Genomic DNA, 225,240 nt, shown 5'->3' with positions numbered 1-225,240 from the left:
GCAGCCGGGCGCGGCGGCGGACCATGTCGAGGAACAGGTTCGTGGTGATGCGGTGCAGCCAGCCCTCGAAGGTGCCCGGCTTGTAGGACGCCAGGGACCGGAACACCCGGATGAAGGTCTCCTGGGTGAGGTCCTCCGCGTCGTGCTGGTTGCCGGACAGGCGGTAGGCGAGTCGGTAGACGCGGTCGGCGTGCTCCCGGACGACCTCGTCCCAGGTGGGCGGGGTCCAGTCGGCACCCTCACCGGGGCGGGTACCGGCGGCGGCGTCCCGGAACGGGGCGTCGTCGGTTGCGCGAGGGGCGGACATCGGGGCGGGGCACCTCCGTGGAGTCGCGACCGTGTCGTGGTGTCGATCGGCCGCGCGGCTTCGTTCGTTGCACCACAGACTGCCCGCCACCCATGAGGAGGATGTGAAACCCGTCTGAGAGAAGTCTGTGAAACCGACGACGGATCATGCGGCGATAATCTTGCGCCATGAGCACACCCGCGGGGGCGGCCGCGTACGCCGAGGGCTACCTCGCCGAGGACGACGCGTGCGGCGAGGCCCGCGCACTGGGCACGGCGGCGGGCGCGCACCCCATCTCCGCGGCGGGCGGGGCGGCGCTGTCGGTGCTCGCCGCGACGGTCTCCGCGCGGGCCGTCGTCGAGATCGGGACCGGAGCCGGGGTGAGCGGGCTGTACCTGCTGCGCGGCATGGCCGGCGACGGGACGCTGACCACCATCGACGTCGACCCGGAGCTGCAGCGCTCGGCCCGGCGCACCTTCCTCGCCGCCGGGTACGGGCCAGGGCGCGCGCGGCTGATCAACGGGATGGCGCTGGAGGTGCTGCCGCGGCTGACCGACGGCGGCTACGACCTCGTCGTCGCCGACGCCGTCCCCGCCGAGTACCCCGGCTACCTGGCCGAGGCGATCCGGCTGCTGCGGCCGGGCGGGGTGCTGGTGCTGGAGGGTGTGCTCGACGGCGGCCGGGTCGCCGAGCCCGGTGCCGCGCACGGCCCGGGTACGGCCGCACTGCGCGAGACCGCCGCGCTGGTCCGCGACGACGAGCGCCTGCTGTCGGCGCTGCTCCCGGTCGCGGACGGGATGCTCTGCGCCGTCCGCAGGTGAGCGGAGCGAACGCGGCACCGGCACCGGCAGGTGAGCGCTACTGTGCCGTGACGCCCTTGCCCAGGACGACGACGCCGCCGTTGGAGACGGTGTAGCGGCTGCGGTCGAGGTTCAGGTCGACGCCGATCAGGGCGCCGTCGGGGACCACGACGTTCTTGTCGAGGATCGCCCGGCGCACGACCGCGCCCCGGCCGATCCGGGCGCCCGGCAGCACGACCGAGTCCGAGACCTCCGCGCCGCCCGACACCGACACGTTCGGGCTGATGACCGACCGGCGCACGATCGCCCCGGAGATGATCGTGCCCGCGCCGACGATCGAGTCCTGCGCGATGCCGCCCTCGACGAACTTCGCCGGCGGCAGCGCGGGCACCGCGGTGCGGATGGGCCAGCGCTGGTTGTAGAGGTTGAAGATCGGGTGCACCGAGACGAGGTCGGTGTGCGCGTCGTAGTAGGCGTCGATGGTCCCGACGTCGCGCCAGTAGCCGGCGTCGCGCTCGGTGGCGCCGGGGACGACGTTGTCGGCGAAGTCGTAGACGTGCGCGTCACCCTTGGCGACGAGCGCCGGGATGATGTCCCCGCCCATGTCGTGGTCGGAGTCGGCGTTCGCCGCGTCGGCCTTCAGCGCGTCGAGCAGTGCCTCGGTGGTGAACACGTAGTTGCCCATCGAGGCGAAGGTCACCTCGGGATCGTCCGGCACGTGCGGCGGGTCGGACGGCTTCTCGAGGAACTCGGTGATGCGGCCGGTCTCGTCGGAGGCGATGCAGCCGAACGCCTTGGCCTCGGCCCGCGGCACCCGGATCCCCGCGACGGTGACGCCCGCGCCGGACTCGGCGTGCTGGGCGATCATCTGCGCCGGGTCCATCCGGTAGACGTGGTCGGCGCCGAACACGGCGATGTACTCGGGCTGGTCGTCGTAGACCAGGTTGAGGCTCTGGAAGATCGCGTCCGCCGAGCCGGTGTACCAGCGCCTGCCGAGCCGCTGCTGGGCCGGGACGGTGGTGATGTACTGGTCGAGCACCGACGACAGCCGCCACGTCGTCGAGATGTGCCGGTCCAGCGAGTGCGACTTGTACTGGGTCAGCACGCACAGCCGGTCCATCCCGCAGTTCACGAGGTTGGACAGCACGAAGTCGATGAGCCGGTAGTTGCCACCGAACGGGACGGCGGGCTTGGCACGGTCCGCGGTGAGCGGCCAGAGCCGCTTCCCCTCGCCACCGGCCAGCACGATGCCGAGAACCCTTCCGGGAAGACGTCCGGACGCGGTCGGTCGCATGGCGTGAACACTAGTGGGCGCCCGGTGGCGGGGCCATACGTCCGGGCCCGCCGGGCAGGGTCGGACCGGATCGGACGCAGCGATCGCCCGGCGGACTCCTCGCGCCGCGTCCGCCCGCCCCGGTAGCGTCCCGGCCCGTGCGCGTCGGCCTTCTCACCCGTGAATACCCGCCCGCCGTCTACGGCGGCGCCGGAGTCCACGTGGGACATCTCGTCCCCGCCCTGCGGGAGCTCGTCGACGTCGACGTGCACTGCTTCGCCGAACCGGGCAGCGACGCCCCGGCCGACGCGCGCGCGCACTCCGCGCCGCCGCTGCCGGACGGGGCGAACGCGGCGCTGACCACGCTCGGGGTGGACCTGTCGATGGCCGCCGAGCTGGAGCGCTGCGACGTGCTGCACTCCCACACCTGGTACGCCAACATGGCGGGCCACATCGGCGGCCTGCTGCACGGGCGCCCGCACGTGGTCACGGCCCACTCGCTGGAGCCGCTGCGGCCGTGGAAGGCCGAGCAGCTCGGCGGCGGGTACCGGCTGTCGTCGTGGGTGGAGCGGACCGCCTACGAGGCGGCGGACGCCGTCATCGCGGTCTCCCACGGCATGCGCCGCGACGTGCTGAACGCCTACCCCGCGATCGACCCGGACCTGGTGCACGTGGTGCACAACGGCATCGACACGCAGTTCTACGCGCCCGACCCGGCCCGCGACGCGCTGCTGGCGCACGGCGTCGACCCGGACCGGCCGCTCGTGGTGTTCGTCGGCCGGATCACCCGGCAGAAGGGCCTCGGGCACCTGGTCGCGGCGGCACACCGGTTCGACCCGTCGGCGCAGGTCGTGCTGTGCGCGGGTGCCCCGGACACGAAGGAGATCGCGGCCGAGACCGAGCGGGCGGTGGCGGAGCTGTCCGCCTCGCGCGACGGCGTCGTGTGGATCCAGCGGATGCTCGCCACCGCCGAGGTCCGCCAGCTGCTGTCGGCGGCGACGGTGTTCGTGTGCCCCTCGGTCTACGAGCCGCTGGGCATCGTGAACCTGGAGGCGATGGCCTGCGGTACGGCCGTGGTCGCCTCCGACGTCGGCGGGATCCCGGAGGTCGTCGACGACGGCGTGACCGGCCTCCTCGCGCACTACGACCCGGCCGACACCGCCGCGTTCGAGGCGGCACTGGCCGAGGCGGTCAACGCGCTGGTCGCGGACCCGCGACGGGCCGCGACGATGGGTGAGCGGGGCCGGGAGCGTGCGGTCGCCGAGTTCGCCTGGGCCGAGATGGCCCGGCGGACGCTGGAGGTCTACGAGTCGGTGTCCTGAGGCCCGTCACCGGGCCCCGGGTACGACGACGGCGGGACCGGTTCCCCGGTCCCGCCGCGTCGTGTCCGTTCCGTCGGCCGTCAGCCGACGGTCGACTTCAGCGCCTCACTGAGGTCGGTGGCCTCGTCCGGGGTCATCTCGACGACGAGACGCCCGCCACCCTCGAGCGGGACGCGCATCACGATGCCCCGGCCCTCCTTGGTGACTTCCATGGGCCCGTCGCCGGTGCGGGGCTTCATCGCGGCCATTCGTCCGTCCTCCGTCAACATCCACAACTGTCGTTCCCCGGTGCGCGCTCGGGGCACGCGCCGACCGTGGGACCACATTGTCCCCCATCACCGGCGCCGAGGTGCAACCGAGGCGATCACGGCTCGGCAGCGATACCCGCGGCGTTCACGCAGCGCAACGGCCCGGCGACGCTACGGCGATCCCGGTGCGGTCCCCCGCGGGCCCTCCGGGGCGGCCCCGGCACGCCAGCAGTACGCGACGTGGTCGTCGACCAGACCGGTCGCCTGCATGAGTGCGTAGCAGGTGGTGGGACCGACGAACCGGAAGCCGCGCTTCTTGAGCGCCTTCGACAGCGCCGTCGACGCGGGTGTGGAGCCGGGGACGTCGGACAGCCGTGCCGGGCGCGGGTGGTCGGCCGGGTCGGGTGCGTAGGAGGCGAGGAACGCGCCGAGGTCGTCGCCGGCGTCGAGGAGGTCGAGCACGGCGCGGGCGTTGGAGATCGTGCCCTCGATCTTCATCCGGTTGCGCACGATCCGGGCGTCGCCGAGGAGGCGGGCCACGTCGTCGTCGCCGAAGCGGGCGACCGTGTCCGGGTCGAAGCCGGCGAAGACCTCGCGGAACGCCGGGCGCTTGCGCAGTACGACGATCCAGGACAGCCCGGACTGGAACGCCTCCAGGCTCATGCGCTCGAACCAGGCCGCGGTGCCGTGGACGGGGCGGCCCCACTCGTCGTCGTGGTAGGCGACGTAGTCCGGTGCCGAGAGCGCCCAGTCGCAGCGGGGGCGGTCGTCGTGGGCCGAGGGGCCGGGCGATGTCACCGGCCGGCCCGGTAGCGGTCCTCGGTCCGCTCGGCCATCCCGCGCAGCGAGTGCGCGACCCCGGCCCGGAACGCGGGGCGCACCAGCGGCCAGCCGAACCGGCCGAGCGCGCCGAGCGGCAGGTCGAGCAGCTCGGTCCACAGGAACCGCGACCGCGCCGGGCCCAGCTCCACGACGACGAACACGCCGTCGCCGCGGATCACGGTGCCGGTGTGGGTGACGACGATCCGCCGCTCCCCCGTCGCACCGGCGGGCGGCTCGGTCCACTCGGTGACCCGCATTGTGTCGGCGACGCCGAGCGGCCCGACCCCGGTGACCGCGCGCAGCTCGGTGCCGACCGAGCGGCCGTCGCCCGCGGTGATCTCGACGGTCGTGCCGAGCATCCAGTCCGACTGGCCCTCGAGGTCGGAGACGACCTCCCACAGGACGTCGGCGGGCACGTTGACGTCGACCGGGACCGTCAGCTCCACCCGGCCGCCACCGGCCGGCCGCACGCCCGGGGTGCGGTCGCCGACCCCGCCGTCGCGGCCGTCCCCGCTCCTGCCTGCGGTACCGCCGTCACCACTGCCGTCGTTGCTCGTCACCCGGGTCCTCCTCGGCGCGCATCCGCGCGATCGTCGCCTCCAACCGGGCCACCCGGTCGGCCAGCTCGTGCCGGTCGGTCCGGACCCGGTCCAGCTCGCCGGCCAGCCGGTCGAGTGCCCAGTCCACCTCAGCCATCCGGTATCCGCGCAGCACCTGCTGGAAACGCAGGTCACGGACGTCGGTTCCGGAGACCTCGCGGGCGGGCAGCCGGGTGGGTGTCGCGTCCGGGGCGAGCGGGGCGAGCTCCTCCCCGCGGCCGAAGACCGCGGCCGCCAACACGAACACCAGCGCGGCGACGCCGGCCAGGACGATCACGTACGCGAGGGCGGTCCCCATGCCGCCATCTCATCACGCCGGTCCGACGACGGGTCTCACCCCACGCGGGCGGCGGGTGCGACCACCGGCTCGGCGGACCCCCCGTCGCGCACCCGGCCTGGTGGGGGCCGGTCCACCTGGCGCAACGGACGGGTCTCGGTGCGCCATCCCGTCTCCGTACCGTGGCCGGTGCGCACGTGGCCGGGGAGGGCGTCGTCGGGGAGGAACGCGGTGAGTCCGGCGCCGGAGTCCTCGACCCCGCAGCGGGCCAGGGCCGTGGCGAGGACCTCGCGGGAGGTGCGGCCGAGCTCGTGCAGCGGGCGGTTGCGGTGCCGGCGCACGCCGAGGTCGGCCTGCGCGATGGCCGCGGTCCCGCCGACGACGGTGTCGGCGTCGGTGTCGAGCAGCAGGCCGATGTCGACGCCGTAGCCGGTCGCGAACGGGAGCCGGTCGAGCAGCTCGCGGGTGGCGGCGTACTCGCCCCCGATGGGCTGGCGGACGTGCCGCAGCCCGGGGCGGAGCGCGGCGAGCAGGGGGCGGGCGAGCAGCTCGGTGACGCGGCCGCCCTCGTGCCCGCTCGCCTCGTCGGGGCCGCAGGCACCACCGGGGCCGCCGGGGCCGGTGAGCGGACGCCGGTGGTAGCCCTTGACCAGCGCGGTCCCGGGCCGGGTGAGCAGCGGCGCGAGGAGCCGTTCGACGAGCTCGGGGTGCGGGTCGACGAGGTCGGCGTCGACGAAGCAGACCAGGTCGGCCGGGCGCGGCCCGTTCCCCAGGGCGACGACGGCGCGCCACATCGCCTCGCCCTTGCCCGGCAGCACGTGGACGCCGGGCACCGCCCGCTCGCGGCCGAGCACCCGTGCCCCGGCCGCCGCGGCGTACTCCGCGGTGCGGTCGGTGCTCCCGGAGTCGAGGACGACGAGGTCGTCGACCAGCGGGGACGGGCCCTCGCACAGCCGGGTCAGCCCGGCGACGAGCGCACCGACCGTCGCCTCCTCGTCCAGGGCGGGCAGGACGACGGCGATGCGACGGCCGTCCTTGCGGGCGGCGAGCCGGGCGGAGAGGGTCACGGGCTCAGGTGAGCGGACGGGCGCACTCGTCGAGCGCCGCGTCGGCCAGCCCGGCGGGGTCGGCCGGAGCGGAGTCGCCGCCGCGGACCTGCCGCAGCCGCTCGATCGGGGCCCGTGAGGCGAACCCGCGGTCGGCGAGGCCGGCGACCCAGTCGACGAGGCCGTCCCAGTGGCCGTCGGGGTCGAGCAGCACGACCGGCTTGCCGTGCAGGCCGAGCGACCCGGCGGTCCAGACCTCGAAGAGCTCCTCACAGGTCCCGATGCCGCCGGGCAGCGCGAGGAACGCGTCGGCACGATCCTCCATCTGCTGCTTGCGCTCGCGCATGCTCTCGACGACGAGCAGCTCGTCGCTGTCGTGGTCGGCCCACTCGCGCTCGACCATGGACCGCGGGATGACCCCGACGGTGCGGCCGCCTGCCTCCCGGGCGCCGGCCGCGACCGCACCCATCATCGACTTGCGGCCCCCGCCGGACACGAGCGTCCAGCCGCGGGCGGCGACGGCACGGCCGACCTCCCGGGCGAGGTCGAGGTAGTGCGGGGCGACGCCGTCGGAGCTGGCGCAGTAGACGCAGACGGCGAACCCGGGCTCCGGACCGGCCATCAGTGCGTCTCCTCCCAGGCGTGGTAGGCCTCGTTGACCACGTCGACGGCGTCGTCGATGTCGTCGGTGACGTGCAGCAGGTCGAGGTCCTTCTCGCTGATCTTGCCGTCGGTGAGGACGGTCTTGGCGATCCAGTCGTAGAGGCCGCCCCAGTAGTCGCTGCCGAGCAGGACGACCGGGAACTTCGTGACCTTCTTGGTCTGCACGAGGACGAGCGCCTCGAACAGCTCGTCGAGCGTGCCGAACCCGCCGGGCAGGCAGACGAACGCCTGCGAGTACTTCACGAACATCGTCTTGCGGGCGAAGAAGTAGCGGAAGTTGATCCCGAGGTCGACCCACGGGTTCAGGCCCTGCTCGAACGGCAGCTCGATGCCGAGCCCGACCGAGAGCCCGCCCGCCTCGGAGGCACCGCGGTTCGCGGCCTCCATCGCGCCCGGGCCGCCCCCGGTGATGACGGCGAACCCGGCTCCGGCGAGCCGCGCCCCGAGCTCGCGGCCCAGCTCGTACTCCGGGGAGCCGGCCTGCGTGCGGGCCGAGCCGAACACGGTCGCCGCGCGCGGGAGTTCGGCGAGCATCCCGAACCCCTCGACGAACTCGGCCTGGATCCGGAGCACCCGCCACGGGTCGGTGTGCACCCAGTCGGCCGGGCCCCGGGAGTCGAGCAGCCGCTGGTCGGTGGTGGTCGGCTCGATGCTGCGTTCGCCGCGCAGCACCACCGGGCCACGCTGCTTCTCGGGCTGCTTCTCGTGCAGCGTCCGGGGATCGGCGTTCTCGTCGGCCATGGCGATCACGGTATTCGGGCGGCGACGACCCGCCCCCGCCGGTGGGGTCGTCGGCGCTGTCGTCGGCGCTGTCGTCGGCGCGGGCCCGGCCGGCCGGCTCCGGTCAGGCGGGGTGGCCCGCGAGGTAGCGGCGCAGCACCTCGGTGCAGGCGGTGATCGCGTCCTCGGCGACGTGCTCTTCGCGGGTGTGGGCGAGGTTCGGGTCGCCGGGCCCGTAGTTCACCGCCGGGATGCCCAGCGCGGCGAAGCGGGAGACGTCGGTCCAGCCGTACTTCGCCCGCGGCACGGCCCCGGTCGCGGCGACGAACTCCGCGGCCGCCGTCGCGGACAGGCCCGGCAGCGCACCCGGCGAGAGGTCGGTGACGACGAGCGGGAACCCGTCGAACACCTCTCGGACGTGCTCGACGGCCTGCTCGGCGGACCGGTCCGGGGCGAACCGGAAGTTCACGGTGACGACGCACTCGTCCGGGACGACGTTGCCCGCGACCCCGCCGCCGATCCGCACGGCCTGCAGACCCTCGCGGTACTCGCAGCCGTCGATGTCCACCCACCGCGGCCGGTACGCCGCCAGCCGCGAGAGGATCTCCCCGGCCCGGTGGATCGCGTTGTCCCCCAGCCACGACCGCGCCGAGTGCGAGCGTCGTCCCGCGGTCCGCAGCTCGACGCGGAGGGTGCCCTGGCAGCCGGCCTCGAGGGTGCCGTCGGTGGGCTCGCCGAGGATCGCGAGGTCGGCGTCGAGCCAGTCCCGGTGCTCGCGCTCGATGCGGCCGAGCCCGTTGCGCTCCGCCTCGATCTCCTCGCAGTCGTAGAACACCAGGGTGAGGTCGTGCCTCGGCTCGGGCAGCGTGGCCGCGAGATGCGCGAAGACGGCATCGCCGGACTTCATGTCCGAGGTGCCGCAGCCGTGCACGATCCCGTCGGCGCGGCGCGACGGCACGTTGTCCGCGATCGGCACGGTGTCGATGTGCCCGGCCAGCAGCACGCGGTGCGGACGCCCCAGATCGGTGCGCGCGAGCACCGCGTCACCGGACCGCAGCACCTCCAGGTGCGGTGCCTGGGTCCGCAGCGCGGCCTCGAGCGCGTCGGCGAGGCGCCGCTCGTCCCCGGACACACTGGCGATGTCGACCATCGCGGCGGTCAGGGTCACCGGGTCGGACGTGAGGTCCAGCGCGGGCAGCGTCGTCGTCACCGGCCCGACGCTACCGACCCGCCCGGGCGCCCCTCCTCCGCGACCCGGCCGCGCGGGCACTCCGGACCGACCGCCGCGGCGCCGGATCGACGCCCCCGGCCCGTGCCGCGTCGCCGGGGGGGCTCCCTGGTCGTGGCTTTGCTCTGCTCACCAATACGCAGCACGGGCCCACGGGCGCCTCTCGCGCCCCTCCCGTCGCCCCCGGATCGGGGCAGGGTCGGGGCGTGAACGGTCTCCGTTCGCCTTCTGGGGGCGCCCCCGGACCTGCCCGCTGCGTATCGGTGAGCAGAGCAAAGCGACGCACGGACGGCCACCTCCGGGCGACCGATCCGGCCGCGGCCCGCCGTGTCGATCATCGCCGGCACCGGCGACGGCCGGGTTGTCCACAAGTGCGCGAGTTGTCCACAGGTTCGCAGGTCACCGGTGCGTTCCGGGCTCGCGGACGCAGGCTCGGTGCATGGACATCATCGAGGGCGACCGGTTGCCCGCGGAGCCGCCGCCGGCACCGGTCGACGTCGTCGTCCCGGATCTGTCCGGCCTGGTCCGGCGGGTGCGGCGGAGCGCGGACCTGTCGCAGCGGGAGCTCGCGGAGCGGACGGGGCTGGCGCCGTCGACGATCGCCCGGATCGAGAGCCGGTCGCTCGCGCCGGCGCTGGACACGCTGGCCGCGATCCTGTCGGTCGCGGGGCTGCGGCTGGTCGTCGTCGACGCGGAGAACCGGCGGGTGCCACCGATGGAGGACCCGCCGGGTGACCTGCGGGACGGGGCGGGGCGCAGGTTCCCGTCACATCTGGACGTGATCCTCGACCCGCTGCCCGGCGAGTGGTGGGGCGACCGGTACGGCTGCGCCCGACCGCCGGAGACGTTCCACCGGGATCGGCCGCTGCGCGACGCGATGCGGCGGCGCAGCGTGTGGGAGGTGCGGGTCGCGCAGTTCCGCACGGTGCCGCCACCGCCGACCATCGAGCACTGGATGATGATGCAGGCCCGGTGCCGGGCGTGCGGGCGGCTGCCCGACCCGCCACCGCCGCCGTTCGCGCCGACCGCGGTGCTCCGCTATCTGCAGGCCGCGGCCCTGCTGCTCTCGGCACGGGCAGCCGATCATGAGGACGTGTCCCGGCGCACCCACCGCGGCGTGCCGTGGGCGACGGCGGGCCGGTAGGTTCGGGGCCCGTGAGCACCGAGTACCGCCGCGAAGGCGCTTCCGGAACCGGCCTGGCCACGGTCACGACCGACGGCACCGTCCTCGACGTCTGGTACCCGGCGCCGGTGCTGGCCGGGGGCTCGTCCGACGACGCCGTCGACCTGGCGCACCTCGTCGGGACCGACGAGCTGCGTGGAGTCCGCACCGAGATCGTGCGCACCGAGATCGCCTCGCTGGCCGACGCGCCCGCCGATGCCGCCGACGTCTACCTGCGGCTGCACCTGCTCAGCCACCGCCTCGTCCAGCCACACCAGGTGAACCTCGAGGGCCAGTTCGGGCTGCTCACCAACGTCGTCTGGACCAACCACGGCCCGTGCCCGGTGCCCGGGTTCGAGCTCACCCGGGCGAGGCTGCGCGGCCGCGGCCCGGTGATCGTCACCCATGTCGACAAGTTCCCGCGGATGGTCGACTACGTGATCCCCGCCGGCGTCCGCATCGGTGACGCCGACCGCGTCCGGCTCGGCGCACACCTCGCCGAGGGCACGACCGTCATGCACGAGGGCTTCGTCAACTTCAACGCCGGCACTCTCGGCGCGTCGATGGTCGAGGGCCGGATCTCCGCCGGTGTCGTCGTCGGGGACGGCTCGGACGTCGGCGGCGGTGCCTCGATCATGGGGACGCTGTCCGGTGGCGGCAAGGAGGTCATCTCGATCGGCCGCCGCTGTCTGCTCGGCGCGAACGCGGGCCTGGGCATCTCCCTCGGCGACGACTGCGTGGTCGAGGCCGGTCTCTACCTCACGGCGGGCACCAAGGTCACGCTGCCCGACGGCAGCACCACCGCGGCGCGCGAGCTGTCCGGTCAGAACGGGCTGCTGCTGCGCCGCAACTCGGTGTCCGGCGCGGTCGAGGCGCTGGCCCGTACCGGCGACGGCATCGCCCTCAACGCAGCGCTGCACGCCAACTGACGGCCCGGCAGCGGTTCGCGGCGGAACGACCCACAGAAGCAGGACGGCAGGGACATGGTGGGTATGGACGGGGCTGCACAGCCTCCGGGGAACCTCTACGGCGCCGCGGACCTCGGTGAGCCGCTGACCGCGGGACCGCAGGACCCGCCGGTGGCGCACGTCCGCGCGCTGCTGGACAAGCGGCTGCGCGCGATGCTGCGGCACGAGCCCGGTGTGCGCGACGGATCCGAGATCGAGGACCTGCACCAGATGCGGGTCTCCGTGCGGCGGATGCGGGCGGCGCTCAAGGCTGCCCACCCCCTGCTCGAGCACACCTGGGCGGACCTGCTGCGCGCCGAGCTCGGCCGGCTCGGCCGGGCGCTCGGCCCGGTGCGCGACCTCGACGTGATGATCGCCCGCCTCCGCGGTGAGGTGGCCACGCTGCCGTCGGCCGAACTGGCCGCCGGTGAGCGACTGATCGCGGTGCTGGAGGCCGAGCGGGTCGGTGCGCGGGCCGAGATGCTCGACGAGCTCGACTCCGACCGGCACGCGGCACTGCGTCGCTCGCTGGTCGAGGCCGTCTCCGCTCCGCTGCCGGAGCCGCCGGACGAGGTCGCCCGCCCCGAACTGATCGAGCTCGTCCGGGCCGAGACCCGCAAGCTCGTCAAGGCGGTGCGCCGGGCCGGGCCGAACCCGCCGGACATGACCCTGCACGACCTGCGGATCCGCACCAAGCGGCTGCGCTACACCGGTGAACTCGTCGAACCGGCGATGCGCGACGCGGACGGGTCCCGCACCGACGACGCCCGTCAGGTCCGCCGGATGTTGAAGGCCGCCGCCGGACTGCAGGAGGTCCTGGGGGACCACCAGGACGCCTGCGTCGCCGAGCACCGCATCCGCGCCCTGCTCGACGAGCTGGGCCCCGGCCCCGACGCCCACGAGGTCTTCGTCGGCGGCCGGTTGGTCGAGCGGGAGCGGGCCCGTGCCGAGGCGCTGCGCGAGCAGTGGTGGGCCGCGTGGGAACGTCTGGCCGAGCAGGCCGAGGCGCTCTGAGACGGCGCCCGCTCAGCGCGGACGGTCCCCGATCCTGACCACCGCGCCGCCCTGCAGCGCGGCGCCGATCAGAAGCAACGCGATCGCGGCCGGGAACCCGGCGGAGTCGATGACCAGGCCCATCACCAGCGGTCCCACCCCGGCGGAGAGGTAGCCGATACCGAGGCCGAAGCCGCTGACGGCGGCGCTGCGGGCAGGGGTCGGCGTCCGCCAGGCGATCACGGTCAGTCCCAGCGGGAACCCGGCGCCGACCCCGATCCCGATCAGGATCGCCCACAGCCACGGCAGTGGCGTCCCTTGCGCGGGGGCGAGCAGCACCCCCAGCGTCCCGGCGGCCGAGCTGAGTACGGACAGCGCCGCCCAGAACCGCCACCGGCGTCGTCGCTCGGCCGCGGCCGGGAACAGCAGCGCCGACGGGATCTGAGCAATGCTCCACACGGCGAGGAGGAGCCCGGCCCCCTGGGGCGACCAGCCCTGCGACTCGTAGAACGGCGACAGCCAGGTCAGCCAGCCGTAGAAGATCGTCGACGTCCCGGCCAGGTAGCAGGCGACACGGCGGGCGAACGGGTCGTGCCGGACCCGGACCTCCTCGGCGAGCGAGGGGCCGTCGCCGGTCGCCTCCGGTGCGCCCACGGGCTCCCGCCGGGCGAGACCGATCCGGCTCGCGACCGGGATCCACACCGCGACGGCGAGCACCGCGGGCACCGCCCACACCGCGAGCGACCACGACCAGCCGCCGAGCGCGACGGCCAGCGGCACGGCGACCGCGGACGCGACCGTCGCACCGATCATCATCGAGACGACATAGGCACCGGTCACCGCACCCGCACGCTCGGCCAGATGCTCCTTGACGACCCCGGTGAGCAGCACCCCGGACACCCCGATGCCGAGCCCGACCAGCACCGAGCCACCGACCAGCGCGGGCAGCGCCATCACCGACCGCAGCAGACTGCCCACCGCGATCGTCGCCACGGCGACGCCGAGCAGCCGCTCACGGCCGACCCGGACGGCGACGGCGGCGGCGCCGAACGAGCCCACCGACATCATCAACACCGCGCCGGCCTGCACCAGACCGGCCGCGCCCGCCCCGATCCCGAGGTCGGCCCGCGCGGTCTCCAGCAGCGGCGGGTACCCGGCGAGCCCGGCCCGCAGGTTGACCGCGAGCGCCAGCACCCCGAGCAGGACCAGGGCGGGCCGGACGACCGGCCGGGACCGGGCCACGGGGGCGCCAGGCCCGGCGCCACCGGGCGCACCCGGACCGCCGGGACGCGGTGCCTGCATTCGACGGCTCCTTCGCCTGCCGGGTCCGCCGGATCGCTGCACCGGCGTCGTCGCTACCGGGCCGATCCTCTCCCGGGTCCTTGCCTATCGCAACGACAGCCGGGGTCAGGCCGCGCCGAGACGCTCGACCGCGGCGTCGATCCGCTCGTCCGGCGCGGTCAGCCCGACCCGGACGTGCTGGGCACCGGCGGGTCCGTAGAACTCACCGGGTGCGACGAGGATCCCCAGGCCGGCGAGCCGGTCCACGGTCTCGCGGCACGGCTCGTCCGCGCTCGCCCACAGGTAGAGCCCGGCCTGCGAGTGCTCGACCGTCAGCCCGGCCTTCTCCAGCCCGGCCCGCAGGCGGGTGCGACGGGCGTCGTAGCGGGCGGCCTGCTCGGCGACGTGCGCGTCGTCGGAGACGGCCGCCTCCAGCGCGGCCTGCACCGGACGCGGCACGATCATGCCCGCGTGCTTGCGCACCTCGAGCAGCCCCGACACCAGCGCCGGGTCCCCCGCGACGAACCCGGCGCGGTACCCGGCGAGGTTCGACACCTTCGACAGCGAGTGGACGGCCAGCAGCCCGGTGGTGTCGCCGTCGCAGACGTCGGGGTGCAGCACCGACCGCGGGGCCGGGTCGGCGTCGCCGGGCAGTCCGAGGTAGCACTCGTCGGAGGCGACGACCGCGCCCCGCTCCCGTGCCCAGGTCACTACCTTGCGCAGGTGCTCGACCGGCAGGACCCGGCCGGTGGGGTTCGACGGCGAGTTCAGCCACACCAGCCGGACCCGGGCCGGACCCGCGGCGGTGAGGCCGTCGGAACGGACGTGCCCGGCCCCCGCCAGCCGCGCCCCGACCTCGTAGGTCGGGTACGCGAGCTCCGGGATGACGACGGTGTCGCCCGCGCCGAGGCCCAGCAGCGTCGGCAGCCACGCGACCAGCTCCTTGGAGCCGATCGTGGGCACCACCGCGGCCGGGTCGACCCCGGACACGCCGAAGCGCCGCTGCAGCGAGGCGACGACCGCCTCGCGCAGCGACGCCGGGCCGTGGGTCGTCGGGTAGCCGGGCTCGGCGGCGGCCGGCCCGGCCACCGCGTCGCGCAGCACCCCGGGGACCGGGTCCACCGGGGTGCCGACCGACAGGTCGACGATGCCGTCCGGGTGCGCCGCCGCGCGCTCACGCGCACCGGTCAGCGAGTCCCAGGGGAAGTCGGGGAGGTCGAGCCTGCTCACTCGTCGTGTTCCTGCGGGGGCAGGCTCTTCGCCGGCTCCACGTCACGGTCGACCTTGCCGAGCTTCGAGGCGCCGCCGGGCGAGCCCAGCTCGTCGAAGAAGTCCACATTGGCCTTGGTGTAGGCGGCCCACTGGTCGGGGACGTCGTCCTCGTAGTAGATGGCCTCGACGGGGCAGACCGGCTCGCAGGCCCCGCAGTCGACGCACTCGTCGGGGTGGATGTAGAGCATCCGTCCACCCTCGTAGATGCAGTCCACCGGGCATTCCTCGATACACGCCTTGTCGAGCAGGTCGACGCAGGGTTCGGCGATCACGTAGGTCACTTCGGTGGTCCTCCACTCGGAGCAGCGGGCACCCGGAGATCATGTGGTGGCGGGGCGCCCGGTCAAACTGGGACGCCCGCAGGTTAACCCGCGCCCCCCGGCGGGGCAGGAGTGAGGTGGTCGGCTTCATGCTCGACGAGCTGGCAGGACGGCGGGTGGCCCTGCGCCACCGCATCGCGCCGGAGGGCGCACCGGGCCCCGGACTGACCGACGCGGTCGGTGAGCTGGAGCCCGACGGGCCCGACGCCGTCGTCGTGCACACCCGGTCGGGCCCGGTCCGGGTTCGGCGCGACGCCGTCGTCGCCGTCCGCGAGGTGCCGCCCGCCCCGGCCCGGCGGGCGTCCCGGGCGGCGGTGGACCGGCTGGAACGCGTACGGGCGGCGGCCTGGCCGGCGCCGGTCGCCGAAGAGCTGGGCGGCTGGCTGCTGCGCGCGGCCGGCGGCTGGACACGGCGGGCGAACTCCGCGCTCGCGCTCGGCGACCCGGGGATGCCGGTCGAACGAGCCCTGGAACGCGTGCGGGAGTTCGCCGGGCGGCACGACATCGCCCCGACGGTGCAGGCCCCGGTGGACGCGCCCTGGTCGAACCGGGTGGCCGAGGCGGGCTGGGTGCGGGCCGAGGACCCCGGGACCTGCACCGTGCTCGTCACCCGCGCCGCGTCCGACGGCCCGGCGCCGCAGTGGCCAGCGACGCCCGGACCGGACTGGTGGGCCGCGCAGGGCGAGCCGGAACCCGGGCCCGGCGCGCCCGCGTGGGCGGTGCTGACCGGGGTGCTGCGTCCCGGTGAGCAGAGCAAGGCGACGGGCACGGACCCCGTCGAGGTCGGGTTCGGCACCCTCACCGACGCCGGCGGGACGCCGGTCGCGTCGGTGCGCGCCGCCGTCGTCGACTCCCACGTCTACGTGTCACGGCTGTGGGTCGTCCCGGCCGCGCGGCGCGGCGGTCTCGCGGCCCGGCTCACCGGGCAGGCGCTGTCCTGGGGCGCGGCGCACGGGGCGCGGCACGGGATGCTCGACGTCGCCGACGACAACACCGCCGCGCTCGCCCTCTACCGCGCCACCGGCTGGACCGACCACCACCGCTACCACTACCTGGTCCCCCCGGATCCGGCCTGACCGGAGAGTCAGGGGCTCAGGCGAACCCGCGGCGGAGCAGCCAGGCGCGGGCCTGCTTGGCGGCGCGCTTGAGCCCCGACCACTCCCCCAGGTATTTCCCGACGACGCCGACGACCGGCAGCAGCCCGAGCCACTGGTGGTAGAAGCGGCCGTGCGGACGCTTGCCGAGCTCGTCCTCGACGCCCCACAGGGCCCGCCCGAGACGCCACACGGCGCTGCCGACGCGCTTGAGCGTGGCCCGCTTGCCGTCGCCGGCGAGATCACCGGTGAGCTCCTCGGCGCGGGCGTCGGCATCGGCGTCCTCGGCCGCGGTGAGCTCCCGGGCGGCGAGGTCGAGCTCGCGCTGGAACAGCACCGACGCCAGCAGCTCGACGAGCCGGTCCTCCGAGCGGACGCCGTGCTCGCCCGCGATCGCGACGAGCAGCAGTCCCTCGCCCGCCGCGCCGACGGCGTCGGACACCGGCAGGGTGCGGGCCAGTGCCCCGCCCAGACCCGGGATCGCGGCGATCAGCGTGGTGAACCGGCCGACCCGGTAGACCCACCAGTCGGTGCGGGCGGGGACGTCCATCGCCGCCCAGGCCGAGGTGCCGGGGACCTTCACCGACGCCAGCGCGTCGAGGATCTTGTCGGCGAGCGAGCGTTCCTCGTCGGTCGCGTCCTCCGGACGGTCCGAGCCGGGCGTCACCCGGGCCCGCAGGCCGAACGGGTCGGACTCGCGCAGCCCGTCGAGCACCGGCCGGGTGGCCCGCACGAACGGGCGCAGGACCTGCACCAGGTCGTCGTCGGAGATCGTCATCGGGTCACCCTCCGGTCGTTGCGGCCGTCCGCCAGCCGGTCGAGCGCCCTGCGGAACGACACGACGCCGGTCACGGCGCCGGCGACGAGCAGCAGCAGCGACTCCCAGTTCACCGGGAGCAGGAGGTCCCCGCCCGGGCCGAAGAAGCCGAGCACGAGCACCGCCGCGAACCACACGACCAGCGGGGCGGCCGCGCCCGCCGGGGTCGGGAGGATCTCGGTGGCCGTGGTGTGGATCAGCCACGGCAGCGAGACGACCACGATCACCGTGCCCAGCGGCACCGGGACCGGCCCGATGTAGAGCATCTGGAACATCAGCTCGAAGGCCACCAGCAGCAGCGAGACCACCAGCAGCACCAGCGCGAGCGGGAGCCTCGTCACGTCGCTCACCCGTCGACCCCCTCGAACAGATCCGTCTCCGTCGTGCCGGGCGGCGCGCCGGCGAGCACGTACTCCTCGACCCCCAGCAGCGGCTGGACGATGCCGTTGCTCATCGCGAACGCGACCCAGCCGTCGCCGCCGCGGACGTCGATCTGGGTGGCGTGCGCCCGCATCGCCGCGACCCGCTCGTCGTCATGGGCGTCGACGTCGACCCGGGTGGTGACGGCGGCGGCGTCGTGGCCGGGGTGCTCGTCGGGCTCCGGCCAGCGCAGCCCGGTGCGGTCCGGGTCCCCGCCGAGCGCGGAGAGCAGCTCGGTGAGCCCGTCGTCGAGCAGCGCGCTCGACCGCACCGCGAAGTACAGCTTGGCGACGACGTCCGGGCGCGCCCCCGCCGCGGCGACGACCAGCTCGTGCGCCCGGACGTGGTCGGGATGGCCGTAGCTGCCGTCGGAGGCGTAGGAGACCAGCACCTGCGGGCGGACCTCGTCGATGATCTCCAGCAGCTGGGCGAGCTGGGTGCCGAACGGCTCCGGGGCGGCGAACGCCCGCGGGTGCAGCTCCGGCGGGAGCGCGGCGCGGGTGCCGTGCCCGGCCAGCACCATGCCGGAGTCGCGCCAGCGCCCGGGGCCGCCGAGCCAGCGGTGCCGGGGCCCGCCGAGGGCGGCCAGCGCGCCGTCGAGCTCGCGGATGCGGTAGCCGCCGAGCTGGTCACCGCGGTCCGGGGCGAGCTCGGCCAGCTCCGGACCGATCACCTCGCCCTCCTCACCGAGGGTGCAGGTCACCACGGTGACCTCGCAGTCGGGGTCGGCGGTGTAGCGGGCGATGGTCCCGCCGGTGGTCAGGGTCTCGTCGTCCGGGTGGGCGTGGACGAGCAGGAGGCGACGAGCAGGCACGCCGGGAGCCTACGGGGCGATGATCGACCCCGCCGCGGCGTGGGGGACGACGGGCAGCGGGAACTCCGCCGCCTCCCCCGTCGCCGGGGGGAACGTGATCGTCGCGCCGGTCAGCGGGACGGTCGGGACCGCGGTCCCGGCCAGCCCCGCGGGTTCGACGCCGTCGCGGACCAGCAGGTCGCCCAGGGCCGCGATCATCGCGCCGTTGTCGGTGCACAGCCGGGGTACGGGCACGCGCAGGGTGATCCCGGCGCCCGCGCAGGCGCGCTCCATCTCGGTGCGCAGCACCCGGTTCGCCGCGACCCCGCCGACCATGAGCAGGGTGTCCGCGCCGCGCTCGGCACACGCCCGCAGGGCCTTGCGGACCAGCACGTCGACGACGGCCATCTGGAACGACGCGGCGACGTCCGGGACCGGCACGGCGCGGCCCGCGTCCTGGGCGGCCTCGACGTGCCGGGCCACGGCGGTCTTGAGGCCGGAGAAGGAGAAGCCGAACGCGGCGTCGCGCGGACCGGTCATCGGGCGCGGGAACGCGATCGCGGCCGGGTCGCCGTCGAGTGCGGCCCGCGAGACCGACGGGCCGCCCGGGTAGGGCAGGCCCAGCAGCCGGGCGACCTTGTCGAAGGCCTCCCCCGCCGCGTCGTCGACGGTGTCGCCGAGGTGCTCGACGGGGTCGCGGGCCAGGTCGCCCAGCGCCAGCAGCGAGGTGTGCCCGCCGGAGACGATCAGGCAGACGCAGCGGTCGGGCAGCGGCCCGTGCTCCAGGACGTCGACGGCGGCGTGCCCGGCCAGGTGGTGCACCCCGTAGAGCGGCACCTCCAGCGCCGCCGCGTACGCCTTGGCCGCCGCGACGCCGACGTGCAGCGCGGGCGAGAGCCCCGGCCCCGCGGTGACGGCGACGGCGTCGACGTCGGACAGCGACACCCCGGCCGCCTCGACCGCCGCGCGCACCATCGGCGTCACCGCGCTCACGTGGGCGCGGGCCGCGACCTCCGGGACCACACCGCCGAAACGGGCGTGCTCGTCCGCCGACGACGCCAGCCCCTCGCCCAGCAGCACCCCGTCCCGGACGAGACCGGCACCGGTCTCGTCGCACGACGTCTCGATCCCCAGAACCAGCGACACGCCACCCAGTTTCGCACCGGGTGGCGTGTCGTGGCCGTGGGGTCCTGCTCGGACGGGTCGTGCTCGGTCAGGTCCGCAGGAGCGCGCGCTCCTCGGCGAAGTGACAGGCCACCCGGTGCCCCGGGCCGGACGCGATCTCCAGGACCGGCTTCTCGTCGATGCAGCGCGCCTTGTCGGCGTCGGGCAGCTCCAGGTGCTTCCAGCACCGGGTGCGGAACCGGCAGCCCGACGGCGGGTCGGCCGGGTTGGGCACGTCCCCGGTCAGCACGATCCGCTCCCGCACCCGCTCGACCTCCGGGTCCGGGACGGGCACCGCCGAGATCAGCGCCTGGGTGTAGGGGTGCTGCGGCCGGTCGAACAGGTCGTCGCGGTCGGCGACCTCGACGACGTTGCCCAGGTACATCACCGCGACGCGGTCGGAGATGTGGCGCACCACCGACAGGTCGTGGGCGATGAACAGGTAGGTCAGCCCGAAGTCGCGCTGCAGCTGCTCGAGCAGGTTGAGCACCTGGGCCTGGATGGACACGTCCAGGGCCGAGACGGGCTCGTCGAGCACCACGAACTTCGGGTTGAGCGCGATCGCCCTGGCGATGCCGACGCGCTGGCGCTGCCCGCCGGAGAACTCGTGCGGGTAGCGCTCGGCGTACTCGGCCGAGAGCCCCACGGTCTCGAGCAGCTCCGGGATCGTGGAGTCGGTGAGCTCGCCGCCGAGCAGCTCGTACTTCTCCGACAGGATCGACCGGACCGTCATGCGCGGGTTCAGCGACGCGTACGGGTCCTGGAAGACGATCTGCATGTCCTCCCGGGCCGAGCGCAGCTCGGACTGCCCGAGCGCGGTCACGTCGCGGCCGTTGATGTGCACGCTGCCGGCGGTGGGCTCGTGCAGCCGCAGGATCGCCCGGGCCGCGGTCGACTTGCCGCAGCCGGACTCGCCGACCAGCGACAGCGTCTGCCCCTCGGGGATCTCCAGGTCGATGCCGTCGACGGCCTGCACCACACCGACGGTGCGCTGGAACAGCACGCCGGAGCGGATCGGGAACGACTTGGTCAGTCCCGCGGTGCGCAGCATCGGCTCGTCGGTCGCCGTCTCCGCGACGTGTGCCTCGGACCCCGGCACGACCGGCTCGCGCGGCGTGGCGGCGGCCTCGCCGACCTCGTCGGAGTGCAGGCAGGCGTGCAGGTGACCGGGCCGGTCGGTGAGCTGGACCAGTTCCGGGGTCCTCTCCGCGCAGGACGACGTGGCGAACCGGCAGCGCGGGTGGAACGCGCAGCCCGACGGGACGTGCGCGAGGTTCGGCGGCTGCCCGGGGATCGGCTCCAGCTTCTCCGGCCGGGCCTGGTCCATCCGCGCCAGCGACGACAGCAGCCCGTAGGTGTAGGCGTGCCGCGGCTCGGCGAAGATCTCGTCGTTGGTCCCGGTCTCGACGACCCTGCCCGCGTACATGACCATGATCCGGTCGGCGTGCGCCGCGACCAGGCCCAGGTCGTGGGTGATCAGGACGATCGCCGTCTCGCGCTGCTCCTGGAGCTTCTCGAGCAGGTTCATGATCTGGGCCTGCACGGTGACGTCGAGCGCGGTGGTCGGCTCGTCGGCCAGCAGGACCTTCGGGTCGTTCGCGAGCGCCATCGCGATCATCGCGCGCTGGCGCATCCCGCCGGAGAACTCGTGCGGGTACTGCGACGCCCGCGCGGCCGGGTTCGGGATGCCGACCTCCCCGAGCAGGTCGACGGCGCGGCGGCGGGCGGTGACCTTGCCGGCCTGCCGGTCGTGCGCCCGGATCATCTCGGCGATCTGGTCGCCCACCTTGTAGACCGGGTTCAGCGCGGTCAGCGGGTCCTGGAAGATCATCGCGATGTCCTTGCCGCGCAGCTTGCGCTGCTCGGACTCCGACATCGTCAGCAGCGAGCGGCCCTCCAGCAGCACCTCGCCGCTGGGGAACGTCGCCGGCGGGGTCGGGACGAGGCCCATCAGGCTCATCGCCGACACCGACTTGCCGGAGCCGGACTCGCCGACGATCGCCAGGGTCTCGCCCCGGTCGACGTGCCAGCTGACGCCGTCGACGGCCTTGACCACACCGGCGTCGGTGGAGAAGTGCACCCGCAGGTCGCGGACCTCGAGCATGTGCTCGCTTCGGTTCTCGGTCACGGGTCAGTTCCTCCCGCGCAGCTTGGGGTCGAGGGCGTCGCGCAGGCCGTCGGCCACGAACGCGAAGCCCAGCGTGGTGATCGCGATGGCGGCGGACGGGAAGATCCACAGGAAGCTCTTGCCCGGCACCGACAGGTACTGGGAGGCCTGCGAGATCAACCGGCCCCACTCGGGGACGTCCGGCGGGACGCCGACGCCGAGGTAGGACAGGGTCGCCATCGCGACGACGACCACGCCGATCGAGGTGAACGAGTACACGAGCACCGGCGCCACGGCGTTGGGCAGGATGTGCCGGGTCAGGATCCGCCGGGTGCCCGCCCCGATCGAGCGGGCCGCCTCGACGTACTCGGCCTCCCGCAGGGCCAGCACCTGGCCGCGCATCAGCCGGGCGGTCGTCATCCAGCCCAGTGCCACGAGCGCGATGACGACCGGCAGCGTCCCGCCGCCGACCGCGCGGACGATCACCAGTGCGCCCACCAGCGGCGGGAACGCCAGGAAGATGTCGATGATCCGGGCGATGACCGCGTCCCAGGCGCCGCCCTTGAACCCGGCGAGCGCACCGAGCGTGAGCCCGAGGACGAGGGAGAAGAAGACCACGGACAGACCGACGATCATCGCCAGCCGGACGCCGTAGATGATCCCGGAGTACAGGTCGCGGCCGAGGACGTCGGTGCCGAAGAAGTGCGCCGACGACGGCGGCTGCAGGGTGTTGAGCAGGTTCTGCTCGAACGGGTCGTAGGGCGTCGAGAACGGCGAGATGATCGCCATGACGATCTCGAACGCGACGATGACCAGCCCGGCCATCGCGAGCTTGTTGCGGCGGTAGCGCCGCCAGATCTCGGCGAACTGGCCGTTGGACCGCGCGCGACGGGGACCGTCGGGCGCCGGTGTGACGGCCTCGGCGGGGTCGCCGCCCGGCAGTCCGAGCGCGGCGGCCGGATCGGTGGCCGGCGCGCCGGGGGTGGGTGGTGGGTTCATGCGAGGGATCGCCTCACTCAGTCAGCTCAGGCGGATGCGCGGGTCGAGGTAGGCGTAGAGGATGTCGACGAGCATGGAGAGCAGCACGTAGGCCACCACGCTGTAGACGACCACCGCCATGATGACCGGCGCGTTGTTGTTCGTGATCGCGCGGGCCAGCAGGAATCCGGCGCCGTTGTACTGGAACACCGTCTCGGTGACGATCGCGCCGCCGATGTAGGTGCCCAGGGTGAGCCCGACGAACGTGACGACGGGCAGCAGCGACGTCCGCATGGCGTGCCTGCCGATGACCGTCCGCTCGGACAGCCCCTTGGCGCGTGCGGTGCGGATGTAGTCGGCCTGCAGGACCTCCAGCATCGACCCCCGCATCAGCCGGGCGACGAACGCCGACTCGATGATCGCGAGGGTGAACGCGGGCAGGATCACGTCCCAGTACCAGGGCACCTCCTCGAGGAAGCTGCGCGGTACCGGCGGGAACGGCCCGACCCCGGAGACGTTCGCGACCAGGAAGATCGCGACGACGAACACCGGGACACCGATGCCGATGGTGGAGACGACGGTGACGAACACGTCCCAGAACGAGTAGCGGCGCACCGCGGCGATCACGCCGGCCGTCACCCCGAACAGGACGAGGAACAGCAGTGCCACGACGGCGAGCAGGATCGTGTTCGGGACGGTCTCGGCGAGAAGCTGGGAGACCGGGCGCCGCTGGTCGAAGTCGAGACCGAAGTCGCCGGTGACCATGTTGCCGAGGTAGTTCACGAACTGGACCGGCAGCGGCTGGTCGAGACCGAACTTGGCGCGGTTGATCGCGGCGACCTCGGGCGGGACGACCTTCTCCCCGGTGGAGGCGAAGGGGTCGCCGAGCGAGAACGTCGCGATGAAGATCAGGAACGCGGTGACGACGACGACCAGGATCCCCTGGAGCAGCCGCCGAAGGATGAATCTGCCCATGGAAGCACGGACTTTCGTGTGGTGGGAACGCCGCACGACGGCCCGCGTCCCGGGGTCACCGGGACGCGGGCCGCGTCAGCGGGACGTCACTTGAGGGTGATCGCGTCGAACGTCGGGTCCTCGGAGAAGTCCATGTTCACGTTGCCGAACTTCTCGGTGTTGACCAGGCGGGACTGCTGGCGGAACCAGAGCGGGATCAGCGCGAGGTCGTCGCCGATGGCGATCTTCTCGGCCCGCTTGTAGAGGTCGTTGCGGGCCGCCTCGTCCTGGGTCTGCGCGGCCTGCGCGAGCAGCTTGTCGAACTCCGGGTTGGAGTAGCGGCCACGGTTGTCGCCCTGGGCCGGCTCGCTCGGCGAGGCGGCACCGATCGACTGGGTGGCCAGCAGCGGGAACAGGTAGTTGCCCGGGGTCGGGTAGTCCGCGCTCCACGCCGCACGCCAGAGGCCGGAGGCCTCGGGCTGCTGCTCGTTGTCGAGCAGGTCACGGAACGGCACACCGGTGTAGGTGACCTTCAGCCCGAGGTTCTGCTCCAGCTGCTGCTTGACCGCCGCGGTCCACTCCTCGTGACCGGCACCGGTGTTGTACTGCAGCTTCACCTCGGTGCCGGGGGTGAGACCGGCCTGCTGCGCGAGCCGCTTCGCCTCGTCCGGGTTGTAGGTGCACGCGGCGCAGACGCCCGGGGTGTAGGCGTCCGGGAAGTTCGGCGGGATGAGCGCGTCGGCCGGCGAGGTCGAGTTCTGCAGCACACCCTGCACGATCGCGTTGCGGTCGATCGCCATCGAGACGGCCTTGCGGGCGTCCGCGCTGTTCAGCGGCGTGGTGGTGACCGAGACCAGCAGGTAGTTGTTGCCGTTGGTCTTCTTGTTCAGCCACTTGCCCTGAGGCTCGTAGGTCGACTTGGCCTGGTTCAGGACCGGGGTGGGCATGCGCGCCCAGTCGAACTGGCCGTTCTGGAAGCCGTTGTACTCGGCGGTGACGCCGCCGCCCTCACCGGACGGGACGATGGTGATCTCGACGGCGTCGAGGTTCGCCTTGGTCCCCGCGGTGTAGGCGTCGTTGCGGACCAGGCGGATGCCGCGGTCGTGCTGCCACGGGCCGTCCATCTTGAACGGGCCGTTGCCGACCGGCAGGTCGTTGTAGGTCTTGTTGTCCGCCGCGCCCGCGGTCGAGGGGACCGGGCTCAGCGCCGGGTGGTAGGTCCGCAGCTCGAACTCGCAGTCGGGCTTGGACAGCGTGACCTTGAGCTGGTTCGGGTTCGTCGCGTCCACGCCGGACAGCGCGTTGGCGGTCCCGGCCTGGATCTGGTCGTAGCCCTGGACCTCGTCCAGGTGGTACGAGACCTCCGACGCCGAGGCCTTGGCCGCGGTGCGCTCCCAGCCCCGCTTGAACGAGGTGGAGTTCAGCACCTCGCCGTTGGAGAACTTCTGGTCCGGCTTGAGGTCGAACACCCACTGCGTGCAGTTCTGGTTGGGCGTCCACTTCGACGCGACGCCGTCGTAGACGTCGCCGTTGGGCTTGACCCGGATCAGGCCCGTGAACAGGGCACGGTTCACCAGGGTCCCCTCGGACTCCTGGGTGTTGTACGGGTCGATCGCGGTCGGTTCGGTGATCGCCAGCCGGAACGTGCCGCCCGGCTTGCCGGGCACCTCCGACTGGTCAGGGGTCTCCTCGAACCCGGCGGCGGTGTTGCCGCTGCCCCCCGTGTTGCTCTGCTGGCTGCAGCCGGTGAGGACGAGCCCCACGACCGCGGTCAGGGCGATGGCCGAGGCGGCCGCCCTTCTTCCCCTCATCTGCCGTGCCTCTCGAGATGTCGTGGGTGCACGCCGTTGTCGCACCCGTCCGGGACGCGACGGACCGCCGGATGTGTGCCGGGGCCCGTCGGGAGGCACGCTAGGAATCGCGGCCCTCCAGCAGCGAGGTCCGACGCCGATCGTGGCGAAACGGTGACCATTGAACGGCGTAACGGGCTCGCAGCCGAACCGGACAGTAACAACGGGACCGTTGCGTCGCACAGCCCTCGATGCATGCCGAAACACAGTTGGTACTTACGTACCACTCGCCGTCACCGTGCAGCAGCGGAGTGCGTCCGAACGGACGCGTCCGACGGTGTCAGTTCGGGTCGTCGTCGCCGGTCGGGCGCTCGCCCGAGCCCTCCGGCTCGGCCCAGGTCCGGGCGCCCGACATCGGGCCGGTCGCGATCGGGCCGGGCGTGACCCGGGTGGCCGCGTCGGTCTGCGGGTTGCTGACGACCAGACCCTGCGCCTGGTACAGCGGCAGCGCGGGCAGCTGGCGCCACAGCACCCGCTCGGCCTCGGCGACGACGGCCGGGTCCGGGCTCTCGGCGACCAGCAGCTCGTCGAGCAGCGGCTGCAGGGCGGGGAAGCAGGCCACGCCCGGCAGCTCGCCGGGCACCGCGTCCGCGGGGCAGCCGTAGTCGGAGTCCAGTCGCGGCCCGATCGCACCGTAGGCGGCACGGGGTGCGACGAGCACGTCGACGGCGACCGGGGTCCCGGAGTCGGGGGAGCCGGACGTCGTCGGGGCGGCGGTCGTCGTGGTCGGGGCCGCCGGGGGCGTGGTGACCGGTGCGGCGCTGCCGCCGGGGACCGGGCCCGCACCCGGGGCGGGGGTGGTGGTCGGGGTCGGCGTCGTCGGGGCGACGCTCGGGTCGGTCAGCAGGTCCGGTGCCGACGGGGCGACGATCGTGGCGCCGATGCCGCCGGCCTTGAGCTGCTCGGCCACGACGCGGGCGACGTTCACGTCCTCGGTCCGCTCGGCCCCGGCGCCGATGACCACGCCGAGCGGGCGCCCGCCGAGGGTCCACCGGCCGTCCTGACCACGGACGTAGCCCGCCTCGGTGAACGCGGCCGCGGCCGCCGCCGCATCGGGTCGGCCGGGGGCGCCGGCGGGAGCGGTCGGCGCGTAGCCGGGGTCCGACGGGGCGGCGCCGAAGGCGTTCACGGCCACGGCGTCGGGGTTGACGCGCTTGCGGATCGCGTCGCGGTCCAGCAGCGCCGCGATGCCCTCGCGGACCCGGGGGTCGGCCAGCGGGCCGTCGGTGGTGCGGAACTCCAGCTGTTCGACGGCCGGGCGCGGCCCGCGCTGCACCGTCGGCGGCTTGGGGCCCCGGGCCAGGACGTCGAGGGCCTGGGTGATCTCCGGCCGGGCGTCGGGCAGGGCGAGGTCGACTCCCTGGCTCTCCAGCGCCGTCGGCAGGGTGTTCGCCGGGATGCGGCGCAGGATGATCTCGTCGACGACCGCGGCGGTCGCCCAGTACGGGTCGTTGCGGGCGAGCAGGACCTCGCCGCGGAGGCGGTCGACCTGCATCAGCCGGAACGGGCCGCCCGAGGCCGGCACCCCGCCCGCGAACGGGGCGGTCCAGCCGCCCGGCGCGTCCTTGAGCAGGTGCGCGGGCAGCAGGTTGCCGAACAGCTCCCGCCAGTGCGGGTAGGGCTCGCGGAACACGACGTCGACGGCCTTGCCCGCGGCACGCGAGCGCACGTCGGTGATCTCGCGGTAGCCCGCGGCGCCGATCGTGTTGGGCCGGCTGCGCATCTGCTGCCAGAGGTAGACGAAGTCCTCGGCGGCGATCGGGGCGCCGGTGGACCACCCGGCGTCGCGGTTGAGCTCGTAGCTGACGGTGAACGGGCTCTGCGAGGTGACCGTCGCGGACGTGGCGACGGTCGTGTCGAGCTGCGGCACGCCGCGGTCGTCGGGCCGGAACACCGACGGCAGCGTCATCGACGCGATCGCCGTGGTGACCGCCGACTGGTCCGACCGCAGGTGCGGGTTGAACCCGGGCCCGAGGTCGTCGACGCCGACCACCACCCGGGTGGGGGCGGTGACCGGCTCGGTCGGGCGGTTCGTCTCCGGCGGGGGTGCCGGCTGCGGGTCCGCCGCGCAGCCCGTCAGCGCCAGCAGGGCGACCAGCAGGAGCGCCGGGAGTGCCCGGAAGCGTCGACGTGCTCTCACGTCCGCAGTATCCCCACCGGGGCGGGCACGCCCGCCGGACGGGGTCCGGCGGGCGCCACCGCTCTGCTCACCGATACGCAGCAGGGCCGGGTGTCGGTGAGGCTTTGCCCTGCTCACCGATACGCAGCGGGGCCGGGTGTCGGTGAGGCTCTGCTCTGCTCACCGATACGCGGCACTGCAGCGAACGGGCCGTACGGGTCACTTCGTGGCGTTGGCCGCGGCCTTCGCGCGGGACCGGGCACGGGCCCGCAGGTTCGGGTCCAGCTCGATCTTGCGGATCCGGACGTTCTCCGGGGTGATCTCGACGCACTCGTCGGTCGCACAGAACTCCAGCGACTGCTCGAGGCTCAGGATCGTCGGCGGGATCAGCTTGACCAGCACGTCGGAGGTCGACGAGCGGATGTTGGTCAGCTTCTTCTCGCGGGTGATGTTGACCTCGAGATCCTCGTTGCGGGTGTACTCCCCGACGACCATCCCGCCGTAGACCAGCGTGGTCGGCCCGACGAACAGCGTGCCGCGGTCGGCGAGCTGGTCGATCGCGTACGGGGTGACCGGCCCGGAACGGTCCGAGATCAGCGAGCCCTTGTTCCGGGTGCGGATCTCGCCGACCCAGGGGCCGTAGCCGTCGAAGACGTGGCTGGCGATGCCCGCGCCGCGGGTGATCGTCAGGAACTCGGTGCGGAAGCCGATCAGGCCGCGGGACGGGACGCGGAACTCCATCCGGACCCGGCCGTCGCCGTGCACCATGTCGCCCATCTCGCCCTTGCGGGCGGCGAGCAGCTGGGTGACGGCGCCGAGGCTGTCCTCGGGCACGTCCACCGACAGCTGCTCGAACGGCTCGTGCAGCGTGCCGTCGACGGTCTTGGTGACCACCTGCGGCCGGCCGACGGTCAGCTCGAAGCCCTCGCGGCGCATGGTCTCGACCAGGATCGCCAGCGCGAGCTCGCCGCGGCCCTGGACCTCCCAGGCGTCGGGGCGCTCGGTCGGCAGCACGCGGATGGACACGTTGCCGACCAGCTCGGCGTCGAGCCGGCCCTTCACCAGGCGGGCGGTCAGCTTCTTGCCCGGGTGCGGGTCGCGGCCGGCCAGCGGCGAGGTGTTGGTGCCGATCGTCATCGAGATGGCGGGCTCGTCGACGTGGATGCGCGGCAGCGCGACCGGGGACTCCGGGTCGGCGAGGGTGTCGCCGATGGTGACCTCGGCGATGCCCGCGACGGCGACCAGGTCACCGGCGCGCGCCTCGTCGGCGGGGACGCGGGTCAGCGCCTCGGTGCGCAGCAGCTCGGTGATCTTCACCCGGGGCGTGGTCCCGTCCTCGCGGCACCAGGCGACCTGCTGGCCGCGGCGCAGCACGCCGGCGCGGACGCGACACAGCGCGATGCGGCCCAGGAAGCTGGACGCGTCGAGGTTCGTGACGTGCGCCTGCAGCGGGGCGTCGACGTCGTCGGCGGGCGGCGGGACGACGTCGAGCAGGGTCTCGATGAGCGGCTCGAGGTTGTCGGAGTCCGGGAGCTCGCCGTCGGCCGGACGGATCCGCGAGGCCTTGCCGGCGCGGCCGGACGCGTAGACGACCGGGAGGTCGAGCAGGTGGGCGGTGACCGACTCGTCGAGCTCCAGCTCGTCGGCCAGCTCCAGCAGCAGCTCGAGGGACTCGTCGACGACCTCGGCGATCCGGGCGTCGCCGCGGTCGGTCTTGTTGACCACGAGCATGACGGGCAGACCGGCGGTCAGGGTCTTGCGGAGCACGAAGCGGGTCTGCGGCAGCGGGCCCTCGGAGGCGTCGACCAGCAGCACCACGCCGTCGACCATGGACAGGCCGCGCTCGACCTCGCCGCCGAAGTCGGCGTGGCCGGGGGTGTCGACGACGTTGATCGTCGTGCCGTGCCAGTTCACCGCCGTGTGCTTGGCGAGGATCGTGATGCCCTTCTCGCGCTCCAGGTCGTTGGAGTCCATGACCCGGTCGACGAGCTCGGCGCGCTCGGCGAAGGCACCGGACTGGCGGAGCATCGCGTCGACGAGCGTGGTCTTGCCGTGGTCGACGTGCGCGACGATCGCGACGTTGCGCAGCTCGGGTCGACCGGCCCGATCGGGCACGGCGTCGCTCTCGAGCGAGGAACGAGCGTCGAGGGCCGAGGCGGAACGAGGGATGGTCACACCTCAACGGTATCCGCTGCAAGTCCTTCACCCCGCCCCGGGCGCAGGTTAGCCTGACCTCATCATGAGCAAGGTCAAGAAGAAGTGCTGCCGGTCCAAGCCGAAGCGGTGCAAGAGCTGTCCGGTCGTCGCACTGCGGCTGCGCAAGGCGGGTGCGGACGATCTGAGCGGCAAGGCACTCACCCGCGCGATCAAGATCGCGCGCATCTACTGAACGGACGTATGACCCGCTGACCTGCGACGACGTCGCACTGCGGGGTGCGTGCGCACCGCCTGTCCGGCAGGAGGGCGGCAGGCCGGTCGACGTCGTCCGGCAGGTCCGGGTCGTCGTGCGCCCGGACCCCGGACCGGCCTTCATGATCACCCCGTACGCTGCGACGACGCGTCCGCTGCGCGGTGCCGGCATGGCCGGAATCACAGTCGTCCGAGTGGTCCGGTGACACCGTGTGTGGTGGCGTTCGCCGGTCGTTCACCCCGCGGCCCGCCCCGCGGTACCGCCGGGCCCCGCCGGGTGCCCGGTGACCGCCTCGCGGAGGCGGTCCAGGAGCTCGTCGGGGCACCGGAGCTCCGCCGGTTCGACGACGAGCGTCCGCCACCCGTGCCGGCGCAGCACCGCCCGCCGCCACGCGGGGCCGCAGCCGTCGGCGCCGGTCCCGGGGTCGACCGGGTCGTGTACCTCGACCGCCAGCCGGGCCGCGGGGAACGCGAGGTCGAGCAGCACCCCGGCCACGGTGACGTCGGTGCGCCAGGCCCGCACCCCCCTCCGGGCGAGCAGCGCCCGCAGCCCGTGCCGGGCCCGGACGGCGCCCCGGCGCGACGCCTCCGCCAGCATCCGGCCGACCGGACCCGACCCGTGCGCACCGAGGTTGCGGGCGTGCGCCTCGACCAGCTCGGCCGCACCGACGGAGCCCGTGGTGAGCACGTGGTCGAGCAGCGCGTCCCCGGGGACCGACGGATCGGCCGCGGCCTCCAGCACCGCGGCCGCGGGACGGGCGACGACCGCCCCGTCGTGGGTGACGACGTCGCGCGGGTCCAGGTCCCGGCGTCGGACGAGGACCCCCGCCCGCGACCGCGGAGCCCGCCGGCGCGGCACGGTGACCGTGACGACCGCGGGTGCCGACGGGATCAGCCCCCACCACCAGGCCGCGGCGGCCCCGGTCAGCACGGCGTCCTCCCCCGCCCAGAGTGCGGCGGCGCGGACCCGGCACCGTTCGCTCGGCGGGTGGGCGGTGTGCCGGTACACGCGGGGGTGCACGGGGATCCAGCGCCGGGCGGCGAGCCTGCGGTCGACCTGGTCGGTCGACAGGCCGTGGGCCAGCGCCTGCGCCCGGGTGACCAGGCCGTCCTGCGCGGCGACGAGCCGGGCGAGCGGGTCGGTGCCGCGCGACGTGCGGCGGCGGGCCGCCCCGTGCGTGGCGGTCGGGAGGACGGACGGGACGGGGGCGGTGGTGTTCCGGTTCATGCGGCTTGGACGACGCCCGGCCCGGATCGGTTCCACCGATCCGGCGGTGATCGTCGTTCCGGCACCGGGGACCGCGCGTCAGGTCCGCAGCAGGTCCACCAGCTCGGCGACGACGGCCCGGTCGGCGTCGAGCCAGCCCAGCGCCGCCACCTCGTGCGGCCCCACCCAGCGCAGCGCCCGGTGCTCGCGGGCCTCCGGCTCCGGGGAACCGGCCGCCGCCCGGGCGGTGTGGATCCGCAGCACGCGTCGCCCGATCGGCAGGTCGGTGCCCAGCCGCTCCCCGACCACCACCCGGGCGCCCAGCTCCTCGGCGCACTCCCGGACCAGCGCCTGCTGCTCGCTCTCGCCGTCCTCGACGCCACCGCCGGGCAGCTCCCAGCGTCCGGCCAGCTCGGCCGGGTAGGAGCGCTGGGCGACGAGCAGCCTGCCGTCGCGGACGATCGCCGCTCCCACGACCACCCCGGCCCGGCCCAGCTCCGCGACCCGCTCGGCGAGCACGTCACGGCGGGCCCGGAGCAGCCGCGCCCCGTAGTGGCGCAGCACCGGGTCGGAGAGGCGGCCGAGCACACCGAGGGGCGGCTCCCAGGTGAGCTCGTCGTGGACGTGGCTGCCGCCGCCGTCCGCGGGCGTGACCCGGGTCGAGTGCCGCAGCACCGCCGCGGGCCCCGCCGCCAGCTCCGACCACAACCCGTCGGCCCCGGCGCGGGTGATCCGGGTCCGGCAGGCGGGGAACCCGCCGGGCAGCGCGACCCGGATCTCGTCCCCGGCCACGAGCAGCGCCGACGGCGCGGTGAACCGGGCTCCCACCCGCGCGACCGCGCGGGCCGAGGGGGCGGACTCACGCAGCACCCCCGCGACGAGTCGGGGCGGTCCGTCCACATGATGGTCCAGGCTCAGCACCGGCACACCGCTGATCCTCGCAGCCGGACCCGCACCCGGCCGGGCCGACCGATCTCGCCGAAACGGCCCGCTCGCGGCGCCGCACGGTCACGCTGGGTCCCGTGTACCGGACGTCCGCCCCCGCCGACTCCCCCGAGCCGACCGCCGCACCCCGCCCACCGGCCGTGCGCGCGATCGGCCTGTCCCGCGGTTTCGGCGCGGTGCGCGCGGTCGACGGGGTGGACCTCGACGTGCCGATGGGCGCGGTCCTCGGGCTGCTCGGCCCCAACGGCGCGGGCAAGACGACGCTCATGCGGATGCTGCTCGGGCTGCTCGCCCCCACCGACGGCGAGGTCGAGCTGCTCGGACGGCGGCTGCCGTACCGCGCGTCGGAGGTGCTGCCGCACGTCGGAGCCCTGGTCGACGCGCCCGCGCTGCACCCGCACCGCACCGGCCGGCAGAACCTCCTGCGGGCCGCGGCCGCCGAACCGCTGCTGGACTCGGCACGGATCCCGGCCGCCGTCGACGCCGTGCTGCGCCGGGTCGGGCTCGCCGAGGCGGCCGACCGCCGCGCCGGTGAGTACTCCTCGGGGATGCGGCGGCGCCTCGGTCTGGCTGTGCCGCTGCTGACCCGGCGACGTCTGGTCGTGCTCGACGAGCCGACCGACGGGCTGGACCCGGCGGGGACCCGCGAGGTGCGCCGGCTGATCGCGGAGATGAACGCCGCGGGCGCGACGGTGATCGTCAGCTCGCACCTGCTCGGGGAGATCGAGGCGACCTGCAGCCACGTCGCGGTGCTCCGGGCCGGGCGCCTGCTGTGCGCCGGCCCGCTCGACGAGCTCGTCGACTCCGGCCCGTCGGCGCTGGTGGTGACGACGCCGGACGGCGAGCGCGCCGTCGCGGCCCTGCTGGCCCGGGGCATCGACGCCGAGCCGGGAGCCCGGGACCGGGTGTTCGTGCCGGCCGGGCCCGCCGCGCCGGACGTCGTCGCGACGCTGGTGCACGCGGGTGTCGCCGTGCACGGGGTGACCCGGCCCGCCGCCCGGCTGGAGGAGTTCTTCGCCCGGCTCACCGAGGAGCCGTCCCCGGCGGGTGCCGGGTACGGAGCGGGACGGTGAGCGCGGGCGTGCGTCCCGAGCACACCCGGGGCACCGCGGCTCCCCGGCCCGACGACGACTGGGCCGCCGCCCCCCTCCCCCGGACCGGACCGTCCCCCTCGGAGGCACCGGCACCGGCACGGGTGCGGTCCGCGGGCTCGCGCTCCGGCCCCACGGCCGGCCGGGCGGCACGCCGCCCCACCTCGGCGCCCTTCGGCCGGCTGCTCCGCTCGGAGCTGGAGCTGGCCCTGCTGCGTCCGCGCACCGCGGTCGTCCTCGCGGCGGCCGCGCTGGTGCCGCTGCTGGCGACGATCGCGCTCGCCACCGACGCCGGCCGCCTGTCCTTCGCACTCGGGACCCTGACGGTCGCCCTGTCCGAACCCGCGGCGTTCGCGCTCGGGATGCCCGTCGTGCTCGTGGCGGCCGACGCGTTCGCCGCGGAGCGGGCCCGCGGGACCCTCGACGCGTTGCGGCTGTCCCCCGTCGGCCCGGGACGGCTGCTCGGGCTCAAGGCCGCCGCGGTCGCGGTGACCTCGCTGCTCGCCGCGGCGACGACGGTCGTCTCCGCCCTGGTCTGCGGCGGCCTCGCCCTGGGTTCCGGCCCGTTCGGGGCGGGCGCCACCGTGGCCCGGGCCCTGGTGCTCACCGGCTGGGCCGCGGTGCAGCTGTGCGGGCTGGGGATGCTGCTGCTGGCGATGTCGGCGCTGGTCCGGCGCCCCGCCGGGGTGGTCGCGACCGGTCTGGCCGCGCTGACCGTCGCGCCCCTGGCGACCGTGCTGTGGGAGCCGATCGCGCCGGTCCTGCCGTCCGGGCACTGGCACGAGGTCCTGGCCGGGATCCTCGCGGTGCCCGCCGACCCGTCGGCCCTGTGGGCGACCACGGCGCGGGCGGCCGGCTTCGCCGTCGCCGGGGCGGGTGCCGTGGTCTTCGCCCTGACCCGCCGCGACGGCTGAACGCTCCCGGCCGGCCGCCGCTCCACCGGGAGCGGGCTGCTCCACCGGGAGGATTCGGACACCCTCCACCGCGACGGGGTGCGCCGTCTGCGCCACGATGGGGCGATGCCCACCCCGACGCTGACCGACGCCGAGATCGCCGACGCCCTGCAGAAGCTGCCCGGTTGGGACCGCGACGGCGACTCCATCGTCCGCACCGCCACCCTGCCCGACTTCGAGGCCGCGATCGCGGTGGTGGACCGGGTCGCCGAGGACGCCGAGGCCGCCGACCACCACCCGGACATCGACATCCGCTACGCCACGCTGACGTTCCGGCTGTCCACGCACTCCGAGGGCGGGCTGACCGCGAAGGACGTCGACCTCGCCGCGCAGATCTCCGACCGCCTCAGCACCGCGGGCGGCTGAGCCGCCCCGGGCGGCCGCCGCACCGCCGAACGGCCGGACGCGGCTCAGAACCGCCGGTTGGCCAGCACCGGGATCTGCTCGCGCACGGCCGTGGCCGCCGCCGGGTCCACGTCGACCACGAGCAGCCCGGGCTCGGCGCCGAGTGCGTCGACGACCTCGCCGCGCGGGCCGGCGACCAGGCTGTACCCGATCCCGGTCGGCGCCTTGCCGTGCTCGCGGCCGACCGTCGTCGGGTCGGCCTGGTCGCACGCGACGACGAACGAACCGGTGTCCAGCGCACGGGCCCGCACCAGCAGCTCCCACTGCTCGCGCTTGCCCGGTCCCGTGCCCCAGGACGCGGGGACCAGCAGCACGGTGGCGCCGTCGTCGGCGAGGCGCTGGTACAGGCCGGGGAAGCGCACGTCGTAGCAGGTGGACAGGCCGACCGTGACCGGCTCGTCACCGCCCACCCCGACCACGACCGGCTCGGTGCCGGGCTCGACGGTGTCGGACTCGGCGAAGCCGAACGCGTCGAACATGTGGATCTTGTCGTAGTGGGTGTCGACGCCGCCGCCGGTGGCGAGCAGCGTGTTGCGGACCCGGCCGTCCCCGGACGGGGTGAACATCCCCGCGACGACGGTGGTCCCGGCCGCCGCGGCGACCTCGCGGACCCGCGTCGCCCACGGTCCGTCCAGCGGCTGCGCGACCGGGCCGAGCGCGACCCCGAAGCAGCACATGGTGGCCTCGGGGAACAGCACGAGCTGCGCGCCGGCGTCGGCGGCCGCGCGGGTGCGGCGCTCCACCTCGGCGAGGTTCTCCTCGGGATCCGGGGTGGACACGATCTGGGCGAGGGCGATCCGCATGTGCCGGTGGTACCACGCCTGCCGTCGGCGTGGGGTACGGTCGCCACGTGCTGAACGCGTACTACTGGTTTCGCCGGCCGGCCCGGGATGGGCTGGCAGGTGCCGTAGCGCGCTGACCTCCATCCCCTCGAGCCGGCATTCCAGACCGGCTCGGTCGAGGTGATCCGGGGCGGTCCGCCGGGTAAGGACCACCGACTCCGATGAGTGCGAGCACCACCCCCCTGCAGGTCGCCCCGACCGACGACCGCCGCATCGAGCGGATCAGCCCGCTGATCTCGCCCGCACTGCTGCGGCACGACCTGCCCTGCGACCCCCGGGTCGCCGAGACCGTCACCCGCGGCCGCGCCGCGGTCACCGACATCCTCGACGGCGACGACGACCGCCTGCTCGTCGTCGTCGGGCCGTGCTCGGTGCACGACCCGGACGCCGCCCTGGACTACGCCCACCGCCTCGCCGCCCGGGCCGAGGAGCTGTCCGGTGAGCTGTGCGTGGTCATGCGTACCTACTTCGAGAAGCCGCGCACGACCGTCGGCTGGAAGGGCCTGATCAACGACCCGGGCCTGGACGGCACCTTCGACGTGAATCGCGGACTGCGCACCGCGCGCACGCTGCTGCTCGACATCTCCGCGCTCGGGCTGCCGGTCGGCTGCGAGTTCCTCGACCCGATCACCCCGCAGTACATCGCCGACGTGGTCACCTGGGGCTCGATCGGCGCCCGCACCGCGGAGAGCCAGGTGCACCGCCAGCTGGTCAGCGGCCTGTCGATGCCGGTCGGGATCAAGAACGCCACCGACGGCGACATCCGCGCCGCGATCGACGGGATGCGCGCGGCCGCGGCGTCGCACGTGTTCATGGGGGTGAACGCCGACGGGCTCGCCGGCCTGGTCACCACCACCGGCAACCCGGACACCCACGTCATCCTGCGCGGCGGGGCCACCCCCAACTACTCGGCCGCCGACGTCGCCGCGACCGCCGACGGGCTGCGTGCGGCGGGCCTGCCGGAGCGTGTCGTCGTCGACGCCAGCCACGGCAACAGCGGCAAGGACCACGTGCGGCAGGCCGGCGTCGTCGCGGAGCTGGCCGAGCGGATCGCGACCGGCGAGCGGGCCGTCACCGGGCTGATGATGGAGAGCTTCCTGGAGGCGGGACGCCAGGAGCTGGGCCCGGACATGGTCCGCGGCCGCTCGGTGACCGACGCCTGCATGTCCTGGGGCACCACCGACGAGCTGCTGGGCACGCTCGCCGACGCCGTGCGCCGCGGCCGCCGCTGAGCCCCGGCCGCTCACCCCGGGCCGTCCAGCCGGTCGAGGACCCGCCGGCGCAGCAGCTCGTACTGCGCGCGGCAGCGCCGCGGCGGGCCCTCCGGGCGCACGACCACCCGGGGCGGGTGGACCGTCTCCCCCGGGCCGAACTGGTCCCGGGTGAGGTCCACCTCGGCGCCGCCGGGCAGCCGGTTCCACCAGTGGTAGCCCTGCAGCCGGCCGTCGGCCTGCCACACCTCGGCCAGCAGCAGGTCACCGCCGAACAGGTCGTGCAGGACCAGCGCCGTCGCCCCGCACTGGCCCCGCGACGGACGGTCCGGGGTCCAGCCGGTGACGTCCGCGACATCGCAGGTGTCGCGGCCCCAGGAGGCGCGCAGCGCGGCGGCCACCCGGGCCGGGACGGGTGGCGAGGCCGGGGGCGACGGCAGGGCGCTGGTCATGGCTTCGACGCTACGACCGACCCCCGACAGTTCCGCGTCGCCGCAGGTCAGCCGACCGGCGGAGCGAGGTGCCTGGCCATCAGGACGTCGTCGACGGCGACCCCGTCGATCACGAACTCGGCGCGCAGCACGCCCTCCTCGACGAACCCGCAGCGGCGGTACAGCCCGCGGGCCCGGGTGTTCGGGCCGAGGACGCGCAGCGTGACCTTGCGGCCGCCGCTGTCGCGGGCGCGGGCCACCGCGGCGTCGACCAGCGCGCGGCCGGTGTTCCTGGGGTGTACCGCCAGCCCGCCGATGCCGCGGACGTGGTCGTGCGCCGGGACCGCGGGCGGAGCGGCCCCGACGATCACGTAGCCGGCCACGGCGCCGTGGTCGGCGGCGACGAGCACGTCCCCGACCGGGGTCCGGTCGAGGAACGGCTCGGGCCGCGGCGGGGCCGGGCTGACCTCCGCGGTCCAGGTCAGGGCGTCGATCCGGGTCAGCCCGGGGTCGTCGGAGGGCACCGCGGGCCGGACGGTCAGCACCGCGGGGCCGGACGGCCGACGGGCCGGTCCATCCGGGTCTCGCTGATGCCGTCGGGCCGCTCGACGACACCCCGGTCGACGAACCCGAGCCGCCGGTAGAACGCCGCGGCGCGGTCGTTGCCGATCACCACGTGCAGTGCCAGCGTCCGGGCGCCCCATCCGGCGGCGCGGTCGAGGACGGCGTCGACGAGCGCGGTCGCGGCGTCGCCCCCGCGCGCGTGCGGGGCGACCCACAGGGCGATGAGGTCGGCGACGCCGTCGCCGTCCGGCGGGACGGCCACGACCTGCCCGGCGGGGCGGCCGCCGACCTCGACCACCAGGTACCGGCCGGGCGCGGCCAGCCGGTCGCGCCACTCCCGCTCCCCCGCGCCGAGCCAGTCGGTGAGCCGGCTGTGGAACGCGTCGGGGGCCTCGGCCAGGGCGGCGAGGCGCAGGTCGCGCCAGGTCTCCCAGTCGTCGGGTCCCAGCTCCCGGACGGTGATCACGCATGGCCTCCCGGACGGACGGAGGCGCCGAACCTAGCAGCGCCCCGGAGCGGTCCCGCCGCGTGTCCGGCGATCGACAATCCTGATGAGGTTGGTCCGGACGGCGCAACATCGGCCCGCTGTCCGGCGAGAGGACCGGCATGACCGCGCCGCGCCGCCGCACCCGTCCCACCGGACCCCGCCTGCTGCTGGCCGGCGCCGTCCTCGCGCTCGCCCTGTTCGGGACCGGGGTCGCCGGGCCCGCCTCCGCGGGCACCGGCTGTTCCGCGGCCTGGACCGCGGCCGGATGTCCCTGATCCCGCCCGACAGGCAACCGGACGCCCGATTCGGTACGAACTCCAGTCATGCTGCCCGAACCGCGCCACCGCGCCCGGACACTCCAGTCCGCCTGGTCCACCGGCCCACGCCGCATGATCACGATGCTGACCGTGCTGGCGCTGGTCGCCCTCGGAATCGTCGGGGGGCTCACGATCGGCCGGATGTCCGACGGCCCGGCCCTGGCCGGCGAACCGGGGACGGCCGCGCTCGGCCCGCTCACCGGCCCGCCGACGTTGTACGGGCGGGTGCAGCGCGTCGTGGACCCGGCGACGGTCGTGGTGGACGTCGGGGGCCGTCCGGTGACGGTGTCGGTGATCGGCGTGGACACCGCCTCGACGCCGCCGTGCGCGCGGGCCGACGCGCAGCGGTTCGCCCAGGGCTTCCTCGACGGTCAGGAGGTCACGCTGGTACCGGACCCGACGCTGCCCGCCCCGGCGGCGGACGCCCCGACCTGGCCCGCGTACGTCGTGGTCGGGACGCAGCAGTCCTACACCGACGCGGCGCTCGTCGCGGGCTGGGTGGGCCCGGGGCAGGGCCGCTACCGGCCGGGCTTCGAGGCCGGGCAGCGCATCGCGCAGGACCGGCGGGCCGGCATGTGGGGGCCGCCGTGCAACCGGACGTCCTGACCGGGCGGCGACGCGGTGGGCCGCCGCACCCGGGCGTCACCCGTTCGGCAGAATGGTGAGCGTGGATCCCCGGGCGGTGCGCACGCGACGACGTCTCCAGGACGCGCTGCTCGCGCTGGCCAGGGAGCGCACCCTCGAGTCGATCACGATCGCCGACGTCGCGGAGCACGCGTCGGTGAACCGCAGCAGCTTCTACCAGCACTACACCGACAAGGAGATGCTGCTGGCCGACGCGCTCGCCAACCGGGCGGCGGACGCCGGGGCGGACCTGTCGGATCTGTCGATGGACGACATCGGGCCCGAGCCGCCCGCGGCGCTGCTGCGCTGGTTCATCCATCTGGCCGAGCACGCCCCGCTGTACCGGCAGGCGCTCGGCGGTGCCGCGGCGCCGGACGCCGCGGCCGGGATGCGCCGGCGGATGCAGTCGGTCGTCGCCGACACGACGGTGCGGCTGGGTGTCTCCGAGGACGCGTTCGGCATGCCGCTGGACGTGTTCGCCGCCGGCCTGACCTGGACACTGCTCGGGGTCGCGGCCAGCTGGCTGGAACGCGACCCGCTGCCCCCACCCGACGTCGCGGCCGGGTGGGCGTGGCGGATGCTGGTCCGCCGGGACTTCTGAGCTCCGCTCGGAGGGACCGGTCGGCCGTACCGCCCGGGCCGAGTCAAGCGGCCCGGGCGGTACGCGCCTCGCGGGTGTCCCGCGGAGCTCAGCCCTGGACGATGCCGGAGTTGCCCTGGTCGACCGTGGTGGTGGACTGCGACACCGGGCCGCTGGACAGCAGGCCGCCGATGTTGATCGACGGGTTGACGGTGGCCGCGACGTCGATCAGGCCGCCGCGCTGCGAGGCGTGCCCGCCACCGCCGTGCGTGCCGCCGGACTGCAGGATCCCGCTGTTGGAGTCGTCGACGGTGGTGGTCGACTGCTGCACCGGGCCGGAGTTCAGGATGCCGCCGATGTTGGCCGACGGGCTGACGTCCAGGCCCAGCCCGACCAGGTCGTCGACCTGCACGGCGTCGCCCGCGCCGCAGCCGCTCTGCACGATGCCGGAGTTGGACCGGTCGAGCTTCGTGGTGTGCTGGGAGACCGCACCCTGGTTCAGGATGCCGCCGACGTTCAGCTGCGGGTCGACGGCCGCGTCGAGGCCGAGCAGGCCACCCTTCTGCGAGGCGGACGACGGTGCGCAGTCGCGGCCCTTGTCGTGGTGCTTGCCGCCGTCGCCGTAGTCACCGGCGAAGGCCATTCCGGCCGAGCCCAGGACCAGCGGGACGGACAGGACGCCGGCGGTGGCGATCCGCCGGGCGTTACGACGGGCGGGGGTCGTCTCGGGGGCGTTCATGGCACTCCTTCTGTGGCGATGTGATCCGGCCGTCGAACTGACACTCCGTCACTGGCCGGTGCCGCAGAACGTACGGACGCCGATCACCGAAGCGAGAGCACCCCCTCGTTCGGGCGGCATTATGCCTGTTTCCGTTCGCCCGAACCGACCTTTCGCCGCTGACCAACTACACACAGTGCTATCCGTCAGGTGTCGTTTAGCTACTCTCCGTAGAAGATCGACAGCTCGCCGATCGTTACAGAAAGGCATTGAGAAGTGGGATGTATCACATCAGCGCAACGACGGGGCGGAACGGGCGTCTCTAGCTCCCGGAGTCACCGCCGGACCCGCCCGGTAGCCCTCCGACACCCGCGACCACCTGCGGGAATGGGCCGTACGGCGCGACCGGACTCGACCGTTCGTCGCGCCGGGCGCGGCCGTCGGGTGTGTATCGATCGCCGAACGGCGGCACGGGACGGGGCTGGACAGCCTTTCGCACCAGACTGTCGCACGTCGGCGCGGTCCCTCACGATGGTCAACGACGTGGTCCGTCCGGAGTAACGCTGTCGGTGCAGATCACTCCTCCGCCGGGTCATCCCGCCGCCGTGCGGGCCGCGACGGCGCCCGCCGGCCGGAAACCCGGTGACGCACCGGACGGGTGACCGCGATCCTGGGCGGGTGCACATCGGACTGAGGCGCCTCGACGAGTCCCTGCTGGCGGCGTTGTGCGACACGGCGGCGGCCGGGGCGGACCCGCTCGAGGTGATGCCCCCGGTGCCCGGCCCACCCGGCTGGACCACGCCGCGGCGCGCGGCGTTCGTCGCGTTCCACCGGGAGCGGTCGGTCGCGGCGCAGGTGCCGGTGGAGCGGACCTGGGCCGTCGTCGTCGACGGGGAGGTGGCCGGGGCGGCGCGGCTGGAACCGGTCGAGGGCGGCGAGGAGGCCGGGATCTGGCTGGCCCGGCCGTGGCGGGGCCGCGGGGTCGGCGGGGCGGTGCTCCGGATGCTCGTGGCACGCGCCGACGGCCCGGTCGTCGCGGAGACGACCCCGGCGAACGCCGCGGCGGTCGCGGTGCTGCGCGGACTGGGCGCGGACGTGACCGTCGACGACGACGCCGTGCACGGCCGGCTGGGCTGAGCCGGCCGTGCATCCTGGCGACATGGGCGTCCTCGCCGCGGGCCGGCGGCACTCGGCCGGGCTGCGGGCGGACGGGACCGTCGTCGCGGTCGGGGACGGCCGCGCCGGGGAGTGCGCCGTCGACGGCTGGACCGGCGTCGTCGCCGTCGCGGTGGGGAACGTCCACACCGCCCGCAACACCGGCCGCACGCACACCGTCGGGCTGCGCGCCGACGGCACGGTCCTGGCCACCGGCCGCGACGACGACGGCGAGTGCGCCGTCGCCGGCTGGCACGGGGTCGTCGCGGTCGCCGCGGGGTGGCGCCGCACGCTGGGGCTGCGCGCCGACGGCACCGTGCTCGCCGCGGGCCGCGCCGCCGAGGGCGCGTGCGCGGTCGGCGGATGGCGCGGGGTCCGGGGCCTGAGCTGCGGCGACTGGCACTCCGTCGGGCTGTGTGAGGACGGCACCGCGGTCGCCACCGGCAACGACCGGTACGGCCAGTGCGCGGTCGGCGGATGGCACGACCTGGTCGCGGTGTCGGCCGGGTACCTGCACACCGTGGGGCTGCGGACCGACGGCACGGTCGTGACCACCGGGCGGGGTGGCGGCGACGTCGCGGGGTGGCACGACGTCATCGCCGTGTCCGCGGGCAGCGGACACACGGTGGGGCTGCGCGCGGACGGGACGGCCGTCGCCGCCGGGGACGACGACCTCGGACAGTGCGCCGTCGGGACCTGGCGGGACGTGGTCGCGGTCGCCGCCGGGTCGGCGCACACGATCGGCCTGCGGGCCGACGGGACCGTCGTCGCCGCGCGGGCGAGGGCTCCGACGGCCGCTGCGACGTCGACGGCTGGACCCTCGCCGTCACCGCGCCGGGCGGATCCTCGGGTGCGCGATCGTCCCGTCGGGGCGGGTGAGGCCGCACGCGAGCCGGACCGGGCCGTCCGGGGGTCCCCGGCGACGTCGGCCGCCCGGGGCGCCCACCCGACCGGGCACGGGCCGCGCGTCGACGGACCGGTGCACGAGGCCTGCCTCGCCGGGCCCCGCGCCACCGGCGACGCCGCCGCGGGGTGCACCGGGACCGGCCGGCCGGTGTCCACCGCCCGGCCCGGGTGGCCGATCAGTTCCGGACGCCCGCCCGGTCGTACCGGTCATGTCCTCCGCACACACCGCACGCCGCATGTTCGGGCTGACCGAGCCGATCTGCCTGGCCACCTACCTCGCCGACGAGCCGAACGAGGAGCTGGCCGCGCTCGGCCACCGCACCTACTGGGACGGCTACTTCGCGAGCCGGGCCGCGCCGCTCGGCCGGGTCCCGGCCGAGGTCGTGCACGCGGCGTTCTACAGCTTCGCCGACGGCGAGGCCGCCCGGCACATCCCGAGCGCCTGGGTGACGGTCCCGCCGGAGGAGTCCTTCGCCGCGTGGCGACGGGGCAGCGTCGCGGCACTGCGCCGGATCCTCGGCGCCGAGTTGTCCGGGTCGCCCGGCGTGGCCCGGGCCGCCGACCTGCTCACCACCGCCGCGACGAGCGCCCCCACCGAGGGCAGGGTGATGTACGCGGGGATGCGCACCCTGGAGGTCCCCGGCGACCCGCTGACCCGGCTGTGGCAGTCCGCGACGACGCTGCGCGAGCACCGCGGCGACGGGCACGTCACCGCCCTGCTCGCCGAGCGGGTCGGCGGTACCGAGGCCCACCTGCTGTCCGCGCTGGACATGGGCATCCACCCGCCGGAGACGTTCGGGCGCGTGCACCACCTGCCGGCGGCCCGGCTGGCCGATGTCATGTCCGGGCTGCGGCGACGCGGCCTGGTCGACGACGAGGGACGGCTCACCGACGCGGGCCGGGACGTCACGGCGCGCGTGGAGGCGCTGACCGACGAGCTCGCCGCGCCGCCGTACGCGTCCCTGTCCGACGCGGAGCTCGACGAGCTGGTCGCGGAGCTGGAGCCGCTGTCCGCGGTGATGTCGGCGGCCTGGGCGCAGTGACCGCCGGTCAGGGCAGCAGCGCCGCCACCGCCGCCCGCGCCTGCCGTGCCGGCTCCGGGCTCCCGCCGATCGCCGCGGTCACCATCGCCCCCTCCGCGAGCAGGCAGACCGGCTCGACGGGATCCACCCCGGCCGCCGACGCCCACTCCCCGAGCTGCCGGTGGAACAGCTCCTTGTGGCTGCGCACCTCGCGCAGCACCGGCTCCGAGGTGCTGCCGAGCTCGCCGTAGGCGTTGATCCACGCGCAGCCGCGGAACCCGGGCCGGGCGAACCACTCCCCCAGCCAGTCGAAGACGGCGAGCAGCCGCCGCCGCGGGTCCCCCACCCGGGTCACGTACGCCGCCAGGTCGCCCCGCCAGCGCTCGTCGCGCCGACGGAGCACCGCGACGACGAGGTCCTCCTTGGTCGCGAAGTCCCGGTAGATCCGCGTGAGCGGGAGCCCCGACGCCGACCTGACCCGGTCCATCCCGACGGCTCGGATGCCGCGCTCGTAGAACAGCAGCTCCGCTGCGTCCAGCAGGCCGTCCCGGTCGAGACGGGCCTGCTCCTCGGTGATGGCCGCGGGCACCGATGACCTCCTTGACATCGAGAACGATCGTTCCCTACCTTACCGGAGCAGATCGAGAACGCTCGTTCTCGACTGACCGAGGAGACAGTCGTGACCGATGGCCGTCCGCCCTACCCGCCGTTCACCGCGGAGACCGCACGCCAGAAGGTGCAGGCCGCCGAGGACGCCTGGAACACCCGGGACCCCGAGCGCGTCGCGGGCGCGTACACACCGGACTCGGTGTGGCGCAACCGCGACACCTTCGCCACCGGCCGGCAGGAGATCGTCGAGCTGCTGACGGCGAAGTGGCAGCGCGAGCAGGACTACGCGCTGCGCAAGAGCCTCTGGGCGTTCGACGACAACCGCATCGCCGTCCGATTCCAGTACGAGTCCCGCGACGCCGACGGCCGATGGTGGCGCAGCTACGGCAACGAGCTGTGGGAGTTCGACGAGCAGGGACTCATGCGGCGGCGCGAGGCCAGCATCAACGACGTCCCGATCACCGAGGCGGAGCGGCGGATCCACGGTCCGCGCCCCGAGTCCGAGCGGGGTGTCGACATCCCGCTGCGGTGAGCCGGGTCAGACCGAGTCCGCCCCGATGGTGTTCCGCATCCGCGTGAGCAGCTCCTGCTGCTCACGCCCGGGCTGGTCCGGTGCGGCGGGCCGGATGCGGCCGTCGACGTCGTGCAGCGGGATGTCCGAGCGCCCGAGCACCGAGATGCGGGCCATCGACCAGCGCGAGAACACCCGGGCCTGGGCCGTCGTCGACTCGACGACCGACACATCGGTGTGCCGGTCGTCCTCCCGGATCTTCTCGAACAGCCCGGTGACGACCGTCTCGTCGCCCTCCAGGGTCTGGACGAACCAGTCGTCGGAGATCAGCAGCGCACCGGTGACACCGGCCTTCTTGTTCTTCGACCGGGCCACGTCGAAGATCTCGGCGAGGACCTCGTCGCGGCGCTCGCGCGGCACGGTGCTGTGACTGCGGTAGATCAACCGGTGGACCTGCTCGGCCATGTGGCTTCCCCCGCGTCGGTCGGGCCGCGTCACCGGATCGGGCGCGGAACCGTCACGAGCCCGGATCCCGGGTGATCGTCACGGATGATCCGACCGTAGTGGCGTGGGACACACTGCGGCGTCGCCATATGAGACAACCTGTCGGACGAGAGACCGTCAGCGGGTCCCGTCGAACCGGACGTCCACCCGGACCTGCCGTCCGTCCCGCACCGCCACACCGTGGCCCGGCCGTTCCGCACCGTCGACCCGGACCCGCAGCGGCGCGCCCTCGCCGGTGAAGTTGCGCCACCAGTTCTTGCGGTCCGGCAGCTCGACGCGGATGACGCCGCCGTCGCCCTCGGGCCGGAAGGCCACGGGGAGCCGGAACTCGGTGCCGGAGCGGCGGCCGGCGTAGCTGATCTCCGTCATCGCACCGAGGCGGCCGGAGCGCGCGAGCGGCGTGACGACGGTGTTGACGACCCGGGCCACGCGCTGGAGGAGGTTCACGCTCCGCCAGGGTAGCCGCGGACGACCGGCGCCGTCCGTGCCGCGACGGTCAGCAGTCGCCCCGGGGCGCCAGGCCCCGCTCGCACAGGTACTGCATCTGGGTCTCGCCGCTGGTCGGCGCCCGGCCCGCGGACGTGCCCGGGTCGAGGTACCCCTGGTAGGCCGAGCACGACGGGTCGAACCGGCCGGCCGCCATCGCCCGTGCCGCGCAGTCGTCGCCGGACGTCGCCGCCCGGCCCTCCTCCGCCGCCCGCGCCTCGGCGGCCGCGGCCCGGTCCATGGCCCGGCGGGCCGCGACGATCGCGCCGTCCGCCGCCGCACCCGGCACGGACGAGCCCGTCCCGGCTCGGGGCAGCACACCGGTGGCGGGTGCGAACGACGCGGACACCGAGGCGGCCGCGGGCTCCGGGGTGGTGGCCCGCTCGGCGCCGGACGCGGCGGCGCACGCGCTGGTGGCGAACACGGCGGCGACGACGGCCGCCACGGCGAAGCGGCCCATGCCCATCGTCGTCCCCCCAGCCGGTCACGCCGGCCCCGCCCCGGGGCCCGGCCCACAGTGTCGTGGGTGGTGCGACGACGGTCAGCGTGTACGCCGGATCGTCACCCCTTCTGATGAGGACGACGGGCGGGACTGACCGAGGAGCACTCCAGGGCCATCGAGCACCTCACGCCGACTACGGTCGAGATCGACCGAACGTCTACAACCGGACACCTGCCCGAGGGTGGCGGTTCGGAAGGAGCGACCCCATGGCTCTTGAGACTATTGCTTTCGAGCTGGTGGCGCCGAACGTCGAACTCGGTCGGCAGCGCGCCGTCGAGGAGGCGGGCAAGGTCCTGGAGCACTCGGCAGCGAGTGGCATGCAGGATCGCATCGGGCACATTCTGATCCCCGGCATGATCGAGGAGGACAACGACCGTCCGGTCGCGATGAAGCCGAAGATGGATGTCCTCGACTTCTGGTCGACGATCTCGCCCGAGCTTCCGGACCTCCGGGGCCTGTGCACCCAAGTGACTTCGTTCATGGCCGAGCCAGAGTTGACCCAGCGGCTAAGTGCGCTGCGCGGCGCAGGCATGGAGGGCGTTGTCTTCGTGGGTGTCCCACGGACGATGAACGACGGCGAGGGGTCGGGAGTGGCCCCCGTCGACGCGCTGGCTACCTACACAGATCTGGTACCCGAGCGTGGCGGAGTCGTCATTCCAACCCGCGATGGCGAGGTCGGTAGGTTCAACTTCAAGTGCGACCAAGGCGCGACCTTCGGCCTGACGCAGCTGCTGTTCTCCGACTGGATCGTCGAGTTCCTCCGCGACTTCGCCGCGCAGAGCCCGCACCGGCCGGAGCTGCTGTTGTCCTTCGGCTTCGTGCCCCAAGCCGAGAACCGGGTCAACCTGATCAACTGGTTGATTCAGGATCCCGGCAACCCCTTGGTTGCTGAGGAGCAGGCCTTCGTGACCAAGCTCGCTGACGGGGAGCCTGCCGAGAAGCGCACGATGCTGCTCGAGCTCTACAAGCGGGTCGTCGACGGGGTGCTCGAACTCGGATTTCCCGTCAGCCTGCATCTTGAAGCCCCGTACGGTGCCAGCGCACCAGCTTTCGAAACCTTCGCTGCCATGCTCGACTACTGGGCTCCGGACACCGCGTGACGTCTACGAAGCAGTACCAGCGTCACGGCCGCGATCTACCGGCCATGCGACCGCGTCATCGAACAGAGTCACGATTCCTGGCGCATCTTCAGGTCACGCAATCCGGACCGCGAGTACAGCGTGGTTCGGCGCGCGCAAGTCGGGGGCGCCCCTTGCCAGCTTAGGTCTGCTCGAACCTCGACACAGCTCCCGGCTGTGCCATCCCGTCGACAGCTGCAAGCCGGCCGCTGTCGTTGACTGGCTCTGGGACCAACCTTCCATCACGCGCGATTCACGGCGGCGGGATCGCGCTGCGACTCTTGTGCATGATCGACAAATTTGGTGCGGGCGTCGCGGGCCGTCTTGTTCGCGGCCGAGAAGGCGCCCCACTTCGCGTTGCCCGGACCGCCTTGACGAGCCCGATGCCAGTTGTCGCACACGTCAGCTACCTCACCGATCGCAGACTGCGCTTCTGTTGCCGCATCGGCGATAGGCTTCGGCCCGGCGATCTCGACTGTGGCGGTTGCGCGTACCAGGTCGTGCCATGCGGCCAGGTACCGCCCGTGCAACTCGCTATAGTCGTCGCGCGACATCATCCCGCTGTCGAGTGCGACGGCCACCTCTCGTGCTAGGTCTAGGAACGCCGACGCGTTGGTCAGGAACGAGACACTTGCCTCTCGCCGTACGTCATTCTGCCGTTCGATCCGGCCAGCAGCTGCCTGCAGTCGCTGACCGCGAGCCGTCAACCAGCTAGCTCCGAACGCACCAGCAGCGCCAACTATCACGCCTGCCAAACCGATGAACCCTGTGATCAGTTGTACCGCCACGGGGACACCCAACCACTCACGCGGCCGTTAGGCGAGCAGGCCTATGTGAACACTTCGTCCCGAATGCGGTTCCTGCGGGTGGCGACGTACCGGGTGGTGCTATTCCGGTTGGTCAGCGTGATAGGTAGTACCCGCTCGTGTCGGAAAGTGCCGGGCGTCGTGATGCGTTCCCGCCGCCGCGCTGGCGGTCTTGATCTTGACCGCGCGGGCTTCCGAGCGCCATCTCCTCGACCTGGCATCGCCCGACCGCGCGGTGGTCTGGGCACATCCCGCCGCCCCGCCGTGAGCGACCTTGCAGGCATGCGCCTGGACCACCGTGTGGTAGCCCTCCGAGACCAGCCTGCCCGGCGAGGGCGTCCGCGGTTGTTGGCGGTCTGTGCTTGACCCCGGCCGACGTTGCCCGCGGGGCTGTCTGCCCCGAGTCATTCACGGCGCTACGGGGCCAGCAACCAGGTACCAAACGATTGCAACGAGTATCAAGGCGGCCAACGCTCCCGCAATAGCACCATTTCTAAGGTGAGTTAGACGATCGGGTATTTTGACAGTAGTAGCAGCCTCGGCTGCTCGGTCTAGCAGTACGGCATTGTCCGCTGCAACCTTCGAGGCAATCAAAAGTTTCTGGACATTGCGCTCCAGGTCGGGTAGCGACTGCATCACGTTCGCGAATTCGCGTACATCACCGAGGAGTGCGGAGTTTGAGCCAGCAGCTTCCCTTAGCTCGTCGACGGCACGAGCTAGCACCGCCGCATGATCCGGAATCCGTGCGACTTCGTCTGTTGCCGATAACAGAATGCTGACATGGTCGGGAAGGATATTTAGAGGCCTGGCGGAGTTGCTCAGCATTGGCACGTAGTCAGGCATAAGCTGCAGACTGCGTGCAGAGTCCGCGAGAACTGGGGCATAGTCAGAGACGACGCCGAAGGCGCGCGCTGACTCTGCCAGGGAGCCGACAAGGTCCGCATCCAGGTACGGCCGGCTTAAGGTTTGGTCGACCAGGACTCTCAACAGCGAGACGGACTCGGAGGCGACTCCCTCGACCGCGCGGATGGCCCCCAATAGCTCGCGCCTAGTCTCGCCTATAACGTCCGCCAAGTTCTCGGCGAGCAATTCTTTCAGGTCGATTTCTGTGAGGCTTCGAAGGAGCGGCGCTAGGTTCTGTTCACGCCGCTCCTTCCAGGATCGGAGTGTTGCAGCTTTGAAGGCGTTCCCCGTTGGCTTATTATCAACCAATTTGTGGTGGTACACGCAAAGCAGTATGAGGTTGTCAAACGCACGCCTATCATCGTCCGTCATGTCCGATCGCCACCGCGGGCCGTTCTTGCTGGCAGCATTAATGTGAGCGATTTCCACAAGGACGATTGGCACGTCGTCCGCCATGCGAACGACTCGCTCCGGGCAGTCGGGGGCGTAGCATTGTCCCATGCTCAGCGTAAACAGGGCCTTTTTGGTTGGCTCACTGTAGTCGCGCGGTCCCATGTGCTGCGCCCCCTTGCTTTGAATCTCTCCAGCCGTCGGTGGAGCATCGCCTACGCAGTCCCGGCGCGTTACCGGTCGCGGCACCAACTTGGCAGCCGCGCGCCGACCGGGGACCGGCCGGAGGCCGCAGCCCCGGTCGGCGCTTGCGGCTGCAAGGGGCAGAGGGCCGCGCGCCGCCGGAGGCGGCGCCTTGATACCGAATGGAAGGTCTAGACACGGCGAGCGCTGATGCCGTTGTCGTGTCCCGGCTGATGCTTGACGTTCCGGTCTCACCTGATGCTTGACGTTCGGGCGCGGACCGAGCAGGTACGGTCAGGGGCATGTGGCTCCCGCTCGCGAAGCGCCCCCGTACCGCCTGAGGCGGTGCACCCAGAGTGGCGTCCACCAAGGTGGTGTGCGACCGGCTCGGTGACGGGCGAGGCATCGTGTAGGGCGGCCACCGCGTGATCTTCTGAACGCCTCTCACAGCCAACAGGAGATGGATCACGCGATGACCGCGCCCTCCAGTATCGACCCCACCGAGTTCCTGCACGAGCAGCTGTCCCAGGCGAGTCCCGACCTGCTGCGCCAGATGGTGACCACGTTCATCAACACCCTCATGTCCGCCGATGCCGACTCGGTGTGCGGAGCCGCCTGGGGCCAGCGCTCCGAGCAGCGGACGAACACCCGCAACGGCTACCGCCACCGCGACTTCGACACCCGCGCCGGCACCATCGACGTGGCAATCCCGAAGCTGCGCAACGGCTCCTACTTCCCCGACTGGTTACTGGAACGCCGCCGCCGCGCCGAGCGAGCGCTCACGACGGTGGTCGCGACCTGCTACCTGCTCGGGGTCTCGACCCGGCGCATGGAGAAGCTCGTCGAGTCCCTGGGCATCACCCGGCTGTCGAAGTCCCAGGTCTCGATCATGGCCGCCGACCTCGACGACCAGGTCGAGCAGTTCCGGACCCGCCCGCTCGACCAGGGCCCCTACACCTTCGTCGCCGCTGACGCCCTGGTCGTGAAGGTGCGCGAGGACGGGCGGGTGGTCAACCTCCACGCCCTGCTCGCCACCGGGGTCAACGGTGACGGGCACCGGGAGATCCTCGGCCTGCAGGTCACCTCCGCCGAGGACGGCGCCGGCTGGCTGGGGTTCTTCCGCGACCTGACCGCCCGCGGTATGTCCGGGGTCAAGCTCGTCACCAGCGACGCCCACCAGGGCCTTGTCGCCGCGATCGGGGCGACGTTGCCCGGCGCGGCCTGGCAGCGCTGCAGGACCCACTACGCGGCGAACCTGATGGCCGCGACCCCGAAGTCCTCCTGGCCGTGGGTGCGGGCGCTGCTGCACTCGGTCTACGACCAGCCCGACGCCGCGAGCGTCCACGCACAGTTCGACCGGGTCCTCGACGCACTCTGCGAGAAGCTGCCGAAGGTCTCCGAGCACCTCGACACCGCGCGTGCCGACGTCCTGGCCTTCACCAGCTTCCCGAAGGAGGTCTGGCGCCAGATCTGGTCGAACAACCCCAGCGAGCGACTCAACCGCGAGATCCGTCGCCGCACCGACGTGGTCGGGATCTTCCCCGACCGCGACTCCCTGATCCGCCTGGTCGGCGCCGTTCTGGCCGAACAGCACGACGAATGGGCCGAAGGACGCCGCTACCTCGGCCTCGACGTCCTGGCCCGCGCCCGCGTCACACCCGTCCCCGACACCCCGACCGGCACCGAGGAGGTGACCCCCACCCACACGATCCCGGCGCTCAGCGCCTGACAGAACAGAAGATCACGCGGCAGCCGTCACACACCACACCAGCGGACTTGACCGCGCCCAGCCGTCCGACCCTGGTAGGTCCGACGGCCTCTCACCCGTGCCGACATGGGCTTGTCGTGTAGACGTGACACCGCCGCATTCCCGCTTCCACACCCAGGGACTGCGCGACTGTGGAGACCTCCCCTGCCGTCGGCTGCCACGCTGACGGCTCTTCCCGATACCCGACCTCGCTGGACGCCGTTCTCGAACGGCTCCGGTGCCCGTTGTGCCACGCCGCCGTACTGCGCCGAGACAACAGGACCGTCCTCTGCCAGAGAGGCCATTCCTTCGACATCGCCCGCCAGGGCTACCTCACGCTGCTGTCGGGTCGACGCCGCCACCGTGGAGACACCGCGGAGATGGTGACGGCCCGCGACTCGTTCCTGGGCCAGGGCCACTACGACGCCCTGCGTTCGACCATCACAGCGTTCGCCGCCGAGCACGCCCCACGGCAGAGCAGGCTCGTCGCTGACCTCGCCGGAGGCACCGGCTTCTACCTCGCCTCCGCTCTCGATGCTCTTCCGGACGCGTGGGGCGCGACCCTCGACCTGTCGGCTGCAGCCCTACGGCGGGCGAGCCGCGCCCATCCGAGGGCCGCCGCCATCGGAGCGGACATGTGGCAACCGCTGCCGCTCGCGTCACGGTCAGCCGATGTAGTGCTGAACGTCTTCGGCCCACGGACACCGGACGAGATCGACCGCGTGCTGACCGGTGGCGGGGTCCTGATCATCGCGAGGGACTGTCAAGTTTCCGGTGTAACTGAGGTTGGTCGGGTTACGTGCGTCCGGCGGACAGGCGTCCGTCGAAGGCGATGTCGAAGGCGTTCAGGGCGGGCTTCCAGCGGATCGACCACCGGTGCTGCCCGGTGCCGGTGGGGTCGAGACTCATGATCGCCATGTAGACGCACTTGAGCGCGGCGGCCTCGTTCGGGAAGTGCCCGCGGGCCTTGACCGCCCGCCGGATCCGGGCGTTCACGCTCTCGATCGCGTTCGTCGTGCAGATGATCTTGCGGATCTCGACGTCGAACCCCAGGAACGGCACGAACTCGGCCCAGGCGTTCTCCCAGAGCCGCACGATCGCCGGATACCGCTCACCCCAGGCCTCGCAGAACTCCAGGAACCGCTCGGTCGCCGCGGCTTCGGTGGGTGCGGTGTAGACCGGTCGCAGGGCCTTGGCGATCGCGTCGTAGTGCTGGCGGCCGGCGTAGCGGAAGCTGTTGCGCAGCAGGTGCACCACGCAGGTCTGGGTGATAGTGGCGGGCCAGACCGCGCCGATCGCATCCGGCAGCCCCGCCAGGCCGTCACAGACAACCATGAGCACGTCACCGACGCCGCGGTTACGGATCTCGGTGAGTACGTGCAGCCAGTACTTCGCGCCCTCGCCGCCGCTGCTGGGGTCCCCGGCCCAGAGCCCGAGGATCTCCCGGCGGCCCTCACAGGTCACCGCGAGCGCGACATAGATGGGCCGGTTCGCGACCTTCCCGTCGCGGATCTTGACGTGGATCGCGTCGATGAAGATCACCGGGTAGACCGGGCGGATTTTATTGGTCGTTGCGAATTTTCTTATCGAGTTGGCGTCGCTTCCAGCGGTTGATTTCCTGATCCGGGGTCCGGTCATTCAGGCAGAGCCGGGGTCGGTCATTGAGTTCGTCGGCGATCACCTGCAGCTCCCCGGGAGCGACTTTTCCGATGTCAGTTCCCTTCGGCAGGTACTGCCGGAGCAGTCCGTTGGTGTTCTCGTTAGTTCCGCGTTGCCAGGGCGCGTGCGGGTCGGCGAAGTATATCTTCAATCCGGTATTCTTTTCAACTCTGTCGTGGTGGAACATCTCGTTTCCTTGATCCCAGGTCAACGTACGGCGCAGTGCCACCGGTAGTGCACGGAAGGCTTCGCTCAGCGCGTCAGCGACGGCGATTGCTGAATGACCGTGGGGCAGCGGGACAAGGATGGTGAAGCGGGTCTTGCGTTCGACAAGTGTCGCGACCGCGGTGCCACGGACCGATCCGTGGATCAGATCTCCTTCCCAGTGCCCGATCTCGCGGCGGGACTCCACTCCTGCCGGCCGGTCGTGGATCGACTTCATGGCGGTGCACTGCTTGAGTGCGCCGTCACGGGAACGGCCCCGACCACGGCGCCGGCGGTAGGTTCGTGCCGTGCGCAGCAGCGGAGAACGCTGCTGGGTTACGGGCCGGATGCGTCCTTGGTACACCGCCTCGTAGATCGTCTCGGCACACACGTGCCAGGCGGTGCGGCGTGGATATCGCCGGCGCAGCCACCTGCTGACCTGGGCGGGCGACCACCGCCGGTCAAGTTTTGCGGCGACGATCTCGCGCAGATCCGCGTCGGTCATGAAACGCCGGGGCTTCGGGCGTTTCCGCCGGAGGTGCGCTTGATTGTGCGCGTACCAGGGCTGGTAGGTCCCATCATCTTTTCGATTACGTGCAATCTCGCGATACAGGCTCTTCCGGATTTAGAGTGCGAGCGCTCCGCAGTGCAGTAGCGACCGGATCCGATAATTGATCAGGTTGCGGAAGCCCATGGCGTTGCGGCGGAGGGCTTCGAGTCGGCCGTTGATGGCCTCGGTGGGGCCGTTCGAGGCGCGATGGGAGAAGTAGGCCAGGATGTCGACGCGGCGCCGGTGCAAGGTTCGGCCGAGTGTGGTGAGCTCGTCGAGCCCGGGCGGTAGCCCGGTGCGTAGCCGGTAGATCACGCCGCTGAGCAATGCTTTGCCGCGTCGGCGGTCCTGGTCGGCGTAGGCGGCGATGATCTGCTGGTAGGCCCACCAGGTGACCTCGACCGCGACGTGCTCGTCGGCGGCGAAGACCGCCTCAAGCCGGGTGCGTTGGCGGTCGGTGAGCAGTCCGAGGCGGGTCCGCAGGGTCCGCCGTGCCCGGTAGAGCGGGTCACCGGTGCGGCCTCGGTGGCCGAGGGTGTCGTGCTGGACACGTTGGCGACACAGGTCGAGCTTGTGCCCGGCCAGGGCGACGACGTGGAACGGGTCCATCACCGTGACCGCATCGGGCAACGCGTCGGTGGCGGCGTTCTTGTAGCCGCCGAAACCGTCCATCGCCACGACCCGGACCCCGTCGCGGAAGGCCGGGTCGCGGGCGTCGAGCCAGGTCTTCAGGGCCGCCGCCGAGCGGCCCGGGACCAGGTCGAGCAGCCGCGCACGGCCGTGGCCTGCGACGACATCGGTGAGGTCGGTGATCACGGTGACGAACCCGTCTCCGTCGGCGCCGAACACGTGCGCCCACTTGTGCTCGTCGACCCCGATCACCCGCACCCCGTCCAGGCGGGCCGGCCCGGCGGAGCGCAGCAGCTGCTCGGTCGCGGCGACCGCGACGCTGTTCACGGTGTCCCAGCTGCGGCCCAGCTCACGGGCGACCGCGGCGACCGTCGCCTTGTCGATCGCCAAGCGGCGCAACACGTACTCCGCGCAGCGCCGGGTCGTGGACGCACCGGGACGGGCCAGGCGGGTCGAGTCGTGGGCGAAGATCTCGCGGGCGCAGTCATCGTGGACACACCGGTAGCGCGGCACCCGGACCCGCAGTTGCAGCGGATGGCCGACCACCGGGACGTCGCTGACGCGGCGCTCGGTGCTGTCGCGGTAGATCCCGGTCAGTCCGCACCCCGGGCAGGCGCCGGGCCCGTCGGTGAGCAGGTCGCACCACAGCACCGTGGTCTCCCCGGCCAGGGCGGCGTCGGTGATCCGCACCCCGAGCTCGACGGTACGGATGATCGTGTCGGCCACGATCTGGGCAGGCGGGCACGTAGGCTGCGACATCGGGTCCCCGGGATCGTTGCTGATGTTGGCGTAGGAACCGTCATCATCAACTTCTCGGGGCCCGCCTCACCGCAGCGACACGACCCCACCCGCGCGGTCGATCACGCCCTCACCTGCACTCCATTTCCGGAAGAGCCGCGATACACGGACTGATAGCTCTTCCCGATCCGCGCGGCGATCACCTTCACCGGCTCGTCGGCGGCCAGTCCGTCGGCTATTTCGATCCGGTCGTCCTGACTAAAGTAGCGCTTGCTGATCGGGCGGTCGGTCATGTGCACGCGGCCAGCTTCGACGAACCAGACAGATCCGCAGCTGAGCGACACGCCGACCTCGCGCGCCGCTACCGACCCACGTACTCCGGACCGGATTAGCTCGAAATAGCGGCGCTTCTTATCTGTCGGCATCTTGTTCGGCGCGAAGCGTGGCATGTGAACCCTCCGTCGTGAGGATTCGCGACGACCATTGGACTCCGTCCCGGGTCGAGTGGCCGGTTCTGCCACTCGACCATCGCCTCGATGACCTTGTCGGTGATCGTCGAGATCGTCTGCCGGGACACCTGGGCGCCGTAGACCTCGGCCAGGTGAGCCTGGACCTCCCCGGTGGTCAGGCCCTTCGCCGACAGCGACAGCACGAGCTCGTCGACCCCGGACATGCGGCGCTGCCGCTTGGCGACGATCTTCGGGGTGAACGAGCCGTCCCGGTCCCGGGGCACATCGAGCTCGACCGGCCCGGCCTCGGTCAGCACGGTCTTCGACCGGTGACCGTTGCGAGAGTTCCCGCCGTCACGGCCGGCCGGGTCGTGGGACTCGTAGCCGAGGTGATCGGTGATCTCACCTTCCAGAGCGGATTCCAGGACCCGCTTGGTCAGCTGCGCGAGCAGACCATTCTCCCCGGTCAGCTCCAGCCCGTTCGCCCGTGCCCGGCCGGCGAGCTGGGCGATCAGCTGCTCATCGACAGGGTCCAGCCCGGCTGGGCCTGCACCCTCGGCCGGGCCGTCGGTTACCGCGTCGAGGTCAACCACCGGCTCGTCTGCCAGGTCTGTCATCGGGTCCACACTCCTTGATCGGAGTTACACCGATGTTCTTACAGTCCCAGCTGTGGGTCAAGGAGATGCAGACCGCCGACCGTGGCCCTGATCGCGATCCCGGGCTCGCGCCGGGGACCATCCGGACCCGGGTGAACAACGTCCGAGCGGTGCTGCGTGGGGCGGTCAAGGACCGGATCCTGGCAGCCGATCCGAGTGAGGGCGTCAAGCTCCCTCGCGCTCGTCGGGCTGACGTCTCGATGGAGGTGCCGACCTCGGACGAGGTGCGCGACTTCCTGGATGCAGCCGACCCGCGGTTCGCGTGCTTCATCGCCCTGTGCGCTTTCGCCGGCCTACGGCTCGGGGAGGCGGCAGCGGTCCAGGTCGGCGATTTCGACCTACCGGAACGGCGGCTCGTGGTTCGACGACAGGTGCAGCGGGCGAACAACCAGGCCGTCGAGATCCGGGCGCCCAAGTACGGCAGCGAGCGCACGGTCTTCCTCGCCGACGGCCTGGTCGCCGTCGTCCGCACGCACCTTGACGGGTTGGCCGGCCGCGGGTCGGACCGATGGCTGTTCCGGGGAGAGAACGGCAACCCACCGCACCAGAACACGGTCGGCTACTGGTGGCGCAAGACCCGGCGCGACGCCGGGCACCCGACAGTCCGCCTGCACGATCTGCGGCACTACTTCGCCTCGGGTCTGATCGCGGCGGGCTGCGACGTGGTGACCGTGCAACGGGCGCTCGGACACTCCAGCGCGACCGTCACCCTGAGCACCTACGCGCACCTGTGGCCGACCGCAGAGGACCGGACACGAGCCGCTGCGGATTCGATGCTGACGGCCGTCCTCGGCGCTACTGACGAACCGGTGACGAACACACCGGAGCCTTAAGGCTCTGCCCAGCGGAAACGGGGCCGGGTCAGACGTTGAAGCGGAACTCGACCACGTCGCCGTCGTGCATGACGTAGTCCTTCCCCTCCATCCGCACCTTGCCCGCGGCCTTCGCGGCGTTCATCGACCCCGCGGCGACCAGGTCGTCGAAGGAGACGATCTCGGCCTTGATGAAGCCCCGCTCGAAGTCGGTGTGGATGACCCCGGCCGCCTGCGGCGCGGTGGCGCCCTGCGGGATGGTCCAGGCGCGCGACTCCTTGGGCCCGGCGGTCAGGTAGGTCTGCAGCCCGAGGGTGGAGAACCCGGCCCGGGCGAGCTGGGCCAGGCCCGGCTCGTCCTGCCCGATGGACTCCAGGAGCTCGGCGGCGGAGGAGTCGTCGAGCTCCAGCAGCTCGGCCTCGACCTTGGCGTCGAGGAAGACCGCCTGGGCGGGGGCGACGAGCTCGGTGAGCTCCTTGCGCCGGGCGTCGTCGGTGAGGACGGCCTCGTCGGCGTTGAAGACGTAGAGGAACGGCTTCGTGGTGAGCAGGGTCAGCTCGCGCAGCAGCTCGGTGTCGGCGTCGGCCTGGAACAGCGTCCGGCCCTCGTTGAGGATCGCGACGGCGGCGTGCGCGGCGTCCAGGACCGGCTTGCGGTCCTTCTGGGTGCGGGCCTCCTTCTCCAGCCGCGGGATCGCCTTCTCCAGCGTCTGCAGGTCGGCCAGGACCAGCTCGGTCGCGATCGTCTCGATGTCGCTCGCGGCGTCGATGCGGCCGTCGACGTGCACCACGTCCGGGTCGTCGAAGACGCGCACGACCTGGCAGATCGCGTCGGACTCACGGATGTTCGCGAGGAACTTGTTGCCCAGGCCCGCGCCCTCGGACGCGCCCTTGACGATGCCGGCGATGTCGACGAAGGACACCGACGCCGGGATGATCTTCTCCGACGAGAAGATCTCGGCCAGCGTCCCCAGGCGCGCGTCGGGGAGCAGGACGACGCCGACGTTGGGCTCGATCGTCGCGAACGGGTAGTTCGCGGCGAGCACGTCGTTGCGGGTCAGCGCGTTGAACAGGGTCGACTTGCCGACGTTGGGCAGGCCGACGATGCCGAGGGTGAGGGACACGGACGACCAGGGTAGTCGGCCCTGCTCAGCCCGGTTCGAGCCGGTAGCCCGCGCCGCGCACGGTCGCGATCCACTGCGGCCCGAGCTTGCGGCGCAGGTAGCGGACGTAGACGTCCACGACGTTGGACGACGCCCCCGACTCGGCGGGCCCCCACACCAGCCGGAGCAGCTGGTCGCGGGACAGCACCTGGCCCGGGTGACGCAGGAACGTCTCGGCCAGCGCGCACTCGCGCGTCGACAGCTCGACGGTGCGGCCGTGCACGCTCACGTGCCGGGTACGGGGGTCGAGCTCGAGCCCGTGGAAGGTCAGCACGTCCGGGTCCGGGACGGGACGGGCGCGCTCCAGCCGCAGCCGGATCCGGGCCACCAGCTCCTCGAACCGGAACGGCTTGGCCATGTAGTCGTCGGCGCCGCCGGTCAGCCCGGCGACGGTGTCGTGCACGCTGTCGCGCGCGGTCAGGATGATCACCGGGACGGCGCTGCCCGCCGCCCGCAGCCGGCGCAGGACCTCGAAGCCGTCCATCCCCGGCAACCCGATGTCGAGCACCAGCAGGTCGAACCCACCGGTCACGGCGTGGTCGTGCACACCGGCCCCGTCGGCGACGACCGTGACCTCGAACCCGGCCCCGACCAGGCCCTTCTTCACGAACGACGCGATGCGCGGCTCGTCCTCGGCCACCAGGATCCGGCTGCTCACGTCTCGCTCCTCGGCAGGTCCAGCGTGAAGGTCGCCCCGTGCCCGGGTGTGCTCTCGAGCAGCACGCGGCCGCCGTGTGTCGTCGCGATGGCCTCGACGATGGACAGCCCGAGCCCGGCGCCGTCGGAGCGGGGCGCGTCGTCGCCGCGCGCGAAGCGCCGGAACACCCGGTGCCGGTCCTCCGGTGCGACGCCCGGTCCGGAGTCGGCCACCCAGATCCGCACCCGCCCGTCGACCGCCTCCGAGCCGAGCGCGATCCGGTCGCCGTCACCGGTGAACCGGGTCGCGTTGTCGGCCAGCGCGACGACGGCCTGGGTGATCCGCTGCGGGTCCAGCCGGCACCGCACCGCGGCCACCGACTCCAGCCGCCAGTCCCGGTCGGCGAGGCCGGTCAGCTTCTCGAACAGCTCCCGGGTCAGCACGCCGACGTCGACGGTCTCGGTCCGCAGCAGCGACGGCTGCTCGGCCCGGGTCAGCGCGAGCATCTCCGACACCAGCCGGTTCATGCGCTCCAGCTCGTCGTCGACCAGGGCGACGGTCTCGGCGACGTCGTCGGGGTCGCGCGGGTCGAGCACCCCGAGGTGCCCCCGGACGATGGTGATCGGGGTGCGCAGCTCGTGCCCGGCGTCGTCGACGAACCGCCGCTGGGACACCATCCCGCTCTGCACCCGGTCGAGCATCGCGTTCAGCGTGGTGGCCAGCTCGGCGATCTCGTCGCGGGCCCGTGCGCGCTGCGGCACCCGGCGCGACAGGTCCCGCCCGGTGATGGTGCGGGCCGTCGCGGCGACGTCGCGCAGCGGCCGCAGGATGCGCCCGGCCACCAGCCACGCCCCGACCGCGGACAGCAGCGCCGTCCCGAACCCGACCAGCCCCATCAGCCGCGCGGCCTCGTGGGCGAAGTCGTGCTCGCGCTCGGTGAAGTAGCCGATCACGATGACGCCGCGCTGCGGGTCGCCGGCGAGCCCGACCGGCAGTGCCGACCAGCGCACCTCGCCCGCCGAGCTGAGGTAGGAGCCGCGGGTGGGACGGCGGACGTCCGCGACCAGCGCGGCGAACGCCGGGTCCTCGCGCAGCAGCACCCGCGGACTGGTCCGCCGGGACTCCCAACGGAAGCGCCCGTCGAGGTAGCCGAGGAACTTCTCGTTCGGCCGCGCGACGTTGGCGGCGATCACCGACCGCAGGATCTCGTCGACCGAGGAGTACGGCTGGCCGGTCGTCGGGTTGACGCCGGTCTCGGTGACGCGGGCGAACTCGGCGATCTCGGAGTTCAGCGCGCCGTCGATCCGGCGGTCGGTCTCGTCGATCAGCAGCATCCAGGTCAGCAGCGTGACGACGCCCAGCGAGGCCAGCACGAGCAGCAGGACCCACCCGACGATGCGGGTGCGGGCCGCGGTCGCCCGCCCGGCGCGACGGGGCCCGGGGCCGGTCTCGACGGCCTCGGTCGCGATGATCGCCTCCAGTTCGTCCGTGCCGACGACCATGATCCCGTACCCACCCCGGGGCCAGGACACGACACCCACCGCGGAAGATCACCGTCGGTCGCCGACATTGCTCCTTCGGGCGTAAGGCATACTCCGTCGCACGACGCACAGGTGACGTAGAGCCATCGTCGACCCGCTCCCATCACCCGGACGGCCGCGCACCACCTCCGTCCGGGCCGAGCTTCGACGACCGAGACCGAGGGGGACGTCGTGCGCCTGCCCGGAATGCACGCCCTGCTGACCGCGGGGGTCGCGGTCCTGACCACCGCCGGGACCGTGTCCGCGGTGTCGCTGACCGCGGCCGGCCGGGAGGAGCCCGCACTGCCCCCGGCACCGCCGGTCGCACCCGCCCCGCCGGCACCCGCTCCCCCGCCGCTCGTCCCGGCCCCGGCACCGTCGGGCGCGAGCGCACCCGTCGTGCGCGACGACACCGGCGGCGTCACCCGGGAGCGGGAGACGGCGGCCCCCGAACGGGTCGAGCCCGCCCCCGTCGCGACCGCGGCCCCGGCCGACCCGCCGCGCGCCACCCCGGAGCGGACCCGTGAGCGCCCGTCGGGGGTCCCCGACCGGGACGCCTCGCGCGAGGAGGAGGTCCGCTTCGCCTGCGAGCAGGGATGGGTGTCGGGCGCGCTCTGCCCGTAGACCGGACCCCGGACACCGGTGACCGATTCCCGCCAGTGACGACGGCCGCCCAGTGGCATCGTCGGTGCCGTGCTGCTCGACCACGACTCCTGTTACCGCGCCGTCGCCGCCAAGGACGCGCGGTTCGACGGCCAGTTCGTCACGGCCGTGCGCACCACCGGCATCTACTGCCGCCCGTCCTGCCCGGTGCCGCCTCCGCGCTCGCGCAACGTCGAGTTCCTGCGGACCGCGGCCGCCGCGCAGACCGCGGGCTACCGCGCCTGCCGGCGGTGCCTGCCCGACGCCGTCCCCGGCTCGCCGGAGTGGAACCTGCGCGCGGACGCCGCCGGGCGGGCCATGCGCCTGATCGCCGACGGCGTCGTCGAGCGCGACGGGGTCCCCGGGCTCGCGTCGCGGCTGGGCTACTCGCCCCGTCAGCTCGGCCGGATCCTCACCTCCGAGGTGGGCGCCGGGCCGCTGGCCCTGGCCCGCGCGCAGCGCGCGCACACCGCCCGCATCCTGGTCGAGACCACCCCGCTCGGGCTGGCCGACGTCGCGTTCGCCGCCGGGTTCGGCAGCGTCCGCCAGTTCAACGACACCGTCCGCACCGTCTACGGCGTCCCGCCCTCGCAGCTGCGCGCCGAGGCCGCCCGCCGGTCGCGGACCCGTGAGCCCGGCCCGCCGGGGGCGCTGGTCCTGCGCCTGCCCTACCGGTCCCCGTTCGACCCGCACGGCCTGCTCGACCACCTCGCGGCCCGCGCCGTCGACGGCGTCGAGGCCGTCACCGGCGGCACGTACCGGCGCACGCTGCGGCTGCCGCACGGACCGGCCGTCGTCGCGCTGGACCTGACCGCGCGGGCCGGGGCCGTGGTGGCGACGCTGCGGGCGTCCGACCCGCGGGACGTCGGGCCCGCGGTGTCCCGGCTGCGCCGGCTGCTCGACCTCGACGCCGACCCGCTCGCCGTCGACGCCGTGCTGGGCGCCGACGACGCTCTCGCCCCGCTGGTCGCCGCGACGCCCGGGATCCGGCTGGCGGGCACCGTCGACCCGGCCGAGACGGCGGTGCGCACGGTGCTGGGCCAGCAGGTGTCGGTCGCCGCCGCCCGTACCTCCGCGGCCCGTCTCGCGGCCGTGCACGGGACGCCGCTGCCCGCCGAGCTGCGCGACGACGACGGGCCGCACCTGCTGTTCCCCGGGCCGGGGACCCTCGCCGACGCCGACATCGCGGGGCCGGCGCGGCGGGCGTCGTCGCTGCGGGGGCTGTGTGCCGCGCTCGCCGACGGCACCCTCGCCCTCGACCCCGGGCGCGACCCGGACGGGCTGCGCGCCGAGCTGTGCGCGCTGCCCGGGATCGGTCCGTGGAGCGCCGGCCACCTGGCCATGCGCGTCCTGGGCGACCCCGACGAGCTGCTCGCCTCCGACCTCGCGGTGCGCCGCGGGGCCGAGGCGCTCGGACTGCCCGGCGACGAGGCGGCGCTGACCGCGCGCGCCCACGCCTGGGCCCCCTGGCGGTCCTACGCCGCCACCCATCTCTGGCGGGCCGCGACGGCCGCCGCCACCACCACTCCTCGGAGGAGCGCATGAGCACAGCGACCTGGTCCACACGGGACACCCCGGCCGGGCCGTTCACCGCCGTCGTCGACGACGACGGACACGTCCTCGCCTCCGGCTGGACCGCCTCGGTCGACGAGCTGCTCGCCCTGGTGCACCGCTCGCTGGCCCCGGCGACCGTGGTCGAGGGCGACCTCGGCGCGGTCGGCGAGGCGGTCGACCGCTACCACGGCGGCGACCTTTCGGTGATCGACGACGTGCCCGTCCGCCAGCGGTCCGGCCCCTACCGGGAGCTGGCGTGGGACGTGCTGCGGACCGTCCCCGCGGGGGCACCGGTCACCTACACCGGCTACGCCGAGAAGACCGGCCGTCCCGCGGCGGTGCGGGCCGCGGCGGGCGCCTGCGCGTTCAACGCGGCGGCGCTGTTCGTCCCGTGCCACCGGGTGCTGCGCACCGACGGGGGCCTGGGCGGGTTCCGCTACGGCCTGGCCGTGAAGCGGTGGCTGCTGGAGCACGAGGCGGTCTGAGACCGCCGCGGCGGCCGCGGATCGCGCACCGCGGCCGCCGCGTGGCCGGTGGTCCGGGGCGGCGCCCCGGGTCAGCGCTCGGTGACCGGGCCGACCTGGATGCCGGCGTCGACGCCGATCGGCCCCCGGGCCAGGAAGCCGCCCGGGACGTCACCGCCGGGACCGTGCAGCGAGAACTGCAGCTCGTTCGCCCGGGCGGGCCCGGCGGAGTCGCGGACCTGCACGTCGAACCGCACGGGCTCGCCCGGCCCGAACTCGACGGCGCGGGTCTGGTCGCCGTAGGGCACCGCGACCCCGGAGGCGCGCGGCGAGCCGTTCAGGCTGAACACCAGGTCCGACGGCGATCCGGACAGCAGGCACGGCGACGTGCCGGGGGCCGCGCTGAGCACGACCGTGTAGTGACGGTGTCCGGCGCTGCCCGGGGCCGGGTGGACGGTCGCCTGCTGGTTCGCCGGGCGGCAGGCACTGGGCGCCGGGTCCCCCGCCGGCGTCGCGGGTGCGGCCGAGGCGACCCCGGCCGGGACGAGCACGGCCGCGGCGGCGACCGCCAGGGCGGCGGTGGTCGTGGCGGCCGTACGGCCGATGGTGCGGGCGAGTCGGGTGGTCATCACAGGTACCTCTCTCACCCTCGCGGTGCGCCCGGGCCCCCCGGCCCGGACCGTCGGCCCCCCGGAGGTCCGACACCGGGGAAGACGTGTGCATCGCGAACCGGTTCGCCCGGCGTGGCATCCGCCTCGCCGGGGCAACCCGGCCGGCCGCCGGCCGTCCCCCGTGCGTGCCCGTGCGGGACACCCGGCTCCGGACACGCCGCTGAGCTGCGGCGGCGCGGAACTGTCGGGGGTGCGGTGCACGCTGCGGGGGTGGACGTCCTCAGCCTGCTCCTCGGATCGCTGCTCGGTGCGGCGGTCGCCGCCGCCGTGGTCTGGTCGGTGGCCGCCGCCCGGTTCCGGGCCGAGGCGGCCGAGGCGGCCCGGGCCGCCGCGAACACCGCCGCCACCACCCGGGCCGACGCGGCGGGTCTGCGCGCCGAGCGCGCCGCGCTGCTCGAACGGGTCGAGGAGCTGCACGAGTCCCTCGACGATGCGACGGTCCGCGCCCGGCGGGCCGAGTCCGACGCCGCGGGAGCCACCGCCGCGCTGCGCGCCGAGCGGGAGGCCCGGGCCGGGGCCGAGGCCGCGACGGTGCGCCGCGAGGCCGAGCTGAAGGACTCCTTCGCCGCGCTGTCGCAGGACGCGCTGGCCCGCAACAACGAGGCGTTCGTGGCGCTGGCGGAGAGCAGGCTCAAGGAGGCGACCGCCGCGCTCGCGGCGAAGGCCGACGGCGACCAGGCCGCCCGCGCGAAGGCCGTCGAGCAGCTGCTCGACCCGGTCTCGGCGGCGCTGGGCCGGGTCGAGGGGCAGCTGCGGACGGTGGAGAAGGAGCGCGAGTCCGCCTACGCCGGGCTCCGCGAGCAGGTCAGGGCGATGGCGGCGAGCTCGGACAAGCTCGGCACCGAGACGAAGGCACTGGTCAACGCGCTGCGGGCACCGCAGGTGCGGGGCCGGTGGGGCGAGATGCAGCTGCAGCGGGTCGCGGAGATGGCCGGGATGCTCGAGCACTGCGACTTCTCCACCCAGGTGTCCGCCGCCGGGGAGGACGGCGGGGTCCGCCCGGACATGCTGGTCCGGCTCGCGGGCGGCAAGCAGGTCGTCGTCGACGCGAAGGTGCCGTTCGCGGCCTACCTGCAGGCGGTCGAGGCCTCGGACCCGGACGTGCACACCGAACGGCTCGCGGCGCACGCCCGGCAGCTGCGCACGCACGTGGACCAGCTCTCGGCCAAGGCCTACTGGGAGTCGTTCGAGCCGACACCGGAGTTCGTGGTGCTGTTCGTGCCGGGCGACCCGTTCCTCGAGGCGGCGCTGCGCTCGGACCCGGGGCTGCTGGAGTACGCCTTCGGCCGCAACGTCGTGCTCTCGACGCCGACCACCCTCGTCGCGCTGCTGCGCACCGTCGCCTACGGCTGGAAGCAGGAGGCCCTGGCCCGCAACGCCGCCCAGGTGCACCGGCTCGGGCGCGAGCTGCACGGGCGCCTCGCGACGATGGGCACGCACGTCGCGAAGCTCGGCCGCAGCCTGGACGCGGTGGTGGACAGCTACAACCGGACCGTCTCCTCACTGGAGGCGCGGGTCCTGGTGAGCGCCCGGAAGTTCACCGAGCTGCAGGTGTCCGACACCGAGCTGGGGACGCCCGCGACGGTCGACCGGACCCCGCGCGGCGTCTCCGCGCCCGAGCTGGTCGCCTCCGCCGGGGACTCGCTGGTGTCCCTCGAGGACCTCGGGCGGCCCGACCACCACCGGCCGGACGGCACCCGATCCGGCGGCGGCCGACCCGACGGCGCACATCCGGGCACGTTCGGCGACGGCGACACGGCACGCGACGAGGCGACCGGGACACCGTGGCGGGAGGGGTTAGGCTGACCGGGTGACCACGGCCCGATCGAGCTCGGCCCGCCGGCCCGGCCGGGGCCCAGCCCCCGCGCGCGGGGGCTGGCCGGTGCGTGAGCGGTCCCTGCTCCCCCCGGTCCTCGGTGTCCCGCCGCTCGCGGCCACCGGTCTGGCCGTCGGCACCACCGCCCTCGGCGTCCTGGTGGACCTGCTGCGGATCGGCACGGTCGGCCGGGTGTTCGAGGTCTGCTACCTGCTCGGCTGCGTGCTCGCGGTGTCCTGGGTCCGCCGGCGCGGGCTGTTCCTGCCGGCCGTGCAGCCGCCGCTGCTGCTCGCCGTCGTCGTACCGCTGGTCGCGGTGCTGATCGGCGCCCCGTCCGGCGGCGGCACGGCGCAGAGCCTGCTCATGGCGGGCGCCCCGCTGATCAACGCGTTCCCGGCGATGGCGGTGACCACGCTGGTCGTCCTGCTCGTCGCCGGTCTGCGCGTGCTGCGCCAGCGCCTCGGCCCGGACGACGCCGTCGGCCGGCTGCGGCAGCGCCTGGGCCGCGACCCGGGCGGGTACGACCCCGACGGCCCCGGTGGGCGGTCCCGGGCTCCGCGCGGCGCGGGCGGCGCGACCACGGGGACCGCGTCCCGGTCCCGCACGACGGGCACCGCCCGCGCCGGGTCGGCCACCGGGTCGGCACCGACCGGTTCCGCGCGCCGCGACACGGCCCGCACCGGGTCCACCGGCCGTACCGGGTCCACCGGCACCGGGGTCTCGCGCACCGGATCCGTCGCACGGTCGGTCGGGGCCGCGCGGCCCGGCTCCTCGCGCGCCGGGTCCTCACGCACCGACCCGTCCCGCTCCGAGCCCTCCCGCGGATCGACACGCGGCGCGACCGGCCGGACACGCCGCGACACCCGCTGACGGCCGTCCGGCGCAGCCACGGTCGTCCGGACGCATCCGCCCAGGTGGACGGCCGGAACGTACCCCGCAGACCGCCCGGGTGGCGACGGATCGGACAATGGGAGCAACCCACTGCACTCCCGAGCGTCTTCCCATCGGGGGGCACGGCGTGACCCCGCCGCTCCCCGACGCACGCCGGAACCACTGGAGAGCCATTGTCGACCACCCGCAGCCCCCGCAGGACGCGACCCGCGATCGTCGTCGCGCTGGTCGCCGTGGCCGTCGCGCTGATCGGCGTCGGCACCGCGATCGCCGGGACCCCGGCCGCGCAGGCCTTCCGTGACCAGCCGCTCGTCGCGGGCACCCCGTGCACCGTCACGGCCCGCGCCTGCGTCGACCTCGACACCCAGCGCTCCTGGCTGTTCACCGACGGGAAGATCACCCACGGGCCCGTCCCGGTCGCCATCGGCGGCCCGGGCAAGGAGACCCCGGTCGGCCACTCCCTGCGGGTCTACCGCAAGGAGCAGCTGCACAAGAGCGGCGAGTACACGATGACCAACGGCGAGCCCGCCCCGATGCCGTGGGCGGTGTTCTTCCAGGACGGCGGCATCGCCTTCCACGAGGGCCGCACCGACACCCCGTCGGCGGGCTGCGTCCGGCTCACCCCGGAGAACGCGAAGCTCTGGTTCGACACCCTGCAGATCGGCGACCAGGTGCAGGTCGTGTCGGCGAAGCAGGTCCAGGCGGACCGCGCCGCGGGCTGATCCCCGCCCCGTACACACGTGAGGCCCCGGACCGGTTCGGTCCGGGGCCTCCGTCGTGTGTGCCGCGGGTCAGTTCACCGGGGTCAGGCCCAGCGACCGGCCGCGCGGCGGGCGCAGCTCGCGGGGCAGCGAGAAGGTCAGCGTCTCCTCGGCGGTGTCGACCTCCTCGACCGAGCCGAAGCCGCGCTCGGCGAGGTACTCGACGACACCCTGCACCAGGATCTCCGGGACCGACGCACCGCTGGTGATCCCGACCGTCGTGACGCCGTCGAGCCAGGACTCGTCGATCTCGCGGGCGTAGTCGATCAGGTACGAGGCACCGGCCCCGGCGCCCAGCGCGACCTCGACCAGGCGCACCGAGTTCGACGAGTTCCGCGACCCGACGACCAGCACCAGGTCGCAGCGCGGCGCCATCGTCTTCACCGCGACCTGGCGGTTCTGCGTGGCGTAGCAGATGTCGTCCGACGGCGGGTTCTGCAGCTTCGGGAACCGCTCGCGCAGCGCACGGACGGTGTCCATCGTCTCGTCGACGCTCAGCGTGGTCTGCGACAGCCACACGACCCGCTCCGGGTCGCGGACGGTCACGGAGTCGACGTCGGCGGCGGACTCGACGAGCTGGATGTGCTCGGGCGCCTCACCGGAGGTCCCCTCGACCTCCTCGTGCCCGGCGTGCCCGACGAGCAGGATGTCGTAGTCCTCGCGGGCGAACCGCTTCGCCTCCTGGTGGACCTTGGTCACCAGCGGGCAGGTCGCGTCGATGGTCTGCAGGTTCCGGCCCGCGGCCTCGTCGCGGACCGCGGGCGAGACGCCGTGCGCGGAGAACACCACGTGCGCGCCCTCCGGAACCTCCGACGCCTCGTCGACGAAGATCGCACCGCGCTCGCGCAGCGTCTCCACCACGTGCTTGTTGTGCACGATCTCCTTGCGGACGTACACGGGGGCGCCGTACTGGTCGAGCGCCTGCTCCACCGCCTCGACGGCACGGTCGACGCCCGCGCAGTAGCCGCGGGGCTTGGCGAGCAGGACCTGCTTGGCAGAACCGGACATGCCCCCAGGGTACGGACCGGCCCGGGAGCGGGCAGCCGTACGTGACCGGCCCGACCGGCTCCCGGCGCGCCCGGCGCGACAGGCGGCCGCGGATGAGGGGACAATGGCGTGCATGTCTCCGCTGCCGTTCCCCGTGCGGATCGCCGCCGGCCTCGTCGTGACCGCCGTCGAGCAGGCCCGAGAGCTGCCGCGGCACGCCGTCGAGCTGCCGGTGACCGCGGTCAGCCAGGCGCTGCAGGTGTCCATGCGGCTCCAGCAGCGGATCACCGAGCTCGCCATCAAGGGCGACCGCGCGCTGGGCACCCTGCGTCCCGCCGACGACATCCCCAGCTGGGCGACCTTCGACGACGACCTGGCCGACGGCGCCGACCTCTCGCTGCCCGACCCGGAGCCGATCGCCCCGCCGCTGCCGCCCGCCGCTCCCCCGGCCGGGCGCAACGGCACCGTGTCGTCGCTGCGGCCCGCCCGCACCGGCATCCCGATCGACCGGTCGCCCGCGTCGCCGCGTCCGGCGTCGGCGTCGAACCGGGCCGAGGCGAGTGCGGCCGCGCCCGCCGCGCTGCCCGAGTACCCGACGATGACCGTGCCCCAGCTGCGCGGCAAGCTCCGCACGCTGAGCCTCGACGACCTCGCGGACCTCCTCGCCTGGGAGACCGCGCACGAGAACCGGCCGCCGTACGTCACGATGCTGACGAACCGGATCGCGACGGTGTCCGAGAACCGTTGAGCGCCACGACCTCCGAGGAGGACCCGTGGCCGGTCCGCACGGTCGCCCGCAAGATCGCCGAGTGGGTCGACCGGCTCGGCGCGGTGTGGGTCGAGGGCCAGCTCGCCCAGGTCAACGCCCGCTCCGGAACCGCCTTCCTGACCCTGCGTGACCCGGCCGCCGACATCTCCCTGCAGCTGACGGCGCCGTCGTCGCTGGTGCGCGACGCCGGCGGCGCCGTGACCGAGGGCAGCCGGGTGATCGTGCACGGCAAGCCGTCGTTCTACCTGGGGCGCGGCACGCTGTCGCTGCGCGTCGACCGGATCCGCGCGGTCGGGCTCGGCGAGCTGCTGGCCCGGATCGAGCGGTTGCGCAGGCTGCTCGCCGCCGAGGGGCTGTTCGACCCGGCCCTCAAGCGGCGCCCGCCGCTGCTCCCGCACACCATCGGCCTGGTCACCGGGCGCGACTCGGCGGCCGAGCACGACGTCGTCCGCAACGCGACCTCGCGCTGGCCCGCGGTGCGGTTCCGGATCGAGAACGTCGCGGTGCAGGGCGGGCTCGCCGTCGAGCAGGTCGTCGGCGCGCTGCGGGCCCTCGACCGGGACCCGGACGTCGAGGTCATCGTGCTCGCCCGCGGCGGCGGCAGCGTCGAGGACCTGCTGCCCTTCTCCGACGAGACGCTGTGCCGCGCCGTCGCCGCCTGCCGGACCCCGGTCGTGTCGGCCATCGGGCACGAGCCGGACACCCCGCTGGTCGACCACGTCGCCGACGTGCGCTGTTCCACCCCCACCGAGGCCGGACGCAGCCTGGTGCCCGACCTCGGCGAGGAGACCGCGCGGATCGCCGGGCTGCGCGACCGGGCCCGCCGCGCGCTGCACGGCTGGGTCGACCGGGAGCAGCACCGCCTCGACGACCTGCGGCGACGGCCGGTGCTGGCCGACCCGCTGCGCATGGTCACCTCCCGGGAGGGCGAGATCGCCGACGCCCGCGCCGCCGCCCACCGCGCGGTGCTGCGGCGGCTGGACCGGTCGTCGTCGGAGCTGGAGCACCTGGGTGCCCGGCTCGCCGCGCTCGGCCCGACCGCGACCCTGGCCCGCGGCTACGCGATCGTGCAGCTCGCCGACCGCACCGACGACGACGTGCCCCCGCTGCTGCGGTCGGTCGCCGACGCGCCCGCCGGCACCGGCCTGCGGATCCGGGTCGCCGACGGCGCCGTCGCCGCCACCGTGACCACCACCGACCCGGAGACCTGATGAGCGACCGACCGGCAGTGGAGACCCTGGGCTACGAGAAGGCCCGCGACGAGCTCGTGGAGGTCGTGCGCGCGCTGGAGGTCGGCGGCCTCGGCCTGGACGAGTCCGTCGCACTGTGGGAGCGCGGCGAGGCCCTGGCCAAGCGCTGCGACGCCCAGCTCGCCGGCGCCCGCACCCGCATCGAGGAGAAGCTGGCCGAGGCGGAACGCGACCCCGACGCCTGACGCCGTCCCGCCGGCACACGGTCGGGATGCCGGCGCCGGCAGGCCACCTGCGGCGACGACCACGGCCCCGTCCGTCGAGCCGGGCGACGATCCGGGACCCGGCACGCCGGGCCACGTCGTGTGCCCGGCGGCCACGCGCCCGCACCCACCCCTGGACATCGTCCCCGGTCCTGCCTACCGTTCCAACGGAACGATACCGTTTCGTTCCATTGGCCACCGGAGGTGGCGATGAAGTTCCTCTTCGACGACGAGTCCTTCTCCTTCGAGGCGCTGCGCGCGGCCGGCTACGCGGCCTACGCCGGCGCCGACCTCGGCGAGGTCCTGGTGACCTGCCGGGACATCCCGGAGGGCGACCATGACGCCTGGTCGACGCGATGGGCCGCGACCGCGGCGCAGGTCGAGCTCATCGGTCGCGACGCGCAGGCGGCCGGTCACCCGGTGAGCGCCCGGGAGGCCCTGCTGCGTGCGTCGAACTACTACCGGACCACTGACTTCTACCGGCGCGAGAACCCCGCGCAGGACACGGAGTCCGCCCGGCTCGCCACCGCGTCGCAGCAGACGTTCGCGGACGCGGTCACCCTCTTCGACACCCCGGTCCGGGCCGTCGAGATCCCCTACGAGGACGTGTCGCTGCCGGGCTACCTGTTCCTGGTCGACGACTCCGGGGTCCGCCGGTCCACCGTGCTCTTCCACGGCGGCTACGACTCCACCCTCGAGGAGGACTACTTCGCGCTCGCGGCCGGCGCACTGCGGCGCGGCTACGACGTCCTGGCCTTCGACGGCCCGGGCCAGGGCCGCAGCCTCCGGGACCGGGGCCTGCACTTCCGCCCGGACTGGGAGGCCGTCGTCACACCGGCCGTCGACCTCGCCCTCGCCCAGCCCGAGGTCGACCCGGAGCGCCTCACCCTGATCGGCATGAGCCTGGGCGGGTACCTGGCCGCCAGGGCCGCCGCCTTCGAGCCACGGCCGGCCGCCGCGGTGCTGTACGACGGCGTCCACGACTTCCGGCCGGTCGTCGCCGCGATCGGTGACCGCGCCGCGGCGACCCCCGGCGGGCTGGACGCCCTGATGGCCCGGGACACGGGTGCGCGCTGGGCCGTGCTCAACGGGCTGTGGACCTTCGGCGTACGCGACTTCGACGAGCTCCTCGACGCGGCCGGGCCCTACACGATGAACGGGGTGACGGGGCTCATCAGGTGCCCGACGCTGGTGCTGGAGGCGGAGAACGACCAGTTCTTCCGGGGACAGCCGCAACGCGTGTACGACGAGCTCACCTCGGTCAAGGAGCTGATCGTGTTCCGCGAGGACGAGGGAGGCGGGGAGCACTGCCACGAGGGGGCGCTCTTGCTGTTCCACCAGCGCACGTTCGACTGGCTCGACACCGTTCTCGGCCGCTGAGGCAGGTCGCGACCGTCCGGAGCCGGGTTCGCCCCGCGCGTCCCGCCGGTGCCGCGTCAGCGTCACCGAGACGGATCAGGATCCTGCGGGCGCGACCGGAGGTGCCGCCACGAGGGCGTCGGCGAGGGTGCGGAACTGCGCGTCCGACGCGGAGCCCGTCACCAGGACGCGGACCTCCGGCCGTCCGGGCAGCGTCGCGATCCGGAAGGGCTCGCCGCCCTCGGCGCCGTAGACCTCCCAGGTCAGGCCGCCCGCCTGCACGGTGCCGCGCATCGTCGGCGGGCCGTCGCCGCGTCCCGCGGAACCGGACTCGGTGGCGAGGACACCCTCGACCGAGCCGTCGGTCTGGACCAGGCTCAGGAAGTCCGCGTCGGGGGTGACGAAGCCGATGCGCACGGCGGTGCCGCCGCCCTCCACCGGGCCGCGGTCGGTGGAGTTGACCCGGAACGGGACGTCCGGCAGCCGCAGCGGGAAGGCCGAGCCACGGGCGTACTCGGCGATCCGGGCCGGGGCGTCGACGGTGGGGGCCGACGCGGCGTCCTCGGCCGGGGCGCCGGGCGAGAACGAGCAGGACCCGCCGACCGAGAAGATCAGCAGGGCGACCGGGACGAGGATCAGGCAGGCCCAGATCAGGTCGCGCACCGACGTGTCGCCACGGGCGGGCTTGTGCATCGCCTGCGGACCCGCCTCGGGGATCCGGCGGGTCACCGGCGGCGGCTGCGGCCTCCCGGACCGGGCCGCACCCGCGGGCGCGGCGGCCGGGTCCGCAGCCGGAACCGGGTCCGGGCCGGTGCCACCGGCCGTGGCCCGTTCGGCGGCCCCGGCGGTACCGGAGGTGTCGGCCGGGTCCGGGACAGCCGGGGGCCCGGCGGGCTCCGAGGAGTCCGGCGACGGCGTTCCCGGGTCAGGTCGTGCGCTCACGTGTCCATCGTCCCAGGCATGGCGTCGGTCGCTCATCGCTGCTCCCCCGACGTCGGGCGTGCGAGGATCGCCGGGCGCCTCCCCGTACGCCCGTGGGAACCCGGACGAGGGGACGTCGCCGACGAGCACGCCGCCCGTGAATGGAGACGTATCCGTGAGCCAGCCCGCCAGTCCCGCCACCCCCCGCCGTCGTGAGGCGCCCGACCGCAACCTGGCGATGGAGCTGGTCCGGGTCACCGAGGCCGCCGCGATGGCCGCGGGCCGCTGGGTCGGCAAGGGCGACAAGAACGGCGGGGACGGTGCCGCCGTCGACGCCATGCGCCAGCTCATCTCCTCGGTGTCGATGCGCGGCGTCGTCGTCATCGGCGAGGGCGAGAAGGACGAGGCCCCGATGCTGTTCAACGGCGAGGAGGTCGGGAACGGCGAGGGCCCGTTCTGCGACGTCGCCGTCGACCCCATCGACGGCACCACGCTGATGGCCAAGGGCATGCCCAACGCCCTCGCGGTGCTCGCCGTCGCCGAGCGGGACGCCATGTTCGACCCGTCCGCCGTCTTCTACATGGAGAAGATCGCGGTCGGGCCGGAGGCCGCGGACGCCATCGACATCACCGCACCGGTCGCGGAGAACATCCGCCGGGTCGCGCGGGCCAAGGAGATCGACGTCGCCGACGTCACCGTCTGCGTGCTCGACCGCCCCCGCCACGAGCAGATCGTCACCGAGATCCGCGCGGCCGGTGCCCGCATCGCCTTCATCTCCGACGGCGACGTCGCCGGTGCCATCGCCGCAGCGCGTCCCACCTCGGGCGTGGACATGCTCTACGGCGTCGGCGGCACCCCGGAGGGGATCATCACCGCGGCCGCGCTGAAGTGCATGGGCGGCGAGATCCAGGGCCGGCTGTGGCCCAAGGACGACGCCGAGCGCGAGAAGGCCCTCGCCGCGGGCCACGACCTCGACAAGGTCCTGACCACCGCCGAGCTCGTGCGCGGCGAGAACGTCTTCTTCTGCGCCACCGGCATCACCGACGGCCCCCTGCTGCGCGGCGTCCACTACCGGGGTGGCGGGGCGACCACCCAGTCGATCGTGATGCGGTCCAAGTCCGGCACCGTCCGGCTGATCGACGGCTACCACCGTCTCACCAAGCTGCGCGAGTTCTCCTCCGTCGACTTCGACGGCGTCGAGGGCGAGGCCCCGCCGCTGCCGTGAGGTTAGGCTCACTTAACACTGCGGGACGGGTCGCGGAGGAGTAGACCTCAGCCCATGAGCGAGGACTTCCGCATCGAGCACGACACCATGGGCGAGGTCCGGGTCCCCGCCGACGCGCTGTGGCGGGCCCAGACCCAGCGCGCGGTGGAGAACTTCCCGATCTCCGGCCGCGGCCTGGAGCGCGCCCAGATCCGCGCGCTCGGCCTGGTCAAGGCGGCCGCGGCCCGGGTGAACGGCGAGCTGGGCGTACTGGACGACGACCGGGCCCGCGCGATCGCCGCGGCCGCCGACGAGGTGGCTGCGGGCGGGCACGACGACCACTTCCCGGTCGACGTCTTCCAGACGGGCTCGGGCACGTCGTCGAACATGAACGCCAACGAGGTGATCGCCTCGCTGGCCGCCCGCGCCGGCACCGACGTGCACCCGAACGACCACGTCAACGCCTCGCAGTCGTCGAACGACGTCTTCCCGACGACCATCCACCTCGCCGCCACCGAGGCGCTGGCGACCGAGGTGGTCCCGGCGCTGCAGCACCTCGAGGCCGCGCTGCGCCGCCGTGCGGCGGACTGGTCGGAGGTCGTGAAGGCCGGCCGCACCCATCTCATGGACGCCGTCCCGATCACCCTCGGCCAGGAGGCCGGGGGCTGGGCCAGCCAGGCCGGCTACGGCGCCGCCCGCGTCCGCGACGCGCTCCCCCGCCTCGCCGTCCTGCCGATCGGCGGGACCGCGGTCGGCACCGGGCTGAACGCCCCGGACGGGTTCGGCGCCGCCGTGGTCGCGAAGCTGCGCGAGGCGACCGGCCTGGAGCAGCTCACCGAGGCCACCGACCACATCGAGGCCCAGGGCTCCCGCGACGGCCTGGTCGAGGCCTCCGGCGCGCTGCGGACCGTGGCCGTGTCGCTCTACAAGATCGCCAACGATCTGCGCTGGCTGTCGTCCGGGCCGCGCACCGGGCTGGCCGAGATCCACCTGCCGGACCTGCAGCCGGGCAGCTCGATCATGCCGGGCAAGGTCAACCCGGTGATCTGCGAGGCCACGATGATGGTCTGCGCGCAGGTCATGGGCAACGACGCGACGGTCGGCTTCTCCGGCAGCCAGGGCAACCTGGAGCTGAACGTGATGATGCCGGTGATGGCGCGCAACGTTCTGGAGTCCGCCCGGCTGATCGCGAACGCCGCCCGGCTGCTCGCCGACAAGGTCGTCGACGGCATGGAGGCCGACCTCGAGCGCACCCGCGAGTACGCCGAGTCGTCCCCGTCGATCGTCACCCCGCTGAACTCGAGGATCGGCTACGAGGAGGCGGCGGCCGTCGCGAAGCAGGCACTGAAGGAGCGGAGGACGATCCGCGAGGTCGTGATCGAGCGCGGGCACGTGGCGAACGGGACGCTCACCGAGGACGAGCTGGACCGTGCCCTGGACGTGCTGGCGATGACCCGCGGCGAGAAGCGCTCCTGATCCCGGCTGCGCCCGGTCACCGGCCGGGCGCACCGGGTCAGTCCATCCGCTGTTCACCTCCGCGTCCCCGTTCGGTCCACATCGACGTGACACCGTGTGTGCGTCAGTCGATCACCGTCACCCGAACGGATCCCTCCGATGCCCGACCAGCGCTTCGCGTACGTCCCTGTGCACGATCTGCGCTCCGGTCGCTGCACCGGGGTCGAGGTCGTGCCGCGACTGCACCACGACGCGGTGGCCGTCGCGGCCCGCGACCGCGGCTGGGACGCCCGCCGGATCGCCGAGCTCGACGCGGGCACCGCGGTCTCCGCGGTCGCGTCCGCCCGGTCCTGGGGTGCCGCCGTCCCGGTGCAGGTCGACGTCGCCGCGGACACCGTCCTCCACGCCCGCGGCCGGCTGCGCGCCATGCTCGGCGGCACCTCCGACCCGGTCGCTCCCCTGCTGGAGGTCGGCCCGCCGATCGCCGCGGCCGCACCGGCGGAGCACCTCGTCCTGGCACTGGCCGAGCTGCGGCGCTGGGGGTTCCGGATCGGTCTCGACGGGGCCGGGCGCGCGTTCGGTCCGGAGCTCGTGGCCGCCGTCCGGCCGGACGTGGTGAAGCTCGAGCCGGACCTCTGCGACGGGGTGCTCGACACGGGGACCGGCGCCGCCGTCCGCGCCGTGGTCGAGGTGTCCCGCGCGGTCGGGGCGCCGGTCGCCGCGACCGGGGTCCGCGACGCGGCCCGGCTGACGGGGCTGTTCGCGACTGGGATCGCGTTCGCCCAGGGCCCGTTGCTGGGTGGGACGCGCGCCGCGCCCGAGGCCGACCCGGCGACCCGCGCGGAGCTGCTCGGCCTGCTGAGCGCGATGCCACAGCCCGCCGCCGGCCGGGCCGCCGCCGTCCGTCCCGTCCCGGGGCGTCCCGGGCCCGGCCACCCGGCGCCGGAGCGCGGCGGGACGCCGGAGCCGGCCGCCACCCCGGTGCCCGTCCCGGCCGGTCCCCCGGTGCGCGGGCTCGCCGTGCCGGCCGTGACCCTGCCCGACGACGCCGTCGGCGACACCGCACGCGAGGCGTTGCGCGCCCGTCCCGACTCGGCCGGGATCGTCCTGGTCGACCGGGCGCACCGGCCGGTCGGCTACCTCGACCGCAGCCGCGTCCTGCTCCAGCTGGCCGGCCGGTTCGGGTACGCGCTGTGGGCCGAGAAGCCGGCGGCCGAGCTGGCGGACCCGCCGCGGACCGTCGACGAGCGGACCCCGCTGCACCGCGCGATGGAGATCGGCCTGTCCGGCGACCCGGCCCGCGGCTACGACGACCTGGTCGTCGTCGCCCCGGACGGCACCTGCCGCGGGGTCGTCCCGGTCGCCGAGCTGTGGCGCCGCGCGATCCTGCCGCCCGCCGCGTCCGGCCCGCGCCCCGTCCCGGTACCGCAGGCGGCGCGCACCGCCTGATCCGACGACGCGCGGACTGTCGGGGGTCGCTGCTTCACTGACCCGGTGCTGTTCACCGACGTCGTCACCACCTCGGCCGCGGTCGGGGCGACCCGCGCGCGCAAGGAGAAGACCGCCGCGCTCGCCGGGCTGCTGCGCACCGCCGCGCCGGCCGAGGTCGTGCCGGTCGTCGCCTGGCTGTCCGGGGTGCCCCGGCAGGGCCGGATCGGGACCGGCTGGCGGACGCTGTCGGGCGTCGACGTGCCGGCCGCGGCGGAGCCGTCGCTGACGGTGGGGCAGGTCGACGCACTGCTCGACGAGCTGGCCGGCACCGCGGGGACCGGCTCGGCGGCCCGGCGCCGCGAGCTGCTCACCGAGCTGTACGGCGCCGCGACCACCGAGGAGCAGCGCTTCCTGCACCGTCTGCTCACCGGCGAGCTGCGCCAGGGCGCCCTGGAGGGGCTGATGGTGGACGCCGTCGCCGCCGCCTCCGAGGTGGCCGCGCCCGCGGTGCGCCGCGCGTTCATGCTGTCCGGCCGGCTGCCGGAGACCGCGGCCACCGCGCTGACCGGCGGACAGGACGCCCTCGCCGCGGTCGGGCTGGAGGTGGGCAGGCCGGTCCGGCCGATGCTCGCCTCCCCCGGCGACTCGCTCGACGCCGCGCTGGCCGGGCTCGGCACCGACGTCACCGTCGAGCACAAGCTCGACGGCGCCCGCATCCAGGTGCACCGCCGCGGCGACCGGGTGCGGGTGTGGACGCGCACGCTGCGCGAGATCACCGCTCGCGTGCCCGAGCTGGTGGAGCTGGTGCGGGGGATGCCGTGCGACACCGCGGTGCTCGACGGCGAGACCCTCGCCCTCGACGACGAAGGCCGCCCCCGCCCGTTCCAGGACACGATGAGCCGGTTCGGCACCGAGGAGCGGGTACCGGACGTCCTGTTGTCGCCGTTCTTCTTCGACCTGCTCCACCTCGACGGCCGTGACCTGGTCGACGAGCCCGCCGAGGTCCGGCTCGACGCGCTCGCCGGGCTGCTCGCCGCGGACACCCACGCCGCGCTGCGGATGCCGGGGGTGCGGCGGCCGTCGCCGGAGCAGGCGGCCGCGGTCCTGTCCGAGGCGCTGTCGGCGGGGCACGAGGGCGTCGTCGTGAAGGACCTGGCCGCGCCGTACGCGGCCGGGCGGCGCGGCAGGGCCTGGCAGAAGGTGAAGCCGGTGCACACCCTGGACCTGGTGGTGCTGGGCGCCGAGTGGGGCTACGGGCGGCGGACCGGGTCGCTGTCGAACATCCACCTCGGCGCCCGCGACCCGGACGGCGGGGAGCCGGTGATGGTCGGCAAGACGTTCAAGGGGATGACCGACGAGCTGCTGGCCTGGCAGACCGCGACCTTCCCGGAGTACGAGACGGCGCGCGAGCCGGGCGTGGTGCATCTGCGACCCGAGCTCGTCGTCGAGATCGCGCTCGACGGCGCGCAACGCAGCACCCGCTACCCGGGCGGGGTCGCGCTGCGCTTCGCCCGGGTGCTGCGCTACCGCCCGGACAAGACCCCGGCCGAGGCCGACTCGCTCGACGCGGTGCGGGCGCTGCTGTCGGGCTGAGCGGCCGCGGCGCCGTCGCGGGCCGCGGGCACCGACCCGGCCGGGTCGGCACGCAGCACGCTGACCGCGAGGACGCGGCCGTCGTCACCGGTCAGGGTCCGTTCGGCGCCCAGCAGCGGCGTGCCGGCGGCGACACCGAGCAGCGCCGCGGAGTCCGGGTCGGCCGGCACCGGCCCGGAGCGGGTGCCCGCCGACGCCGGGTGCAGCCCGGCCTCGGACAGCTGCCGGTCGAAGGGGCCGGTCCCGGGCACCGCGAGCAGCAGCGCCGCGGCCTCGGTGGCCAGGTAGTGGGTCTCCAGCACCGCGCCGCCACCGGCCGTGGCCGAGACGCACTCGGTGCGCAGGCACGGTGCCCCGACCGGCACGCCGAGCCAGTCGGCGAGCACGTCGGGCGCGGCGATCCCGGTGCGTTCCAGCCAGCGCGGGAGCCGGGTACCCGTACCGGTGACCGCGGCCCGTCCGGGGTAGTGCGGGCGGGCGACGATCCGGTGCGCGGTCGGCCCGGGTCGCAGCAGCCCCTCCTCGCGGAGCAGCCCCAGCGCGGCACGGACGGCGCTGCGCGGTACACCGTGGCCGACCATCAGCTCGTCCTCGCCGGGGAGCAGGTCCCCGGGGCGCCCGCGCCCGGCCACGGCGATGCGCAGCAGGTCCCGGAGCCGGCGTACGTCGGCAGCACGCACACGGGGGTTCGGCGACGGCACCGGCATGTACCCGACGGTAGGCATCCGTGGTTGCCCGACGGTTGTCGACACGTGACGGGCACGTGACGAGGCGGCCGGGGGCGTACAGTCCCGATACCGTGCGCTTCCTCGACGACCGCCGGCCCGAGCACGACCTCACCTACGACGACGTCTTCCTCGTCCCGCGCCGTTCCACGGTGACGTCCCGGTTCGACGTGGACCTCACCGCCCCGGACCGCTCCGGGGCCACGGTCCCGGTCGTCGCGGCGAACATGACCGCCGTCGCCGGCCGCCGGATGGCCGAGACCCTCGCCCGCCGCGGCGCGCTGACGGTGCTGCCGCAGGACGTGGCGACCGACGCCGTCGCCGGGATCGTGTCCTGGATCAAGTCCCGGCACCCGGTGTGGGACACCCCGCTGGTGCTGCGTACCTCCGACGCGGTGGCCGACGCGCTGAACCTGCTGCCCAAGCGGGCCCACGACGCCGTCGTGGTCGTCGACGACGGCGGCCGTCCGGTCGGGACCGTGTCCGAGGCGCACTGCGCGGGGGTGGACCGCTTCACCCGGCTCGCCGAAGTCCTCGATCCGGACCCGCTGGCGCTGCCGCTGGGCACCGAGCCGCGCGAGGTGTTCGAGCAGCTCGACGCCGGCCGGAAGGCGGTGGCGCTCGGCCTCGACGGCGACGGCCGCCTCGCGGGCCTGCTCACTCCGCTCGGCGCGATCCGGGCCGGGATCTACTCCCCCGCCCTCGACGGCGCGGGCCGGCTGCGCACCGCGGCCGCGATCGGTATCAACGGCGACGTCGCGGTGAAGGCGAAGGCCCTGCTCGACGCCGGTGTGGACGTGCTCGTCGTCGACACGGCGCACGGCCACCAGGAGAAGATGCTCGACGCGCTCGGCGCGGTCCGCCGTGTGGTCGACCAGGCCGGAGCCGCGGTCCCGGTCGCCGCCGGCAACGTGGTCACCGCCGAGGGCGTCGCCGATCTGGTCGACGCGGGCGCCGACATCGTCAAGGTCGGCGTCGGCCCCGGCGCCATGTGCACGACCCGGATGATGACCGGCGTCGGGCGCCCGCAGTTCTCCGCGGTCGCCGAGTGCGCCGCCGCGGCCCGCGAGCGCGGCGCCGTCGTCTGGGCCGACGGCGGGGTGCGCCACCCGCGCGACGTGGCCCTCGCCCTCGCCGCGGGCGCGGCCTCGGTGATGATCGGCTCCTGGCTGGCGGGCACCTACGAGTCCCCCGGCGACCTGCTGCGCGACGAGCACGGCCGCGCGTACAAGGAGTCGTTCGGGATGGCGTCCAAGCGCGCGGTCGGCGCCCGTACCCGCGGGGACAACGCGTTCGACCGGGCCCGCAAGTCGCTGTTCGAGGAGGGCATCTCGTCCTCGCGCCAGCGGCTGGACCCGGACCGGCCGGGCGTCGAGGACGTGCTCGACGAGATCTGCTCGGGCGTCCGCTCCGCGTGCACCTACGCCGGCGCGCGCTCGGTCGACGAGCTGCACGAGCGGTCCGTCGTCGGGGTGCAGACCACCGCGGGGTTCACCGAGGGCACCCCGCACGGCCTCTGACCCACCGCTTGACCCGGGGCGTGATCCGGCGCACGGTCGGGTCATGGCCGCCCCCACGCAGGACACCACCACCACCAGCAGCTCCGGTACCGCCGCTCTCGGCGGCGGTGGTACCGGCGGTCTGCCCACGCCACCGACGTTCGCCACCTCGGCCGAGGAGCGGCTGCACCGCAAGCAGCAGCTCGCCGGCGCGTTCCGGATCTTCGGCCGGTTCGGCTTCGGGGAGGGCGTCGCCGGGCACATCACCGTGCGCGACCCGGAGGACCCGGAGATGTTCTGGGTCAACCCGTTCGGCATGAGCTTCCGGCACATCCGGGTCTCGGACCTGATCATGGTCGACCACCACGGCACGGTCCGGCACGGGAACCGCCCGGTGAACCAGGCCGGGTTCGTCATCCACTCGGCCGTGCACGCCGAGCACCCGCACGTCGTCGCGGCCGCCCACGCCCACTCGGTGTACGGCAAGGCGTGGTCGTCGCTGGGCCGCCCGCTGGACCCCATCACCCAGGACGCCTGCGCCCTCTACGAGAACCACGGCGTCGTCCACGAGGGGGCGGGCGCGGTCGTGCTCGACCCGGAGGCGGGCCGGGCGCTGGCCCGCGGACTGACCGGCCGGAAGATGGTGTTCCACCAGAACCACGGGATCTTCTCCGTCGGCGAGACCGTCGCCGAGGCCGCCTGGTGGTTCATCTCGACCGAGCGCAACTGCCAGGCGCAGCTGCTCGCCGAGGCCGCGGGGACGCCGACGCTCGTCGACCACGTCAACGCGCGGTTCACCGCCGAGCAGACCGGTACCCCCTACGCCGGCTGGTTCTCCTACCAGCCGCTGTGGGACGAGGTCGTCCGTACCGACCCGGACCTGTTCGACTGAGCACACGGCCCCCGTCCGCGGCTGCGGACGGGGGCCGGGCCCGGCACCTCAGGAGTTCGGTCCCTCCAGCATCTCCGTGACCAGCGCGGCGATCGGCGAGCGCTCGCTGCGGGTCAGCGTGACGTGCGCGAACAGCGGGTGGCCCTTGAGCTTCTCGATGACGGCGTTGACACCGTCGTGCCGCCCGACGCGCAGGTTGTCCCGCTGCGCGACGTCGTGGGTGAGCACGACGCGCGACGCCGTCCCGAGCCGGGACAGCACGGTGAGGAGCACGTTGCGCTCCAGCGACTGCGCCTCGTCGACGATCACGAAGGTGTCGTGCAGCGACCGGCCGCGGATGTGGGTCAGCGGCAGGACCTCCAGCAGCCCGCGGGCGATGACCTCGTCGATGACGTCCTGGCTGACCATCGCGCCCAGGGTGTCGAAGACGGCCTGCGCCCAGGGCTGCATCTTCTCGACCTCGCTGCCGGGCAGGTAGCCGAGGTCCTGCCCGCCGACGGCGTAGAGCGGCCGGAAGACGACGATCTTGCGGTGCTGGCGTCGTTCCAGCACCGCCTCCAGGCCGGCGCACAGCGCGAGCGCCGACTTGCCCGTCCCGGCCCGGCCGCCGAGGGAGACGATCCCGACCTCGTTGTCCAGCAGGAGGTCCAGCGCGATCCGCTGCTCGGCGGAACGGCCGTGCAGCCCGAACGCCTCCCGGTCCCCGCGCACCAGCTTGACCCGCTTGTCCGCGGTGACCCGCCCGAGCGCGTTCGACGCCCCCACGAGCCGCAACCCCGTGTTGCAGGGCAGGTCGCGGGCCTCGTCGTGGTCGATGACGCCGTCGCGGAACAACGCGTCGACGTCCTCGGGGGTCACCTCCAGGTCGGTCATGCCGGTCCAGCCCGAGAACAGCACGTCCTGGCCGTGGTACTCGTCGGCGTCCAGACCGACCGCGGCGGCCTTGACCCGCAACGGCATGTCCTTGGTGACCAGCGTGACGTCCGCCGGCGCTGCCGGGTCCGCCTTGAGGTTCAGCGCACAGGCCAGGATCCGCGAGTCGTTCGAGTCGGTGCGGAACCCGGCCGGCAGGACCGTGGGGTCGGAGTGGTTCAGCTCGACGTGCAACGTGCCGCCGGACTCGCCGATCGGCACGGGGGCGTCGAGACGGCCGTGCTTGACGCGCAGCTCGTCGAGCTGGCGCAGCGCGGTCCGGGCGAACCAGCCCAGCTCGGGGTGGTGACGCTTGGCCTCCAGCTCACTGATGACGACGAGCGGCAGGACGACCTGGTGCTCGTCGAAGCGCTGCAGCGACCAGGGGTCGGACAGCAGCACGGACGTGTCGAGCACATAGCAGCGGGTGGTACCTGCCGGTGCGTCCCCGACGGACCCCTGGGGTGCGGAGGTCGGGTCGGTGAGGGCGGGACGACGATCGGTCACGGGTGCTCCCTCGCAGGCGCGGCACCGCGCCTGCTCTGCGTCGGGCCGGCCGGCCCCGGTGCGGGCCGCGACGACGCGGAGGGACCATGGCGGTCCTCCGGCCGGCACGCCCGCAAGGGCCGGGTGCCGGCCCTCTCGGGTGCGTGTGACACCACTCCAGGGCCTCCCGAACGGGCCGCATCGGGTACAGCCCGTCGTCATGGACGCTACTAGTGGTCACCCTCGTGCGGTCAATAGCAACTCTCCGTCCGATCGCTACGTTGACCCCTGATGGAACAGTCGTAACGTGCCGTTCATCGTGTGATCGGTACCGTCCGACGTCGGATCGGGTAACGGCACCTCGTTCGGTGGCGGGCCGTTCGGCTCAGCCGAGGTGCGGCGGACGGAGTACCCCGACCGCGGCGGCGGTCGGTCCACCGCGTTCCGGACCGTGCGCGGCGCCACCGTCGGTGACCAGATCCGACGGCAGGACCGGGGTGTCGAGCAGCGTCGCCAGCGCGGCGGCGGGGCCCTCCGGGGCGCTGGCGAGCCGGGCGCGCACGAGCGGGCCGCCCTCGGCGTAGGTGACCGGGTAGGTGCGCCACTGGGGATGGTCGAGGAAGTCGAGCATGCGCCGCGCCCGGTCGTCGTCGACCAGCAGCCAGCGTGCGAGGTGGGCGAGCACCGCGTCGGGGCCGGCGCCGTCGACGTGCCGCATGAGGGCGGCGTCGAGCCGGACCCGGCCCAGCAGGTCCAGCTCCCGTTCGATCCGCTCGGCCGCCGGGCCGTCGAGGCGCACGCCCGCGCCCGCGAGGACGCGTTCGGCGACCGCGCCCCAGCCGGGGCCGGGCACCACGGCGACGGCGGCCTCCGCCGCCCCCTCCGCGACCAGCCCCTGCGGGCTGTGGACCAGCCGCAGCGCCAGCTCCGGGTACCGCGCCGACGCGACCTCGGCCCGGCAGTACTGCAGGTGGTGACCGGGATAGACCTCGTGGGCGAGCAGCGGCAGCAGCGAGCCGGCCCGCACCCGACCGGTCGTCGCGACCGAGATCCGGCTGCGCAGGCCGCCGCGGTAGCGGGTGAACGCCGTCCAGGGCCGGGCGCCGACGAGGTCGACGTCGGCGTGCTCGCCGTCCGGGAGCCCCAGCGTGTCGTGGGTGCGGCGGCGCAGCTCGGCGACGACGGCGGTGACCGCAGCGGCCAGCCGTTCCGCCGGGACGACGTCGGCGGCCCGGTGGTCCCGCATCCGGGCGGCCAGCGGACCGCGCCCGGGCAGCACCGCCGCCAGCCTGCGGTGCGCCTCGTGCAGCTCGTCCGGCTCGCTGCGGCGCGGGAGCACTCCGAACAGGTCGCGGACCTGCTCGACGTAGCCGACGTCCTCACCGGCGAGCAGCCGGGCCCGGCAGCGCAGCGCGACCAGGAGCGCGTCCAGGTACCGGCGACGACCGTCCGGGAGTCCCGCCGCCGCGACCTGCGCACGCAGCCGTCCGGCCGTGACGACCAGCGCCGCCGGGTCCCCGACCGGCTCCGCGGCCACCCGCCGGGCGATCGACGGGTACGGCGGCGGCCCGTCCAGCACACCCGGCCGCAGCCGGTCCACCCGCGACGCGAGCTCCGCCGTCGCGTGCAGCAGGTCCATCCCCGGAGCGTAGGCGGGCCCGGAGCGGAACGACGGCGAGGGCCGCCGGTGACGCATCCGTTCGGACGTACCCGGCCACGCAGAGTGCACGGTTCGGGTCGGCGACGGCTCGGTCGCACGGGACCGGAACAACCTGTTTGGGGAGTATCGGAACCGTCAGTGAAAGTGTACCTCGATAGGGTCACGAGATTTGTTTCGCAGGAATAACAGCGGTAGCTTTTCTCGCAGTCGGTACGGGCTCCCCCTCGTCAGCGTGCCGGCACGCGTGAGACCGGCTTCGGGCGGACTCGAGACTCAACAGGAGAAAACTGTGCTGAAGAAGGCTGGAATCGTGGTTGCGGCCTCCGCCGCGTCCCTGCTCGCCCTGTCCCCGCTCGCCTTCGCCGGCGACAAGGACGGCGACCACGGCCACAAGGGCGGCCACCACCACGGTGCCGAGAACGTCATCGACAAGGACGCCAAGGGCCTCATCGCCGGCCTGAACGGCAACAACGTCAACGTGCCGATCCAGGCCTGCAACAACAACGTCCCGGTCAACGTGCTGGGCGTGCAGGTCCCGGTCGAGGACGCCTCCGCCCTCAACGGCGTCACCGGCGCCCTGGGCATCCTGGGCAAGGCCCAGGCCAAGTCGGGCGACTCGACGACCGACCAGTCGGACAACTGCGGCCAGGAGGCCGGCGCCGGCGACTCGATCGGCTGATCTCCTCGCAGATCTGAGAATGCCCCGGAGCTTCTGCTCCGGGGCATTCTTGCGTTCCGGCCCGCGCCCACTCCCGGGTGACCGGGATTCCGCCGGGTCATCGTTTTCCAGGGACCGACGGTCGTGCTCACCCCGTCGTGTCGACACCTCCGGGCGCCACTCCGATTCCTCGGCTTCCTGACCACGCTCCGTACACGAAGCCTGCCTCCCCTCGCACCCGGCGGCGACACCCGCGCCCGGCGACCCTCCTGCCGCCCGACCTCCTTCGCACCGGCGGCCGTGAGGCCGCCCGACTTCCCGGCGCCCCCGGCACGCGACTGCCGCTCAGCCGCCCGGCGGCCCTCGGTCGCGGCAGATCCGGTCGCCCGACGTCCCAGCAGCCTCGCGCCCGGTCACCCCCGGCGCCCCGGCCGCCTCGGTCGCGGCCGCCCCGGCCGCCCGACAGTCCTCGCGTCGACCGCCCCCGCCTCGACCGCCGCCGTCCCGGCCCGTGCGCGCCACGTCCGGCGCTCACGACCTCGCGCGAGATGCCGGACGCCCGACGCCGCCATGATCACCGGTTGTGGAGCGGAACGTCCGCGTGGCGGACGCCTGACTCCACAACCGGTGATCATGCGGCCGGGCCGGGAGCCGAACCGGGTCGCCCGCACCGGTTCGACTCATGCGGCACCCCCCGGGTTCGCCCGCCGACCTGAGCCCTCCTCCGGCACGGCCCACCTCCGAGACCCACCCGGCTCGACCGTCGCGGCCGGCGCCGAACTCGTGAAGGCGATGCCCACCCGCGCGGCGGGCCGCACAGCCGGATCCCGGTGCCGTCGGCACTGTCCGTACGCCTCCCCCGGACGGCTCCCACCGCACTGCCCCGTCCGCCGCAGTGCCGACACGCCCGCACGCCACGCCAACCGCGCTGCGAGTGCGGCGACGAATCCCCAGGTACACGAATGATTCGTCGACTCCGTCGAAGAATTACGCAGGGTCAGATTGTCGAGCGCGAAAGCGTCCGTTAGATTGACACGCAGTCGATGCGGGCTCCCCGGTTCGAGCGTCGACAGGTACTGAGAGTCGCGCACCTTGGTCGGGCGCGCTCTCCGACTAACAGGAGACGGACTGTGCTGAAGAAGGCTGGAATCGTTGCCGCGGCCGGCGCCGCGTCGCTCGTCGCGCTGAGCCCGCTCGCGTTCGCGGGTGAGCACGGTGGCGACACCCACATCAAGGACAGCGGTAACACCAAGTCCCACGAGAGCTACTTCAGCGGCAACAAGGCCAAGGCCTCGACCGTCGAGGACTCCGAGGGCGTCGCGCAGAAGAACAGCGCCGGCCTGGTGAACCTGTCCAACAACAACATCAACGTCTCGCCGCAGGCCTGCGGGACCGCCCTCAACGGCAACAGCCTGGTCCAGGGTGCCCTGGGCGGTCTGTTCAGCGAGGCGTACAACAAGTCGGGCGTCAAGTCGGACAACAGCGTCGACTGCACCAACGCCGCCGACAACGGCGACAAGGTCGACATCGACGGTGGCAAGCACCACGGCGGTGGCAAGTAAGACCTCGCGTCACCGACGCGCGGAAGGCCCCGGGAGTCCGCTCCCGGGGTCTTTCCCGTTTCCGGGGATCGCGATCCCCGTTTCCGGGACATCTATAACGAGCGAGTCGACCGGAGGTTACGGTCGATCTGAATTCATCCGCCGAAACGTCGGTGCCGTGCGCCGAAGTCGCGCAGTGCCCGCAGGAAATCGACGCGGCGGAACTCGGGCCAGTAGGCCTCGCAGAACCAGAACTCCGAATGGGCCGACTGCCACAGCAGGAACCCCGACAGTCGTTGCTCACCGCTGGTCCGGATGACGAGGTCCGGGTCGGGCTGTCCGGAGGTGTAGAGGTGCTCCGCGATGTGGTCGACGTCGAGCGACTCCGCGAGCTCCTCGATCGTCCGTCCCGCCTCCGCCTGGGTCAGCAGCATCTTGCGGACGGCGTCGGCGATCTCCTGGCGGCCGCCGTAGCCGACGGCGACGTTCAGCTGGATGCCCCCGCGGTCGCTGGTACGGGCGACCGCCGCGGTCAGCCGGTCGGCCAGGCTGCTCGGCAGCAACTCCATCGCGCCGACGACTCGCAGCCGCCACGGGGTGTCCGGGCCGGAGAGGTCGTCGACGACCCCGGCGATGATCTCCAGGAGGTCCTTGAGCTCCTCCGGGGAGCGGGTGTCCAGGTTGTCGGTGGACAGCAGGAACACCGTGACGACCTCGACGCCGGCCTCGGAGCACCAGCCGAGCATCTCGGCGATCTTCGCCGCGCCGGCACGGTGCCCCTCCGCGGGGTCGGCCAGACCCGCCTCCCGCGCCCAGCGGCGGTTGCCGTCGAGGATGAGCGCCACGTGCCTGGGCTGCTCGGCCCCCGCGATCTGACGCAGGATCCTGCGCTCGTACACCGTGTAGAGCAGGTCTCGGAGGGCCACGTACAGGGAGCCTAGTCCCGGGTGTGGCGTTCGTCCGCCGGACGGGACCCCCGCCGTCGCGACCCGTAACGTCGGGGTGCGTGAGCATCGCCCCGTCCGCACCGCTCAAGCCCCGTCTGCGGGGCTGGCTGCACCTGTGGAGCCTCGTCGGTTCCGTCTTCGCCTGCGCCGCGCTCATCAGTGTCGCGGGGGCGCTCGTCGGGGCCTCCGCGGCCGCGGCCACGGCCGTCTACACGCTGACCACGTTCGGCCTGTTCGGGATCAGCGCGCTGTACCACCGGCACACCTGGGCCGATCCGGCCCGGCGACGGCTGATGAAGCGCCTCGACCACTCGATGATCTTCCTGTTCATCGCGGGCACCTACACGCCGGTCTCGGTGCTGGCGCTCCCCGCGGCGACCGCCACCTGGGTGCTCGCCGTCGTCTGGGGCGGGGCGCTCGCCGGGGTCGCGCTCAAGCTCGCCTGGCCGACCGCGCCGGCCTGGGTCGGGGTGCCGATCTACGTCGCGCTCGGCTGGGTCGCGGTGTTCGTGCTGCCCGGGCTGCTGGCCGGCGGTGGCGTGGCCGCGCTCGTGCTGCTGCTCGCGGGCGGGGCCCTCTACACCGTCGGCGCGGTCATGTACGCGCTACGGCGGCCCGACCCGTGGCCCGCGACGTTCGGCTACCACGAGTTCTTCCACGCCGCGACGGTGCTGGCCTGGGCCTGCCACCACGTCGCGATCTGGCTGGTCCTGCTGCGCTGACCCGGCGCCTGCGCGGGTCGGCGGCTCAGGAGCGGGCCGGTCCCGGCTCGCCGCGGTCGGTCGCGGTCCCGGATGCGGTGCCGGCCGGGTCGGATCCGCCCGTCGCGGTGTCCTCTCCGTCGAAGGACTCCGGGAGGCGGGTGATCCGCTTGCTCATGTTGCGGATGAGGAAGACCGTCGCGAGGAGCAGGAGCAGCACGATCGCCAGGCCGGCGGGGGCCGCGTTGCCGAACTCGGGCAGCTGCCCGGGGGGCGGGGGCCGGTCCTGCATCGGGACGAGCAGCCCCGTCACGACCTGGTTCACCACAGCCGTCACGTTCTCGACCTGCACCGCCACGCGCCTCCGTACTCCGGTTCCCGGATCACCGGCACCACCCCGCAGCTGCGGGGCGGGCCGGTGACCAGGCTACCCGCGGAGCCCGCGCGCCCTCATCCGGCGCGACGGCGCTCCCCGCCGACCTCGACGGGGATGCCGGCGAACAGGTCGTCCTCCGGGACCTCGGTGTCGACCAGGGACTGGACCAGCTCGTAGTCCTCGGTGGGCCACACCCGGGCCTGCACCTCGAGCGGGGTGAAGAAGAACCTGCTGTCCGGGTCGATCTGGGTGGCGTGTGCGCGCAGCGCGTCGTCGCGCCGGCCGAACCAGTCCGAGCACGGGACCTTGGTGGTCACCCGGGTGCCGGGGTCGGGCCGGTCGCTCTTCCAGTTCTCCAGCCACTCCGCGTACGGCGACTCCTGGCCGGACTCGACGATCGCGTTGTGGAAGGCCTCCAGCCGGGCCTTCGAGAAGCCGTGGCCGTAGTAGAGCTTCATCGGCTGCCACGGAGCCCCCGCCTCCGGGAAGCGTGCCGGGTCGCCCGCGGCCTCCCAGGCCGCCATCGAAATGACGTGGGTGCGGATGTGGTCCGGGTGCGGGTAACCGCCGTTCTCGTCGTAGGTGACGATCACGTGCGGGCGGAACTCGCGGATGACCTTCACCAGGGCCGCGGTCTGCTCCTCGACGTCACCCAGGGCGAAGCAGCCCTCGGGCAGCGGGGGCTTCGGGTCGCCCTCGGGCAGGCCGGAGTCGACGAAGCCCAGCCAGACGTGCTGCACGCCGAGGATCTCGGCGGCGCGCGCCATCTCGGCGTTGCGGACCGCGGTCATGTTCTCCAGGACGTCCGGCCGGTCCATCGCGGGGTTCAGGATGCTGCCCCGCTCACCGCCGGTGCAGGTCACGACCATGACCTCGTGACCCTCGTCGGCGTACCGGGCGGTGGTCGCCGCGCCCTTCGACGACTCGTCGTCGGGGTGGGCGTGCACCGTCATCAACCGGGGACGCTCGCCGGGCGCCGGCGGCTGGACCGGGCGCGGGGCGGACGGGGTGTACTGCGTAGCCATCGGGGCGGGTTCCTCCACGGTCACCGGACTCGGGTCCCGCGCCGGTGGTCTGCCGGCGGCGGGCGGCGAGGTCGTGCTCAGGGACGATCCTGGCAGAGGGGACCGACAGGAACCGCGCCGAGCACGGGCTCCGGCATCGGCAACGCCGTCACCCGCACCATCTGTTCCCGCCGGGGCACCCGTCTGCGACGGACGGTTGACGCCGACGCGACCGGGGCGGCTGTGCGGCCGCCGACAACCCCGTTACCTGCGAATATTCCTCGGTGGGGAACTATCCGGTACACGCGCCCGTTCACCGAAAGGCTGCGATGAGCGGCACGCTCCGTGGTAAGGTGAGCCCCACACGACCCGCAGGCGGGTCGTGTTTTTCCTTACTCGGGGCGTGCCGCTCGGAGCCGCCACCCCCGTGTGCCCGCCGGGCGCCAGGCGTCCCGGCGGCGACACGTCCTGTTTTCCTGGAGGAGTTGATGACGGTGACGGACACCCAGGCCACCTGGCTGACCCAGGACGCCTACGACCGGCTGAAGGCCGAGCTGGACGGGTTGATCGAGAACCGGCCCGTCATCGCCGCGGAGATCAACGCCCGCCGCGAGGAGGGCGACCTGAAGGAGAACGGCGGCTACCACGCGGCGCGCGAGGAGCAGGGCCAGCAGGAGGCCCGGATCCGTCAGCTGCAGGAGCTGCTGCGCACCGCCCAGGTCGGCACCGCGCCGTCCAGCTCCGACGAGGCCTCCCCCGGCACCGTCCTCGAGATCCGCTACGAGGACGACGACGAGACCGAGAAGGTCCTGCTCGGCTCCCGCGAGGAGGGCAGCCACGGCGACCTGCAGGTCATCTCCCCGAACTCCCCGCTCGGCGCGGCGCTGCTCGGCGCGAAGCCGGGTGACACCCGCGAGTACCAGCTGCCCGACGGCGGAACCATGAAGGTGACGCTGGTGTCGGTGGAGGCCTTCACCGGCTGACCCACGACCACCCGCGGAACGGGCCCGGCCGGTCGGCCGGGCCCGTTCGCGTGTCGGGGCCGGTCGAGCGTGTCGGAGCCGGTCGGAGCGGACCGGGGCGGGTCAGGGCGTGGCGACGGCGTGCCCGGCCTCGCGCAGGTCGGCGACGATGGCGTCGCGGTGCTCGGGCCCCCGCGTCTCCACGCTGAGCTCGACGTCGACCTCCCCCACCGCGAGCGCGCCGCTGATCCGCGAGTGCGCGACGTCGGTGACGTTGGCCCCGAGCCGACCGACCCGGGCCAGGAGCTCGGCGAGCGCGCCGGGGCGGTCGGGCATCCTCAGGTGCAGCGTGAGGTAGCGGGACGAGGCGACCAGCCCGTGCCGGATGACCTGCAGCAGCACGAGCGGGTCGACGTTGCCGCCGGACAGCACGCACACGACCGGCCCCGGCCAGCGGTCGGGCTGCTCCATCAGCGCGGCGACGGACGCGGCGCCGGCCGGCTCGACGAGCATCTTCGCCCGCTCCAGGCAGTGCAGCAGCGCCGCGGACAACGCGTCCTCCGACACCGTGACCATCTCGTCGATCAGGCTGCTGACCTGGGCGAACGTCACGTCGCCCGGGCGTCCGACGGCGATCCCGTCGGCCATCGTGCGCATCCCGCCGACCGGCATCGGCTCGCCGGCCGCCAGCGACGACGGCCAGGCCGCGGCACCCGCGGCCTGCACCCCGACGATCCGGACGTCCGGGCGGGCGGCGCGCAGGACCGCGGCGGTCCCGCCGAGCAGCCCACCGCCGCCCGCGGAGATCAGCACTGTGCCGGCGTCGGGGACCTGGTCGAGGATCTCGCAGCCGACGGTGCCCTGGCCGGCGATGATGTCGGGGTGGTCGAAGGGGTGCACGAACACCGCACCCGACCGTTCGGCGGCCGCGGTGGCGGCTGTGACGGCCTCGTCGACGGTGCGGCCGGTGAGCACGACCTCGGCGCCGTAGCCGCGGGTCGCGTCGACCTTGGGCAGGGCCGCCCGCTCGGGCATGTACACGGTGGCGCGCACGCCCAGCAGCCGTGCGGCGAGCGCGACGCCCTGGGCGTGGTTGCCCGCCGACGCCGCGACGACGCCGCCTGCACGTTCGTCGTCGGAGAGGCGGGCGATGCGGGTGTAGGCACCACGGATCTTGAACGAGCCCGTGCGCTGCAGGTTCTCGCACTTCAGTACGACCCGGGAGCCGGTCAGGTCGGACAGGGCGCGGGCACCGGCCACGGGCGTGGTGCGCACGACGCCGGAGAGCAGTTCGCGGGCGGAGAGCACGTCGTCGGCGGTGACCGGGGGGATGACGGGGGCGGCCATCCCGGCAGTCTCGCACCGCCCCGGGTAACCTCGCCGGTGTCTCACCGGGCGTGACGTCTCCTGCGCGCCCGGTGTCGGGAGGGACTCGCGAATGACGCGTCTGCGCACGACGGCACCGCTGCTGCTGGCCGCCGGTCTGGCCGCGCTCGCGGTGGCGACCGTGCACGACGCGGGCTGCGCCGACCCGGGCCGCTACGAGGCCCGCGGCGACGGCACGTGGTCGCTGGTCGGCGGCTGCGTGGACCCGGGTGACCTGGTCATCCCGCCGCCGCCGGTGGTCCAGCCCCCCGCGCCGTCGCCGGAGCAGTCGCGCAGCTGAGCCCGCCCGGCGGCGCTACCGGACCGCGTCGAGCGCGGCCCGCAGGTCGTCGAGCAGGTCGTCGGCGTCCTCGATGCCGACCGACAGCCGGACCAGCGAGTCCGGCACCTCGAGCATCGACCCCGCGGTCGAGGCGTGGGTCATCTCGCCCGGGTGCTCGATCAGCGACTCGACCCCGCCGAGGGACTCGGCGAGGGTGAACAGCCGGGTGCCCGCACAGATCCGCAGCGCCGCGTCGCGCCCGCCCGCGGCGAGGAACGACACCATCCCGCCGAACCGGCGCATCTGCTTGGCCGCGACCTCGTGGCCGGGGTGCCCGGGCAGGCCCGGGTAGAGCACCGAGGCCACCGCGGGGTGCGCGGAGAGCATCTCGGCGACGCGCTCGGCGTTGTCGCAGTGGCGCTCCATGCGCACCGCGAGGGTCTTCGCGCCGCGCAGGGTCAGCCACGCGTCGAACGGGCCGGGCACCGAACCGGTGGAGTTCTGGACGAAGGCGATCTGCTCGGACAGGGCGTCGTCGTCGGTGACCAGTGCACCGCCGACGACGTCGGAGTGGCCGCCGACGTACTTGGTCGTGGAGTGCACGACGACGTCGGCGCCCAGCGCCAGCGGCGTCTGCAGGTACGGCGAGGCGAAGGTGTTGTCGACGACGAGCCGCGCGCCCGCGGAGTGCGCCATCCCGGCCAGCGCCGCGATGTCGGCGATGCCGAGCAGCGGGTTGGTCGGGGTCTCGCACCACACGACCCTGGTCGTGGGCCGCAGCGCCGCGCGCAGGGCGTCGTGGTCGGCGAGGTCGACCGGGGTGTGCTCGACACCGACCCCGGACAGCACCTTGTCCACCAGCCGGAACGTGCCGCCGTAGGCGTCGTGCGGGATGACCAGGTGGTCACCGGGCTTGAGCAGGATCCGCAGGAGCGTGTCCGTCGCCCCCATCCCGGAGCCGAACGCGTGCGCGTGCCGGCCGCCCTCCAGGGCGGCGAGCTGGTCCTGCAGCACGGTCCGGGTCGGGTTGGCGCTGCGGGAGTACTCGTACCCCCCGCGGGTCCCGCCGACGCCGTCCTGGGCGTAGGTCGAGCTGGTGTGGATCGACGTCGTGACCGCGCCGGTCGTCGGGTCCGGGACCTGGCCGGCGTGGATCGCGCGTGTGGAGAAGCCCTGCATGGACGCCGAGGCTACTCCCGGCGTCCGTGCGGGCCGGGTCAGGCGTTGCCGCCGAGGAAGGCGATCACGTCGGACCGGGTGACGACGCCCGCGGGCTTGCCGTCCTCCAGCACCAGCGCGGCGTCGGCCTTGGCGAAGGCCTCCATCGCGTCCTGCACCGACTCGCCGGCGCCGAGGGTCGGCAGCGGATCGGACATGTGGTCCTCGAGCCGGTCCGAGAGCTTGGCCCGCCCGGTGAACAGCGCGTCGAGCAGGTCGCGCTCGCTGACCGACCCGGCGACCTCGGCCGCCATGACCGGCGGCTCCGCCTTGACCACCGGCATCTGGGAGACACCGAACTCGCGCAGGTAGAGCGCGGCGTCGGCGACGGTCTCGTTGGGGTGGGCGTGCACCAGCGCGGGCAGCGCGCCGTCCTTGCGCCGCAGCACGTCGCCGATGGTCGCGCCCTGCGACGGCGGGAGGAAGCCGTAGCTGGCCATCCAGCGGTCGTTGAAGACCTTGCCGAGGTAGCCGCGGCCACCGTCGGGCAGCAGCACGACGACGACCGCGTCCGCGGGCAGCGTCGCGGCCACCCGCAGGGCGGCGACGGTCGCCATCCCGCAGGAACCGCCGACGAGCAGCGCCTCCTCGCGGGCGAGGCGGCGGGTCATCTCGAAGGAGTCGGCGTCGGAGACGGCGACGATCTCGTCGCAGATGTCGCGGTCGTAGGTGGTCGGCCAGAAGTCCTCGCCGACGCCCTCGACCAGGTAGGGGCGCCCGGTGCCGCCGGAGTAGACCGAGCCCTCCGGGTCGGCGCCGATGATCCGCACGGCGCCGTTCGACTGCTCCTTGAGGTACCGCCCGATGCCCGAGATGGTGCCGCCGGTGCCGATCCCCGCCACGAAGTGGGTGATCCGGCCCTCGGTCTGCTGCCAGATCTCCGGGCCGGTCGAGTGGTAGTGCGACTCGGGGTTGGCCGGGTTCGCGTACTGGTTGGGCTTCCAGGCGCCCTCGATCTCGCGGACCAGCCGGTCGGAGGTCTGGTAGTAGGAGTCGGGGTGCTCGGGGTCGACCGCCGTCGGGCACACCACGACCTCGGCGCCGTAGGCCTTGAGGACGTTGCGCTTGTCCTCGCCGACCTTGTCCGGGCACACGAACACGCACTGGTAGCCCTTGCGCTGGGCGACCATCGCCAGCCCGACCCCGGTGTTGCCCGAGGTCGGCTCGACGATCGTGCCGCCCGGGCGCAGCTCACCGGAGGCCTCGGCGGCCTCGACCATCCGCAGGGCGATGCGGTCCTTCACCGATCCACCGGGGTTCAGGTACTCGACCTTGGCCAGGACCGGCGGGGCGATGCCCTCGGCCGTCGCTCCCAGCCGGACGAGGGGAGTGTTCCCGACCAGATCGACGACGTGCTCGACGTAGCGCATGCACGCATCCTCCCACCGCTCACTCGCGCGCGACCTCGTGCATCCCGCCACCGGGGGTCCACCAGCGGACCACGAGACGGTTCCGCTCGTCGTTGAGCCCGGTCCAGACGACCTCGGTGAGATCGACGCGGAACGCGTCCCCGGTGACCGGCCCGGACAGCGGGCCCTGCAGCACCGCCCGGCCCGACACCTTCAGGTCGCCGTCCCCGAGGTCCCCTCCGGACTGGTCGGCCGGTGCGGCGTGCAGCGCGAACCGCGGGTCCCGCCGCAGGTCGGAGCCCTTCCGGGCGCCCGGCATCGACCCGAAGGAGAGCTCGGTGTCACCGCCGGCGTCGTCCAGCACCACCTCGATCCCGGAGACGCGCGGTGCCCCGTCGGCGCGCAGCGTCGCGATCACGAGCGCGATCCCCCGCCGCAGGATCCGCTCGGACAGGTCGGCGAACGCGGGCTCGGCCCGCCGGAAGTCTCCCCACGACGTCATGGACCGGAGCATGCCGCGGACCCCTGACGGTTTCGTCACGCCGTCTCCCGAACATCGGTTACCGACAAGTACGGTCTGGTCGAGAGGTACCTGCGATGGAGGAGGACGTCCCATGCCCGAAGCCGTGATCGTCGCCGCGGCCCGGTCCCCGATCGGCCGCGCCAACAAGGGCTCCCTGGCCGGGATGCGCCCGGACGACCTGACCGTGCAGATGGTCCGCGCCGCCCTGGGCCAGGTCCCGCAGCTGGACCCGGCCGAGATCGACGACCTGATGCTCGGCTGCGGCCTGCCCGGTGGGGAGCAGGGCAACAACCTGGCCCGGATCGTCGCGATCCAGCTCGGCTACGACTCGCTGCCCGGCACCACCATCACCCGGTACTGCTCGTCGTCGCTGCAGACGACCCGGATGGCGCTGCACGCGATCAAGGCCGGTGAGGGCGACGTGTTCGTCTCCGCCGGTGTCGAGACCGTCTCCCGCTTCTCCCGCGGCACGTCGGACTCCTGGCCGGACACGCACAACCCGCTGTTCGCCGACGCCGAGGCCCGCACCGCCGAGACCGCGGAGAAGGGCGCCGAGAGCTGGACCGACCCGCGCGACCAGAGCCTCCTGCCGGACGCCTACATCTCCATGGGACAGACCGCGGAGAACCTGGCGCGGTACAAGGACGTGTCCCGCGAGGACATGGACCGCTTCGCGGTGCAGTCGCAGAACCGTGCGGAGAAGGCCATCGCCGACGGCTTCTTCGCGCGCGAGATCACCCCGGTGACGCTGCCCGACGGCACGGTCGTCGACACCGACGACGGCCCCCGCCCCGGCACCACCTACGACAAGATCTCACAGCTCAAGCCGGTCTTCCGCCCGGACGGCCGGATCACCGCCGGCAACGCGTGCCCGCTCAACGACGGCGCCGCCGCCCTGGTGATCATGTCCGACACGAAGGCCGAGCAGCTCGGCGTCACGCCGCTGGCCCGGGTCGTCTCGACCGGTGTCACCGGGCTGTCGCCGGAGATCATGGGCTACGGCCCGGTCGAGGCCTCCCAGCAGGCGCTGCGCCGCGCCGGGCTCACCATCGACGACATCGACCTGGTCGAGATCAACGAGGCCTTCGCCGCGCAGGTGCTGCCCAGCGCCCGCGACCTGGGCATCGACGAGGCCAAGCTGAACGTGCACGGCGGCGCGATCGCGCTGGGCCACCCGTTCGGCATGACCGGCGCCCGCATCACGACGACCCTGATGAACGGCCTGCGCAGCACCGGCGGCCGCTACGGGCTCGAGACGATGTGCGTCGGCGGCGGCCAGGGTATGGCGCTGGTGATCGAGAACCTCGCCTGACCCCACGGCGTCCCACGAACGGGCCGGTCCGCCTCGCGCGGGCCGGCCCGTCGGCGTCACGGGGTCAGGCGGCGTGGCCGGGCGGGTCGATGCGCACGCCGGTGGCCTCGATCTCGGCCTCGGTCCGCAGCCGGGCGAGCTCCCGGTCGGCGTCGAGCGCGCCCTGGGTCCCGCCCGCCTCGACGTGGGCGCGCAGCGGCGGGTCCTCGACGCCGACGGCCCGGCAGACGTCGAGCAGGACGTCGTCGTAGGCGGCCAGCAGCGCCAGGCGCCGGACCCGGGTGGCCGGCTGCGGCCCGCGGCGCAGCCGGTCCAGGCGGCGCAGGTCGGCGACGAGCCGTTCCAGCGGCGGCCCGATCGGACGCGGCGGAGCCGAGCGGCGGTGCCGCGCGGCGACCCAGCGCACCAGGCGGGGCAGGCGCACCAGCAGCCCCACCAGCACCGCGGGCCCGAACGCGATCCCCAGGAGGATGGCGATCCCGGTGACGACCGGGTCGTTCCCGGGCACGACACCGACGCTACGACCCCCGATCCCGCCCGGCCACCCCCGGACACGACGACGCCGCGGACACCCGGGGGTGTCCGCGGCGCGCGCGACCGGAGGGGGCGATTCCGGCCGCACCCGGCCCTCACGGGCCGGGTCGTGGGTGACCGGTCAGTCCTGGCGCAGGTAGCTCAGCAGGCGCAGGATCTCGATGTAGAGCCAGACCAGCGTGGTCATCAGACCGAACGCGATGTACCAGGAGTACTTCGCCGGGACGCCGGCCTTCACCGCGTTGTCCGCGGCGTCGAAGTCGAGCAGCAGGCTGAACGCCGCCACACCGATCACGACGACCGAGAACAGGATGGCCAGCGGGCCGCCGTCACGGAGGCCGAAGCCGCCCTCCATGAAGAAGCTCGCGACCAGGTTCGCCAGCATGAGGACGACGACGCCGATCAGCGCGCCCATCATCCACTTGGTGAACCGCGGGGTGACCCGGACGGCACCGGTCTTGTAGACGACCAGCATCCCGAAGAACACACCGGCGGTGCCGATGAGCGCCTGGAAGGCGATGCCCGGGTAGAGCTGGTTGATCGGCCCGGTGATGCCGCCGAGGGCGACGCCCATCGCGATCGAGTAGGTCAGCGTCAGCGGGGCGCTGGGCTTCTGCTTGAAGATGACGATCAGGGAGACGACGAGCCCGACGACGAACGCGGGCAGCGCCAGGATGTAGAGCCCCGACATGGCGGTCAGGAAGCCCGCGACGAGCGCGAGTCCGCCGCTGATGGCGGTCTTCTGGACGACGTCGTCGACCGTGATCGGCCGGCCCGTGTCCTGGGTGGCCTGGGTCGGGTCGACGTAGGACGACTGGGAGCCGGCCATCGCGGCGCCCCCGCCCATCATGCCGCCACCCGAGCGGTCGAACGTGGCGTAGCCGCCCTGCTGCTGTGTGGGCAGGTTGCGGAACGCCGGGTTGCTCGTGGAGCGCACCTGGATCCTCCTCGACGGACGTGTGCGGGGCCCACCTCTGGCAGGCCCTCACACGTGTGCAACGCCGAGGGAGCGCCGGGGGTTCCCGCTGGTAAAAGAAAATTTACCGCGTCCGGGGCCTCCGGCGTCAGTCCCGTCTCCCACAACGGGCGACGATCACCGTCCCGGGTGTCTCACCTGCGGGAACGTCGACGTCGGCGGCAGCGGTTCGGCACGCACCGCCGGCATCTCGGGCGTGGTGTCGACGCGACGGTCGTCGGCGGTGTCGGCGGTGTCGGCACGCCCGTCGGACAGCGGCGCGTCACCCCGCATCTCGGCGCGGATCAGCGCGGGCCAGCGTCCGACCGAGCCGAGCGCGGCCACCGCGGCACGGCGACCCGCGGGACTGGCCAGGGCGGCGACGACGACGAGCAGCGCGACGGCGACGACCACCACGCTGCCGGAACCCGGAGCGAACACGGGCGTACCTCCTCGCAGAAGCGGGCGACCGGCCGGGGGCAGCCGGACCCACCCTCGCGTCGTACAACGATCCCGTGGCGGGTCGGTCACGGGCCGTCACCTCGCAGCGGGCGCACCCGGGCGGGCCGCACTACTGTCGGCGCCTCCGACGACGACACCTCCGTCGCCCCCAGTGAAAGGACGGTCCGGACATGTGGGCCCTGCTCTCCCGGCACCTGCGCGTATGGCTGCTCCTGGCGGTCGGTGCACCGCTGCTGGCCTGGCTCCTGGGCAAGATCGGCGACGCCGTCGAGCGCCGCCGCGGCCCCAACACCCTCAGCAAGCTGACCCGCTCGGGCCGCCGCTACCTGGAGCGGCGTACCCGGGGACCGCTGCGCCGCCACGAGCAGACCGACCCGGAGCGGCTCGCCCGCTGACGGGTCCCGCTCCGGTACCGGAGGACTCAGGCCGGCAGGACCCGGCGCAGGCCCCAGCCGCGCCGGCGGGCGGGGCGCCGCGACGTCTCCTCCGCCGGTGGCGTCGGGTCCAGCTGCACGCAGCGGCCGCACGGGGTCCCGGCGACGTCGATCAGCGGGGCCGGGGACACCAGGTGGCCGCACAGGGCCGCGTACCGGCCGGTCCGCATCGAGTGCGGTGCGCAGAGTTCCGCGTCGGTCACCTTGTGTGCACGACCGTCGAGAACGGACGTCACCGTGAGGACATCGGGTCCGCCGGCCTCGTTCGTCCGTCCGGCGGTCACGACGACATCCACCCGACGGCAGATCCGTGCGTCGACCGGCGCATTCACGGGCCCCCTCAGCGTGTCGGTGGTTCCATCGTCACGGATGACACGTGCGGATGCAAGATCGCTTGCACAGTCTTTCGACACTCTCCGCAGTCAAACGGACGCAGCGGACACATCCGGAGGTCCCCATGTCCCACCCGAACGGCACGCGCGCAGCGGATCTCGGCCCCGTGACGTGGCGCCGCCCGGCCGGCGGGACCGCCGACGGGCAGAACGTGGAGTTCGCCGTCCTGGACGACGGCCAGGTCGCGGTCCGCAACGCCCGCGACCCCGAGGGCCCGGTGCTCGTCTACACCCCGGCCGAGATCTCCGCGTTCGTCGACGGCGCCAAGAAGGGCGAGTTCGACGACATGGTCGACCCCTTCCGCGACTGAGCCGGGATCACGGCAGCAGCGGGTCCGCCTCGCGCCACAGCCGGGCGACGACCTCGGACGCCGGGTCGGTCGTCGCACGTCCGGCGGCCTGCCCGGCCCAGTGGTTGACCCGGTCGACCGCGCCCGGCTCGCCCGCGCGGTAGCGGGCCACCAGGCGTCGCTGATGGGGGTAGGGCGCCGGGGCCGGGGCGCCCGGCACGGTCCAGGCGCGGACGTAGTCGGTGGCGATGCCGCGGGCCAGCCGGCCGGTGTAGGCACGGGTGGTCGTCGTGCCGGTGGGGTCGAGGCCGTCGAGCCGGGCGGACCAGCCGTCGTCGATCCCCGCCTCGGGGCTGCGCAGCAGCGCCGTCCCCACCTGCACCGCGCTCGCGCCGAGGGTGAGCGCGGCGGCCAGGGCCCGGCCGTCGCCGATCGCGCCGGCGGCGACCACCGGGACACCGACGGCGTCGGCCACCCACGGGACGAGCGCGAGCAGCCCGACCGAGACGGCCTCGGCGTCGGCGGGGTCGGTGGTCCCGCGGTGCCCGCCGGCCTCCATGCCCTGCACGACGACGGCGTCCGCCCCCGCCCGCTCCGCCGCGAGGGCCTCGGCGCGGGTCGTGACCGTCGCGAACCAGGCGCAGCCCGCACCGTGCACCGCGGCGACCTGCTCGGCCGTGAACAGGCCCATGATGGTCGAGACGACCGCGGGCCGGGCGGCCAGGACGGCGGCGAGCTGGTCGGAGAACGACGGTCCGGGGCCGCCGGCCGGTGCGGGTGTGCCGCCCAGGGTGTCGAGGTAGGCGGTCTGCAGGCCCACGTCGTCGTCGGCGGGCGGGTCGGGGATCCACAGGTTGAGCTGGAACGGCGCGGTCCCGGCGAGCGCGCGGAAGCGGGCGGCCCAGTCGGCGATCGCCTCCGGGGTGTCGTTCACGACGCCCGCGGCACCCATGCCGCCCGCCGCGGCCACCGCGGCCGCCAGCTCCGGTGGGCAGGCCCCGGCCATCGGGGCCTCCAGGACGGGCACCCGCAGCCCGTGGCGTGTGCAGAAGGACTCGGCCCGGCTCCGTGCGCTCACCGCCCTGAGTGTGCCATGGCACCGCGGGTGGACCGGGGCGCCGCGGACGGGAAGGATCGGACCCGTCCCCGCCCCGCAGTGCGAAGGAGCCCGCTCCCCCTCATGACCGGACCCTCGTTCCTCGAGCAGCTGCGTGCCCACGCCCCGGAGCTGCTGCCCTCGCACCTCCCGCGCGACCCGGCCCAGCGGGTCCCCGCCGACCTGGACGTCCCGCACGGCACCACGATCATCGCCCTGACCTGGGCCGACGGCGTGCTGCTCGCCGGTGACCGGCGCGCCACCTCCGGCAACCTCATCGCCCAGAAGGACCTGGTGAAGGTCGTCGGCATCGACGACACCTCCGCCGCCGGGTTCGCCGGGTCGGTCGGGCACGCGCTGCAGATGCTGACGATGTTCGCGGCCGAGGTGGAGCAGTACGAGAAGGTCGAGGGCGCGCCGATCAGCCAGGACGGCAAGGTCCGCAGGCTGTCGAGCATCGTGCGGGAGAACCTGGGCGCGGCGATGCAGGGCTTCGTCGCGCTGCCGCTGTTCGTCGGCTACGACCCGACCGACCCCGACCCGGTCCGCATCGTCACCTACGACCCGACCGGCAGCATCAAGCGCGCCCGGTCCGGCTACGTCGGCATCGGGTCCGGCTCGCAGTTCGCCGAGGCGTCGCTGAAGAAGCGGCACGATCCGGGCGTCGACCGGGCCGGCGCGATCGCGCTCGCGGTCAACGCGCTGTGGGACGCCGCCGACGACGACACCGCCACCGCGGGCCCCGACCTCACCCGGGCGATCTTCCCGAACCTGATCACGGTGACCGCCGACGGCGTCGAGGAGATCGGTGTCGACGAGGTCCGGGCGGCGACCGAGCGGATGCTCGCCGAGCGGGCGGAGCGTCCCGGCGGCTGATCCGGCGGGTCAGGGCCGGGGCGGGCCGCCGGCCCGGCCGACGGCGCCGCGCAGGCAGCGGTGCCCGGGCTCGCGGACCCGCAGGTCGTAGCCGTCGGCGAGCAGGTCGGACAGGTAGGCCGCCTCGTCGTCGGGATCGTCGAGCGCCACGACGACGTCGATCACCGGCTTCGCCGCGAGCCCCGGCACCGCGGTGGATCCGATGTGCTCGATCCGGTGGGCCCGCTCCCCCAGCGCCGCACGCAGCCGGGCCGCCGCCGCGTCGAAGGCGGCGGGCCAGGCCGGGTCGGGCTCGGCGAGCTCGACGACGACCGGACGCATCCCGTGCACGAGTGCCCGGTTCAGCTCGTCGTGGCGTCTGGTCACGGCGGCGAGCATGCGGGCAGACTGCCTCGGTGTCCACGCTGCGCTCGGTCGCCCCGGTCTTCGCCACCACCGATCTCGACCGGTGGCTGGACCACTACCGGGCGCTCGGGTTCACCGTCGAGCGCTACGACGACGGTTACGGCTTCGCCGTCCTCGGCGGCGTCGAGCTGCACGTCTCGGTGCTGCCCGACCACGACCCGGCCCGCACCGCGGGTTGCGCCTACCTGCACGTCGACGACGCGGACGCGCTCCACACCCGCTGGTCCGCCGTGCCCGGCGGCCGCGAGGTGGCGCCGGTCGACACCTCCTACGGGCTGCGCGAGGGCGCGCACCACGACCCGGACAACAACCTGCTGCGCTACGGCTCGCCGCGGCAGGACTGACCGGGTCAGCCCGCCTTCTCCCGCCGGTCGGCCACCACGACCACGACCGCGGTGACCACGAGCAGGACCGCGGGGTAGGCCCACGGCAGCGGCGGCGCGTCGCCGACCACGAAGGACCACAGGCCGATCCGGCCGGTGACCAGGTACTGCAGCAGCGGGATCACGCCGAGGACCACCCCGAGGAACCCGGCGACGTTCTGTGCCGTCTTCACATGCCCTCCCCAGATTGCAATGCACTCGCATTGCAACAGAGTGCGGCGCGAGTTGTCAATGCGACCGCATTGCTACGGTGGCGTCGTGCCCCGCTCCGTCGACCACGACACCCGACGCTCCGAGATCGCCGACGCCGTGCTCGCGCTCGTCGCACGGTCGGGCACCGAGGCGGTCTCGCTGCGCTCGGTCGCAGCCGAGGCCGGCATCTCGATGGGCCGCGTCCAGCACTACTTCGCCAGCAAGGACGCACTGCTGCTGCACGCCCTGGACCGGTCGCACCGGCGAATGGAGGAGCGGATCGAGGCCAGGGCCCGGGCAGTGGGCGGCGGCGACCGGACCGTCCTCGCGACGATCCTCGACGAGCTGCTCGGCGAGCACCCGCGGACCCGCGACGCGCTGCGCATCCACGCCGCCTTCGCCACCCGCGAGGTCGACGAGCGCGCGCGGGCGATCCTCACCGACGGCGACGACGAGATCCGCGCCCTCGCCGTCCGGGTCGTCGCCGACGCCGGATCGGCCGACCCCGACACCGACGCGCACGCCCTGCTCGCCCTGACCGGGGGGCTCAGCGCGGAGGTCGCGCTGCACGGCGCCCCCGTCGACCGCGCCCGGCGGACCCTGACCGCGATGCTCGACCGGCTCGCCCCCGCCACGGCGCGCGGACCGGCCGGCGACCCGGAATGATCCGGGCGGTGCGCCCCTGGTTCCCGCTCCTCGCCGGTTCGGTGTTCTACGCGTTCGCCCTGGTGTGGGCGGCCGGTGAGCTCCCCGAGCACGGGGTGCCGCTGCACTTCGACCCCACGGGCGCGCCGACCGCGTTCGGCAGCCGCGCCTGGTTCCTGACGCTCGGCACGCTGTTCGGGCTGCTCGTCGCCGGGACCGGTGCCGGGCTCTACCGCCTCGTCGCGACCGGCTCGCTGGCGCGGGTGTCGGTGCCGCACCGCGACTACTGGACGGCGCCGCAGCGGATCGGGCGGCTGCGTCGCATGCTCGCCGAGGACATGGGCCGGACCTTCGGCGCGACCCTGTTCCTGCTCACCGTGGTCCCGGTGACGGCGGTGTACGCCACCCGCACCGATCCGCCACGGCTGCCGGTCGGACCGCTCTGGGTGGTGCTGGCGCTGCTGGTCGCCGGGATCGTCGGGTACTGCCTCTACCTGGCGCGCTACCGGTACCGCCCGGCCTGAGCGCCCGTGATCACCGCGTCGGTGACGGGCCGGCGCAGGGCGTGCGCAGCTTCTCCGGGGCCGTCCGGCGGGGTCGCCGAGGTGGATCTCGTGGTGGCGGCCGGTCATGCGCAGCCCGGTTCCACCGTCGTCGGCACGAGCCCGTCCTGGCGGAGGTGCGCGCGGTACGGGAAGGTGCGGCGATGGCACGGATCGGACCGGGGGACGTCACCCTCACCATGGCCGACCTGCGGGTCGTGACCCGGTTCGCCGCGGAGTGCGCCGCCGAGGCCCTCCCCCTGTTCGACGCGCCCGGCGACGGCCGCCCCCGCGCGGCGCTCGCCGCGGCGTGGGCCTTCGCCGACGGCGCCAAGCGGTCGCGGCTGCAGCGGGTGACCGCCGTCGACGCGGCGCGGGCGGCGAAGGACGCCCACACCCCGGCCGGCAGGCACGCCGCGCTGGCCGCCGCCGACGCCGCCGCGTCCGCCTACCTGCACCCACTGGCGAAGGCCACCCAGGTCGGGCACATCCTGCGCGCGGCCGCCCACGCCGCGCACGCCGTCGAGCTGGCCGACGGTGACGCCCCCCGCAGCGGCGACGCGCAGCTCGACCGTGCCCGGCGGCGCGCGACACCGGAGCTGGTCGACGTCCTGTGCCGCTACCCGCGCGCGGCGGCCGGGCGCAGCCGCGTCGCCGCGCTGATCACCGCGCTGGACGACGCGCTGCGCGACCGATGAGTCCGGGGCCGCGCTGCGGTCTCTCCTGCATGCTGATCGTCGCGGGCCACCTGCTCACCGACCCTGCCGACCGGGACGCCCTCGTCGCCGAGGGGACGCGGGCGGTCGCGCTCGCGCGCTCGGCGCCGGGCTGTCTGGACTTCGCCCTGACCGCGGACACCCTGGACCCGGCGCGGGTGAACGTCTTCGAGCGCTGGGCGTCGGAGGAGGAGCTGCTCGCGTTCCGCGGCTCCGGGCCGGACGGGGACACCGCGGCCCGGATCCTGGGCGCGGACGTGCGGCGCTATGCCATCTCCTCGGTCGGCGACGCCTGACGCCCACGCGCCGCGGGCGTCCCGGCGGGTGCGTCCTTCGGCGAACGCCTCCGGCCGCCCGACGGGCACGAGGTGCCCGGCGCCGTCGACGGTCCCGGTGTGCGGTCCGGGGCGACGGCGGCGGCGCAGGTCGGCGTACCACGCGATGCTCCGGGTCAGCGGACGCGCTGGTAGCGCAGGTGCACGGTCCCGCCGTCGAACACGCGCTGCTCCACCAGCCGCAGCCGCAGGTCCGCGCCGAGCGGCAGGTACCGCTTCCCGCCGCCGAGGACGACCGGCACCACCCGCGGGCGGAACTCGTCGATCAGGTCCACCAGCGACGCGGCCAGCCCGGGCCCGCCCACGGCCAGCTCGCCGTCGGTCTCCTCCTTCAGCCGGGCCACCTCCTCCAGGGCGTCGGCGCGGCGGACGAGCCGGCACCCGGGCGCGACGGAGGTCAGCGAGTCGGAGAACACCACCCGGGGGATCGCGGTGTAGAGCTGCGCGAACTCCGCCTCCACCGGGTGGCCGTCGGCCCGCTCGGGGGCGGTCCAGAAGTCCTCCATGACGTCGTAGAGGTTGCGGCCGAACAGGAACACCGACGTCGCCCGGGTCTGGTCGTTGGACAGGCGGTGCACCTCCTCGTCGGGGTCGCCGAAGGCGATGCTGCCGGCGGGGTCCTCGACGAAGCCGTCGAGGGACATGCTCATGGAGTAGCTGAGGAAACCCACGGGTGTCAGACCTTCCGGTTCCAGAACTGGTGGATGCGCCCACTCGGCGAGGCGACCGACTCGACCGTGAACCGGTCCTCGACGCCGGTCAGTCCCTCCCACGGGGACACCCCACGCCCCAGCACGATCGGCAGGATCACCACGTGCATGACGTCGACGAGGTCGGCGTCGAGGAACTGCCGGATCGTCGAGGGTCCCCCACCGAGTCGCACGTCGAGGTCGCCCGCCGCCTCCTGCGCGACCGTCAGCACCTCCTGCGCCGACCCGTCGACGAAGTGGAAGCTCGTCCCGTTCGCGAACTCGATCGGCGGCCGCGGGTGGTGGGTCATGACGAACACCGGGGTGTGGAACGGGGGCTCGTCGTCCCACCAGCCCTGCCAGCCGTCGTCGGTCCAGGGGCCGGTCTGCGGGCCGAACTTGCGCCGCCCCATGATCTCGGCCCCGACGCCCTGGGCCCACGTGCTGGTCAGGGCGCGGTCCAGGGTGACAGGGGCGTCCACCCCGCCGATCCCGTGGATGAACCGCCCGTCGAACCCGGCGAAGAGCCGTCCGGCGTCGCCGATCGGGGCGTCGAGGGCCACGTGGTCGCCCGCGGCGTAGCCGTCGAGCGAGATGAACAGGTTGTGCACCCGGGTGCGGGGCATGGGGCCTCCTCGGTGAACACGCGGACCGCGTCACGACGGTGGACCGCAGGGGGCGGCGGAACTCATCTGTGAGTGTCGTATCGGTGCTCCTGGGAGGAGGACCACCAGGATCGGTGCCGGTGACCCAGCGTGACTCCGAACTCATCTGGCCGCTTCGGTGTGCCTTCGTGCCGACGTGTCCGCTGTGGTTGCCGGCACCGGCCTGGCCCACCAGGTTGGCCTGATCAGAAGCCTGTCCGCCCTGCGGCGTGACCCGTCACAGATGTGCCACTCGGTGACTCCACCCAGGCCGGTGCCGACCCGTGACCCGCTCCCTGCAGGAAGGACCGAGCCGGTGCCCATGCTGGCAGAAATGGTCGACGCCGTCGTCGGTGTCGACACCCACCGCGACACCCACGAGGTGGAGATCGCCCTCCCGACCGGGACCCCGGTCGCCACCTGCCAGATCAGCAACGACAGCACCGGCTACGCCGAGCTGCTCGCCTGGATCGTCGACCACTCGCCCGGCCCACGACTGGCCGTGTCGATCGAAGGAACCCGCAGCTACGGACTCGGACTGGCCCGCGCTGTGGCCGCAGCCGGACTGACAGTCATCGAGTGCGAACAGCCCAACCGCAAAGCCCGCCGGGGCAAAGGCAAATCCGACCCGATCGACGCGCACCTGGCGGTGCTGACCGCGCTACAGCTCAACGCCGACCAGCTCCCGACCCCGCGCGCCGACGGCGATCGCGAGGCGCTGCGGATCCTGCTCGGCGCCCGCCACGACCTCACCAGCAGCCACACCGCGCAGACCAACCGGCTCCGCGCGCTGCTGCTCGGCGGTGACGACACCGACCGACGCGCCGCCCGCGCCAGGCTCACCGACACCGTTCTGGCCGGGCTGGCCAGGCGCAGGAGCCCCCGAGATGCCGACCGGGCCCAGGCCGTGCGCCACGGTGAGCTGCGCCGTCTCGCGGTCGCGGTCCGCGAGGGCGCCCGCGCGCTCAACGCCAACCGCGCCCAGCTCCACGCCATCGTCGATGACCTCGTCCCCGGGCTGACCGAGCGCCGCGGTGTCGGCCCGGTCAGCGCCGCCCAGGCGATCGTGTCCTTCTCCCACCCCGGCCGGTGCCGCAACGACGCCGCGTTCGCCGCGCTCGCCGGCACCAGCCCACTCGAGGCCAGCAGCGGACGCACCAAGCGACACCGGCTCAACCGCGGCGGTGACCGGGCGCTCAACCGCGCCGTCCACACCATCGCCCTCACCAGGATGCGCTGCTGCGAGCGCACCCGCGCCTACGTCGAGCGGCGCACCGCCGAAGGCAAGTCCCCCCGCGAGATCCGCCGCTGCCTCAAGCGCTACATCACCCGTGAGCTCTACAGAACCCTCGCCGCAACCATGATCCCTACCTGAGGTCTTGACAGACATAGAAGCGTCGGTCGACGCGGGGTACGGCTGCCGGCCGGCGTCGTCCGGGGCCGGTTCGTCGTCGAGGCGGGGCGCGGTCCGGCACGGGCCGACGCCCGGAAGGGAGCGCATCGTGGACACCGTCGTGGCCGGACCGGCCGAGCAGCACCGCGTCCTCGACGAGCTGCTCACCCCGTCGACGCCGGACCGGTCGTCGCGGCTGGAGCGGGAGACCGTGCGCGTGACGGACCCGGCCGTCCTACGCTGTGCCATCGGAGGGCCCCGCACCGATCTCGCGGGCGGGGGTCGGTCCGCCGGGTCGTGGACCGGCCGACCACGTGGGCCAGGAGGCGGTTGTGGGCGAGGCGGTCGTCGGCGGGCTGACCCAGGCGGGCGGGTACCCGGACGCCGAGCGGGCCGTGTGCGACCGGGCGCGGCTGCTGGCACTGGCCAGGACCGGGCTCGGTCCGGCGGCCGACCCCGAGATGGACCGCATCGCGGAATGGGTGCGCCGCGCGCTCGGTGTGCCGACGACGCTGGTGTCGCTGGTCCAGGTCGACCGACAGGTCTTCCCGGGGATGGTCGGCCTGCCGGAGCCTGCTGCCGCCGAGCGGGCGACGCCGCTGACGCATTCGTTCTGCCAGCACGTCGTCGCGTCGGCGCAGCCGTTGGTGATCCGCGACGCCCGCGCGCATCCGCTCGTGTGGGACAACCTCGCGATCCCGGATCTCGGCGTCGTCGCCTATGCGGGTGTCCCCCTGACCGACGAGCGGGGCAGGGTCCTCGGCTCGCTGTGCGCGATCGACGGGCGACCGCGCGACTGGTCCGACGACGACCTCGCCACGCTGCACGACATCGCCCGCTCCTGTTCGGCCGAGCTCCGGCTGCGGCTGGCCCGGTACGACGCCGGTATCGAGGCCGGGCGCCGCGACCTGGTCGAGCAGTGGCAGCAACAGGTCGTCCGCGAGCTGCAGGCGGCCATGCTGACCGTCCTGCCCACCATCGACGGGTTGTCGATGGCCGCCCGCTACCGGCCCGCGGACTCGCGCCTGAACGTGGGGGGCGACTGGTACGACGCGATCGCGCTTCGCGGTGCCCGCGACCGGGACGGTCAGGCGGTGGCCGTCTCGGTCGGTGATGTGATCGGGCACGACCTCCCGGCGGTCACGCTCATGGGGCAGGTCCGGTGGATGCTGCGCCAAGCGGCGTGGGACCACTCGGCGGGGCCTCCGACGGCGGTCTTCGGCACCTTCGAAGCCGCCAACCGGGGGATCGGCCCGGGCGCCGCGGGCACCGCGGTGGTGGCCCACATGCACCGCCCGCCGGGCGCCCCGTGGGTGGTGCGCTGGACCAACGCGGGGCACCCCGCTCCCCTCCTGCTGCGGCCCGACGGCCGGACCGAGCTCCTGGCCGACCACGACGCCCTGTTCGGTTTCGCGATCACCGACGGGCTCGCGCGCACCGACCACGAGCTGGTCGTGGAACCGGGATCGACGCTGTTCCTCTACAGCGACGGACTGGTGGAGCGCCCCGGTTCCGACATCGACGAGACGACCCGGGCTCTGGTCGCGCTCCTCGACGGTGTCCGCGACGACGGACCGGAGGCCGTCGTCACCGCGGCGATGGAGTCGCTGCCCGAGAACACCCACGACGACGTCGTCGCCTTCGCCGTGCACTTCCACGCGGATCCGCCCGGATGAGGGTGGAGCCCGTGACCCTGCCGGGCGCTCGGAAGCCGATCGCGACGAACACGCCGGGAACGACGGCGAGAACGAGGTCGCGGACCAGCTCCACGACCACGGTCGCGCCCGCCGAGCGGCAGGGCCCGGCGCCGGCCGGGAGGAGGCCCGCCGGCCGGGACCTGGGTACGGCGTGGGGGACGCTGCCGAGCACGAACGCCGCGACCACCGCACCGAGCGTGGCGAGGACGGAGCTCAGTGACGGCCCAGGCGCTCGTCGAGATGGACGGTGACGGTGTCCCCGGTCTGCTTGCCGATCGTCGTCCGCACCGCAGCGGTCACGGGCAGCTTGTGCGTCCCGTCGCCGAGCGCCATGAAGGAACTCCGGAACGGGTGGCCGTCGATCGTGCCCCGGACCTTGACCGGTCCGCGGGTGCCGAAGAACTCGGCCGACCAGTCGGTGCGCAGGTAGACCCACCCGCCCGGTGCGTCGCTCTTCTCGAGCGTGGCGGTGAACGTGTGGTCGAGGGCCTGGGAGGCGACGGGATCGCTCATCGGGTTCTCCTTGTCGGACGGATGTCCACGGGTCGGCCGACCTGGACAACGAGGGAGACCGGCACGGGGCCGGGGAATCATCGACGGCGAAGCCGTGGCGACACCGCAGGCACCACCCCTGCGGCCGGCGCCACGGACAGTCGGTCCGCCGGGCCGACCGGCTCGCCGGCTCAGATCCGCCATCGGACTCCCGGCGCCGCCAGGTCGGCCTGGAACAGATTCCTCGCTCTCCGTCGTGCCGAGTTGTCGTCCAGGTCGGTGACACTTCCGCCCGGGGGTCGGGAAGGCGCCGGCCTGCGTCACCGGGAGAGCGGTGGAGCGACACCTCCGACCTGTCGGACACACTCCCGCCCACCGCTGGTCCTGGCGGCGGTGTTCGGCGGAGCGGTGCGGGCAGGGCACGGCTCGACGCGGGCGGCGCCGTCGACGCAGGTCGCCGAGTGGGCCGGGCACCGCGTCGTCGTCCCGCTGCAGATCTACGCCACGTGTGTGTGCGGCCAGGAGGACGCGGCCCGCCAGCGCATCGCCGAGGCCCTCGGGGAGCCCGGCCGTGGCCGGAACGTCGACACGTGGTCGACACAGCCACCCGGGGGGCACCGGTTCCCGCCGGTCACAGCCGGACAGTCGCCTCCTGGCCTCGACGGGCGAAAACGCTGGTCAGGGGCGTAGATTCGCGGTCGGAACGGGTGCCCCCGGTGGGAGTCGAACCCACACCGGTGACCCTTTTAAGGGGAGGCCCTGCGCACCCTGTTCGATGGCCCTGACCTGCAATAGTTCCGTCGCCCGGTCGGTCCGGTCACAAACTTCAGCACGTATTCGGCACGGGGATCGACGAACGGTGCGGGTGACGGCTACGCCGTGTCGGCGAGTTGTTTTGCCTTGGCGAGGCGCTCGGACACAGTGGTATCGCCTCGACCAGGTGGACACGCTCGGAGGTATCGCTCGAGAATCGCGACCTCTGCGAGGTGGTCGCGTTGGCGCCGGTAGATGACGGCGGCTCGCTTCGTGTACCCAGGCGGAGGGTCCATGGTCTTAATCGCGGCGGCCCGTTCAGCGGCAGCGATGATCTCCAGCAGCAGAGTCAGTGACTCGTCGTCTCGTCGCTGCTTCCGCAGCTCGTCAAGGTGTGGGACCCACTCGGTGAAGTGTCGTCCACGAACCTGTCCCGCGGCTTCGACAGCAGCATTGATCTTCTTAAAGTCGGGCAGATCTGGTGCCATCGACGCCAAGCTAGCGGGTGGTCGCGCGGGGTTCGCTACCCCACTCCCCTGCCTGGTGGTGATCTCCTCGCGGCGCGGGCTTGCCCCTGCCGGGCCGAGGGGCGGGGTGCAAGGTACTCAGTCCCGCCTTGTGCCCCGCCCCTCGGGCTGGCTGCCGTCTCGGCGCGCCGTGAGGAGATCACCACCCACGCCACACTCCCCCTGATCTCCGAAGCGGTGTCGGGTGTGGGCAGCGCCCACCATCTCTTCGAGGGCGACAATCTTGTGAGGCCGTGCCGGATATGCCCGTCTGCCCGCTACGCTCGGCGGACTCGTGAAGGGGGCCGACATGACCAACGTGTCGCAGGAGACCACGGTGACGTGCGGGTGTTGCGGCGCTCCGAAGCCTCCGGACGAGGTGGCGCGGCTGAGCCATCACCCCGAGATCGCGGTGTGTGGCGGCTGTGTGCACGGCATGGCCGGTCGGCTGGCGAACCGCCCATCGATCACGCCGATCTTCCCGGTGCACGACATGCCGGCAGCCCGGGAGTTCTGGACCCGTGCGGGCCTACAGGTCGAGGAGTACAGCCCGGAGTACGCGTTCGTCATGTTCGGCGACGCGGAGGTGCTGCATCTGGATCTGCGGGCCGAGCTCGACCCGGAGCACAACGCCGCGGCGGTCTACATCCACATTCCCGATCCCCACGACTGGCACGCCCGCCTGAAGGCGCAGGGCCTGCCGGTTAGCGACGTCGTGGTCGAACCGTGGGGAATGATCGAGTTCAGTGTGAAGGACCCGAGCGGGAACCTGATCCGGATGGGCCGCAACGATTGAACCGCTGCTGGCCCGGGAGTGTCGCTACCCGCGCCGGGCACCATGTAGAGATGCGCGTTGAGCTTCTGGTCGTGACGGACTGCCCGAACGAGCGCCCGACCTTCGAGCGTCTGCGCCAGGCCCTCGACGACGCCGGACATGAGGACACTCCGATCGCGGTCCGCATCGTCACCGAGGACACGGTGGGCTCGATCCCGGCGTTCGCGGGTTCCCCGACGGTCGTGATCGATGGCGCCGATCCGTTCGCCGAGCAGGTCTCGCCCGGAGCGGGTCTGTCGTGCCGGGTCTACCGATCCGCAGCTGGGATGGCTGGAGCACCGTCGCTGGACGACCTGAGCCGTGCTCTGGCTCGCTGAATGCCTCCGGGATAGGCGTTCGTCCCGTGGCAGTGGGGCCGGGTAGCCGGACCCGACGCCGCGAACGGGCCGGAGGTGTAGTGAGCGAAGCGGCGGGGCCGGCGTGGCCGGCCCCGCGCCGCCGGAGGCGGCGCCTTGATCCCCTAGAGGCGGATTCGGCACGTCCGGTGAGGTGCGTCACTACTGGGCACGGAGAACCCGATCGCTGCCCGTGGCTAACAAGACACCGCTCGTGCACGACTCCATATCCGTGGACGTGTTGGAAAGGCGCGGGCGTGCTGCCTGAGCTGGTCGTGAGCGAAGACGACGAGCAGCAGTTCGTCCTGCCGTGGTCCGAGGAGCCGTGGCCAGCGACCTGGCAGGAAGTCGAACGCACGTTCGGGACGACAGATCATCGACGGTCGCTACTGAGTCTCGCCTCGTCTCGCCTGTTTGAGCTCCAGGCAGCAGGCATACCGATCTACGCGGCGTGGATCAACGGCTCCTTCGTGACCGCCCGGGAGCACCCGAACGACATCGACGTCGTTGTCCTGATCGACGGTGATCGTTCCGCCGCCAGCCGCCAGCCGCGAGGCCACCGGCCTGAGCCCAGCAGCGTGGCTGGACGCAACCCACGTTCTTCGGAATGCCCGATACGAACGTGGCGGGACGGCTGCCGACCATCGCTCGGACTTCCGGTTTGTGACGTTCTATGCAGAAGAGGCCCGCTGGACAGCAACAGCCCAGGACGAACTGGATCACTGGTTTACGGTTTGGTCTCGTCTCGAGGTTGGACCACGGGATCGATCGGGGCGGGGCAAGATGGTGGAGGACGCGAAGGGCTTCGTAGAGGTGAGGTGGTGAGCGTGTCGGGTGTCGACCGGCCCACCTTTCGGCGCGCTGGGCCGCGGAGGCGGGGCGAGGTGGCCAGCCCGCAAGCGGATCTTGCCGCCTACGACGAGCTCCTGCGGCGCGTCCCATCTGACTACCCGGGGCTGCCGCTCATGCTCCAACGACGCGAAGAGCTTTCGCAAGCTGTCGTTGGTCCGCCTGCGACACTAGAACTACATCTCGATGGCGGCGACGTTATCGGCCACTCAACCTCAGCTAGACCACTTTCGAACTTCGTTCGCTATTTAGACGAAGCAGTCAAGGAGCTGGCAAAAAGCATCGCGGGGATTGGAAAACTCTCGGGATCCCTTCGGGTTACACCCGGATTCGGGAGCGTTCTACTCACAATATCAGCCCCACAGATTTCCGCTGATAGCGGAGCCGCACTCGACATGGCCGCGGAACGTATCGAGGTAGACGGCCTACGGAAGCTAGTTGCCCTAATGGCTATTGCGGCAGCCGACGACGACCCCACGTCCTCAGAGCTGAGCGCAGCCATGTTTGACTTAAATCCCGCATCTCGTAGATCAGTCGCGCAATTCGCGAAAGCCACAGCTGATGCAGAGTACGAAGTTTCCGGCAGCTGGAGCGACTCGCGGAACGGAACGGTACAGGTAAATATGGGGCTCGCGGCAGCCAAACGTCTGCGTCGCACTGCAAGCGAAACCGTTGATCAAGTCGAGTATACGACGATCACAGGCACTGTCGATGGCTGGGAATGGTCGACGTCGCGCCTCTCGTTCGCTCCCCGTACCGGAAAGACGTTTAGAGCATCCGTGCCGGAGCGCCTGTCACGTACCGTGGCATCACTTATTTCTGATCGCGAGCTGACAGTTGCAGCGCGTTTTGCGGTACACGAGAAGGTCGCACGAGGAAGTTCAATGGCGACAAAACGGGCTTACACTCTCGAGGAGATCGAGGTCAAGGGAGAGCAAGGCGACCTGCGGGATGAGGAGTAGCTCGCAACCGGTCGGAGTCAAGCAAGAGCTGCAAGAACGTCTCTCCGCCGACTCCGTTTTAGAGGAGAGAAGGATCTGATCAGCCCTGCCGGGTCTCCGCCGCAATCCACTCAAGATAACGCGGGTTACCGTCATAAATGGGACGAGCACTCACGCTCGGCACCATATAAGGGTGATCTTTCTCGGCGCGCTCTACTATCCTCGCAACAAGCGACCGTCTCGTATGCAGCGCCACACGCCCCTCGGTGCGTTCGCGCAATTCACCGTCCCACCGGTACGCAGATCGCACTGGCTCAAAATTGTGTGCATTAGATGCCAGTCGATCAGCCACGAGAGATCTGGCGAATTCGTACAGCCATTCCGGGTCAGGCGCGGTGACAACGACTTCGCACAACTCAATCTGCCCGCCGGTGATCATGCGATGCCGCCTCGCACTGCCACAAGCTCAGACATCGCCCGCTCAGAATCTTTAGCAGTCTTACCCATGGTTGCCCAACCGGTCATAATATTGTCGTCGTAGCCGAGCCCCACCCATCGACCGGTAAACTCGATTCCGTGAGGGTGCATGGCCAGAAACATCGTGCCCTTCGACCGAACAGCCCCGTCAGCCGCCGCGTACCAGCCGGTGAGAATCTGGTTGTCCCAGAGGCGCAGCTCGCCTGACCACAAATAGCCACCCTCTGCCTGACTGAGTCCACGCTGAGTTGCGGCAATGTGCACGAGGTCGCCCTCCTGACGCATGCGCACAGGCTGCGTGGCGACCTTCTCGACGCCGTCGCGGGTCGTCTGCCATGACGCCCACCAGTCTCCACTCAGCGAGACGCGCCCGGGCGCGCGGCCGGCCAGCTCGCTCACCGACACCCCGAGGGCGTCGGCGATGGTCAACGCGACCGACAGCAGCGGCTGCTGCTCCCCCGCCTCGTAGCGACGAATCTGCCGGGTGTCGATGCCGGCCACCCGCGCCAGGTCGGCCTGCGACATGCCGAGATCCGCTCGACGCCTCCGGATCACTTCGCCCATTTCCACGCACCCCATCGTCGTAGGACTTCCTAATCCTTGACAACCGGACTAGTTCGCCTCACTGTAGGACTTGTTAGTCCGCAACAGGGGCGGGCAAGTCCGCTCCGTCGGTCTGACCTCGGCACACCCGACCGTGTCGCCGAGCAACCCGAGGAGGGCGCCAGTCATGGCGATCAAGAACAAGTTCCCCGTCGCGATGGGCGACGTGTTCCCCCACGGCGCGTTCGTGGTGTCCGAGGTCGAGCCGGTCCGGGACTTCGACAAGTCCTCCCCCGGCCGCCCGGTCCAGCAGACCGACAAGGAGACCGGGCTGCCGGTGTGGTCGGTCTCGGTCCTCGACGCCGACCCCGAGGCCCGCCGCACCGACAAGACGGTCACGGTGAAGATCGCGGCACCGCACCAGCCGGTCCCGCCCGAGGCCGCCGCAGGGCTGCCGTTCCGCCCGGTCGAGTTCGACGGCCTCACCGTCACCCCGTACGTGCAGGAGACCGGAGGCCGGCCCCGCGTCGCCTACAGCTTCCGCGCCGCCGGGATGCGCGCCCCCGGCCACCAGCGCCCGGCCCCGGGCAAGAACCAGGACGCGGCCTGAGCTGCCACTCACCCACCGCGTCAGGTGGAGGGAAGCCCGTCCGTAGCGGGCTCCCCTCCGATCTTCCTCGCCCCTCGTAGCCCTGCCAGGCACTAAGACTCGGAAGGACACCGAGCGTAGATGCACACCTCCCTACCCCGTCATGCCCACACCACGACCGACCCCACCGACGCCCAGGTCGTGCCGGTGGCCCGTCTCGTCGAAGCCGGCCTCCGCCGCACCAGCCGCGCGATCCGCGACACCGCCCGACCCTCGGCCGGGGACCTGCTCGCCCACGCCGCCCGGGCCCGTCGGCTCGCCGAGCTCCACACCCGCCGGGCCCGCTGGTGGGCCATTCTGCAGCGCGACACGGCCACCAACTACGCGCCGGTCGTCTACGTCCAGGCCGTCGTCACCGCGGTCATGGAGAACGAGCGCCAGGCCCGCTACTGGACCGACACCGCCGACGACTGGCAGGCCCTCGCCGACGGCCGACCCACCTCCGACGTCGCCGGGGCCATGTCCAACTGGGCCGACCTCGGCCTCACCGACCCCGCCGCCCCCGGGCTCCCGGACACCTCGGCGGTGGCCCGATGAGCGCCCCGAGCCAGGGCCGGCCGGTGCTGCGGCTGGTCCCGATCACCGACCCCACCGCCGCAACGACCGATGTCCGCTGGCGGGATGACGCCGCGTGCGCCGGGCTGGACACCGAGCTGTTCTTCCCCGTCGACGACCGCGCGGCCTCGGTCGAGACACCACGTCGGGTGTGCCGGGGCTGCCCGGTCCGCGCCGCCTGCCTCGCCGACGCGCTCGCCACGGAGGACCCGGCCCGGCGCTACGGCATCACCGGCGGTACCACCCCCGGCGAGCGCCGGACTCTGCACCGCGCCGGGCTCACCATCACCACCACCCCGGCCGCCGGAGGTGACGTCGCATGAACGCCACCAAGCCGACCCGCCCGACCCGGTGCGAGGTCTGCCGGACACCGCTCCACGAGCGCCCCGACCCACGTCGCCGCCGGTGCGCCGATCACCTCGACCAGCTCGCACTGGTCCCGCTGTCCACCGTCCGCACCGCCCGTGGCAAGGGAGGCCGAAAGTGATCACCGCTGCTGCCTCACCGGCCGATGTGCCGCTGTCGGTCAACCAGATCCTCACCGTCGGCGGCGCCCTGGCCGCGGTCACCGTCTACCTGCTCTACAAGATCGGCCATTACCTCGCGAAGGTCCTGGAAGCCCTCGCCACCGCCGCGGTCGTGTTCCTCGCCCTCTGGTTCGCCGCCAAGGGCCTCGTCCTCGCGGTCGTGTGGGCGGTCCGGCACTGGCGCACCACTACGACAGTTGCCGTGGTATCGGCGTGGTGCTGGTGGTGGGGCTGGCTGTCGCTGCTACTCACCCTCACCGCCGTGACGGTCGTGCTCGGGGTGTGGCGGGTCACGTCGCTGCCCTCGTTCGACCACTGGGCCGGACGTCACCTGCGCTCCTGGTGGCAGCGCTGGCTCGTCTACGCACCCCGGATGCCGCGCTGGCTGCGCTCGGTCGGCCTCACGGTCCCCGACCGCGGCGGGGCCACGGTCATCCAGGTCAACCCGCTGCGCCGCACCGCCACCGCCCCCCGGGAGCGACCGCGCCGCGACCAGCTCCCCCGCATCCTCTCGGTCCGCTCCGGACCCTCGTGGGACGAGGTCAAGGTCCGTCTGGTCGCCGGGCAGACCCCGGAGGACTTCGACACTGCCGCCCGCGCCCTCGCGGTGGCTCGCGGGGTGAACCGCTGCCAGGTCCGCGAACTGAGCCCGAACGTGGTGTCGATCGACTACCAGCGCCGCAACCTCCTCGACGCCGTCGTCACCGCACCCGACCTCGACGCCATGGCCGGCCTCCCCGGGGACGCGATCGACCTGGACCGGGTGCTGTCCGGAGCTACCGAGTACGGCACACCGTGGCGGCAGTCGATCCGCGGTAGCCACACCCTGATCGGCGGCGCCACCGGGGCAGGCAAGGGCTCCCTGATGTGGACGCCCCTGCTGTCGATCGCCCCGGCCATCCGCGACGGCCTGGTCCGGGTCAATGGCATCGACCCGAAGGGCATGGAACTGGCCTACGGCCGCGACGTGTTCCACCGCTACGCCGTCACCAGCAAGGACGCCCTGGCCCTGCTCGACGACCTGGTCGAGCAGATGGAAGCGCGCAAGCGCGAGCACGCCGGAACCACCCGCCTCGTCCCGATCACGACCGAGACTCCGTTGGAGATCGTGGAGTTCGACGAGATCGGCGCCCTGCTCCGCTACGTCGGCGACCGCAAGACCCGCGAGGCCATCACCGAACGCATCGCGCTGCTGACCACCCAGGGCCGGGCGCTGGGGTTCACCGTCCGCGGTTACGTGCAGGAGCCGACCAAGGACACTGTCCCGGTGCGGGAGTTGTTCCCGCGCCGCATCTGCCTTCGCGTGGCCTCCAAGAGCCACGTCGGGATGGTCCTGGGCGATCAGGCGTACGACCGGGGTGCGTGGGCGAACCGCATCGGCGAGTCCGAACCCGGTGTCGGCTACCTGTTCGGGGAAGGCGTCCGCGAGCCCCTGCGCGTGCGCGCCGCGTGGGTTCCGGATGACGCGATCAAGGCCCTAGATGTACCCGGCCAGGAGGTTGGTGACGGTGCGGATGTCGCGACACGCAGTCGCGAGTCGTTGATCGTGAGGAGAGCCCCCAGGTGGGGTGTGGCTTGTCTAGGACCCACACCACCTGGAGGCTCTCGTGGCCCACCGTAATGCCCGCCTGACGTTCCACGGCCGGGTCCTGCTGGTCGACCGGATCGTGCGTCAGGGACGTCCTCGTGCCCACGTCGCGGCGGAGATGGGGGTCTCGCGCCAGTGCGCCGGCCGCTGGGTCGCCCGCTACCGCGCCGAAGGCGAGAACGGCCTGCACGACCGGTCCTCGCGCCCGCATCGCTGCCCAACTCGCACCACGGCCGACACCGAGGCTCGCGTGCTGGCCGTGCGCGCCCGCGACCGTCGTGGGCCCGATGAGATCGGCCCCGAACTCGGCCTCACCCCACGCACGGTGTCGCGGATCCTGCGCCGCCACCACGTCCCCTACCTGCGTGAACTCGACCCGCTCACCGGTGAGCGCATCCGCGCCAGCAAGACCACCGCGGTGCGCTACGAACGCGCCCGCCCCGGCGAGCTGGTACACATGGACGTCAAGAAGATCGGACGCATCCCCGACGGCGGCGGCTGGCGCGCGCACGGCCGCGCCAGCCGCGACGCCACTCGCGACCGTTCGACCAGAGTCGGGTTCGACTACATCCACTCGCTGGTCGATGACCACTCCCGGCTGGCCTACTCCGAGGTCCTGACCGACGAGAAGGGCACCACCTGCGCCGGGTTCCTCGCCCGGGCCGCGGGCTACTTCGCCAGACACGGCATCACCAGGATCGAACGGGTCATGACCGACAACGCCTGGGCCTACAAGTGGTCCCTACGGTCAGTGGTCGCCGACCTCGGGGCCCGGCAGGTGTTCATCAAGCCGCACTGCCCCTGGCAGAACGGCAAGGTCGAACGTCTCAATCGGACCCTGGCCACCGAGTGGGCCTACCGGCAGGTCTTCACCAGCAACGCCGAACGCACCGCAGCGCTTGCCCCCTGGATCGAGCACTACAACACTCGACGACGCCACAGCGCGCTCGGCGGGCTCCCACCGACCAGCCGACTGGCACCAACGTCATGACCGGGTACACCTAGAACGGTTCGTCACCGCCCCCTCGCCCGACCCGGCCCGCCGCCCCGCGCCGGTGCTGCCGTTCCGCCCCGGCACACCCGCACTACCCGCCGGAGGTGCCGCGTGAACGCCGCGACCGGCACCGAGCCGATCGACCAGGAGAAGCTCACCCGCGCACAGAAGGCCATGCTCGCGCTCTCGAACGAGGTCGCGACGCAGCTCGCCGAGGACCACGGCGTCTGCATCCGGCCGCTGGCCATGCGCCGCATCGACCAGAGCAGCGGGCGGGTCGACGTCGTCCCCGTCCCGTGCGGGTCCACGCGGGAGGACCAGTGCCGCCCCTGCGCGGAGAAGGCCCGACGCCTGCGCATGGTCCAGTGCCGCGAGGGCTGGCACCTCGAAGACGAACCCATCGTCAAACCCGCCGACCCCACCGCCGCGCAGAAAGAGCTGATGACGGTCCGGGCGGACCTGCACGCCGCCTACACCGACGCCCGCGCCAAGGGCGACGACGCCGAGTGCGAGGAGATCCGCGAGACCGTCGCCGAGGTGGACCAGGAGCTGCGCGCGCTCGGTGTCCGTGGCCGTCTGGCTCCGCTCGACCCGACACCGCAGACCGTGCGGCGCTCTACCCGCCGTCGGCAGGACGCACCGAACCTGCCCCGCCGCCCGGTCGAGGACCGCACCCTCGGACGCGTGTTCGGAGGCAAGTACCGGCCCTCCACGTTCCTCACCCTGACCCTCGACACGTACGGGCGGGTGGACAAGCACGGCGCCGCACTCGACCCGGACACCTACGACTACCGCCGCGCCGCCCGCGACGCGATCCACTTCCCCAAGCTGCTGGACCGGTTCTGGCAGAACACCCGCCGGTGTGTGGGCTGGGACGTGCAGTACTTCGGGACCGTCGAACCACAGAAGCGCGGGGCACCGCACTTCCACGCCGCCATCCGCGGCACCATCCCCCGCTCCGAGCTACGGGCGATCACGGCTGCGACCTACCACCAGGTGTGGTGGCCGGCCCACGACGAGATCGTCTACTCCGGGGACCGGCTGCCGCGGTGGGACAACCACCACAAGACGTTCGTCGACCCCGAGACTCGCGAGCCGCTGCCCACCTGGGACGAGGCCACCGACCCCGACGTCCTCGCGGCTCCGGCGCACACGGTGGTGTTCGGGCCGCAGGTCCACGTCAAGGGCATCCTCGGCGGCTCCGAAGAAGCAGGACGGCACATCGGCTACCTGACCAAGTACCTCACCAAGTCCGTCGGGCAGGCCGCCGGCCTCGACGACACCGCCACGTCTCGCCAGCGGGAGCACGCCCGCCGCCTCGCCGCCGAACTCGCCATCACCCCGTGCTCGCCGCGTTGCCCGATCTGGCTGCTCTACGGCATCGAACCCAAGGGCGCCCGCCCCGGGACGACGCCAGGGCAGTGCAAGGGCAAAGCGCACAAACCCGAGCACCTCGGGATCGCCGGGCGCCGAGTGCTGGTCTCCCGCAAGTGGTCCAACAAGAGCCTGTCGGACCACCGCGCGGAGCGGACCGCGTTCGTTCGGCAACTGCTCGACCGGGCAGGGGTGCAGCCCGCCTACGCCGTCGATGACGGGCCCTTCACCTGGGAGACGACCAAGCCCGGGGACTCGGACGTGCCACCCCGCACGGTGCTGCTGCTCCATGCGATCAACCAACGCTCCCGATGGCGCGCCGACTACGACGCCGCCGTCCTGGCGACCAGCGATGCCCCACCCGACGACCGTTCGGCAACTGAGGGAGCAGCGGCATGACGAAGACGACGGAGCGGCTGACGGTCATGCAGGTGTGCGCCGAACTCGGGATCTCGCGGTCGACGTTCTACGAGTGGCGGGCGAAGAACCGGGCCCCGCGGTGCATCAAGCTCCCCAACGGTGACCTGCGGGTCCGTCGTGTGGAGTTGGAGCGCTGGCTCGATGCACACGAGGAGGCAGCCTGATGGAGACCTCCTACGACGTGCGGATCTGGAAGGTCGAGGTGTACTCGGGCGCACGGACCACGACGCACACCGTGAAGTGGTCGGTTGCTGGGCGACGCTGGCGAGTCCCGTACAAGACTGCGGCTCTGGCTGACGCTTTCAGGTCCGAGCTGCTGGTCGCTGCGCGGCGTGGCGAGGCGTTCTCACTGGACACCGGTCGTCCGATGTCGATGGATCGCTCCGAACGGCGCGTCGGGTGGCTCGCGTTCGCCCGCGACTACGCAGCGATGAAGTGGCCGCACCTGGCTCCGAACTCGCGGCGCAACACGGCGCGGGCGCTGACCAACGCCACTTTCGCGCTGATCACGAGTGAGCGAGGCCGACCGGACGACGCCACGTTGCGCAAGGCTCTGACCGCGTGGGCGTTCAACGTCCGGGCCAGCACGAATACCGCGCCGCCGGAGCCGATCGCGCGTGCGTTGGCATGGCTGGAACGGAACACCCGTGAGGTGGGTGACCTGGCCGAACCGGCCGTCGTACGCGCTGTCCTGGACGCACTGACAGTTCGTGGCGACGGTGGCCGTGCAGCCCCGGCCTCGATCGCTCGGCAACGTGGCGTCGTGGTCAACCTCGGCGAGTACGCGGTGGAGCGTCGGCTCCTGACCCGCAACCCGGTGACCGCGATTGCGTGGAAGATCCCGCGCACGGTGAAGACGGTGGACAAGCGAGCGGTCGTCAACACCGTCCAGGCCCGCGCCCTGCTGTCCGCCGTCGGCAGCCAGAAGCCGAGCGGCCCGGGCCTGGTCGCCTTCTTCGGCCTGCTCTACTACGCCGCGCTGCGGCCGGGTGAGGCTGTGACACTCCGCGCCGCTGACCTTCAACTTCCCGACGAGGGCTGGGGCGAGTTGCTGCTGACCGGATCCACCCCGGAGGCCGGCGCTTCCTGGACCGACAACGGCCGACGCCGCGAGGAGCGAGAGTTGAAGCACCGGGCCCGCGGTGAGACCCGCTCGGTCCCGTCTCCCCCACCGCTCACCGTCCTGCTGCGGGCGCACCTCGCCGAGCACGGCACGACGCCGGACGGCCGGCTGTTCCGCGGTGTCCGCGGTGGTGATCTCCCGGAGGGCACCTACTGCCGGGTATGGCGGAAAGCTCGCGCGAGCGCTCTCACCGAGTCGGAGGCCGCTTCGCCGCTCGCCCAACGCCCCTACGACCTCCGCCACGCCGCGGTCTCGACATGGCTCAACGCGGGGGTGCCCTCGACCCAGGTCGCCGAGTGGGCCGGACACAGCGTCGCCGTCCTGCACCAGATCTACGCGAAGTGCATCGTCGGCCAGGAGGACGCCGCCCGGCAGAGGATTGCCGACGCCCTTGGGGCTACCCCGTGAGCGACGAAACTTCGGTACGTATTCGGTACAGCCACCCGCCGAGCACCGGTCAGGGCCGGGCACGACCGGACAACATCATCTCGGCTTCGTCGGATGTAATTGCTGGTCAGAGGGGTATTCTCGACGTGGAAGCGGGGTGCCCCCGGTCGGACTCGAACCGACACTGGGACCCTTTTAAGGGGCCTGCCTCTGCCGTTGGGCTACGGGGGCGCCGCGACAGCGTAGCCAGGGCGGGAAGGACTCATGCCGAGCACCGAGAAGGTCGACCTCCGGGGCGCCGCGGCGACCCTGCTGATGACCCTCTACATGCGACGCCTGGACGCCCGGTCCCGCCGCCCGATCCTGGGCGACCCGTGGTCGGAGCCCGTCTGGGACCGCATCGACCACGACGTCCACGGCCTCTGGCAGTTCACCGGCGACGTCTCGACCATCGTGTGCCGCGCCGCGATCCTCGACGGCTGGACACGGGAGTTCCTCTCCGCCGAGCCCGCCGGGCAGGTCCTGCACCTGGGCTGCGGGCTGGACAGCAGGCCGTTGCGGGTCGGGGTGCCCTCGACGTGCCGCTGGGTCGACGTCGACCAGCCCGAGGTGATGGAGGTCCGACGCCGGCTCTACGACCTCCCCGACAGCATCGAGCAGGTCTCCGGCTCCGTCACCGACGACGACTGGTGGCCCGCCGTCGACCCGACGCTGCCGACGCTCGTCGTCGCCGAGGGGCTGTTCATGTACGTCCCGGCCGAGGCCGTGCACGCCACCGTCGACCGGGTCGTGTCCGGAACCCCCGCGGCGACGCTGGCGTTCGACGCCGTCGCCCCGTGGACGGTGCGTGCCTCGCGGTGGACGCCGACGTTCCGCGCCGTCGGTACCGAGTTCCGGTGGTCGTGGAGTCCCGCGGAGTTCGCGCACCGGCACCCGTCGCTGACCGAGCGCGACGACATCTCGATCTACGACGAGGTGTCCCTGCGTGAGCCGCGGGTGTGGCTGCGCCCGCTGTTGTCGGCGGCCGGACACCTCCCCGCCATGCAGGACGCGATGCGCCTGCACCGCTTCACCACCGGCTGAGCCCCGGGACCGGGACGCCCGCCGAGATGCAGCTCAGCGGGCGGCGCCCCGTACCGGAACCCCGCTGAGCTGCATCTCGGCGGCGGCAGCGGCGACGTTCATCGTCGGATCGGCGACAATCCCGCGGCCCGCGCGGTGTCCGCCAGGACCTGCTCGACCATGGCCGGGGTCAGCCGGCCGGTGAAGGTGTTCTGCTGGCTCACGTGGTAGCAGCCGAACAGCTCCAGCGGCTCCCGGTCGGGCCGGGCCGGGGCCAGCGTCACCGACGCCCCGTGCCCGAACTTCGGGGCCGGCCGCGGGACCGTCCACCCCGCCCCGGCGAGCACCGGCAGCAGCGCCTGCCACCCGAAGCCGCCGAGCACCATGACCCCGCGGACCGTCGGCGCGAGCAGGTCGAGCTCCTGCTCCAACCAGTTCCGGCAGGCGTCGCGCTCCGCCGGGGTCGGCTTGTTCGCCGGCGGCGCGCAGTGCACGGGCGCGGTGATCCGGACCCCGTGGAGCTCCAGGCCGTCGCCGATGTGCGAGGCGGTCGGCTGCGAGGCCAGTCCGACGGCGTGCAGCGCGGCGTAGAGCACGTCGCCGCTGCGGTCGCCGGTGAACATGCGCCCGGTCCGGTTGGCGCCGTGCGCGGCGGGAGCCAGCCCGACGATCAGCATCCGCGCGTCGGGCTGGCCGAAGCCGGGCACCGGGCGTCCCCAGTAGGTCTCGTCGCGGAACGCGGCCCGCTTCTCCCGGGCCACCTGCTCGCGCCACTCGACCAGCCGCGGACAGGCCCGGCACTCGGAGATCCGCTGGTCCAGGACCGCCAGGTTCATGCGATCGATCGCGCGATCCCGTCGAGGATGTCGTGCTCGGAGACGACGACCCGGTCGATCCCGGCGCGCGCATGCAGCTCGTCGGCCAGGGCCTGCACGACCAGCGCCCCGGCACCGATGACGTCGACGCGGCCCGGGTGCAGCGAACCGTGCTTCTCCCGCTCCGCCCGCGACGACCGGATCAGCAGGTCGGCGACCCGGTGCAGGTCCTCGCGGGTCAGCGTCGAGCCGTGCACCTGCTCGCGGTCGTAGGCGGGCAGCTCCTGGGCGATCCCGGACAGCGAGGTGATCGTCCCGGCCACCCCGACCCAGGTCGTCGCGGTCTCGAGCGGCACCGATGCGAACGCCTCGGCCAGCACCTCGGCGGCGACCGCACGCGCGGAGTCGATCTCGGCGTCCGACGGCGGGTCCGAGGGCAGGCAGCGCTCGGTCAGCCGCACCGACCCCATGTCGACCGACTTCGCCGCGGTCACCACGGCGACCCCGTCGCGCAGCTCCCCCACGACGACCTCGGTGGACCCGCCGCCGACGTCGGTCACCACGAACGGGCCGTCGTCGGGGTCGAGGTCGCCGACGGCGCCGACGAACGACAGGCGCGCCTCCTCGTCGCCGGAGATGATCTCCGCCTCGACGCCCAGGGTGTCGCGGACCATCGCGAAGAAGTCCTCGCGGTTCGACGCGTCCCGGGTCGCCGACGTCGCGACCATCCGGATCCGCTCGGCTCCCTTGCGGCGGGCGGCGACGGCGTAGTCGACCAGCGCCACCCGGGTCCGCTCCAGCGCCTCCGGGTCGAGCCGGCCGGTCGCGTCGACGCCCTTGCCCAGCCGCACGATCCGCATCTCGCGGTGCAGGTCGCGCAGCTCCTTCTGCCCGTCGAACGCCTCGGTCACGTCGGCGACCAGCAGCCGGATCGAATTGGTTCCGCAGTCGATGGCGGCGACCCGCGACATCGGCACTCCCTGCTCTCGGCGACCGTCGGGCCTCACCGTAGTCGGGATCGGCCGGTGGAGCCGCCCGTCCGGGTTACCCTCCGGTAATGGCGACGACGCACACCCCGGCCCCGGTGTCCGACCTCGGCACCCACGAGGTCCTCAACCAGGTCCCGCCGCGCTCGGACGGCGACCTGCTCTCCGCGGACCCGGCCGTCGTCGAGGCGCTCGCGCGGGAGGGCGGGGACGCGGCGGCGCTGGAGTCGGTGGCCGCGGCCGTCGGGACCGCGGAGCACCGCGAGCACGCCCGCTCCGCGAACGCCTGCGAGCCGGAGCTGCGCACGCACGACCGCACGGGGCACCGCGTCGACGAGGTCACGTTCCACCCGTCCTGGCACGCGCTGATGCGCACCAGCGTCGGACACGGCCTCGCCGCCGCTCCGTGGGCGGAGGAGCCCGGGACCGGCGCGCACGTCACCCGCGCGGCGGGCTTCTACCTCACCTCGCAGGTCGAGCAGGGTCACCTGTGCCCGATCTCGATGACCTACGCGTCGGTGCCCGCGCTGCGGCACGCGCCCGAGCTCGCCGCCGCCTACGAACCCGGTCTGACCGCCCGCCGCTATGTGCCCGGCCTCGCCGTCCCGGCCGGCAAGGACGGCCTCCTCGCGGGCATGTCGATGACCGAGAAGCAGGGCGGCTCCGACGTCCGCGCCGGCACCACCGTCGCCACCCCGCAGCCCGACGGCAGCTACCGCCTGACCGGGCACAAGTGGTTCACCAGCGCCCCGATGAACGACCTGTTCCTCACCCTCGCCCAGGCCCCCGGCGGGCTGACCTGCCTGGTCCTGCCCCGGGTGCTGCCCGACGGCACCCGCAACGCGATCCGGCTGCAGCGGCTCAAGGACAAGCTCGGCAACCGGTCCAACGCGTCGTCGGAGATCGAGTACGCGGGCGCGGTCGGCTGGCGGGTCGGCGACGAGGGCCGCGGCGTCCGGACGATCATCGAGATGGTCTCGATGACCCGGCTGGACTGCGTGCTGGGCTCCGCGGCGACCGCGCGGGCCGCGGTCACCGAGGCCGCGCACCACGTCGCGCACCGGTCCGCGTTCGGGGCGCGGCTCGCCGACCAGCCCCTGATGCGGGAGGTCCTCGCCGAGCTCGCCGCCGAGACCGAGGCCGCGACCGTCCTGGCGCTGCGGCTGGCCGGCGCCGTCGACCGGGGTGAGTCGGCGCTGCTGCGCCTGGCCCTGCCGGTGTCGAAGTACCTGGTGTGCAAGCGGACCTCGACCGTCGTCGCCGAGGCGCTGGAGTGCCTGGGCGGCAACGGCTACGTCGAGGAGTCCGACCTGCCCCGGCTCTACCGGGAGGCGCCGCTGAACTCGATCTGGGAGGGCTCGGGCAACGTCACCGCGCTCGACGCGCTGCGCGCCATCGCCCGCGAGCCGCACGCCGTCGAGGCGCTGCTCGCCGAGATCGACCTCGCCGCGGGAGCCGACCCGCGGCTGGACGCGACGGTCACCGCGCTGCGCGCCGAGCTGACCGCGCCGGAGGAGCGCCGGGCCCGCCGTCTCGCGGAGCTGGCCGCGCTGGCGCTGCAGGGGTCGCTGCTGGTGCGCCACGCACCGACGGCCGTCGCGGACGTCTTCCTCGCGACCCGGCTCGACGCCGACGGGCCGCTGCGCACCGCCGGGACCCGGCCGGGCAAGGACAGCGTCGGGGTGCTGCTGGAGCGGGCGACGCCGGGGATCTAGAGGCAGGGCGGTCCGGACCGCCACCACTCCCCGATCTCGTCGAGGGCCTCGTCGCCGAACGGGTTCACCCCGGACCCGGCGGCGAGGGCATGCGCGACGTGCACGTGCAGGCACTTGACCCGGTCCGGCATCCCCCCGGCCGTGACGTCGGGGTGCGTGGCGAGCGGCTCGATGGCGTCGCGCTCGGCGAGGTAGGTCTCGTGGGCGCGACGGTAGGCGGCGGCCAGCTCGTCGTCGACGGCCAGCCGCTCCTCCATCTCCCGCATCCGGCCCTCGGCCTCGAGGGTCCCGATCCGCGACGCCAGCCGGGCGCAGGTCAGGTAGTACAGCGTCGGGAACGGAGTGCCGTCGGGCAGCCGCGGCGCGGTCTGCACGACCGCCGGGTGCCCGGACGGGCAGCGGTAGGCGACCGCGAGGACCCCGCGCGGGGCGCGACCGAGCTGGTCGGCGACGGCGTCGAGGTCGGCCTGGGCGACCGGGCCCGGCTCCAGACCGGGCGGACGGGAACGAGTGCTGCTCACGCCCTCATCGTCGCGGGTCGCCCGTGACGTCGTTCCAGAGGGTGTGGAACCAGGGCACGCCGGGCTCGGCCTGGCCGTCCTCGACGACCGGCGCCGGCGGAGCCGGGAACTGCACGACGTAGGGGGTCTCCCCCGGCTGGACCATCCCGAGCCGGGACCGGGCCTGGACCTCGACCTCGGCCGGGTCCGAGAGCCGGGCGCGGTCGGAGGACAGCCGCGCGACGTCGGCCTCCAGCGCCCGCTGCCGGTCGGAGACGTCGGCCAGCTCCTGGCGCTGGGCGACGAAGTTGTGCAGCGGCACCGCGACGGTCAGCGCGAGCGCGCAGACCACGATGGCCAGGATGGCGGCCCGCTTCGTCGACGACAGGCCCAGCATCCCGGTCGTGCGGGCGACGACCTCACCGGCGCGGGACCGGGCGCGGGTCAGACGGGGCCGGGCGCCCTGCGGTCCGGCCGGCCGCGACCGCGCACCGGAGCCGCCCGTCGACGCGGGGGCCCGCGCCGAGCGTGCGGTCGTGGTCCGCGGCTTGGCCGCGGCACGGCCACGCCCCGTGCCGGTCGTGCGCGCACGAGCGTCCCGTCCACGTCCCCGACGGTCCGCCATGCACCCTCCCGTCCGTCCCGGGTTCCCTCACCCGTCGGTGCCGCCCGTGCCCCTCCGTGGCGACCCGTCCAGCATGCCGCCCGATCGGGCACCGGTGGGGGTGCCGCGCCGGACCGTCCGCAGACGATCCGGGCGGCACCGGCGTCACCGACGGGGGAACGACCGGAGCGTCAGCTCTGGCCGGGCACCTGGTAGCGCGGGAACGCCAGCTCGCCGTTGTAGCGCGCGGCGTCACCGAGCAGCTCCTCGATGCGCAGCAGCTGGTTGTACTTCGCCACCCGCTCGGACCGCGCCGGGGCGCCGGTCTTGATCTGGCCGCAGCCGGTCGCGACGGCGAGGTCCGCGATGGTGACGTCCTCGGTCTCCCCGGAACGGTGGCTCATCATGCAGCGGTACCCCGCGTTGTGCGCCATCGTCACCGCATCGAGGGTCTCGGACAGGGTGCCGATCTGGTTGACCTTCACCAGCAGCGCGTTCGCGGCGCCCCGGGCGATGCCGTCCTCGAGCCGCTCCGGGTTGGTGACGAACAGGTCGTCGCCGACGAGCTGCACCTTGTCGCCGATGGCCTCGGTGAGGCCGACCCAGCCGTCCCAGTCGTTCTCGTCCAGCGGGTCCTCGATGGACACCAGCGGGTAGGAGTCGACCAGCTCGGCCCACACCTCGGACAGCTTGTCCGCGGTGATCTTCTTGCCCTCGAAGGAGTACTTGCCGGCGTCGTGGAACTCGGTCGCCGCGACGTCGAGCGCCAGCACGACGTCGGTACCCAGGGTGTAGCCGGCCCGCTGCACGGCGGCGGCGATCAGGTCGAGCGCCCCGCGGGTGCCGCCCTTGACGTCGGGGGCGAAACCACCCTCGTCGCCGAGGCCGGTCGACAGGCCCTTGTCCTTCAGCTCCGACTTCAGCGCGTGGTAGACCTCCGCGCCCCAGCGCAGCGCCTCGCGGAAGGTCTCCGCACCGATCGGGGCGACCATGAACTCCTGCACGTCGACGGAGGTGTCGGCGTGCGCACCACCGTTGAGGATGTTCATCATCGGGACCGGCAGGACGTGCGCGTTGGAGCCGCCGACGTAGCGGAACAGCTCCAGGCCCGAGGACTCCGCCCCGGCCTTCGCGACGGCCAGCGACACGCCCAGCAGGGCGTTGGCGCCGAACTTCGACTTGTCCGGGGTGCCGTCGAGGTCGACGAGGCGCTGGTCGACCAGTCGCTGGTCCACCGCCTCGACGCCGACGAGCTCCGGCCCGATCTCGTCGAGGACGGCCGCGACGGCCTTCTCGACGCCCTTGCCGCCGTAGCGGTTCTTGTCGCCGTCCCGCAGCTCGACGGCCTCGTGTTCGCCGGTCGAGGCGCCCGACGGGACCGCGGCACGCGCCAGCGTGCCGTCGTCCAGCGCGACCTCGACCTCCACCGTGGGGTTGCCCCGGGAATCGAGGATCTCGCGTGCCCCGACCTGCTCGATGACCGCCACCGTGACTCCTGTTCTGATCGCGGGTGTCGTCCGGTGCGTCAGCGTAGTCACCGGTCGGCCCCCGGCGGGGGACGCTTGCGTCACCCTGCTCCGCACCGGCGGTCTGTCAAGACCTCGCATCCCGCCCGGATCGCACCTAACGTAAGGGTGACCATGAGCAGTCCCCGTGCGAACCACCAGGACCCGGTCGCGGCGTTCCGCCGTGCCGACCGGCTGCTCTCGCGGCACCGCCCGCTCGAGGCGCTCGACGCGCTCCGCCCGGTCCTCGACGCCCACGGTCCGGACGAACCCGGCGACGCCTCGGTGCACCTGCTCGCCGGCCGCGCCTACCTCGACTCGGCACAGCTGCGGAAGGCCGAGGCGGCGTTCGTCCGGGTCGTCGAGATGGACCCGGCCGACCACTACGCGCGCTTCGCACTCGGCAAGACGCTGCAGCGCCAGGGCAGGCTCGGCGAGGCCGAGACGCAGCTGAAGATCGCCTCGGCGATGGATCCGCGCCCGGAGTACCAGGAGGCACTGGGCGAGGTGCGGGCCCACATCGCGCTCGCACCCGACCGTCCCTGACGTGCGAAAACGGATCTTCCGGGGCGAATGCCGCGCGACACTTCCCCGCTCGATCGGGTGAGGTTAGCCTTCCCGCCTGGCAGCACACCCTCACCTGGTGACTGCTCGTCGTGGTCACGCTGCAGGAGGTCGCATGCTGGGGAACGCGCTCATCGGGCTGCGCGAAGGGCTCGAGGCCGCACTGGTCGTGGCGATCCTGGTCGCGTTCCTGGTCCGCACCGGGCGTCGCTCCGAGCTGCCCAGGGTGTGGGCGGGCGTCGCGCTCGCCGTCGCCGTCAGCGTCGGCGTCACGCTCGGGCTGACCCTGACCCAGCAGGCACTGACCTTTGAGGCCCAGGAGGCGCTCGGCGGCTCGCTCTCGATCATCGCGGTCGGCTTCGTCACCTGGATGATCTTCTGGATGCGCTCGCACGGCCGGACCCTGTCCCGGGAGCTGGAGGGCGCCCTGGACCGGGCCGTGTCGATGGGGCCGTGGGCCGTCGTCGTGATGGCGGCACTCGCCGTCGGCCGCGAGGGCCTGGAGACCGCGATCTTCTTCTTCGCCGCCGCGCAGGCCGCGGGCGAGACGGCCGGGCCGCTGGTCGGGTTCCTGATCGGCATCGCGATCGCCGTCGCGCTGGCGTACGCGATCTACCGTGGCGCGCTGAAGATCGACCTGGGCCGGTTCTTCACCGTCACCGGCTTCCTGCTGATCTTCGTCGCCGCCGGGATCCTCGCCTACGGCGTGCACGACCTGCAGGAGGCCGGGATCCTGCCGGGGCTGACCACGTTGGCCTTCGACGTCAGCGACGTGATCCCCGCCGACTCCTGGTACGGCACGCTCCTCAAGGGGATCTTCAACTTCTCACCGCAGACGACCGTGCTCGAGGCCGTCGTCTGGTCGCTCTACGTCGTGGTGGTCCTGGCGCTGTTCCTGCGCCCCGCCCGCCGGCGCGCCCCCGCCACCACCGACGCCTGAACCCCGCACCGTCCACGGTGTCGACCCCTCTAGGAGAACGCACGATGTCCCCCGTCACGCGCACGGCCGCCGGCCTGGCGTCGCTCACCGTCGCCGGCGCGCTGCTGGCCGGCTGCACCTCGACCGCCCCCACGGCGCAGGGAGCGGGCGACGGCGGCCCGATCACCGTGAACGCCACCGACACCGCCTGCGAGATCTCGACCGCGCAGGCCCCGGCCGGCACCGTCACCTTCCGGATCACCAACGCCGGCAGCAAGGTCACCGAGTTCTACCTCTACGCCACCGGTGACCGGATCATGGGCGAGGTCGAGAACATCGGCCCGGGGCTGTCCCGCGACCTGATCGTCGAGGTCCCCGACGGCGGCACCTACACCACCGCCTGCAAGCCCGGCATGTCCGGCGACGGCATCCGCGCCCCGTTCACCGTGACCGGCTCGGCGCAGCGTGCCACCGACGCGAACGCCCAGCTGGCCGCGGCCACCGCCGGCTACAAGCGCTACGTCGACTCCCAGGTCGGCGCGCTCGTCCCGAAGACCCAGGAGTTCGCCGACGCGGTCAAGGCCGGCGAGGTCGAGAAGGCCAAGGCGCTGTTCCCGGTCGCGCGCACCTACTGGGAGCGCATCGAGCCCGTCGCCGAGTCCTTCGGCGACATCGACCCGAGGATCGACGGCCGGGAGGACGACGAGCGTGACCCGGGCGTCGGGTTCACCGGGTACCACCGGCTGGAGAAGGACCTGTGGGTCACCGGCCTCCAGCCCGACTCGGCCGCGATCGCCGACCGGCTCACCGCCGACATCACCGACCTGGCCGCGCGCACCCGGACCGTCGAGCTGACCCCGGTCCAGCTCGCGAACGGTGCGAAGGAGCTCCTCGACGAGGTCGCCACCGGCAAGATCACCGGCGAGGAGGACCGCTACTCCCACACCGACCTGTGGGACTTCGCCGCGAACGTCGAGGGCTCCCGCGCCGCGGTCGCCGCACTCCGCCCGACGATCGACGCCAACGACCCCGCGCTCGGCCCGGTGCTCGACCAGCGGTTCGAGGCCGTCGAGACGCTGCTGCAGGGCTACCGGGTCGGCGACGGCTACCGGCTCTACACCCAGCTGACCCCGGAGGACACCCGCGCGATGACCGCGGCCGTCGACGCGCTGTCCGAGCCGGTCAGCAAGGTCGCGGGCACCGTGACGGCATGAGCCCGTGGCACCTGTCCCGGCGACGGCTGTTCGGCCTCGCCGGCGCCGGAGCGGCGCTGGCCGGGGCGGGCGCGGCCGCGGGCTACGGGCTGTCCGGCGCACCCGCCGCCGACGGCGTCGTCGCCTTCCGCGGCGAGCACCAGGCCGGGATCGTCACCCCGGCCCAGGACCGGCTGCACTTCGTCGCGCTCGACCTCACCTCGACCGACCGCGCCGCCGTCGCCGACCTGCTGCGCCGCTGGACCGCCGCGGCCGAGCGCATGACGAGCGGCCGGGAGACCGCCGAGGGCGGCGCGATCCCGGCCAACCGCTACGCCGCCCCGGCCGACACCGGCGAGGCGCTCGGGCTCCCGGCCGCGTCGCTGACGCTGACCTTCGGCGTGGGCCCGGGGTTCTTCGACAAGCTCGGGATCCCCGACCGCCGCCCGCCCCAGCTCGCCGGGCTCCCCCGGTTCCAGGGCGACCGGCTCGACCCGGCCCGCTCCGGCGGGGACCTGTGCATCCAGGCCTGCGCCGACGATCCGCAGGTGGCCGTGCACGCGGTCCGCAACCTGGTCCGCGACGGCTTCGGCGTCACCGAGGTGCGCTGGTCGCAGCTGGGCTTCGGGCGGACGTCGTCGACCTCGACCGGGCAGGCGACCCCGCGCAACCTGTTCGGATTCAAGGACGGCACGAACAACCTCAAGGCCGAGGAGCCCGATCTGCTCGCGCAGCACGTGTGGGTCGGCGACGAGGGCCCGGACTGGCTGCGCGGCGGGTCCTACCTGGTCACCCGCCGGATCCGGATGCACATCGAGACCTGGGACCGCTCCGGGCTCGACGAGCAGGAGCAGATCATCGGCCGGGACAAGGGTGAGGGCGCTCCGTTGACCGGCACGGCCGAGTTCGACCTCGCCGACCTGGCCGCCTCCGGTCCGTCGGGGCCGGTCATCCCGGACGACAGCCACATCCGGCTCGCCTCCGCCGAGGCGAACGGTGGCGCTCGGCTGCTGCGGCGCGGCTACAACTTCGTCGACGGCACCGACGGCCGCGGCCACCTCGACGCCGGGCTGTTCTTCGTCGCGTTCGTGCGCGACCCGCTGACGCAGTACGTGCCGATGCAGCGCAGGCTGGCCCGGTCCGACGCGCTCAGCGAGTACCTGGAGCACAACGGCTCGGCGGTGTTCGCGGTCCCACCCGGCCTCGCCGAGGGCGACGACCACTGGGGCCGCGCGCTCCTCGCCTGACCCGCACGCCGCGTCCCACCGGCACGGCCGCGCCCGCCGGGGGGCGGGCCGGGTCAGGGGGCCGGCGGCGCCGGGACGGCGGTGCGCTGCGCGTAGTCCGCGGCGGCGGACCACACGTCGCGGGCGTAGTCGCCCGAGGCGTTGTAGGCGAGCACCCCTCGCCACCAGTCCCCGGCGTCGGCGACGTCGCGCCCGTTCGCGCACAGGTACCCGGCCGCGGCGAGCGCGGCGTCGTCGACCTGCTGCGGGTCGGCGACGCCGTCACCGTTGCCGTCCGCGCCGTAGCGCGCCCAGGTCCCGGGCAGGAACTGCATCGGCCCGACCGCGCGGTCCAGCACCGGGTCGCCGTCGAGGCGGCCGCCGTCGGTGTCGGCCACCCGGCGGGTGCCGCCGGTGCCGTCGAGCGGGATGCCGATGATCGGCGGGTCGACGCGGCCGTCCGGGCCGGGCTCGGCGCCGCGGAAGGTCGCGTGCCGGGACTCGATCCGCCCGAGCCCGGCCAGCGTCGCCCAGCTCAGCCGGCAGTCCGGGGTGCGCTCGCGCTGGCGCAGCTCGGCGTTCGCGTAGGCCTGCAGGGTCCGCTCGGGGATCTCGGCCTCGGCCGCGGTCGCCCGGGCCCACGCGACGACGTCGGTGCCCGCCGGCAGCGGCGCGGACGCAGGCGGGGCGGACTGCCTGTCGACCGGGGTCCGGGGCAGCGACGGCCCGAAGTCCGGGCCGGTCGCCAGCGAGACGAGCACGATCAGGGCCAGGATGCCGCCGATGGCCGCGAGCAGCGACTGGGTGCGCACGCTCACACGTTACCGGCGGGTATCACCCGATCGGGGTGGGGGTCAGGGACCGTCCCAGTAGCGGCGCCAGTCCTCGGCGGTCAGCGCGTGCGGGTCGAGCCCGTCGGCGGCGGCGGCCTTCTCCGCCGACCGCACCCGCGCCTCGAACTCCCGGGCGGCCGTGCGGAGCGCGGCCTCCGGGTCGGCACCGCCGAGCTGTGCGGCCGCGGCCAGCCGGAACAGCGCCGCACCGGCACCGTCGTCGGCGGGCAGCAGGTCCGCGGGCAGCCCCGCCTTCGCCGTGCGGGAGGTCAGCTTCGCGGCGAGCGCGACGGCCGGCTGGACCGTCGCGATGCCGTCGACACTGGACTCGCGCTGCTTCTCGGCGCGCTTGAGCTCGTCCCAGCGGCGGTCCTGGTCGGCGGCCGTGGCGACCTGCTCCCCCGCGGCGAACACGTGCGGGTGGCGGCCGACGAGCTTGTCGACCAGCCCGGTCGCGACCTCGTCGATCCCGAACGGGGCGCCGTCGTGCTCGGTGGCGACGCGGGCGTGGAACAGCACCTGCAGCAGGACGTCGCCGAGCTCCTCGCGCAGCTCGGTGCGGTCACCGTCCTCGATGGACTGGTAGAGCTCGTAGCACTCCTCGACGAGGTAGCGCAGCAGCGAGGTGTGGGTCTGCTCGGCGTCCCACGGGCAGCCGCCGGGCGAGCGCAGCCGATCCATCACCGCGACGGCGTCGAGCACCGCGTGCCCGGTGGGCGGCGGCACCGCACCGGGGTGCGCGGCGGCGGGGTGGCCCGCCGGGACCAGCAGCACCGTGCCGTCGGCGAGCCCGGCGGGGTCGGTGCCGGTCCAGTCGGCGGCACCGGCGGCGGCGCCGGCGTCGAGACCGGGCACGGCGAGCACGTCGGTCGCGGAGCGCAGCAGCGGCAGCGCCGCGGCCGGGAGCGCGGCCCCGCGCCGGGGGCAGACGACGACCGTGGCGGCCATCAGGGAGCGGGCGGGGTCGGGTTGCCCGCGGCGACCGGGAACACCACGGAGGCGTCCTCGGCGGTCGGTACGGCGAGCATCTGGATCGGGTCCCACTCGCCGTAGCGGGGGTTGAGCTGCACCCCGGTGCGCAGCGCGGTGGGGGTGAGCATGCGGATGCCGGCCTCGGACAGCGACCGCTGGTCCAGCTGGCCGACCGCGTCGCCCGGGGCGGGGGCGCCGAGGTCGCGCTCGGTCACCCGCACCACGACCCAGCCCTGGCCGCTACCCAGCGGGAACGCCGCGACCCAGCCGGCCGGGATCCCGATCAGCGGGGTGAGCGCGGCCTGCGGGGTCTCGGCCGGGCGGATCGCGAGCCCGCGCTGGGTGGTGCCGGCACCGGCCAGCGCCGTCTCGGCCCGCTGCCCGCCGGCGGCGACCTCACGGGCCAGCGTGGTGGCCTGTGCCCGGTCCTGGGCGACCGCGACGTCCGCGGTCACCGACAGCCGCGGCAGCTCGCGGCGGGCGAGCTCGGACAGGGTCAGCTCGTCCCGGGTGGCGGCCTGCGCACCGCCGACCGCCAGCGACGACTCCTGCACCGCCTGCTCGCCGCCCTGCCGGGCGATCGCCGCGGCGACCTGCTGGTCGGACACGGTGACGCCCTGCTCCGGGGCGGCCAGGCCGATCAGGTCGCGGATCACCAGCTGGGACACCACGGCCCGCCCGATGTCGGCCTCGGACCCGCCCTGGGCCTTGAGACCGTCGACCAGCCCGGGCCGGGTGAGCACCGAGGTGATCGCGGGCTGCACGGTGGCGAGCGGGATCGACGTCTCGCCGACGATCGCGGCTGAGTCGACCCGGCTCGGTCCGGTGCCGCAGCCGGCCCCGGTGACAGCGACGGCCCCGACGATCAGCAGGGCGGCGGTGATCCTGCGAGTGCGCACGGCGGTCAGCCTCTCACGCGATGTGGTGCCGATCTCCCCCGCCCGGCCGACCCGGTAGCGCGGGCCGGGCCGCCGACGGCCGCCCCGCGAGGTCCGGCGGCCGCGCGGGCGGGTGCTCGTCGAGCCGGGCCAGGGCGATCGCGATCGCCCGGTCCAGCTGCGGGTCCCGTCCCGCCGCCCGGTCCTGCGGGGTCACCACCACCTCCACGTCGGGGTCGACGCCGTGGTTCTCCATCGTCCAGCCGACGTCGTCGAACCAGGTGGCGTAGCGGGGCTGGGTCACCAGGGTGCCGTCGACGAGCCGGTAGCGGCTGTCGATGCCGATCACCCCGCCCCAGGTGCGGGTCCCGACGACCGGGCCGACCCCGAGCCGCTTGATGGCGGCGGTGACGATGTCGCCGTCGGAGCCCGAGCGCTCGTCGGCCAGGGTCACCACCGGCCCGCGCGGCGCCTGCTCGGGGTAGGTGGCGGGTGCGCCGTGCCGGGGCAGGTCCCACCCGATGACGCGGCGGGCGAGCTTCTCCACCACCAGCTGCGAGGTGTGGCCGCCGCGGTTGCCGCGCACGTCGAGCAGCAGGCCGTCCTTCGCGGTCTCGCGGGCGAGGTCGCGGTGCAGCTGGGCCCAGCCGTAGCCCATCATGTCCGGCACGTGCAGGTAGCCCAGCCGCCCGCCGGAACGCCCGGCGACCTCGGCGCGCAGCCGGGCCACCCGGTCCTGGTAGCGCAGCTCGTCCTCGGAGTGCAGCGGGCGCACCGCGACGCGGCGGACGGTGCCCGCGTCGGGCCGGTCGGGACCGGAGCGCACGGTGAGCTCCACGGTGCTCCCGGCCGTCGCGACGAGCAGTGGCGCGACCCCCCAGTGCGGGTCCAGCGGGCGCCCGTTCACCTCCAGCAGCACGTCCCCGGCCCGCACGTCGACGCCCGGCCCGGACAGCGGGCTGCGCGCGGCGGGCGCGGAGGTCTCCGGCGGCAGGACGCGCCGGACCCGCCACCCCGGTCCGCCTGCCGGGTCGGGTTCCAGGTCGGCCCCGAGCAGGCCGGGGCGCCCGGTCGGGTCGCCGCCGGCGCCGCCGCCCAGGACGTAGGCGTGCGAGGTACCCAGCTCGCCGTGCAGCTCCCACAGCACGTCGAGCAGGTCGTCGTGGCTCCCGGCCCGGTCGACCAGCGGCCGGTACCGGGCGGTCTCGGCGGCCCAGTCGACCCCGGCCATGTCCTCGACCCAGAAGTGGTCGCGCATGAGGCGGGCGGTCTCGTCGAACATCTGCCGCCACTGGGCGACCGGGTCGACGGTGACCACGAGCCGGCGGGTGTCGATCGTGAACTCGTCGCCGCCCGCGTCGTCCTCGGGTGCCGCGGAGCCGCCCCGGTCGGCGCGCAGCAGCCGCACCGTGCCCCGGTCGCGGACGACGAGCCGGGTGCCGTCGCCGCTCACCGTGAACGACGACGCCGGATCGGCGACCACGGTGACCGTGCGCCGGGCCAGGTCGAACCGCTCCAGCACGGCGCGGTCGGGCTCGGCGTCGTCGTCGGGGAGGCTGTCGCCGAGCACGCCGGTGCCGCCGGGCAGCCGCAGCCACACCAGGCCGCCCCGGACCGCGGAGAGCCGGGTGTAGCGGGCGGCCTCGACCGGCACGCCGACGACCCGGTCGGCCAGCCCCTCGACGTCGACGACGACCTCCGGTGGTACCTCGTCGGCGTCGCGTCCGGACCGGCGACGGCCGCCGCGCGCCCCGCTCCGGGCCTGCGTCCCGGCCCCGGTCGCCGCGGCCACCGCGCGGCCCGCACCGTCGGCGGCTCCGTCGCCGGACGGCTCGGGCTCGTCGCCGGGCTCCGGCGGGGCCGGGGGCGTCGGCGGGGTCGCGGGCGGGTCGTCCGGGCCTTCGTCGGCCGGGTCCACCGGGCGGCCGTCCGGCCCCGCCCCGAACGGCGACGGCGTCCGCGCGGCCAGCGGCACCAGGAACGGCTTCCAGCCGGTGCCGAAGGTCAGGTCGAAGGAGTGCTCGTCGTAGCTGGGGTCGAACACCCGCCGGGACAGGAACGCCAGGTGCCTGCCGTCAGCGGTGAAGACCGGGTCGCTGTCGTGGAAGCGGGCCGGGGTCACCTCGGCGTGCTCGCCGTCGGCGACCCGGGTGAGCACGATCCGCGACAGCCCCTCGGGGGCCGGGTCGCACCAGGCCAGCCAGGCCGAGTCCGGTGACCAGGACACGTCGGAGGGCTCGCCCGCGGTGCCGCGGTGCAGCTCGCGCAGCTCCCCCACCGCCCGGGCCGGGACGGCCTCGTCGACCACGCCGTCGTCGGGCCGGTCGTCGGGGCCGGGCGCCGGGTCCGGTGCGGGATCGGCGCCGGTGTGCAGCACCAGCAGCCTGCCGTCGTGCGTGGTGAGCGCGACGGCGGACCCGTCGGGTGCCGGGGCCAGCTCCAGGACCCGTCCGATGCCGCCCGCGGCGTACCGCGCCCGCTCCGGGGCGTCCGGGAGGTGCGGGTCGAGCGGGGCCACGACCACGGCGTCCTCACCGGTCGCGTCGTCCACCCACACGGCGCGGTGCGTACCGAGCGGGTGCGCGAGCCGGGCCCGCACACCGGGCTCGGCGAGCAGCGCGCGGGCGGGACCGTCGCGGTGGGTGAGCCGGTGCACGGTCCCGCGCACCGACACGATGCTCGTGCGGCCGGTGCGGTCGGGCCGGACCGGGCCGAGGTCGGCGGGCAGCGACGCGCGGAACGGCTCGCGGGCGCGCCGCGGCCCGCCGGGCCGGACGTCGATCCGGCGCGGCTGCGAGGCGGCGGACAGGTCGTCGAGCAGGAAGATCTCCCCGGCCGACTCGTAGACCACCCGGCGCCCGTCGGTGCTGGCGTGCCGGGCGTAGAAGTCGGTGCCGCCGCCGGAGCCGTGGTCGGTGTGCCGGCGCAGGTCGGTGCCGGGGTCGGCGAGCGGGACGGAGTAGACATTCCCCCAGCCCTCGTGGTCGGAGACGAACGCCAGCCGCGGGCCCGACCCGTCGTCGACGATCATGGGGCACTCCAGCTGCCCGGCCAGAGCGGCGAGGACCCGGGTGAACTCGCCCGTCCCGGCGGTGTCGAGCCACAGCCGGCCGGCGCGCCCACCGCGGTAGCGCTTCCAGTGGGCCGCGTCGCGCCCGCCCTCGACCTGGGTGAGCACGGCGGGTCCGCCGGGCTGGTGGGCGAGCGCGGTGAGCGTGCCGTACGGCAGCAGCCGCGGTGCCCCGCCGGTCGCCGGGACCGCGTACGCCCACAGCCGGGAGGTCGCGTCGCCGTGCGCGGACAGCGCGACCACCGCGCCGTCGGGGGTCCAGCCCGCGGCGCGGGTCGGCGCCTCGCCCCACCAGGTCAGCCGGGTGGGCGTGCCCCCCTCGGCGTCGACCCGGTACACCTCGGGTGCGCCGTCGCGCCGGGACGCGAACGCGACGGACCCGCCGTCGGGCGAGAAGCGCGGTGCGGTGACGGGCACCCCGTCCGCGGTCAGGCGGTGGGCCCGCCCGCCCTCGACCGGAGCCGTCCACAGGTCGTCCTCCGCGACCAGGACGACCGTGTCACCCGACAGATGGGGATGGCGCAGGAAGCTCACACGGCGACGTTAGCCGCACGCACCGACGATCCGGGCCCGCCCGCGGCGGGGGCGCCGGTGCAGACGCAGCGCAGCGGGGCGAAGCCGTTGAAGCCCACCGAGGAGTAGCTGGCGGTGTAGGCGCCGGTGTGCAGCAGCCGGACCACGTCACCGGCGCACAGGTCGTCGGGGAGCAGGTAGGGGTGCCTGCGGTAGAGCACGTCGGCGCTGTCGCCGGTCGGCCCGGCCAGGACGACCGGGGAGCGGGGGCCGTCGTCGTGCGCGGTGCGGATCGGGTAGCGGACCAGCTCGCTCTCGGTCTCGGCGAGCCCGCCGAAGCGGCCGACGTCGAGGTAGACCCAGCGCGGACCGGCGTCACCGTCCCGGTCGGACACGAGCACGACCTCGCTGTGGAGCGTCCCCGCGTCGGCGACGAGGCCCCGGCCCGGTTCGATCATCAACTCCGGCCGGTCGTCGCCGAACTCCGCGGCGACCGCCTCGTGGATCGCGTCGCCGTAGTCCGACAGCGGGCGGACCTGCGTGTCGTAGTGCGCGGGGAAGCCGCCGCCGAGGTCGAGCAGGTCGGGTCGCAGCCCGCGGGCGCGGACCCGGCGGAACACCTCCGCGGCGTCGGCGATCCCGGCCCGCCACGCCCCCGGGTCGAGCTGCTGGGAGCCGACGTGGAACGACACGCCCGCGGCGCGCAGACCGGCCGCGTCGGCGTCGAGGAGCAACGACGCGGCCGCGGCCGTCGAGCACCCGAACTTGCGGTCCAGCGGGAAACAGGAGCCCGCGCCGGTGCAGGTGACCCGGACGAACACCTCCGCCCCCGGCGCGCAGCGCGCGATCTTGGCCAGCTCGGCGGCCGAGTCGACGGCGAACCGGCGGACCCCGCTGCGGTGCGCGAACGCGATGTCGCGTTCCTTCTTCACGGTGCTGCCGTAGGAGATGTCCGCGGGCCGCGCGCCGGCCGCGAGGCACAGTTCCAGCTCCGGCCGGCTGGCGACGTCGAATCGCGCGCCGAGACCGACCAGGAATGCGACGAGCCGCGGGGCCGGATTCGCCTTGACCGCATAGAACAGTTCCGCTCCGGGAAGTGCACGTCCGAATTCGGCATACCGTTCCCGGACGGCGTCCAGGTCCAGCACCAGGTACGGAGTGCAGAGTTCGACGGATTCGGTGGAGACGGGCCGGCGATCGAACATCGGACACACCTCTTTCCCGGAAACGGGGGTTCACGACGGAAACGGCGTTCTGATCCGCCGTTGATCCGATCGTAAAACAGTGTGGATCACGCGCGTGGGGTGCCGTGGATCACCGGAGGAAACGGGAACCCACGTCGCGCGATTGATCCCGACAACTCCGGCGAGCAGTTCGCCGGCGTCCGTCCCGTTCCGTCCCGGAAACGGCACGGACGCCGACACCCGATGTTCTCCGGTGCAGCACCCGGTGTTCATCAACGCGGCGTCAACGCCGCGTCGGGGCCGCGTCAGGACGAGGCTGAGCTGTGCACCGGGGTGGAGGTCGGCACGATCTGCAGCAGCAGCTCCGCGCACCAGCCGAGCAGCTCGACGTCGCGCATGGCGGCGCCGCCGATCCGGTTGCCCTGCACCGGCTTGGGCACCGTGACGACCTGCGCGGCCGCCTTGTACTGCGCCTTGGGGTAGAGCCGGCGCAGCCGCAGCTGGGCGGAGTCGGGCAGCTGCATCGGACCGATCCGCAGCTGGGTGCCCGCCGAGGCGACCTCGCGGATGCCGAGGCGGCGGCAGAGCTGGCGGAACCGGGCGACCTCCAGCAGGTTGCGCACCGGGGTCGGCGGCTCGCCGTAGCGGTCGGTCAGCTCCTCGACGATCGCGGTGAGCGCGGCGTCGTCCGGCGCCTCGGCGATCTTGCGGTAGACCTCCAGGCGCAGCCGCTCGCCGTCGACGTAGTCGTGCGGGACGTGTGCGTCGACCGGGAGGTCGACCCGGACCTCCTGCAGCTCCTCCGGCTCGGCCCCGATCTCCCCGCCCGCCTGCCTGCGGAACGCCGCGACGGCCTCCCCGACCAGGCGGATGTAGAGGTCGAACCCGACGCCGGCGATGTGGCCGGACTGCTCGGCACCGAGGATGTTGCCCGCGCCGCGGATCTCCAGGTCCTTCATCGCGACGGCCGCGCCGGAGCCGAGCTCGGAGTGCTGGGCGATGGTGGCGAGCCGGTCGTGCGCGGTCTCGGTGAGCGGGTGCTCCGCCGGGAACAGGAAGTAGGCGTAGCCGCGGTCGCGGCCACGCCCGACCCGGCCGCGCAGCTGGTGGAGCTGGGACAGGCCCAGCGTGTCGGAGCGCTCGACGATCAGGGTGTTGGCGTTGGAGATGTCCAGGCCGTTCTCGACGATCGTGGTGCAGATCAGGACGTCGAACTCGCGGTGCCAGAACGCGCTGACGGTCCGCTCCAGCAGATCCTCGTTCATCTGCCCGTGCGCGACGGCGACCCGCGCCTCGGGGACGAGGTCCTGGATCTTCTTGGCCGCCCGGTCGATCGAGCTGACCCGGTTGTGCACGTAGAACACCTGGCCGTCGCGCAGCAGCTCGCGGCGCAGGGCGGCGGCGACCTGCTTGTCGTCGTAGGCGCCGACGTAGGTCAGGGTCGGGTGCCGCTCCTCGGGCGGGGTCGTGATCGCCGACATCTCGCGGATGCCGGCGAGGCTCATCTCCAGCGTCCGCGGGATCGGCGTCGCCGACAGGGTGAGGACGTCGACGTGTGCCCGGAGCGCGGTGATGTGCTCCTTGTGCTCGACGCCGAAGCGCTGCTCCTCGTCGACGATCACCAGGCCGAGGTCCTTGTAGCGGATGCCGGTCTGGAGCAGCCGGTGCGTCCCGACGACGACGTCGACCTGCCCGTCGGCGAGCTTCTCGATCGTCTCGCGCGCCTCGGCCGGGTCGGTGAACCGCGACAGCCCGCGCACGGTCACCGGGAACTGGCGCATCCGCTCGGAGAACGTCGACAGGTGCTGGGTGGCGAGCAGCGTCGTCGGGACGAGGACCGCGACCTGCTTGCCGTCCTGCACCGCCTTGAACGCCGCCCGCACCGCGATCTCGGTCTTGCCGAACCCGACGTCGCCGGAGATGACACGGTCCATCGGGACCGGACGCTCCATGTCCCGCTTGACCTCGTCGATCGCGGAGAGCTGGTCGGGGGTCTCGGTGTAGGGGAAGGCGTCCTCGAGCTCGCGCTGCCACGGGGTGTCCGCGCCGAACGCGTGCCCCGGCGAGGCCTGGCGCGCCGCGTAGAGCTGCACCAGACCGGCCGCGATGTCCTTGACCGCCTTGCGGGCGCGGCTCTTGGTCTTGGCCCAGTCCCCGCCGCCGAGCTTGTTGACGGCGGGCTGCTCGCCGCCCACGTAGCGGCTGATCTCGTCGAGGGCGTCGGTCGGCACGAACAGCCGGTCGGCGGGCTGGCCGCGCTTGGAGCTGGCGTACTCCAGCACCAGGTACTCGCGGGTGGCGCCCTGGACGGTGCGCTCCTTCATCTCGATGAAGCGTCCGATGCCGTGCTGGTTGTGGACGACGAAGTCGCCGGGCTGCAGCACGGCCAAGTCGACGGCGTTGCGCTTGCGGGGGGTGGTCTTGCGCGGCGCGGTGTCGAGCCCGGCGCGGCTGCCGGTCAGGTCGGCCTCGGAGACGACGACCAGCCCGACCTCCGGCGCGGTGAACCCGTTCAGCACGCGCCCGCAGGTGACGGTGACGATCCCCTTCTCCGGGGCGTCGGCGAGCACCGGGACGGCGGAGGCGGGGACCTCGGCCTCGCGCAGCTGCTCCAGCGAGCGGTCGGCGGTGCCCTGCCCGGCCAGCACGAGCACCGCGGCGCCGCCGGTGGCGACGTGCGCGCGCAGGTCGGTCAGCACGCGGTCGGTGTCGCCCCGGTAGGGCTCGATCTCGTGCACGCCCGCCACGACGACGTCGTCGGAGCCCGACAGCAGCGGCGACAGCGAGACCACGGGGCGGCCGGTCGCCGTCGCGTGGTCCAGCGTGACGCGCAGGTCGCGGTAGGCCGACCCGGAGACGTCGATCGGGGCCTCGCCGCCGGAGCCGGACGCCAGCCAGGACGCCTCCAGGAACTCCTGCCCGGTGCGCACGAGGTCCGCGCAGCGGGTGCGGATGCGCTCGGGGTCGGCGAGCAGCACCCGCGTCCCGTCCGGGAGCAGGTCGGTGAGCGTCTGCATCTCCCCGCCGACCAGCGCCGGGATCAGCGACTCCATGCCCTCACCGGGAATGCCCTCGGACAGCTTCTCCAGCAGCTCGCGCAGCGGGTTGCGGTTGAGGCCCGCGGTCTCGGGCTGCTCCAGGGCCAGCTCGCCGGCCCGCTCGCGCACCGGCGTGGTGAGCAGCAGCTCGCGGCACGGCGGCACGTCGATCCGCGTGACCTCGCCGACCGAGCGCTGGTCCGCGACGGAGAACGACCGCACCTCGGAGACCTCGTCGCCCCAGAACTCGACACGCACCGGGTGCTCGGCGGTCGGCGGGAAGATGTCGAGGATGCCGCCGCGCACGGCGAACTCGCCGCGGGTGGTGACCATCTCGGCGCGGCTGTAGGCCAGCTCGACCAGCCGCACCAGCAGCTGCTCGAAGTCGTACTCCTCGCCGACGGCCAGCGTCACCGGGGCGAGCGTGCCCAGCCCGGGCGCGACCGGCTGGATCAGGCTGCGCGCCGCGGTCACGACCACCCGAGGGGCGGTCTCCGCCGAGGAGAGCCGGTGGAAGATCGTCAGCCGGCGGGCGACGGTGTCCGGGCGCGGGGACAGCTTCTCGTGCGGCAGCGTCTCCCAGCTCGGCAGTACGACGACCGGCGCGCCCGCGCAGTCGTGCACCGTGTCGGCGGCGGCGCCCGGCGCCTCGCCGTGGCCGAGCAGGTCCGACACCGCGGCCGCGAGGTCCTCGGCCTCCCGGTCGGTGGCGGTCACGGCGAGCACCGTGGAGGTCTCGGCGAGCCCGGCGGCGAGCAGCGGGCGCACCGCGGAGGGGCCCTCGACCTGCACGGCAGGGGTCTCACCGGCGCGGGTGTCCGCGGCACGGGCGGCGTCGACGGCGGCGCGCAGACCGGCGTCGGACAGGGCGGAGGTGAGCAGACCGGACAGGATGGCCACGACGGCGCTGGCTCCTCGGTGGAGGTGGGCTGGCGGTGCGCGCGGCGACGGGGACCGGCCGCGGGCAGGACAGACCCCTGCCCGGGTCGCGGTAGGGCTCCCGACCCGGTCGGGGTGCCGACCTCCGAGTTTACGCCTGGCCCACGCGGGCGCCGACCGAGGCGTCCGTGTCCCGCGGAACGCCTCGCTCAGAGCAGCCCGTCGCGCTCCAGGGTCGCCTCGTAGATGTCGAGCATCCGCTCGTCGTCGCCCCCGGCGGCGACGGCCGCGTCGGCGTAGGCCTTCTCGAAGCGCTCCTGATTGGCCTGCCAGGTGCGACGGAAGGTGTCGGCGTCACGACGCCAGTAGCCGAGCACGCCGTAAGCGCCGGGCGGCAGGCCGCGCTCGTGGCGCAGGTGCTTGCGGGCGGCACGGGTCGCGGACGCCTCACCGCCGACGTAGACGTAGCCGGGCCCGTCCGGCAGCGCCAGCCCGGCGACGATCTCCGCCAGCCGGCTGCCGGTCTCGCTCGCGGGCTCGCGCCGGACCCGCGCCCGCGTGGGGAAGTCGGCCGGGACCTCGTCGATCTCCAGGACGACCTCGGTGTCGACGCCCTCGGGGGTCTCGGTGACGATCCGGGCGAGCGCCGGGAGCGCGGCCGCATCGCCGACGAGGATCTGCCAGCCGACGCCGGCCGGGCGCTTGAACCAGCTGTTCGAGTGCGAGACCTCGATCTCGTCACCGACGCAGGCCCGCCGGGCCCAGCCCGCGCCGACCCCGCCGGGGTGGCAGACCAGGTCGATGGACGCCCGGGTGCGGCAGGGGCTGACCTCGCGCAGGGTGTACCAGCGACCGTGGTCGTCGCGGCCGCCGTCGGGCAGCGGGAAGTGGAAGACGCAGGCCTCGTCGGGGACGCCCGGCAGGCCGAGACCGGCGAGCCCCTCCCCCTCGAGCTCGGCCCGGACGAAGACGTCCGAGAGCCGCTGCAGACCCACCACGCGGACCGCCGCCCGGTCCTCGGTCACGACCGACATCGCCGCCTCCTCCATAGGTGAGGCTCAGCTAACCACGAGGGAGCGGGCCACACCAAACGGATCTTCCGGACATGGTGTCGCACAGCACGACTACTACGACGCATCGTAGATGCTCACCCGATCGTGTGCGCTAGCCTCGACAGGCGTCAGGCGGGTTTCCGACCCCCGAGCCAGCACGGAGGAGCAAGCGGTGATCACGGTCTACCTCAACCGCCGGATCGACGACGACGCGCGCCGCGAGTCCCTGTTCCGGGGCGACTTCCACCTCTACAGCGGGATCGGCGGCGCGAACGCCCTCGCCGACCACGCCAAGGACCTGATCGGTCAGGCCTTCGAGGGTCTGGACCCGGAGCGGGCCCAGTACGAGATGGACGTCGACGAGTTCGTCCGCCGCGTCGAGCCGCTCAAGCGCGAGTTCACCAACGGCGACCGGACCAAGGCGCTCTGCCAGCAGTTCGCCGTCGACTTCGGCGTCGACCCCGAGCGCACCTACTTCGACATCCCGCGGCTGCGCGTGATCCCGGCCGACCAGTTCCTCACCGCCGGTGTGTCCTACAACTACAAGGCGCACCGCGACATGTGGTACGGCCACCCGCAGCAGCTCGTGAACTACTGGACCCCGGTGTTCGACGTCGTCGGCGACAACGTCATGAGCATGTACACCGACTACTTCGACCGCCCGGTGAAGAACGGCTCGAACCAGTACGACTACGACGAGTGGGTCGCCAAGCACCGCACCGCGGCCGCCGGCGAGAAGACCACCGACACCCGTCCGCACCCGCTCCCGCTGGAGGACTTCGAGTCCCGCGGCGAGATCCGGATCGCCGGGCAGTCGGGTGACGTGTTCATGTTCTCGTCGAACCACCTGCACGCGTCGGCGCCGAACACCTCCGACGTCACCCGGTTCTCCTACGACCTGCGCACGATCAACCTCGACGACGTCCGGGCCGGCCGCGGCCCGCGCAACGTCGACTCGGGCGCGACCGGCACCACGCTGGGCGACTTCCTGCGGGTCTCCGACCTCGCCCCGCTGAAGGCCGAGGAGTTCGAGGACGCACTCACGCACGCCTGAGCCCACCGCCCTCCCGACGGCCCGGTACCGCGAGGTGCCGGGCCGTCGTGCTCTCGACGCCCCGGCCCCGCCTGGCTAGCGTCCTCCCGATGAGCGGTGAGCTGCGACCGGTGGACGCCCGCGTGCGGGCACTCGAGTCGATCCTGGTCGAGAAGGGCTACGTCGACCCGGCCGCACTCGACGAGATCATCGAGACCTACCAGCACCGGGTCGGCCCGCGGAACGGCGCGCACGTCGTCGCCCGGTCCTGGACCGACCCGGACTTCGCGGCCCGGCTCGCCGACGACGCGACCGCGGCGGTCGCCGAGCTCGGCTACGCCGGTCGCGGCGGCGAGCACCTCGCCGCGGTGTTCAACTCACCGCGCGAGCACCACCTCGTCGTCTGCACCCTGTGCTCCTGCTACCCGTGGCCGGTGCTGGGCCTGCCCCCGGTCTGGTACAAGTCGCCGGCCTACCGGTCGCGCGCGGTGCTGGACCCACGCGGCGTGCTCGCCGACTTCGGGACCGTGCTCGACGACGACGTCGCCATCCGGGTGCACGACTCCACCTCCGAGCTGCGCTACCTGGTCGTCCCGCAGCGCCCGGCCGGTACCGACGGCTGGTCCGCCGACGAGCTCGCCGCGATCGTCTCCCGCGACGCCATGATCGGTACCCGGCTGGTGTCGGCGTGAACGGCGCGCACGACCTCGGCGGCGCGATGGGCTTCGGACCGGTGGAGCCCGAGCCGGAGGACGTCCGGTTCCACGCGGGCTGGGAGCCGCTGGTGCTGGCGCTGACCCTCGCCGCGGCCCGCCCGGGCGGCTGGTCGATCGACGAGTCCCGGCACGCCCGCGAGTCGCTCCCGCCGCCGGTCTACCTGACCCTGACCTACTACGAGATCTGGCTCGCGGCGACCGAGGAGCTGCTGGTCACCCACGGTCTGGTCGGCGCCGACGAGCTCGACGCCGGGCGTTCCCTGCGCCCGCGCGCCGACGCCCCGGCCGCGCTGGACGCCGACGCCGCCGCCCGGGTGCTGGCCACCGGCGCCCCCACCGAGCGCGACGGCACCGGCCCGCCCCGGTTCGCCCCCGGCGACCGCGTGCGGGCCCGGGTGATGCACCCGCGCGGGCACACCCGGCTCCCCCGCTACGTCCGCGGCCGGTGCGGGACCGTCGAGACCCACCGCGGGACCCACGTGCTGCCCGACGCCCGCGCGCACGGCCACGGTGAGTGCCCAGAGCCGCTCTACACCGTCGTGTTCACCGGCCCCGAGCTGTGGGGCCCGGACGCCGACCCGACCACGACCGTCTCCGTCGACGCCTGGGAGTCCTACCTTGAGCCCGCCTGACGGCCCGGTCTTCGACGAGCCGTGGCAGGCGAGCGCGTTCGCGCTGGCCGTGGCCCTGCAGGACACCGGGACGCTGGACCGGCAGGAGTTCGCCGAGACCCTGGGCGGCGAGCTGGACACCGGCCTGGACTACTGGGACGCCTGGCTCGCCGCGCTGGAGCACCTGCTCGACGGGCTCGGCGTCGCCGACCGCGGCTCGGTCGAGGAGCGGACCGGCGCCTGGCTGCGTGCCGCCGTCGCGACCCCGCACGGCGCGCCGGTCACGCTCGACGCCGGCCCGCTGCGCTCCTAGGGCGTGTCCTGTAAGTCGGTGCGCAGCCACAACACGGTCGCGGCGATGATGATCTCCGATCGGTAGTAGGCCACGCGCTTCGCGTAGCGGGTGGCGAGGGCGCGGAACTGCTTGAGCCGGTTGAAGCAGCGTTCGACCACGTTGCGACTGGCGTAGAGGGCCGGGTCGAACGCCGGTGGGCGACCGCCGCGGGAGCCCTTCGCGCGTCGGCGCTGGATCTGGTCGCTGCGTTCGGGGCTGGTGAACGCGATGCGGCGCCGGCGTATCGCCGCGCGGGTCGAGGGGTGGGAGTAGGCCTTGTCGGCCAGCACCCGGTCGGGCCGGGTGCGTGGTCGGCCGGGTCCGTCTCGGCCGACCACGATCTGATCGAGCAGCGGGAGCAGTTGTGGGTTGTCCCCGGCCTGGCCCGGGGTGAGGATCACCGACATCGGCAGTCCGCGCCCATCGACCGCGAGATGAATCTTGCTGGTCAGCCCGCCACGAAACCGTCCGAGGGCTTCTCCGTCGACGGCGAGGGCTTCGACCCACCCAGTGGTGCAGCCCCCTTTATCCGGGCACCGGCGGAGTGCTGGTGAGCCCGGACGCTGCTGGAATCGATGCTGAAGGTCCACTCCACGTTCCCGACGGCGTCATCCTTGACGATCACGTCGTCGAGGATGCGTTCCCAGGTGCCGTCCGCGGTCCAGATCCGCAGGCGATCATGCGCGGTCTTCCAGGGTCCGTAGCGCTCGGGCAGGTCGCGCCACGGGGCGCCGGTGCGCAGCTTCCACAGGATCGCGTTGATCACCTGACGGTGATCGCGCCACCGCCGGCCTCGCCCTGCGACCGGGGGCAGCAACGGCTCGATTCGCGCCCAGGCCTTGTCCGTCAGCTCACCCCGACCCACCACCCGAGCATGATCACCGACAGCAGGTCAGAACCCTTACAAGACACGCCCTAGACGACGGCCCACACCAGCGCGGCCGCGGCGAACCCGACGACCGACAGGATCGTCTCCAGCACCGTCCAGGTCATCAGGGTCTGCTTCACCGTCATGTTGAAGTACTTGGCGACGATCCAGAACCCGCCGTCGTTGACGTGGCTGGCGATGATCGACCCGGCCGACACGGCGACGACGATCAGCGCGAGCTGCGGCTGGCTGTAGCCGCCCGCGGCGACGGTCGGGCCGATGATGCCCGCCGTCGTCACGATGGCGACGGTCGCCGAGCCCTGGGCGATCCGCAGCGCCGCGCTGATCAGGTACGCCGAGGCGATCACCGGCAGCCCGATCGCGGTCATCGAGCCGGCCAGTGCGTCGCCGACGCCGGTGGTCTGCAGGACCTTGCCGAAGAACGCCCCCGCCCCGACGACGAGCAGGATCATCCCGACCGGGCGCAGCGACTCGCCGGAGATCCGGCCGAGCTCGGCCATCGACGTCCCGCGCCGGATGCCGAGCAGGTACAGCGCGAGCAGCACCGACAGCGTCAGCGCGATGGCCGGGGTGCCGAGCAGCACGAGGACGTCGCGGAGCACCGTGCCCTCCGGGAGCGTCACCCCCGCGACGGTCGCGGCGAGGATGAGCACCAGCGGGACCGCGATGATCGAGGAGATGAGCGCGACCGACGGGGGCGCGGCCACCGCGACCGCGGTCTGCGGGCCGGCCGTCTCCGCGGTGCGGACACCGGCCGTCCCGCCGCCCGGGTCGCCGTCGCCGTCGCCGTTGCTGTCGCCGGTGTCGCGCGCGGAACCGGCCGGGCCGGGGGCCGGGGCGGCCCCGCCGGGCAGGTCCTCGGGCACGCCGACCTGGATCCGCCGCCCGATGAACGAGCCCCACCAGACGCCGCTGACCAGCCAGGCGGGGATGCCGCAGAGCAGGCCCATCGCGATCACCCAGCCCATGCCGACGCCGAGCAGCCCGCCCGCGGTGACCGGTCCGGGGTGCGGCGGCAGGAACGCGTGGGTCATCGACAGCCCGGCGAGCATCGGCATCGCGTAGAGCACCAGCGAGCGGCCGCCGCGGCGCGCGGCCACGTAGACCAGCGGCGCGAGCACGAAGATGCCGATGTCGAAGAACACGGGGATGCCGAGCACCAGCCCGGTGACCCCCATCGCGAGCGGTGCGCCCTTCGGCCCGAACAGCCGGAGCAGCCGTTCGGTCAGGGCGTCCGCGCCACCGGAGCGCTCCATGATCGCGCCGAGCACGGTGCCCAGCCCGATGATCGGGGCGATGTGGCCGAGGATCCCGGCGAACCCGGTCTCGAACAGCGAGTCCGACGCCTTGATCGGGGTGCCGACGAGGTCGGTGACCGACACGCCCGCGACGAGCGCGACCAGCACGCCGGTGACGATCAGCGCGATGAACGGCTCCAGCCGTAGTCGCATGATCATGATCAGCAGCAGCGCGACGCTGACGGCGGCGAGGGTGAGCAGGCCGGCCGTGTCGTTCTGCAGCCAGTCGAGGAAGGTCATCGTCGTCCTCCGGTGGGGTGGGTGCCCGGTGCGGTCCGGCCGTCGGCCCGGCGGCGCAGTGCGCGGCCGGCGAGCGCGTCGGTGCGCTCCCCGCCGTCGACCGCGACGGCCCCGTTGACCAGGACGTACGGGATGCCGGCCGCCTGCTGGGCGGGCTCGGCGAAGGTGGCGGTGTCGGTGACGGTGTCCGGGTCGAACACGACCAGGTCGGCGGCCAGGCCCGGCCGGACGCGACCGCGGTCGGCCAGGCGGAGCCGGTCGGCGGCGCGCCCGGTGAGGTGGTGGACGCACTCCTCCAGGGAGAACAGCCCGAGCTCGCGGCAGTAGTGACCGAGGTAGCGGGGGAAGGTCCCCCAGGCCCGCGGGTGCGGCTTCGCACCGACGAGCAGGCCGTCGCTGCCGCCGGTGTGCCGCGGGTGGCGCATGATCGCGCGGACGTTCTCCTCGTGCCCGACGTGCTGCAGGATGCCGGTCCCGAAGTCGTCGCGGAGCAGGATGTCCACGCAGGTGTCGAACGGATCCGCTCCGGTCGCGCCCGCGATGTCGGCGACCGTCCGCCCGACCGTCCCGGCGAGCTCGGGGTTCGTGACCCCGCTGATCTCGATCGTCTCCCACTCGGCGACGACGCCGTGGCAGCCGTCGGAGCCGTGGACCTCCAGGTCCTCGCGGATCCGGGCGAGTGCGGCCGGGTCGCGCAGCCGCTCGCGGGCCGCGTCGAGGCCGCCGGACTGGCACCAGCTGGGCAGGATCGCCGACAGCGTCGTCGCACCCGGCAGGTACGGGTAGGTGTCGAGGGTGATGTCGACGCCGCGGGCGACGGCCGTGTCGAGCAGCGTGATCAGCTCCCCGGCCCGGCCCTTGTTGGGGCCGAAGTTGAGCGTGGCGTGCGCCAGGTGCAGCGCGCACCCGGACCGCTCGGCGACGTCGACCATCTCGGCGTAGGCCTCCAGCGCGCCCGCGCCGTAGCTGCGGTGGTGCGGGGCGAAGAAGCCGCCCCGCTCCCCCACCGCGGCGCACAGCGCGGCGAGCTCGGCGCCGTCGGCGTACATGCCGGGGGTGTAGGTGAGCCCGGCCGAGAGACCGACCGCGCCCTCGTCCATGCCGGTGCGGACGACGCCGGCCATCCGGGCGATCTCCGCCCGCGTGGCGGGGCGGTCGTCCCAGCCGCAGACCAGCGCGCGGACGGTGCCGTGCGGGACGAGGTAGGCGGCGTTGCCGGCGATGCCCTCGTCGAGCCGGTCCAGGTACTCCGCGACGGTGCGCCAGGTGAAGGAGTCCGCGCCGGGGTCACCGTTCCAGCCGGCGATCGCGCGGCGCAGCACGGGCAGCACGTCGTCGTCGACGGGGGCGTAGGACAGCCCGTCCTGGCCGAGGACCTCGGTCGTCACGCCCTGGGAGACCTTCGCGAGGTGCGCGGGCTCGGTGAGCAGGCGCAGGTCGGAGTGGGCGTGCATGTCGACGAACCCGGGGGCGACGACCATCCCGTCCACGTCGACGACCCGCCCGGCCCGTCCGGCCGCGTCCGGCCCGACCGCGGCGATCCGGTCGCCCTCGACGAGCACGTCCGCGGTGTACCGGGGCCCGCCGGTCCCGTCGACGACGGTGCCGCCGCGCAGCAGCGTGCCCATCAGAAGAACGTCCGGACGAGCTCGACGACCTGCGGGTCGGGGTCCGTGCCGTCCAGCACCGGGATCCAGCGCCACTTGTCGAACGCGGTGCACGGGTGCGAGAGTCCGAGCCGGACGACCTGCCCGATCCGGACCTGCTCCTCGGTGCGCAGGAACGCGTGCTGGTCGTTGACGGCGGTGACGGTGCCGGTCAGCGGCCGCGAGGGCGACCCGAGGTCGTCGGCGATCCGCTGCGGCTCGGGCAGCCCCTCGTCGAACGGGACGTCGCGCTTGCCCGCGTCGAGCAGCGCGAGGCCGGGCTCCGGGGTCGACACCACCCGGGCGGTCACGTGCATGGCCGAGCGGAACGGGCGCTGCTCGTCGTCGCGGGCCAGCGGGGAGATGCCGCGGTAGAAGCCGTCGTCGTGGACGAGGTAGGCGCCCGAGCGCAGCACGACGCGGGTGCGCGCGTCGGCGAGCCCGGCCAGCGCGGCGACGACCTGGTCGAAGTAGGCGCTGCCGCCCGCGGTGACCACGACCTCGTCGGTCCCGTAGGACGGGGCGAGCCGGCGGTGCAGCTCGGCGAGGTCGTCGAGGTAGGCGCGGACGGTCGCCAGCGACGCCTCCGACGGGTCGTGCGCGAGCGCCCCCTCATAGCCGCCGACCCCGGCCAGCGCCAGCGCCGGGCTGGCCACGACGGCCGAGGCCACCCGCTCGGCCTCGGCCAGGGTGCGCGCGCCGGTCCGGCCGCCGGGCGCCCCCAGCTCGACGACGACGGCGAGCGGCCGTGCCGGGGACCCCGCGGCGGTGGTCATCGCGGCGACGGCGTCGACCGAGTCGACCCAGCTCAGCACCTCCAGCTCCGGGTCGGCGTCACGCGCGGCGGCGACGGCCCGCACGCCCGCCGGGTCGACGAGCGCGTTCGCCAGCAGCACCCGTCGCACGCCGGCGTCGATCGCGATCCGCGCCTGCCACGGCGTCGCGACGGTGATCCCCCAGGCGCCGTGGCGCAGCTGCAGGTCCCACAGCGCGGGGGCCATCGTCGTCTTGCCGTGCGGGGCGAGGTCGACGCCGTGCGCGGCACACCAGCCGGCCATCCGCTCGGCGTTGGCGTGCAGGGCCGCCCGGTCGAGGGTGAGGACGGGTGTGGCCAGGTCCGACAGCCGCGGCCCGCCGGCGAGCCACTCGTCGACCGTACCGGGCAGCGGCGGGACCGACTTGGCGTACGGGCCGGGCCGTTCGGCGCCGAGCGACGCGTACCGGAGCATCCCGTTCTCCCCTCTGAGCAGGTACGTTGCGTATTCTGCAGCACTGGTTGCGTATTTCGGTGCGGCTGTTCTAGCATCGCCGCGACAGATCGGTCAACGACGGCGGAGGAGAACCCAGCAGTGGAAACCCCGGGCCGCAGCGCCGTGGTGTGCTTCGGCGAGGCCCTCGCCCTGGTCCCCGACGCGGCCGCCGTCGACGACCCGCGGGCCCCCGCGCACGCCGCGGGCGCCGAGGTGAACGTCGCGCTCGACCTGGCCGCGGCCGGCGTCGCGGTGGCGTGGGTCGGGCGTCTCGGCGACGACCGGCACGGCGCCCTCGTGCAGCACACGCTCGCCGCCGCCGGGGTCGACACCGGTGGGATCGGCGTCGACCCGGACCTCCCGACCGGCCGTTACGCCAAGTCCCCGGCGCCCGACGGCGGCACCGTCATGACCTACCGGCGGTCCGGGTCGGCGGCCTCGGCGGCCGGGCCCGAACTGCTGGAGGTGCCCGCGGTACGCGACCGGATCGCCGTCGCGGACTGGGTGCACGTCGGCGGGATCACCGCGGCCGTGTCGGCGTCCTGCGCGGCCGCACTGGCCGCGCTGCTGGCCCGCCCCCGCCGGTACCGGGTCGTGTTCGACGTGAACTGGCGCGAGCAGATGTGGCCCGACGGCGACCCGGCCCCGGTGGCCGCGCTGGCCGATCGGGCCGACGTCGTACTCGTCGGGGCGGACGAGGCGCGGCGGGTGTTCGGCACCGACGACCCGGCCCGGCTGCGCACGCTGCTGCCCGGCCCGGAGCTGGTCGTGGTCAAGGACGGCGCCCGGCGCGCACTGGCCGTGCACCGCGACGGTGCGGTCACCGAGCGCGCGGCGCTGGTCGTCGACGTCGTCGAGCCGGTCGGGGCGGGCGACGCGTTCGCCGCCGGGCTGCTCACCGGCCTGGTCCGCGGCGAGGACGTGGGCCGCTGCCTGCGCCGGGGCCACCTCGGTGCCGCCGCGGTGCTCGTCGTTCCCGGCGACTCCGCCGCACCGCTGCCCGAGCACCTGCTCGACCTCGACGACGACGCCTGGGCGACCCTGCGCGTGAGCGCCGACCGGGAGGCCGTGTGAGCACCAGCCTGACCAAGGCGCTGCGGATCCTGGTGGTTCTCGGGGAGGGCCCGGCGTCGCTCGACGAGCTCGCCACGGCGCTCGGGGTGCACAAGACCACCGTCCTGCGGCTGCTGCGCACCCTGGCCGACGAGCACTTCGTGCACCGCGACGACCACCACCGCTACCGGCTCGGCTCGCGGCTGTTCGAGCTGTCCTCGCGCGGGCTGGACCAGCGCGAGGTGCGCACGGTCGCCGCACCGCACCTGCACGCGTTCAACCGGGCCCACGGCCACACCGTGCATCTGTCCGAGCGCGACGACGGCGAGATCGTCTACATCGACAAGCTGGAGTCGCTCGACAACGTGCGCATGGCGTCGCGGGTCGGGCTGCGCGGACCCGTGCACTCCACCGCCGCCGGGAAGGTGCTGCTCGCCGACCTGCCCGCGGCGGAGCGGAACCGGGTGCTCGACGACGTCGACTTCCCCGCCCGCACCCCGCACACGATCACCGACCGCGACGCCTACCTGGCCGAGCTCGCCCGGGTGCGCGAGCAGGGCTGGGCCCAGGACCGCGAGGAGAACGAGGCCTCGATCAACTGCATCGGGGCGCCGGTCCGCGGACCGGCCGGAACCGCCGTCGCGGCGGTGTCGGTGTCCGTGCCGACCATCGTCGCCGGCTACGACCAGCTGATGGAGCTGGTCCCGTCACTGCTGGCCGTCACCGGGACGATCTCCCGCGACCTCGGCTGGCGCCCGACCCGAGAGGATCCCCCCGCATGACCACCGCCGCCAACGGCACCGTGACCACCACCGACGCACCCGCCCCCGCGCACACCTTCAGCCAGGGCGTGCGCAAGGGCGGCCTGCTGCAGGTCTCCGGGCAGGGCCCGATGGACCCGGCGACGAAGCAGTACATCGCGCCGGGCGACGTGCACGCCCAGACGCTGCGGACCCTGGAGAACGTCCGCGCGATCCTGGAGGCGGGCGGCGCCTCGGTCGGCGACGTCCTGATGTTCCGCGTCTACCTCACCGAGCGGGAGCACTTCTCCGCGATGAACGACGCCTACGGCGAGTTCGTGTCCCGGCACGTCCCCGACGGTGCCGCGCTCCCCGCCCGCACCACGGTGTTCGTGGGCCTCCCCCACGCCGAGATGCTGGTGGAGATCGACGCCCTGGCCGCTCCCGCCGCGTAGTGCTCGTCGAGACGCACGTTCTCGCCCCCGGCAGGGCGGAAACGTGCGTCTCGGTGGCTGCACGGAGGCGGGCCCGGTTGCTCGGTCCCGCGCCGGATCAGCGGGCGTAGCGCAGCTCCGCCCGCGCCCGGGCCTTCGCCGCCTCCACCTCACGGTCCTTCGGCGGGGCGGTCGTGGTCAGCCCGTCCAGCAGCTCCCGGGTCGCCTCGGCGACGGCGGCGACCGCCCGTTCGAACACCTCGGCGTTGGCCTGCGAGGGCTTCGCCGACCCGGCGATCTTGCGGACGTACTGCAGCGCCGCGGCGTCCACCTCGTCGGGCGTGGCCGGCGGCTCGAAGTTGTGCAGGGTCCGGATGTTGCGGCACATGGCTCCCCCTGGAGACGTCGACGGCCCGCCCCGCGACGGTAGCGCGGGACGGGCCGTCGGCCGAGCGGTCCTACTTCACGACGTGCATCGACCCGTCGAGCTCCCCCGCCGCCTGACGACGGTTGAGCACCGCGAGCCGGGTGAAGGAGTTGTCGAACGCGTCCTGGGTCAGGCCGCGGTCCCGGTACTCGGTGGCGAGCTGCTCGGCACCGGCCGGGATCGTCCAGGACGCCTCGAAGCCGAGCTCCTTGCGCGCCCGGGAGAAGTCCACCCGGTACGACCGCGGGTCGTTGCCGGCCTCGCCGGTGATGTTCAGCGTCGAGCCGGGGACGGCGTCGATCACGGCCTGCGCGATCTCGGCGACGGTCCGGTTGTTCCGCTCGGTGCCGACGTTGTACGCCCGGGCCCGCACGACGTCGGCCGGCGCGCCCAGCGCCGCGACGACGGCACCCGCGATGTCCTCGGCGTGCGCGAGCGGGCGCCACGGGGTGCCGTCGGAGAGCACCGTGACCTCGTTCGTCAGGACCGCGCGCCCGACCAGGTTGTTCAGCACGATGTCCGCGCGCAGCCGCGGCGAGAAGCCGAAGGCGGTCGCGTTGCGCATCGAGACCGGCACGAAGTCGGCGTCGGCGAGCTCGGCGAGGTCGTCCTCGACGCGGACCTTGGAGATCGCGTACGGGGTGACCGGCTTGAGCGGGGCGTCCTCGTCGACGAGGTCGTCCCCGGACTGGGCGCCGTAGACCGAGCAGGTGGAGGCGTAGACGAAGCGGCCGACACCGGCCTCCTTCGACAGCCGCGCCAGCCGGGACGACGCGTGGTGGTTGATGTCGTAGGTGATCTCCGGGGCGAGCGAGCCCAGCGGGTCGTTCGACAGCGCCGCCATGTGGACGACGGCGTCGAACCCGGCGAGCTGCTCCACGGTCACGTCGCGGAGGTCGGTCTCGAAGCCCTCGACGTCGGGGGTGTCCAGCGAACCCAGCACGCAGTCCGCGAACAGCCCGGAGTCCAGGCCGGTCACCTCGTGACCCGCGGCCGCCAGCAACGGCGCCATCACGGTCCCGAGGTAGCCCTGGTGCCCGGTGAGCAGTACGCGCATGAATATCCCTTTCTCGGCGGTGTGTGCGGGGTCAGAAACCGTTCGGCTCGGAACCGACCATCGGCGCTGCGGACAGCGTCAGCTTCTGGACGTGGAAGCCCTCGGCGTAGCGGGCGTGGCACTGCACCCCGCGCACGCGGGCCAGGCCGCGGAAGGTCTCGTCGTCGAACCAGGTCCGGTCGCGCTGGCTGCCGTAGTGCTCGTTGAGCTTGGCGATCTTCTCGGTGAGCACCGGCTCGGACAGCGGCAGGAAGACCGTCGGCTGGGCGAGGTCGCCCTCCCACTTGAGGATCTCGTAGCCGAGCGTCAGGTGGTCGCGGAACGCGGTCGGGATCATCTGCGACAGCGTCCGGTGGTCCTGGTGGGCGTCGTGCGGCGACGGGCCGATCACCAGGTCCGGCTCGCTGCGGCTGCGCAGGTCCTCCAGCGCCATCTTCGCCCGCTCCCAGTGCTGCGGGACGCGGCCGTCGGGCAGGTCCATGACGACGACGTCGAGGTGCGCGCCCGGGGTGAACGCGGCCAGTGCGGCCCGCTCCTCCTCCTCGCGCAGCGACCCCGCCCCGGTCAGGACCAGCGCGGTGACCTGCACCCCCGGATAGGCGCGGCACAGCTCCAGGAGCATCCCGCCGGCCCCGATCGGGATGTCGTCACAGTGGGCGCCGAGCAGCAGGATGCGGTCCAGCCGCTCGGGCAACAGGTTCAGCACGGTCTCTCGTTCCCCCCCGGAATCGCGGCCTAGTCGCGCTGGTGGCTGCTGCGGTGCATCTCCGCGATCGCGGCCTGCAGCGGGTCCTGGTCGGTCTCGTGGGACTCCCAGAGCATCCACGGTCGCGCGCCGCTCTGGTAGGCCGCCTCCAGCGCGTTGCGCTCCTTGACGGTGTCCGCAGGCTGCCAGAAACCGCGGTGCCGGTAGGCCGACATGCGGCCCTTGCGCGCCAGCGGGGCGGCGGCGTCGGCGATCAGGTCGCAGTCCTTCTCGAGGAAGTCGAAGATCTCCGGCCGGAACATGAGGTAGCCGCCGTTCTCCCAGATCGGCATCTCCTGCAGCGTGGTGATCGACTCGAGCCTGCCGTTGTCGTCGACGTCGACGCAGTGGAACGCCGACTGCGGCGGCACCGCCATCAGCTGCCCGACGGCGTCGGTGCCGGCGAACTGCTCGACCATCCTGTCCAGCGGGGCGTCGGTGAGGACGTCGGCGTAGTTCGCGTGGAACATCTCCTCGTCCTTGACCAGCGCCTTCACCCGGCGCAGACGCTCACCGATCGGCGAGTCCAGACCGGTGTGGACGAACGTGATGTTCCAGTCCTTGATGTCGCTGCCCATGAGCTCGACCTCGCCCTGGTGCAGCACGAAGTCGTTGGACTCGGTCTCGTCGTAGTTCAGGAAGTAGTTCTTGATGTGGTGCGCGCCGTAGCCCAGGCACAGGACGAAGTCCTTGTGGCCGAAGTGGGCGTAGTAGCGCATCACGTGCCAGATCAACGGGCGCGGCCCCACCGGGTGCATCGGCTTCGGGAGGTCGGACGCGCCATCGCGCATCCGCATGCCGTAACCACCGCAGAACAGGACGACCTTCACGTCAGACCACCTCGAGCGACGGGATCGGGAAGACCAGCGTGCCGCCCCACTCGCGGACGTAGGACAGCTGCTCGGTCAGCTCGGTGCGCAGGTTCCAGGGCAGGATCAACACGTGGTCGGGGCGGTCCTGCGCGATCCGCTCCGGAGCGAAGATCGGGATTCGGGTGCCCGGCGTTAGCCGCCCGTGCTTGTACGGGTTCCGGTCCACCGTGTACTCGAGCAGGTCGGGCCGGATGCCGCAGTAGTTGAGCAGGGTGTTCCCCTTGCCCGGGGCGCCGTAGCCGACCACGCGCTTCCCCCGCCGGCGGGCGTCGATGAGGAACGCCACCAGGTCGTCGCGGATGGTGGAGACGGCCTCGGCGAACCCGTCGTGCCCCTCCGGCGTGTGCAGCCCGGCGGCCGCCTCGGCGGCCAGGACCTCGCGGACCGTCGCGCTCGGCTCACCGGCGACCTCGGCCGGGCGCGCCCACATGCGGATGGAGCCGCCGTGGGTGTCGAGCAGCTCGACGTCGACCAGGGTCAGCCCGCCCGCGGCGAGCGCCCGCTGCCCGGTGAGCAGCGTGTAGTACTGGAAGTGCTCGTGGTAGATCGTGTCGAATTGCTTGCGCTCGACGAGCGTGAGCAGGTGCTGGACCTCGATGGAGACCCAGCCGTCGTCGGCGACCATGGCGCGCAGTCCCTGCGCGAAGCCGACGACGTCGGGGATGTGGGCGAACACGTTGTTGCCGCAGACCAGGTCGGCCGGGCCGTGCTCGGCGCGCACCCGGGCGCCGGTCTCCGGGGTGAGGAACGCGGTCAGCGTCGGGACGCCCTTCTCGCGGGCGGCCTCGCCGACGTTCACGCTCGGCTCGACGCCGAGGCAGCGGATGCCCTTCGCGACGACGTGCTGGAGCAGGTAGCCGTCGTTCGAGGCGACCTCGACGACGAACGAGCCCGCGTCCAGCCCGGCGCGCTCCTGCGCCGAGTCGACGAATCGGCGCGCGTGGTCCACCCAGGACGAGCTGAACGAGGAGAAGTAGGCGTACTCCTCGAACGTCTCCTCCGGGCTGATCTCCGGCGGCAGCTGGGCGAGCAGACACGAGTTGCACACCCGCACGTGCAGCGGGAAGGTCTGCTCGGGCTGCTGTGCCGTCTGCTCGGTGAGGAACAGCTCGCAGGGCGGTGTGGCGCCCAGGTCGCAGAAGCTGCGCAGGTCGGTCGTGCCACAGAGACGGCACGTCAACGCGGTTCCGGACCCGATCGACGACGTCGTCCCGGAAGCATCCGTGTTCAGCACGCACGGGAGTGTGTCAACCCGACGCGGATCCGCCGCGCCCGGGGTGCGGATCACCCTTTCGTGGGCGTTTGTCCGTGATCCCGGTCATCCCCGGCCGACGCGCAGGGCGGGTGCGCTGCAAGGACGGCGTCGCCGACGTGTCACGATGACGAGGCCCCACGATCCGCCGTGGTGTAACGGCAGCACCTCGGATTTTGGTTCCGATGGTCCAGGTTCGAATCCTGGCGGCGGAGCAGGCTGCTGACTTGGGAACGGCCCGGCAGGCTCTCCCCGTCCGGGCCGCACACCGCTTCCGACATCCGGTTCCGACGTCGACCCCCGCGGCCGGCGGACCGGGGCCCGGGTCACGGGGTGGCGAGGAACCCGGCGACGGCGGCGGCCAGCCGGTCCAGGAACACCCGGTGGTCGAGCCCGGCCGCCGGGCGCTCCCCCGGCGGCAGCTCGGTCATGGCGACGTCGAAGTGCCCGACGCCCTCGTGCACGGTGACCGTCACCGGACCGGGCGCGGCGCGCAGCAGCTCCGTCGACGACGGCGGCGTCACCACGTCCGCCGCTCCGACGTGCACCGCGACCGGCACCGTCACGGCCGCGAGCGCGCCGGGCGCGGCGAACCAGCCCACCGGCGGCGCGATCGCGACGAGCCGCGACACCCGGGGCTCGGCGGGCACCGCGAGCTCCGCGCCGTCGCGGGTGCACGGGCGGGCACCGGCGAGGCAGAGCGCCGCCCACCCGCCGATCGAGTGCCCCACCGCGACGACGGGCAGGGCGTCGCGGTCCGGGTGCACGGCGAGCGCGTCGTGCAACAGCGCGACCCGCGCCCGCAGCTGCCCGGGCGTCACGGTCGCGGGGGCGAACCGCTCCGCGGGCGGGGCGAGGACGTCCCACCCGGCGGCACGCAGCGCACCGGTCAGCGTGGCGTAGCGGCCGGGGTCGCCGCCCGCGCCGGGGCCGAACAGGACGATGCCGCGGTGCCGGGAGGGCGGGGTCGTCACGGCCCCACCGTAGCCACGGGGTCGCTACGCTCCGGCGGTGTGACCCAGGCGACCGAACGCGCAGTCCCACCACCGGAGCCCCAGGACGTCACCGCCCCGCTCACCGCCGCGGCTGCCTTCCTCGTCCTGCGGGTGGGCGACGGGCCGGACTCCGACGCCAGGGTCCGGTCGACACTCGCCGCGACCTCCGACCTCGTCAGGAACGTCCGCATCGGCGCCGACGGGGCGGCGTTCCACTGCACCGTCGGGATCGGGCACCGGGTGTGGGAACGGGTCGTCGGCGGGCCGCCGCCGCGCGAGCTCGCACCGTTCCGCGAGATCACCGGCGCGAGCCACACCGCCGTCGCCACCGAGGGGGATCTGCTCTACCACCTGCGGGCGGACACCACGGACCTGATCGTGCGGTTCGAGATGATGCTGCTGGAGGCCTTCGGCGACACCGTCACCACCGTCGACGAGACCGCCGGCTTCCGCTACCGGCACGGCCGGGACCTGCTCGACTTCGCCGACGGGACGGCCAACCCGGACGGGGCGGGCCTCCCGGCCGCGACCCTGGTCGGCGAGGAGGACCCGGCACACGCCCGCGGCAGCTACGTCGTCGTGCAGAGGTACCTGCACGACATGACCGCCTGGCGCGGGCAGAGCGTGGCCACCCAGGAGGAGATCGTCGGGCGGACCAAGTTCGACGGGGTGGAGCTGCCGGACGCCGAGGAGGGCCAGAAGTCGCACAAGACGCTGTGCACGATCACCGACGACGACGGCGTCGAGCACGACATCCTGCGGGACAACATGCCGTTCGCCACGCCGGGACGGGGCGAGTACGGCACCTACTTCATCGGCTACAGCCGGCACCTGTGGGTGGTCGAGACGATGCTGCGGCGGATGTTCGTCGGCGACCCGCCGCCGTTGCACGACCGCATCCTCGACTACTCGACCCCGACGACGGGCTGCACGTTCTTCGTGCCGTCGCGGACGGTGCTGGACGGGCTCGACGGCTGACCCCGGGACACGACGACGCCCCCGACCGGGATCCGGTCGAGGGCGTCGCGACGTGCCGGGTCTCAGCTCTCCAGCGCGGCGTCCAGCGTGATCTCGACGCCGGTCAGCGCCTTCGACACGGGGCAGCCGGCTTTGGCGGCCTCCGCGGCCTTGGCGAAGCCGTCGGCGTCGAGTCCGGTGACCTCACCGCGCACCGTCAGCGTGATGCCGGTCAGCTTGAAGCCGCCGTTGTCCTTGTCCGGGCCGAGGGAGACGTCGGCCGAGACGTCGAGGGACTCGGGGGTCCCACCCGCCTCGGCGATGTTCGCCGAGAGCTGCATCGCGTAGCAGGCGGAGTGCGCCGCGGCGATGAGCTCCTCCGGGCTGGTGGTGCCACCGGCGTCGTCCGCGGCGCGCTTGGGGAAGCTGACCTCGTAGGTACCGACCTTGGAGCTGGACAGCTCGACCTGGCCGGATCCCTGCTCCAGAGAGCCGTTCCATGCGGTGCGGGCGCTGCGCGTGGGCATCGTTACCTCCGTGTCGTGGGGACCGATTTTGCACAACCGATCACTCGGCAGTCTTCTCCGCCCCAGCCGTTCCCGCCACCCCGGACCGCGAAACGCCTCCGGTCACTGCGGGATGTTGGTGACCTCGACCCGGTCGCCGACCTGCAGCGAGTTGAACCAGCGCTCGGCGTTCGCGCGGGACAGCCGGACGCAGCCCGCGGACTCGGTCTCGGTGTTGCCCTCGTGGAAGGCGATGCCGCCGGGGGCGAAGAAGACCGCGAACGGCATCGGTGCGTTGTTGAACTCCGCGCTGCGGTGGTCCTTGTTCTTCCACTGGACCTGGAAGACGCCGGCCGGGGTGCGCTGGCCCTTCTTCCCGAACGACGCCGGGACCGGCCCGGCCTCGATCCTCCCGTCGCGGATCAGCCACGCCGTGCTGTTCGCGAGGTCCACGCAGGCGCGCGCGGCCGCCGAGCAGGGCGTCCCCTCGGCGCGACCCGGACCGCCCCGGTCGGACTCCGTCGGCGCCGCGGACGCGGTCCCGATCATCCCGGCGGTCAGCCCGGCCAGCACCAGGGCCGCCACCGTGGCCAGGACCGCCATCACCCGGGGCCGCCGACGGCGTCCCTCGACCTCGCGCGTCATCGCACTCCGCTCATCATCGCGGACGGTGACCGGCCGGTCACCGTCGTCTGAACGGTGGAACGAGACCGGTACCCGACCGGTTACCACCCGAAGGGTTGATCTTGGGTTTACGGCGGCGTCACCGCGGGCGCGACGGGCCCGCCGGGTCACCCGGGGCCGTCCCCGTACGATGCCGTACCGGCACGGCGCGTCCCGCGTCCTCCGCCCGGCACGGGCGGCGAGTCCGGCAGGAGGAACCGAACATGCCCGAACCCGACCGGGCCGGCACCGGTGACCGACCGGCACCCGGAACCGCGACGGTCGCAGCCGGCATCGTCCTCGCGGCGGGCGCGGGTTCGCGGATGCGGTCGTCGACGCCGAAGGTGCTCCACGAGCTGGGCGGGCGCAGCATGCTCGGCCACGCGGTGCACGCACTGGCCGGTACCGCCCCCGAGCACCTCGTGGTCGTCGTCGGGCACGAGCGCGAGCGGGTGGAGCAGGCCGTCGACGGCATCTCCGCCGCCCTCGGACGCACCGTCACCACCGCCGTCCAGGAGCAGCGCCTCGGCACCGGCGACGCGGTCCGCAGCGGCCTCACCCCGCTCCCCGCGGACCTGACCGGCACCGTCCTGGTCACCTACGGCGACGTCCCGCTGCTCGACACCGCGACCCTGTCCGCGCTGGTCACCGAGCACGCCGACCACGGCGCCGCGGTCACCCTGCTGACCTGCGAGGTCGCCGACCCCACCGGCTACGGCCGGATCGTGCGCACCGCCGACGGAGCCGTCACCGGGATCGTCGAGCAGACCGACGCGACACCGGAGCAGCGTGCCATCGCGGAGGTCAACTCCGGCGTCTACGCCTTCGACGCCGCGTTCCTGCGCGCGGGCATCGCGGGCCTGGCCGCGCACAACGCCCAGCAGGAGCTCTACCTCACCGACCTGGTCGCCGCCGCCGTCGCCGCGGACCGGACGGTGCACGCCGTCCGCTGCGACGACGAGTGGCGCGTGCGCGGTGTGAACGACCGCGTCCAGCTCGCCGAGCTCGGCGCGGAGCTGAACCGCCGCGTGCTGCGGGAGTGGATGCTGGCCGGGGTCACCGTGGTCGACCCCGCCACCACCCGGGTCGACGTCGGCGTGCGGCTCGCGCGCGACGTCGTCCTGCACCCGGGCACCCAGCTGCACGGCGCGTGCGAGGTCGACGAGGCCGCGGTGATCGGGCCCGACACCACGCTGACCGACACCGTCGTCGGGGCCGGCGCGAGCGTCGTCCGCACCCACGGGTCGGAGTCCCGGATCGGGCCCGGCGCCTCGGTCGGGCCGTTCGCCTACCTGCGCCCGGGCGCCGTCCTCGGCGAGCGCGGCAAGATCGGCACGTTCGTCGAGGTCAAGAACTCCGACATCGGCGCGGGCACCAAGGTCCCGCACCTGACCTACGTCGGGGACGCGACGATCGGCGAGATGAGCAACATCGGCGCCTCGTCGGTGTTCGTCAACTACGACGGCGTCCGCAAGCAGCGGACCGTCGTCGGATCCCACGTGAGGACCGGGTCGGACACCATGTTCATCGCCCCGGTCACGGTCGGGGACGGCGCCTACACCGGCGCCGGGACCGTGCTCCGCGACGACGTCCCGCCGGGGGCGCTCGCGGTGTCGGGTGGAGCACAGCGCACCATCGAGGGGTGGGTGCCGCGCAAGCGGCCCGGCACCCCGGCCGCCGAGGCGGCACAGCGGGCGGGCAGCGACCCGTCCACGAACGGCACGACCAGCAACGACGGCGCAGGTCACACCACCTCCGCCGGTACGACGGACCCGAGAGACCTCAGCCGAGGAGGCACCGCACGGTGAGCGCGATCGCAGGCACTCCCAAGAAGAACATGATGCTGTTCTCGGGGAGGGCGCACCCGGAGCTCGCCGAGCACGTGGCGAAGGAGCTCGACGTCACGGTCACCCCGCAGTCCGCCTACTCCTTCGCGAACGGTGAGATCTTCTGCCGCTTCGAGGAGTCGGTCCGCGGGAGCGACGCGTTCGTGATCCAGGCGCACTCCGCCCCGATCAACGACGCGATCATGGAGCAGCTGATCATGGTCGACGCGCTCAAGCGCGGGTCGGCCAAGCGGATCACCGCGGTCATGCCGTTCTGGGGCTACGCCCGTCAGGACAAGAAGCACCGCGGCCGCGAGCCCATCTCGGCCCGCCTCGTCGCGGACATGTTCAAGACCGCCGGTGCCGACCGGATCCTGACCGTGGACCTGCACACGTCGCAGATCCAGGGCTTCTTCGACGGCCCCGTCGACCACCTGTTCGCGCTGCCGGTGCTCGCCCAGCACATCAAGAGCACCCGGCCGACCGACAACTTCGCGGTCGTCTCCCCCGACTCCGGCCGGGTGCGCCTGGCCGAGCGCTGGGCCGAGACCCTCGGCGGGACCCCGCTGGCGTTCATCCACAAGACCCGCGACCCGCGCAAGCCGAACGAGGCCGTCGCGAACCGGGTCGTCGGTGAGATCGAGGGCCGCTGCTGCGTCGTCATCGACGACATGATCGACACCGGTGGCACCGTCGCGAAGGCGGTCGAGGTGCTCCTCAAGGAGGGCGCCTCGGACGTGATCGTGGCCGCCACCCACGGCGTGCTGTCCGGCCCGGCCACCGAGCGCCTCGCGAACTGCGGCGCGTCGGAGGTCATCTTCACCGACTCGCTGCCGATCCCGGCCGAGAAGCGGTTCGACAGCATGACCGTGCTGCCGATCGCCCCGCTGCTGGCCGAGGCGATCCACCAGGTGTTCGAGGACGGCTCGGTCACGAGCCTGTTCGACGGCAACGCCTGAGCACTCCGCACGTCCGCCGACGGCGTCCCACCCGCGGGTGGGGCGCCGTCGGTCGTTCCGCCTCAGCCCTCGGTCGTGGCGAGCCGCGCCAGGCCCGGCGCCCCGGCCCGCCCGGTGGCGTCCTGCAGCCGCCGCAGCACGTCGTCGAACAGGGCGGCGTCGGAACCCAGCAGGTCCCGGTAGCGGTCCAGCACCCCGGCCGCCGCGGCGTCCCACTCCGCGAGTGCCGCGCGGCCCCGCCCGGTGGCGACGACGAGCACCCGGCGCCGGTCGACGACGTCGGGCCTGCGGTGCACGAGGTTCGCCGCGGTCATCCGGTCCACGAGCTTGGTCGCCCGCGGCGCCAGCAGCAGCGCGTGCTCGGCGACCACGCTCATCGTGCAGCCGCCGCGCGAGGCGAGCAGGCCGAGCACCCGCCACTGGTCGACGTCGGACCCGCAGCCGCGCAGGGCGTCGTCGAGCTCCTGGTCCAGCGTCCGGCCCACCGCGCAGAGCAGGCGCAGCGACTCGTCCCCGGACGGCCGCACGTGCTCCGCGGGCTCCGACATGAGCGCATCGTAACCGGACGTTTTCCGACGAGGCGCTAGGTGGGCGACGCCACGATGGATAGCGTCACCTGCATGACTCCGTTCCCGGACCCCGGGCGCGCGACGGCGGTGCCGGCGCGCGGGAGCGAGGTGCTGAACGTGGCACTGGTCGTCCCGCTGCAGGGTCCGGCGGGCATCTTCGGCCCGTCCTGCGAGACCTGCGCGACGCTGGCCGCCGAGGAGGTCAACGCCGCGGGCGGGGTGCTCGGCCGGGAGCTGAACCTGGTGCCGGTCGACGGCGGCGCGCCACCCGCCGTCGTCGCCGCGGAGCTCGACGCGCTGGTCAGTGCCGGCGCCGTGGACGCGGTCACCGGCTGGCACATCTCGGCGGTCCGCGAGGCCGTCGCGCCCCGGATCCACGGGCGGGTGCCCTACGCCTACACCGCCCTGTACGAGGGCGGCGAGCAGCGACCGGGGCTGTTCCTGACCGGGGAGACCCCGGACCTGCAGCTGGGCCCGTCGCTGAGCTGGTTCGCCGAGGCCGCCGGGGTGCGCCGCTGGACGATCGTCGGCGACGACTACGTGTGGCCGCGCCGGTCCGCGCAGGTCGCGGCCGAGCACCTGCGCCGGATCGGCGGGACGGTCTGCGACGAGATGTACGTCCCGCTGGGCACCGAGGACTTCTCGCGCGCGCTGCGCCGAGTCGAGGCGAGCGGCTGCGACGCCGTCCTGATGCTGCTGATCGGCAACGACGCCGTCGAGTTCAACCGGGCGTTCTGCGCCCTCCGGCTGGACCGGGAGATCCTGCGGTTCAGCTCGCTGATCGAGGAGAACGTGCTGCTCGCCTCGGGGCCAGAGAACACCCGCGGCCTGCTCACCTCGGCCGGCTACTTCGAGGACCTGGCGACGGCGTCGGGGCTGGACTTCGCGGCCGCGCACGCCCACCGCTTCGGCCCGGACGCGCCGGTGCTCAACAGCCTCGGCGAGTCCTGCTACGAGGGCGTCCGGCTGCTGACCGAGCTCATGCGCCGGGCCGGGTCGCCGGAGGTCCCGGCGATGACCGCGGTGGCCGAGGGGCTGGCCTACGAGAGCCCGCGCGGGACCGTCGAGGTGCACGGGCGGCACCTGCGCCAGCAGGTGTTCCTCGCCGTCGCCGACGGGGTGGCCTGGGACGTCGTCCAGCAACTCTGACGGGTGCGTTGACACCCCGGCCCGTCGGTCGTACTTTCCCAGGAAAATATTTCCTCGGATGCATGTCGGGTCGCCCGGCGTGCCGGGAGGTACGACCGTGGCGCTCTACGTCTACCGGTGCGGGGCCGACGGCCCCGTCGAGGAACGGCACCCGATCGGCAGCGCCCCCGCGACGGCGCGCTGCCCCACCTGCGGGGAGCAGTCCCCGCGCGTCATCACCGCACCGATGCTCGGCCTCGCCGACCGCGGCCGGATGGCCCTGATCGACCGCACCACGGCCACCGCCCACGAACCGCAGGTCGTCTCCGCCCCACCGCCGCGCCCGCTGCGCCCCGGCGGGCCGCCGCTGCACCCCGCCACCCGCGGTCTGCCGCGGCCCTGACCGCGTCGCACCGCCCCGCGCCGACCGCTGCACCCCGTCCGCCCCGCCCGCGTCCGCACCGACCCCGGGAGTGTCCGATGCCCAGGAACGTCTTCCCCCTCGACAGCACCAAGACCTTCACCGACCAGCAGCTGACCGGCCACAACCGGTGGCACCCCGACATCCCGGCGCAGGTGCACGTCAAGCCCGGGGACACGTTCCGGGTCGACTGCCGCGAGTGGTTCGACGGCGCCATCCACAACGACGACTCCGCCGACGACATCCTGAACGCACCGCTCGCCGGGGTGCACGTGCTGTCCGGGCCGATCGCCGTCGAAGGGGCGCAGCCGGGTGACCTGCTGATCGTCGACATCCTCGACGTCGGGCCGATCCCGCAGGAGGACTCCGGGCCGCTGGCCGGGCAGGGCTGGGGCTACACCGGGGTGTTCGCCACCCGCAACGGCGGCGGCTTCCTCACCGAACAGTTCCCCGACGCCTACAAGGTCATCTGGGACTTCCGGGGCGGGACGGCCACCTCCCGGCACGTCCCGGGGGTGTCGTTCACCGGGATCGTCCACCCCGGGCTGATGGGGACGGCGCCGTCGCCCGAGCTGCTCGGCCGCTGGAACGCCCGCGAGCAGGCGCTGATCGACACCGACCCGGAGCGGGTGCCGCCGCTGGCCCTGCCGCCGAACCCGGACTCGGCGATCCTCGGCTCGCTGACCGGCGCCGACTTCGACCGGGCCGCCGCGGAGGCCGCGCGCACCGCACCGCCCCGGGAGAACGGCGGCAACCAGGACATCAAGAACCTCACCAAGGGCAGCCGGGTCTTCTATCCGGTGTTCGTCGACGGCGCGAACCTGTCGATGGGCGACCTGCACTTCTCCCAGGGCGACGGCGAGATCACCTTCTGCGGCGCGATCGAGATGGGCGGCTTCATCGACCTGCACGTCGACGTCATCAAGGGCGGCATGGCGACCTACGGCGTCTCCGAGAACGCGATCTTCGTACCGGGCAACACCGACCCGCAGTACAGCGAGTGGATCGCGTTCTCCGGCACCTCGGTCACCCTCGACGGCGAGCAGCGCTACCTCGACTCGCACCTGTCGTACCAGCGGGCCTGCCTGCACGCGATCGACTACCTGACGAACTTCGGCTACTCCCCGATCCAGGCCTACATGATCCTCGGGGCCGCGCCGATCGAGGGCAGGCTGTCCGGTGTGGTCGACATCCCGAACTCGTGCTCGACGGTCTACCTGCCGACCGGGATCTTCGACTTCGACGTCAAGCCGGGCAAGAACGGCCCGCACCGCATCGACCCGGGCCAGGGCGTCCCGCACTCGGCGGCCTGACCAGCGGGGTCCGTGGCCGTCCCGGGGGGCTGGCCCCGGGACGGCCACCGGCCTGGCGTACTCTTCTCGGCATCTCCGCGGCGAGGGCGGGTGCACTCTTGACCCGCCGTGATCGACGTGGGCCGATCCCGGTCGGCTCCTCGCCGCGCGCGCCTTCCACCGCAGACAGTTCGAGGAGCAGTTCCCGTGGCCCAGACCCGCATTCCCGCCGAGACCCGGACCGAGTTCGGCAAGGGCGCCGCCCGCCGCACCCGTCGCGCCGGCAAGATCCCCGCCGTCCTCTACGGCCACGGGACCGACCCCGTCCACCTGTCGCTGCCGTCGCTGCAGTTCGCCGCGGTCGTCCGCGAGCAGGGCCGCAACGCCGTGCTGGAGCTCGACGTCGACGGCAGCAGCCCGCAGCTCGCGCTGACCAAGACCGTGGTCGTGCACCCGCTGCGCCCCTACATCGAGCACGTCGACCTGCTCGTCATCAAGCGTGGCGAGAAGGTCGAGGTCGAGCTCGACGTCGTCGTCACCGGCGAGGCCGTCCCCGGCTCGCTGGTCACCCAGGACCTCAACACCGTCCTGGTCGAGGCCGACGTGCTGAACATCCCGGAGAACATCGAGATCTCCGTGGAGGACGCCGAGATCGGCACCCAGTACTTCGCCAAGGACCTGAAGCTCCCCGGTGGCGTCGAGCTGCGCACCGACGAGGAGTACCTCGTCGTGCAGGTCGTCCCGGCCCCGACCGAGGAGGACCTCGAGGCCGAGATCGACACCGAGGGCGCCGGTGTGGTCGAGGAGCCGTCCGACGAGGAGCAGGCCACCGACGCCGAGGCCGAGGGCGACTCCGCCGAGGGTTCCGCGGACTCCGAGGGCGACTCCGAGTCCTCCGACAAGTGAGCCCCGTGCCGGGGCCGGCCCTCGTCGTCGGACTCGGGAACCCGGGGCCGGACTACGAGGGCACCCGGCACAACGTCGGTACCCGCGTCGCCGCACTGCTGGCGACGCGGGCCGGCGCCGGCCGGTTCTCCGCGCACAAGCGGTCGAACTCCGACATCGCGCAGGGCCGGCTCGCCGGTCGCCCGGTGACCGTGGCCGTCCCCCGGACGTACATGAACCTCTCGGGCGGCCCGGTCGCCGGGCTCGTGCAGTACTTCTCGATCCCGCCGACCGAGGTGATCGTCGTCCACGACGAGCTGGACCTCGACTTCGGCGTGATCCGTCTCAAGCGCGGTGGTGGCGAGGGCGGGCACAACGGCCTGCGCTCGATCAGCAAGGCGCTCGGGACGAAGGACTACCTGCGCGTGCGGTTCGGCATCGGCCGGCCGCCGGGTCGTCAGGATCCGGCGGACTACGTGCTCAAGCGGTTCTCCGGCGTGGAGAACAAGGAGCTGGACCTCGGTCTGGACCTCGCCGCGGACGCCGCCGAGGCCCTATTGTCCGAGGGCCTGGAGCCGGCGCAGAACCGGTTCCACCCGCTGTCGGGCTGAGCCCCGTCCTCCACGGGAGCCCCGGTCCCTCCGCAGGGACCGGGGCTCCCGTGCGTCCGGGTCAGCGACGGGCGGTGAGCAGGTCCGCCGTCGCGGTGCGGCGCAGCTTCCCCGACGGCGTCTTCGGCAGGCTCCCCGGGGCCAGCACCGCGACCTCGGCCGGCCGCACCCCCACCGCGGAGACGACGCGGCGGATCACGTCGTCGCGGAGGGCACGCACCGCCTCGGGGCCGTCGGCCCCCTTCGCCTCGACGGCGACGGCGAACGACTCCCGGCGCCGCCCGTCACCTGCCGGGATCCGGACCGCGACGACGTTGCCCGCGCGCACGCCCTCGGCCGCACCGGCGGCCCGCTCGATGTCGGTCGGGTAGATGTTGCGCCCACCCATGATGATCACGTCCTTGGTGCGGCCGCACACCACGACGGCGCCGTCGGGGGTCAGGTAGCCCTCGTCGCCGGTGTCGAACCAGCCGTCGCGGTCCTGGGTGGACACCGGGCCGTCGACGGTGAGGTAGCCGGGCGTCACGGCGTCGCCGCGCAGGTGCAGCACCCCGACCTCCCGGGGGCCCAGTACGCGACCGCCGCTGCCGACGACCTTCACCTCGATCCCGGGCAGCGGCGGTCCGAGCTCGGGGAACTCCCGCACCGGACCGGTGCCCGCGGGCTCGGCGCGCCGGTGCGTCTCCAGGGACTCGGCGTCGACCCGGTCCACCGTCAGCCCGGTGTGGACGGGCGCGAAGGACACCCCGAGCGCGGTCTCCGCCATCCCGTAGGCACACAGGACCGACTCCGGTCGCAGCCCGAAGCGGGCACCGGCCTCGGTGAACGCCGCGACGGCCGCCGGGTCCACCGGCTCGGCGCCGTTGAGCGCCAGCCGCAGCGAGGAGAGGTCGAGCGCGCCGTCGTCGACCCGGGCGAGCTGGCGGGCCAGCACGGCGTAGGCGAAGTTCGGGGCCGCGGTGACGGTGCCGCCGTAGGACGAGATCAGCTCGGCCCACAGCCGCGGGCGGCCCAGGAAGTCCGCGGGGGTGACGGTGACCAGGTCCAGCCCGACCGTCATCGGGACGGTCAGGAACCCGACCATCCCCATGTCGTGGAACAGCGGCAGCCACGACACCATCCGGTCGGTCGCGAGGTCCAGAGCGGACGCGGTCACCATCGCCCCGATGTTGGCGTGCAGGTTCGCGTGGGTGATCCGGACCGCCTTCGGGGCGGCGGTCGAACCGCTCGTGAGCTGCAGCAGCGCGGTGTCGCCCTCGTCGGCGACGGCGGCGTCCGCGACGAACGCGGCGGGGTCGCCGGTCAGCGAGTCGAGCATCCGGAACGGGACGCCCCGCTCGGTCAGCACCGGCGCGAGCGCGTCGAAGGGCGGGCCGAGCAGCACCATCGCGGCGTCGACCATGCCCAGGGTGGTCACGGTGTCGGCGGCCCACTCGGCGAGGTCGGTGCGCGGGGTCGGCTGGTGCAGCATCGTCACGCTGCCGCCGCACAGCCACACCGCCTGCGCGGCGGGGGCGATCGCCGCGGGCTCGCCGGCCAGCACCCCGACGGCGCCGCCGAAGGGCAGGGCCGGGCCGCCGTCCTCGCCGGGGCGTCGCAGGGCGTCCGCGATCCCGCGGGCCGTCTCGTGCACCTCCGCCCAGGAACGCCGAACGGGATCGTGCGGCTCCCCCGTCGTCATCCCACGGGCGAGCCCGCCGGGAACGGTCGCGGACTCCAGCAACGTCGCCAGGAATCGGGACATGGGCCCGAATGTAGCGACGAACCGCCCGTGCGGGGCGGCACGATCGACGACCGGCCGTACGCGACGCGCCGCGGCGTAGCATCCGGGCGCATGGCCGAGCCGCACACCGCCCCCGCTCCCGCCGACCTCTCCGCCGCCGTCGACGCCGTCCTCCCGGGCGCGCGCACGGACCTCGAGGCGCTGGTCCGCATCCCGAGCATCTGGGCCGACCCGGCACACGCCGAGGACACCCGCCGCTCCGCGGACGCCGTCGCGACGCTGGCCCGCGACGCGGGCGCCGCCTCGGTCGAGATCATCTCCGCCGACGGCGGGGCCCCGGCCGTCGTCGCGCACTGGCCCGCACCCGAGGGCATGCCGACGGTCATGCTCTACGCCCACCACGACGTCCAGCCCACCGGCGGCGACGACGAGTGGACCAGCCCGCCGTTCGAGCCGACCGAGCGCGACGGGCGCCTCTACGGCCGTGGCGCCGCCGACGACAAGGCCGGCGTCATGACCCACCTCGCCGTGCTCCGCGCCTACGAGGGACGGCCGCCGGTCGGGGTCGTGCTGTTCATCGAGGGCGAGGAGGAGTCCGGTTCCCCCACGCTGACCGCGCTCCTGGCCGAGCACCGCGACAAGCTCTCCGCCGACGTCATCGTGATCGCCGACGCCGCCAACCCGGCCGTCGACGTGCCGGCGCTGACCACCAGCCTGCGCGGCCTGGTCGACGTCGTCGTCGAGGTGTCGATGCTGGAGCGCCCGGTGCACTCCGGGGTCTACGGCGGCCCGGTCGGGGACGCGCTGACCGCGCTGTGCCGCACCCTGGCCACCCTGCACGACGACAAGGGCGAGGTCGCCGTCCCCGGCCTGGTGCGCGGCAGCTCCGACGCGCCCGACCCCGACGAGGCGACCTACCGCTCCGACGCGGGCCTGCTCGACGGCGTCGAGCTGCTCGGCACCGGCTCGATCCCGGACCGGGTCAACCACGCCCCCGCCGTCGCGGTGCTGGGGATCGACGCGCCGAAGGTCGCCGAGGCCTCGAACGTGCTGCTCCCCCGCGCCCGCGCGATGGTCAGCATGCGGCTGGCCCCCGGCCAGGACGCCCGCGAGGCCCAGCGCGCTCTCGCGGAGCACCTGGAGGCCAACGTCCCGTGGGGAGCGCACGTGTCGGTGACGCCCGGGCACGGCGTCGCCGAGCCGTTCAGCCTGTCGTCGGCCGGCGAGGTCTACGACCACGCCCGCGCCGCGTTCTCCGCCGCCTACGGCAACGACGCCGTCGAGACCGGCATCGGCGGTTCCATCCCGTTCATCGCGGAGTTCGCGCGGACCTTCCCGGGCGCGGCGGTGCTGGTCACCGGGGTCGGGGACCCGGCCAGCCGCTGGCACGGCATCGACGAGAGCCTGCACCTGGGCATGTTCGGGCGCGGGGTGCTGGCGGAGGCCCTGCTGCTGGACCGGCTGGCCGGGGGGGCGTGACCGTCCGGCCAGCCGGGTACCCGGGGGTCATGAAGTTCGGTATCGCAACGTTCGTGACCGACGAGGGCATCCGTCCCGGGCCGCTGGGCCGGGCGCTGGAGGAACGCGGTTTCGACTCGGTGTTCCTCGCCGAGCACTCGCACATCCCCACCAGCAGGGAGTCGCCCTACCCCGGCGGGGGCGACCTGCCGCGGGTGTACTACCGCACCCTCGACCCGTTCGTCGCGCTCACCGCGATGGCGGGGACGACCACCGGCCTGCTCCTGGGCACCGGGATCGCGCTCCTGCCACAGCGCGACATCATCCACACCGCCAAGCAGACCGCCAGCCTCGACCTGGTGTCCGGCGGACGGCTGCTGTTCGGCGTCGGCGCGGGGTGGAACCGCGAGGAGATGCGCAACCACGGCGTCGATCCGAGGACCCGCGGACCACTGATGACCGAGCAGCTGCACGCGCTGCGGGCGCTGTGGACCGAGGACGAGGCCGAGTTCCACGGCGACCACCTCGACGTCGAGCGGTCCTTCTCCTGGCCCAAGCCGGTGCGCACCCCGCCGATCTACCTGGGCGGGGAGAGCGAGGCCGCGCTGAACCGGCTCGCCGAGGTCGGCGACGGCTGGCTCCCGCGCGGGCACACCTCCTTCGACGAGATCCGCCGCGTCCGTGACGTCCTCGCCGAGCGGGGCAAGCCGGACGTGCCGACCACGGTGTTCGGCGGGGAGCCGGACCCGGATGTCGTCGCGGGGTACGCCGAGGCGGGCGTCGAGCGGGTCACCTTCCTGCTCCCGACACTGCCCGAGTCCGAGACCCTCGCGAAGCTCGACGAGCTGGCGAAGGTGGTCACGGCGTCCGGCTGAGTGCCCCCAGCACCAGCGCGGTGAGCGCCTCCGGGGCGTCGAGCTGGATCAGGTGCCCTGCCCCGGGCACCAGGTGCAGCTCGGCCCCCGGTACCGCTGCGGTCAACCGGTGCGCGCGGTCGACCGGTATCCAGGTGTCCTCGGTGCCCCACACCACCCGCACCGGCAGGTCCAGCTCGCCGTAGCGCGGCTCGACCTCGTCGGTGAAGCGCTGGTCGGCCTGCGCGATCTGGCGGTAGAACGCGGCCGCACCCTGCTCGCCCAACCACGGCCCGACCAGCGCGTCCTCGTCGGCGGGCCGCAGGGGCCGGTGCGCGGCACCCCGCACGTAGGCCCGGACGAGTGCCTCGTGCAGCGGCCCCGGCAGCGCCGCGAACACCTCGGCGTTCTCCCGCACCAGCCGGAAGAACGGCGAACCCCACGGGGCGAGCGCGACGACGTCGACCAGCGTCAGCGACCGGTAGGCCGCGCCGTGCAGAAGGTGCGCACGCAGGGCGACGGCGCCGCCGTAGTCGTGGGCGACGACGTGCGGTGGCTCGGGCAGGTCCCACCGCTCGAGCAGCCCGGCCAGCACCCGGCCCTGTACGCCGAGCGAGACGTCCGCGCTGTGCCCGGACGCCCCGTAGCCCGGCATGTCCCACAGCAGGACCCGGTGCGACCCGGCCACCGCCGCGGCGATCGGCGCCCACAGCCACGACGACCAGGGGGTGCCGTGGCAGAACACCACCGGCGGTCCCGAGCCCCGTGCGGTCCAGCGCACCCGGTGACCGTCCACGACGAACTCGTCATCCAGTTCCACGGTCCCACCGTGCCACGACACCCCGACATCGTTCCGGGGCACAATGACCATGATGTCGATCCGGATGCTCGGCCTCGTCTCCGTCACCGACGGCGACGGCGACGGGTGCGAGCTGCTGCCCGCGGGCCCGCGGGTCCGGGGGCTGGTCGCCCACCTGGCCCTCGACGCCGGGCGGCACCGCGCGGCTGGTCACCGTGGTCGGGCCGGGCGGCGCGGCAGGACCCGGCTCTCCCAGGAGGCCGTGCGCGCCGGCATCGCGGTGACAGCCGCGGGCGGCGGACTCACCGCCACGAGCCCGGTTCCGTCGCCACCCCCCGACTGTGGCGACGGAACCGGCCCGTCTCTCCCCCCGCGCCCCGGCGAGGCTCCCCAGCCCGCCGTGACGCGAGTACGACGGTATCCGCGCACCCGGGGGCCGCGGATCGGTCGAACTACTGATCTCTTACCCGGGGTCTCTCCTACCTGGGTAGGAGAGACCCCTCATCCCTCGGCGCGCTCGGCGGCCTCGAGCCACTCCAGCTCGACGCTCTCCCGCTCGGCGACGACGGCCTTCAGCTCCCGGTCCAGCTCCATCAGCTTTCCGGGCTCGGTGGCGGCCTCGGCGAGCCGGGCGTGGAGCTTCTCCTCCTGCGCGGTGAGCTGCCCCATCCGTCGTTCCAGGCGCTGGGCGTCCTTGCGGGCGGCCCGCTGCTCCGCGGCGCTCGCCTTCGGCCCGGCCGCCTGTGCGACGGGCGCACCGGTCGGTACCGGCGCGGTCGGTGCGGCCCCGGCGGGGCCGTGGCCGGTGGCGGCACGGCGGGTCAGGTACTCGCCGATCCCGCCGGGCAGGTGGGTGAGGTGGCCGTCGCCGAACAGGGCGACGACCTGGTCGCACACCCGCTCGGTGAGGTACCGGTCGTGGCTGACGACCACCAGGGTGCCCGGCCAGCCGTCGAGGAGGTCCTCCAGCCCGGCGAGGGTGTCGACGTCCAGGTCGTTGGTGGGCTCGTCGAGCAGCAGGACGTTCGGCTCGTCCATCAGCAGCCGGGTCAGCTGCAGCCGCCGGCGCTCGCCACCGGACAGGCGCCCGACCGGGGTCCACTGGCGGGCCGCGGGGAACCCGAGCCGCTCCAGCACCTGCGACGCGGTCATCTCCTGCTTGCCGAACCGCACGTACTTGGCGACGGCCTCGGTGGTCTCCAGCACGCGCATCTCGGCGGGCAGGTCGACGAGCTCCTGCGACAGCTGCGCCATCTTCACGGTGCTGCCCTGGACGCGCCGGCCCGAGTCGAGCGCACGTTCCCCGGACAGGGCACGCAGCAGCGTCGTCTTGCCGGAGCCGTTGACCCCGACGATGCCGACCCGGTCGCCCGGGCCGAGCCGCCAGGTCACGTCGTCGAGCAGGGTGCGCCCGGCGACGGAGACGGTCGCGTCCTCCAGCTCCAGCACGGTGCGCCCGAGCCGGTTGGTCGCGAACGCCATCAGCTCGACGGTGTCGCGCGGCGCGGGCACGTCGGCGATCAGGGCCTCCGCGGCCTCGATCCGGTAGCGGGGCTTCGAGGTCCGGGCGGGCGGGCCGCGGCGCAGCCAGGCCAGCTCCTTGCGGGCCAGGTTGCGGCGGCGCTGCTCGGCGGCGTCGGCCTGCCTGCCGCGCTCGGCGCGGGCGTAGACCCAGTCGGCGTAGCCGCCGGTGTAGGACTCGACGCGCCCGTTCGCGACCTCCCAGGTCCGGGTGCAGACGGTGTCGAGGAACCAGCGGTCGTGGGTGACGACGACGAGTGCGATCCGCCGCGACGTCAGGTGCGTCGCGAGCCAGCCGATGCCCTCGACGTCGAGGTGGTTGGTGGGCTCGTCGAGGACGACGAGGTCGAGCTCCCCGATCAGCGCCGCGGCGAGCGCGACCCGGCGCTTCTCGCCGCCGGACAGGCCGTCGGTGGGGCGCTCGATGTCGGAGATGGCGAGCCCGTCGAGGACGTCGCGGACCCGGGCGTCGGCGGCCCACTCGTGGTCGGCGCCGTACTCGGCGAGGACGATGTCGCGCACCGTCGACCCGGCCGGGAAGCGGTCGTGCTGCACCAGGTGCGCCATCCGCAGGCCCCCGAGGCGGCTGACCCGGCCGCCCTCGACGGGCCGGTCGCCGGTGATCACGTCGAGCAGGGTCGACTTCCCGCCGCCGTTGAGGCCGACGACGCCGATCCGGTCGCCGCGCTCGACGCCGAGCGAGACACCGTCGAGCAGGACGCGGCTGGCGTCACCGGGCACGTGCGCGGTGACGTTCTCCAGGTTGAGCAGGTTCTCGGGCAACTACGTCTCCACCGTCGGGAAGGTCAGGCACGGACCGGGGGCCACGAGCCGGAGCTCGAGGGACCGCCGCGGTCGGGGGGGTGGTCGCCGCCGGTCTCGGAGGTGTCGACGATGCGGGCGCCGCCGGCCGGGCCGTGGGCGACCCGCACCGTCCGGCACACCCCCATCCCGGCGAGCTCGGTCGCGACCTCGACGGCGGAGTCGGCGTCGGCGCACAGGAAGGCGCAGGTCGGCCCGGACCCGGACACCAGCCCGGCGAGCGCGCCGGAGTTGACCCCGGCGCGCAGGGTGCGGCGCAGGTCCGGGGCCATCGAGACGGCGGCCACCTGCAGGTCGTTGCCCAGGTTGAGCGCGAGCCGGCGCGGGTCCCCCGAGGACAGTGCCTCCAGGACGGGCTCGACCGGCCGCTCGGCGATCGGGCCGTCGCCGCGCAGCCGGTCCAGCTCGGAGAACACCGCCGGCGTGGACAGCCCGCCGCGGGCCAGCGCGATCACCCAGTGCAGCCGGTGCCGGGCGAGCACGGGGATGATCTTCTCGCCGCGGCCGGTGCCGAGCGCGGTACCGCCGTGCAGGCCGAACGTGACGTCCGATCCGAGCTCGGCGGCCAGCTCGGACAGCTCGTCGCGGCCCAGCTCCAGCCGCCACAGCGAGGACAGCGCGACGAGCGTGCCCGCCGCGTCCGCGGAGCCGCCCGCCATGCCGCCCGCGACCGGGATGCCCTTGCGCAGGGTCACCCGCACGTCCGGGGCACGCCCGGCCTTCTCCGCGAGCAGTTCGACGGCCCGCCAGGCCAGGTTGGTGGCGTCCAGCGGCACCTCGGCGACGCCGTCGCCGTGCACCTCCAGCGCGGGCTCCTGGGCCTGCTCGACGGAGATCTCGTCGAACAGGCTGACGGCGTGGAACACCGTGACGAGGTCGTGGAAGCCGTCCGGCCGCACCCCGCCCACGGCGAGGTGCAGGTTGATCTTCGCGGGAACCCGGACGGTGACCGGTCGCGGCACGGCGGACAGCACCGCTCAACCCTACGGGCAGCACGGGACGGGCCGCCGCCGCCCGGCATCCGGGGTGGCCGGGCTCACCGGGCCGGCCGGGCTGCCGGTCCGCCGCGCTGCCTGATCCGGCCGCACTGCCCGGTCAGGCCGCACTGCCCGGTCAGGCCGCACTGCCCGGTCAGGCCGCACTGCCCGGTCAGGCCGGCCGGCCGGACCCCGGCGGCCCGACCTCGGCCGATCCGACCCAGCCGATCCGACCCCGGCCGATCCGACCCCGGCCGATCCGACCCCGGCGGCGCGGCACCGGGTGACGCGGCAGGCCGATCAGCCCCGGTCACGGGCACCCGTCCCCCAACGAATCCGCTTACCCGGTAAGCGAGTTCGGAGAACCGGCACCCACGCGGGCCGATGGGTAGGACAGCGCTGCCGGTGGGACGGCCACCGCCCGCCCCGCCCGAGACCGCCCCCCACCCGACACCGCCCGATCTACCACCGTCGGCACCGGGATCGTCCCCACCGACACCGTCTCTCCGGCGAACTCGCTTACCGGGTGAGCGAATTCGCACAACAGGCATCCGCGACCGCCCGGCGCGGACCGCCCGAGGCGGATCGCCCGGCGCGGATCCCACTCGGTGCAGACCTCACGGGTGCAGACCTCACGGGTGCAGACCTCACGACCAGACGGTCTGGGCGGCACGGCGGAGCGCCGAGGACCGCCGCCCGACCGATCACCCGGCCCACCGCCGACGCCCGCTCCCGGAGGAGACGCCCGCTCCCGGAGGAGGAGCTACCGGGGGAGCGACTCCGCGGAGCCGGTGCGCTCCGTGGCGGCGCGGTGCTCGACCAGGTGGCGCGGCGTCGCGAAGCAGGCGACGGCCACGAACCCGATCACCAGTACGGCCGCGGGCAGCAGCATCGACTGGGCCATCGCCGTCGCGAAGGGCTCGCGGAGCACCTCGGGCAGCGGGCCGCCGGTCGCGGCGGCCTCCGGGGAGCCGCCGGTCGCCGACGCGCCCGGGACGAGCGCGGCGATCCGCGACTCCATGAGCACCGCGATGCCCGCGCTGCCGAGCACCGCGCCGACCTGACGGGTCGTGTTGTAGACACCCGAACCGGATCCGGCCTGGTCCATCGGCAGGTTGCGGGTGGCGCTGGTGGAGATCGGCGCCCAGACGCAGGAGTTGGAGATGCCGAGCAGGGTGAGCGGCAGCAGCAGCTGCCAGACCGGGGTGTCCGGGCCCATCACCCATGCCAGCCAGGCCAGCGCGATGACGAACGTCGACATCCCGAAGCCGCCGATCAGCCGCGGGTGGACGCGGTCGGTCAGCCGCCCGGTGTACGGCGCGAGCGCGCCGGAGAAGATCGCCAGTGGCGCGAGCAGCAGCGCGGCCTGGGTCGGGGTGAAGCCGCGCACACTCTGCGCGTAGATCATCAGCGGGAAGCCCTGCGCGGTGATCGCGAAGCCGACGGTGCAGATCGCGATGTTGGCCAGCGAGAAGTTGCGGTCCCGGAACAGGCGCAGCGTGACCAGCGGCTCGCTGGTGGTGACCCGCTGCCACCACACGAACGCGACCAGCACGACGACGCCGCTGCCGATCAGCGCCCAGATCCCGGCACTCCAGCCGAACTTCTGGCCCTCCTGGATGCCGAAGACCAGCAGGAACATGCCCGCTGCGGACAGCACCACGCCGACGACGTCGAACCGGCGGCGCGAGGTCTCGAGCGAGGGCACCAGCCGCCAGGCGGCGACGAAGGCGATCACCCCGACCGGGACGTTCACGAAGAAGATCCACTCCCAGCCGAGGCCGCCGACGAGGAGCCCGCCGACGATCGGCCCGGTGAGTGTCGCGACGCCGGCGACGGCGCCCCACAGGCTCATCGCGCGCCCGCGCTGAGCGGCCGGGAAGGTCCGGGTGATGACGGCCATGGTCTGCGGCGTCATCATCGCGGCGCCGAAGCCCTGGGCGACCCGCGCGACGATCAGGGCGCCGACGGTCGTCGTGAGCCCGCACCACAGCGAGGCCAGGGTGAACACCGCGAGCCCGCACAGGTAGACCCGCTTGGGCCCGAACCGGTCCCCCAGCCGCCCGGTGACCAGCAGCGGGACGACGTAGGCGAGCAGGTAGGCGCTGGTCACCCAGACGACGGAGTTGACGTCGGCGTCCAGCGAGGTCAGGAGCGCGGGCGTCGCGACGGTGACGATGGTGGCGTCGACCAGGATCATGAAGAACCCGATCACCAGCGCCCACAGCGCGGGCCACGGGTTCGTCCCGTCGGCGCTGACCACCTGTTCCCTCGACCGCGTCACCACGCCATCATGCGCCGCCCCCGGCACGGTCCGGTCGGGTGGGAGGGTGCCCAGCCGGGCGGTTCCGGGCGATCCGGGCGAAGTCGGACACCGGCAGGGTCTCGGCGCGGGCGGTGGGGTCGACCCCCGCGGCGCGCAGGGCCTGTTCGGCCGCCGCGGCCGAGCCGGCCCAGCCCGACAGTGCTCCCCGCAGCACCTTGCGGCGCTGCGCGAAGGCCGCGTCGACGACCGCGAAGGTCGCCGCCCGGTCGGCGTCGGCGGGCGGGTCGTGCCGGGTGAAGGCCAGCAGCCCGGAGTCGACGCCGGGGACCGGCCAGAACACCGCGCGCGGCACCGGCCCGGCCCGGCGGGCGGCCGCGTACCAGGCGAGCTTGGCGCTGGGGGCGCCGTACTCGCGCGAGCCGGGTCCGGCGGCGAGCCGGTCGGCGACCTCCGCCTGCACCATGACCAGCCCGGTCCGCAGCGACGGCAGCTCGGCGAGCAGATGCAGGATCACCGGCACCGCGACGTTGTAGGGCAGGTTCGCGACGATCGCGGTGGGCGGCGCCGCACCGGGCCCGGCGTCGGCCGCGAGCCGGTCCGCGCCGACCCGCATGGCGTCGGCCCCGGTCACGGTGAGGCGACCGGCCAGCTCGGGGGCACGCTCGGCGACGGTGGCGGGGAGCAGCCCGGCCAGCACCGGGTCGATCTCGACGACGTGCACCCGGGCTGCGACCGGCAGCAGCGCCAGGGTGAGCGAGCCGAGACCGGGGCCGACCTCGAGGACGACGTCGTCGCCGTCGACGCCGGCCGACTTCACGATCCGGCGGACGGTGTTGGCGTCGTGGACGAAGTTCTGGCCGAGCTTCTTGGTGGGGCGCAGACCGAGCCGCTCGGCCAGCACCCGGACGTCGGCCGGGCCCAGCAGGCGGGCGGTGGCGGTGGTCCGGCTCCGGTCGCCGTCGGCGTCGATGCTCCGGCTCCGGCCGCCGTCGGTCCCGTGGTCGCTCACGGCACCATTCTCGCCGGGCACCCCGGGCGGGGTGCGTGCGGGATCAGCTCAGGCCGAGCTTGGAGGAGCAGGACGGCCAGGCGCTGTAGCCGCCGCGGTCGTCCTTGACCTTCTCCGCGACCGCGATCTGCTCCTCGCGGGAGGCCTGGTCCGCGGTCGGGGCGTACTGCCCGCCGCCGTAGGCCTGCCAGGTCTGCTTGTTGAACTGCAGACCGCCCTGGTAGCCGTTGCCGGTGTTGATCGCCCAGTTGCCGCCGGACTCGCACGTGGCCAGCTTGTCCCAGGTCGCGCCGTTCGAGACCGCGGGCGCCGAGGACTTCGCCTTCGCGGCGGCCTTCTCGACGGTCTCCTCGACCTTCTTCTTGGTGCCGACCTTGACCACGCGCGGTATGGCAGGGGTGTCCTGACCGGCGCCGACGCGCTCGCGGGCGATCTCGCGGCCCTGGTCGTAGGTGACCCGCCAGATGATGCTGCGGGCGCCCTCACGGCCCGGGTCGACGACGGTTCGGGTGCCCTCGTCGAGCGACGGGTCCTGCACCTCCTGCTCCGGCGCCGGGAGCTTCTGCGACTCGACGATCTGGGCGTTCACGATGTCCGAGCCGGTGGTCGGGGCGGCGACCGGGGCGAACGACGCGGGCGAGGAGGGCCGGTCGAGGTTCATCGACGCCGTGCCGAGGTCGGTGGCGTTCGCGGCGAGCCCGGCCCGGAGCTCCTGGGCGGGCTGCTCGGCCGGGGCGGTGAGCACCGCGGCGGCGAGGCCGCCGGTCGGGACCGAGAACAGCGCGGCCGCAGCGGCCGTCCGGACCCCGGCCCGGGAGCGGGCACCGGCGGTGCGGTGACGGCCCTCGTAGGTGACGTACCCGGCCTCGTCGCCGGCGAGACCGGCGGGCGCGATGACGGGGAGCGGTCGCGTGAGCTCGTCGTCGGCGAGCGGTGCGGCGTGACGCGAAGACATGACTTCCCGGGGGCTCGGCTGTCCGGGGAGGGGCCATGACCTGCGGGAACGACGACCGGCGCGGTGCCGGGGAGCGGAACCGTCGCTGGGGAGCGGACCGGTCGTCGTCCCGCGGGTCGGGGGAGCGACCCCGTCCCGGCGGGTACGACGAGGGACGTTAGCGGACCGTGACCCGGAGCAGCGTTTCCGACGCGCGCGTGGCGACGAGCGGACTGTGATCGACGGTGAGTGACGACAACCCCGCCACTCGTCACGGCGGACGGCGTCAATCGGTTGTGCGCAGCCGGAAGATCCGTTCGGCGTTGCGGCGGGCCGTTTCGGCGACCAGGGCCTCGGACTCCCCGCGGGTCGCGGCGATCCCCCGCACGGTCCACGGCAGCACATAGGGCTCGTTGGCCCGGCCGCGGTGCGGGTGCGGGGTGAGGAACGGCGCGTCGGTCTCGACGAGGTACTGCCCGGCGGGCACCAGTGCCGCGGCGGCCCGCAGCTCGTGGTTGTTCTTGAAGGTGACGGGCCCGGCGAAGGACAGGACGTACCCGGCGTCGGCGCACTCCCGGGCCATCGCGGCGTCGCCGGAGAAGCAGTGGAAGACCACGGTGTCCGGGGCGCCCTCCTCGCGGAGGATGCGCAGGACGTCGTCGTGGGCGTCCCGGTCGTGGATCATCAGCGGCTTGTCGGTGCGCTTGGCCAGCCCGATGTGCCAGCGGAACGCGTCCTGCTGCGCGGCGGGCGGGCTGTGGTCCCAGTAGTAGTCCAGGCCGGTCTCGCCGATCGACACGACACGGTCGTCGGCGGCCAGCCGCTCGATCTCGGCGAGGTCGGCGGCCGGTACCCGTGCCGTCCGGGTGGGGTGCAGCGCGACGGCCGCCCACACCCGGTCGTCGGCGTGCGCGGCGCGGACGGCGAACCGCGCGCCGTCGAGGTCGTCGGCGATGGTGACCGCGCCGACGACGCCGACCGCCGCCGCCCGGTCCATCGCGGCGACGACGTCGGCGTCGGTCTCGCAGCCGCACGCGTCGAGGTGGGTGTGGCTGTCGATCGTCGGCGCGGCGAGCGGCTCCGGCGGCTCGGGACGCGGCCGGCGGCCGTGTCCGCTCACTTCTGGACCGGGGCCCACTCCGGCCCGGTCTCCCCCAGCTCGGGCGCGAGCTTGGCGATGATCGGCGACGGCTTGGCCAGCGGGCGTCCCACCTCGATCGGCGTCGACCCCCAGTGGGCCTGCTCGGCGGCGTAGTCGCCGGTGAGGACCGGGTAGGCGGGGCCGTCGCCGAGGTCGTCGACGGTCGTCTTCTCCGGCTGCGCGGCCCACACCCCGGTCCCGCCGAGCGCCTCGTGCACCTTCTGCGCCGCGTGCGGCAGGAACGGGGTCAGCAGGGTGTTGGCGTCCTGCACGACCTGCAGCGCGGTGTGCAGGATCGTGTCCCGGCGCTCCGGGTCGTCCTTGCGCTTCCACGGCTCCTGGTCCGACAGGTACCGGTTCGCGGCGGTGACCACGCGCATCGCCTCACCCGCGGCCTGCTTGAACCGGTTCCGCGCGAGCAGTCCGCCGACGGTGTCGAACCCGGCCCGCGAGTACGCGAGCAGCTCGGCGTCGGCCTGCTGCGGCGCCGTCGGCGTGGGGACCGCGCCCACGTTCTTGTGGGCCATCGAGATGGACCGGTTGACCAGGTTGCCCCACTCGTTGGCCAGCTCGAAGTTCACCCGGCGGACGAACTCGTCCCAGGTGAAGTCGACGTCCTGGTTCTCCGGCCCGGCGACGGCGATGTGGTAGCGCAGCGCGTCCGGCCCGAACTCGCGCAGGAAGTCGCCGACGTAGATGACGGTGCCGCGGCTGGTCGAGAACTTCGACCCGCTCATCGTCAGGTACTCCGAGGACACGACCTCGCTGGGCAGGTCGAGCGTCCCGTACGGCCCCGGCTCGCCGCCGCGGTCGCCCGCACCGTTCTGCCCGAGCAGGATCGCCGGCCACATCACCGAGTGGAAGGTGATGTTGTCCTTGCCCATGAAGTAGAAGGCTTCGGCGGCCGGGTCGGTCCACCACTGCTTCCACGCGTCCGGGTCCGGGCCGCGGCGGGCCCACTCCACCGAGGCGGACAGGTAGCCGATGACGGCGTCGAACCAGACGTAGATCTTCTTGAGCGGGTTGTCCGACCAGAGGTCGAGCGGGACGGGCACGCCCCACTCCAGGTCGCGGGTGATGGCGCGCGGCTTGAGGTTCTCCACCAGGTTGGCGGAGAACTTGAGCACGTTGGGGCGCCAGTCGGTGCGGGTCGACAGCCAGCTGCCGAGCGCCTCGGAGAAGGCGGGCAGGTCGAGGAAGAAGTGCTCGGTCTCGACGAACTTCGGCGTCTCCCCGTTGATCCGCGAGCGCGGGTTCCTGAGGTCGGCCGGGTCGAGCTGGTTGCCGCAGTTGTCGCACTGGTCGCCGCGGGCGCCGTCGTAGCCGCAGATCGGGCAGGTGCCCTCGATGTAGCGGTCGGGCAGGGTGCGGCCGGTGGACGGGCTGATCGCGCCCAGCTGCGTCTTCGGGACGACGTAGCCGTTCTTGTACAGCGCGGTGAACATGTCCTGCACGACGCGGTAGTGGTTCGACGTCGTGGTCCGGGTGAACAGGTCGTAGCTGAGCCCGAGACCCTGCAGGTCGTCGGTGATCACGCCGTTGTACTTGTCGGCGAGCTGGCGCGGGGTCAGCCCCTCGGCGTCGGCCTGGACCTGGATCGGGGTGCCGTGCTCGTCGGTGCCGGACACCATCAGCACCCGGTCCCCCGCCATCCGCCGGTACCGGGCGAACACGTCGGAGGGCACACCGAAGCCGGACACGTGGCCGATGTGCCGGGGGCCGTTGGCGTAGGGCCACGCCACGGCGGTCAGCACGGCTTTACTCATGCCCTCCAGCGTATTCACCGTCGCCATCCCGTTCTGCGGCGGCACATCACCAAAGATGGGGATAGCTCGCGGAGACGGGTGTCGTTCCCCCTGCTGGTGACATAGTGGCGCCCATGGACCGGGGTGAACGGGACCGCGAGGCACTCCTCGACGCGGCCCTGCAGCAGTGGGTGGACGGCGGGTGGCCCGCCATCGACCCCTCCTCGGCCGCGGAACGGGCCGGGCTGCCCGCCTCCGCCGCGGCGGAGTTCGCCTCGGGCGTGGAGCTCGGGTGCGCGGTGTTCGACCACGTCGTCGACGAGCGCGCCGCCGCCACGATGGCCGCGGTGCAGTCGGCGGCCCCGAACCCGGCCGCCCAGATCAGGGCCGCCCTCACCGCGTGGTTCGACGACGTCGACCGCGACCCGCGCCGGGTCGTGGCGCTGGTCGACGCGGTCGGCTGTCCTGCGCTGCTCGCGCGCCGCCGCAGCGCCAACCGCGGCTTCGCCGAGCTGATGGTCAGCGGCGCCGCCGACACCCGGATCGAGCCCGACGACCTGCGCGTCGCCGGGCACTTCTGCCTCGGCGGGATGGGCGAGATCGTGCTGGCCTGGCTGGACCCGGAGAGCCCCGTGACCCGCGAGCAGGCCCTGCGCCACGGGGTCCGGCTCTACGAGTCCTGCCTGTTCACCCGCTGAACGGCCTCACCCCAGCGCCCGGTCCAGGTTGATCGCGGAGCTGATCAGCGACAGGTGCGTGAACGCCTGCGGGAAGTTCCCCAGCTGCTCCCCGGTCAGGCCGATCTCCTCGGCGTAGAGGCCCAGGTGGTTGCCGTAGGAGAACATCTTCTCCAGCGCGATCCGGGCCTGTTCCAGGCGGCCGGCCCTGGTCATCGCCTCGACGTTCCAGAACGAGCACATCGAGAACGTGCCCTCCTCGCCGTCGAGACCGTCCGGCGAGTCCTCGACGTCGTAGCGGAACACCAGGGTGTCGACGACGAGGTCGTCGTTGATCGCGTCCAGGGTCGCCAGGAACCGCGGCTCGGTGGGCGCGCAGAACTTCACCATCGGCATCAGCAGCACCGAGGCGTCCAGCGTGGTCGCGCCGTAGCGCTGCACGAACGACCCGCGCGGCGGCACGTCGGGGTCCCAGCCGCGGTCCATGATCTGGTGGTAGATCTCGTCGCGGGTGGTGGTCCAGGCCCCGACGTCGCCGGGCAGGCCGCGCCGGCGCGCCATCCGGATCATCCGCTCGACCGCGACCCAGCACATGAGCCGGGAGAACACGTGGTCCTGGCGGCCCGCACGGGTCTCCCAGATGCCCTCGTCCGGGGAGTCCCAGTGCTCGCGCAGCCAGTCGAGGATCGTGCAGAGGTTCGTCCAGTCCTCGTGGCCGACGCCGTCGCCGTACTTGTCGTACAGGTAGACCGAGTCGATGATCTCGCCGTAGATGTCGAGCTGCAGCTGGTCCGCGGCGCCGTTGCCGGCCAGCACCGGGCGCGAGCCGCGGTAGCCGTCGAGGTGGTCGAGCTCGACCTCGTCGGGGGTCTCGTCGCCGTCGATCGTGTACATCACGCGCAGCGGACCCTGGTCCCCGTCGCGGGTGCTCCCGAACCGGCCCGACAGCCAGCCGATGAACGCGCCCGCCTCCTCGGTGAACCCGAGCCGCAGCAGCGCGTAGAGGGTGAACGCGGCGTCGCGCATCCAGACGTAGCGGTAGTCCCAGTTCCGCTCGCCGCCCAGCTGCTCGGGCAGCCCCATCGTCGGCGACGCGATCACCGCGCCGGTCGGCTCGTGGGTGAGCAGTTTGAGGGTGAGCGCGGAGCGGTGGACGCGCTCGCGCCACCGCCCCGTGTACGACGAGTGCGCCAGCCAGTCCTTCCAGAACGAGACGGTCCCGGTGAACAGGGCCTCCGCGGCGTCGTCGCAGGGGGTGGGCTCCCCGGTCGCGTCCACCTCCAGCACGAACACCTCGGTGCGGCCCTCGGCGGTGCGGAACTCCGCGCCCGCGGCGTGGTCGGTGATCTCCAGCTCCACCGACGACGTCAGGTCCAGGGTGACGCCGCTGCCGGTGAACCGGATGCCGGCGCCCGCGCTCTCGACCTTCGGGGTCTCCCGGGCGTAGTCGGGTCGCGGGACCACCTCGACGGTCATCGGCACCGACCCGCGGACCCCGGTCACCCGGCGGACGAGCCGCTGGCGGTGGTCGGGGTCGTGCGGGCGCAGCACCACCATGAGGTCCTGCACCTCGACGATGCCGTCGGCGGTGAGGAAGCGGGTGATGAGGATGTTGGAGTCGGGGTAGTAGAACTGCTGCTGGCTGGCGAGCTGGGTCTCGTCGACGCACGGCGCGAGCCTCCAGTGGCCGCCGCGGTCGGCGTCGAGCAGCGAGGCGAAGACGCTGGGCGCGTCGAACCGGCCCGGGCAGAACCAGTCGACGGTGCCGTCGGTGCCGACGAGCGCCGCGGAGCGCAGGTCGCCGATGATCCCGTGCTCGGCGATCGGGAGGTAGCGCTCGCTGCGCGAGGGGCTCACTCCGGCACCCGCCAGCCGCGCGGGCCGGGCAGGTCGAGCGCGTCCTGCGGGCCCCAGGACCCGTCGGGGTAGGTCTGCGTCCGCGGCGGATCGGCGAGGACCGGGTCGCACAGCTCCCAGAGCCGCTCGACCTCCTCGGTGGTGGTGAACAGTGTGCGGTCCCCCTTCATGACGTCCAGGAGCAGCCGCTCGTAGGCCTCCAGCGCGTCGTCGGGGTCACCGACGCTGTCGAGGTCCAGCCGCATCCGGCCGCGGCCGACCTTCAGCTCCGGGCCGGGGACCTTCGCCCGGACGTCGAGCTCGGCCGACACCTGGTCGGCCAGCTCGATCACGAGCTCGGTGGGCGGCCCGTCCTGGGCGTCGCCCGTGAACGACCCGCCCGGGAACATGGTCAGCGCCGGCTCGTCGAAGCCGATCGTCACGGTGCGCCGGGTCGCGCCCATCGCCTTGCCGGTGCGCAGGAAGAACGGGACGCCGAACCAGCGCCAGTTGTCGACGTAGGTCTCCAGCGCGACGAACGTCTCGGACTCCGAGTCGTCGGCGACGCCCTCCTCGTCGCGGTAGGAGGCGTACTGGCCGAACACCACCCGCGACGGGTCGAGCGGCCGGATCGATCCGAACACCTTCGCCTTCTCCGCGTGCAGCGCGTCCGGCGCGATCTCGTGCGGCGGCTCCAGCGCGACGAACCCGAGGATCTGGAACAGGTGCGTGGAGATCATGTCGCGGAACGTGCCGGTGGACTCCATGAACGACGCCCGGCCCTCGATCCCGATCTCCTCGGGGACGTCGATCTGCACGTAGCGGATGTTCTGGCGGTTCCACACCGGCTCGAACAGACCGTTGGCGAAGCGCAGCGCGAGGATGTTCTGCACCGACTCCTTGCCGAGGAAGTGGTCGATGCGGAAGATGTCGGCCTCGTCGTAGACGTCCTTCAGGCCCGCGTTCAGCTCCTTCGCGGACTCCAGGTCGGTGCCGAACGGCTTCTCCAGCACCAGCCGGGAGCGCTCGGCGATGCCGGTCTCCCCCAGCATCGCGACCATCGGGGTCATCGCGGTCGGCGGCACGGAGAGGTAGACGAGCCGGCGCACGTCGTCGGAGCCGAGGTCCTTCTCCGCGCGCCGCACCGCGTCGGCGAGGTCGGCGCCGTCGTCGGCGTCGGAGACGACGAAGCTCAGCCGCGGCGCGAAGCCGTCCCAGCCGGTGTCGTCGGACAGGGCGCCGCGGATGCGGTCGCGGAACTCGTCGTCGGAGCCGGGCGAGTGCCGGCCGGACCCGATGACCCGGAAGTCCTCGGGGAGCAGCCCCTCGTTCTGCAGGTGGAGCAGACCCGGGAAGAGCTTGCGCTTCGCCAGGTCGCCGGTGGCGCCGAACAGCACGATCACGTGCGGGGGCAGGTCCGAAGGCATGGTCCCCGGCTACCCCCGGGCGGGCCCGGTCATTCGGCGGCGCCGGTCACGAGCGTGTTTCCGACGGCCGGTGTGCGCGGCGTACCGTTGCAGGGGTGAACGTCGACGTGACGCCGCTGCCCGGGATCGGGGTGCGGAAGGAGATCGAGCTGCGCAGCGGCCGCCGGGTCGGGGTCATCGCGCACCGCGACGGGAAGATCGACCTGATCCTCTCCCGTGCCGACGACCCGGACGCCTGCGTCGCGGAGCTGCCGCTGACCACCGAGGAGGCGGGCGCCCTGGCGAACCTGCTCGGCGCCCCGCAGCTGGTCAACCAGCTGACGGACGAGCACGCGGACCTCCCGGGCATCACCACCCGCAAGATGCCGATCAAGCTCAACAGCCCGTTCGACGGCCGCCCGCTCGGCGACACCGCGCTGCGCACCCGCACCCAGGTGTCGGTGGTCGCGATCATGCGCGCGGGCCAGGTGATCCCGTCGCCGACGCCGGACCACGTGCTGGCGGCCGGGGACATCGTGATCGCCGTCGGGACGGCCGAGAAGCTGGAGCAGGCCGCCGACATCCTCGCGCGCGGCTGAGGCCGCCCCGGTAGTCGTGGACCACACCGCACTCGAACTGCTCGAACTCGGCGCCGTTTTCTTCGGGCTCGGCCTGCTCGGCAGGCTCGCCCAGCGGATCGGCCTGTCCCCCATCCCGCTCTACCTGCTCGGCGGCCTCGCGTTCGGGGCGGGCGGCGTCATCCCGCTGGGCGACATCGGCGACTTCACCTCGCTGGCCGGCGAGGTCGGCGTCGTCCTGCTGCTCCTGCTGCTCGGGCTCGAGTACTCCGCGGTCGAGCTGGTCACGGGGCTGCGCCGGTCCTGGACGGCCGGGATCGTGGACATCGTGCTCAACGCCGCGCCCGGCGTCGCCGTCGCGCTGGTCCTGGGCTGGGGCGCGGTCGGGGCGATGGTGCTGGGCGGGGTCACCTACATCTCCTCCTCCGGGATCGTCGCGAAGGTGCTGTCGGACCTGGGCCGGCTCGGCAACCGGGAGACGCCGGTGGTGCTGTCGGTGCTGGTCTTCGAGGACCTGGTGATGGCGCTCTACCTGCCGATCCTCACGGCGCTGCTGCTCGGCGTGACGCTGTGGGGCGGGATCAGTGCGGTCGCGGTGTCGCTCGCGGTGATCTCGGTGGTGCTGGTCGTGGCCCTGCGCTACGGCCGCTACGTCTCGGCCGTCGTCGACTCCGACGACCGCGAGGTGTTCCTGCTCAAGGTGCTCGGCGCCGCGCTGCTGGTCGCCGGGTTCGCCCAGGCCATGCAGGTGTCCGCCGCGGTGGGCGCGTTCCTGCTGGGCATCGCGATCTCCGGCTCGACCGCGGAGAACGCGACGAAGCTGCTGGAGCCGCTGCGGGACCTGTTCGCCGCGGTGTTCTTCGTGGTGTTCGGGCTGTCGACCGACCCGCGGGCCATCCCGCCGGTGCTCGGCTGGGCGCTCGTGCTCGCCGTGTCGACGGCCGCGACCAAGTACGCGACGGGCTGGTGGGCGGCGAAGCGCGCACGGATCGGGCGGATGGGCCGGGCCCGCGCCGGGGCCGCGCTGATCGCCCGCGGGGAGTTCTCGATCGTCATCGCCGGGCTGGCCGTCGGCTACGCCGCCGTGCCCGCCGAGCTGTCCGCGCTGGCCACGGCGTACGTGCTGATCATGGCGGTGCTCGGCCCGATCGCCGCCCGCTACGTCGAGCCCGTCATGCGGGCGATCCCGACGCGCACCCCTGCGACGGCCTGACCGCTCGCTCGCCCCGCCCTGCCCGCCGTCGCACCGCACCGGGGGCCGTCGCACCCGCAGCGACGGGTGCGGCGACAGCGCGCGGGCTGCGGTGTCAGTCCCGGGCGGCGAGGGTCGCGTTGTAGAGGTCCCGCTTCGGCACGCCCGCGGCCTCGGCGACGGCGGCGACGGCGTCCTTGAGACGCTCGCCGTCGTCGGTGCGTTCCCGGACGGCGTCGACCAGCGACTCGACCGGCGGTGCCTCCCGGGCCTCGGCGCCGGCCAGCACCACGGTCACCTCCCCGAGCACGTCGCCGGAGGTGGCCCAGGAGTGCAGCTCGGCCAGGGTGCCGCGCACGACCTGCTCGTGGGTCTTGGTCAGCTCCCGGCACACCGCGGCACGCCGGGTCTCCCCCAGTACCGCGACGGCGTCGGCGAGGGTGTCCGCGGTCCGCCGCGGCGACTCGAAGAACACCACGGCGCGGCGCTCGTCGCGCAGGGTCTCCAGCCACCGGCGGCGCTCGCCGGAGCGGCGCGGCGGGAAGCCGTCGAAGCAGAACCGCTCGCACGGCAGCCCGGACAGGACCAGTGCCGTGGTCACCGCGGACGGGCCGGGCGCGCAGGTGACCGGGAGGTCCTCCGCGGCGGCCGCGGCGACGAGCCGGTAGCCCGGGTCGGAGACGGCGGGCATGCCGGCGTCGGACACGACCAGCACGGTCGCGCCGTCGCGGACCGCGGACAGCAGGCCGGGCAGCCGCTCGGCCTCGACGGCGTCGTAGTGGCTGACGATGCGGCCGGTGTAGGTGACCGGCAGCGCCGCGGCGAGGGTCCGGAACCGGCGGGTGTCCTCGGCGGCGATGACGTCGGCGGTGGCGATCAGCTCCCGCAGCCGCGGCGACGCGTCCCGCGGGTCGCCCAGCGGGGTCGCGGCCAGGACCAGGCGACCGGTCGTCGTCGCCGTGTCGGGCGTGGAGTCGGGGGCGGGAGTCACGTCGGCCAGCCTACGATCGGACGCGATGGCCACCACGAGCGCCGATGCCGGGAGCCGGGTCGCCGGAGCGGCACCCGAACCCGGTCTGACCCCGCGGGGCACCCCGCCACCGCTGCGCCGCGCCGATCCCGGCCCGGCCGCGCGGCTCGGCGCGCCGCCACCCTCGGACCGGCTGACGGGCTGGCTGGTCACCGCGGGCGTGGTGCTGGTCGCGGCGCTGCTGCGGTTCTACGACCTGGGCGAGCCCACCGACCGCGGCACCCCCGTGTTCGACGAGAAGCACTACGTCCCGCAGGCCTGGGACATGGTCCGCAACGGCGGGGTGGAGAGCAACCCCGGTTACGAGAAGATCGTCCACCCGCCGCTGGCGAAACAGCTGATCGCGCTGGGCCAGATGGTCTTCGGCTACGACGGCGTCGGCTGGCGGGTCTCGGCCGCGCTGGCCGGGGTGCTCACCGTGCTGCTCGTCGTCCGGGCCGGACGGCGCCTGACCCGCTCCACGGCGCTGGGCGGGCTCGCCGGGCTGCTGCTGTGCGCCGACGGGCTGTCGCACGTGCAGTCGCGGATGGGGATGCTCGACGTCTTCTCCGCGCTGTTCGTGGTGGCCGCGTTCGCCGCGCTGCTCGCCGACCGCGACGACGTCCGCGCCCGGATGGCGCGCGTCGTCGCCGAGGGGCGGGTCGGCGACACCGTGTGGGGCCCGCGCTGGGGTGTGCGCTGGTGGCGGCTGACCGCGGGCGTCTCGCTCGGACTGGCGTGTGCGGTGAAGTGGAACGGCGTCTACTACATCGCCGCGTTCGGGCTGTTGTGCGTGCTGTGGGACGTCTCGGTGCGCCGCCGCGCCGGGGTCGCCCGGCCGTGGGTGGGGACGATGGTGCGCGACGTCGCCCCCGCGCTGTGGGCGCTCGTCCTGATCCCGGTGCTGACCTACGTCGGGTCCTGGTGGGCGTGGTTCGGCAGCGAGACCGGCATCGACCGCCACGAGGTGGGCCGGGAGATCGGCACCGGCGGGGCGTTCGCCTGGGTGCCCGACGCGCTGCGGTCGCTCTGGTACTACCACGGCCAGGTCCTCGCCTTCCACGAGAACCTGACGACCCAGTCCGCCGGGGCGCACCCGTGGGAGTCCAAGCCCTGGACCTGGCCGATGGGGCTGCGGCCGATGCTCTACCGCTACGCCGACGACGCGACCGGCTGCGGGGAGACCGACTGCGTCTCCGCGGTGATGCTGATCGGCACCCCGGCGCTGTGGTGGCCGGCGATCCCGGTGCTGCTCTGGGGGCTGTGGCGGGCGGTGACCCGGGTCGACTGGCGGTGGACGGCGGTGCTCGTCGGCTACGCGGCCGGGTTCGTCCCGTGGTTCTTCAACATCGACCGGCAGATGTACTTCTTCTACATGATGCCGGTGGTGCCCTTCCTGGTCCTGGGCGTCGTGCTGGCGATGGGGCAGATGCTGGGCCACTCGCGGATGAGCGCGCGCCGTCGCCGCAACGGGCTGCTCGTCGTCGCGACGTGGGTGGCGCTGATCGGGGTCAACTTCGTGTGGCTGTGGCCGATCCTGGTCGGCGACCCGATCACCGCGGCGCACTGGCAGGCCGAGCTGTGGCTGCCGTCCTGGCGCTGATCTGCTCCGTCCGGGTGACGCCCGGAACTCCGGCGGGCGGTGCGACGACCAACCCGGCGTGAGCCCCGTTCTCCGCCGCCTCGCGGTCGCCCTCCCCGCCGTGCTCCTCGCCCTCGTCGCCGGGGCCGCACCGGCCTGGGCGCACACCGAGCTCGAGTCCAGCAGCCCCGCCGCGAACGCGCAGGTCGGCGCCGCGCCGACATCGGTGTCGCTGACGTTCTCCGAGGACATCGCGGCCGCCGACGCCACCGTCTCGGTGGCCGGCCCCGGCGGCACCGACTACGCGGCGGGCCCCGCCACCGGCGACGGCGACACCCTCACCGTGCCGCTGCGCCCGCTCGGTGCGGCCGGCGCCTACACGGTCACCTACCGGGTGGTCTCCGACGACGGCCACCCCGTCTCGGGCACGGTGCCGTTCACCCTGACCTCCCCCGGGCCGGGTGCGGCCGCCACCACCCCGGCGCCCGCCTCCGGGGCCCCGACGGCCGCCGCACCGGAGACCGCGCCCCGGACCGTCCCCACCGCGGCCGACGACGGCGGCGCCCCGGTCTGGCCGTGGGTGGTGCTCGCCGTCGTCGTGATCGGGGCCGGGGCCGTGTTCGCGCTGCGCCGGTCGCGGGCCTGACCATCGACGGGACCTTCCCCGGCGGCGGCGTCCTGGGCGACCCGGTCCGCGAGCCCGCGCCCGCGGTCGCCGGGTGGGTCGCGGTGCTGGTGGGGGCCGCGGTCGTCGTCGCCGGGGTCACCGGTGGCATCGGGCCGGACGGCGTCGCGCTCGACCTGGCCCAGACCGTCGCACGGCCCGCGGCGGACCTGGCCGCGGTGGTCGCGGCGGGTGCGGCGCTGGTCGCGCTGCTCGCCCCCGACCGGGTTCCCGGCGCCGACCGGGTCCTGACGACCGTCGCGCCGCTCTGGCTCGGGGTGCTGCTGGTCGAGACGTTCGTCCGGGGCGCGGTCGTGTCCGGGCGCGGGCTCGCCGACGTGCGCGGCCCGGACCTGCTGCAGTTCCTGGCCGGTCCGCGTGCCGGGACCGGCCAGGTGGTGGCGCTGGCCGCGGTGCTCGCGCTGGTCGGCGTCGCCGGGTCGCGGCCTGCCCGGCCGGGCGCCGGTCCGGGGCCCGCGGTGCTGGCTCTGGTGGTGGTCGTCGTCGCGGCGGCGGCGCCCGCGGCGACCGGACACACCGCGGCGTCGACGGTCGCGGCGTACGCGGTGCCGGCGGTCGTCGCCCACGTCGCGGCGGCGCTGCTGTGGGTGGGCGGGCTCGGCGCGCTGCTGGTCACCGCCCGCGACGCCGACGTGCGCACCGTCGCGGTGCCCCGGTTCTCCCGGCTCGCGCTCGCCGCCGTCATCGTGCTGGGGGTGACCGGGCTGCTCGCCGCCACCGCGCGGCTGTCCTCCCCCACCGACCTGGTCACGACGGCCTACGGCGCGGTCCTCCTCACCAAGGTCGTGCTGCTGGCCTGCGCCGCCGCGCTGGGCGGCGTGACGCGGGCCCGGCTGCGCGCCGGGCGGCTGCCGGTGCTGGTGTGGGCGGCGGTGGAGGTGCTGGTGCTGGTCGCGGCGACCGGGGTCGCCGCGACCCTGACCCACACCGCCTGACGGTCAGCGGGTCGTCGCGGCGGCGAGCTGCGGTTCCAGCCGGTCGATCGCGTGGAGCAGCGCGTCCGGGCCGCCGTAGGACAGCGCGCCGCCCAGGGGGTCGGAGAACGTCGTGTAGAGCGTGCGGCCCTCGCGGACGACGCCGAGGCGGGCGAACGGCACCGACGCCGTCATCTGCTGCTCGGTCGCGCCGTTGACGAACAGCACGTCGCGGTCGAGCAGGTCCAGCCGTTCCTCGCTCACGTCGCCGGAGTGCTCCTGCGTCGCGAACCCGAGCGCGTCGAACAGCGCGCGCCGCGGGTCGCCCGCGGGGATCAGGTAGTGCCCGCCGTTCTCCGGACCGAAGTCCTCGACGAGCACCTTCCCGGCGAACGACGGGTGGGCGGCGCGGACCGCGGCGATCCGGTCCCGGACCTGGGCGGCGCGCTGCTCGGCGAGGTCCTCCCGGCCGATGGCCCTCCCCGTGGTGAGCAGCTGCACGTCCCACGGGGTCTTCTCCGGCGGGTACGCCGCCGACTGCACGACGGTCGGCGCGATCGCGGACAACGTGCGGTACATGTCCTCGTCGATGTCCTCGTAGATCGCGATGATCACGTCCGGCCTGCTCGCGGCGACGGCCTCCAGGTCGATGCCGTCCTCGCCGGACTGCGGGACCTCGGCGCCCTTCGTCACGGCCCGTACCCACGGGAAGGTCCAGGCCGTGAGGGTGACGTCAACCGCAGGCCGGGAGTCCGAGCCCGCCACGGGACCCCGGATCCAGGTACACCTCCGAGAGGTAGCCGGAGCGCCCGTCGGGCCAGCTCACGCGGTACCAGAGCGCGGACTCGACCCGGTGCGGGTTGTGCGCGGCGGGCGAGTCGCGGTTGTAGTTCCACATCCGCTCGCCGACGACCGTGCAGGTCGCGGGCAGCAGCGCCCCGCTGACGACGTCGGTGCCGTCCTCCTTGCAGCCCCGGGAGCCGCAGAACGCGATCGCCCGTGACGACAGGTAGGCGGGCCCGGAGTCCTCGACGAGGTCCTCCGCGCCGAGCGCGACCTTGTTCTGCACCGTGACGACGGCCGGCCCCGCCGACGCCGCGGCCGGCGCTCCGAGGGCCCGGGCGGCGAGCCAGCCGGCACCGCCCGCGACCAGGGCCGTGGCCAGGACGGCGACGACCACCGCCCGCGCCGTACGCCCCCTCGGGGCCCCGGCGCTCGCCGGTTCCGTCCCCCCGGCGGCCGCGCTCGTCGGTTCCGTCCCGCCTGTTCGCGGGGTCTCCGTCGCGTCCCGGGCCGCGGGCGCTCCCATCGCCGGTGCCGCGACGTCCGCGGAGACGGTCGCCGAGAGCGTCGCCGGAGCCGTGGTGGGCGACGAGGGGGCTGCGGGGGCCGCGGCCAGCGCCGCGTGCCGACGCGCCCACTCCCGCACCTCCGGCGCGGGAACGCCCACGGCGGCGAGCACCGTCGTCACCAGGTCGGCGCGGGGCAGGCGGGGTCCGGTGCGGGCGTTCCCGATCGCGCTCTTGCTCCAGTTCGAGCGTTCGGCGGCCTCACGGACGGACACGCCGCGCGCGTCGAGCACGGCGGCGAAGTCGCGGCAGAACAGTTCCGGGGAGTCGAGGGGACGACCGTCGGGGGATTCGGTCACCCGGACGAGTATGCGGTTCGCGATCACGCGGATCCAGGCGGGACGGCCGCCGTTCCACGAAGATCGTCACGATTGACGAGAGGATCTCTCGATATCCCGGTGCATCCGCAGCGACCGGGACCCCGCAACGACGAACGGCCGGACCCGTCGGGTCCGGCCGTGTGATGGTGGAGCTGAGGGGAATCGAACCCCTGACCTTCTCGATGCGAACGAGACGCGCTACCAACTGCGCTACAGCCCCAGGTGTCTCAGGCCCGCCCTCGCGGGCTGACCTGAAGAACCCTAACAGACCCCTATTCGCCCACCGCACGCCGGTGGGGGGTGCCCGTGTCGAACTCGTCGGGCTCCTCCTCGGCGTCCACGTCGACCAGCGACGTCCCGGCCGGGACCGGCGGCGGCGGGGCCGCGGCGAGACGCGGGAGCGACGACTCGTGCTCGGTCCCGACGGGCCCCTCGACGGTGCGTCCGCGGGCCGGGAGCACACCCAGCGGCTCGCCGGTGCCGCGGACCCGGGTGGGCTCGCCGTCGTCGGCGGTCCAGTCGTCGTCCTCGTCGGTGCCCGTGGTGACGGTGGCGGCGGTCGCGCGGATCTCGTCGTCGGCCCGCTCCTCGGCGGAGGCGTCGCGGCCGCGGTGGGCCCACTCGTCGAGCTCGGGGTCGTCGGCGGCCGGGGACTGCCGGGTGCCGGCCAGGCGTGCGGCGCGGCGGGCCCGGATGCCCTCCTCGATGCGGACCTGGCGGCGCAGATAGGTCAGGTAGCCGACCAGGCCGGCGCCGACGACACCGGTGACCCACCAGAACACCGTCGAGACCAGCAGCGCGGCCGCGCCGGCGGCGAGCAGCAGGACCAGCAGACCGAGCACGACGCGCTGGCGGAACGCGTACTTGGCGTGCGCGGCCGCGGCGGCGGCCTCGGGGTCGAAGCCCCCGCGGCCGGGGCGGTAGCGGGCCGGCGGGCGGGACCAGCCCTCCTCGTCGACCTCGTCGACCTCGTCGACCTCGTCGAGGCGCTCGGCGTCGGTCCCGTGCTCGTCGTCGGCGTCGACGGGCCCGGCGGGCTCGTGGTCGTCGTCGGGCCGGGGGTCGCGCTCCCGGTCCGCCCGGACCCGCTCGTCGGGATCGGCGTCGTCGTCGTGGCCGACGAGGTGGTCGTCGTGGTCGACGTCTCCGGGGCCGCGGACCCGGCCCTCGTCGTCGATCTCGGTGTCCTCGACGTCGTCGTAGGCGTACTGGTCGGCCTCGTCGGAGCGCTCACGGGGAGCGGGGACGTCGTCCCGCGCCTCCGCCAGCTCGCCGACCGTGGTCGGACCGGATCGCTGTGTCACAAGAACCTCCGGGTGTCGATGCCGCGCGGGACGTTCCAGCACCCGCCCGGACAGCAGCGCCGGGCTGAGCCGGGCCACTTCCTGCTGGCGCCGGGCGACGGTCGGAACGAGGATCAGCAGCCAGAGCACGACCAGACCCACGAAGATCAGAGAGCTGGGCACGGCTGCCTCCTCCCCCGACCGGCGCAGTCCACCCGGTGGAACGGCCCCGATCCGCGCCACCACCGATCACCGTAATCGGGCGGACCTCCGCACCCGGGTCGCGACGCGCCGTGGTCCCTCGGACGGAGGGTGCGAAACCAGGGACGTGCGGTACACGTGTGACTCCGGTGAGTGATCAGGCGAGGTATGGGCGCTGCGCAGGGTCAGGCCCGCGAGGCGCGTCCGTCCCGCACCAGCCGGGCCGCGAAACCACCCGGCGGGACCTCCTCGGCGGTCACCGCGTAGGCGTAGTGGTCGCGCCAGGCGCCGTCGACGTCGAGGTAGCGCTGCAGCAGTCCCTCGCGGCGCAGCCCGAGCCGGGCGAGCACCGCGATGCTGGCCACGTTCTCCGGGCGGACCGTGGCCTCGACGCGGTGCAGCCGCACCGGGCCGAAACAGTGGTCGAGGACGAGAGCGACGGCCGCGGTGGTGATCCCGCGCCCGCCCAGGGTCGAGTCGAGCCAGTAGCCGACGTAGCCCGACAGCAGCGGCTCCCGCACGACGTTGCCGACCATGACGTGGCCGGCCATCGCGCCGTCGACGGTGATCGCGAACGGCAGCGACAGCCCGCGCCGGGCGGCCCCGCGCAGCAGCCACCAGCGGCCGGGCCACTCCACCCCGGAGTTGCGGCGGGACCACCCGCCGTAGGTCGTCGGCTCCCAGGGACGCAGGAACTGCTCGTCGCGCACCCGGATCCGGGCCCAGTCACCGCCGTCGCGCAGCCGCACCGGGCGCAGCCCCACCTCGTGCCCGCGCACCCGCAGCGGTCCGAGGACGGCGGGCCAGCCGGGGTGACCGCCGGGCGGTTCGGGGACGGCGGACGGCGGCACGCGGCTCAGTTCCGCCCGCGGGGAACCAGCTCGACGTGCTCACCGACGGTCATCTCGGTCACGTCCTCGTCGATGACCGCCAGCGCGTTGACCTCGGACAGCACCGCCAGCAGGTGGGTGCCCGACACACCGAGCGGCTGGGCGAGCAGCTCGCCGCCGTCGTCGGAGCGCAGCAGCCGCGCCGGGATGTAGGACCGGCGCCCGGCCGGGGAGACGATCGGGGAGGTCAGCCGGGCGGTCCAGGTGCGCCGCATCGGCTCCTGGCCCAGCGCCAGCCGGATCAGCGGCCGGACGAACATCTCGAACAGCACCAGCGCGGTCGCCGGGTGCGACGGGAACAGGAACACCGGCACGGCGTCCGGGCCGAGCCGGCCGTAGCCCTGCGCGGAACCGGGGTGCATCGCGACGCGGGTGTCGTCGATGCCACCGAGGTCGGCCAGCCCGCTCTTGGCCTCGGCCGCGGTCGTCCCACCGCCCGCGCCGCAGACCACGACGATCTCCGACGCCGGCAGCAGGTCCTCCACGGCGCCACGGATCTCCGCGGCGCTGCCGCCGACGGTACGGGGCCGGTTGGTCTCCGCGCCCGCCTCGCGGGCGGCGGCGACCACGGCGTGCGAGCAGACGTCGGCGACCTGCCCGGACGACGCCGAGCGGCTCACCTCCACCAGCTCGTCGCCGACCGAGACGACCGAGACCCGCGGCCGCGGGTGCACCAGCAGCTTGTCCCGGCCCGCCGCGGCGAGCATCGCGACCTGGGCCGAGCCGACGACGTCGCCCTCGCGGACGGCGACGTCACCGGACTGGACGTCCTCCCCCACCCGGCGCACGAAGCCGGCCGACGGCACGCCGCGGCGGATCGTGAGGCGCGCGGTGCCGCCGTCGGTCCACCCCAGCGGCGCGACGGCGTCGGCGAGGGTCGGCAGCGGCGCCCCCGCCGCGACGCGGACGGCCTGGCCGGGCTGCAGCCGCAGCGGCTGACGCGACCCGGCGGCGATCTCGCCCACCACCGGGACGGTGACCGGGGAGGCGTCGGTCGCCCCGGCCACGTCGACGCTGCGCACCGCGTAGCCGTCGATCGCGGCCTGGTCGAAGACCGGCAGCGGACGCGCCGCGACGACCTCCTCGGCGCTGCGCAGCCCCTGCGCGTCGGTGATCGCGACGCGCACGGGGGCCGGGCGCACCGCCACGTCCAGGATGCGGGACAGGTGATCGGTGACCGTGCGCACTCTCAGTCCTTCAGTCGCTCGTTCAGCCAGGTCCGCAGGTCCTCGCCGTACTCCGGGTGCTGCAGCATGAAGTCGACGTAGGCCCGCGCGTACCCGGCGGGGTTGCCCAGGTCGTGGCGCCCGCCGCGGTGCACGACGACGTGTACCGGGTGCCCCTCGGAGATCAGCAGCGCGACGGCGTCGGTCAGCTGCAGCTCACCGCCCGCCCCGGGGGTGATCCGGTCCAGCGCGTCGAAGATCGCACGGTCGAGCAGGTAGCGACCGGCCGCGGCGAAGGTCGAGGGGGCCTCGTCCGGGGCGGGCTTCTCGACCATCCCGTGGACCTGCTTGACGTCGTCGTCCCCGGTGTCGGAGACCTCGAAGACGCCGTAGGCCGAGATCTGCTCGCGCGGTACGTCGAAGGCGCAGAGGACGCTGCCGCCGTGCTCCTCGCGGACCTGCGCCATGCGGGCGAGGACCCCGGTCGGGAGGACCAGGTCGTCGGGCAGCAGGACGGCGACGGCCTGCTCGTCGTCGGCCAGTGCCGGGCCGGCCTGGGCGACGGCGTGGCCGAGGCCCTTGGGCTCGTACTGGTACACCGAGTCGACCTCGAGCAGGCCGGGGGCGCGGCGGACCTTGTCCGCCAGCTCGCCCTTGCCGCGGCCCTCCAGGGTCTTCACCAGCTCGTCGTCGGTGCGGAAGTAGGCCGCGACCGAGTCCTTGCCCGGGGAGGTCACGATCAGCAGCCGCTGTGCGCCGGCCTCCGCGGCCTCCGCGGCGACCAGCTCGATCCCGGGCGTGTCGACGACGGGGAGCAGCTCCTTCGGCACGGCCTTGGTCGTCGGCAGGAACCGGGTGCCCAGACCCGCCGCCGGGACGACGGCGGTGCGGAAGGCCCCGGTGCCGCTGGACGTCTGCACGCTCATGGTCGGCGAGCCTAGCCACAGCTCTAGCCTGGAGCCGTGACGGCTCGCGCGGAGGACAGGGGTGGATCGTCGCCTGATCAGGGTGGACGAGCCGCTGACGCCAAGCGGTCGCTGCGGCGCACGCTGCTGGCGGCCCGTCGCGGGCGCCCGGTCGCCGACCGGGCCGCGACGACCGCCGCGCTGTCGGAGCACCTGTGCGCGCTCGCCACCGCGACACCCGGCCCGGTGGCCTGCTACCTGCCGATCGGCACCGAACCCGGCGGTGCGGGACCGGGTGTGCCGTCGCTGCCCGACGCGCTGGTCGCCGCCGGTCACGAGGTCCTCGCCCCGGTGGTCCCGGACGCGCCGGGCCCGCTGGACTGGACGGTCTACCGCGGCCCGGACGACCTGGCCCCCGGGCCGCTCGGGGTCGTCGAGCCGACCGGTCCCCGGCTCGGGCCCGCCGCGCTCACGTCGGCCGGCCTGGTGGTGGTGCCCGCGCTGGCCGTCGACCGGCGCGGGCGACGGCTGGGTCGCGGCGGCGGCTTCTACGACCGGACGCTCGCGCTCGCCGCGCCCGGCGCCCTGCTGGTCGTCCCGCTGCACGACGGCGAGCTGCTCGACGACGTCCCGGCCGAGGACCACGACGTCGCGGTGGGGGCGGTCGTCCTCCCCCGGGACGGGGTGGTGCATCTCTCGCCCTGACCGTGTGGACGGGTCGGAGCGACCGTCGCCTCGGAGTATGCTGGCACTCGCTCTCGCCGAGTGCCAGCCCGCGGGCGGGCACCGCCCCAGTTCGTCCGGAGGATGTTGTGCCGACCTACCAGTACGCATGCACCGCGTGTGACCACCGCTTCGAGGCGGTGCAGTCGTTCTCCGACGACGCCCTCAGCACCTGCCCGAACTGCGGCGGGAAGCTGCGCAAGGTCTTCTCCTCGGTGGGCATCGTGTTCAAGGGCAGCGGCTTCTACCGCACCGACTCCCGCTCGGGCTCGGTGAGCAGCGGGTCCGGGTCCTCGTCGGAGTCGGCGAAGTCCGACAGCTCCTCGTCGAGCTCGTCGTCCTCGGACTCCTCGTCCTCGTCGAGCTCCTCCTCCTCGGACTCCTCGTCCTCGTCGAGCTCCTCGTCGAGCTCGGCCGGCACCTCCTCCTCGAAGGCCGCCGCTTCCTGATCCGTCCACAACCGGCCGGGGTTGTCCACAGGCCGGTGGATCGGCCCGTCACCGGCCGTGTCCCGCCCTAGCGTCGGTACGACGACGGCGGAGGGGCGGCCATGGCGGAGCAGACACAGCGGGCGGACCGCCCGTGGGACCGGCTGCTGCGGCGGCCCTCCTGGTCACGGGCGTTGCTGGCCCGCCGGGTGCTGGCCGGCGCCCTCGCGGTCGCGGCCGTGGTCGTGGCGCTGCTCCCCGCCGCGGGTGACGAGCGGGTCCCGGTACTGGTCGCGGCCCGTGACCTCGCCCCCGGCACGGCGCTGGGCCCGGCCGACGTCGTCGTGGCCTCCTGGCCACCCGACCTCGCCCCCGCCGGTGCCCTGACCGTGCCCGACGCCGTGGCCGGGCGGCTGCTCGCCGGACCGGTGACCGCGGGCGAGCCGATCGGCGAGCTGCGGCTGGTCGGGTCCGCGCTCGCCGTCGTCACCGGTGGGCCGGGCGCCTCGGCGGTGCCGCTGCGCCCGGCCGATCCGGCGGTGGCCGCGCTGCTGTCCCCCGGCTCCCGGGTGGACGTGGTGGCGGGCGGCCCGGACGGCGCGCGTGTGCTGGCCGCCCGGGCCGGGGTGGTGGCGGTGCTGCCACCCGCCCCCGGGGCCGCCGGGGCGCGGGCGGACCCGGGACCGCTGGTGCTGGTCGCGCTGCCCGAGGCGGAGGCGACCGCGGTGGCCGCGGCGACGCTGGCCGGCGAGGTCACGGTCACCCTGCGCTGAGCCCCGGTGGCGCCGGGCCTCAGCCGGCGATCGTGCCGATCGACTCGTGCTGCTTGCCGAAGACGACCATCTCGTCGTCCATGATCGCCCGCGGGTTGAACAGCGGGTCGGCGAGAATGCCGTGCACGCGGCGGCGCTGCATGCCCATGTTGCCGCCGTCGTAGATCGGGAGCACCGCGACCTCGCGCAGTAGCTTGCCGAAGCCGTTCGCGGTCTCCAGGCTGTTGACGCCGACGATCTGCATGCACTTGTAGACGCAGTCGATCATCAGCTCGGTCACCTGGATCTTGTTCATCGCGCCGACCAGCTCGGCGTGCTGGTCGTGCTTGTCCAGGTAGTCCGCGGCACGCCAGCAGAAGTACCGCGCCATCTCGATCTTCGAGGCGACGTCGCCGAGCACGTAGCCGACGTTCTGGAACTCGATGATCGGCTTCAGGGCGCCCGCGGTGTGGTTGCGGGCGAACTCCAGCGCGGTCTCGTAGGCGGTGCGGGCCATGCCGACGGCGGCGATCGCCGCGACCGGGCCGGACCAGGCGAAGTTCCGGTTGATCACGAGGTCGCCGTTGCCCTCGGCACCCGGCAGGAGGTTCTCGACCGGGATCCGGGCATCGGTGAACACGATCTCGGCGTTGGACGCGAGCCGGTGACCGATCTTGTCGAGGTGCCGGAACGTCACACCGGGGGTGTCCCCCTCCAGGATCAGCGCGGACAGCCCCTCGGTGCCGCCCGCCTCCGGGTCGGTCCGGACGATGAGGGTGCCGGCGTTCGTGCCGGTCTCGTCCCATCCGGCCGACGACGGCCAGTACTTGCGCCCGTTGACGACGAAGTGGTCGCCGTCGCGGACCGCGGTCAGGCCGACGCCGGCCGGTCGCGGCAGCGGGATGTCGAAGTTCGCGGTGCCGCCCGGGTTGCCCGGCGGCTCGCTCGCCGTCCACCCGCCGAGGTAGGTGCCGGTCGGGTCGGAGGTGGCCGCCCGCAGGATGCGTTCCTTCTGCTCGTCGCTGCCGTACCAGGCGATCGGCATCAGCCCGAGGCCGTTGCAGAGCACGGTGCAGGCGAAGCCGGGGTCGACCGCGCAGATCTCCTCGGCGGCGATGACCAGGTCGACGCAGGAGACCCCGCCGCCGCCGTACTCGGCGGGCAGCATGCACATGGCGATGCCCGCCTTGTACGCCTCGACGTAGGCACCCTTGGTCATCCGGAAGCCCTCGAGCGGGTCGGGCTCGGCGTCCGCCGCCGCGACGACGGGCTGGAGGACGTTCTCGGAGAACGCTCGGACGTCGTGCTGCAGCTTGCGCTGCTCGTCGGACAACGTGAAGTCGACAGGCATGGCGCTTCCCTTCGCATCGGGATCGGGGACGGCACCGGGCGGAACCGGTACGGGGTGTACCGGTTCGGAACGGACCCGGTGGCCGCCGACGATCGGACCGCGGCCGCGCCCGACGGAAGCCCTGTGGCACGAGCGGTACGGGCCCTGTCACCAGCGGTCACGCGACACCCTCACCCGCCTCGACAGGCCCGTTCGCGACGCCGTCCCGGCACCTGCCACACGAGCTTCACCTGGGGAAACGCAGCTGTAACCGGTAGATCGAATACTGCTTCCGGTCCCCCGGCGACGAGGAGCGCACGCGCCCGTGAAACACACCAGCCACGCCGACTACGCCCTCCGTGTCCTCATGTACCTCCGGGTCGCCCCGGACGGGCGGGGTTCGGTCGGCGAGATCGCCGACGCCCACCGCGTCTCCCGCCACCACCTGGAGAAGGTCGTCCAGCGGCTCGCCGCCGCCGGGATCGTCGCGACCTCGCGCGGGCGGGGCGGCGGTGTGCGGCTGGCCGCACGGCCGTCGTCGATCACGGTCGGGGCGGTGATGCGGGCGATGGAGGGCGACTTCGCCGTCGTCGAGTGCCTGGGGCCGGCGCGCTACTGCCGGATCGCGGGGGTGTGCGGGGCCCGCAACGTCTTCTCCGAGGCGCTGGACGCCTACTTCGCCGTCCTCGACGCCGCGACCCTCGACCAGATCGCGGACAACGACCTGGGGCTGCGCGGATCCCTCGAGCTCACCGGGACCGGCCTCCGCGGCCACGGGTCCGGCTCCTCCCGGTGACCGGACCGGCAGGAGGTGCCCGATGGCCGTCGACTTCACGCTCTCCCGTTCCCAGCGCGACCTGAAGCGCCGGGCCCGCGAGTTCGCCCGGGAGGTGCTGCGCCCGGTCGTCGAGCGGGCCGAGGCGCTGCCCGACCCGCAGGAGGCGTTCCGGGCGACCCGCCCGGCCTACGAGGCCGCCTACGCCGCCGGGCTGACCACACTGTTCCTGCCCCGCGAGCTCGGCGGTGGCGGGCTGTCCCAGGTGGACTTCCTGGTCGCGGTCGAGGAGCTGTGCGCGGTCGACCCCGGCTTCGCGACGACGCTGCTCGTCAACGGCCTGGCGCTCAAGCCGCTGCTCTGGGCCGCCCCCGACGAGCTGCGCGACCGGTGGATCCGGCGCGCGACCGGCGACCCCACCGGGCGGTTCCTGGCCGGCTGGGCGGTGAGCGAGCGTGGTGGGACCGCGAACTTCGACCACCCCGACCGTCGGGCCGGTGTCCAGCTCGTCGCCACCCACGACCGCGCCCGCGGCGAGTACGTCCTGCACGGTGAGAAGCACTGGCCGTGCAACGCGGGCGGCTGGGACCTGCAGGGCGCCGACCTGACCGTCTGCATCGTGCGGACCGACCGCACGGCGGGCGGGACCTCGGCACTGAGCGCCGTCGTCGTCGAGCGGGGCGCGCCGGGGCTGTCGTTCGAAGTGATCGACAAGCTGGCCCACCGGACCTGCCAGAACGTGACGATGACCTTCCGCGGCGTCCGCGTCCCCGAGGAGAACGTCTTCGCCCACGGCGACGGGGACCTGCTGGTCAACCGGGCCTTCACCTGGTCGGGTCCGATCGCCGGGATCGCCGCGGTCGGCGTCGCGCGGGCCGCCTTCGAGTTCACGCTCAAGTGGGCGCGTACCTTCACCGGCGGCGGCTCGGCCCCGGTCATCGAGCACCAGGCGGTCGGGAACCTGCTCGCCGACGTCGCGGCGCGGATCGAGGCGGCCCGCTACCTGTGCTGGAAGGCCGCGCACTACCTGGACCGGCACGACGGGCAGGGCCAGGCGCTCGCCGGGATGTCGAAGACGTTCTGCACCGAGCTCGTCACGCAGGTGGTGAACGACTGCATGCGGGTGGTCGGGGTGAACGCCCTGGACCGCCGGTTCCCGATGGAGCGCCTCTACCGCGAGGCCGCCGTCTTCCCCCTCTACGACGCCGGCAACCTGGCCATGCAGCGCCGTCGCACCTGGGGGGTCATGACCGACCCCGGCTACACGCCCGACGTCTTCGCCGACGGCGACCCGCTCCCCTTCACGCGATCCATGGAGGGCATCGGCACCGTCCCGGGGGTGCGCTGATGCCCGACCGGGACGGCTCGGCGGCCTTCACCCGCACCCGGAACGCGTGGGAACGCTTCGCGGCGGGCGACGAGGTGCCCGCGGACGTGCCGCTGTCGATCGCGCTGTCCTGGCTGCGCTGCCGGGACCTCCACCGGCTCGACCCGCTGGCACCGGTGCACGCCCCCGCCCGGGACGACGCGGTCTACCGCCGGGAGCACGCCTCGGTGTTCACGATGCTCGGCGCCGTCGCCGCGGGGATCGCCGGCCGGCACGACGGGTGCGTCGCCGCCGTCACCGACGGCGACGGCCGGGTGCTGGCCTCGTGGGCGGCGCGCGGATCGGGCGGGTCCGCCGCGGCCCCGGGCAGCATCTGGGCCGAGGCGCGGGCCGGGACCAACGGCGCCGGGACCGCCCTCGCCCACCCGCGGGCGGTCTGTGTGCGGGGGCCGGAGCACTGGAGCTCGGCGCTGCACGACCGCAGCTGTGTCTCGACGGCGGTGTGCGACCCGGTGCTCGGGACGGCGGTGGCGGCGCTGACCGTCTCCACCCGGGGCCGCTGCCTGCCGGTCCGCCCCGACGACCTGCTCCTCGCGACCGGCCCCGCACTCCGGGTGCTGTGCGACGCCGCGGCCCGCTCCAGCGCCGTGCTGGCGGGCGCCTTCGTCGACCTGGACCGGCGCGAACGGCGGCCGCTGCTCGCGCTCGACGGCGGCGGCCGGGTCGTCGCGGCGAACGCCGCGGCCTGCCGGCGGGGTCTGCTCCCCCGCTCCGACGGCGGGCGGGCGCTGGGCCGGGCCGTCGCACCCGCGCTGGTCCGGGCCTGCGGGGACGACACCTGGTCGGGGACGGTCGTCGTCGGTGCCGCGGGGGGTGCGGAGCCGCTGGCGTTCCGGCTGCGCCCGGTGCCCGGCGACGCGGGCCCGGTCGGCTTCCTCGCCGTCGCCGACCGCACCGGGTCGGTCACCGACGACGTGCTGCCGGCCCCACCGCCGGCCGCCGGCGGGGTCGCGCCGGACCGGGTCGCCGCGGTCGGGCGGGGCGGGCGGCTGCACCTGCTGGCCTGCGACGACGTCCGGCACGCCCGCGCCGACGGCCACGACGTCTGGCTCGTCACCGACCTCGGCGTGCTGCGGGCCGCGCACCGCGGGATCGACCGGCTGGCCCGCGAGCTGGCGCCCGCCGGTTTCCTGCGGGTGCACCGCGGGCACCTCGTGAACACCGCGCGGGTCCGGACGGTGCACCGCGGACCGGACGGCATGACGGTGGGCACCGACCGGGCCGGTGCCGAACGGATCCCGGTGTCGCGCCGCGCCGTCCCGGCGGTACGGGCGGCCCTCGGTCTCTGAGCGCGCTCCGGGCGGTCAGCCGCCGTGGTGCGGGGGGCGGTTCTCGGTGAACCAGCGGTCGGGGTCCGCGGTGTCGCGCTCGTCGGCGGCGCCGTAGTCGGCCCGCTCGTCGGCGGTGGTCGAGGGGTCGTCACCGAAGATCTCCTCGATCCGTCGGCGCATCCGGTCCGCGGGCTCGCTCATGGCCCCATGGTGCCGTGCGCGGGCGGCGCAGGTGGACACCGATCCCGCGTCACCGTGCCGTGCCGTGCCCGTGACGCCCCACGACGACGCGTCCGGGTGACACCATGGGGTCAGCCGTACGCATCCGCCCGGGCACCCGGGCGACGACAGGAGAGGTGGACCGCTCATGGGGTTCCTGGACAAGGCACGCGAGGCGGCCGAGAACGCGATCGAGAAGGCGAAGCCGCACCTGGACAAGGCGATGGAGCAGGCCGGCCCGCACCTGGAGAAGGCCAAGGAGAAGGCGGGCCCGCTCGTCGAGAAGGCCGCCGAGAAGGTCGACCAGGCCACCGGCGGCAAGTACTCCGAGCAGATCGACGGGGTGAAGGGCAAGGTCGAGGGCGCACTCGGGCACACCGGCCCGGCCGCCCCCGGCGCCGGCACGCACGGCGACGCCGTCCCGCCGGTGCCGCCCGCCCCGCCCGGGGGCGACGCATTGGCGCCGCAGGGCAACCCGGCCGCGTCGCAGCAGCCGCCCGCCGTCCCGCCGGTGCCGCCGGAGCGCAAGGACGACGGCGGCGTCCCGCCGGTGCCCCCGGCGAACTGAGCCCACGCGCACGGACGGGCCCCGGCGATCCGCCGGGGCCCGTCCGTCGTGCAGGGGTCAGTCGTCGAGGCCGGAGAGCTCCGAGATGACGTGCGGGACCAGCGGGGTCAGCGTCGCCATGCCGTCGCGGACGGCGGCGCGGGACGCCGCCAGGTTGACCACCAGCGTGCTGCCCGAGACGCCGACGACCCCACGGGACACCCCGGCGTCGACCGCACCGGCGGCGAGGCCGGAGGCGCGGATGGCCTCGGCGATCCCCGGCACCGGCCGGTCGAGGACACCGGTGGTGGCGTCCGGGGTGACGTCACGGGGCGACACGCCCGTGCCGCCGACGGTCACCACCAGGTCGACGCCGCCGATCACGGCGGTGTTCAGCGCGCTGCGGATGGCCACCACGTCGCCGGGGGCCGAGACCACGCCGTCGACGAGGAAGTGGGCCTCCTCCAGCAGCTCGGTGACCAGCGGCCCGGTGCCGTCGGACCGCTCACCCGCACTGACCCGGTCGTCGACGATCACCACGAGGGCACGGCCGATCTGCGGACCCGACATCTCCATGGCGGTCACCCTAGCGTCGGCCGGGACACGGCCCCGGGGGAGGCCGTGCCGGTGCGGGGAGGGGGGACCGGCACCGACACGACGCTCCGGGCGTATTCGGTGGGGCACCACCGAATACGGGGACACCCCATCACGCCGGTTCTTCACCCGTCAACGACGTGCGGTGCGCGCCACCCACCCGGCCCCGTCCGGTCGGACGGACTGCACCCGGGCAGGCCCTCACTGCTCGCCCAGTGTCACCTCGACCGTCCGGGTCGCCCCGCCGGCGTCGACGACGTCCAGCTGGACGACGCTGCCCGGCGGCTGCGACCGCACCGCGGCCTGCAGATCGGTGCCGGTGGTGATCCGCTGGTCGCCGAGCCGGGCGACGATCTCCTGCAGGCGCAGCCCGGCCTTCGCGGCCGCGCCGTCCGGGGTGACCTCCTGGATCACCGCGCCACGCAGCTGCGGGTCGTTGCCGACGGTCACGCCGAGCACGGCGTGCGTGGCCTTGCCGCCGCCCCGCAGCTGGTCGGCGATCCGGCGGGCCTGGTTGATCGGGATGGAGAAGCCGACGCCGATCGAGCCGCCGCCCGGCCCGGCGGTCGCGATGGCGGAGTTGATGCCGACGACCCGGCCGTCGGAGTCCACCAGCGGCCCCCCGGAGTTGCCGGGGTTGATCGCGGCGTCGGTCTGGATCGCGTTCAGCACGGTGTCGCTCGCCCCCGGCGCGCCCGACTCGGCGGGGATGCCGACGGCCCGGTCGACGGCCGAGACGATGCCGGTGGTGACCGACCCGCCGAGCCCGAGCGGCGACCCGAACGCGGTGACCTGCTGACCGACCCGGACGCGGTCGGAGTCGCCGAGCTCGACCGTGCTCAGGCCCGGCAGGTCCGTGCGCACGAGCGCGATGTCGGACTGCGGGTCCTGCCCGACGATGGTGCCGATGGCGGTGCGGCCGTCCTGCAGGACCGCGCGCAGCGTGCCGCCCTGGGCCGCCGGGGCGACGACGTGGTTGTTGGTGAGGATCAGGCCGTCGTTGCCGACGATCATGCCGGAGCCCTCGCCGCGGTCACCGACGTTGCCCGCGCCGCCGTCGACGCGGATCTGCACGACGGCGGGCAGCACCTTCTCGGCGACGGCCTCGACCGAGCCGGACGGCACCGCGCCCCCCGGCCCGCCTGCGAGGCGCGCGCCGATCAGGCCGCCGAGGGCACCCGCGACCAGCGCGACGAGCAGCCCGGCCGCGACCAGGACGACACCCCGGCGGCCGCGGCCGGGCGGGCGCCGCGGTGCGGGCGGCGCACCGACCGCCCACGGGGGCGGGGCAGGCTCGCCGGGGGCGGCCGCGCCGGTCGCGTCCGGGTGCGCCGGGAGCTCCCGGGTGCCGTCCGCAGGCACCGGCGTCGTGTCGGTCGGGGTGTCCGGGGCGGCCGCGTCGGGCGCGGCACCGTCGGAGCCCGCGACGGGCGCGTCCGCGGCGGTGGAACCGGGGCGGGCCCACGGGTTGGCGGGCACGGCCCAGCGGTCGGTGGGCGGGTCCTGGGTGGAGACGGCCTCGGTGTCGGGGCCGTGGTCGTGGTGCGGGGTGGCGTCCTCGTCCGCCGGGACGGCGGGCGACGCCCCGGCCGCGGTCGTCGCGGCGGTCGTGCCGGACCGGGTGGACGCGTCGCCGTCGGCGGTCGCGGACGTCGCGGACGTCGTCGCCGGCTCGCCGCCCGCGCCGGCCGCGGCGGTGTCGCCGGCCGGGCCCGCTCCGGCGCCGTCCCCGGCGGCGCCCGGCGAGCCGGTGGCCGGAGCGTCGGTGACCCCGTCCGTCGCGGACCCGTCGGCGGAGGACCCCGACGACGACCGTGGCCCGTCCTGCTCCGGGGCGGCGTCGCCGGAGGACCCGGCCGCTCCCGCGGTGGCGGAGGGCCCGCCCTCGCGGCCGGCCGCGTCCCCGGAGGCCCCGCCGGACGTCCCCGCTCCGGTGCGGGTCGGCTCGTCGGGCGGGTTGTCCTGGGTCATGCGTCCACCGTCCGTCGTCTCCGTCCGTCGTGTCACCGCTGTGTCACGTCGTGTCACACCAGGCTATGGGCTGTCCGGCTCCGCCACGTACCGGCCCGGCAGGGCCATCGAGAGCAGCGCACCGCCCTCCGGGGCGCGCCCGGCCCGCACCTCTCCGCCGTGCCGTGCCGCCGCCTGCGCGACGATCGACAGTCCCAGCCCGGAGCCGGGCATGGTCCGCGAGGTGTCGGCCCGGTAGAAGCGGTCGAACACGTGCGGCAGGTCCTCCGCGGCGATCCCGTCACCCGCGTCCGCCACCTCGATGACCAGCCACTCCGGCGAGATCGGCACCATCGACAGCCGCACCGTGCCGCCGGGCGGGCTCCACTTCACGGCGTTGTCGAGCAGGTTCAGCACGGCCCGTTCGAGGGCGCTGGCGTCGCCGTCGAGGATCCACGGGGTGCGGTGGACGTCGAACTCGACCTCCCCCGCGCGTCGCTTCACCCGGTCCAGGGCGCGGTCGACGATCTCGGTGAGCTCCAGTGCCTCGCTGGTCATGGTCGGGGCGTCGTCGCGGGCGAGCTCGACGAGGTCCCCGACGAGGTGGGACAGCTCCTCGACCTGGGCGCGGACGTCGTCGAGCAGCTCGGTGCGGTCCTGCGCGGGCAGATCGGGGGTGTCCGGCCGGTCGGCGGAGGCGAGCAGCTCCAGGTTGGTGCGCAGCGAGGTCAGCGGAGTGCGCAGCTCGTGCCCGGCGTCGGCGACGAGCCGGCGCTGCTGTTCCCGCGACGCGGCCAGCGCGCCGAGCATCGTGTTGAACGACTGGGTGAGCCGGGCGAGCTCGTCGGACCCGGAGACGGGGATCGGGCGCAGGTCACCGGTCTTGGCCACGCGTTCGGTCGCCGCGGTCAGCCGCAGCACCGGCCGCAGCCCGGTCCGGGCGACGGCGACCCCGGCGAGCGCGGCCAGCACGACCCCACCCAGCCCGACGATCGGCAGCGCGGTGCCCATCCGGGTCACCACCCGGGTCATCGTGTCGAGCCGCTGGGCCAGCACCAGCGCGCGGCCGTCCCCGGCCCGGACCGCGACGATCCGGTACGGCACGCCGTCGAGCTCGGCGGTGCGGCCCGGCTGGGTCGGCCCACCCTGGGCGACCTCGATCTCCGGCTCGCCCAGCGGCGGCCGTGACGACTCGTCCGCCGAGGTCGCGACGCCCGAGGAGTAGACGAGCGCGATGTGCAGGTCGGCCGCGCCGAGCACGTCGGGCGGGAGCGCGGCGAGCAGCCGCGGGTCGATCAGGTCGCTCTGCGCCGCGGCGTAGGCGCGCTGGCGCAGCGTCTCGTCCAGCGAGCTGGTGAGGTTCTGGCGCACGACGAGGAACGCGGCGGCGGACACGAGCAGCACCATCGCGGCGGCGACGAGTGCGGCGAGCACCCCGATCCGGGCGCGCAGCGTGAACCGCTCGCGGTCCGGCTCGGCCGCGGGCCCGCGGCGCCACCAGCGCTCGGCCCGCTCCTCGTCGGGCGGGAGCAGCTGGGTCACGGCGGGGAGTCCCGCAGGACGTAGCCGACACCGCGCACGGTGTGGATCAGCCGGGGCTCGCCCTCGGCCTCGGTCTTGCGGCGCAGGTAGCCGACGTAGACCTCCAGGGCGTTGCCGCTGGTCGGGAAGTCGTAGCCCCACACCTGCTCGAGGATCTGGGCGCGGGTCAGGACCCGGCGCGGGTGCGCGAGCAACAGCTCCAGCAGCGAGAACTCGGTGCGGGTGAGGCTGATCGGCCGTCCGCCCCGGGACACCTCGCGGGTGTCGGGGTCCAGCGACAGGTCGCCGAAGGTGAGCGCGGGGCTGGTGCCCGCGTCGCCGTCGGCGTCGGGGGTGCGGCGGCGCAGCAGCGCCCGCAGCCGGGCGAGCAGCTCCTCCAGCGCGAACGGCTTGGGCAGGTAGTCGTCGGCGCCGGCGTCGAGCCCGGCGACCCGGTCCGACACCGCGTCGCGGGCGGTCAGTACGAGGATCGGGAGCGCGTCGCCGGCGCTGCGCAACCGCCGGCACACCTCCAGCCCGTCGACGCGCGGCATCATCACGTCCAGGACGAGCGCGTCGGGCCGGTCGGTGAGCATCTTGTCCAGCGCGACCTGGCCGTCCTCGGCGAGGTCGACCTGGTAGCCGTTGAAGGCCAGCGAACGACGCAGCGAGTCACGGACCGCCTTGTCGTCGTCGACCACCAGAATGCGCATGGGCGCCAGTCTCGCCGACGGCTCTGAGAGGAACCTGAGCAGGCCCTGATCAGCGGATGGTGATCAGCGCCCGCTGATCAGGACGCCTTGTAGGCGGCCGCCATGTCGTCGCCGCCGTGCCCGCGCTCCGACGCCCGCCGCAACCGGTCCCGCACCGCGGGCGCGACGTCGAGCCGGGTGCCCGAGGCCTCCGCCGCGGCGACGATCAGGCCCGCGTCCTTGGCCGCGTTGTCGACGGTGAAGCTGGGCGTGAAGTCGTCGTCGAGGATCGCCTTCGCCTTGTTCTGCAGGTAGGGCAGGTCCAGCGGACCGCCGGAGACGGCGTCGAGGAAGGCCTGCGGGTCCACGCCGAGTCCCTGGGCCAGCGCGACGGACTCCCCCGTCGCTGCGGTGATCGCCAGCACCCAGCTGTTGGCGACGAGCTTGAGCCGGCTCGCCTGGGCGGTCGTGTTGTCCTCGGCGACCCAGACGGTCTGCCTGCCGACGGCGTCGAGCACCGGGTCGACGACCGGACGCGCCGCGGGGTCGCCGGCGACGAACACGACGAGCTGCCCGGACTCGGCGGGCGCTCGGGTGCCGAGCACCGGCGCGTCGAGCAGGGTCAGGCCGTGGCGCCCGGCGATCGCGCGGAGCCCGTCGAACGGCTCGACGCCGACGGTGGTCGTCTGCAGCCACACCTGGCCCGGCGCGAGACCGCCGGCGGCCTGCTCCAGGACGGCGGTGACGTCGTCGGCGTCCCCCAGCATCGTCACGACCACGTCGGCGCCGCGCACGGCGTCGGCCGGATCGGTGTGCAGGGCCGCGCCCGCGTCCGCGAGCGGCTGCGCCTTCGCCGCGGTCCGGTTCCAGACCCGCAGGTCCAGCCCGGCCGCGAGGATGTTGTGCCCCATCCCGGCGCCCATGATCCCGGTTCCCAGCAGTGCCACGGTCGTCATGGACCCACCGTAGGTCGATCTCCGTGGGAGCGCCGACGCACGCCGGGCCGTGTGGTCCGGAGCGGTCCGTCGCGGGTCGGGCCCCGTCGCGCCTGCGCGGCACTGCAGGCACCCCGAACGGGTACCCGGTGGGATGAGCGACGACATCGAGTTCTTCTTCGACCCGATCTGCCCGTTCTGCTGGGTCACGTCCCGCTGGGTGGTGGAGGTGGGCCGTCGTCGCGAGCTGGCGGTGCACTGGCGCCCGTTGCCGCTGGCGATGCTGAACGAGGGCATCTCCTACGAGGAGCGGCGGAAGGTCTCGGAGTCCTACCCGGACTCCCACCTCCGCGGCCTGGAGATGCTGCGGGTGATCGCCGCGGCCGAGGCGGTGGCGGGTCCCGGGGTCGTCGGGGACCTCTACACCCGGTTCGGCGAGCTGGTGTGGGACTCCCCCGCACCCGACGGCGAGGGCTTCGACCCGGTCATGCGCGTCATGGCGCAGCAGCGGGACCTGCGTCCGGTGCTGGAGGACCTCGGCCTGGACCCTGCCCTGGCCGACGCCGCGACGGGCACCGACCTCGACGAGGGCCTCGCCGCGAACGTGGCGGAGGCCCGGCGGCGGTGCGGCGACGACGTCGGCACCCCGATCCTGTCGTTCTCTCCGCCGGACGGGCCGGCCCTGTTCGGGCCGGTGATCGACTCCGTGCCGTTCGGCGAGGACGCGCTGCGGCTGTGGGACGCGACGTACACCCTCGCCACCTGGCCCGGGTTCGCCGAGCTCAAGCGGAGCCTGCGGTCGTTCCCCGACACCCCGCTGACCGCGCGGATCGCGCACGGGGAGACGACGGTGCGATGACGGTCTCTGCTTCACTGGGGACGTGACCGACGCGGGCGATCTCGGCTTCTCCAACCGGACCGGGCGCCCGCCGGGCCGGGTGATCACCGCGGTGTCCCGGTTCGTGCCCGCGATCCGCCGGGTGCAGCAGCAGATCGAGCCCTACGCCGCGTACTGGGAGCAGCGCAACCGCACCGAGCTCGCCCGGACCGGGCCGCTGTGCGTCGCGCTGGGCGACTCGATGGCCCAGGGCGTCGGCGCGTCGGCCCCGGAGTGCGGCTGGTTCGGGCAGCTGGTCGGGCTGCTGCCGGGCTGGCGCACGGTCAACCTGTCCCAGTACGGCGCCCGCGTCGACGACGTCCTCGACGCACAGCTCCCGGCGGCGCTGCGGCTGCACCCGGACCTGCTGCTGTGCCTGATCGGGTCGAACGACCTGATGCAGCCCAAGCACCAGGAGGGCGTCGGGAGCCGGTACGCGGCCCTGCTCGACCGGCTCCCGCGCGGCACGGTCGTCGGCAACCAGCCGGGCACCTTCGCCGCGGCGGTGCAGGTCAACGGCCTGATCGACGACGCCGTGCGGCGCCGCGGGCTGGTGCTGGCCGAGCTGCGGGACCCGCGGACGCGGCACTGGCGCGGCAAGCTCGCCTCCGACCGGTTCCACCCCAACGACCGCGGCTACGCCGCCATCACCGAGGTGTTCGCCGAGGCGCTGCGTCGCGCCGGGCACTGAACCCCGTCACACCGCCGCGGCGACCGCGCGCGCCCGGGACGCCGCCGTCCGGTCCCCACGCCCGGCCAGCACCGCGACGACCAGCCCGACCACGGCCAGCCCGGCCGCGACGACGTTCGGCGAGGCGTAGCCGAACCCGGCCGCGATCACGATGCCGCCCAGCGCGGCCCCGATCGCGTTGGCGACGTTGAAGGCGGCCTGGTTGGCCGCCGAGGCCAGGTTCGGCGCGTCACCGGCGCCGCTGATGATCCGCAGCTGCACCGCCGGGACCAGCGCGAACGTCGTCACGGCGAAGGCGAACAGGGCGACGACCGCGGTCGCCTGGTTCTGCAGGGCAGGCACGAACAGCAACGCGACGACGGCGTCGGCGACGAGTGCGCCGTAGATCGTCGGCATGGTCGCGATGTCGGCCAGGCGGGCGCCGACCAGGTTCCCGACGGTCATGCCGACGCCGAACAACGCGAGCAGCAGCGTGACCTCGGTCGGGGTGAAACCGGCGACCTCGACCAGCATCGGCGTGATGTAGCTGTAGGTGCTGAACAGCGCGGCCCCGCCGACCGTCGCGACCAGCAGCGCCGTCCACACCGGACGGTGGGTGAGGGCGCGCAGCTCGGCGCGCAGGCGCACCGGGGTGGCGTCGCGGACGTCGGGGACGCAGGCGGCGACGGCCAGCGCGGCGACCGCGGCGATCACCCCGACGACGCCGAACACCGGCCGCCACCCGAGCTGCTGGCCGAGCAGGGTCCCGACCGGGACGCCCGCGACGTTGGCCAGGGTCAGCCCGGCGAACATCGTCGCCATCGCGCGGGCCCGGCGGTCGGCGCTCACGAGCCCGCCCGCGACGACGGCGCCGATCCCGAAGAAGGCGCCGTGCGGCAGCCCGGCGAGGAACCGTGCGGCGAGCACCGGCAGGTAGCCGGGCACGACGGCGGACAGCACGTTGAACGCGGCGTAGCCGGACATGAGTCCGATGAGGACGTGCTTGCGCGGGAACCGGTTCGCCGCCGCGACCAGCAGCGGGGCCCCCACGACGACGCCGACCGCGTAGGCCGAGATCAACCGGCCCGCGTCGGGGATGTCGACGGCGAGCCCGCCGGCGACGTCGGGCAGCAGGCCCATGATCACGAACTCGCCGGTGCCGATGGCGAAGGCGCCGACGGCCAGTGCGGCGAGTGCGAAGGCGGGACGGGTGGTGACGGCACGCATCGGGTGCCTCCTCCGGGGAGTGGCGGGACAGGGAGGCGGCGTCGTCGTCGCGAATAAACACGCTAAACGAGTAAATAGGCGACGCGCCAGCCCACCGCGCTGTCCGCCACGTCACCCCGCCTTCTGGTTGGCTGTGCCGGTGAGCACCCCGAAGCTGCCGCGCACGGTCTACGACGCCGAGCTGCTCCGCCTGCAGGGCGAGCTGCTGCAGATGCAGGAGTGGGTCCGGGCGTCGGGCGCACGGGTGGTCGTGGTCTTCGAGGGACGCGACGCCGCGGGCAAGGGCGGGGCGATCCAGCGGGTCACCCAGTACCTCAACCCGCGGTTCACCCGGATCGTCGCGCTGCCCGCGCCGACCGAGCGCCAGAAGGGGCAGTGGTACTTCCAGCGCTACGTCGAGCAGCTGCCCGCAGCCGGCGAGATCGTGCTGATGGACCGGTCCTGGTACAACCGCGCCGGCGTCGAGCGGGTGATGGGGTTCTGCACCGAGACCGAGTACCGCCGCTTCCTGCGCCAGGCACCGGTGTTCGAGAACATGCTCGTCGAGGACGGCATCCACCTGCGCAAGTACTGGTTCTCGGTCAGCGCCGAGGAGCAGGCGCGGCGATTCGCCGAGCGGCTGGAGAACCCGCTCAAGCAGTGGAAGCTCTCGCCGATGGACCTCGAGTCGATGACCCGCTGGGACGACTACTCCCGCGCCCGCGACGACATGCTGATCCACACCGACACCGAGTACGCACCGTGGTGGATCGTCGAGGCCGAACAGAAGCGCAACGCGCGGATCAACATGATCCACCACCTGCTCGGGTCGATCCCCTGGGAACCGGTGGCGCGACAGGTGCTGACGCTGCCGGACCGGAAGCCGTCGACGGGCTACGAGCGCCCGCCGCGCGAGGTGCAGCGCGACGTGCCCGACCACGCGTCGACGCTGATCTAGGTCACACCCACGCGGACGGTACGGCCGGTACCGGATACCGTCCCGACGAGCGACGATGCGGCACGGACGCCGCGCGAGAGGCGGTGCACCCGTGGGTGTCGTGCTGTTCACCGGGTTCCCGGGGTTCCTCGGGTCGGCCCTGCTGCCGCGGACGCTGCGCCGCGCTCCCGACGCGCGCGCGGTCGCACTGGTGCAGGCGAAGTTCCTCGACCAGGCCCGCACGACGCTGGCCCGGATCGAGCGCGAGTCGCCGGAGATCGCCGGGCGCACCGACCTCGTCGTCGGGGACATCACCGTCGACGGGCTGGGACTGGAGCAGGTCGAGCGCCGGCGCCTGCTCGGCGGACCGCTGGAGATCTTCCACCTGGCCGCGGTCTACGACCTCTCGGTGCCGGCGGACGTCGCCTGGCGGGTGAACGTCGAGGGCACCCGGCACGTCGTGCGGTTCGCCGAGGCCGCGGCGCAGCTGGTCCGGCTGCAGTACGTGTCGACCTGCTACGTCTCGGGCCGCTACGACGGCATCTTCTCCGAGACCGACCTGGAGCTCGGCCAGCCCTTCGCCAACCACTACGACCACACCAAGCACGAGGCCGAGCGCGTCGTGGCGAAGGCCCGCGACGCCGGCCTGCCGGTGTCGGTCTACCGGCCCTCGGTCGTCGTCGGGGACTCGGTGACCGGCGCGACGCAGAAGTTCGACGGCCCCTACTACCTGCTCCAGCTGCTGGCCCGGCAGGGCCGGACGGCGTTCGCGCCGCTCCCCCGCGCCGCGTCACGGACCCGGTTCAACCTGGTGCCCTCGGACTACGTCGTCGACGGGATCGCCGCGCTGGCCGGGCACGGCCCCGCGGTGAACCGGACGTTCGCGCTGGCCCAGCCGGCCCCGCCGACGGTGACCGAGATGTGCGAGGTCTTCGCCGACCGGCTCGGCAAGCAGCTGCGTGTGGTGCCGATGCCGGTCGGGCTCGCCGCGTTCTCCATCGACCACGTACCCGGCGTCGGACGGCTGTTCCAGGTCCCCTCGAGCACGCTGGAGTACCTGACCCACCCGTCGCACTACGACACCGACGCGACGACGGCGATGCTCGGCGGGCTCGGCGTCCACTGCCCGCCGTTCGCCGGGCACGTCGACGCGATGGTCCGCTTCTTCCGTGCGAATCCGCAGGTCGGAACGGCTGCGATGGTCTGACGCCGGGAGGTCTACCGTCTCCGGCGTGGCCATCGAGCGGAACGACGTCCTCCTCGCGGCCGCGACCGTGCTCGTGCAGAACCCGGCCGCGTCGATGTCGGAGATCGCGACCGGCGCCGGCATCAGCCGGGCGACCCTGCACCGGCTCGTCGACGGCCGGGAGGCCCTGCTCTCCGAGCTCAGCGAGATGGGCGTGGAGCGCGGGATCGCCGCGATCCGGGAGGCCCGGACCGACGAGGGCGACCCGATCGAGGCGGTGCGCCGGGTCATCGTCGGCCTGCTGCCCTCGGTGGACCTGTGGGTGCTCGCGGAGCGCATCCAGTCCAGCGACGAGGTCCTGGCCCGCTACGCCGAGATGGACACGCTGCTCGTCGAGCTGTTCCGGCGCGGCCAGCGGTGCGGGGCCTTCTGTGTGACCCAGTCCGCGACGTGGATGACCGAGGCGCTCTACGCCCTGCTGACCCGGGCGGTGCTCGCCGCGCACGACGGTAGGCTCGGCCGGCAGGAGATCGTCGGGGTCACCGAGCGGACACTGCTGGCCGGCGTCGTGGAGACCGCCGGCCGTAGCCCGGCCACCCCCTGATCCGCACGTCCGGTTCCTCCCTTTCGTCCTCTACGATCGGGGGGTGCTGACCCGCGCCTCCGGCATCGCCCGCTCCCTCGCGACCTACCACGGGATCCCGGGCCGGCAGCGCCGGATGCGCCGCTTCTACTCCGCGTTCCTGCGTCCCGGCGACCTCGCCTTCGACGTCGGTGCGCACGCCGGCAACCGGGTGCGTGCCTGGCGCGCCCTGGGAGCGCGGGTGGTCGCCGTCGAGCCGCAGCCGGACTTCACCCGGCTGCTACGCCTGTTCTTCGGCCGCGACGACGCCGTGACCGTCCTGCCCCTCGCGCTCGGCGCCGCGGCGGGCACCGCCCGCCTCGGGGTCTCCAGCGCCACCCCGACCGTCTCGACGCTGTCGCAGCGCTGGCGCGACACCGTCGCCGACGACGCCGGGTTCGCCCGGGTGAGCTGGGACTCCTCGATCGAGGTCCGGGTCAGCACGCTCGACGCACTGATCGCCGAGCACGGCGTCCCGACCTTCTGCAAGATCGATGTGGAGGGCTTCGAGGCCGCCGTCCTCGACGGACTGTCGCGCCCGCTGCCCGCGCTGTCGGTGGAGTACCTGCCCGCCGCGCACGACGCGACCCTGGAGTCGCTCGCCCGCATCGAGGCCCTGGGCCGCTACGTCTACCGCTACTCCCCCGTCGAGACGATGACCTGGGACGTCTCGGCCGGCGACCGCTGGGTCGACGCCGCCGAGCTGCGCGCCCTGCTCGACCGGCGGCGCCCGCTGGGCCGCTCGGGTGACGTCTACGCCCGTCACGTGCCCGCCTGACCGCACCGCCGGGTCGATTACCGGACAAGTCGGGCATGCTGGACACCTCATGCTCCGGAAGACCAGCGGCACCGCCGCCACCGCCCCCGTCGCCCTCCAGGTCGCGGCGGGCGCGGTGCTGCTCACGGCCGTCCTCGCCGTGCTCGTGCCGACCACCGGCGCCGGTGCCCTGCGGGTCACCGGCGCGGCCGTCGTCGGCGCCGTCGCCGCGGCAATGCTGCTGCGGGCCGCGCGCCGCGCCGGGGAGCGCACGCTCGGCCCGGCCGGGGTGGTCACGGTGGCCCGGGGGGCGCTCGCCGTGGCCGTCGTCGCGCTGGTCGGGCTGGACGGCGCCGGGACCGTGGCGCTCGTGGCGCTCGTCGGCGTCGCGCTCGCACTCGACGGCGTCGACGGCCCGGTCGCGCGCCGCACCGGCACGGCGACCGCGCTGGGCGCCCGGTTCGACATGGAGACCGACGCGTTCCTGCTGATGGTGCTGTCGGCGCACGTCGCGGCCACGACCGGGCAGTGGTGGGTCACCGCGCTGGGCGTGCTGCGCTACGCCTTCGTCGCCGCCGGGCGGGTCGCGCCGTGGCTGCGCGGCGAGCTCCCGCCGCGCTACTCGGCCAAGGTCGTCGCCGCCCTGCAGGGGATCGTGCTCGTGGTGACCGCGGCCGGGATGTTGCCCGACGCCGTCGCGCTCACCGCGGTCGGGGTGGCGCTGGCCGCACTGGTGTGGTCGTTCGGGGTGTCGGTGGTGCAGCTGTGGCGGGCCGCCGACCGGCACCCGTTGCACGCCCGCCGGGCCGGGGCCGCACTGCTCACCGCGCTCGGCGCCGCGCTCGTCGGCGGGATCCTGGTGCTGCCCGCCGACCCGGTCGCCCTCGACCCGACCGGGCTGCTGCGGCTGCCGATCGAGGCCGTCCTCGGGGCCGCGGTGCTCGCGCTGCTGCCCGGGCGGGCCCGGCGGATCGCCGCCGCCCTCGCCGGGACGCTGCTCGGCGTCGTCGGACTGCTCAAGCTCGCCGACATCGGCTTCCTCACCTTCCAGGGCCGCCGGTTCGACGCCGTGTCCGACTGGTCGCTGCTGGGCAACGCGCACGAGTTCCTGCGCGGCGCCGCCGGTGCGGCCGGGACCGCGGTCGCCGTGCTCGCCGCCGTCCTCGCGGTGGGGCTGGTCGGGGCGACGGCCGCCGCCGCCGTCCGGCTCGGACGGCTCGCGGCCCGGCACCGGCGGGCCACCGTCGGCGTCGCCGCGCTGCTGGCCGCGGCCTGGCTGGTCGTGGGCACGATCGCCGACGCCCGCCTGGTCCCCGGGGTGCCGGTGGCCGCCGCCGACGGCGTCGCCGAGGTCGCGCACCGCGCCCAGCAGGTCCCCGAGACGCTGCGGGAGCGCCGCGAGCTCACCGAGAGCCTGGCCCGTGACGGCTGGGACGGCGCCCCGCCCGACGCGCTGCTGTCCGCGCTGCGCGGCAAGGACGTCGTGATCACTTTCGTGGAGAGCTACGGCCGCAACGCCCAGCACGCCCCCGAGATGGCGCCCCGGATCCGGCCGGTCCTCGCCGAGGCCGACGCCCGCCTCACCGCGGCCGGGTACGGCGCGCGCAGCGGCGTGCTCACCGCACCGATCAGCGGCGGCGGCAGCTGGCTCGCCCACGCGACGCTGTTCTCCGGGCTGTCGATCGCCGACCAGGGCGCGCACGACCGGCTCACCGCGTCCGACCGGCTGACGCTGCCCCGCGCGTTCCGCGACGCCGGGTGGGAGACCGCTGTGGTCACCCCGGCGACGACGCGGGAGTGGCCCGAGGCAGCGTTCTTCGGCCACCAGCGGGTGTACGCCGGCGACGACCTCGGCTACGCGGGCCCGCCGTTCAGCTGGTCCCCGATGCCCGACCAGTACACCCTCGACGCGTTCTCCCGGCTCGAGCTCGACCGCCCCGACCGGGGCCCGGTGCTCGGCACCGTGGTGCTGACCTCCAGCCACGCGCCGTGGTCGCCGGTGCCGCCGTTGCTGGACCCGGCCGGGATCGGCGACGGCGCCGTCTACGGCCCGTACGCCGGCGGTCAGCAGTCCTACGACACGATCTTCTCCCTGGACCGGGAGACGCTGCGCGGGGACTACCTGACCTCGTTGGAGTACGCGCTGCGCAGCGCCACCGGCTGGGTCGCCGACCGCCCGGAGGGCGACCGGGACCTCGTCGTGCTGATGCTGGGCGACCACGAGCCCGGCGCGACGGTGTCCGGGCCCGGCGCGGGCTCCGACGTCCCGATCTCGGTGATCACCCGCGACACCGACGTGCTGGACCGCATCGACGGCTGGGGCTGGACACCCGGGCTGCTCCCGCCGCCGGACGCGCCGCCGTGGCCGATGGCCGGGTTCCGGGACCGCTTCCTGGCCGCGTTCTCGTGACCGGTCAGGACGCGTGGTAACGCAGCAGCACCAGGTCGCCCATCGTGCGTGCCTCGACCAGGGACATGCTGTGCTGCGGGCACTGCGGGAACCGGCCGTCGCGCACGAAGCGCGGGGCCCGGGCGTCGCCGACGAAGAACGGCGCGACGACCACGTGGAGCTCGTCGACCAGCCCGGCGGTGAGGAACGCGGTGTGCACGCCGCCCCCACCCTCGACCAGCAGCCGTCGCACGCCGCGGGCGGCCAGGTCGTCGAGCACCGCGCACGGGTCCGGCGAGTCCCCCGCGGCGACGACCTCGGCAGCGCGGCCGAGCCGCTCGCGCAGCGCGGGCGCAGCCGCGCCCGCGGTGAACACCAGCGGCGCGTCCCCGCCCGCGAACACCCGCGCCGACGGGTCCAGTGAGGACCCGGTGGTCAGCACGACCCGCCGCGGCGAGGGCCGGAGGCCGTCGGCGACCCGCCCGGCACGGCGCTCCGCGCAGCGCACCAGCAGTCGCGGGTCGTCGGCGCGCACGGTCCCCGCGCCGACCAGGATCGCGTCCACCCCGGCGCGTACGGCGTCGACGCGGTCGAGGTCGCCCGCGTCGGAGAGCACCAGCGTGTCGGGGCCTGCGTCGTCGATGTAGCCGTCCAACGACATCGCGACCGACGCCAGCACGTACGGCCGGTCCACTCAGACCAC

At 73.8% G+C, this 225,240-nt stretch carries 225 protein-coding genes, 4 tRNA genes and 6 pseudogenes (1 of these 235 only partly in view); 110 read left to right on the top strand and 125 right to left on the bottom strand.

Annotated elements, in window-relative coordinates; translation table 11 throughout:
- Window positions 1-307, bottom strand: partial view of an RNA polymerase sigma factor SigE gene (gene sigE, locus MTO91_RS04900; RefSeq protein ID WP_062400471.1) — the 5' end (the start) only. The gene continues 335 nt to the left of window position 1, outside the view; the window shows 307 of its 642 coding nt (coding positions 1-307); the start codon lies at window positions 305-307; its stop codon lies off the left edge, out of view.
- 167 nt (window positions 308-474) lie between these two features.
- Here sigE and MTO91_RS04895 point away from each other — a divergent pair, with 167 nt between their 5' ends.
- Window positions 475-1,107, top strand: coding sequence for an O-methyltransferase (locus MTO91_RS04895; protein ID WP_062400469.1), 633 nt, complete (start codon window positions 475-477; stop codon window positions 1,105-1,107).
- 37 nt (window positions 1,108-1,144) lie between these two features.
- Here the strand turns inward: MTO91_RS04895 and glgC are convergent, their stop codons facing one another.
- Window positions 1,145-2,380: a glucose-1-phosphate adenylyltransferase gene (gene glgC / locus MTO91_RS04890; protein WP_208819300.1), complete on the bottom strand. Its 1,236-nt coding sequence runs from the start codon at window positions 2,378-2,380 to the stop codon at window positions 1,145-1,147.
- A 137-nt stretch (window positions 2,381-2,517) separates the two neighbouring features.
- On the opposite strand from glgC, the gene glgA reads away from it, so the two are divergent.
- Entirely contained in the window at window positions 2,518-3,681 is a 1,164-nt protein-coding gene (gene glgA / locus MTO91_RS04885) for a glycogen synthase (protein WP_062400465.1), read from the top strand.
- Between the two features lie 80 nt (window positions 3,682-3,761).
- Here glgA and MTO91_RS04880 read toward each other — a convergent pair whose 3' ends face one another.
- From MTO91_RS04880 to dapE, 8 genes are all read right to left on the bottom strand, one after another.
- Window positions 3,762-3,929 carry a DUF3117 domain-containing protein gene (locus MTO91_RS04880; RefSeq protein ID WP_010241564.1) on the bottom strand — a complete coding sequence of 56 codons (168 nt, stop codon included), beginning with the start codon at window positions 3,927-3,929 and terminating at the stop codon, window positions 3,762-3,764.
- A gap of 171 nt (window positions 3,930-4,100) precedes the next feature.
- A complete protein-coding gene (locus tag MTO91_RS04875) occupies window positions 4,101-4,727 on the bottom strand; it encodes a DNA-3-methyladenine glycosylase I (protein ID WP_405419140.1) in 627 nt (208 codons plus the stop codon).
- On the bottom strand, window positions 4,724-5,311 hold the full coding sequence (locus tag MTO91_RS04870; RefSeq protein ID WP_374107440.1) for an SRPBCC family protein: 588 nt from the start codon (window positions 5,309-5,311) through the stop codon (window positions 4,724-4,726). The genes MTO91_RS04875 and MTO91_RS04870 overlap by 4 nt, the downstream gene beginning before the upstream one ends.
- Complete coding sequence (locus MTO91_RS04865; RefSeq protein ID WP_178374339.1) at window positions 5,286-5,648, bottom strand: DivIVA domain-containing protein; 363 nt, start codon at window positions 5,646-5,648, stop codon at window positions 5,286-5,288. The genes MTO91_RS04870 and MTO91_RS04865 overlap by 26 nt, the downstream gene beginning before the upstream one ends.
- A 35-nt stretch (window positions 5,649-5,683) precedes the next feature.
- On the bottom strand, window positions 5,684-6,694 hold the full coding sequence (locus tag MTO91_RS04860; RefSeq protein ID WP_405419143.1) for a glucosyl-3-phosphoglycerate synthase: 1,011 nt from the start codon (window positions 6,692-6,694) through the stop codon (window positions 5,684-5,686).
- A gap of 4 nt (window positions 6,695-6,698) precedes the next feature.
- Window positions 6,699-7,295, bottom strand: a complete 597-nt coding sequence (locus MTO91_RS04855) for an LOG family protein (RefSeq protein ID WP_405419146.1) — start codon at window positions 7,293-7,295, stop codon at window positions 6,699-6,701.
- Window positions 7,295-8,077, bottom strand: a complete 783-nt coding sequence (locus MTO91_RS04850; protein ID WP_346108137.1) for an LOG family protein — start codon at window positions 8,075-8,077, stop codon at window positions 7,295-7,297. Before MTO91_RS04850 ends, MTO91_RS04855 begins: the two co-directional genes overlap by 1 nt.
- A gap of 103 nt (window positions 8,078-8,180) precedes the next feature.
- The gene (gene dapE, locus MTO91_RS04845) at window positions 8,181-9,254 is read right to left on the bottom strand and encodes a succinyl-diaminopimelate desuccinylase (RefSeq protein ID WP_405421596.1); all 1,074 of its coding nucleotides are present in this window, start codon (window positions 9,252-9,254) and stop codon (window positions 8,181-8,183) included.
- Between the two features lie 469 nt (window positions 9,255-9,723).
- Between dapE and MTO91_RS04840 the strand changes: the two genes are divergently transcribed.
- The 3 genes from MTO91_RS04840 to MTO91_RS04830 all read left to right on the top strand — a co-directional run bounded on the left by MTO91_RS04840 (window position 9,724) and on the right by MTO91_RS04830 (window position 12,407).
- Window positions 9,724-10,428 carry a helix-turn-helix domain-containing protein gene (locus tag MTO91_RS04840; protein ID WP_405419148.1) on the top strand — a complete coding sequence of 235 codons (705 nt, stop codon included), beginning with the start codon at window positions 9,724-9,726 and terminating at the stop codon, window positions 10,426-10,428.
- 11 nt (window positions 10,429-10,439) lie between these two features.
- Window positions 10,440-11,375: a 2,3,4,5-tetrahydropyridine-2,6-dicarboxylate N-succinyltransferase gene (gene dapD / locus MTO91_RS04835; protein ID WP_476653902.1), complete on the top strand. Its 936-nt coding sequence runs from the start codon at window positions 10,440-10,442 to the stop codon at window positions 11,373-11,375.
- Between the two features lie 63 nt (window positions 11,376-11,438).
- Entirely contained in the window at window positions 11,439-12,407 is a 969-nt protein-coding gene (locus MTO91_RS04830; RefSeq protein WP_476653901.1) for a CHAD domain-containing protein, read from the top strand.
- A 12-nt stretch (window positions 12,408-12,419) separates the two neighbouring features.
- On the opposite strand, the gene MTO91_RS04825 is transcribed toward MTO91_RS04830, so the two are convergent.
- The 3 genes from MTO91_RS04825 to fdxA all read right to left on the bottom strand — a co-directional run bounded on the left by MTO91_RS04825 (window position 12,420) and on the right by fdxA (window position 15,220).
- Window positions 12,420-13,688 (bottom strand): MFS transporter, encoded by a 1,269-nt coding sequence (locus MTO91_RS04825; protein ID WP_405419154.1) that lies wholly within the window; start codon window positions 13,686-13,688, stop codon window positions 12,420-12,422.
- Between the two features lie 105 nt (window positions 13,689-13,793).
- A complete protein-coding gene (dapC, locus tag MTO91_RS04820; RefSeq protein ID WP_405419156.1) occupies window positions 13,794-14,897 on the bottom strand; it encodes a succinyldiaminopimelate transaminase in 1,104 nt (367 codons plus the stop codon).
- Entirely contained in the window at window positions 14,894-15,220 is a 327-nt protein-coding gene (gene fdxA, locus MTO91_RS04815; protein WP_020626080.1) for a ferredoxin, read from the bottom strand. Before fdxA ends, dapC begins: the two co-directional genes overlap by 4 nt.
- Window positions 15,221-15,348: 128 nt before the next feature.
- Here fdxA and MTO91_RS04810 point away from each other — a divergent pair, with 128 nt between their 5' ends.
- Window positions 15,349-16,335 carry a GNAT family N-acetyltransferase gene (locus tag MTO91_RS04810; protein WP_476653900.1) on the top strand — a complete coding sequence of 329 codons (987 nt, stop codon included), beginning with the start codon at window positions 15,349-15,351 and terminating at the stop codon, window positions 16,333-16,335.
- Between the two features lie 16 nt (window positions 16,336-16,351).
- Here the strand turns inward: MTO91_RS04810 and MTO91_RS04805 are convergent, their stop codons facing one another.
- From MTO91_RS04805 to typA, 10 genes are all read right to left on the bottom strand, one after another.
- The gene (locus MTO91_RS04805) at window positions 16,352-17,131 is read right to left on the bottom strand and encodes a hypothetical protein (RefSeq protein ID WP_073577732.1); all 780 of its coding nucleotides are present in this window, start codon (window positions 17,129-17,131) and stop codon (window positions 16,352-16,354) included.
- Window positions 17,128-17,520, bottom strand: coding sequence for a hypothetical protein (locus MTO91_RS04800; RefSeq protein WP_476653899.1), 393 nt, complete (start codon window positions 17,518-17,520; stop codon window positions 17,128-17,130). Before MTO91_RS04800 ends, MTO91_RS04805 begins: the two co-directional genes overlap by 4 nt.
- Window positions 17,517-18,404, bottom strand: coding sequence for an N-acetyl-1-D-myo-inositol-2-amino-2-deoxy-alpha-D-glucopyranoside deacetylase (gene mshB, locus MTO91_RS04795; RefSeq protein ID WP_208819323.1), 888 nt, complete (start codon window positions 18,402-18,404; stop codon window positions 17,517-17,519). The genes MTO91_RS04800 and mshB overlap by 4 nt, the downstream gene beginning before the upstream one ends.
- A gap of 9 nt (window positions 18,405-18,413) precedes the next feature.
- Window positions 18,414-19,529 carry a tRNA (adenosine(37)-N6)-threonylcarbamoyltransferase complex transferase subunit TsaD gene (tsaD, locus tag MTO91_RS04790; RefSeq protein WP_476653898.1) on the bottom strand — a complete coding sequence of 372 codons (1,116 nt, stop codon included), beginning with the start codon at window positions 19,527-19,529 and terminating at the stop codon, window positions 18,414-18,416.
- Window positions 19,530-19,596: 67 nt separating this feature from the next.
- Window positions 19,597-21,675, bottom strand: coding sequence for an ABC transporter ATP-binding protein (locus MTO91_RS04785; protein WP_308215865.1), 2,079 nt, complete (start codon window positions 21,673-21,675; stop codon window positions 19,597-19,599).
- A gap of 3 nt (window positions 21,676-21,678) precedes the next feature.
- Entirely contained in the window at window positions 21,679-22,653 is a 975-nt protein-coding gene (locus MTO91_RS04780) for an ABC transporter permease (protein ID WP_062400437.1), read from the bottom strand.
- A 21-nt stretch (window positions 22,654-22,674) separates the two neighbouring features.
- Window positions 22,675-23,607 carry an ABC transporter permease gene (locus MTO91_RS04775; RefSeq protein ID WP_062400435.1) on the bottom strand — a complete coding sequence of 311 codons (933 nt, stop codon included), beginning with the start codon at window positions 23,605-23,607 and terminating at the stop codon, window positions 22,675-22,677.
- An 86-nt stretch (window positions 23,608-23,693) separates the two neighbouring features.
- Window positions 23,694-25,397: a peptide ABC transporter substrate-binding protein gene (locus tag MTO91_RS04770; RefSeq protein WP_476653897.1), complete on the bottom strand. Its 1,704-nt coding sequence runs from the start codon at window positions 25,395-25,397 to the stop codon at window positions 23,694-23,696.
- A gap of 319 nt (window positions 25,398-25,716) precedes the next feature.
- Window positions 25,717-27,576 (bottom strand): ABC transporter family substrate-binding protein, encoded by a 1,860-nt coding sequence (locus tag MTO91_RS04765; RefSeq protein ID WP_476653896.1) that lies wholly within the window; start codon window positions 27,574-27,576, stop codon window positions 25,717-25,719.
- Window positions 27,577-27,774: 198 nt separating this feature from the next.
- Window positions 27,775-29,670 (bottom strand): translational GTPase TypA, encoded by a 1,896-nt coding sequence (gene typA / locus MTO91_RS04760; protein WP_208819368.1) that lies wholly within the window; start codon window positions 29,668-29,670, stop codon window positions 27,775-27,777.
- A gap of 124 nt (window positions 29,671-29,794) precedes the next feature.
- Between typA and MTO91_RS04755 the strand changes: the two genes are divergently transcribed.
- Window positions 29,795-29,944 carry a hypothetical protein gene (locus MTO91_RS04755; protein WP_208819333.1) on the top strand — a complete coding sequence of 50 codons (150 nt, stop codon included), beginning with the start codon at window positions 29,795-29,797 and terminating at the stop codon, window positions 29,942-29,944.
- Window positions 29,945-30,199: 255 nt separating this feature from the next.
- Here the strand turns inward: MTO91_RS04755 and MTO91_RS04750 are convergent, their stop codons facing one another.
- Together MTO91_RS04750 and MTO91_RS04745 are read right to left on the bottom strand one after the other, a co-directional pair.
- A complete protein-coding gene (locus tag MTO91_RS04750) occupies window positions 30,200-31,192 on the bottom strand; it encodes a hypothetical protein (RefSeq protein ID WP_476653895.1) in 993 nt (330 codons plus the stop codon).
- A gap of 78 nt (window positions 31,193-31,270) precedes the next feature.
- Entirely contained in the window at window positions 31,271-32,098 is an 828-nt protein-coding gene (locus tag MTO91_RS04745) for an NUDIX domain-containing protein (RefSeq protein WP_307799088.1), read from the bottom strand.
- 95 nt (window positions 32,099-32,193) lie between these two features.
- Between MTO91_RS04745 and MTO91_RS04740 the strand changes: the two genes are divergently transcribed.
- The 3 genes and pseudogenes from MTO91_RS04740 (at window position 32,194) to MTO91_RS04730 (ending at window position 34,526) form a co-directional block, all read left to right on the top strand.
- On the top strand, window positions 32,194-33,189 hold the full coding sequence (locus tag MTO91_RS04740; RefSeq protein ID WP_405419186.1) for an ABC transporter ATP-binding protein: 996 nt from the start codon (window positions 32,194-32,196) through the stop codon (window positions 33,187-33,189).
- A pseudogene (locus MTO91_RS04735) lies at window positions 33,186-33,797 on the top strand (ABC transporter permease); the annotation flags it as partial. The gene MTO91_RS04740 and the pseudogene MTO91_RS04735, both read left to right, overlap by 4 nt.
- A 429-nt stretch (window positions 33,798-34,226) precedes the next feature.
- Window positions 34,227-34,526 (top strand): 4a-hydroxytetrahydrobiopterin dehydratase, encoded by a 300-nt coding sequence (locus MTO91_RS04730; protein WP_062400425.1) that lies wholly within the window; start codon window positions 34,227-34,229, stop codon window positions 34,524-34,526.
- A gap of 44 nt (window positions 34,527-34,570) precedes the next feature.
- Here MTO91_RS04730 and MTO91_RS04725 read toward each other — a convergent pair whose 3' ends face one another.
- The gene (locus tag MTO91_RS04725; RefSeq protein ID WP_251785737.1) at window positions 34,571-35,368 is read right to left on the bottom strand and encodes a carbon-nitrogen hydrolase family protein; all 798 of its coding nucleotides are present in this window, start codon (window positions 35,366-35,368) and stop codon (window positions 34,571-34,573) included.
- Window positions 35,369-35,568: 200 nt separating this feature from the next.
- On the opposite strand from MTO91_RS04725, the gene MTO91_RS04720 reads away from it, so the two are divergent.
- Window positions 35,569-36,639: a 3-deoxy-7-phosphoheptulonate synthase gene (locus tag MTO91_RS04720; protein WP_100879679.1), complete on the top strand. Its 1,071-nt coding sequence runs from the start codon at window positions 35,569-35,571 to the stop codon at window positions 36,637-36,639.
- Window positions 36,640-36,650: 11 nt separating this feature from the next.
- Here the strand turns inward: MTO91_RS04720 and MTO91_RS04715 are convergent, their stop codons facing one another.
- From MTO91_RS04715 to MTO91_RS04705, 3 genes are read right to left on the bottom strand one after another with little or no spacing between them, the layout of a single operon-like run.
- Window positions 36,651-37,070, bottom strand: a complete 420-nt coding sequence (locus tag MTO91_RS04715; protein ID WP_083474545.1) for a YunG family protein — start codon at window positions 37,068-37,070, stop codon at window positions 36,651-36,653.
- Between the two features lie 47 nt (window positions 37,071-37,117).
- A complete protein-coding gene (locus tag MTO91_RS04710) occupies window positions 37,118-37,573 on the bottom strand; it encodes an N-acetyltransferase family protein (RefSeq protein WP_476653894.1) in 456 nt (151 codons plus the stop codon).
- 14 nt (window positions 37,574-37,587) lie between these two features.
- Window positions 37,588-38,079 carry a GNAT family N-acetyltransferase gene (locus MTO91_RS04705; protein WP_346108103.1) on the bottom strand — a complete coding sequence of 164 codons (492 nt, stop codon included), beginning with the start codon at window positions 38,077-38,079 and terminating at the stop codon, window positions 37,588-37,590.
- 140 nt (window positions 38,080-38,219) lie between these two features.
- On the opposite strand from MTO91_RS04705, the gene MTO91_RS04700 reads away from it, so the two are divergent.
- The 3 genes from MTO91_RS04700 (at window position 38,220) to MTO91_RS04690 (ending at window position 39,642) form a co-directional block, all read left to right on the top strand.
- Window positions 38,220-38,375, top strand: a complete 156-nt coding sequence (locus MTO91_RS04700) for a hypothetical protein (protein ID WP_168172178.1) — start codon at window positions 38,220-38,222, stop codon at window positions 38,373-38,375.
- Window positions 38,376-38,423: 48 nt separating this feature from the next.
- The gene (locus MTO91_RS04695; protein ID WP_476653893.1) at window positions 38,424-39,023 is read left to right on the top strand and encodes a thermonuclease family protein; all 600 of its coding nucleotides are present in this window, start codon (window positions 38,424-38,426) and stop codon (window positions 39,021-39,023) included.
- A 61-nt stretch (window positions 39,024-39,084) separates the two neighbouring features.
- Complete coding sequence (locus tag MTO91_RS04690; RefSeq protein WP_208819352.1) at window positions 39,085-39,642, top strand: TetR/AcrR family transcriptional regulator; 558 nt, start codon at window positions 39,085-39,087, stop codon at window positions 39,640-39,642.
- An 88-nt stretch (window positions 39,643-39,730) separates the two neighbouring features.
- Here the strand turns inward: MTO91_RS04690 and MTO91_RS04685 are convergent, their stop codons facing one another.
- The gene (locus tag MTO91_RS04685; protein ID WP_062400412.1) at window positions 39,731-40,360 is read right to left on the bottom strand and encodes a hypothetical protein; all 630 of its coding nucleotides are present in this window, start codon (window positions 40,358-40,360) and stop codon (window positions 39,731-39,733) included.
- Between the two features lie 657 nt (window positions 40,361-41,017).
- On the opposite strand from MTO91_RS04685, the gene MTO91_RS04680 reads away from it, so the two are divergent.
- The 3 genes and pseudogenes from MTO91_RS04680 (at window position 41,018) to MTO91_RS04670 (ending at window position 43,443) form a co-directional block, all read left to right on the top strand.
- Window positions 41,018-41,476 (top strand): GNAT family N-acetyltransferase, encoded by a 459-nt coding sequence (locus MTO91_RS04680; protein ID WP_405419200.1) that lies wholly within the window; start codon window positions 41,018-41,020, stop codon window positions 41,474-41,476.
- A gap of 22 nt (window positions 41,477-41,498) precedes the next feature.
- Window positions 41,499-42,134 (top strand): annotated as a pseudogene (locus tag MTO91_RS04675) (RCC1 domain-containing protein); the annotation flags it as partial.
- A 475-nt stretch (window positions 42,135-42,609) separates the two neighbouring features.
- Window positions 42,610-43,443 carry an SCO6745 family protein gene (locus MTO91_RS04670; protein WP_476653892.1) on the top strand — a complete coding sequence of 278 codons (834 nt, stop codon included), beginning with the start codon at window positions 42,610-42,612 and terminating at the stop codon, window positions 43,441-43,443.
- 7 nt (window positions 43,444-43,450) lie between these two features.
- Here MTO91_RS04670 and MTO91_RS04665 read toward each other — a convergent pair whose 3' ends face one another.
- Complete coding sequence (locus tag MTO91_RS04665) at window positions 43,451-44,011, bottom strand: TetR/AcrR family transcriptional regulator (protein WP_062400408.1); 561 nt, start codon at window positions 44,009-44,011, stop codon at window positions 43,451-43,453.
- 90 nt (window positions 44,012-44,101) lie between these two features.
- Here MTO91_RS04665 and MTO91_RS04660 point away from each other — a divergent pair, with 90 nt between their 5' ends.
- Window positions 44,102-44,563 (top strand): nuclear transport factor 2 family protein, encoded by a 462-nt coding sequence (locus MTO91_RS04660; RefSeq protein ID WP_476653891.1) that lies wholly within the window; start codon window positions 44,102-44,104, stop codon window positions 44,561-44,563.
- A gap of 6 nt (window positions 44,564-44,569) precedes the next feature.
- Here MTO91_RS04660 and MTO91_RS04655 read toward each other — a convergent pair whose 3' ends face one another.
- From MTO91_RS04655 to MTO91_RS04645, 3 genes are all read right to left on the bottom strand, one after another.
- Window positions 44,570-45,007 (bottom strand): BLUF domain-containing protein, encoded by a 438-nt coding sequence (locus MTO91_RS04655; RefSeq protein ID WP_476653890.1) that lies wholly within the window; start codon window positions 45,005-45,007, stop codon window positions 44,570-44,572.
- Between the two features lie 156 nt (window positions 45,008-45,163).
- The gene (locus MTO91_RS04650; protein ID WP_476653889.1) at window positions 45,164-45,493 is read right to left on the bottom strand and encodes a hypothetical protein; all 330 of its coding nucleotides are present in this window, start codon (window positions 45,491-45,493) and stop codon (window positions 45,164-45,166) included.
- 49 nt (window positions 45,494-45,542) lie between these two features.
- A complete protein-coding gene (locus MTO91_RS04645) occupies window positions 45,543-45,992 on the bottom strand; it encodes a hypothetical protein (protein ID WP_476653888.1) in 450 nt (149 codons plus the stop codon).
- Between the two features lie 248 nt (window positions 45,993-46,240).
- Here MTO91_RS04645 and MTO91_RS04640 point away from each other — a divergent pair, with 248 nt between their 5' ends.
- Window positions 46,241-47,134, top strand: coding sequence for a mycobacterial-type methylenetetrahydrofolate reductase (locus MTO91_RS04640; RefSeq protein ID WP_476653887.1), 894 nt, complete (start codon window positions 46,241-46,243; stop codon window positions 47,132-47,134).
- Window positions 47,135-47,394: 260 nt separating this feature from the next.
- On the opposite strand, the gene MTO91_RS04635 is transcribed toward MTO91_RS04640, so the two are convergent.
- The gene (locus MTO91_RS04635) at window positions 47,395-47,940 is read right to left on the bottom strand and encodes a hypothetical protein (RefSeq protein ID WP_476653886.1); all 546 of its coding nucleotides are present in this window, start codon (window positions 47,938-47,940) and stop codon (window positions 47,395-47,397) included.
- Between the two features lie 426 nt (window positions 47,941-48,366).
- Window positions 48,367-49,317: a hypothetical protein gene (locus MTO91_RS04630; RefSeq protein ID WP_476653885.1), complete on the bottom strand. Its 951-nt coding sequence runs from the start codon at window positions 49,315-49,317 to the stop codon at window positions 48,367-48,369.
- 589 nt (window positions 49,318-49,906) lie between these two features.
- Here MTO91_RS04630 and MTO91_RS04625 point away from each other — a divergent pair.
- Entirely contained in the window at window positions 49,907-51,163 is a 1,257-nt protein-coding gene (locus MTO91_RS04625; protein ID WP_476653884.1) for an IS256 family transposase, read from the top strand.
- Between the two features lie 170 nt (window positions 51,164-51,333).
- Entirely contained in the window at window positions 51,334-52,092 is a 759-nt protein-coding gene (locus MTO91_RS04620; RefSeq protein ID WP_476653883.1) for a putative RNA methyltransferase, read from the top strand.
- Here the strand turns inward: MTO91_RS04620 and MTO91_RS04615 are convergent.
- The 5 genes and pseudogenes from MTO91_RS04615 to MTO91_RS04595 form a co-directional block, all read right to left on the bottom strand.
- A pseudogene (locus MTO91_RS04615) lies at window positions 51,977-52,732 on the bottom strand (IS256 family transposase); the annotation flags it as partial. The gene MTO91_RS04620 and the pseudogene MTO91_RS04615 overlap by 116 nt on opposite strands.
- Window positions 52,733-52,742: 10 nt before the next feature.
- Entirely contained in the window at window positions 52,743-53,645 is a 903-nt protein-coding gene (locus MTO91_RS04610; protein WP_476654809.1) for an IS30 family transposase, read from the bottom strand.
- Between the two features lie 24 nt (window positions 53,646-53,669).
- Window positions 53,670-54,950 carry an ISL3 family transposase gene (locus MTO91_RS04605; protein ID WP_476652282.1) on the bottom strand — a complete coding sequence of 427 codons (1,281 nt, stop codon included), beginning with the start codon at window positions 54,948-54,950 and terminating at the stop codon, window positions 53,670-53,672.
- Window positions 54,951-55,084: 134 nt separating this feature from the next.
- Window positions 55,085-55,261 carry a helix-turn-helix domain-containing protein gene (locus MTO91_RS04600; protein WP_476653882.1) on the bottom strand — a complete coding sequence of 59 codons (177 nt, stop codon included), beginning with the start codon at window positions 55,259-55,261 and terminating at the stop codon, window positions 55,085-55,087.
- 197 nt (window positions 55,262-55,458) lie between these two features.
- Window positions 55,459-55,947 (bottom strand): annotated as a pseudogene (locus tag MTO91_RS04595) (transposase); the annotation flags it as partial.
- A 146-nt stretch (window positions 55,948-56,093) separates the two neighbouring features.
- On the opposite strand from MTO91_RS04595, the gene MTO91_RS04590 reads away from it, so the two are divergent.
- Entirely contained in the window at window positions 56,094-56,900 is an 807-nt protein-coding gene (locus MTO91_RS04590; RefSeq protein WP_476653881.1) for a tyrosine-type recombinase/integrase, read from the top strand.
- 28 nt (window positions 56,901-56,928) lie between these two features.
- Here the strand turns inward: MTO91_RS04590 and ychF are convergent, their stop codons facing one another.
- The 3 genes from ychF to MTO91_RS04575 are packed head-to-tail and all read right to left on the bottom strand — an operon-like array spanning window position 56,929 to window position 60,210.
- On the bottom strand, window positions 56,929-58,002 hold the full coding sequence (gene ychF / locus MTO91_RS04585; protein ID WP_476653880.1) for a redox-regulated ATPase YchF: 1,074 nt from the start codon (window positions 58,000-58,002) through the stop codon (window positions 56,929-56,931).
- A gap of 25 nt (window positions 58,003-58,027) precedes the next feature.
- Window positions 58,028-58,699, bottom strand: a complete 672-nt coding sequence (locus MTO91_RS04580; RefSeq protein WP_476653879.1) for a response regulator transcription factor — start codon at window positions 58,697-58,699, stop codon at window positions 58,028-58,030.
- On the bottom strand, window positions 58,696-60,210 hold the full coding sequence (locus tag MTO91_RS04575; protein WP_476653878.1) for a sensor histidine kinase: 1,515 nt from the start codon (window positions 60,208-60,210) through the stop codon (window positions 58,696-58,698). The genes MTO91_RS04580 and MTO91_RS04575 overlap by 4 nt, the downstream gene beginning before the upstream one ends.
- Window positions 60,211-60,390: 180 nt before the next feature.
- Between MTO91_RS04575 and MTO91_RS04570 the strand changes: the two genes are divergently transcribed.
- From MTO91_RS04570 to MTO91_RS04560, 3 genes are all read left to right on the top strand, one after another.
- On the top strand, window positions 60,391-60,822 hold the full coding sequence (locus tag MTO91_RS04570) for a hypothetical protein (RefSeq protein WP_476653877.1): 432 nt from the start codon (window positions 60,391-60,393) through the stop codon (window positions 60,820-60,822).
- A gap of 69 nt (window positions 60,823-60,891) precedes the next feature.
- Window positions 60,892-62,385, top strand: a complete 1,494-nt coding sequence (locus MTO91_RS04565; protein ID WP_476653876.1) for an AlkA N-terminal domain-containing protein — start codon at window positions 60,892-60,894, stop codon at window positions 62,383-62,385.
- Window positions 62,382-62,879, top strand: a complete 498-nt coding sequence (locus MTO91_RS04560) for a methylated-DNA--[protein]-cysteine S-methyltransferase (protein ID WP_476653875.1) — start codon at window positions 62,382-62,384, stop codon at window positions 62,877-62,879. Before MTO91_RS04565 ends, MTO91_RS04560 begins: the two co-directional genes overlap by 4 nt.
- Before the next feature lie 71 nt (window positions 62,880-62,950).
- Here the strand turns inward: MTO91_RS04560 and MTO91_RS04555 are convergent, their stop codons facing one another.
- Window positions 62,951-63,487 (bottom strand): hypothetical protein, encoded by a 537-nt coding sequence (locus MTO91_RS04555; RefSeq protein WP_476653874.1) that lies wholly within the window; start codon window positions 63,485-63,487, stop codon window positions 62,951-62,953.
- Between the two features lie 252 nt (window positions 63,488-63,739).
- On the opposite strand from MTO91_RS04555, the gene MTO91_RS04550 reads away from it, so the two are divergent.
- From MTO91_RS04550 to MTO91_RS04540, 3 genes are all read left to right on the top strand, one after another.
- The gene (locus MTO91_RS04550; RefSeq protein ID WP_251785776.1) at window positions 63,740-65,335 is read left to right on the top strand and encodes a DNA recombination protein RmuC; all 1,596 of its coding nucleotides are present in this window, start codon (window positions 63,740-63,742) and stop codon (window positions 65,333-65,335) included.
- 76 nt (window positions 65,336-65,411) lie between these two features.
- Complete coding sequence (locus MTO91_RS04545) at window positions 65,412-66,215, top strand: DUF6542 domain-containing protein (RefSeq protein WP_476653873.1); 804 nt, start codon at window positions 65,412-65,414, stop codon at window positions 66,213-66,215.
- Between the two features lie 194 nt (window positions 66,216-66,409).
- Complete coding sequence (locus MTO91_RS04540; RefSeq protein WP_208818835.1) at window positions 66,410-66,958, top strand: L,D-transpeptidase; 549 nt, start codon at window positions 66,410-66,412, stop codon at window positions 66,956-66,958.
- Between the two features lie 69 nt (window positions 66,959-67,027).
- On the opposite strand, the gene MTO91_RS04535 is transcribed toward MTO91_RS04540, so the two are convergent.
- On the bottom strand, window positions 67,028-68,005 hold the full coding sequence (locus tag MTO91_RS04535; RefSeq protein ID WP_208818834.1) for a 4-hydroxy-3-methylbut-2-enyl diphosphate reductase: 978 nt from the start codon (window positions 68,003-68,005) through the stop codon (window positions 67,028-67,030).
- A gap of 112 nt (window positions 68,006-68,117) precedes the next feature.
- Between MTO91_RS04535 and MTO91_RS04530 the strand changes: the two genes are divergently transcribed.
- From MTO91_RS04530 to MTO91_RS04515, 4 genes are all read left to right on the top strand, one after another.
- A complete protein-coding gene (locus tag MTO91_RS04530) occupies window positions 68,118-68,732 on the top strand; it encodes a lipid droplet-associated protein (RefSeq protein WP_476653872.1) in 615 nt (204 codons plus the stop codon).
- Window positions 68,729-69,964 carry an exodeoxyribonuclease VII large subunit gene (gene xseA, locus MTO91_RS04525; protein ID WP_476653871.1) on the top strand — a complete coding sequence of 412 codons (1,236 nt, stop codon included), beginning with the start codon at window positions 68,729-68,731 and terminating at the stop codon, window positions 69,962-69,964. Before MTO91_RS04530 ends, xseA begins: the two co-directional genes overlap by 4 nt.
- Complete coding sequence (locus MTO91_RS04520) at window positions 69,964-70,188, top strand: exodeoxyribonuclease VII small subunit (RefSeq protein ID WP_251785782.1); 225 nt, start codon at window positions 69,964-69,966, stop codon at window positions 70,186-70,188. The genes xseA and MTO91_RS04520 overlap by 1 nt, the downstream gene beginning before the upstream one ends.
- A gap of 228 nt (window positions 70,189-70,416) precedes the next feature.
- The gene (locus MTO91_RS04515) at window positions 70,417-71,586 is read left to right on the top strand and encodes an alpha/beta hydrolase family protein (RefSeq protein WP_476653870.1); all 1,170 of its coding nucleotides are present in this window, start codon (window positions 70,417-70,419) and stop codon (window positions 71,584-71,586) included.
- A 75-nt stretch (window positions 71,587-71,661) separates the two neighbouring features.
- Here the strand turns inward: MTO91_RS04515 and MTO91_RS04510 are convergent, their stop codons facing one another.
- Window positions 71,662-72,507: a DUF4245 domain-containing protein gene (locus tag MTO91_RS04510; protein ID WP_476653869.1), complete on the bottom strand. Its 846-nt coding sequence runs from the start codon at window positions 72,505-72,507 to the stop codon at window positions 71,662-71,664.
- 217 nt (window positions 72,508-72,724) lie between these two features.
- Between MTO91_RS04510 and glpX the strand changes: the two genes are divergently transcribed.
- From glpX to MTO91_RS04490, 4 genes are all read left to right on the top strand, one after another.
- Window positions 72,725-73,711 carry a class II fructose-bisphosphatase gene (glpX, locus tag MTO91_RS04505; protein ID WP_178374467.1) on the top strand — a complete coding sequence of 329 codons (987 nt, stop codon included), beginning with the start codon at window positions 72,725-72,727 and terminating at the stop codon, window positions 73,709-73,711.
- Window positions 73,712-73,765: 54 nt separating this feature from the next.
- The gene (locus tag MTO91_RS04500) at window positions 73,766-75,166 is read left to right on the top strand and encodes a class II fumarate hydratase (RefSeq protein ID WP_476653868.1); all 1,401 of its coding nucleotides are present in this window, start codon (window positions 73,766-73,768) and stop codon (window positions 75,164-75,166) included.
- Window positions 75,167-75,304: 138 nt separating this feature from the next.
- Complete coding sequence (locus MTO91_RS04495) at window positions 75,305-76,594, top strand: EAL domain-containing protein (RefSeq protein WP_476653867.1); 1,290 nt, start codon at window positions 75,305-75,307, stop codon at window positions 76,592-76,594.
- A 45-nt stretch (window positions 76,595-76,639) separates the two neighbouring features.
- A complete protein-coding gene (locus MTO91_RS04490) occupies window positions 76,640-78,169 on the top strand; it encodes an ATP-dependent DNA ligase (RefSeq protein ID WP_476653866.1) in 1,530 nt (509 codons plus the stop codon).
- On the opposite strand, the gene MTO91_RS04485 is transcribed toward MTO91_RS04490, so the two are convergent.
- Entirely contained in the window at window positions 78,100-78,876 is a 777-nt protein-coding gene (locus MTO91_RS04485; protein ID WP_476653865.1) for a UTRA domain-containing protein, read from the bottom strand. The genes MTO91_RS04490 and MTO91_RS04485 overlap by 70 nt on opposite strands.
- 92 nt (window positions 78,877-78,968) lie before the next feature.
- On the opposite strand from MTO91_RS04485, the gene MTO91_RS04480 reads away from it, so the two are divergent.
- Both MTO91_RS04480 and MTO91_RS04475 read left to right on the top strand, forming a co-directional pair.
- A complete protein-coding gene (locus MTO91_RS04480) occupies window positions 78,969-80,414 on the top strand; it encodes a GuaB1 family IMP dehydrogenase-related protein (RefSeq protein ID WP_208818826.1) in 1,446 nt (481 codons plus the stop codon).
- A gap of 43 nt (window positions 80,415-80,457) precedes the next feature.
- Window positions 80,458-81,285, top strand: a complete 828-nt coding sequence (locus tag MTO91_RS04475) for a class II aldolase/adducin family protein (protein WP_476653864.1) — start codon at window positions 80,458-80,460, stop codon at window positions 81,283-81,285.
- Window positions 81,286-81,333: 48 nt separating this feature from the next.
- Here the strand turns inward: MTO91_RS04475 and MTO91_RS04470 are convergent, their stop codons facing one another.
- Together MTO91_RS04470 and MTO91_RS04465 are read right to left on the bottom strand one after the other, a co-directional pair.
- Window positions 81,334-82,614: a PhoH family protein gene (locus MTO91_RS04470; protein ID WP_062400360.1), complete on the bottom strand. Its 1,281-nt coding sequence runs from the start codon at window positions 82,612-82,614 to the stop codon at window positions 81,334-81,336.
- 454 nt (window positions 82,615-83,068) lie between these two features.
- Window positions 83,069-84,322, bottom strand: coding sequence for a DUF885 domain-containing protein (locus MTO91_RS04465; protein WP_476653863.1), 1,254 nt, complete (start codon window positions 84,320-84,322; stop codon window positions 83,069-83,071).
- 310 nt (window positions 84,323-84,632) lie between these two features.
- Here MTO91_RS04465 and MTO91_RS04460 point away from each other — a divergent pair, with 310 nt between their 5' ends.
- Both MTO91_RS04460 and MTO91_RS04455 read left to right on the top strand, forming a co-directional pair.
- Complete coding sequence (locus MTO91_RS04460; protein WP_208818823.1) at window positions 84,633-85,022, top strand: hypothetical protein; 390 nt, start codon at window positions 84,633-84,635, stop codon at window positions 85,020-85,022.
- 1,109 nt (window positions 85,023-86,131) lie between these two features.
- Entirely contained in the window at window positions 86,132-86,563 is a 432-nt protein-coding gene (locus MTO91_RS04455; RefSeq protein WP_062400354.1) for a hypothetical protein, read from the top strand.
- Between the two features lie 134 nt (window positions 86,564-86,697).
- On the opposite strand, the gene MTO91_RS04450 is transcribed toward MTO91_RS04455, so the two are convergent.
- Window positions 86,698-87,468, bottom strand: coding sequence for an isoprenyl transferase (locus tag MTO91_RS04450; protein ID WP_208818822.1), 771 nt, complete (start codon window positions 87,466-87,468; stop codon window positions 86,698-86,700).
- A gap of 80 nt (window positions 87,469-87,548) precedes the next feature.
- Here MTO91_RS04450 and trhA point away from each other — a divergent pair, with 80 nt between their 5' ends.
- Window positions 87,549-88,211 carry a PAQR family membrane homeostasis protein TrhA gene (trhA, locus tag MTO91_RS04445; protein WP_476653862.1) on the top strand — a complete coding sequence of 221 codons (663 nt, stop codon included), beginning with the start codon at window positions 87,549-87,551 and terminating at the stop codon, window positions 88,209-88,211.
- Between the two features lie 25 nt (window positions 88,212-88,236).
- Here trhA and MTO91_RS04440 read toward each other — a convergent pair whose 3' ends face one another.
- Together MTO91_RS04440 and mca are read right to left on the bottom strand one after the other, a co-directional pair.
- Entirely contained in the window at window positions 88,237-88,548 is a 312-nt protein-coding gene (locus MTO91_RS04440; protein ID WP_476653861.1) for a hypothetical protein, read from the bottom strand.
- A gap of 92 nt (window positions 88,549-88,640) precedes the next feature.
- The gene (gene mca / locus MTO91_RS04435) at window positions 88,641-89,591 is read right to left on the bottom strand and encodes a mycothiol conjugate amidase Mca (RefSeq protein WP_405419297.1); all 951 of its coding nucleotides are present in this window, start codon (window positions 89,589-89,591) and stop codon (window positions 88,641-88,643) included.
- 473 nt (window positions 89,592-90,064) lie between these two features.
- Between mca and greA the strand changes: the two genes are divergently transcribed.
- Window positions 90,065-90,553, top strand: coding sequence for a transcription elongation factor GreA (gene greA, locus MTO91_RS04430; protein WP_174525543.1), 489 nt, complete (start codon window positions 90,065-90,067; stop codon window positions 90,551-90,553).
- 102 nt (window positions 90,554-90,655) lie between these two features.
- On the opposite strand, the gene ilvA is transcribed toward greA, so the two are convergent.
- Window positions 90,656-91,879 carry a threonine ammonia-lyase gene (gene ilvA, locus MTO91_RS04425; RefSeq protein WP_346108033.1) on the bottom strand — a complete coding sequence of 408 codons (1,224 nt, stop codon included), beginning with the start codon at window positions 91,877-91,879 and terminating at the stop codon, window positions 90,656-90,658.
- Window positions 91,880-91,970: 91 nt separating this feature from the next.
- Here ilvA and MTO91_RS04420 point away from each other — a divergent pair, with 91 nt between their 5' ends.
- Window positions 91,971-92,198, top strand: a complete 228-nt coding sequence (locus tag MTO91_RS04420) for a hypothetical protein (protein WP_073577681.1) — start codon at window positions 91,971-91,973, stop codon at window positions 92,196-92,198.
- A 15-nt stretch (window positions 92,199-92,213) separates the two neighbouring features.
- Here the strand turns inward: MTO91_RS04420 and MTO91_RS04415 are convergent, their stop codons facing one another.
- Genes MTO91_RS04415 through MTO91_RS04405 form a run of 3 tightly spaced genes read right to left on the bottom strand, consistent with a single transcriptional unit; the run spans window position 92,214 to window position 95,249 of the window.
- Window positions 92,214-93,359, bottom strand: a complete 1,146-nt coding sequence (locus MTO91_RS04415) for a cystathionine gamma-synthase (protein WP_405419300.1) — start codon at window positions 93,357-93,359, stop codon at window positions 92,214-92,216.
- A 38-nt stretch (window positions 93,360-93,397) separates the two neighbouring features.
- On the bottom strand, window positions 93,398-94,768 hold the full coding sequence (locus tag MTO91_RS04410) for a cystathionine beta-synthase (protein WP_476653860.1): 1,371 nt from the start codon (window positions 94,766-94,768) through the stop codon (window positions 93,398-93,400).
- 19 nt (window positions 94,769-94,787) lie between these two features.
- Window positions 94,788-95,249 (bottom strand): pyridoxamine 5'-phosphate oxidase family protein, encoded by a 462-nt coding sequence (locus MTO91_RS04405; RefSeq protein ID WP_350590057.1) that lies wholly within the window; start codon window positions 95,247-95,249, stop codon window positions 94,788-94,790.
- Between the two features lie 112 nt (window positions 95,250-95,361).
- Here MTO91_RS04405 and MTO91_RS04400 point away from each other — a divergent pair, with 112 nt between their 5' ends.
- Window positions 95,362-96,582, top strand: coding sequence for an acetyl-CoA C-acetyltransferase (locus tag MTO91_RS04400; RefSeq protein WP_476653859.1), 1,221 nt, complete (start codon window positions 95,362-95,364; stop codon window positions 96,580-96,582).
- A 64-nt stretch (window positions 96,583-96,646) separates the two neighbouring features.
- Here MTO91_RS04400 and MTO91_RS04395 read toward each other — a convergent pair whose 3' ends face one another.
- The 3 genes from MTO91_RS04395 to MTO91_RS04385 form a co-directional block, all read right to left on the bottom strand.
- Window positions 96,647-97,090 (bottom strand): hypothetical protein, encoded by a 444-nt coding sequence (locus MTO91_RS04395; protein ID WP_476653858.1) that lies wholly within the window; start codon window positions 97,088-97,090, stop codon window positions 96,647-96,649.
- Between the two features lie 147 nt (window positions 97,091-97,237).
- Window positions 97,238-98,053: a Bax inhibitor-1/YccA family protein gene (locus MTO91_RS04390; RefSeq protein ID WP_224403511.1), complete on the bottom strand. Its 816-nt coding sequence runs from the start codon at window positions 98,051-98,053 to the stop codon at window positions 97,238-97,240.
- Window positions 98,054-98,209: 156 nt separating this feature from the next.
- Complete coding sequence (locus MTO91_RS04385; RefSeq protein WP_476653857.1) at window positions 98,210-98,512, bottom strand: hypothetical protein; 303 nt, start codon at window positions 98,510-98,512, stop codon at window positions 98,210-98,212.
- A gap of 191 nt (window positions 98,513-98,703) precedes the next feature.
- Here MTO91_RS04385 and MTO91_RS04380 point away from each other — a divergent pair, with 191 nt between their 5' ends.
- Window positions 98,704-98,928, top strand: coding sequence for a hypothetical protein (locus MTO91_RS04380; protein WP_062400338.1), 225 nt, complete (start codon window positions 98,704-98,706; stop codon window positions 98,926-98,928).
- Window positions 98,929-98,954: 26 nt separating this feature from the next.
- Here the strand turns inward: MTO91_RS04380 and MTO91_RS04375 are convergent, their stop codons facing one another.
- Complete coding sequence (locus MTO91_RS04375; RefSeq protein ID WP_251785817.1) at window positions 98,955-99,170, bottom strand: hypothetical protein; 216 nt, start codon at window positions 99,168-99,170, stop codon at window positions 98,955-98,957.
- 254 nt (window positions 99,171-99,424) lie between these two features.
- On the opposite strand from MTO91_RS04375, the gene MTO91_RS04370 reads away from it, so the two are divergent.
- Window positions 99,425-99,670: a DUF397 domain-containing protein gene (locus tag MTO91_RS04370; RefSeq protein ID WP_062400334.1), complete on the top strand. Its 246-nt coding sequence runs from the start codon at window positions 99,425-99,427 to the stop codon at window positions 99,668-99,670.
- A 7-nt stretch (window positions 99,671-99,677) separates the two neighbouring features.
- On the opposite strand, the gene MTO91_RS04365 is transcribed toward MTO91_RS04370, so the two are convergent.
- Window positions 99,678-100,727, bottom strand: a complete 1,050-nt coding sequence (locus tag MTO91_RS04365) for an NAD(P)H-dependent flavin oxidoreductase (RefSeq protein ID WP_476653856.1) — start codon at window positions 100,725-100,727, stop codon at window positions 99,678-99,680.
- A 102-nt stretch (window positions 100,728-100,829) separates the two neighbouring features.
- On the opposite strand from MTO91_RS04365, the gene prcB reads away from it, so the two are divergent.
- Window positions 100,830-101,621, top strand: a complete 792-nt coding sequence (gene prcB, locus MTO91_RS04360; protein WP_100879642.1) for a proteasome subunit beta — start codon at window positions 100,830-100,832, stop codon at window positions 101,619-101,621.
- Window positions 101,622-101,630: 9 nt separating this feature from the next.
- Here prcB and MTO91_RS04355 read toward each other — a convergent pair whose 3' ends face one another.
- Entirely contained in the window at window positions 101,631-101,987 is a 357-nt protein-coding gene (locus MTO91_RS04355; RefSeq protein ID WP_476653855.1) for a GrpB family protein, read from the bottom strand.
- A 29-nt stretch (window positions 101,988-102,016) separates the two neighbouring features.
- On the opposite strand from MTO91_RS04355, the gene MTO91_RS04350 reads away from it, so the two are divergent.
- The gene (locus tag MTO91_RS04350; protein ID WP_224403517.1) at window positions 102,017-102,370 is read left to right on the top strand and encodes a bleomycin resistance protein; all 354 of its coding nucleotides are present in this window, start codon (window positions 102,017-102,019) and stop codon (window positions 102,368-102,370) included.
- A 5-nt stretch (window positions 102,371-102,375) separates the two neighbouring features.
- On the opposite strand, the gene MTO91_RS04345 is transcribed toward MTO91_RS04350, so the two are convergent.
- On the bottom strand, window positions 102,376-102,582 hold the full coding sequence (locus MTO91_RS04345; protein ID WP_208818810.1) for a hypothetical protein: 207 nt from the start codon (window positions 102,580-102,582) through the stop codon (window positions 102,376-102,378).
- 85 nt (window positions 102,583-102,667) lie between these two features.
- On the opposite strand from MTO91_RS04345, the gene MTO91_RS04340 reads away from it, so the two are divergent.
- From MTO91_RS04340 to MTO91_RS04325, 4 genes are all read left to right on the top strand, one after another.
- Complete coding sequence (locus MTO91_RS04340; RefSeq protein WP_405419316.1) at window positions 102,668-103,267, top strand: TetR/AcrR family transcriptional regulator; 600 nt, start codon at window positions 102,668-102,670, stop codon at window positions 103,265-103,267.
- 8 nt (window positions 103,268-103,275) lie between these two features.
- Entirely contained in the window at window positions 103,276-103,770 is a 495-nt protein-coding gene (locus MTO91_RS04335; RefSeq protein WP_405419318.1) for a hypothetical protein, read from the top strand.
- Window positions 103,771-103,952: 182 nt separating this feature from the next.
- On the top strand, window positions 103,953-104,486 hold the full coding sequence (locus tag MTO91_RS04330) for a putative immunity protein (protein WP_476653854.1): 534 nt from the start codon (window positions 103,953-103,955) through the stop codon (window positions 104,484-104,486).
- Window positions 104,487-104,515: 29 nt separating this feature from the next.
- Window positions 104,516-104,800: a putative quinol monooxygenase gene (locus MTO91_RS04325; RefSeq protein ID WP_208818807.1), complete on the top strand. Its 285-nt coding sequence runs from the start codon at window positions 104,516-104,518 to the stop codon at window positions 104,798-104,800.
- 155 nt (window positions 104,801-104,955) lie between these two features.
- On the opposite strand, the gene MTO91_RS04320 is transcribed toward MTO91_RS04325, so the two are convergent.
- Both MTO91_RS04320 and MTO91_RS04315 read right to left on the bottom strand, forming a co-directional pair.
- Complete coding sequence (locus MTO91_RS04320) at window positions 104,956-105,510, bottom strand: dihydrofolate reductase family protein (protein ID WP_251785838.1); 555 nt, start codon at window positions 105,508-105,510, stop codon at window positions 104,956-104,958.
- 5 nt (window positions 105,511-105,515) lie between these two features.
- A complete protein-coding gene (locus MTO91_RS04315; RefSeq protein WP_251785840.1) occupies window positions 105,516-106,154 on the bottom strand; it encodes a dihydrofolate reductase family protein in 639 nt (212 codons plus the stop codon).
- A 340-nt stretch (window positions 106,155-106,494) separates the two neighbouring features.
- On the opposite strand from MTO91_RS04315, the gene MTO91_RS04310 reads away from it, so the two are divergent.
- Together MTO91_RS04310 and MTO91_RS04305 are read left to right on the top strand one after the other, a co-directional pair.
- Complete coding sequence (locus tag MTO91_RS04310) at window positions 106,495-107,547, top strand: IS110 family RNA-guided transposase (protein WP_345647661.1); 1,053 nt, start codon at window positions 106,495-106,497, stop codon at window positions 107,545-107,547.
- A 350-nt stretch (window positions 107,548-107,897) separates the two neighbouring features.
- Window positions 107,898-109,241, top strand: coding sequence for a PP2C family protein-serine/threonine phosphatase (locus tag MTO91_RS04305; RefSeq protein WP_405419323.1), 1,344 nt, complete (start codon window positions 107,898-107,900; stop codon window positions 109,239-109,241).
- Window positions 109,242-109,475: 234 nt separating this feature from the next.
- On the opposite strand, the gene MTO91_RS04300 is transcribed toward MTO91_RS04305, so the two are convergent.
- The 3 genes from MTO91_RS04300 to MTO91_RS04290 form a co-directional block, all read right to left on the bottom strand.
- Window positions 109,476-109,775: a DUF1905 domain-containing protein gene (locus MTO91_RS04300; protein ID WP_346108009.1), complete on the bottom strand. Its 300-nt coding sequence runs from the start codon at window positions 109,773-109,775 to the stop codon at window positions 109,476-109,478.
- 687 nt (window positions 109,776-110,462) lie between these two features.
- A tRNA-Leu gene (locus tag MTO91_RS04295) sits at window positions 110,463-110,534 on the bottom strand.
- A 92-nt stretch (window positions 110,535-110,626) separates the two neighbouring features.
- Window positions 110,627-110,995, bottom strand: a complete 369-nt coding sequence (locus MTO91_RS04290) for a hypothetical protein (protein WP_130288647.1) — start codon at window positions 110,993-110,995, stop codon at window positions 110,627-110,629.
- A 328-nt stretch (window positions 110,996-111,323) separates the two neighbouring features.
- Here MTO91_RS04290 and MTO91_RS04285 point away from each other — a divergent pair, with 328 nt between their 5' ends.
- From MTO91_RS04285 to MTO91_RS04270, 4 genes and pseudogenes are all read left to right on the top strand, one after another.
- A complete protein-coding gene (locus MTO91_RS04285; protein ID WP_130288646.1) occupies window positions 111,324-111,809 on the top strand; it encodes a VOC family protein in 486 nt (161 codons plus the stop codon).
- 50 nt (window positions 111,810-111,859) lie between these two features.
- Window positions 111,860-112,165: a hypothetical protein gene (locus tag MTO91_RS04280; RefSeq protein WP_476653853.1), complete on the top strand. Its 306-nt coding sequence runs from the start codon at window positions 111,860-111,862 to the stop codon at window positions 112,163-112,165.
- Window positions 112,087-112,701: pseudogene (locus MTO91_RS04275) on the top strand (DUF6932 family protein); the annotation flags it as partial. The gene MTO91_RS04280 and the pseudogene MTO91_RS04275, both read left to right, overlap by 79 nt.
- A gap of 366 nt (window positions 112,702-113,067) precedes the next feature.
- Window positions 113,068-113,994 carry a hypothetical protein gene (locus MTO91_RS04270; protein WP_130288643.1) on the top strand — a complete coding sequence of 309 codons (927 nt, stop codon included), beginning with the start codon at window positions 113,068-113,070 and terminating at the stop codon, window positions 113,992-113,994.
- Between the two features lie 79 nt (window positions 113,995-114,073).
- On the opposite strand, the gene cutA is transcribed toward MTO91_RS04270, so the two are convergent.
- Window positions 114,074-114,412 (bottom strand): divalent-cation tolerance protein CutA, encoded by a 339-nt coding sequence (cutA, locus tag MTO91_RS04265; protein ID WP_130288642.1) that lies wholly within the window; start codon window positions 114,410-114,412, stop codon window positions 114,074-114,076.
- Window positions 114,409-115,014: a helix-turn-helix transcriptional regulator gene (locus MTO91_RS04260; protein WP_161152565.1), complete on the bottom strand. Its 606-nt coding sequence runs from the start codon at window positions 115,012-115,014 to the stop codon at window positions 114,409-114,411. The genes cutA and MTO91_RS04260 overlap by 4 nt, the downstream gene beginning before the upstream one ends.
- Window positions 115,015-115,180: 166 nt before the next feature.
- Between MTO91_RS04260 and MTO91_RS04255 the strand changes: the two genes are divergently transcribed.
- The 8 genes from MTO91_RS04255 to MTO91_RS04220 all read left to right on the top strand — a co-directional run bounded on the left by MTO91_RS04255 (window position 115,181) and on the right by MTO91_RS04220 (window position 122,631).
- The gene (locus MTO91_RS04255; RefSeq protein ID WP_130288641.1) at window positions 115,181-115,603 is read left to right on the top strand and encodes a plasmid replication, integration and excision activator; all 423 of its coding nucleotides are present in this window, start codon (window positions 115,181-115,183) and stop codon (window positions 115,601-115,603) included.
- A gap of 120 nt (window positions 115,604-115,723) precedes the next feature.
- Window positions 115,724-116,179 carry a hypothetical protein gene (locus tag MTO91_RS04250; RefSeq protein ID WP_130288640.1) on the top strand — a complete coding sequence of 152 codons (456 nt, stop codon included), beginning with the start codon at window positions 115,724-115,726 and terminating at the stop codon, window positions 116,177-116,179.
- The gene (locus MTO91_RS04245; RefSeq protein ID WP_130288639.1) at window positions 116,176-116,520 is read left to right on the top strand and encodes a WhiB family transcriptional regulator; all 345 of its coding nucleotides are present in this window, start codon (window positions 116,176-116,178) and stop codon (window positions 116,518-116,520) included. Before MTO91_RS04250 ends, MTO91_RS04245 begins: the two co-directional genes overlap by 4 nt.
- A gap of 160 nt (window positions 116,521-116,680) precedes the next feature.
- A complete protein-coding gene (locus MTO91_RS04240) occupies window positions 116,681-118,345 on the top strand; it encodes an FtsK/SpoIIIE domain-containing protein (protein ID WP_476653852.1) in 1,665 nt (554 codons plus the stop codon).
- On the top strand, window positions 118,332-119,303 hold the full coding sequence (locus MTO91_RS04235; RefSeq protein ID WP_476651756.1) for an IS481 family transposase: 972 nt from the start codon (window positions 118,332-118,334) through the stop codon (window positions 119,301-119,303). Before MTO91_RS04240 ends, MTO91_RS04235 begins: the two co-directional genes overlap by 14 nt.
- Window positions 119,304-119,480: 177 nt before the next feature.
- Window positions 119,481-121,079, top strand: coding sequence for a replication initiator (locus MTO91_RS04230; RefSeq protein ID WP_476654807.1), 1,599 nt, complete (start codon window positions 119,481-119,483; stop codon window positions 121,077-121,079).
- Window positions 121,076-121,264: a helix-turn-helix transcriptional regulator gene (locus MTO91_RS04225; RefSeq protein WP_476653851.1), complete on the top strand. Its 189-nt coding sequence runs from the start codon at window positions 121,076-121,078 to the stop codon at window positions 121,262-121,264. The genes MTO91_RS04230 and MTO91_RS04225 overlap by 4 nt, the downstream gene beginning before the upstream one ends.
- Window positions 121,264-122,631: a tyrosine-type recombinase/integrase gene (locus tag MTO91_RS04220; protein WP_476653850.1), complete on the top strand. Its 1,368-nt coding sequence runs from the start codon at window positions 121,264-121,266 to the stop codon at window positions 122,629-122,631. The genes MTO91_RS04225 and MTO91_RS04220 overlap by 1 nt, the downstream gene beginning before the upstream one ends.
- Before the next feature lie 137 nt (window positions 122,632-122,768).
- On the opposite strand, the gene MTO91_RS04215 is transcribed toward MTO91_RS04220, so the two are convergent.
- A tRNA-Leu gene (locus MTO91_RS04215) sits at window positions 122,769-122,841 on the bottom strand.
- Between the two features lie 33 nt (window positions 122,842-122,874).
- Between MTO91_RS04215 and MTO91_RS04210 the strand changes: the two genes are divergently transcribed.
- Entirely contained in the window at window positions 122,875-123,693 is an 819-nt protein-coding gene (locus MTO91_RS04210; protein WP_405419329.1) for a class I SAM-dependent methyltransferase, read from the top strand.
- Between the two features lie 98 nt (window positions 123,694-123,791).
- Here MTO91_RS04210 and MTO91_RS04205 read toward each other — a convergent pair whose 3' ends face one another.
- Together MTO91_RS04205 and MTO91_RS04200 are read right to left on the bottom strand one after the other, a co-directional pair.
- Window positions 123,792-124,508: a uracil-DNA glycosylase gene (locus MTO91_RS04205; RefSeq protein WP_405419330.1), complete on the bottom strand. Its 717-nt coding sequence runs from the start codon at window positions 124,506-124,508 to the stop codon at window positions 123,792-123,794.
- Window positions 124,505-125,458: a Ppx/GppA phosphatase family protein gene (locus MTO91_RS04200; protein ID WP_251785847.1), complete on the bottom strand. Its 954-nt coding sequence runs from the start codon at window positions 125,456-125,458 to the stop codon at window positions 124,505-124,507. Before MTO91_RS04200 ends, MTO91_RS04205 begins: the two co-directional genes overlap by 4 nt.
- A gap of 86 nt (window positions 125,459-125,544) precedes the next feature.
- Here MTO91_RS04200 and MTO91_RS04195 point away from each other — a divergent pair, with 86 nt between their 5' ends.
- Window positions 125,545-127,188 (top strand): acyl-CoA dehydrogenase family protein, encoded by a 1,644-nt coding sequence (locus MTO91_RS04195; protein WP_346109108.1) that lies wholly within the window; start codon window positions 125,545-125,547, stop codon window positions 127,186-127,188.
- Here MTO91_RS04195 and MTO91_RS04190 read toward each other — a convergent pair.
- The 3 genes from MTO91_RS04190 to eno all read right to left on the bottom strand — a co-directional run bounded on the left by MTO91_RS04190 (window position 127,185) and on the right by eno (window position 129,779).
- A complete protein-coding gene (locus tag MTO91_RS04190) occupies window positions 127,185-127,709 on the bottom strand; it encodes a DUF501 domain-containing protein (protein ID WP_062400304.1) in 525 nt (174 codons plus the stop codon). The two genes, MTO91_RS04195 and MTO91_RS04190, sit on opposite strands and share 4 nt — an antisense overlap.
- Before the next feature lie 4 nt (window positions 127,710-127,713).
- A complete protein-coding gene (locus tag MTO91_RS04185) occupies window positions 127,714-128,313 on the bottom strand; it encodes an FtsB family cell division protein (RefSeq protein ID WP_476653849.1) in 600 nt (199 codons plus the stop codon).
- A gap of 170 nt (window positions 128,314-128,483) precedes the next feature.
- Window positions 128,484-129,779: a phosphopyruvate hydratase gene (gene eno / locus MTO91_RS04180; protein ID WP_062400300.1), complete on the bottom strand. Its 1,296-nt coding sequence runs from the start codon at window positions 129,777-129,779 to the stop codon at window positions 128,484-128,486.
- A gap of 153 nt (window positions 129,780-129,932) precedes the next feature.
- On the opposite strand from eno, the gene MTO91_RS04175 reads away from it, so the two are divergent.
- The 4 genes from MTO91_RS04175 to efeB all read left to right on the top strand — a co-directional run bounded on the left by MTO91_RS04175 (window position 129,933) and on the right by efeB (window position 133,720).
- Window positions 129,933-130,343 (top strand): tetratricopeptide repeat protein, encoded by a 411-nt coding sequence (locus MTO91_RS04175; RefSeq protein WP_476653848.1) that lies wholly within the window; start codon window positions 129,933-129,935, stop codon window positions 130,341-130,343.
- 133 nt (window positions 130,344-130,476) lie between these two features.
- Window positions 130,477-131,301, top strand: a complete 825-nt coding sequence (gene efeU / locus MTO91_RS04170) for an iron uptake transporter permease EfeU (RefSeq protein WP_062400298.1) — start codon at window positions 130,477-130,479, stop codon at window positions 131,299-131,301.
- 44 nt (window positions 131,302-131,345) lie between these two features.
- On the top strand, window positions 131,346-132,494 hold the full coding sequence (efeO, locus tag MTO91_RS04165) for an iron uptake system protein EfeO (protein WP_405419338.1): 1,149 nt from the start codon (window positions 131,346-131,348) through the stop codon (window positions 132,492-132,494).
- Window positions 132,491-133,720 (top strand): iron uptake transporter deferrochelatase/peroxidase subunit, encoded by a 1,230-nt coding sequence (gene efeB, locus MTO91_RS04160; RefSeq protein ID WP_476653847.1) that lies wholly within the window; start codon window positions 132,491-132,493, stop codon window positions 133,718-133,720. Before efeO ends, efeB begins: the two co-directional genes overlap by 4 nt.
- 53 nt (window positions 133,721-133,773) lie before the next feature.
- Here the strand turns inward: efeB and MTO91_RS04155 are convergent, their stop codons facing one another.
- The 7 genes from MTO91_RS04155 to MTO91_RS04125 form a co-directional block, all read right to left on the bottom strand.
- Window positions 133,774-134,511: a lytic transglycosylase domain-containing protein gene (locus MTO91_RS04155; RefSeq protein WP_476653846.1), complete on the bottom strand. Its 738-nt coding sequence runs from the start codon at window positions 134,509-134,511 to the stop codon at window positions 133,774-133,776.
- Between the two features lie 42 nt (window positions 134,512-134,553).
- Window positions 134,554-135,480, bottom strand: coding sequence for a nucleoside triphosphate pyrophosphohydrolase (locus tag MTO91_RS04150; RefSeq protein WP_062400292.1), 927 nt, complete (start codon window positions 135,478-135,480; stop codon window positions 134,554-134,556).
- Window positions 135,480-136,403 carry a SurA N-terminal domain-containing protein gene (locus MTO91_RS04145; RefSeq protein ID WP_476653845.1) on the bottom strand — a complete coding sequence of 308 codons (924 nt, stop codon included), beginning with the start codon at window positions 136,401-136,403 and terminating at the stop codon, window positions 135,480-135,482. Before MTO91_RS04145 ends, MTO91_RS04150 begins: the two co-directional genes overlap by 1 nt.
- A gap of 13 nt (window positions 136,404-136,416) precedes the next feature.
- Window positions 136,417-139,986 carry a S41 family peptidase gene (locus MTO91_RS04140; RefSeq protein WP_476653844.1) on the bottom strand — a complete coding sequence of 1,190 codons (3,570 nt, stop codon included), beginning with the start codon at window positions 139,984-139,986 and terminating at the stop codon, window positions 136,417-136,419.
- Window positions 139,983-141,170 (bottom strand): type III PLP-dependent enzyme, encoded by a 1,188-nt coding sequence (locus MTO91_RS04135; protein WP_476653843.1) that lies wholly within the window; start codon window positions 141,168-141,170, stop codon window positions 139,983-139,985. The genes MTO91_RS04140 and MTO91_RS04135 overlap by 4 nt, the downstream gene beginning before the upstream one ends.
- A 284-nt stretch (window positions 141,171-141,454) precedes the next feature.
- Complete coding sequence (mfd, locus tag MTO91_RS04130) at window positions 141,455-145,078, bottom strand: transcription-repair coupling factor (RefSeq protein WP_476654805.1); 3,624 nt, start codon at window positions 145,076-145,078, stop codon at window positions 141,455-141,457.
- 197 nt (window positions 145,079-145,275) lie between these two features.
- The gene (locus tag MTO91_RS04125) at window positions 145,276-146,100 is read right to left on the bottom strand and encodes a siderophore-interacting protein (RefSeq protein WP_476653842.1); all 825 of its coding nucleotides are present in this window, start codon (window positions 146,098-146,100) and stop codon (window positions 145,276-145,278) included.
- A gap of 190 nt (window positions 146,101-146,290) precedes the next feature.
- On the opposite strand from MTO91_RS04125, the gene MTO91_RS04120 reads away from it, so the two are divergent.
- The 4 genes from MTO91_RS04120 (at window position 146,291) to MTO91_RS04105 (ending at window position 148,791) form a co-directional block, all read left to right on the top strand.
- Window positions 146,291-147,172: a phytanoyl-CoA dioxygenase family protein gene (locus MTO91_RS04120; RefSeq protein WP_062400283.1), complete on the top strand. Its 882-nt coding sequence runs from the start codon at window positions 146,291-146,293 to the stop codon at window positions 147,170-147,172.
- Between the two features lie 89 nt (window positions 147,173-147,261).
- Window positions 147,262-147,843 carry a nitrile hydratase subunit alpha gene (nthA, locus tag MTO91_RS04115; RefSeq protein WP_476653841.1) on the top strand — a complete coding sequence of 194 codons (582 nt, stop codon included), beginning with the start codon at window positions 147,262-147,264 and terminating at the stop codon, window positions 147,841-147,843.
- Complete coding sequence (nthB, locus tag MTO91_RS04110) at window positions 147,840-148,499, top strand: nitrile hydratase subunit beta (RefSeq protein WP_476653840.1); 660 nt, start codon at window positions 147,840-147,842, stop codon at window positions 148,497-148,499. Before nthA ends, nthB begins: the two co-directional genes overlap by 4 nt.
- Window positions 148,486-148,791 (top strand): nitrile hydratase accessory protein, encoded by a 306-nt coding sequence (locus MTO91_RS04105; RefSeq protein WP_476653839.1) that lies wholly within the window; start codon window positions 148,486-148,488, stop codon window positions 148,789-148,791. Before nthB ends, MTO91_RS04105 begins: the two co-directional genes overlap by 14 nt.
- Here MTO91_RS04105 and MTO91_RS04100 read toward each other — a convergent pair.
- The 4 genes and pseudogenes from MTO91_RS04100 to MTO91_RS04085 form a co-directional block, all read right to left on the bottom strand.
- A pseudogene (locus tag MTO91_RS04100) lies at window positions 148,788-149,680 on the bottom strand (IS5 family transposase). The gene MTO91_RS04105 and the pseudogene MTO91_RS04100 sit on opposite strands and share 4 nt — an antisense overlap.
- 47 nt (window positions 149,681-149,727) lie before the next feature.
- Complete coding sequence (locus MTO91_RS04095) at window positions 149,728-151,239, bottom strand: GntP family permease (RefSeq protein WP_405419367.1); 1,512 nt, start codon at window positions 151,237-151,239, stop codon at window positions 149,728-149,730.
- Window positions 151,236-152,867 (bottom strand): N-acyl-D-amino-acid deacylase family protein, encoded by a 1,632-nt coding sequence (locus MTO91_RS04090; protein ID WP_405419370.1) that lies wholly within the window; start codon window positions 152,865-152,867, stop codon window positions 151,236-151,238. Before MTO91_RS04090 ends, MTO91_RS04095 begins: the two co-directional genes overlap by 4 nt.
- Window positions 152,867-154,114, bottom strand: coding sequence for an amino acid deaminase (locus MTO91_RS04085; protein WP_476653838.1), 1,248 nt, complete (start codon window positions 154,112-154,114; stop codon window positions 152,867-152,869). The genes MTO91_RS04090 and MTO91_RS04085 overlap by 1 nt, the downstream gene beginning before the upstream one ends.
- A 120-nt stretch (window positions 154,115-154,234) precedes the next feature.
- Here MTO91_RS04085 and MTO91_RS04080 point away from each other — a divergent pair, with 120 nt between their 5' ends.
- The 3 genes from MTO91_RS04080 to MTO91_RS04070 are packed head-to-tail and all read left to right on the top strand — an operon-like array spanning window position 154,235 to window position 156,383.
- Entirely contained in the window at window positions 154,235-155,209 is a 975-nt protein-coding gene (locus tag MTO91_RS04080; RefSeq protein ID WP_346101660.1) for a sugar kinase, read from the top strand.
- The gene (locus MTO91_RS04075) at window positions 155,206-155,970 is read left to right on the top strand and encodes an IclR family transcriptional regulator (RefSeq protein WP_405419375.1); all 765 of its coding nucleotides are present in this window, start codon (window positions 155,206-155,208) and stop codon (window positions 155,968-155,970) included. The genes MTO91_RS04080 and MTO91_RS04075 overlap by 4 nt, the downstream gene beginning before the upstream one ends.
- Window positions 155,967-156,383, top strand: a complete 417-nt coding sequence (locus MTO91_RS04070; RefSeq protein ID WP_167379109.1) for a RidA family protein — start codon at window positions 155,967-155,969, stop codon at window positions 156,381-156,383. Before MTO91_RS04075 ends, MTO91_RS04070 begins: the two co-directional genes overlap by 4 nt.
- A 97-nt stretch (window positions 156,384-156,480) precedes the next feature.
- Here the strand turns inward: MTO91_RS04070 and MTO91_RS04065 are convergent, their stop codons facing one another.
- The 5 genes from MTO91_RS04065 to MTO91_RS04045 form a co-directional block, all read right to left on the bottom strand.
- Window positions 156,481-156,750 carry a DUF2277 domain-containing protein gene (locus MTO91_RS04065; protein WP_251785880.1) on the bottom strand — a complete coding sequence of 90 codons (270 nt, stop codon included), beginning with the start codon at window positions 156,748-156,750 and terminating at the stop codon, window positions 156,481-156,483.
- 70 nt (window positions 156,751-156,820) lie between these two features.
- Entirely contained in the window at window positions 156,821-157,846 is a 1,026-nt protein-coding gene (locus tag MTO91_RS04060) for an NAD-dependent epimerase/dehydratase family protein (RefSeq protein WP_405419379.1), read from the bottom strand.
- A gap of 31 nt (window positions 157,847-157,877) precedes the next feature.
- Window positions 157,878-158,552, bottom strand: coding sequence for a PIG-L deacetylase family protein (locus MTO91_RS04055; RefSeq protein ID WP_062400266.1), 675 nt, complete (start codon window positions 158,550-158,552; stop codon window positions 157,878-157,880).
- Window positions 158,553-158,581: 29 nt separating this feature from the next.
- Window positions 158,582-159,421, bottom strand: coding sequence for a sugar phosphate nucleotidyltransferase (locus tag MTO91_RS04050; protein ID WP_251785885.1), 840 nt, complete (start codon window positions 159,419-159,421; stop codon window positions 158,582-158,584).
- Between the two features lies 1 nt (window position 159,422).
- Window positions 159,423-160,697, bottom strand: coding sequence for a methyltransferase domain-containing protein (locus MTO91_RS04045; RefSeq protein ID WP_476653837.1), 1,275 nt, complete (start codon window positions 160,695-160,697; stop codon window positions 159,423-159,425).
- A 162-nt stretch (window positions 160,698-160,859) separates the two neighbouring features.
- Between MTO91_RS04045 and MTO91_RS04040 the strand changes: the two genes are divergently transcribed.
- A tRNA-Gln gene (locus tag MTO91_RS04040) sits at window positions 160,860-160,930 on the top strand.
- 111 nt (window positions 160,931-161,041) lie between these two features.
- Here the strand turns inward: MTO91_RS04040 and MTO91_RS04035 are convergent.
- A complete protein-coding gene (locus MTO91_RS04035) occupies window positions 161,042-161,689 on the bottom strand; it encodes an alpha/beta hydrolase (RefSeq protein WP_476653836.1) in 648 nt (215 codons plus the stop codon).
- A gap of 39 nt (window positions 161,690-161,728) precedes the next feature.
- On the opposite strand from MTO91_RS04035, the gene MTO91_RS04030 reads away from it, so the two are divergent.
- On the top strand, window positions 161,729-162,688 hold the full coding sequence (locus MTO91_RS04030) for a Dyp-type peroxidase (protein WP_476653835.1): 960 nt from the start codon (window positions 161,729-161,731) through the stop codon (window positions 162,686-162,688).
- 62 nt (window positions 162,689-162,750) lie between these two features.
- Here the strand turns inward: MTO91_RS04030 and MTO91_RS04025 are convergent, their stop codons facing one another.
- Window positions 162,751-163,194, bottom strand: coding sequence for an OsmC family peroxiredoxin (locus MTO91_RS04025; RefSeq protein ID WP_251787075.1), 444 nt, complete (start codon window positions 163,192-163,194; stop codon window positions 162,751-162,753).
- A 102-nt stretch (window positions 163,195-163,296) separates the two neighbouring features.
- A complete protein-coding gene (locus MTO91_RS04020) occupies window positions 163,297-163,818 on the bottom strand; it encodes a L,D-transpeptidase (RefSeq protein WP_476653834.1) in 522 nt (173 codons plus the stop codon).
- A 341-nt stretch (window positions 163,819-164,159) separates the two neighbouring features.
- On the opposite strand from MTO91_RS04020, the gene glmU reads away from it, so the two are divergent.
- Complete coding sequence (glmU, locus tag MTO91_RS04015; protein ID WP_251787082.1) at window positions 164,160-165,644, top strand: bifunctional UDP-N-acetylglucosamine diphosphorylase/glucosamine-1-phosphate N-acetyltransferase GlmU; 1,485 nt, start codon at window positions 164,160-164,162, stop codon at window positions 165,642-165,644.
- Window positions 165,641-166,621 (top strand): ribose-phosphate diphosphokinase, encoded by a 981-nt coding sequence (locus tag MTO91_RS04010; protein WP_062400231.1) that lies wholly within the window; start codon window positions 165,641-165,643, stop codon window positions 166,619-166,621. The genes glmU and MTO91_RS04010 overlap by 4 nt, the downstream gene beginning before the upstream one ends.
- A 62-nt stretch (window positions 166,622-166,683) precedes the next feature.
- Here MTO91_RS04010 and MTO91_RS04005 read toward each other — a convergent pair whose 3' ends face one another.
- On the bottom strand, window positions 166,684-167,169 hold the full coding sequence (locus tag MTO91_RS04005; RefSeq protein ID WP_476653833.1) for a MarR family transcriptional regulator: 486 nt from the start codon (window positions 167,167-167,169) through the stop codon (window positions 166,684-166,686).
- Between the two features lie 72 nt (window positions 167,170-167,241).
- Between MTO91_RS04005 and MTO91_RS04000 the strand changes: the two genes are divergently transcribed.
- From MTO91_RS04000 to pth, 5 genes are all read left to right on the top strand, one after another.
- A complete protein-coding gene (locus tag MTO91_RS04000) occupies window positions 167,242-168,339 on the top strand; it encodes a substrate-binding domain-containing protein (protein ID WP_476653832.1) in 1,098 nt (365 codons plus the stop codon).
- Between the two features lie 97 nt (window positions 168,340-168,436).
- Window positions 168,437-168,721 (top strand): FmdB family zinc ribbon protein, encoded by a 285-nt coding sequence (locus tag MTO91_RS03995; protein ID WP_062400225.1) that lies wholly within the window; start codon window positions 168,437-168,439, stop codon window positions 168,719-168,721.
- 77 nt (window positions 168,722-168,798) lie between these two features.
- The gene (gene fmdA, locus MTO91_RS03990; RefSeq protein ID WP_476653831.1) at window positions 168,799-170,052 is read left to right on the top strand and encodes a formamidase; all 1,254 of its coding nucleotides are present in this window, start codon (window positions 168,799-168,801) and stop codon (window positions 170,050-170,052) included.
- A 186-nt stretch (window positions 170,053-170,238) separates the two neighbouring features.
- Window positions 170,239-170,937, top strand: coding sequence for a 50S ribosomal protein L25/general stress protein Ctc (locus tag MTO91_RS03985; protein WP_357545894.1), 699 nt, complete (start codon window positions 170,239-170,241; stop codon window positions 170,935-170,937).
- Window positions 170,934-171,527, top strand: a complete 594-nt coding sequence (gene pth / locus MTO91_RS03980; protein ID WP_062400221.1) for an aminoacyl-tRNA hydrolase — start codon at window positions 170,934-170,936, stop codon at window positions 171,525-171,527. Before MTO91_RS03985 ends, pth begins: the two co-directional genes overlap by 4 nt.
- 61 nt (window positions 171,528-171,588) lie before the next feature.
- On the opposite strand, the gene MTO91_RS03975 is transcribed toward pth, so the two are convergent.
- Window positions 171,589-173,271 carry a fatty acyl-AMP ligase gene (locus MTO91_RS03975; protein ID WP_476653830.1) on the bottom strand — a complete coding sequence of 561 codons (1,683 nt, stop codon included), beginning with the start codon at window positions 173,269-173,271 and terminating at the stop codon, window positions 171,589-171,591.
- Window positions 173,272-173,361: 90 nt separating this feature from the next.
- On the opposite strand from MTO91_RS03975, the gene MTO91_RS03970 reads away from it, so the two are divergent.
- Both MTO91_RS03970 and MTO91_RS03965 read left to right on the top strand, forming a co-directional pair.
- A complete protein-coding gene (locus MTO91_RS03970; protein ID WP_476653829.1) occupies window positions 173,362-174,729 on the top strand; it encodes a M20/M25/M40 family metallo-hydrolase in 1,368 nt (455 codons plus the stop codon).
- 29 nt (window positions 174,730-174,758) lie between these two features.
- Window positions 174,759-175,583, top strand: coding sequence for an LLM class F420-dependent oxidoreductase (locus MTO91_RS03965; protein ID WP_405419409.1), 825 nt, complete (start codon window positions 174,759-174,761; stop codon window positions 175,581-175,583).
- On the opposite strand, the gene MTO91_RS03960 is transcribed toward MTO91_RS03965, so the two are convergent.
- From MTO91_RS03960 to metG, 8 genes are all read right to left on the bottom strand, one after another.
- Window positions 175,567-176,382: an alpha/beta fold hydrolase gene (locus tag MTO91_RS03960; protein WP_253066870.1), complete on the bottom strand. Its 816-nt coding sequence runs from the start codon at window positions 176,380-176,382 to the stop codon at window positions 175,567-175,569. The genes MTO91_RS03965 and MTO91_RS03960 overlap by 17 nt on opposite strands.
- A gap of 480 nt (window positions 176,383-176,862) precedes the next feature.
- Window positions 176,863-178,665: an ABC-F family ATP-binding cassette domain-containing protein gene (locus MTO91_RS03955; RefSeq protein ID WP_476653828.1), complete on the bottom strand. Its 1,803-nt coding sequence runs from the start codon at window positions 178,663-178,665 to the stop codon at window positions 176,863-176,865.
- A 23-nt stretch (window positions 178,666-178,688) separates the two neighbouring features.
- Window positions 178,689-179,678, bottom strand: coding sequence for a 4-(cytidine 5'-diphospho)-2-C-methyl-D-erythritol kinase (locus tag MTO91_RS03950; protein ID WP_062400202.1), 990 nt, complete (start codon window positions 179,676-179,678; stop codon window positions 178,689-178,691).
- 766 nt (window positions 179,679-180,444) lie between these two features.
- Window positions 180,445-181,965, bottom strand: coding sequence for a DHA2 family efflux MFS transporter permease subunit (locus tag MTO91_RS03945; RefSeq protein WP_476653827.1), 1,521 nt, complete (start codon window positions 181,963-181,965; stop codon window positions 180,445-180,447).
- Window positions 181,966-181,972: 7 nt separating this feature from the next.
- Window positions 181,973-182,872 carry a 16S rRNA (adenine(1518)-N(6)/adenine(1519)-N(6))-dimethyltransferase RsmA gene (rsmA, locus tag MTO91_RS03940; RefSeq protein ID WP_476654803.1) on the bottom strand — a complete coding sequence of 300 codons (900 nt, stop codon included), beginning with the start codon at window positions 182,870-182,872 and terminating at the stop codon, window positions 181,973-181,975.
- Between the two features lie 127 nt (window positions 182,873-182,999).
- Window positions 183,000-183,911, bottom strand: coding sequence for a transglycosylase family protein (locus MTO91_RS03935; RefSeq protein ID WP_476653826.1), 912 nt, complete (start codon window positions 183,909-183,911; stop codon window positions 183,000-183,002).
- Window positions 183,912-184,176: 265 nt separating this feature from the next.
- On the bottom strand, window positions 184,177-185,010 hold the full coding sequence (locus tag MTO91_RS03930; protein ID WP_476653825.1) for a TatD family hydrolase: 834 nt from the start codon (window positions 185,008-185,010) through the stop codon (window positions 184,177-184,179).
- Window positions 185,007-186,797 carry a methionine--tRNA ligase gene (metG, locus tag MTO91_RS03925; protein WP_251787061.1) on the bottom strand — a complete coding sequence of 597 codons (1,791 nt, stop codon included), beginning with the start codon at window positions 186,795-186,797 and terminating at the stop codon, window positions 185,007-185,009. Before metG ends, MTO91_RS03930 begins: the two co-directional genes overlap by 4 nt.
- Before the next feature lie 113 nt (window positions 186,798-186,910).
- Between metG and MTO91_RS03920 the strand changes: the two genes are divergently transcribed.
- Window positions 186,911-187,474: a TetR/AcrR family transcriptional regulator gene (locus tag MTO91_RS03920; RefSeq protein ID WP_251787060.1), complete on the top strand. Its 564-nt coding sequence runs from the start codon at window positions 186,911-186,913 to the stop codon at window positions 187,472-187,474.
- 6 nt (window positions 187,475-187,480) lie between these two features.
- On the opposite strand, the gene MTO91_RS03915 is transcribed toward MTO91_RS03920, so the two are convergent.
- Together MTO91_RS03915 and zwf are read right to left on the bottom strand one after the other, a co-directional pair.
- Window positions 187,481-189,310, bottom strand: a complete 1,830-nt coding sequence (locus MTO91_RS03915; RefSeq protein WP_405419426.1) for a glycoside hydrolase family 15 protein — start codon at window positions 189,308-189,310, stop codon at window positions 187,481-187,483.
- A complete protein-coding gene (gene zwf, locus MTO91_RS03910) occupies window positions 189,307-190,716 on the bottom strand; it encodes a glucose-6-phosphate dehydrogenase (protein ID WP_476653824.1) in 1,410 nt (469 codons plus the stop codon). The genes MTO91_RS03915 and zwf overlap by 4 nt, the downstream gene beginning before the upstream one ends.
- A 95-nt stretch (window positions 190,717-190,811) precedes the next feature.
- Between zwf and MTO91_RS03905 the strand changes: the two genes are divergently transcribed.
- Both MTO91_RS03905 and MTO91_RS03900 read left to right on the top strand, forming a co-directional pair.
- Window positions 190,812-191,294, top strand: a complete 483-nt coding sequence (locus tag MTO91_RS03905; RefSeq protein ID WP_476653823.1) for a cation:proton antiporter regulatory subunit — start codon at window positions 190,812-190,814, stop codon at window positions 191,292-191,294.
- Window positions 191,295-191,310: 16 nt separating this feature from the next.
- The gene (locus tag MTO91_RS03900; RefSeq protein ID WP_251787057.1) at window positions 191,311-192,486 is read left to right on the top strand and encodes a cation:proton antiporter; all 1,176 of its coding nucleotides are present in this window, start codon (window positions 191,311-191,313) and stop codon (window positions 192,484-192,486) included.
- Window positions 192,487-192,580: 94 nt separating this feature from the next.
- Here MTO91_RS03900 and rsmI read toward each other — a convergent pair whose 3' ends face one another.
- Complete coding sequence (rsmI, locus tag MTO91_RS03895; protein ID WP_476653822.1) at window positions 192,581-193,456, bottom strand: 16S rRNA (cytidine(1402)-2'-O)-methyltransferase; 876 nt, start codon at window positions 193,454-193,456, stop codon at window positions 192,581-192,583.
- 25 nt (window positions 193,457-193,481) lie between these two features.
- Between rsmI and MTO91_RS03890 the strand changes: the two genes are divergently transcribed.
- The 3 genes from MTO91_RS03890 to MTO91_RS03880 are packed head-to-tail and all read left to right on the top strand — an operon-like array spanning window position 193,482 to window position 196,676.
- A complete protein-coding gene (locus tag MTO91_RS03890; RefSeq protein WP_083474529.1) occupies window positions 193,482-195,077 on the top strand; it encodes a dolichyl-phosphate-mannose--protein mannosyltransferase in 1,596 nt (531 codons plus the stop codon).
- Between the two features lie 58 nt (window positions 195,078-195,135).
- A complete protein-coding gene (locus MTO91_RS03885; RefSeq protein ID WP_476653821.1) occupies window positions 195,136-195,702 on the top strand; it encodes a copper resistance CopC family protein in 567 nt (188 codons plus the stop codon).
- Complete coding sequence (locus tag MTO91_RS03880; RefSeq protein WP_476653820.1) at window positions 195,633-196,676, top strand: CopD family protein; 1,044 nt, start codon at window positions 195,633-195,635, stop codon at window positions 196,674-196,676. Before MTO91_RS03885 ends, MTO91_RS03880 begins: the two co-directional genes overlap by 70 nt.
- 3 nt (window positions 196,677-196,679) lie before the next feature.
- On the opposite strand, the gene MTO91_RS03875 is transcribed toward MTO91_RS03880, so the two are convergent.
- The 7 genes from MTO91_RS03875 to MTO91_RS03845 all read right to left on the bottom strand — a co-directional run bounded on the left by MTO91_RS03875 (window position 196,680) and on the right by MTO91_RS03845 (window position 202,790).
- Window positions 196,680-197,348, bottom strand: coding sequence for an ABC transporter substrate-binding protein (locus MTO91_RS03875; RefSeq protein ID WP_476653819.1), 669 nt, complete (start codon window positions 197,346-197,348; stop codon window positions 196,680-196,682).
- A gap of 40 nt (window positions 197,349-197,388) precedes the next feature.
- Window positions 197,389-198,303: a helix-turn-helix domain-containing protein gene (locus MTO91_RS03870; RefSeq protein WP_476653818.1), complete on the bottom strand. Its 915-nt coding sequence runs from the start codon at window positions 198,301-198,303 to the stop codon at window positions 197,389-197,391.
- 165 nt (window positions 198,304-198,468) lie between these two features.
- Window positions 198,469-198,544, bottom strand: a tRNA-Ala gene (locus MTO91_RS03865).
- Window positions 198,545-198,596: 52 nt separating this feature from the next.
- On the bottom strand, window positions 198,597-199,790 hold the full coding sequence (gene sepX / locus MTO91_RS03860) for a divisome protein SepX/GlpR (RefSeq protein WP_405419450.1): 1,194 nt from the start codon (window positions 199,788-199,790) through the stop codon (window positions 198,597-198,599).
- A gap of 203 nt (window positions 199,791-199,993) precedes the next feature.
- Window positions 199,994-200,659, bottom strand: a complete 666-nt coding sequence (locus MTO91_RS03855; RefSeq protein WP_062400178.1) for a GNAT family N-acetyltransferase — start codon at window positions 200,657-200,659, stop codon at window positions 199,994-199,996.
- Window positions 200,660-200,664: 5 nt separating this feature from the next.
- Complete coding sequence (gene glp / locus MTO91_RS03850; protein WP_405419455.1) at window positions 200,665-201,885, bottom strand: molybdotransferase-like divisome protein Glp; 1,221 nt, start codon at window positions 201,883-201,885, stop codon at window positions 200,665-200,667.
- Window positions 201,886-201,887: 2 nt separating this feature from the next.
- Window positions 201,888-202,790: a UTP--glucose-1-phosphate uridylyltransferase gene (locus tag MTO91_RS03845; RefSeq protein WP_251787050.1), complete on the bottom strand. Its 903-nt coding sequence runs from the start codon at window positions 202,788-202,790 to the stop codon at window positions 201,888-201,890.
- Window positions 202,791-202,826: 36 nt separating this feature from the next.
- Here MTO91_RS03845 and MTO91_RS03840 point away from each other — a divergent pair, with 36 nt between their 5' ends.
- From MTO91_RS03840 to MTO91_RS03830, 3 genes are all read left to right on the top strand, one after another.
- Window positions 202,827-203,474, top strand: a complete 648-nt coding sequence (locus tag MTO91_RS03840) for a 5-formyltetrahydrofolate cyclo-ligase (RefSeq protein ID WP_476653817.1) — start codon at window positions 202,827-202,829, stop codon at window positions 203,472-203,474.
- Between the two features lie 107 nt (window positions 203,475-203,581).
- On the top strand, window positions 203,582-203,941 hold the full coding sequence (locus MTO91_RS03835) for an FmdB family zinc ribbon protein (protein ID WP_405419464.1): 360 nt from the start codon (window positions 203,582-203,584) through the stop codon (window positions 203,939-203,941).
- A gap of 101 nt (window positions 203,942-204,042) precedes the next feature.
- Entirely contained in the window at window positions 204,043-204,693 is a 651-nt protein-coding gene (locus MTO91_RS03830) for an SAF domain-containing protein (protein ID WP_476653816.1), read from the top strand.
- Between the two features lie 19 nt (window positions 204,694-204,712).
- Here MTO91_RS03830 and MTO91_RS03825 read toward each other — a convergent pair whose 3' ends face one another.
- Window positions 204,713-206,023, bottom strand: coding sequence for an acyl-CoA dehydrogenase family protein (locus MTO91_RS03825; RefSeq protein ID WP_251787046.1), 1,311 nt, complete (start codon window positions 206,021-206,023; stop codon window positions 204,713-204,715).
- 304 nt (window positions 206,024-206,327) lie between these two features.
- Between MTO91_RS03825 and MTO91_RS03820 the strand changes: the two genes are divergently transcribed.
- The 3 genes from MTO91_RS03820 to MTO91_RS03810 are packed head-to-tail and all read left to right on the top strand — an operon-like array spanning window position 206,328 to window position 209,453.
- Window positions 206,328-206,798, top strand: coding sequence for an RrF2 family transcriptional regulator (locus MTO91_RS03820; RefSeq protein WP_476653815.1), 471 nt, complete (start codon window positions 206,328-206,330; stop codon window positions 206,796-206,798).
- 22 nt (window positions 206,799-206,820) lie between these two features.
- Entirely contained in the window at window positions 206,821-208,125 is a 1,305-nt protein-coding gene (locus MTO91_RS03815; protein WP_251787045.1) for an acyl-CoA dehydrogenase family protein, read from the top strand.
- Window positions 208,125-209,453 (top strand): LytTR family transcriptional regulator DNA-binding domain-containing protein, encoded by a 1,329-nt coding sequence (locus MTO91_RS03810; RefSeq protein ID WP_476653814.1) that lies wholly within the window; start codon window positions 208,125-208,127, stop codon window positions 209,451-209,453. Before MTO91_RS03815 ends, MTO91_RS03810 begins: the two co-directional genes overlap by 1 nt.
- Window positions 209,454-209,468: 15 nt before the next feature.
- Here MTO91_RS03810 and MTO91_RS03805 read toward each other — a convergent pair whose 3' ends face one another.
- Window positions 209,469-209,636, bottom strand: a complete 168-nt coding sequence (locus MTO91_RS03805; RefSeq protein ID WP_167379102.1) for a hypothetical protein — start codon at window positions 209,634-209,636, stop codon at window positions 209,469-209,471.
- 166 nt (window positions 209,637-209,802) lie between these two features.
- On the opposite strand from MTO91_RS03805, the gene MTO91_RS03800 reads away from it, so the two are divergent.
- Window positions 209,803-210,222, top strand: a complete 420-nt coding sequence (locus MTO91_RS03800; protein ID WP_208823188.1) for an antitoxin — start codon at window positions 209,803-209,805, stop codon at window positions 210,220-210,222.
- Between the two features lie 57 nt (window positions 210,223-210,279).
- On the opposite strand, the gene MTO91_RS03795 is transcribed toward MTO91_RS03800, so the two are convergent.
- The 5 genes from MTO91_RS03795 to MTO91_RS03775 form a co-directional block, all read right to left on the bottom strand.
- Window positions 210,280-210,771 carry a MogA/MoaB family molybdenum cofactor biosynthesis protein gene (locus MTO91_RS03795; RefSeq protein ID WP_373324192.1) on the bottom strand — a complete coding sequence of 164 codons (492 nt, stop codon included), beginning with the start codon at window positions 210,769-210,771 and terminating at the stop codon, window positions 210,280-210,282.
- A 225-nt stretch (window positions 210,772-210,996) separates the two neighbouring features.
- Window positions 210,997-212,766 (bottom strand): S1C family serine protease, encoded by a 1,770-nt coding sequence (locus MTO91_RS03790; protein ID WP_476653813.1) that lies wholly within the window; start codon window positions 212,764-212,766, stop codon window positions 210,997-210,999.
- A 63-nt stretch (window positions 212,767-212,829) separates the two neighbouring features.
- Complete coding sequence (locus tag MTO91_RS03785) at window positions 212,830-214,278, bottom strand: sensor histidine kinase (RefSeq protein WP_235975300.1); 1,449 nt, start codon at window positions 214,276-214,278, stop codon at window positions 212,830-212,832.
- A 5-nt stretch (window positions 214,279-214,283) separates the two neighbouring features.
- Window positions 214,284-214,979, bottom strand: a complete 696-nt coding sequence (locus MTO91_RS03780) for a response regulator transcription factor (protein ID WP_476653812.1) — start codon at window positions 214,977-214,979, stop codon at window positions 214,284-214,286.
- Between the two features lie 77 nt (window positions 214,980-215,056).
- Window positions 215,057-215,905, bottom strand: coding sequence for an NAD(P)-dependent oxidoreductase (locus MTO91_RS03775; RefSeq protein ID WP_476654801.1), 849 nt, complete (start codon window positions 215,903-215,905; stop codon window positions 215,057-215,059).
- A 142-nt stretch (window positions 215,906-216,047) separates the two neighbouring features.
- Between MTO91_RS03775 and MTO91_RS03770 the strand changes: the two genes are divergently transcribed.
- Together MTO91_RS03770 and MTO91_RS03765 are read left to right on the top strand one after the other, a co-directional pair.
- Window positions 216,048-216,752: a mycothiol-dependent nitroreductase Rv2466c family protein gene (locus tag MTO91_RS03770; RefSeq protein WP_251787041.1), complete on the top strand. Its 705-nt coding sequence runs from the start codon at window positions 216,048-216,050 to the stop codon at window positions 216,750-216,752.
- A 22-nt stretch (window positions 216,753-216,774) separates the two neighbouring features.
- The gene (locus tag MTO91_RS03765; protein WP_253068904.1) at window positions 216,775-217,461 is read left to right on the top strand and encodes an SGNH/GDSL hydrolase family protein; all 687 of its coding nucleotides are present in this window, start codon (window positions 216,775-216,777) and stop codon (window positions 217,459-217,461) included.
- A 6-nt stretch (window positions 217,462-217,467) separates the two neighbouring features.
- Here the strand turns inward: MTO91_RS03765 and MTO91_RS03760 are convergent, their stop codons facing one another.
- Window positions 217,468-218,667 (bottom strand): MFS transporter, encoded by a 1,200-nt coding sequence (locus tag MTO91_RS03760; RefSeq protein WP_476653811.1) that lies wholly within the window; start codon window positions 218,665-218,667, stop codon window positions 217,468-217,470.
- Window positions 218,668-218,806: 139 nt separating this feature from the next.
- Between MTO91_RS03760 and ppk2 the strand changes: the two genes are divergently transcribed.
- The 5 genes from ppk2 (at window position 218,807) to MTO91_RS03735 (ending at window position 224,558) form a co-directional block, all read left to right on the top strand.
- The gene (ppk2, locus tag MTO91_RS03755; protein WP_476653810.1) at window positions 218,807-219,604 is read left to right on the top strand and encodes a polyphosphate kinase 2; all 798 of its coding nucleotides are present in this window, start codon (window positions 218,807-218,809) and stop codon (window positions 219,602-219,604) included.
- 91 nt (window positions 219,605-219,695) lie between these two features.
- Entirely contained in the window at window positions 219,696-220,790 is a 1,095-nt protein-coding gene (locus MTO91_RS03750) for an SDR family oxidoreductase (RefSeq protein WP_476653809.1), read from the top strand.
- A 25-nt stretch (window positions 220,791-220,815) separates the two neighbouring features.
- On the top strand, window positions 220,816-221,373 hold the full coding sequence (locus tag MTO91_RS03745) for a TetR/AcrR family transcriptional regulator (RefSeq protein ID WP_476653808.1): 558 nt from the start codon (window positions 220,816-220,818) through the stop codon (window positions 221,371-221,373).
- A 43-nt stretch (window positions 221,374-221,416) separates the two neighbouring features.
- Window positions 221,417-222,169, top strand: coding sequence for an FkbM family methyltransferase (locus tag MTO91_RS03740; protein WP_476653807.1), 753 nt, complete (start codon window positions 221,417-221,419; stop codon window positions 222,167-222,169).
- Window positions 222,170-222,218: 49 nt separating this feature from the next.
- On the top strand, window positions 222,219-224,558 hold the full coding sequence (locus tag MTO91_RS03735; protein ID WP_476653806.1) for a CDP-alcohol phosphatidyltransferase family protein: 2,340 nt from the start codon (window positions 222,219-222,221) through the stop codon (window positions 224,556-224,558).
- A gap of 4 nt (window positions 224,559-224,562) precedes the next feature.
- On the opposite strand, the gene MTO91_RS03730 is transcribed toward MTO91_RS03735, so the two are convergent.
- The gene (locus MTO91_RS03730; RefSeq protein ID WP_476653805.1) at window positions 224,563-225,231 is read right to left on the bottom strand and encodes a RibD family protein; all 669 of its coding nucleotides are present in this window, start codon (window positions 225,229-225,231) and stop codon (window positions 224,563-224,565) included.
- Window positions 225,232-225,240: the final 9 nt, after the last annotated feature.

It is taken from the genome of Pseudonocardia sp. 2-7, assembly GCF_056341085.1.
This window is presented reverse-complemented; position numbering and strand designations above follow the sequence as displayed.

Bases quoted from the DNA above. Each gene is read 5' to 3' on its own strand.
- MTO91_RS04895 (WP_062400469.1), top strand. From the start codon at position 475: ATGAGCACACCCGCGGGGGCGGCCGCGTACGCCGAGGGCTACCTCGCC.
- glgC (WP_208819300.1), bottom strand. From the start codon at position 2,380: ATGCGACCGACCGCGTCCGGACGTCTTCCCGGAAGGGTTCTCGGCATC.
- MTO91_RS04880 (WP_010241564.1), bottom strand. From the start codon at position 3,929: ATGGCCGCGATGAAGCCCCGCACCGGCGACGGGCCCATGGAAGTCACC.
- MTO91_RS04865 (WP_178374339.1), bottom strand. From the start codon at position 5,648: ATGGGGACCGCCCTCGCGTACGTGATCGTCCTGGCCGGCGTCGCCGCG.
- MTO91_RS04855 (WP_405419146.1), bottom strand. From the start codon at position 7,295: ATGGCCGGTCCGGAGCCCGGGTTCGCCGTCTGCGTCTACTGCGCCAGC.
- MTO91_RS04850 (WP_346108137.1), bottom strand. From the start codon at position 8,077: ATGGCCGACGAGAACGCCGATCCCCGGACGCTGCACGAGAAGCAGCCC.
- MTO91_RS04840 (WP_405419148.1), top strand. From the start codon at position 9,724: ATGGACATCATCGAGGGCGACCGGTTGCCCGCGGAGCCGCCGCCGGCA.
- MTO91_RS04830 (WP_476653901.1), top strand. From the start codon at position 11,439: ATGGACGGGGCTGCACAGCCTCCGGGGAACCTCTACGGCGCCGCGGAC.
- MTO91_RS04825 (WP_405419154.1), bottom strand. From the start codon at position 13,688: ATGCAGGCACCGCGTCCCGGCGGTCCGGGTGCGCCCGGTGGCGCCGGG.
- MTO91_RS04810 (WP_476653900.1), top strand. From the start codon at position 15,349: ATGCTCGACGAGCTGGCAGGACGGCGGGTGGCCCTGCGCCACCGCATC.
- MTO91_RS04805 (WP_073577732.1), bottom strand. From the start codon at position 17,131: ATGACGATCTCCGACGACGACCTGGTGCAGGTCCTGCGCCCGTTCGTG.
- MTO91_RS04780 (WP_062400437.1), bottom strand. From the start codon at position 22,653: ATGAACCCACCACCCACCCCCGGCGCGCCGGCCACCGATCCGGCCGCC.
- MTO91_RS04775 (WP_062400435.1), bottom strand. From the start codon at position 23,607: ATGGGCAGATTCATCCTTCGGCGGCTGCTCCAGGGGATCCTGGTCGTC.
- MTO91_RS04770 (WP_476653897.1), bottom strand. From the start codon at position 25,397: ATGAGGGGAAGAAGGGCGGCCGCCTCGGCCATCGCCCTGACCGCGGTC.
- MTO91_RS04755 (WP_208819333.1), top strand. From the start codon at position 29,795: ATGAGCAAGGTCAAGAAGAAGTGCTGCCGGTCCAAGCCGAAGCGGTGC.
- MTO91_RS04750 (WP_476653895.1), bottom strand. From the start codon at position 31,192: ATGAACCGGAACACCACCGCCCCCGTCCCGTCCGTCCTCCCGACCGCC.
- MTO91_RS04730 (WP_062400425.1), top strand. From the start codon at position 34,227: ATGCCCACCCCGACGCTGACCGACGCCGAGATCGCCGACGCCCTGCAG.
- MTO91_RS04725 (WP_251785737.1), bottom strand. From the start codon at position 35,368: ATGCGGATCGCCCTCGCCCAGATCGTGTCCACCCCGGATCCCGAGGAG.
- MTO91_RS04720 (WP_100879679.1), top strand. From the start codon at position 35,569: ATGAGTGCGAGCACCACCCCCCTGCAGGTCGCCCCGACCGACGACCGC.
- MTO91_RS04715 (WP_083474545.1), bottom strand. From the start codon at position 37,070: ATGACCAGCGCCCTGCCGTCGCCCCCGGCCTCGCCACCCGTCCCGGCC.
- MTO91_RS04700 (WP_168172178.1), top strand. From the start codon at position 38,220: ATGACCGCGCCGCGCCGCCGCACCCGTCCCACCGGACCCCGCCTGCTG.
- MTO91_RS04695 (WP_476653893.1), top strand. From the start codon at position 38,424: ATGCTGCCCGAACCGCGCCACCGCGCCCGGACACTCCAGTCCGCCTGG.
- MTO91_RS04685 (WP_062400412.1), bottom strand. From the start codon at position 40,360: ATGAACGCCCCCGAGACGACCCCCGCCCGTCGTAACGCCCGGCGGATC.
- MTO91_RS04670 (WP_476653892.1), top strand. From the start codon at position 42,610: ATGTCCTCCGCACACACCGCACGCCGCATGTTCGGGCTGACCGAGCCG.
- MTO91_RS04655 (WP_476653890.1), bottom strand. From the start codon at position 45,007: ATGGCCGAGCAGGTCCACCGGTTGATCTACCGCAGTCACAGCACCGTG.
- MTO91_RS04645 (WP_476653888.1), bottom strand. From the start codon at position 45,992: ATGGGCCGCTTCGCCGTGGCGGCCGTCGTCGCCGCCGTGTTCGCCACC.
- MTO91_RS04640 (WP_476653887.1), top strand. From the start codon at position 46,241: ATGGCTCTTGAGACTATTGCTTTCGAGCTGGTGGCGCCGAACGTCGAA.
- MTO91_RS04630 (WP_476653885.1), bottom strand. From the start codon at position 49,317: ATGGCGGACGACGTGCCAATCGTCCTTGTGGAAATCGCTCACATTAAT.
- MTO91_RS04625 (WP_476653884.1), top strand. From the start codon at position 49,907: ATGACCGCGCCCTCCAGTATCGACCCCACCGAGTTCCTGCACGAGCAG.
- MTO91_RS04590 (WP_476653881.1), top strand. From the start codon at position 56,094: ATGCAGACCGCCGACCGTGGCCCTGATCGCGATCCCGGGCTCGCGCCG.
- MTO91_RS04560 (WP_476653875.1), top strand. From the start codon at position 62,382: ATGAGCACAGCGACCTGGTCCACACGGGACACCCCGGCCGGGCCGTTC.
- MTO91_RS04555 (WP_476653874.1), bottom strand. From the start codon at position 63,487: ATGACCACCCGACTCGCCCGCACCATCGGCCGTACGGCCGCCACGACC.
- MTO91_RS04535 (WP_208818834.1), bottom strand. From the start codon at position 68,005: ATGTCCGGTTCTGCCAAGCAGGTCCTGCTCGCCAAGCCCCGCGGCTAC.
- MTO91_RS04530 (WP_476653872.1), top strand. From the start codon at position 68,118: ATGTCTCCGCTGCCGTTCCCCGTGCGGATCGCCGCCGGCCTCGTCGTG.
- MTO91_RS04520 (WP_251785782.1), top strand. From the start codon at position 69,964: ATGAGCGACCGACCGGCAGTGGAGACCCTGGGCTACGAGAAGGCCCGC.
- MTO91_RS04515 (WP_476653870.1), top strand. From the start codon at position 70,417: ATGAAGTTCCTCTTCGACGACGAGTCCTTCTCCTTCGAGGCGCTGCGC.
- glpX (WP_178374467.1), top strand. From the start codon at position 72,725: ATGGAGCTGGTCCGGGTCACCGAGGCCGCCGCGATGGCCGCGGGCCGC.
- MTO91_RS04500 (WP_476653868.1), top strand. From the start codon at position 73,766: ATGAGCGAGGACTTCCGCATCGAGCACGACACCATGGGCGAGGTCCGG.
- MTO91_RS04495 (WP_476653867.1), top strand. From the start codon at position 75,305: ATGCCCGACCAGCGCTTCGCGTACGTCCCTGTGCACGATCTGCGCTCC.
- MTO91_RS04485 (WP_476653865.1), bottom strand. From the start codon at position 78,876: ATGCCGGTGCCGTCGCCGAACCCCCGTGTGCGTGCTGCCGACGTACGC.
- MTO91_RS04475 (WP_476653864.1), top strand. From the start codon at position 80,458: ATGGCCGCCCCCACGCAGGACACCACCACCACCAGCAGCTCCGGTACC.
- MTO91_RS04465 (WP_476653863.1), bottom strand. From the start codon at position 84,322: ATGGACCTGCTGCACGCGACGGCGGAGCTCGCGTCGCGGGTGGACCGG.
- mca (WP_405419297.1), bottom strand. From the start codon at position 89,591: ATGGCTACGCAGTACACCCCGTCCGCCCCGCGCCCGGTCCAGCCGCCG.
- ilvA (WP_346108033.1), bottom strand. From the start codon at position 91,879: ATGGCCGCCCCCGTCATCCCCCCGGTCACCGCCGACGACGTGCTCTCC.
- MTO91_RS04420 (WP_073577681.1), top strand. From the start codon at position 91,971: ATGACGCGTCTGCGCACGACGGCACCGCTGCTGCTGGCCGCCGGTCTG.
- MTO91_RS04415 (WP_405419300.1), bottom strand. From the start codon at position 93,359: ATGCAGGGCTTCTCCACACGCGCGATCCACGCCGGCCAGGTCCCGGAC.
- MTO91_RS04410 (WP_476653860.1), bottom strand. From the start codon at position 94,768: ATGCGCTACGTCGAGCACGTCGTCGATCTGGTCGGGAACACTCCCCTC.
- MTO91_RS04405 (WP_350590057.1), bottom strand. From the start codon at position 95,249: ATGACGTCGTGGGGAGACTTCCGGCGGGCCGAGCCCGCGTTCGCCGAC.
- MTO91_RS04400 (WP_476653859.1), top strand. From the start codon at position 95,362: ATGCCCGAAGCCGTGATCGTCGCCGCGGCCCGGTCCCCGATCGGCCGC.
- MTO91_RS04380 (WP_062400338.1), top strand. From the start codon at position 98,704: ATGTGGGCCCTGCTCTCCCGGCACCTGCGCGTATGGCTGCTCCTGGCG.
- MTO91_RS04370 (WP_062400334.1), top strand. From the start codon at position 99,425: ATGTCCCACCCGAACGGCACGCGCGCAGCGGATCTCGGCCCCGTGACG.
- prcB (WP_100879642.1), top strand. From the start codon at position 100,830: ATGACCGGACCCTCGTTCCTCGAGCAGCTGCGTGCCCACGCCCCGGAG.
- MTO91_RS04330 (WP_476653854.1), top strand. From the start codon at position 103,953: ATGGCACGGATCGGACCGGGGGACGTCACCCTCACCATGGCCGACCTG.
- MTO91_RS04325 (WP_208818807.1), top strand. From the start codon at position 104,516: ATGCTGATCGTCGCGGGCCACCTGCTCACCGACCCTGCCGACCGGGAC.
- MTO91_RS04315 (WP_251785840.1), bottom strand. From the start codon at position 106,154: ATGCCCCGCACCCGGGTGCACAACCTGTTCATCTCGCTCGACGGCTAC.
- MTO91_RS04310 (WP_345647661.1), top strand. From the start codon at position 106,495: ATGCTGGCAGAAATGGTCGACGCCGTCGTCGGTGTCGACACCCACCGC.
- MTO91_RS04300 (WP_346108009.1), bottom strand. From the start codon at position 109,775: ATGAGCGATCCCGTCGCCTCCCAGGCCCTCGACCACACGTTCACCGCC.
- MTO91_RS04290 (WP_130288647.1), bottom strand. From the start codon at position 110,995: ATGGCACCAGATCTGCCCGACTTTAAGAAGATCAATGCTGCTGTCGAA.
- MTO91_RS04285 (WP_130288646.1), top strand. From the start codon at position 111,324: ATGACCAACGTGTCGCAGGAGACCACGGTGACGTGCGGGTGTTGCGGC.
- MTO91_RS04280 (WP_476653853.1), top strand. From the start codon at position 111,860: ATGCGCGTTGAGCTTCTGGTCGTGACGGACTGCCCGAACGAGCGCCCG.
- cutA (WP_130288642.1), bottom strand. From the start codon at position 114,412: ATGATCACCGGCGGGCAGATTGAGTTGTGCGAAGTCGTTGTCACCGCG.
- MTO91_RS04260 (WP_161152565.1), bottom strand. From the start codon at position 115,014: ATGGGCGAAGTGATCCGGAGGCGTCGAGCGGATCTCGGCATGTCGCAG.
- MTO91_RS04255 (WP_130288641.1), top strand. From the start codon at position 115,181: ATGGCGATCAAGAACAAGTTCCCCGTCGCGATGGGCGACGTGTTCCCC.
- MTO91_RS04250 (WP_130288640.1), top strand. From the start codon at position 115,724: ATGCACACCTCCCTACCCCGTCATGCCCACACCACGACCGACCCCACC.
- MTO91_RS04245 (WP_130288639.1), top strand. From the start codon at position 116,176: ATGAGCGCCCCGAGCCAGGGCCGGCCGGTGCTGCGGCTGGTCCCGATC.
- MTO91_RS04230 (WP_476654807.1), top strand. From the start codon at position 119,481: ATGCTCGCGCTCTCGAACGAGGTCGCGACGCAGCTCGCCGAGGACCAC.
- MTO91_RS04225 (WP_476653851.1), top strand. From the start codon at position 121,076: ATGACGAAGACGACGGAGCGGCTGACGGTCATGCAGGTGTGCGCCGAA.
- MTO91_RS04220 (WP_476653850.1), top strand. From the start codon at position 121,264: ATGGAGACCTCCTACGACGTGCGGATCTGGAAGGTCGAGGTGTACTCG.
- MTO91_RS04210 (WP_405419329.1), top strand. From the start codon at position 122,875: ATGCCGAGCACCGAGAAGGTCGACCTCCGGGGCGCCGCGGCGACCCTG.
- MTO91_RS04205 (WP_405419330.1), bottom strand. From the start codon at position 124,508: ATGAACCTGGCGGTCCTGGACCAGCGGATCTCCGAGTGCCGGGCCTGT.
- MTO91_RS04200 (WP_251785847.1), bottom strand. From the start codon at position 125,458: ATGTCGCGGGTCGCCGCCATCGACTGCGGAACCAATTCGATCCGGCTG.
- MTO91_RS04195 (WP_346109108.1), top strand. From the start codon at position 125,545: ATGGCGACGACGCACACCCCGGCCCCGGTGTCCGACCTCGGCACCCAC.
- MTO91_RS04185 (WP_476653849.1), bottom strand. From the start codon at position 128,313: ATGGCGGACCGTCGGGGACGTGGACGGGACGCTCGTGCGCGCACGACC.
- MTO91_RS04175 (WP_476653848.1), top strand. From the start codon at position 129,933: ATGAGCAGTCCCCGTGCGAACCACCAGGACCCGGTCGCGGCGTTCCGC.
- efeU (WP_062400298.1), top strand. From the start codon at position 130,477: ATGCTGGGGAACGCGCTCATCGGGCTGCGCGAAGGGCTCGAGGCCGCA.
- efeO (WP_405419338.1), top strand. From the start codon at position 131,346: ATGTCCCCCGTCACGCGCACGGCCGCCGGCCTGGCGTCGCTCACCGTC.
- efeB (WP_476653847.1), top strand. From the start codon at position 132,491: ATGAGCCCGTGGCACCTGTCCCGGCGACGGCTGTTCGGCCTCGCCGGC.
- MTO91_RS04150 (WP_062400292.1), bottom strand. From the start codon at position 135,480: ATGGCCGCCACGGTCGTCGTCTGCCCCCGGCGCGGGGCCGCGCTCCCG.
- MTO91_RS04135 (WP_476653843.1), bottom strand. From the start codon at position 141,170: ATGTTCGATCGCCGGCCCGTCTCCACCGAATCCGTCGAACTCTGCACT.
- MTO91_RS04125 (WP_476653842.1), bottom strand. From the start codon at position 146,100: ATGTCGGTCGTGACCGAGGACCGGGCGGCGGTCCGCGTGGTGGGTCTG.
- nthA (WP_476653841.1), top strand. From the start codon at position 147,262: ATGAGCGGTGAGCTGCGACCGGTGGACGCCCGCGTGCGGGCACTCGAG.
- MTO91_RS04095 (WP_405419367.1), bottom strand. From the start codon at position 151,239: ATGACCTTCCTCGACTGGCTGCAGAACGACACGGCCGGCCTGCTCACC.
- MTO91_RS04090 (WP_405419370.1), bottom strand. From the start codon at position 152,867: ATGGGCACGCTGCTGCGCGGCGGCACCGTCGTCGACGGGACCGGCGGG.
- MTO91_RS04085 (WP_476653838.1), bottom strand. From the start codon at position 154,114: ATGCTCCGGTACGCGTCGCTCGGCGCCGAACGGCCCGGCCCGTACGCC.
- MTO91_RS04070 (WP_167379109.1), top strand. From the start codon at position 155,967: ATGACCACCGCCGCCAACGGCACCGTGACCACCACCGACGCACCCGCC.
- MTO91_RS04065 (WP_251785880.1), bottom strand. From the start codon at position 156,750: ATGTGCCGCAACATCCGGACCCTGCACAACTTCGAGCCGCCGGCCACG.
- MTO91_RS04060 (WP_405419379.1), bottom strand. From the start codon at position 157,846: ATGCGCGTACTGCTCACCGGGCACCAGGGCTACCTCGGGACCGTGATG.
- MTO91_RS04025 (WP_251787075.1), bottom strand. From the start codon at position 163,194: ATGCCCACGCGCAGCGCCCGCACCGCATGGAACGGCTCTCTGGAGCAG.
- MTO91_RS04020 (WP_476653834.1), bottom strand. From the start codon at position 163,818: ATGACGCGCGAGGTCGAGGGACGCCGTCGGCGGCCCCGGGTGATGGCG.
- glmU (WP_251787082.1), top strand. From the start codon at position 164,160: ATGCGGTCGTCGACGCCGAAGGTGCTCCACGAGCTGGGCGGGCGCAGC.
- MTO91_RS04005 (WP_476653833.1), bottom strand. From the start codon at position 167,169: ATGTCGGAGCCCGCGGAGCACGTGCGGCCGTCCGGGGACGAGTCGCTG.
- MTO91_RS04000 (WP_476653832.1), top strand. From the start codon at position 167,242: ATGACTCCGTTCCCGGACCCCGGGCGCGCGACGGCGGTGCCGGCGCGC.
- fmdA (WP_476653831.1), top strand. From the start codon at position 168,799: ATGCCCAGGAACGTCTTCCCCCTCGACAGCACCAAGACCTTCACCGAC.
- MTO91_RS03975 (WP_476653830.1), bottom strand. From the start codon at position 173,271: ATGTCCCGATTCCTGGCGACGTTGCTGGAGTCCGCGACCGTTCCCGGC.
- MTO91_RS03970 (WP_476653829.1), top strand. From the start codon at position 173,362: ATGGCCGAGCCGCACACCGCCCCCGCTCCCGCCGACCTCTCCGCCGCC.
- MTO91_RS03965 (WP_405419409.1), top strand. From the start codon at position 174,759: ATGAAGTTCGGTATCGCAACGTTCGTGACCGACGAGGGCATCCGTCCC.
- MTO91_RS03935 (WP_476653826.1), bottom strand. From the start codon at position 183,911: ATGTCTTCGCGTCACGCCGCACCGCTCGCCGACGACGAGCTCACGCGA.
- metG (WP_251787061.1), bottom strand. From the start codon at position 186,797: ATGAGTAAAGCCGTGCTGACCGCCGTGGCGTGGCCCTACGCCAACGGC.
- MTO91_RS03920 (WP_251787060.1), top strand. From the start codon at position 186,911: ATGGACCGGGGTGAACGGGACCGCGAGGCACTCCTCGACGCGGCCCTG.
- zwf (WP_476653824.1), bottom strand. From the start codon at position 190,716: ATGCCTTCGGACCTGCCCCCGCACGTGATCGTGCTGTTCGGCGCCACC.
- MTO91_RS03890 (WP_083474529.1), top strand. From the start codon at position 193,482: ATGGCCACCACGAGCGCCGATGCCGGGAGCCGGGTCGCCGGAGCGGCA.
- MTO91_RS03845 (WP_251787050.1), bottom strand. From the start codon at position 202,790: ATGAGCGTGCAGACGTCCAGCGGCACCGGGGCCTTCCGCACCGCCGTC.
- MTO91_RS03830 (WP_476653816.1), top strand. From the start codon at position 204,043: ATGGCGGAGCAGACACAGCGGGCGGACCGCCCGTGGGACCGGCTGCTG.
- MTO91_RS03825 (WP_251787046.1), bottom strand. From the start codon at position 206,023: ATGCCTGTCGACTTCACGTTGTCCGACGAGCAGCGCAAGCTGCAGCAC.
- MTO91_RS03815 (WP_251787045.1), top strand. From the start codon at position 206,821: ATGGCCGTCGACTTCACGCTCTCCCGTTCCCAGCGCGACCTGAAGCGC.
- MTO91_RS03810 (WP_476653814.1), top strand. From the start codon at position 208,125: ATGCCCGACCGGGACGGCTCGGCGGCCTTCACCCGCACCCGGAACGCG.
- MTO91_RS03805 (WP_167379102.1), bottom strand. From the start codon at position 209,636: ATGAGCGAGCCCGCGGACCGGATGCGCCGACGGATCGAGGAGATCTTC.
- MTO91_RS03800 (WP_208823188.1), top strand. From the start codon at position 209,803: ATGGGGTTCCTGGACAAGGCACGCGAGGCGGCCGAGAACGCGATCGAG.
- MTO91_RS03795 (WP_373324192.1), bottom strand. From the start codon at position 210,771: ATGTCGGGTCCGCAGATCGGCCGTGCCCTCGTGGTGATCGTCGACGAC.
- MTO91_RS03790 (WP_476653813.1), bottom strand. From the start codon at position 212,766: ATGACCCAGGACAACCCGCCCGACGAGCCGACCCGCACCGGAGCGGGG.
- MTO91_RS03780 (WP_476653812.1), bottom strand. From the start codon at position 214,979: ATGCGCATTCTGGTGGTCGACGACGACAAGGCGGTCCGTGACTCGCTG.
- MTO91_RS03770 (WP_251787041.1), top strand. From the start codon at position 216,048: ATGAGCGACGACATCGAGTTCTTCTTCGACCCGATCTGCCCGTTCTGC.
- MTO91_RS03760 (WP_476653811.1), bottom strand. From the start codon at position 218,667: ATGCGTGCCGTCACCACCCGTCCCGCCTTCGCACTCGCCGCACTGGCC.
- MTO91_RS03735 (WP_476653806.1), top strand. From the start codon at position 222,219: ATGCTCCGGAAGACCAGCGGCACCGCCGCCACCGCCCCCGTCGCCCTC.